205 protein-coding genes, 1 tRNA gene, 3 rRNA genes and 2 pseudogenes (2 of these 211 running past the window's edge) are annotated in these 230,039 nt (G+C 70.7%); 86 read left to right on the top strand and 125 right to left on the bottom strand.

Going from position 1 to position 230,039, the window contains the following annotated elements; all coding sequences use genetic code 11:
• On the bottom strand, positions 1-543 hold the 5' portion of the coding sequence (locus FZ046_RS24895) for a cyclic nucleotide-degrading phosphodiesterase (RefSeq protein WP_070351883.1). 231 nt of this gene lie to the left of the window's left edge; only the first 543 of its 774 coding nucleotides appear in the window; the start codon lies at positions 541-543; the stop codon falls past the left edge of the window.
• Between the two features lie 123 nt (positions 544-666).
• Here FZ046_RS24895 and FZ046_RS24900 point away from each other — a divergent pair, with 123 nt between their 5' ends.
• Complete coding sequence (locus tag FZ046_RS24900) at positions 667-2,073, top strand: IS1380 family transposase (protein WP_070356442.1); 1,407 nt, start codon at positions 667-669, stop codon at positions 2,071-2,073.
• Between the two features lie 309 nt (positions 2,074-2,382).
• On the opposite strand, the gene FZ046_RS24905 is transcribed toward FZ046_RS24900, so the two are convergent.
• From FZ046_RS24905 to clpS, 7 genes are read right to left on the bottom strand one after another with little or no spacing between them, the layout of a single operon-like run.
• Positions 2,383-3,048 carry a rhomboid family intramembrane serine protease gene (locus FZ046_RS24905; RefSeq protein WP_070351884.1) on the bottom strand — a complete coding sequence of 222 codons (666 nt, stop codon included), beginning with the start codon at positions 3,046-3,048 and terminating at the stop codon, positions 2,383-2,385.
• A gap of 31 nt (positions 3,049-3,079) precedes the next feature.
• A complete protein-coding gene (locus tag FZ046_RS24910) occupies positions 3,080-4,063 on the bottom strand; it encodes a PLP-dependent cysteine synthase family protein (protein WP_070351885.1) in 984 nt (327 codons plus the stop codon).
• A gap of 9 nt (positions 4,064-4,072) precedes the next feature.
• Complete coding sequence (locus FZ046_RS24915) at positions 4,073-4,345, bottom strand: MoaD/ThiS family protein (protein ID WP_070351886.1); 273 nt, start codon at positions 4,343-4,345, stop codon at positions 4,073-4,075.
• Positions 4,346-4,361: 16 nt separating this feature from the next.
• Entirely contained in the window at positions 4,362-4,778 is a 417-nt protein-coding gene (locus FZ046_RS24920; protein WP_070351924.1) for a M67 family metallopeptidase, read from the bottom strand.
• A gap of 29 nt (positions 4,779-4,807) precedes the next feature.
• Positions 4,808-5,890 (bottom strand): P1 family peptidase, encoded by a 1,083-nt coding sequence (locus FZ046_RS24925; RefSeq protein ID WP_070351887.1) that lies wholly within the window; start codon positions 5,888-5,890, stop codon positions 4,808-4,810.
• 28 nt (positions 5,891-5,918) lie between these two features.
• Positions 5,919-6,503, bottom strand: a complete 585-nt coding sequence (gene aosR / locus FZ046_RS24930; protein WP_149484338.1) for an oxidative stress transcriptional regulator AosR — start codon at positions 6,501-6,503, stop codon at positions 5,919-5,921.
• 18 nt (positions 6,504-6,521) lie between these two features.
• Entirely contained in the window at positions 6,522-6,824 is a 303-nt protein-coding gene (gene clpS / locus FZ046_RS24935) for an ATP-dependent Clp protease adapter ClpS (protein WP_070351889.1), read from the bottom strand.
• 44 nt (positions 6,825-6,868) lie between these two features.
• Here clpS and FZ046_RS24940 point away from each other — a divergent pair, with 44 nt between their 5' ends.
• The 3 genes from FZ046_RS24940 (at position 6,869) to FZ046_RS24950 (ending at position 11,733) form a co-directional block, all read left to right on the top strand.
• Positions 6,869-8,176: a nicotinate phosphoribosyltransferase gene (locus tag FZ046_RS24940; RefSeq protein WP_070351890.1), complete on the top strand. Its 1,308-nt coding sequence runs from the start codon at positions 6,869-6,871 to the stop codon at positions 8,174-8,176.
• A gap of 4 nt (positions 8,177-8,180) precedes the next feature.
• Positions 8,181-10,172: an ATP-dependent DNA helicase gene (locus FZ046_RS24945; RefSeq protein ID WP_070351891.1), complete on the top strand. Its 1,992-nt coding sequence runs from the start codon at positions 8,181-8,183 to the stop codon at positions 10,170-10,172.
• Between the two features lie 115 nt (positions 10,173-10,287).
• Positions 10,288-11,733, top strand: coding sequence for a neutral zinc metallopeptidase (locus FZ046_RS24950; RefSeq protein ID WP_099045833.1), 1,446 nt, complete (start codon positions 10,288-10,290; stop codon positions 11,731-11,733).
• 52 nt (positions 11,734-11,785) lie between these two features.
• On the opposite strand, the gene FZ046_RS24955 is transcribed toward FZ046_RS24950, so the two are convergent.
• From FZ046_RS24955 to glgP, 4 genes are all read right to left on the bottom strand, one after another.
• On the bottom strand, positions 11,786-14,383 hold the full coding sequence (locus FZ046_RS24955; protein WP_070351893.1) for a helix-turn-helix transcriptional regulator: 2,598 nt from the start codon (positions 14,381-14,383) through the stop codon (positions 11,786-11,788).
• A gap of 52 nt (positions 14,384-14,435) precedes the next feature.
• Entirely contained in the window at positions 14,436-15,152 is a 717-nt protein-coding gene (locus FZ046_RS24960) for an MspA family porin (protein ID WP_407664434.1), read from the bottom strand.
• Positions 15,153-15,271: 119 nt separating this feature from the next.
• Positions 15,272-16,144, bottom strand: a complete 873-nt coding sequence (locus FZ046_RS24965; RefSeq protein ID WP_070351894.1) for a Vgb family protein — start codon at positions 16,142-16,144, stop codon at positions 15,272-15,274.
• The gene (gene glgP / locus FZ046_RS24970; protein ID WP_070351895.1) at positions 16,141-18,753 is read right to left on the bottom strand and encodes an alpha-glucan family phosphorylase; all 2,613 of its coding nucleotides are present in this window, start codon (positions 18,751-18,753) and stop codon (positions 16,141-16,143) included. The genes FZ046_RS24965 and glgP overlap by 4 nt, the downstream gene beginning before the upstream one ends.
• 199 nt (positions 18,754-18,952) lie before the next feature.
• Between glgP and FZ046_RS24975 the strand changes: the two genes are divergently transcribed.
• Positions 18,953-21,043: an alpha-1,4-glucan--maltose-1-phosphate maltosyltransferase gene (locus tag FZ046_RS24975; RefSeq protein WP_099045830.1), complete on the top strand. Its 2,091-nt coding sequence runs from the start codon at positions 18,953-18,955 to the stop codon at positions 21,041-21,043.
• Between the two features lie 4 nt (positions 21,044-21,047).
• Positions 21,048-23,300: a 1,4-alpha-glucan branching protein GlgB gene (glgB, locus tag FZ046_RS24980; protein ID WP_070351897.1), complete on the top strand. Its 2,253-nt coding sequence runs from the start codon at positions 21,048-21,050 to the stop codon at positions 23,298-23,300.
• A gap of 7 nt (positions 23,301-23,307) precedes the next feature.
• Here the strand turns inward: glgB and FZ046_RS24985 are convergent, their stop codons facing one another.
• The 3 genes from FZ046_RS24985 to FZ046_RS24995 all read right to left on the bottom strand — a co-directional run bounded on the left by FZ046_RS24985 (position 23,308) and on the right by FZ046_RS24995 (position 25,856).
• Complete coding sequence (locus FZ046_RS24985) at positions 23,308-24,201, bottom strand: tetratricopeptide repeat protein (RefSeq protein WP_070351898.1); 894 nt, start codon at positions 24,199-24,201, stop codon at positions 23,308-23,310.
• 22 nt (positions 24,202-24,223) lie between these two features.
• A complete protein-coding gene (locus FZ046_RS24990) occupies positions 24,224-24,577 on the bottom strand; it encodes a DUF3817 domain-containing protein (RefSeq protein ID WP_070351926.1) in 354 nt (117 codons plus the stop codon).
• An 85-nt stretch (positions 24,578-24,662) separates the two neighbouring features.
• Positions 24,663-25,856, bottom strand: coding sequence for an acetyl-CoA C-acetyltransferase (locus FZ046_RS24995; protein WP_070351899.1), 1,194 nt, complete (start codon positions 25,854-25,856; stop codon positions 24,663-24,665).
• A 97-nt stretch (positions 25,857-25,953) separates the two neighbouring features.
• On the opposite strand from FZ046_RS24995, the gene mce reads away from it, so the two are divergent.
• A complete protein-coding gene (mce, locus tag FZ046_RS25000) occupies positions 25,954-26,430 on the top strand; it encodes a methylmalonyl-CoA epimerase (protein WP_070351900.1) in 477 nt (158 codons plus the stop codon).
• Positions 26,431-26,467: 37 nt separating this feature from the next.
• On the opposite strand, the gene FZ046_RS25005 is transcribed toward mce, so the two are convergent.
• Together FZ046_RS25005 and nucS are read right to left on the bottom strand one after the other, a co-directional pair.
• Positions 26,468-26,764: an Rv1322 family protein gene (locus tag FZ046_RS25005; RefSeq protein ID WP_070351901.1), complete on the bottom strand. Its 297-nt coding sequence runs from the start codon at positions 26,762-26,764 to the stop codon at positions 26,468-26,470.
• Between the two features lie 18 nt (positions 26,765-26,782).
• On the bottom strand, positions 26,783-27,451 hold the full coding sequence (gene nucS, locus FZ046_RS25010; RefSeq protein WP_070351902.1) for an endonuclease NucS: 669 nt from the start codon (positions 27,449-27,451) through the stop codon (positions 26,783-26,785).
• 46 nt (positions 27,452-27,497) lie between these two features.
• Here nucS and FZ046_RS25015 point away from each other — a divergent pair, with 46 nt between their 5' ends.
• Together FZ046_RS25015 and FZ046_RS25020 are read left to right on the top strand one after the other, a co-directional pair.
• Entirely contained in the window at positions 27,498-29,150 is a 1,653-nt protein-coding gene (locus FZ046_RS25015; protein ID WP_070351903.1) for an adenylate/guanylate cyclase domain-containing protein, read from the top strand.
• An 83-nt stretch (positions 29,151-29,233) separates the two neighbouring features.
• Positions 29,234-29,521 carry a hypothetical protein gene (locus tag FZ046_RS25020; RefSeq protein ID WP_125939675.1) on the top strand — a complete coding sequence of 96 codons (288 nt, stop codon included), beginning with the start codon at positions 29,234-29,236 and terminating at the stop codon, positions 29,519-29,521.
• A gap of 3 nt (positions 29,522-29,524) precedes the next feature.
• Here the strand turns inward: FZ046_RS25020 and FZ046_RS25025 are convergent, their stop codons facing one another.
• Both FZ046_RS25025 and FZ046_RS25030 read right to left on the bottom strand, forming a co-directional pair.
• On the bottom strand, positions 29,525-30,298 hold the full coding sequence (locus FZ046_RS25025) for a hypothetical protein (RefSeq protein ID WP_070351905.1): 774 nt from the start codon (positions 30,296-30,298) through the stop codon (positions 29,525-29,527).
• Positions 30,299-30,345: 47 nt separating this feature from the next.
• A complete protein-coding gene (locus FZ046_RS25030) occupies positions 30,346-30,546 on the bottom strand; it encodes a DUF2795 domain-containing protein (protein ID WP_246182856.1) in 201 nt (66 codons plus the stop codon).
• Positions 30,547-30,664: 118 nt separating this feature from the next.
• Between FZ046_RS25030 and FZ046_RS25035 the strand changes: the two genes are divergently transcribed.
• Together FZ046_RS25035 and FZ046_RS25040 are read left to right on the top strand one after the other, a co-directional pair.
• The gene (locus FZ046_RS25035) at positions 30,665-31,579 is read left to right on the top strand and encodes a ribonuclease Z (RefSeq protein WP_070351907.1); all 915 of its coding nucleotides are present in this window, start codon (positions 30,665-30,667) and stop codon (positions 31,577-31,579) included.
• Positions 31,580-31,697: 118 nt separating this feature from the next.
• The gene (locus FZ046_RS25040) at positions 31,698-32,255 is read left to right on the top strand and encodes a type 1 glutamine amidotransferase domain-containing protein (protein ID WP_070351908.1); all 558 of its coding nucleotides are present in this window, start codon (positions 31,698-31,700) and stop codon (positions 32,253-32,255) included.
• A 4-nt stretch (positions 32,256-32,259) separates the two neighbouring features.
• Here FZ046_RS25040 and FZ046_RS25045 read toward each other — a convergent pair whose 3' ends face one another.
• The 3 genes from FZ046_RS25045 to FZ046_RS25055 all read right to left on the bottom strand — a co-directional run bounded on the left by FZ046_RS25045 (position 32,260) and on the right by FZ046_RS25055 (position 35,938).
• Positions 32,260-33,471 (bottom strand): enhanced intracellular survival protein Eis, encoded by a 1,212-nt coding sequence (locus FZ046_RS25045; RefSeq protein WP_070351909.1) that lies wholly within the window; start codon positions 33,469-33,471, stop codon positions 32,260-32,262.
• 44 nt (positions 33,472-33,515) lie between these two features.
• The gene (locus FZ046_RS25050) at positions 33,516-34,655 is read right to left on the bottom strand and encodes a beta-mannosidase (RefSeq protein WP_246182857.1); all 1,140 of its coding nucleotides are present in this window, start codon (positions 34,653-34,655) and stop codon (positions 33,516-33,518) included.
• An 89-nt stretch (positions 34,656-34,744) separates the two neighbouring features.
• The gene (locus FZ046_RS25055) at positions 34,745-35,938 is read right to left on the bottom strand and encodes an FAD-dependent monooxygenase (RefSeq protein WP_070351910.1); all 1,194 of its coding nucleotides are present in this window, start codon (positions 35,936-35,938) and stop codon (positions 34,745-34,747) included.
• Positions 35,939-36,033: 95 nt separating this feature from the next.
• Here FZ046_RS25055 and FZ046_RS25060 point away from each other — a divergent pair, with 95 nt between their 5' ends.
• On the top strand, positions 36,034-36,525 hold the full coding sequence (locus tag FZ046_RS25060) for a MarR family winged helix-turn-helix transcriptional regulator (RefSeq protein WP_070351911.1): 492 nt from the start codon (positions 36,034-36,036) through the stop codon (positions 36,523-36,525).
• Here FZ046_RS25060 and FZ046_RS25065 read toward each other — a convergent pair.
• On the bottom strand, positions 36,522-37,418 hold the full coding sequence (locus FZ046_RS25065; protein ID WP_070351912.1) for a LysR family transcriptional regulator: 897 nt from the start codon (positions 37,416-37,418) through the stop codon (positions 36,522-36,524). The two genes, FZ046_RS25060 and FZ046_RS25065, sit on opposite strands and share 4 nt — an antisense overlap.
• 143 nt (positions 37,419-37,561) lie before the next feature.
• On the opposite strand from FZ046_RS25065, the gene FZ046_RS25070 reads away from it, so the two are divergent.
• Complete coding sequence (locus FZ046_RS25070) at positions 37,562-38,302, top strand: SDR family oxidoreductase (protein WP_070351913.1); 741 nt, start codon at positions 37,562-37,564, stop codon at positions 38,300-38,302.
• A gap of 9 nt (positions 38,303-38,311) precedes the next feature.
• Positions 38,312-39,049: an SDR family oxidoreductase gene (locus FZ046_RS25075; RefSeq protein WP_070351914.1), complete on the top strand. Its 738-nt coding sequence runs from the start codon at positions 38,312-38,314 to the stop codon at positions 39,047-39,049.
• Here FZ046_RS25075 and FZ046_RS25080 read toward each other — a convergent pair.
• Positions 39,036-39,581, bottom strand: coding sequence for a putative immunity protein (locus FZ046_RS25080; RefSeq protein WP_328514354.1), 546 nt, complete (start codon positions 39,579-39,581; stop codon positions 39,036-39,038). The genes FZ046_RS25075 and FZ046_RS25080 overlap by 14 nt on opposite strands.
• Positions 39,582-39,651: 70 nt before the next feature.
• On the opposite strand from FZ046_RS25080, the gene FZ046_RS25085 reads away from it, so the two are divergent.
• On the top strand, positions 39,652-41,136 hold the full coding sequence (locus FZ046_RS25085) for a DNA-3-methyladenine glycosylase 2 family protein (RefSeq protein WP_070351916.1): 1,485 nt from the start codon (positions 39,652-39,654) through the stop codon (positions 41,134-41,136).
• Positions 41,136-41,633, top strand: a complete 498-nt coding sequence (locus FZ046_RS25090) for a methylated-DNA--[protein]-cysteine S-methyltransferase (protein WP_070351917.1) — start codon at positions 41,136-41,138, stop codon at positions 41,631-41,633. The genes FZ046_RS25085 and FZ046_RS25090 overlap by 1 nt, the downstream gene beginning before the upstream one ends.
• Before the next feature lie 165 nt (positions 41,634-41,798).
• On the opposite strand, the gene rrf is transcribed toward FZ046_RS25090, so the two are convergent.
• From rrf to murA, 4 genes are all read right to left on the bottom strand, one after another.
• Positions 41,799-41,911: ribosomal RNA gene (gene rrf, locus FZ046_RS25095) — 5S ribosomal RNA — on the bottom strand.
• Positions 41,912-42,012: 101 nt separating this feature from the next.
• Positions 42,013-45,135: ribosomal RNA gene (locus FZ046_RS25100) — 23S ribosomal RNA — on the bottom strand.
• Between the two features lie 439 nt (positions 45,136-45,574).
• A 16S ribosomal RNA gene (locus FZ046_RS25105) occupies positions 45,575-47,092 on the bottom strand.
• The 16S, 23S and 5S rRNA genes sit together here, the layout of an rRNA operon.
• A 326-nt stretch (positions 47,093-47,418) precedes the next feature.
• Positions 47,419-48,672, bottom strand: a complete 1,254-nt coding sequence (gene murA, locus FZ046_RS25110; protein ID WP_070355972.1) for a UDP-N-acetylglucosamine 1-carboxyvinyltransferase — start codon at positions 48,670-48,672, stop codon at positions 47,419-47,421.
• 82 nt (positions 48,673-48,754) lie between these two features.
• On the opposite strand from murA, the gene FZ046_RS25115 reads away from it, so the two are divergent.
• Positions 48,755-49,336, top strand: coding sequence for a cob(I)yrinic acid a,c-diamide adenosyltransferase (locus tag FZ046_RS25115; RefSeq protein ID WP_070355971.1), 582 nt, complete (start codon positions 48,755-48,757; stop codon positions 49,334-49,336).
• On the opposite strand, the gene FZ046_RS25120 is transcribed toward FZ046_RS25115, so the two are convergent.
• The 16 genes from FZ046_RS25120 to FZ046_RS25195 form a co-directional block, all read right to left on the bottom strand.
• Positions 49,333-49,782: a DUF2550 domain-containing protein gene (locus FZ046_RS25120; RefSeq protein WP_070355970.1), complete on the bottom strand. Its 450-nt coding sequence runs from the start codon at positions 49,780-49,782 to the stop codon at positions 49,333-49,335. The two genes, FZ046_RS25115 and FZ046_RS25120, sit on opposite strands and share 4 nt — an antisense overlap.
• A 6-nt stretch (positions 49,783-49,788) precedes the next feature.
• A complete protein-coding gene (locus FZ046_RS25125) occupies positions 49,789-50,154 on the bottom strand; it encodes a F0F1 ATP synthase subunit epsilon (protein ID WP_070355969.1) in 366 nt (121 codons plus the stop codon).
• A gap of 33 nt (positions 50,155-50,187) precedes the next feature.
• The gene (gene atpD / locus FZ046_RS25130; RefSeq protein WP_070355968.1) at positions 50,188-51,615 is read right to left on the bottom strand and encodes a F0F1 ATP synthase subunit beta; all 1,428 of its coding nucleotides are present in this window, start codon (positions 51,613-51,615) and stop codon (positions 50,188-50,190) included.
• 46 nt (positions 51,616-51,661) lie between these two features.
• On the bottom strand, positions 51,662-52,594 hold the full coding sequence (locus FZ046_RS25135) for a F0F1 ATP synthase subunit gamma (RefSeq protein ID WP_070355967.1): 933 nt from the start codon (positions 52,592-52,594) through the stop codon (positions 51,662-51,664).
• Between the two features lie 25 nt (positions 52,595-52,619).
• Positions 52,620-54,266, bottom strand: a complete 1,647-nt coding sequence (atpA, locus tag FZ046_RS25140) for a F0F1 ATP synthase subunit alpha (protein WP_070355966.1) — start codon at positions 54,264-54,266, stop codon at positions 52,620-52,622.
• A 49-nt stretch (positions 54,267-54,315) separates the two neighbouring features.
• Positions 54,316-55,650, bottom strand: coding sequence for a F0F1 ATP synthase subunit B/delta (locus FZ046_RS25145; protein WP_070355965.1), 1,335 nt, complete (start codon positions 55,648-55,650; stop codon positions 54,316-54,318).
• Positions 55,651-56,154, bottom strand: a complete 504-nt coding sequence (locus tag FZ046_RS25150) for a F0F1 ATP synthase subunit B (protein ID WP_070355964.1) — start codon at positions 56,152-56,154, stop codon at positions 55,651-55,653.
• A 9-nt stretch (positions 56,155-56,163) separates the two neighbouring features.
• On the bottom strand, positions 56,164-56,409 hold the full coding sequence (locus tag FZ046_RS25155) for a F0F1 ATP synthase subunit C (protein WP_011893196.1): 246 nt from the start codon (positions 56,407-56,409) through the stop codon (positions 56,164-56,166).
• A gap of 76 nt (positions 56,410-56,485) precedes the next feature.
• Positions 56,486-57,259, bottom strand: a complete 774-nt coding sequence (gene atpB / locus FZ046_RS25160; protein ID WP_176749664.1) for a F0F1 ATP synthase subunit A — start codon at positions 57,257-57,259, stop codon at positions 56,486-56,488.
• Positions 57,260-57,263: 4 nt separating this feature from the next.
• Complete coding sequence (locus FZ046_RS25165) at positions 57,264-57,722, bottom strand: ATP synthase subunit I (protein WP_070355963.1); 459 nt, start codon at positions 57,720-57,722, stop codon at positions 57,264-57,266.
• Positions 57,723-58,001: 279 nt separating this feature from the next.
• Entirely contained in the window at positions 58,002-59,174 is a 1,173-nt protein-coding gene (locus FZ046_RS25170) for a glycosyltransferase family 4 protein (RefSeq protein WP_246182858.1), read from the bottom strand.
• Positions 59,175-59,209: 35 nt separating this feature from the next.
• Positions 59,210-59,869 carry an L-threonylcarbamoyladenylate synthase gene (locus FZ046_RS25175; RefSeq protein WP_070355976.1) on the bottom strand — a complete coding sequence of 220 codons (660 nt, stop codon included), beginning with the start codon at positions 59,867-59,869 and terminating at the stop codon, positions 59,210-59,212.
• 48 nt (positions 59,870-59,917) lie between these two features.
• A complete protein-coding gene (gene prmC / locus FZ046_RS25180; protein ID WP_070355962.1) occupies positions 59,918-60,769 on the bottom strand; it encodes a peptide chain release factor N(5)-glutamine methyltransferase in 852 nt (283 codons plus the stop codon).
• Positions 60,766-61,839 carry a peptide chain release factor 1 gene (gene prfA / locus FZ046_RS25185; protein WP_070355961.1) on the bottom strand — a complete coding sequence of 358 codons (1,074 nt, stop codon included), beginning with the start codon at positions 61,837-61,839 and terminating at the stop codon, positions 60,766-60,768. The genes prmC and prfA overlap by 4 nt, the downstream gene beginning before the upstream one ends.
• Before the next feature lie 89 nt (positions 61,840-61,928).
• Positions 61,929-62,165: a 50S ribosomal protein L31 gene (gene rpmE, locus FZ046_RS25190; protein ID WP_070355960.1), complete on the bottom strand. Its 237-nt coding sequence runs from the start codon at positions 62,163-62,165 to the stop codon at positions 61,929-61,931.
• Between the two features lie 117 nt (positions 62,166-62,282).
• On the bottom strand, positions 62,283-62,873 hold the full coding sequence (locus tag FZ046_RS25195) for a maleylpyruvate isomerase family mycothiol-dependent enzyme (RefSeq protein WP_070355959.1): 591 nt from the start codon (positions 62,871-62,873) through the stop codon (positions 62,283-62,285).
• A gap of 97 nt (positions 62,874-62,970) precedes the next feature.
• Between FZ046_RS25195 and FZ046_RS25200 the strand changes: the two genes are divergently transcribed.
• Positions 62,971-63,375 (top strand): MarR family winged helix-turn-helix transcriptional regulator, encoded by a 405-nt coding sequence (locus FZ046_RS25200; protein ID WP_070355974.1) that lies wholly within the window; start codon positions 62,971-62,973, stop codon positions 63,373-63,375.
• On the opposite strand, the gene fadD1 is transcribed toward FZ046_RS25200, so the two are convergent.
• Positions 63,356-64,945, bottom strand: a complete 1,590-nt coding sequence (gene fadD1, locus FZ046_RS25205; protein ID WP_070355975.1) for a fatty-acid--CoA ligase FadD1 — start codon at positions 64,943-64,945, stop codon at positions 63,356-63,358. The two genes, FZ046_RS25200 and fadD1, sit on opposite strands and share 20 nt — an antisense overlap.
• Before the next feature lie 91 nt (positions 64,946-65,036).
• Here fadD1 and FZ046_RS25210 point away from each other — a divergent pair, with 91 nt between their 5' ends.
• On the top strand, positions 65,037-65,717 hold the full coding sequence (locus FZ046_RS25210; RefSeq protein WP_083298565.1) for a TetR/AcrR family transcriptional regulator: 681 nt from the start codon (positions 65,037-65,039) through the stop codon (positions 65,715-65,717).
• A gap of 80 nt (positions 65,718-65,797) precedes the next feature.
• Here the strand turns inward: FZ046_RS25210 and rho are convergent, their stop codons facing one another.
• The 6 genes from rho to argS form a co-directional block, all read right to left on the bottom strand.
• The gene (rho, locus tag FZ046_RS25215) at positions 65,798-67,933 is read right to left on the bottom strand and encodes a transcription termination factor Rho (protein ID WP_149484339.1); all 2,136 of its coding nucleotides are present in this window, start codon (positions 67,931-67,933) and stop codon (positions 65,798-65,800) included.
• Between the two features lie 281 nt (positions 67,934-68,214).
• Positions 68,215-69,150 carry a homoserine kinase gene (thrB, locus tag FZ046_RS25220; protein ID WP_070355054.1) on the bottom strand — a complete coding sequence of 312 codons (936 nt, stop codon included), beginning with the start codon at positions 69,148-69,150 and terminating at the stop codon, positions 68,215-68,217.
• An 8-nt stretch (positions 69,151-69,158) separates the two neighbouring features.
• Positions 69,159-70,244: a threonine synthase gene (gene thrC, locus FZ046_RS25225; protein WP_070355053.1), complete on the bottom strand. Its 1,086-nt coding sequence runs from the start codon at positions 70,242-70,244 to the stop codon at positions 69,159-69,161.
• The gene (locus tag FZ046_RS25230; protein WP_070355052.1) at positions 70,241-71,563 is read right to left on the bottom strand and encodes a homoserine dehydrogenase; all 1,323 of its coding nucleotides are present in this window, start codon (positions 71,561-71,563) and stop codon (positions 70,241-70,243) included. The genes thrC and FZ046_RS25230 overlap by 4 nt, the downstream gene beginning before the upstream one ends.
• A complete protein-coding gene (lysA, locus tag FZ046_RS25235) occupies positions 71,560-72,984 on the bottom strand; it encodes a diaminopimelate decarboxylase (protein WP_070355051.1) in 1,425 nt (474 codons plus the stop codon). Before lysA ends, FZ046_RS25230 begins: the two co-directional genes overlap by 4 nt.
• A complete protein-coding gene (gene argS / locus FZ046_RS25240) occupies positions 72,981-74,630 on the bottom strand; it encodes an arginine--tRNA ligase (RefSeq protein ID WP_070355050.1) in 1,650 nt (549 codons plus the stop codon). Before argS ends, lysA begins: the two co-directional genes overlap by 4 nt.
• Positions 74,631-74,730: 100 nt before the next feature.
• Between argS and FZ046_RS25245 the strand changes: the two genes are divergently transcribed.
• Positions 74,731-74,806 (top strand) — tRNA-Arg (locus tag FZ046_RS25245).
• Between the two features lie 49 nt (positions 74,807-74,855).
• On the opposite strand, the gene FZ046_RS25250 is transcribed toward FZ046_RS25245, so the two are convergent.
• The 4 genes from FZ046_RS25250 to FZ046_RS27560 form a co-directional block, all read right to left on the bottom strand.
• Positions 74,856-76,481, bottom strand: coding sequence for a hypothetical protein (locus tag FZ046_RS25250; RefSeq protein ID WP_125939812.1), 1,626 nt, complete (start codon positions 76,479-76,481; stop codon positions 74,856-74,858).
• A gap of 75 nt (positions 76,482-76,556) precedes the next feature.
• Positions 76,557-77,348: an endonuclease/exonuclease/phosphatase family protein gene (locus FZ046_RS25255; RefSeq protein ID WP_170292479.1), complete on the bottom strand. Its 792-nt coding sequence runs from the start codon at positions 77,346-77,348 to the stop codon at positions 76,557-76,559.
• Positions 77,349-77,942: 594 nt separating this feature from the next.
• On the bottom strand, positions 77,943-78,323 hold the full coding sequence (locus FZ046_RS25265; protein WP_070355047.1) for a hypothetical protein: 381 nt from the start codon (positions 78,321-78,323) through the stop codon (positions 77,943-77,945).
• Between the two features lie 265 nt (positions 78,324-78,588).
• Complete coding sequence (locus FZ046_RS27560; RefSeq protein WP_170292480.1) at positions 78,589-78,744, bottom strand: hypothetical protein; 156 nt, start codon at positions 78,742-78,744, stop codon at positions 78,589-78,591.
• Positions 78,745-78,936: 192 nt separating this feature from the next.
• Here FZ046_RS27560 and FZ046_RS25270 point away from each other — a divergent pair.
• A pseudogene (locus FZ046_RS25270) lies at positions 78,937-80,225 on the top strand (lipase family protein); the annotation flags it as partial.
• A gap of 242 nt (positions 80,226-80,467) precedes the next feature.
• On the opposite strand, the gene FZ046_RS25275 reads toward FZ046_RS25270, so the two are convergent.
• The 3 genes from FZ046_RS25275 to FZ046_RS28060 are packed head-to-tail and all read right to left on the bottom strand — an operon-like array spanning position 80,468 to position 83,432.
• On the bottom strand, positions 80,468-81,556 hold the full coding sequence (locus FZ046_RS25275) for a galactokinase (protein WP_070355044.1): 1,089 nt from the start codon (positions 81,554-81,556) through the stop codon (positions 80,468-80,470).
• The gene (gene galT / locus FZ046_RS28055; RefSeq protein ID WP_070355043.1) at positions 81,553-82,647 is read right to left on the bottom strand and encodes a galactose-1-phosphate uridylyltransferase; all 1,095 of its coding nucleotides are present in this window, start codon (positions 82,645-82,647) and stop codon (positions 81,553-81,555) included. The genes FZ046_RS25275 and galT overlap by 4 nt, the downstream gene beginning before the upstream one ends.
• Positions 82,644-83,432, bottom strand: a complete 789-nt coding sequence (locus tag FZ046_RS28060) for a DeoR/GlpR family DNA-binding transcription regulator (RefSeq protein WP_070355042.1) — start codon at positions 83,430-83,432, stop codon at positions 82,644-82,646. Before FZ046_RS28060 ends, galT begins: the two co-directional genes overlap by 4 nt.
• Positions 83,433-83,571: 139 nt before the next feature.
• On the opposite strand from FZ046_RS28060, the gene FZ046_RS25290 reads away from it, so the two are divergent.
• Positions 83,572-85,281: a sodium:solute symporter family protein gene (locus FZ046_RS25290; protein ID WP_070355060.1), complete on the top strand. Its 1,710-nt coding sequence runs from the start codon at positions 83,572-83,574 to the stop codon at positions 85,279-85,281.
• A 12-nt stretch (positions 85,282-85,293) separates the two neighbouring features.
• Positions 85,294-85,572 carry a hypothetical protein gene (locus tag FZ046_RS25295; RefSeq protein WP_070355041.1) on the top strand — a complete coding sequence of 93 codons (279 nt, stop codon included), beginning with the start codon at positions 85,294-85,296 and terminating at the stop codon, positions 85,570-85,572.
• Between the two features lie 80 nt (positions 85,573-85,652).
• Here FZ046_RS25295 and FZ046_RS25300 read toward each other — a convergent pair whose 3' ends face one another.
• Positions 85,653-86,072, bottom strand: a complete 420-nt coding sequence (locus tag FZ046_RS25300; protein WP_070355059.1) for a nitroreductase family deazaflavin-dependent oxidoreductase — start codon at positions 86,070-86,072, stop codon at positions 85,653-85,655.
• A 29-nt stretch (positions 86,073-86,101) separates the two neighbouring features.
• Entirely contained in the window at positions 86,102-87,019 is a 918-nt protein-coding gene (locus FZ046_RS25305; protein WP_070355058.1) for an LLM class flavin-dependent oxidoreductase, read from the bottom strand.
• A gap of 104 nt (positions 87,020-87,123) precedes the next feature.
• On the opposite strand from FZ046_RS25305, the gene FZ046_RS25310 reads away from it, so the two are divergent.
• The 5 genes from FZ046_RS25310 to FZ046_RS25330 all read left to right on the top strand — a co-directional run bounded on the left by FZ046_RS25310 (position 87,124) and on the right by FZ046_RS25330 (position 92,400).
• Positions 87,124-88,455 carry a sensor histidine kinase gene (locus tag FZ046_RS25310; RefSeq protein ID WP_099046020.1) on the top strand — a complete coding sequence of 444 codons (1,332 nt, stop codon included), beginning with the start codon at positions 87,124-87,126 and terminating at the stop codon, positions 88,453-88,455.
• Complete coding sequence (locus tag FZ046_RS25315) at positions 88,443-89,087, top strand: response regulator transcription factor (RefSeq protein WP_070355040.1); 645 nt, start codon at positions 88,443-88,445, stop codon at positions 89,085-89,087. Before FZ046_RS25310 ends, FZ046_RS25315 begins: the two co-directional genes overlap by 13 nt.
• A gap of 77 nt (positions 89,088-89,164) precedes the next feature.
• Positions 89,165-90,043, top strand: coding sequence for a DUF4097 family beta strand repeat-containing protein (locus tag FZ046_RS25320; protein ID WP_246182859.1), 879 nt, complete (start codon positions 89,165-89,167; stop codon positions 90,041-90,043).
• 66 nt (positions 90,044-90,109) lie between these two features.
• Complete coding sequence (locus FZ046_RS25325; RefSeq protein ID WP_070355038.1) at positions 90,110-90,877, top strand: response regulator transcription factor; 768 nt, start codon at positions 90,110-90,112, stop codon at positions 90,875-90,877.
• The gene (locus tag FZ046_RS25330; protein WP_070355037.1) at positions 90,874-92,400 is read left to right on the top strand and encodes a sensor histidine kinase; all 1,527 of its coding nucleotides are present in this window, start codon (positions 90,874-90,876) and stop codon (positions 92,398-92,400) included. Before FZ046_RS25325 ends, FZ046_RS25330 begins: the two co-directional genes overlap by 4 nt.
• A 41-nt stretch (positions 92,401-92,441) precedes the next feature.
• On the opposite strand, the gene FZ046_RS25335 is transcribed toward FZ046_RS25330, so the two are convergent.
• The gene (locus FZ046_RS25335; protein WP_070355036.1) at positions 92,442-93,464 is read right to left on the bottom strand and encodes a nitronate monooxygenase; all 1,023 of its coding nucleotides are present in this window, start codon (positions 93,462-93,464) and stop codon (positions 92,442-92,444) included.
• Positions 93,465-93,518: 54 nt separating this feature from the next.
• Here FZ046_RS25335 and FZ046_RS25340 point away from each other — a divergent pair, with 54 nt between their 5' ends.
• Entirely contained in the window at positions 93,519-93,908 is a 390-nt protein-coding gene (locus FZ046_RS25340) for a VOC family protein (protein ID WP_070355035.1), read from the top strand.
• Between the two features lie 6 nt (positions 93,909-93,914).
• Here FZ046_RS25340 and FZ046_RS25345 read toward each other — a convergent pair whose 3' ends face one another.
• Positions 93,915-94,385 carry an Rrf2 family transcriptional regulator gene (locus tag FZ046_RS25345; protein WP_070355034.1) on the bottom strand — a complete coding sequence of 157 codons (471 nt, stop codon included), beginning with the start codon at positions 94,383-94,385 and terminating at the stop codon, positions 93,915-93,917.
• 61 nt (positions 94,386-94,446) lie between these two features.
• On the opposite strand from FZ046_RS25345, the gene FZ046_RS25350 reads away from it, so the two are divergent.
• Positions 94,447-95,274: a nitrilase-related carbon-nitrogen hydrolase gene (locus tag FZ046_RS25350; protein WP_070355033.1), complete on the top strand. Its 828-nt coding sequence runs from the start codon at positions 94,447-94,449 to the stop codon at positions 95,272-95,274.
• On the opposite strand, the gene FZ046_RS25355 is transcribed toward FZ046_RS25350, so the two are convergent.
• Together FZ046_RS25355 and FZ046_RS25360 are read right to left on the bottom strand one after the other, a co-directional pair.
• Positions 95,263-95,937, bottom strand: a complete 675-nt coding sequence (locus tag FZ046_RS25355) for a pyridoxamine 5'-phosphate oxidase family protein (protein WP_070355032.1) — start codon at positions 95,935-95,937, stop codon at positions 95,263-95,265. The two genes, FZ046_RS25350 and FZ046_RS25355, sit on opposite strands and share 12 nt — an antisense overlap.
• The gene (locus tag FZ046_RS25360) at positions 95,934-96,530 is read right to left on the bottom strand and encodes a cysteine hydrolase family protein (protein ID WP_070355031.1); all 597 of its coding nucleotides are present in this window, start codon (positions 96,528-96,530) and stop codon (positions 95,934-95,936) included. Before FZ046_RS25360 ends, FZ046_RS25355 begins: the two co-directional genes overlap by 4 nt.
• A 72-nt stretch (positions 96,531-96,602) precedes the next feature.
• On the opposite strand from FZ046_RS25360, the gene FZ046_RS25365 reads away from it, so the two are divergent.
• On the top strand, positions 96,603-97,853 hold the full coding sequence (locus FZ046_RS25365; protein ID WP_070355030.1) for an HNH endonuclease signature motif containing protein: 1,251 nt from the start codon (positions 96,603-96,605) through the stop codon (positions 97,851-97,853).
• Here the strand turns inward: FZ046_RS25365 and FZ046_RS25370 are convergent.
• The 9 genes from FZ046_RS25370 to FZ046_RS25410 all read right to left on the bottom strand — a co-directional run bounded on the left by FZ046_RS25370 (position 97,850) and on the right by FZ046_RS25410 (position 109,663).
• Positions 97,850-98,605 carry a 3'(2'),5'-bisphosphate nucleotidase CysQ gene (locus FZ046_RS25370; protein WP_070355029.1) on the bottom strand — a complete coding sequence of 252 codons (756 nt, stop codon included), beginning with the start codon at positions 98,603-98,605 and terminating at the stop codon, positions 97,850-97,852. The genes FZ046_RS25365 and FZ046_RS25370 overlap by 4 nt on opposite strands.
• Positions 98,602-100,452 carry a sulfate adenylyltransferase subunit CysN gene (gene cysN, locus FZ046_RS25375; RefSeq protein WP_070355028.1) on the bottom strand — a complete coding sequence of 617 codons (1,851 nt, stop codon included), beginning with the start codon at positions 100,450-100,452 and terminating at the stop codon, positions 98,602-98,604. The genes FZ046_RS25370 and cysN overlap by 4 nt, the downstream gene beginning before the upstream one ends.
• A gap of 60 nt (positions 100,453-100,512) precedes the next feature.
• A complete protein-coding gene (gene cysD, locus FZ046_RS25380; protein WP_070355056.1) occupies positions 100,513-101,439 on the bottom strand; it encodes a sulfate adenylyltransferase subunit CysD in 927 nt (308 codons plus the stop codon).
• Between the two features lie 156 nt (positions 101,440-101,595).
• Entirely contained in the window at positions 101,596-102,087 is a 492-nt protein-coding gene (locus tag FZ046_RS25385) for a beta-class carbonic anhydrase (protein WP_070355027.1), read from the bottom strand.
• Between the two features lie 66 nt (positions 102,088-102,153).
• Positions 102,154-104,079 carry an ArnT family glycosyltransferase gene (locus FZ046_RS25390; RefSeq protein ID WP_083298448.1) on the bottom strand — a complete coding sequence of 642 codons (1,926 nt, stop codon included), beginning with the start codon at positions 104,077-104,079 and terminating at the stop codon, positions 102,154-102,156.
• Positions 104,076-105,341: a bifunctional glycosyltransferase family 2/GtrA family protein gene (locus tag FZ046_RS25395; RefSeq protein ID WP_070355026.1), complete on the bottom strand. Its 1,266-nt coding sequence runs from the start codon at positions 105,339-105,341 to the stop codon at positions 104,076-104,078. Before FZ046_RS25395 ends, FZ046_RS25390 begins: the two co-directional genes overlap by 4 nt.
• Before the next feature lie 62 nt (positions 105,342-105,403).
• Positions 105,404-107,332: a glycosyltransferase family 39 protein gene (locus tag FZ046_RS25400; protein WP_149484340.1), complete on the bottom strand. Its 1,929-nt coding sequence runs from the start codon at positions 107,330-107,332 to the stop codon at positions 105,404-105,406.
• A gap of 23 nt (positions 107,333-107,355) precedes the next feature.
• Positions 107,356-108,981, bottom strand: a complete 1,626-nt coding sequence (locus FZ046_RS25405; protein ID WP_070356089.1) for a sensor histidine kinase — start codon at positions 108,979-108,981, stop codon at positions 107,356-107,358.
• Entirely contained in the window at positions 108,959-109,663 is a 705-nt protein-coding gene (locus FZ046_RS25410) for a response regulator transcription factor (protein WP_070356099.1), read from the bottom strand. Before FZ046_RS25410 ends, FZ046_RS25405 begins: the two co-directional genes overlap by 23 nt.
• A 170-nt stretch (positions 109,664-109,833) precedes the next feature.
• On the opposite strand from FZ046_RS25410, the gene FZ046_RS25415 reads away from it, so the two are divergent.
• Positions 109,834-110,268 carry a hypothetical protein gene (locus tag FZ046_RS25415; protein ID WP_070356090.1) on the top strand — a complete coding sequence of 145 codons (435 nt, stop codon included), beginning with the start codon at positions 109,834-109,836 and terminating at the stop codon, positions 110,266-110,268.
• 29 nt (positions 110,269-110,297) lie between these two features.
• On the opposite strand, the gene FZ046_RS25420 is transcribed toward FZ046_RS25415, so the two are convergent.
• Together FZ046_RS25420 and FZ046_RS25425 are read right to left on the bottom strand one after the other, a co-directional pair.
• Complete coding sequence (locus FZ046_RS25420) at positions 110,298-110,558, bottom strand: hypothetical protein (RefSeq protein WP_070356100.1); 261 nt, start codon at positions 110,556-110,558, stop codon at positions 110,298-110,300.
• 100 nt (positions 110,559-110,658) lie between these two features.
• Positions 110,659-110,925 carry a hypothetical protein gene (locus tag FZ046_RS25425; RefSeq protein ID WP_070356091.1) on the bottom strand — a complete coding sequence of 89 codons (267 nt, stop codon included), beginning with the start codon at positions 110,923-110,925 and terminating at the stop codon, positions 110,659-110,661.
• Between the two features lie 191 nt (positions 110,926-111,116).
• Between FZ046_RS25425 and FZ046_RS25430 the strand changes: the two genes are divergently transcribed.
• The 4 genes from FZ046_RS25430 (at position 111,117) to FZ046_RS25445 (ending at position 116,610) form a co-directional block, all read left to right on the top strand.
• Positions 111,117-112,094 (top strand): oligopeptide ABC transporter permease OppB, encoded by a 978-nt coding sequence (locus FZ046_RS25430; protein ID WP_070356092.1) that lies wholly within the window; start codon positions 111,117-111,119, stop codon positions 112,092-112,094.
• A 119-nt stretch (positions 112,095-112,213) separates the two neighbouring features.
• Positions 112,214-113,062: an oligopeptide ABC transporter permease OppC gene (locus tag FZ046_RS25435; protein WP_246183094.1), complete on the top strand. Its 849-nt coding sequence runs from the start codon at positions 112,214-112,216 to the stop codon at positions 113,060-113,062.
• A complete protein-coding gene (locus FZ046_RS25440; protein ID WP_070356094.1) occupies positions 113,059-114,882 on the top strand; it encodes an oligopeptide ABC transporter ATP-binding protein OppD in 1,824 nt (607 codons plus the stop codon). The genes FZ046_RS25435 and FZ046_RS25440 overlap by 4 nt, the downstream gene beginning before the upstream one ends.
• A 57-nt stretch (positions 114,883-114,939) precedes the next feature.
• Positions 114,940-116,610, top strand: a complete 1,671-nt coding sequence (locus FZ046_RS25445) for an oligopeptide ABC transporter substrate-binding protein OppA (RefSeq protein ID WP_070356095.1) — start codon at positions 114,940-114,942, stop codon at positions 116,608-116,610.
• On the opposite strand, the gene FZ046_RS25450 is transcribed toward FZ046_RS25445, so the two are convergent.
• A complete protein-coding gene (locus tag FZ046_RS25450; protein ID WP_070356096.1) occupies positions 116,597-117,856 on the bottom strand; it encodes an alpha/beta fold hydrolase in 1,260 nt (419 codons plus the stop codon). The genes FZ046_RS25445 and FZ046_RS25450 overlap by 14 nt on opposite strands.
• A gap of 77 nt (positions 117,857-117,933) precedes the next feature.
• On the opposite strand from FZ046_RS25450, the gene FZ046_RS25455 reads away from it, so the two are divergent.
• Both FZ046_RS25455 and FZ046_RS25460 read left to right on the top strand, forming a co-directional pair.
• The gene (locus tag FZ046_RS25455) at positions 117,934-119,148 is read left to right on the top strand and encodes an acyl-CoA dehydrogenase family protein (RefSeq protein ID WP_070356097.1); all 1,215 of its coding nucleotides are present in this window, start codon (positions 117,934-117,936) and stop codon (positions 119,146-119,148) included.
• Between the two features lie 73 nt (positions 119,149-119,221).
• A complete protein-coding gene (locus tag FZ046_RS25460; RefSeq protein WP_070356098.1) occupies positions 119,222-120,583 on the top strand; it encodes an LLM class flavin-dependent oxidoreductase in 1,362 nt (453 codons plus the stop codon).
• 69 nt (positions 120,584-120,652) lie between these two features.
• Here the strand turns inward: FZ046_RS25460 and FZ046_RS25465 are convergent, their stop codons facing one another.
• The 4 genes from FZ046_RS25465 to FZ046_RS25480 all read right to left on the bottom strand — a co-directional run bounded on the left by FZ046_RS25465 (position 120,653) and on the right by FZ046_RS25480 (position 126,636).
• Positions 120,653-123,274 (bottom strand): AAA family ATPase, encoded by a 2,622-nt coding sequence (locus FZ046_RS25465; RefSeq protein WP_149484341.1) that lies wholly within the window; start codon positions 123,272-123,274, stop codon positions 120,653-120,655.
• Positions 123,271-124,419 (bottom strand): metallophosphoesterase family protein, encoded by a 1,149-nt coding sequence (locus FZ046_RS25470; protein WP_070356436.1) that lies wholly within the window; start codon positions 124,417-124,419, stop codon positions 123,271-123,273. The genes FZ046_RS25465 and FZ046_RS25470 overlap by 4 nt, the downstream gene beginning before the upstream one ends.
• Positions 124,420-124,524: 105 nt before the next feature.
• Positions 124,525-126,000 carry a PepSY-associated TM helix domain-containing protein gene (locus tag FZ046_RS25475; protein ID WP_149484342.1) on the bottom strand — a complete coding sequence of 492 codons (1,476 nt, stop codon included), beginning with the start codon at positions 125,998-126,000 and terminating at the stop codon, positions 124,525-124,527.
• A 99-nt stretch (positions 126,001-126,099) separates the two neighbouring features.
• Positions 126,100-126,636, bottom strand: coding sequence for a hypothetical protein (locus tag FZ046_RS25480; protein WP_070352988.1), 537 nt, complete (start codon positions 126,634-126,636; stop codon positions 126,100-126,102).
• A gap of 56 nt (positions 126,637-126,692) precedes the next feature.
• Between FZ046_RS25480 and FZ046_RS25485 the strand changes: the two genes are divergently transcribed.
• Entirely contained in the window at positions 126,693-127,166 is a 474-nt protein-coding gene (locus FZ046_RS25485) for a SixA phosphatase family protein (RefSeq protein WP_070353005.1), read from the top strand.
• 48 nt (positions 127,167-127,214) lie between these two features.
• On the opposite strand, the gene FZ046_RS25490 is transcribed toward FZ046_RS25485, so the two are convergent.
• Both FZ046_RS25490 and FZ046_RS25495 read right to left on the bottom strand, forming a co-directional pair.
• Positions 127,215-127,754, bottom strand: coding sequence for a DUF3558 domain-containing protein (locus FZ046_RS25490; protein ID WP_070353004.1), 540 nt, complete (start codon positions 127,752-127,754; stop codon positions 127,215-127,217).
• A 29-nt stretch (positions 127,755-127,783) separates the two neighbouring features.
• Entirely contained in the window at positions 127,784-128,311 is a 528-nt protein-coding gene (locus tag FZ046_RS25495) for a DUF3558 domain-containing protein (RefSeq protein ID WP_083298202.1), read from the bottom strand.
• Between the two features lie 199 nt (positions 128,312-128,510).
• On the opposite strand from FZ046_RS25495, the gene FZ046_RS25500 reads away from it, so the two are divergent.
• From FZ046_RS25500 to FZ046_RS25510, 3 genes are all read left to right on the top strand, one after another.
• A complete protein-coding gene (locus tag FZ046_RS25500; protein WP_070353002.1) occupies positions 128,511-130,253 on the top strand; it encodes an ABC transporter ATP-binding protein in 1,743 nt (580 codons plus the stop codon).
• Between the two features lie 8 nt (positions 130,254-130,261).
• A complete protein-coding gene (locus FZ046_RS25505) occupies positions 130,262-132,139 on the top strand; it encodes an ABC transporter ATP-binding protein (protein ID WP_070352987.1) in 1,878 nt (625 codons plus the stop codon).
• A gap of 125 nt (positions 132,140-132,264) precedes the next feature.
• Entirely contained in the window at positions 132,265-134,481 is a 2,217-nt protein-coding gene (locus tag FZ046_RS25510; protein WP_070353001.1) for a molybdopterin-containing oxidoreductase family protein, read from the top strand.
• A 64-nt stretch (positions 134,482-134,545) separates the two neighbouring features.
• On the opposite strand, the gene FZ046_RS25515 is transcribed toward FZ046_RS25510, so the two are convergent.
• Positions 134,546-135,085 (bottom strand): ATP-binding transcription factor AbmR, encoded by a 540-nt coding sequence (locus FZ046_RS25515; protein ID WP_070352986.1) that lies wholly within the window; start codon positions 135,083-135,085, stop codon positions 134,546-134,548.
• 65 nt (positions 135,086-135,150) lie between these two features.
• Positions 135,151-135,360, bottom strand: coding sequence for a hypothetical protein (locus FZ046_RS25520; protein WP_070353000.1), 210 nt, complete (start codon positions 135,358-135,360; stop codon positions 135,151-135,153).
• Between the two features lie 112 nt (positions 135,361-135,472).
• Here FZ046_RS25520 and FZ046_RS25525 point away from each other — a divergent pair, with 112 nt between their 5' ends.
• From FZ046_RS25525 to FZ046_RS25540, 4 genes are read left to right on the top strand one after another with little or no spacing between them, the layout of a single operon-like run.
• Positions 135,473-136,429, top strand: a complete 957-nt coding sequence (locus tag FZ046_RS25525) for an AIM24 family protein (RefSeq protein WP_070352985.1) — start codon at positions 135,473-135,475, stop codon at positions 136,427-136,429.
• Between the two features lie 2 nt (positions 136,430-136,431).
• The gene (locus tag FZ046_RS25530) at positions 136,432-137,988 is read left to right on the top strand and encodes a class I adenylate-forming enzyme family protein (protein ID WP_070352984.1); all 1,557 of its coding nucleotides are present in this window, start codon (positions 136,432-136,434) and stop codon (positions 137,986-137,988) included.
• 45 nt (positions 137,989-138,033) lie between these two features.
• Positions 138,034-138,234: a cation transporter gene (locus tag FZ046_RS25535; RefSeq protein WP_070352983.1), complete on the top strand. Its 201-nt coding sequence runs from the start codon at positions 138,034-138,036 to the stop codon at positions 138,232-138,234.
• Between the two features lie 11 nt (positions 138,235-138,245).
• Positions 138,246-140,456 carry a heavy metal translocating P-type ATPase gene (locus tag FZ046_RS25540; protein ID WP_070352982.1) on the top strand — a complete coding sequence of 737 codons (2,211 nt, stop codon included), beginning with the start codon at positions 138,246-138,248 and terminating at the stop codon, positions 140,454-140,456.
• Positions 140,457-140,462: 6 nt separating this feature from the next.
• Here FZ046_RS25540 and FZ046_RS25545 read toward each other — a convergent pair whose 3' ends face one another.
• From FZ046_RS25545 to FZ046_RS25555, 3 genes are read right to left on the bottom strand one after another with little or no spacing between them, the layout of a single operon-like run.
• Complete coding sequence (locus FZ046_RS25545) at positions 140,463-141,581, bottom strand: adenylate/guanylate cyclase domain-containing protein (protein ID WP_070352981.1); 1,119 nt, start codon at positions 141,579-141,581, stop codon at positions 140,463-140,465.
• Between the two features lie 4 nt (positions 141,582-141,585).
• Positions 141,586-142,878, bottom strand: coding sequence for a GAF domain-containing protein (locus FZ046_RS25550; protein WP_070352980.1), 1,293 nt, complete (start codon positions 142,876-142,878; stop codon positions 141,586-141,588).
• Between the two features lie 34 nt (positions 142,879-142,912).
• The gene (locus FZ046_RS25555) at positions 142,913-143,962 is read right to left on the bottom strand and encodes a 2,3-butanediol dehydrogenase (protein ID WP_070352979.1); all 1,050 of its coding nucleotides are present in this window, start codon (positions 143,960-143,962) and stop codon (positions 142,913-142,915) included.
• 94 nt (positions 143,963-144,056) lie between these two features.
• Here FZ046_RS25555 and FZ046_RS25560 point away from each other — a divergent pair, with 94 nt between their 5' ends.
• Together FZ046_RS25560 and FZ046_RS25565 are read left to right on the top strand one after the other, a co-directional pair.
• Complete coding sequence (locus tag FZ046_RS25560; RefSeq protein ID WP_083298195.1) at positions 144,057-145,901, top strand: flavin-containing monooxygenase; 1,845 nt, start codon at positions 144,057-144,059, stop codon at positions 145,899-145,901.
• A 78-nt stretch (positions 145,902-145,979) separates the two neighbouring features.
• Positions 145,980-146,471 (top strand): DNA-deoxyinosine glycosylase, encoded by a 492-nt coding sequence (locus tag FZ046_RS25565; protein ID WP_083298194.1) that lies wholly within the window; start codon positions 145,980-145,982, stop codon positions 146,469-146,471.
• Here the strand turns inward: FZ046_RS25565 and FZ046_RS25570 are convergent.
• Entirely contained in the window at positions 146,468-147,859 is a 1,392-nt protein-coding gene (locus tag FZ046_RS25570; RefSeq protein ID WP_070352998.1) for an amidase, read from the bottom strand. The two genes, FZ046_RS25565 and FZ046_RS25570, sit on opposite strands and share 4 nt — an antisense overlap.
• Before the next feature lie 94 nt (positions 147,860-147,953).
• On the opposite strand from FZ046_RS25570, the gene FZ046_RS25575 reads away from it, so the two are divergent.
• Positions 147,954-148,379 carry an HIT family protein gene (locus tag FZ046_RS25575; protein ID WP_070352977.1) on the top strand — a complete coding sequence of 142 codons (426 nt, stop codon included), beginning with the start codon at positions 147,954-147,956 and terminating at the stop codon, positions 148,377-148,379.
• On the opposite strand, the gene FZ046_RS25580 is transcribed toward FZ046_RS25575, so the two are convergent.
• Genes FZ046_RS25580 through FZ046_RS25610 form a run of 7 tightly spaced genes read right to left on the bottom strand, consistent with a single transcriptional unit; the run spans position 148,376 to position 154,471 of the window.
• Positions 148,376-148,825: a cupin domain-containing protein gene (locus FZ046_RS25580; protein WP_070352976.1), complete on the bottom strand. Its 450-nt coding sequence runs from the start codon at positions 148,823-148,825 to the stop codon at positions 148,376-148,378. The genes FZ046_RS25575 and FZ046_RS25580 overlap by 4 nt on opposite strands.
• 8 nt (positions 148,826-148,833) lie before the next feature.
• A complete protein-coding gene (locus tag FZ046_RS25585; RefSeq protein WP_246182861.1) occupies positions 148,834-150,045 on the bottom strand; it encodes an FAD binding domain-containing protein in 1,212 nt (403 codons plus the stop codon).
• Complete coding sequence (locus FZ046_RS25590) at positions 150,042-151,067, bottom strand: amidohydrolase family protein (protein ID WP_246182862.1); 1,026 nt, start codon at positions 151,065-151,067, stop codon at positions 150,042-150,044. Before FZ046_RS25590 ends, FZ046_RS25585 begins: the two co-directional genes overlap by 4 nt.
• The gene (locus FZ046_RS25595; RefSeq protein ID WP_070352975.1) at positions 151,064-151,804 is read right to left on the bottom strand and encodes an ABC transporter ATP-binding protein; all 741 of its coding nucleotides are present in this window, start codon (positions 151,802-151,804) and stop codon (positions 151,064-151,066) included. Before FZ046_RS25595 ends, FZ046_RS25590 begins: the two co-directional genes overlap by 4 nt.
• A 17-nt stretch (positions 151,805-151,821) precedes the next feature.
• A complete protein-coding gene (locus tag FZ046_RS25600; protein WP_070352974.1) occupies positions 151,822-152,613 on the bottom strand; it encodes an ABC transporter permease in 792 nt (263 codons plus the stop codon).
• Positions 152,610-153,443 (bottom strand): ABC transporter permease, encoded by an 834-nt coding sequence (locus tag FZ046_RS25605; protein WP_070352973.1) that lies wholly within the window; start codon positions 153,441-153,443, stop codon positions 152,610-152,612. The genes FZ046_RS25600 and FZ046_RS25605 overlap by 4 nt, the downstream gene beginning before the upstream one ends.
• Positions 153,440-154,471 (bottom strand): ABC transporter substrate-binding protein, encoded by a 1,032-nt coding sequence (locus tag FZ046_RS25610; protein WP_083298200.1) that lies wholly within the window; start codon positions 154,469-154,471, stop codon positions 153,440-153,442. The genes FZ046_RS25605 and FZ046_RS25610 overlap by 4 nt, the downstream gene beginning before the upstream one ends.
• Positions 154,472-154,591: 120 nt before the next feature.
• On the opposite strand from FZ046_RS25610, the gene FZ046_RS25615 reads away from it, so the two are divergent.
• From FZ046_RS25615 to FZ046_RS25625, 3 genes are all read left to right on the top strand, one after another.
• Positions 154,592-156,277 carry a helix-turn-helix domain-containing protein gene (locus FZ046_RS25615; protein ID WP_070352994.1) on the top strand — a complete coding sequence of 562 codons (1,686 nt, stop codon included), beginning with the start codon at positions 154,592-154,594 and terminating at the stop codon, positions 156,275-156,277.
• 34 nt (positions 156,278-156,311) lie between these two features.
• Positions 156,312-156,767, top strand: coding sequence for a nitroreductase family deazaflavin-dependent oxidoreductase (locus FZ046_RS25620; protein ID WP_246183095.1), 456 nt, complete (start codon positions 156,312-156,314; stop codon positions 156,765-156,767).
• Positions 156,768-156,987: 220 nt separating this feature from the next.
• Entirely contained in the window at positions 156,988-157,236 is a 249-nt protein-coding gene (locus tag FZ046_RS25625) for a hypothetical protein (protein ID WP_070352971.1), read from the top strand.
• A 49-nt stretch (positions 157,237-157,285) separates the two neighbouring features.
• Here the strand turns inward: FZ046_RS25625 and FZ046_RS25630 are convergent, their stop codons facing one another.
• Together FZ046_RS25630 and FZ046_RS25635 are read right to left on the bottom strand one after the other, a co-directional pair.
• Positions 157,286-158,338 (bottom strand): LLM class flavin-dependent oxidoreductase, encoded by a 1,053-nt coding sequence (locus FZ046_RS25630; protein ID WP_070352993.1) that lies wholly within the window; start codon positions 158,336-158,338, stop codon positions 157,286-157,288.
• An 88-nt stretch (positions 158,339-158,426) separates the two neighbouring features.
• Positions 158,427-159,269, bottom strand: a complete 843-nt coding sequence (locus tag FZ046_RS25635; protein ID WP_070352970.1) for a uracil-DNA glycosylase — start codon at positions 159,267-159,269, stop codon at positions 158,427-158,429.
• A 74-nt stretch (positions 159,270-159,343) separates the two neighbouring features.
• Between FZ046_RS25635 and FZ046_RS25640 the strand changes: the two genes are divergently transcribed.
• The gene (locus FZ046_RS25640) at positions 159,344-160,567 is read left to right on the top strand and encodes a multidrug efflux MFS transporter Tap (protein ID WP_070352969.1); all 1,224 of its coding nucleotides are present in this window, start codon (positions 159,344-159,346) and stop codon (positions 160,565-160,567) included.
• A gap of 3 nt (positions 160,568-160,570) precedes the next feature.
• Here FZ046_RS25640 and FZ046_RS25645 read toward each other — a convergent pair whose 3' ends face one another.
• Positions 160,571-161,218: an HxlR-like winged helix-turn-helix transcriptional regulator gene (locus tag FZ046_RS25645; protein ID WP_070352968.1), complete on the bottom strand. Its 648-nt coding sequence runs from the start codon at positions 161,216-161,218 to the stop codon at positions 160,571-160,573.
• Between the two features lie 106 nt (positions 161,219-161,324).
• Between FZ046_RS25645 and FZ046_RS25650 the strand changes: the two genes are divergently transcribed.
• Positions 161,325-162,689 carry an FAD-binding oxidoreductase gene (locus tag FZ046_RS25650; protein WP_070352967.1) on the top strand — a complete coding sequence of 455 codons (1,365 nt, stop codon included), beginning with the start codon at positions 161,325-161,327 and terminating at the stop codon, positions 162,687-162,689.
• Positions 162,690-162,708: 19 nt separating this feature from the next.
• Here FZ046_RS25650 and FZ046_RS25655 read toward each other — a convergent pair whose 3' ends face one another.
• Both FZ046_RS25655 and FZ046_RS25660 read right to left on the bottom strand, forming a co-directional pair.
• The gene (locus tag FZ046_RS25655) at positions 162,709-164,445 is read right to left on the bottom strand and encodes an ABC transporter ATP-binding protein (RefSeq protein ID WP_070352992.1); all 1,737 of its coding nucleotides are present in this window, start codon (positions 164,443-164,445) and stop codon (positions 162,709-162,711) included.
• A complete protein-coding gene (locus FZ046_RS25660; protein WP_070352966.1) occupies positions 164,442-167,054 on the bottom strand; it encodes an ABC transporter ATP-binding protein/permease in 2,613 nt (870 codons plus the stop codon). Before FZ046_RS25660 ends, FZ046_RS25655 begins: the two co-directional genes overlap by 4 nt.
• A gap of 327 nt (positions 167,055-167,381) precedes the next feature.
• Between FZ046_RS25660 and FZ046_RS25665 the strand changes: the two genes are divergently transcribed.
• The 6 genes from FZ046_RS25665 (at position 167,382) to FZ046_RS25690 (ending at position 174,133) form a co-directional block, all read left to right on the top strand.
• Positions 167,382-167,900 (top strand): MarR family transcriptional regulator, encoded by a 519-nt coding sequence (locus FZ046_RS25665; protein WP_070352965.1) that lies wholly within the window; start codon positions 167,382-167,384, stop codon positions 167,898-167,900.
• Positions 167,897-168,337, top strand: a complete 441-nt coding sequence (locus tag FZ046_RS25670; protein ID WP_070352964.1) for an MmpS family transport accessory protein — start codon at positions 167,897-167,899, stop codon at positions 168,335-168,337. Before FZ046_RS25665 ends, FZ046_RS25670 begins: the two co-directional genes overlap by 4 nt.
• Positions 168,334-171,261, top strand: a complete 2,928-nt coding sequence (locus FZ046_RS25675; protein WP_083298192.1) for an MMPL/RND family transporter — start codon at positions 168,334-168,336, stop codon at positions 171,259-171,261. The genes FZ046_RS25670 and FZ046_RS25675 overlap by 4 nt, the downstream gene beginning before the upstream one ends.
• Positions 171,262-171,327: 66 nt before the next feature.
• Positions 171,328-172,122, top strand: a complete 795-nt coding sequence (locus FZ046_RS25680; RefSeq protein ID WP_070352962.1) for a DUF1906 domain-containing protein — start codon at positions 171,328-171,330, stop codon at positions 172,120-172,122.
• 105 nt (positions 172,123-172,227) lie between these two features.
• A complete protein-coding gene (locus FZ046_RS25685; protein WP_070352961.1) occupies positions 172,228-173,091 on the top strand; it encodes a helix-turn-helix transcriptional regulator in 864 nt (287 codons plus the stop codon).
• Between the two features lie 94 nt (positions 173,092-173,185).
• Positions 173,186-174,133, top strand: a complete 948-nt coding sequence (locus FZ046_RS25690; protein ID WP_070352960.1) for an SDR family oxidoreductase — start codon at positions 173,186-173,188, stop codon at positions 174,131-174,133.
• Between the two features lie 84 nt (positions 174,134-174,217).
• Here FZ046_RS25690 and FZ046_RS25695 read toward each other — a convergent pair whose 3' ends face one another.
• Positions 174,218-174,937 carry a TetR family transcriptional regulator gene (locus FZ046_RS25695; protein WP_070352959.1) on the bottom strand — a complete coding sequence of 240 codons (720 nt, stop codon included), beginning with the start codon at positions 174,935-174,937 and terminating at the stop codon, positions 174,218-174,220.
• Between the two features lie 110 nt (positions 174,938-175,047).
• Between FZ046_RS25695 and FZ046_RS25700 the strand changes: the two genes are divergently transcribed.
• The 4 genes from FZ046_RS25700 (at position 175,048) to FZ046_RS25715 (ending at position 178,769) form a co-directional block, all read left to right on the top strand.
• Positions 175,048-175,854, top strand: a complete 807-nt coding sequence (locus tag FZ046_RS25700) for an SDR family NAD(P)-dependent oxidoreductase (RefSeq protein ID WP_070352958.1) — start codon at positions 175,048-175,050, stop codon at positions 175,852-175,854.
• 52 nt (positions 175,855-175,906) lie between these two features.
• Entirely contained in the window at positions 175,907-176,887 is a 981-nt protein-coding gene (locus FZ046_RS25705) for an SDR family oxidoreductase (protein WP_070352957.1), read from the top strand.
• 62 nt (positions 176,888-176,949) lie between these two features.
• Complete coding sequence (locus FZ046_RS25710; RefSeq protein WP_070352956.1) at positions 176,950-178,188, top strand: cytochrome P450; 1,239 nt, start codon at positions 176,950-176,952, stop codon at positions 178,186-178,188.
• A complete protein-coding gene (locus FZ046_RS25715) occupies positions 178,185-178,769 on the top strand; it encodes a TetR/AcrR family transcriptional regulator (protein WP_246183096.1) in 585 nt (194 codons plus the stop codon). Before FZ046_RS25710 ends, FZ046_RS25715 begins: the two co-directional genes overlap by 4 nt.
• A 41-nt stretch (positions 178,770-178,810) precedes the next feature.
• Here the strand turns inward: FZ046_RS25715 and FZ046_RS25720 are convergent, their stop codons facing one another.
• The gene (locus FZ046_RS25720) at positions 178,811-179,980 is read right to left on the bottom strand and encodes an acyltransferase family protein (protein ID WP_070352954.1); all 1,170 of its coding nucleotides are present in this window, start codon (positions 179,978-179,980) and stop codon (positions 178,811-178,813) included.
• Entirely contained in the window at positions 179,977-181,665 is a 1,689-nt protein-coding gene (locus tag FZ046_RS25725; protein ID WP_070352953.1) for a DEAD/DEAH box helicase, read from the bottom strand. Before FZ046_RS25725 ends, FZ046_RS25720 begins: the two co-directional genes overlap by 4 nt.
• Positions 181,666-181,758: 93 nt before the next feature.
• On the opposite strand from FZ046_RS25725, the gene FZ046_RS25730 reads away from it, so the two are divergent.
• The 3 genes from FZ046_RS25730 (at position 181,759) to FZ046_RS25740 (ending at position 187,240) form a co-directional block, all read left to right on the top strand.
• Entirely contained in the window at positions 181,759-182,325 is a 567-nt protein-coding gene (locus FZ046_RS25730; protein ID WP_407664488.1) for an LppP/LprE family lipoprotein, read from the top strand.
• A gap of 122 nt (positions 182,326-182,447) precedes the next feature.
• The gene (locus FZ046_RS25735) at positions 182,448-185,885 is read left to right on the top strand and encodes a TM0106 family RecB-like putative nuclease (RefSeq protein WP_070352952.1); all 3,438 of its coding nucleotides are present in this window, start codon (positions 182,448-182,450) and stop codon (positions 185,883-185,885) included.
• Complete coding sequence (locus FZ046_RS25740) at positions 185,882-187,240, top strand: FAD-binding oxidoreductase (protein ID WP_070352951.1); 1,359 nt, start codon at positions 185,882-185,884, stop codon at positions 187,238-187,240. Before FZ046_RS25735 ends, FZ046_RS25740 begins: the two co-directional genes overlap by 4 nt.
• Before the next feature lie 4 nt (positions 187,241-187,244).
• Here the strand turns inward: FZ046_RS25740 and FZ046_RS25745 are convergent, their stop codons facing one another.
• Entirely contained in the window at positions 187,245-189,464 is a 2,220-nt protein-coding gene (locus tag FZ046_RS25745) for an MFS transporter (RefSeq protein WP_176749551.1), read from the bottom strand.
• Between the two features lie 214 nt (positions 189,465-189,678).
• On the bottom strand, positions 189,679-190,971 hold the full coding sequence (locus FZ046_RS25750) for a multidrug effflux MFS transporter (protein WP_070352950.1): 1,293 nt from the start codon (positions 190,969-190,971) through the stop codon (positions 189,679-189,681).
• Positions 190,972-191,124: 153 nt separating this feature from the next.
• On the opposite strand from FZ046_RS25750, the gene FZ046_RS25755 reads away from it, so the two are divergent.
• The 3 genes from FZ046_RS25755 (at position 191,125) to FZ046_RS25765 (ending at position 196,501) form a co-directional block, all read left to right on the top strand.
• Entirely contained in the window at positions 191,125-191,871 is a 747-nt protein-coding gene (locus tag FZ046_RS25755) for a hypothetical protein (protein WP_070352949.1), read from the top strand.
• Positions 191,872-192,102: 231 nt separating this feature from the next.
• Positions 192,103-195,993, top strand: coding sequence for a multifunctional oxoglutarate decarboxylase/oxoglutarate dehydrogenase thiamine pyrophosphate-binding subunit/dihydrolipoyllysine-residue succinyltransferase subunit (locus FZ046_RS25760; protein WP_083298190.1), 3,891 nt, complete (start codon positions 192,103-192,105; stop codon positions 195,991-195,993).
• Between the two features lie 76 nt (positions 195,994-196,069).
• A complete protein-coding gene (locus FZ046_RS25765; protein WP_070352947.1) occupies positions 196,070-196,501 on the top strand; it encodes a VOC family protein in 432 nt (143 codons plus the stop codon).
• A gap of 72 nt (positions 196,502-196,573) precedes the next feature.
• On the opposite strand, the gene FZ046_RS25770 is transcribed toward FZ046_RS25765, so the two are convergent.
• Positions 196,574-196,948, bottom strand: a complete 375-nt coding sequence (locus FZ046_RS25770; protein WP_070352946.1) for a DUF732 domain-containing protein — start codon at positions 196,946-196,948, stop codon at positions 196,574-196,576.
• 100 nt (positions 196,949-197,048) lie between these two features.
• Here FZ046_RS25770 and FZ046_RS25775 point away from each other — a divergent pair, with 100 nt between their 5' ends.
• Positions 197,049-197,879: an SDR family NAD(P)-dependent oxidoreductase gene (locus tag FZ046_RS25775; protein ID WP_070352945.1), complete on the top strand. Its 831-nt coding sequence runs from the start codon at positions 197,049-197,051 to the stop codon at positions 197,877-197,879.
• A gap of 21 nt (positions 197,880-197,900) precedes the next feature.
• Here the strand turns inward: FZ046_RS25775 and FZ046_RS25780 are convergent, their stop codons facing one another.
• Positions 197,901-198,737 carry a glycine betaine ABC transporter substrate-binding protein gene (locus FZ046_RS25780; RefSeq protein ID WP_099045891.1) on the bottom strand — a complete coding sequence of 279 codons (837 nt, stop codon included), beginning with the start codon at positions 198,735-198,737 and terminating at the stop codon, positions 197,901-197,903.
• Positions 198,738-198,953: 216 nt separating this feature from the next.
• Here FZ046_RS25780 and corA point away from each other — a divergent pair, with 216 nt between their 5' ends.
• The 3 genes from corA to FZ046_RS25790 all read left to right on the top strand — a co-directional run bounded on the left by corA (position 198,954) and on the right by FZ046_RS25790 (position 201,389).
• A complete protein-coding gene (gene corA / locus FZ046_RS25785; RefSeq protein WP_070352944.1) occupies positions 198,954-200,057 on the top strand; it encodes a magnesium/cobalt transporter CorA in 1,104 nt (367 codons plus the stop codon).
• A gap of 129 nt (positions 200,058-200,186) precedes the next feature.
• A complete protein-coding gene (locus tag FZ046_RS27705) occupies positions 200,187-200,324 on the top strand; it encodes a hypothetical protein (RefSeq protein ID WP_211372258.1) in 138 nt (45 codons plus the stop codon).
• Positions 200,325-200,441: 117 nt separating this feature from the next.
• The gene (locus tag FZ046_RS25790; RefSeq protein ID WP_211372303.1) at positions 200,442-201,389 is read left to right on the top strand and encodes an alpha/beta hydrolase family protein; all 948 of its coding nucleotides are present in this window, start codon (positions 200,442-200,444) and stop codon (positions 201,387-201,389) included.
• Positions 201,390-201,498: 109 nt separating this feature from the next.
• On the opposite strand, the gene FZ046_RS25795 is transcribed toward FZ046_RS25790, so the two are convergent.
• The 6 genes from FZ046_RS25795 to FZ046_RS25820 form a co-directional block, all read right to left on the bottom strand.
• Positions 201,499-202,092 carry a suppressor of fused domain protein gene (locus FZ046_RS25795; RefSeq protein ID WP_070352943.1) on the bottom strand — a complete coding sequence of 198 codons (594 nt, stop codon included), beginning with the start codon at positions 202,090-202,092 and terminating at the stop codon, positions 201,499-201,501.
• Positions 202,089-203,261 (bottom strand): ABC transporter ATP-binding protein, encoded by a 1,173-nt coding sequence (locus FZ046_RS25800; protein WP_070352942.1) that lies wholly within the window; start codon positions 203,259-203,261, stop codon positions 202,089-202,091. The genes FZ046_RS25795 and FZ046_RS25800 overlap by 4 nt, the downstream gene beginning before the upstream one ends.
• 11 nt (positions 203,262-203,272) lie before the next feature.
• A complete protein-coding gene (locus FZ046_RS25805; protein ID WP_070352941.1) occupies positions 203,273-204,109 on the bottom strand; it encodes a carbohydrate ABC transporter permease in 837 nt (278 codons plus the stop codon).
• Entirely contained in the window at positions 204,109-205,044 is a 936-nt protein-coding gene (locus tag FZ046_RS25810) for a carbohydrate ABC transporter permease (RefSeq protein WP_070352940.1), read from the bottom strand. The genes FZ046_RS25805 and FZ046_RS25810 overlap by 1 nt, the downstream gene beginning before the upstream one ends.
• A complete protein-coding gene (locus tag FZ046_RS25815) occupies positions 205,041-206,447 on the bottom strand; it encodes an extracellular solute-binding protein (protein ID WP_070352939.1) in 1,407 nt (468 codons plus the stop codon). Before FZ046_RS25815 ends, FZ046_RS25810 begins: the two co-directional genes overlap by 4 nt.
• Positions 206,448-206,656: 209 nt before the next feature.
• Positions 206,657-207,157 carry a YflT domain-containing protein gene (locus FZ046_RS25820; protein WP_070352938.1) on the bottom strand — a complete coding sequence of 167 codons (501 nt, stop codon included), beginning with the start codon at positions 207,155-207,157 and terminating at the stop codon, positions 206,657-206,659.
• A 131-nt stretch (positions 207,158-207,288) separates the two neighbouring features.
• Between FZ046_RS25820 and FZ046_RS25825 the strand changes: the two genes are divergently transcribed.
• Positions 207,289-208,023 carry a DUF4190 domain-containing protein gene (locus FZ046_RS25825; RefSeq protein WP_070352937.1) on the top strand — a complete coding sequence of 245 codons (735 nt, stop codon included), beginning with the start codon at positions 207,289-207,291 and terminating at the stop codon, positions 208,021-208,023.
• Positions 208,020-208,613, top strand: coding sequence for a DUF4190 domain-containing protein (locus FZ046_RS25830; protein WP_083298189.1), 594 nt, complete (start codon positions 208,020-208,022; stop codon positions 208,611-208,613). Before FZ046_RS25825 ends, FZ046_RS25830 begins: the two co-directional genes overlap by 4 nt.
• Here the strand turns inward: FZ046_RS25830 and FZ046_RS25835 are convergent.
• Positions 208,610-209,566, bottom strand: coding sequence for an HpcH/HpaI aldolase/citrate lyase family protein (locus FZ046_RS25835; protein ID WP_083298188.1), 957 nt, complete (start codon positions 209,564-209,566; stop codon positions 208,610-208,612). The two genes, FZ046_RS25830 and FZ046_RS25835, sit on opposite strands and share 4 nt — an antisense overlap.
• Positions 209,567-209,591: 25 nt before the next feature.
• Here FZ046_RS25835 and FZ046_RS25840 point away from each other — a divergent pair, with 25 nt between their 5' ends.
• The 4 genes from FZ046_RS25840 to FZ046_RS25855 all read left to right on the top strand — a co-directional run bounded on the left by FZ046_RS25840 (position 209,592) and on the right by FZ046_RS25855 (position 214,119).
• Positions 209,592-210,905: a magnesium transporter MgtE N-terminal domain-containing protein gene (locus tag FZ046_RS25840; RefSeq protein ID WP_070352935.1), complete on the top strand. Its 1,314-nt coding sequence runs from the start codon at positions 209,592-209,594 to the stop codon at positions 210,903-210,905.
• Positions 210,902-211,477, top strand: coding sequence for a DUF1003 domain-containing protein (locus FZ046_RS25845; protein ID WP_070352934.1), 576 nt, complete (start codon positions 210,902-210,904; stop codon positions 211,475-211,477). Before FZ046_RS25840 ends, FZ046_RS25845 begins: the two co-directional genes overlap by 4 nt.
• A 95-nt stretch (positions 211,478-211,572) precedes the next feature.
• A complete protein-coding gene (locus FZ046_RS25850) occupies positions 211,573-212,907 on the top strand; it encodes a lytic transglycosylase domain-containing protein (RefSeq protein ID WP_407664435.1) in 1,335 nt (444 codons plus the stop codon).
• 69 nt (positions 212,908-212,976) lie between these two features.
• Positions 212,977-214,119 (top strand): Mrp/NBP35 family ATP-binding protein, encoded by a 1,143-nt coding sequence (locus FZ046_RS25855; protein ID WP_070354755.1) that lies wholly within the window; start codon positions 212,977-212,979, stop codon positions 214,117-214,119.
• Between the two features lie 40 nt (positions 214,120-214,159).
• Here the strand turns inward: FZ046_RS25855 and tatB are convergent, their stop codons facing one another.
• The 4 genes from tatB to sigE all read right to left on the bottom strand — a co-directional run bounded on the left by tatB (position 214,160) and on the right by sigE (position 217,467).
• Positions 214,160-214,588, bottom strand: a complete 429-nt coding sequence (tatB, locus tag FZ046_RS25860; protein ID WP_070354751.1) for a Sec-independent protein translocase protein TatB — start codon at positions 214,586-214,588, stop codon at positions 214,160-214,162.
• Complete coding sequence (gene htrA, locus FZ046_RS25865; RefSeq protein ID WP_070354750.1) at positions 214,589-216,100, bottom strand: serine protease HtrA; 1,512 nt, start codon at positions 216,098-216,100, stop codon at positions 214,589-214,591.
• A gap of 65 nt (positions 216,101-216,165) precedes the next feature.
• On the bottom strand, positions 216,166-216,561 hold the full coding sequence (gene rseA / locus FZ046_RS25870; RefSeq protein ID WP_070354749.1) for an anti-sigma E factor RseA: 396 nt from the start codon (positions 216,559-216,561) through the stop codon (positions 216,166-216,168).
• Between the two features lie 99 nt (positions 216,562-216,660).
• A complete protein-coding gene (gene sigE, locus FZ046_RS25875) occupies positions 216,661-217,467 on the bottom strand; it encodes an RNA polymerase sigma factor SigE (protein WP_070354748.1) in 807 nt (268 codons plus the stop codon).
• A 177-nt stretch (positions 217,468-217,644) separates the two neighbouring features.
• On the opposite strand from sigE, the gene FZ046_RS25880 reads away from it, so the two are divergent.
• The 5 genes from FZ046_RS25880 to FZ046_RS25900 all read left to right on the top strand — a co-directional run bounded on the left by FZ046_RS25880 (position 217,645) and on the right by FZ046_RS25900 (position 222,298).
• Positions 217,645-218,298, top strand: a complete 654-nt coding sequence (locus FZ046_RS25880; protein ID WP_070354747.1) for an O-methyltransferase — start codon at positions 217,645-217,647, stop codon at positions 218,296-218,298.
• 170 nt (positions 218,299-218,468) lie between these two features.
• Positions 218,469-219,125, top strand: a complete 657-nt coding sequence (locus FZ046_RS25885) for a TetR/AcrR family transcriptional regulator (protein ID WP_070354746.1) — start codon at positions 218,469-218,471, stop codon at positions 219,123-219,125.
• Complete coding sequence (locus tag FZ046_RS25890; RefSeq protein ID WP_149484343.1) at positions 219,118-220,017, top strand: ABC transporter ATP-binding protein; 900 nt, start codon at positions 219,118-219,120, stop codon at positions 220,015-220,017. The genes FZ046_RS25885 and FZ046_RS25890 overlap by 8 nt, the downstream gene beginning before the upstream one ends.
• Positions 220,014-221,627, top strand: a complete 1,614-nt coding sequence (locus FZ046_RS25895; protein WP_070354744.1) for an ABC transporter permease — start codon at positions 220,014-220,016, stop codon at positions 221,625-221,627. The genes FZ046_RS25890 and FZ046_RS25895 overlap by 4 nt, the downstream gene beginning before the upstream one ends.
• On the top strand, positions 221,624-222,298 hold the full coding sequence (locus FZ046_RS25900; RefSeq protein ID WP_070354743.1) for a methyltransferase family protein: 675 nt from the start codon (positions 221,624-221,626) through the stop codon (positions 222,296-222,298). The genes FZ046_RS25895 and FZ046_RS25900 overlap by 4 nt, the downstream gene beginning before the upstream one ends.
• Positions 222,299-222,301: 3 nt before the next feature.
• On the opposite strand, the gene glgC is transcribed toward FZ046_RS25900, so the two are convergent.
• Entirely contained in the window at positions 222,302-223,516 is a 1,215-nt protein-coding gene (gene glgC / locus FZ046_RS25905) for a glucose-1-phosphate adenylyltransferase (protein ID WP_070354742.1), read from the bottom strand.
• 125 nt (positions 223,517-223,641) lie between these two features.
• On the opposite strand from glgC, the gene glgA reads away from it, so the two are divergent.
• Positions 223,642-224,817, top strand: a complete 1,176-nt coding sequence (glgA, locus tag FZ046_RS25910; RefSeq protein WP_070354741.1) for a glycogen synthase — start codon at positions 223,642-223,644, stop codon at positions 224,815-224,817.
• Positions 224,818-224,880: 63 nt separating this feature from the next.
• Here the strand turns inward: glgA and FZ046_RS25915 are convergent, their stop codons facing one another.
• The 6 genes and pseudogenes from FZ046_RS25915 to fadD6 form a co-directional block, all read right to left on the bottom strand.
• Positions 224,881-225,048 carry a DUF3117 domain-containing protein gene (locus FZ046_RS25915; RefSeq protein ID WP_005059648.1) on the bottom strand — a complete coding sequence of 56 codons (168 nt, stop codon included), beginning with the start codon at positions 225,046-225,048 and terminating at the stop codon, positions 224,881-224,883.
• 182 nt (positions 225,049-225,230) lie between these two features.
• Positions 225,231-225,836: a DNA-3-methyladenine glycosylase I gene (locus FZ046_RS25920; protein ID WP_070354740.1), complete on the bottom strand. Its 606-nt coding sequence runs from the start codon at positions 225,834-225,836 to the stop codon at positions 225,231-225,233.
• A gap of 149 nt (positions 225,837-225,985) precedes the next feature.
• A pseudogene (locus tag FZ046_RS25925) lies at positions 225,986-226,285 on the bottom strand (DivIVA domain-containing protein); the annotation flags it as partial.
• Between the two features lie 112 nt (positions 226,286-226,397).
• Positions 226,398-227,339: a glucosyl-3-phosphoglycerate synthase gene (locus tag FZ046_RS25930; protein ID WP_070354739.1), complete on the bottom strand. Its 942-nt coding sequence runs from the start codon at positions 227,337-227,339 to the stop codon at positions 226,398-226,400.
• Positions 227,336-228,166 carry a dihydropteroate synthase gene (gene folP / locus FZ046_RS25935; protein WP_070354754.1) on the bottom strand — a complete coding sequence of 277 codons (831 nt, stop codon included), beginning with the start codon at positions 228,164-228,166 and terminating at the stop codon, positions 227,336-227,338. The genes FZ046_RS25930 and folP overlap by 4 nt, the downstream gene beginning before the upstream one ends.
• 138 nt (positions 228,167-228,304) lie before the next feature.
• Positions 228,305-230,039, bottom strand: the 3' portion of a protein-coding gene (gene fadD6 / locus FZ046_RS25940; RefSeq protein WP_070354738.1) for a long-chain-acyl-CoA synthetase FadD6. The gene runs 80 nt beyond the window's last position; only the last 1,735 of its 1,815 coding nucleotides appear in the window; the start codon falls outside the window, past its right edge — the gene reads right to left on this strand; it ends in the stop codon at positions 228,305-228,307.

Consider the following 230,039-nt stretch of genomic DNA (forward strand, 5'->3'; position numbering starts at 1 on the left):
CACGTCGGCGCCGCGCGCCAGTTCGACGAGCGCGTCGCAGTAGCCGGTGTCGCCGCTGTAGACGAACGTCGCGCCGGACGGATCGGTGAAGCGCATGCCGTACGACTCGGTCGGGTGGCACACCAGCCGAGGCAGCACGTCGAGGGCACCGATGCGCACCGACTCGCCGTCCACCCACTGGTGCACGTCGAAGATGTCGGTGAAGTCGTCGATCTCGCGTCCCTCGGGCGAGGACGCCGCACCGAGCCGCGCCCAGGTGGCTTCGGGGCCGTACATCAACGCGCGGCCCTTCGGCGGGGACGGGTGGTACCGCCGCCACACGAACAGGCCGGGAAGGTCGAGGCAGTGATCGGCGTGCAGGTGCGACAACAGGACGCTCACGGTCCCGGGGTCGGCGTGCCGCTGCAGCGCCCCGAGGACGCCGCCGCCGAAGTCGATGACGAGCGGTGGGGTGTCCGGTGCGGTCAGCAGATAACCGGAGGCAGGCGAATCAGGCCCGGTGACACTGCCGGAGCACCCCAGCACGGTGATTCGCACGCCCACTAGCCCAGATTTTTCGCGGATTCTCGCTTGTGGTGGTGTGTAGATAAGCGAAAGTGCCTGTCCTGCAAGGGATAATTGGACTTCTCTAAGGTTCAAGTATTCCTACGGGAAGGCACTTCGCAGGTGAAGAATATCGCGGCCGCATCGCGGGTGAAAGTGTCGGCTGACGGCCGTGGTGTCGTGTCGCATGCCGGGATGGGCTTGCTACGTGAACTTGCCGATCTGACCGGGTTATCGGCGCAGGTCACCGCCGCGTTGGCCGACACCTACCGCGGCCCGTGGGTGTACGCGCCCGGGGAGGTTTTCGCTGATCTGGCGGCCGCGATTGCTGACGGCGCCGATTGCATCGACGGTGTCGGGCAGTTGTGCGGCGACCGTGAGCACGTGTTCGGCGCGAAAGCCTCGACGACCACGATGTGGCGGTTGATCGATGAGCGGATCGACGCCGCGCACCTACCCGCGGTGCGGGCGGCTCGCGCCCATGCCAGAACGGCGGCGTGGGCTGCAGGCGCTGCCCCCGCGGTCAGACGATGGCTGCATATCGACATCGATGCCACCCTGGTGATCGACCACTCCGACAACAAGACCGGCGCCACACCGACCTGGAAGAAAACGTTCGGGCACCATCCGCTGCTGGCGTTCCTGGACCGACCGGAGATCGCCGGCGGGGAAGCCCTGGCCGGGATGCTGCGCACCGGCAACGCCGGCTCCAACACCGCCAGTGACCACGTCATCGTCTTGGAGCAGGCACTGGCATCCCTGCCCGCCCGGTGGCGGCCCGACCCCACTCGTGGCGATGATCCAGACCGACCACAGGTGTTGGTGCGCTGCGACACCGCCGGGGCCACCCACCGGTTCGCCGATGCCTGCCGCGAGCAGGGGGTGGGGTTCTCCTTCGGCTACCCCGTCGATGCCCGGGTGCAGGACGCCGTGGACACCCTCAACATCGGCCAGTGCTGGTATCCGGCGATCGACACCGACGGCGGCATCCGCGACGGCGCCTGGGTCGCCGAAGCCACCGACCTGGTCAACCTCTCGACATGGCCGCCCGGCACCCGGCTGATCCTGCGCAAAGAGAGACCGCATCCCGGCGCGCAGCTGCGGTTCACCGACGCCGACGGCATGCGGGTCACCGCGTTCATCACCGACACACCACCCGGTGTCATACCCGGCCAAGTCGCCGGTCTGGAACTGCGCCACCGCCAGCACGCCCGCGTCGAGGACCGCATCCGTGAACTCAAAGCCACCGGCCTACGCAACCTGCCATGCCACAGCTTCTGGGCCAACGCCGCATGGCTGGAAATCGTGCTCGCCGCCGCCGACCTGGTCACCTGGACCCGCCTCATCGGTTTCGGTGACCAACCCCCGCTGGCCCGCGCCGAGATCACCACCTTCCGCTACCGAGTCCTGCACGTCGCGGCCCGCATCACCCGCGGCGCCCGCCAACAACGGCTGCGCATCGACGCCACCTGGCGGTGGGCCGCCCAGATCGCGACCGCCTGGCAGGCCATCCGCACCGCCTTCGGATAGCACCAGGCCCACCCGACCCACCAATCAGAAAGACCAGGCCCCAGGAAAGCCCGTCCCACCCGGCGACACGGGATACCCCTCCACATCGCTACGCAGAAAGCCCCATCCAGCAACACAATTCAGCGGCAGAACGGCCCGGCATCAATTCGATGCAAAATCGAGGCTAGCTTGCCATGCCCCGAGGTGCCGCGACGAAAACATCACGTCTTTGGGCGACGAGTTTCATCGCCCGGCGTGCGTGTGACGGTTCACCTGCCGCGACGCGGCGCGCGAGGCCGGCCGACGAGGCGGTCACGTGTGGCCCGCGCCTCACGTCAGCAAATCGGGCCGCGGCGCCGCGACCGCGGTGCGGCGCTCTCGCGCGCGCCGTTCCGGCCCGCTCAGCAGGTAGGCGGCGAGCACACCGGCGACCGCACCGCACAGGTGCCCCTGCCAGGACACGCCGAAGGTGCCGGGCAGCACGCCGAGCAGCACGCTGCCGTACACGACGAGCACGATGACGCCGACGACGATCTCCCACACCTTGCGGGTGAAGAAGCCGAACACGATGAGGAACGTCAGCCAGCCGAAGATCAGCCCGGACGCCCCGATGTGGTTGGTCTCCACCCCGGGCGGCGCCCCGGCGTTGCCGATGAGCCAGGTGCCGAACCCGCCGACGATCCAGATGACGGCGGTCGCGACGATGAACCGGGCCATGCCCGCCAGGGTCATCAGGAAGCCGAGGACGAGTGCGGGCCCGGTGTTGGCCATCAGGTGCTGCCAGTTGGAGTGCAGCAGCGGGGAGAACAGGATCCCCCACAGGCCGTCGGACTCGAGAGGGCGAATGCCGTTGTCGTCCAATCGGTGTCCGGTCAGGCCGTCCCACACCTCGATGACGTAGAGCAGCGCGACGAAGCTGACGATCGTGACGCCGCCGACCATCCACGCGGGCCGCCGGCGGGGGCCCGAGGTGGTCGGCTGCCCCGGCGTCGTCATCGCCGGGCCGCCACGGCGCGGCGTCGGTCCGTCATGCCCACAGCTGTCCCTCCAACGCGTCCTCGGCGTCGTCCAGGCTACCGGCGTAGGCGCCGGTCGACAGGTACTTCCACCCGGCGTCGCACACCGTGAACACGATGTCGGCGCGCTCGCCGGCCTTCATCGCCTTGGCGGCCATCCCGAGCGCCGCGTGCAGGATCGCGCCGGTCGAGATGCCCGCGAAGATGCCCTCGACCTCGACGATCTCGCGGGTCCGCCGGATCGCGTCGAACGACCCCACCGAGTAGCGCGTCGTCAGCACCTCCGGGTCGTACAGCTCGGGGACGAAACCCTCGTCGAGGTTGCGCAGCGCGTAGACACCCTCGCCGTAGCGGGGCTCCGCCGCGACGATCGCGACGCCCGGCACGTGCTCGCGCAGGTAGCGGCCGGTCCCCATGAGCGTTCCCGTGGTGCCGAGGCCCGCGACGAAGTGCGTGATCTCCGGCAGGTCGGCCACGATCTCCGGCCCGGTGGTCTCGTAGTGCGCAGCGGCGTTCGCCGGGTTGCCGTACTGGTAGAGCATCACCCAGTCGGGATGCTCCTCGGCGAGCTGCTTGGCCGTCGCCACGGCGGTGTTCGACCCGCCCTCGGCGGGCGAGTAGATGATCTTCGCGCCGTACAGCTCGAGCAGCTGACGCCGCTCGATCGACGTGTTCTCCGGCATCACGCAGATCAGGCGGTAGCCCTTCAACAGGGCAGCCATCGCCAGCGAGATACCGGTGTTGCCACTCGTCGGTTCCAGCAGCGTCGCGCCGGGGGCGATCCGCCCGTCGCGCTCGGCCTGCTCGATCATCCGCAGCGCGGGACGGTCCTTGATGGACCCGGTGGGGTTGCGGTCCTCGAGCTTGGCCCACAGCCGGACGTGGGGGCCGCCGCCGTCGGCCGGGTCGGTGTCCTCCCAGCGCGGCGACAGGCGTTGCAACCCGACGAGCGGGGTGTCACCGAGGGCGTGCAGCAGCGAGTCGTAGCGGGCCATGCGGGAGGACTACCCGCCCGCGACGGCCGGCAGGATGGTCACCGAGTCGCCGTCGGAGACCGCGGTGTCCAGCCCGCCGGAGAAGCGCACGTCCTCGTCGTTGACGTAGACGTTCACGAAGCGGTGCAGTTTCTCGCCGTCGACGATGCGCTCGGTGATGCCGGAGTAGTTGGCTTCGAGGTCGTCGATGACGGCCTTGAGCGTGTCACCGGAGGCGCTGACGCGCTTCTGTCCGCCGGTGTGGTTGCGCAGGATGGTCGGGATCGACACGGTCACGGACATACGAGGGGGCCTTTCTTCACGGGTACTGCTCGACGATCTCGACGGGTTCCTCGGTGACGATCCCGTCCACGATGCGGTAGCTGCGCAGCTCGTGGTCCTCGGGATCGCGGGTCGAGATCAGGACGTAGTGAGCATCGGGTTCGGCGGCGATCGAGACGTCGGTGCGGCTCGGGTACGCCTCGGTGGCGGTGTGGGAGTGATAGACGACGACCGGCACCTCGTCGGCCGCCTCCATCTCCCGGTACACCCGCAACTGCTCCATGGAGTCGAACTGGTAGAAGGTCGGCGACCGCTCGGCGTTGAGCATCTGAACGAACCGCTCGGGACGGTCGGTGCCCTCGGGGCCGGCGATGAGACCGCACGCCTCGTCGGGGTGATCGGCGCGAGCGTGCGCCACCATGGCATCGACGAGATCACGACGGATCCTCAGCACCGTCCTACCTTCCTGCATTTAGCCTGCACCTAACCTGCACCGTCGACGCCTGCACCGTTCACGCCTGCACCGCCGACCCGGAACGCTCCGGGCAACATGCCACGATAGGTGGGTATTCCGGCGACCGTCGTGGCGGTGAGCACGCCCACCACGACCGCACGGGCCAGGCAGTCGGCCGCGGCGGCGCCGATCACCGCGGTCAGCGTGGTCTCGGGGGACATGGCGGCGGGGGTGTCCGCGGCGAAGGTGGCGGGCTCGACCTCGATGGCTCCGGTCGCCAGGGCGAACACCGAGTCGCCGTCGAGCGGGGTGTGCACCGGGCGGATGGTCCGCGCCAACCCGTCCTGCGCCGCCACCGCGACCCGCCGGGTGGCCGCCGGGCTCAGCAACGCATCGGTCGCGACGACGGCGATGGTGGTGTTGAGCGGCGACAGCTCGGCGTCGCGCGCCGCGAAGGCCTCGACCTCCTCGGCGGGGGGTGGGACGAGCCCGAACTCTGCGGCGTACTCGGCCATCCACGGCAGGCCGGTCCGCGGGTCGAACGCGTTGCCGGCGGCGTTCACCACCACCAGTGCGCCGACGGTCACCCCGATCTCGGGCAGGAACGTCGACGCCGTTCCGACGCCGCCCTTGAGCACTCCGGCGCGCGCACCGACCCCGGCGCCGACGGTGCCGACCGCGACCTCGGTGCCGGCGGACTCGGCCGCCAGGCGCCCGAACTCGGCGTCCGGACGGCACTGCCAACCGCCCACCGGGAGATCGAAGATCACCGCCGCCGGCACGATGGGCACCACTCCCCCGTCCATCGCGACGCCGCGCTGCCGCGCCTCCAGCCACTGCATGACGCCGTCGGCGGCGGCCAGGCCGTACGCGCTGCCGCCGGTCAGCACCACCGCGTCGACGTAGCGCACGCTGTTGGACGGATCGAGCAGGTCGGTCTCGCGGGTCCCGGGCGCGCCACCGCGCACGTCCACCGCGCCGACCGTGCCGGGCGGGGTGAGCACCACCGTGGTGCCGCTCGCCCACCCCGTCCCGAGCGTCGCGTCCGGGTCCAGGCGGTGGTGCTGACCGACGAGGATGCCTGCCACGTCGGTGATCGAGCCGCCGCTCATCGGTGCTCTCGGCTCTTCGCGCAAGCGCTCATCGGTGCGAATTCATGAGCCCCAGCACCAGATACTCCTGCAGCACCGTCAGCCACTGGTACACGTCGAGGTGGCCCGCCATGGGGTGCTCCGGCGGCAACCGGTCCGGACCGTCGGGACCGATCTCGAGCATGGTCCCCAGCGCCAGCCGCACGTCGTTGACCGCGGCCGCCCAGCAGTGCGCGTCGTCCTCGCTCAGGTCGAACTTCCCGCCGGACGCCGGCAGCGTGTCCAGGAGACGTTGCGCCGCTTGCCTCTTCGCGTCGATGATCTCCGGCTCGTGCAGGCTGCGCAGCGCCGCGTTCAAACTCTCCGCGGTCCCCGAACCCGCGGGATGCTCGCGCGCGGGCCGGTAGAAGTCCGGCAGCAACCGCCGCATCGTATCGTCCTCGGGCGGTGTCGAATTGCCCGTCCGCATGCCGGTCAGCTCCTCCAATTCGTCTCGCGGCGAATCGGATTCGCGATCGGCGAGCATGTCGAGCAGCGAAGTGACGAGGTTGCGCAGCAGCGCGGCCTCGTGCGCCGCCAGCGCCGACCGGTAGCGGGCACCGTCAGCCGTCTCGACCCGCTTCCACTTGCGCACCCCGTGAGTCCCCGAGCCTCAGCGATCCTGCTGCATCGACGCCCACAGGCCGGCCGCGTGGAGCTTGGACACGTCGACCTCCATCGACTCGCGCGTGCCGGACGAGACCACGGCCTTCCCCTCCTCGTGCACCTGCAACATCAGCTTGGTGGCGTGCGGCTCGCTGTAGCCGAACAGCTTCTGGAAGACGTAGGTCACGTACGACATCAGGTTCACCGGATCGTCCCAGACGATGGTCACCCAGGGCTTGTCGGTGCCCTCCACCGTCTCGACGGCACGCTCCTCGCTGGTACCCGGACGGGTCCGCGCTGGGGTGACCATGTCGCCAAGCTTAGCGAGTCGTCACAGCCGCTACGGTTGGGCGTGTGAGCGCGGCGCTGCTGACCGACAAGTACGAGTTGACCATGCTGGCTGCGGCCCTGCGCAACGGCACGGCGCACCGGCGGACGACGTTCGAGTTGTTCGCCCGGCGGCTGCCCGACGGACGCCGCTACGGCGTGGTGGCCGGCACCGGCCGGCTCGTCGAGACGCTCGCCGACTTCACCTTCGACGCGGCGGCCCTGGACCTGGTCGGAGGATTCCTCGACGCCGACACGCTGGCCTACCTCGCCGACTACCGCTTCTCCGGCGACGTGGACGGCTACCCCGAGGGCGAGCTGTACTTCCCCGGCTCTCCGGTGCTCTCGGTGCACGGCACCTTCGCCGAATGCGTGATCCTCGAGACGCTCGCCCTGTCGATCTTCAACCACGACTCGGCGATCGCGTCGGCCGCGGCGCGCATGGTCAGCGCCGCCGAGGGCAGGCCGCTCATCGAGATGGGCTCGCGGCGCACCCACGAGCAGGCGGCGGTGGCCGCCGCCCGCGCCGCCTATCTCGCGGGCTTCGCGGGGTCGTCGAACCTCGCGGCCGAACAGCGCTACGGCGTGCCGACCCTCGGCACCAGCGCGCACGCCTTCACGCTGCTGCACGCCTCCGCCGACGGACCGGACGAGAAGGCCGCCTTCGCCGCTCAGGTCGAGGCGCTGGGCGTGGGCACCACCCTGCTGGTGGACACCTACGACATCACGACCGGCGTGGCCAACGCCATCGCGGTCGCCGGCACCGGCCTCGGCGCGGTCCGCATCGACTCCGGCGAGCTGGGCGTGCTGGTGCGCCAGGTCCGCGACCAACTCGACGGGCTGGGCGCCACCGGCACGAAGATCGTCGTCTCCAGCGACCTCGACGAATTCGCCATCGCCGCGCTGCGCGCCGAACCCGTGGACAGCTACGGCGTCGGCACGTCGGTGGTGACCGGCTCCGGCGCGCCGACCGCCGGCATGGTCTACAAGCTGGTCGAGGTCGACGGCATCGGCGTCGCCAAGCGCAGCAGCCACAAGGAGTCGCACGGCGGGCGCAAGCGCGCCACCCGCCTGGCCAAGGAGTCCGGCACCATCGTCGAGGAGATCGTGCACCCCGCCGACGTCGAGCCCGAGACGCCGCCGGGCCTGGTCGCGCGCACCCTGACCGTCCCGCTGGTCCGCGGCGGCCGACCCGTCGCCGACCCCGATCTGGCCTCGGTCAGGTCGCGGGTCGCGGCAGGGCTGGGCAGCCTGCCGTGGGACGGGCTCAAGCTGTCCCGCGGCGAGGCCGCCGTCCCGACGCGCATGGTGGCGCCCACCGCCGGACGCCGCTGACGCCGTGCCGGAGGGTCCCCGCGTCCGCCAGCTGCTGGACACCGCCGTCGCCGCACTCGGCGGCGCGGAACGCAGCGGTCAGGTGCAGATGGCCGAAGCCGTCGAGCACGCCTTGGCCAGCGGCGAGCACCTCGCCGTGCAGGCCGGCACCGGTACCGGCAAGTCGCTGGCCTACCTGGTGCCCGCCATCGCGCACGCCGTCGAGGCGAATCACCCGGTCGTGGTGTCGACCGCCACCATCGCGCTGCAGCGCCAGCTCGTCGACCGCGACCTGCCGCGGCTCGTCGACGCGCTGGCCCCCGCCCTACCCCGCCGGCCCGACTTCGCCCTGCTCAAGGGGCGCGGAAACTATTTGTGCCTGAACAAGGTTCACGGTGGCGGCGCCGACGAACCCGACGACCGGCCGCAGGAGGAACTGTTCGACGCCGTCGCGTCGACCACGTTGGGGCGCGACGTCAAGCGTCTCACCGACTGGGCGTCGGACACCGAGACCGGTGACCGCGACGAGCTGGTCCCCGGAGTCGCCGACCGGTCCTGGCGACAGGTCAGCGTGTCCGCACGCGAGTGCGTCGGCGCGACGCGCTGCACCTACGGCCAGGACTGCTTCGCCGAGAAGGCGCGCGCCACCGCAGGCCGCGCCGACGTCGTGGTCACCAACCACGCGCTGCTGGCCATCGACGCGATCTCCGACGTCAACGTGCTGCCCGAGCACGACATGCTGGTCGTCGACGAGGCCCACGACCTGGTGGACCGCGTGACCAGCGTCGCCACCGCGGAGCTGTCGGCCACGGGACTCGGTGTGGCACATCGCCGTTCGGCACGGCTGGTCGATCCCGAGCTGGCGCAACGGCTGGAGGCCGCCATCGCCACGTTCTCCTCCGCGCTGCACGAGGCCACGCCGGGGCGGATGGACGTCCTCGGCGAGGAGTTGGCGACCGACCTGACCGTGCTGCGCGACGCGGCCGACAAGGTGCGCGTCGCCATCGACACCTCCCCGGCCGACCCCAAGGCCGCCGCGGCCCGCAACGAGGCGGTCACCGCACTCGTCGAGGTCAGCGACACCGCCAATCGGGTCCTCGACTCGTTCGGCCCCGCCATTCCCGACCGCACCGAGGTGGTGTGGCTCGACCACGAAGAAGCCCGGGGAACCACCGGCGCCCGCGCCGTCCTGCGCGTGGCACCGCTCTCGGTGGCCGGCCTGTTGCGCGGCCGCGTCTTCGACCAGTCGACGGTGATCCTCACCTCCGCGACGCTGACGGTCGGTGGCACGTTCGACGCGATGGCGCGGTCCTGGGGACTGAAGTTCGGCGAGGACGACCCGGGCTCCCCGTGGCGCGGCCTCGACGTGGGATCGCCGTTCTCGCATGCCACTTCGGGGATCCTGTACGTGGCCGCCCACCTGCCGCCGCCGGGCCGCGACGGCGCCGGGTCGGCCGAGCAGCTCGACGAGATCGCCGGGCTGATCGGCGCCGCGGGTGGCCGCACGCTGGGTCTGTTCTCGTCGATGCGGGCTGCCCGGGCGACGGCCGAGGTCATGCGCGACCGGCTCGAGACGCCGGTGCTGTGCCAGGGCGAGGACACCACCGCGGCGCTGGTGCGGCGGTTCGCCGCCGACGAGGAGACCTCCCTGTTCGGCACGCTGTCGCTGTGGCAAGGCGTGGACGTGCCCGGTCCGTCGCTGTCGCTGGTCCTCATCGACCGCATCCCGTTCCCGCGGCCCGACGATCCCCTGCTCACCGCGCGGCAGCGGGCGATCGCCGCTCGCGGCGGCAACGGCTTCATGGCGGTGGCCGCGAGCCATGCCGCCCTGCTGCTCGCCCAGGGCGCCGGCCGGCTGTTGCGCGACGTCGACGACCGCGGCGTGATCGCGGTGCTCGACTCGCGCATGGCCACCGCGCGCTACGCCGGCTTCCTGCGGGCGTCCCTGCCGCCGTACTGGGCCACCACGGACGGCGCCCGGGTGCGCGCCGCACTGGAACGCTTGCGGAAGGGCTGACGAGCGCCGGTCGGCCCCGCTCCCGCGGATCGCTCGCCGGGCCGCGTCGGGTTCTCTATCCTGTGCGCCAGACACGTGCCCCGGGAGGCGCGTGACGGTGCGGAAGGCGGCGCTCGTGGCTCGACGGCACCTGTCGTGTCTCGTGATCGCCGCGGCTACTCTGCTCGCCGGGTGTGCGACCACCACCGTGACCGGTCACGCCGTCTCGGTGTTCAACGATCCCTTCCGCGTCGCCGGCCTGCCCGCCACCGACGGACCCACCGGCCTGCGCGACGACGCGCCACCTCCGGACCGCGAGGTGCTCGGCACCGACGGCAGCGCGATCGACGACCTCGGCGCCCAGGCGATCAGCGACATCGAACGGTTCTGGTCGGACGCCTACCCCGATGCCTTCGGTGGCACGTTCACCCCGGTCGAGGAGGTGCACTCCTGGGACAGCGCCGGCATCGACGGCGTGTTCTGCGGCTCGAACACCTACGGCCTGGTCAACGCCGGCTACTGCTTCGACGACCACCAGATCGGCTGGGACCGCGGCGAATTGCTGCCCGCCCTGCAGCGCGCCAACGGCGACATGGCGGTCTCCATGGTGCTGGCCCACGAGTACGGCCACGCCGTGCAGCACCAGGCCGAGCTGGTCACCCCGGACACCCCCACTCTCGTCGGCGAGCAGCAGGCCGACTGCCTGGCCGGCGCCTACGTCCGGTGGGTCGCCGAGGGCAACTCCTCGCGGTTCACGGTGAGCACCGCCGACGGGTTGAACAACCTGCTGGCCGCCATGATCGCCTTCCGCGACCCGCTCCTGGACGAGAGCGACCCCGAGGCGGGCTCCGACGAGCACGGCTCGGCATTCGAACGGGTGTCGGCGTTCCAGTTCGGCTTCAGCGACGGACCGTCGTCGTGCGCGGCGATCGACGAGCGCGAGATCGACCAGCGCCGCGGTGACCTTCCGGTGCTGCTGCCCGCCGACGAGACCGGCGAACTCCCCGTGACCGAGGACTCGGTGCGGTCGGTGGTCGACGCCATGGGCATCCTCTTCCACCCGGCACGCCCACCGGCACTGACCTTCGCGGCGCACGACTGTGCCGACGCCCGCATGCACCCGCCGGCCTCCTACTGCCCGGCCGACAACACGATCGTCGTCGACCTCCCCGAACTCGAGGCGGTCGGCACGCCGTCGGACGCCGACGACGGCGGTGGTCTCGCCAGCGGTGACAACACCGCCTACTCGATCCTGGTGTCGCGCTACATGCAGGCGATCCAGCACGAGCGCGGCGGCACCGGACATCCCGTCGCCCTCGACACCGCCGAGGCGGCGTTGCGCACCGCGTGCCTGACCGGGGTGGCGACGGTCGAGATGACCGAGGCCATCACCACGACCAACGGGGACACCATCGCCCTGACCGCCGGCGACGTCGACGAGGCGGTGTCGGGCATCCTCGTCAACGGACTGGTGGCCAGCGACGTCAATGGTGACTCGGTGCCGTCGGGCTTCTCCCGCATCGACGCGTTCCGGGTCGGCGTCCTCGGTGACGCGGACCGCTGCTTCGCGCGCTTCGACTAGCGACGCAGCGCGCCGTCTCAGTGCAGGACAAGTCTCAGTGCAAGGCGAGGTCTCAGTGCAGGGCGAGGTCCCGCAGCCCGGCCCGGCCCGCCACCCCGGCCTTGGCGCTCGCGCGGTAGACGTGGCTCTCGACCGTCCGCACCGACAGGCACATGGTGTCCGCGATCTCACGGTTCGACATACCGCGGGCGACCAGGACCACGATCTCGCGCTCCCGGTTCGTGAACGGTGCGGCGAAGTCGGCGCTGACGAGCGCGGGACTGGTCGCACCGCCACAGTCCGAGGCCAGGCGCCGCGCGCGGGCCGCGGCCGTGATGGCGCTGCCCGCCCGGCCGGCTCGGCGGTGCGACGTCGCGGACTGGGCGGCCGCGTCGGCGGCGGCCAGGCGGTCGCCCATCGCCTCCCAGTGCTTCGAGGCGGTGTCGAGGCCATGCGCGTCATCGGCGCCCAGCGCGGCGGCGTACCGCGCGGCGGCGGTGGCGCGCGCCGTGCCCAGTTGCGCCGCGAGTTCGGTCAGCCGCTCGAGGGCACCGGCGTGGTCGAACTGCACCGCAGTCTGCAGGCACCACACCTCACGCGCCCACTGCTGATGATCGCGGGCGCAGTCGGCGGCCGCGAGTGTCAGGGTGCGCGCGTCGCCGAAGCGCGCCCCGGCGGCGGCGATCCAGGCCTCGGCCAGCAATTCCGACGAGCCGTAGTAGTCGTACGCCGGGTGGTGCAGCGCGCGGGCCGCCTCGACGGCGCGCGCCGCGGCGTCGAGATCGCCGACCCGGGCCAGTGCCTGTGCCCGGAGGTAGTGGAAGCGGGAAAAGCTGTTGACGCTCAGGAATCCCCGACCGATCCAGTCCTGGGGATCGAAGTGGTCGGGGAGGTGGTGCAGGGCCGCACGGAGATCGCCGCCGGCGAGGTGGGCCGCCCCGAGGATCTGCGCGGCGACGTCTCGCATCGCCGGCAGCCGGCCGAGCCGGCTGCGGTGGAAGCTCTCGGCCACGTCGAGGGCTTCGGCGACGCGTCCCGAGGCCGCCAGACCGCTCGCGAGCACCTCGGTGACGGGGCCGCGCAGGTGCGCCCCGTCCTCGTGGGAATTCAGCACCGCCAACGACCGCGTGGCGGCGGCGACCACCCGATCCGGTTGTCCGAGTTCGCCATAGGCCATGCAGCGGGCGAGGCACGCCATGGTGGTCCCCTGCGAACCGAGGACGCGGTCGTCGACGTCGGCGAGCGTGTCGAGCACCGCGACGGTGCGCCCCGCCAGGGCGAGCTGGATCGACCGGAACACCAGCAGCTGGTGGCGTCGCTCGCCGCGCTCGGTCAGCAGCGCCTCGTCGACGATGCGTGTCGCCTCGTCGGGGGCGCGCATCGTCCACAGCGCGTTCATGGCGCGCATGACCACGTCGTTGACGTAGCCGGACCCGGCGTCGCCCACCAGCGGCGCCTTCGCGAGCGCCGCGTCGACGGAGTCTCCCTCGCTCATCATGAACAGCGACAGCGCGCGCGACACCTGCGCCTGGGCTCCCATCCCGGCGTCCGCGGCGGCGGCGAACAGCCGCTCGGCGACGTCGAAGTCGAGCAGCGCGTTGGCCGCCCTCGCCGCCGAGAGCATCAGCTCGGGCTCGGGAGCGAGGTCGGAATCAAGCCACAGCAGTGCGCGTTCGACGAGTCTCGCGGCGCTGCCACCGTCGGCCATCGCCATGGCAACACGGCCTCGCAACCGTCGCAGTCGAGTCGATCCGCAACGCGCCCTTCGTATCTCGGCGAACAGCGGATGCCCCACGAACACGTCGTCGCCGGACACGCGAATCAGGCCACGCTGCTCGGCCTCCTCCATGGCGTCCTGCTCGACGAGCTGCACGAGGCAGCGCCAGTCGACCGGTTCGGCGACGGCGATGACGTCGATGACGTCGCGCACCGCGTCCCGCAGCGCGCCGACCTGCGTCTCGACGAGTTCGGCCAGGGACCCGGAGACGGCGACGTCGCCGTGCCACCGCAGCGCACCGTCGGTGTCGACCAGGCGTCCGGCAGCGGCCTCCTGTTCGGCCAGGCGACGGACGAACAGCATGTTGCCCTGCGTCAGGTCCCAGAACCGCCGACTGCAGCGGTCATCGGGTGGCGATTCGAAGGCCGCCGCGAGCACCGCGGCGACCTGCCGGGGCGCCATCACCTCGACGTCGCGCCACGCGACTCCGCGGTCCTTCCACAACGTGCTCACCGCGTCGGGCACCGGTTCTCCGGTCCGGACGGTCAGCACGACCTTCGCGGCTCGGGCGTCGACCAGGTGGTGCACGACGAGCGCCGAGAGATCGTCGAGCAGGTGGGCGTCGTCGACGACCACCAGCACGCGGCCCGGTGCCGCGCCGGCGATGACCGCCTCGCCCACGTGCCGCACCAGGGCGGCGGGGGTACCGCCTGCGTCGTCGATCCACTGCGCACACGCACCCAGTGGCACGGTTCTACCGGTCGCGGTCGCGGCGATGGTCCGGACGCTCCACCCGGCGGCAGCGGCACGCTCGGCCGCCTCGCGGGCGATCCGGGACTTGCCGACGCCGGCCTTTCCTGCCAGCGCGACGCCGTGTGCGTCCCGGTCGTCGAGCAGCGCCATGACCTCGGCCATGTCCTCGTCGCGCCCGATCATCGGCCAGTGCTGCGGCATAGCCGAAGGATAGGGCCGACGCGGCGCGGTCAGCAGCCCGAACGACGTGCGGTCACACCATCTTGGTCTCGCCGTAGTACGCCAGGATGGCGTCCGACATCTTGGTCGACCGGGTGAGGAACGCGTACGACCGGATGAAGGACTGGCCGACGCAGCCGTCGATCTTCACGTGGAAGTTGCTGATCATCACCCACGGCGTCGCGCCCTCGAACTCCTTCTTGGTCACCGGGACGATGTTGACGATGCCGGGTTTCAACCCCACGGCGACGCCGCCGGTGACCGGCGTGGTGAGCACCGGCACGAGGCCGTCCAGCGCCGGCGACGCCAGGTCCACGCCGGCGAGCCCGACCGACGGCGACGCACCGACCGTGCCGGTCAGCGTCACGCCGTTCGACGTGCTCATGTCGATGCCACAGCCGATCTGGTAGCCCACCTCGATGGTCCCGGCGGGGATCTCGCCGACGTCCGGTGGGCCGGCGAGCGTCCCGTCGAAGATCCCACCGACGACGTACTCGCGCGATGACAGGGCGGTGGTCAGCGGCGCATTCGCGATCTGCGTCTCGTCGCGCGCACCGAGTGTCAGGGTCCAACCGTCGGGGGTGACGGTGGTCTGCGGCGGGGGTGACGGCACCCGGGCGACGCCGTGCTCGACGGGCGCGCCCGCGGTGGGCGGATCGGCGGGATCCGGTTCGGCGACGGCCGTCGGCACGGTCACGAACGCGATCGACGTGGCCAGGACGACGACGCGGCCGGCGAAACCGATGATCACGGTGGGCTCCTCGACGACCGTCTCGTTCGCTCCGCACGTCGCGGCTCGGTCCATCGGGGAAGATACCGCGCGAAAAGGCCTCCGCTACCGGGCGTTGCGAAATCGTGTCACACGACCGGTCACCCGACGGGCAGCCGCACCAGGTAGCCGGCCTCGAGCGCGACCCACAGCGCGCCGTCCTCGGCGACCGCCATGCCGTGCGGTTCGCTGCCCGCGGGCAGGTCGATCGTCGCGACCTCCCCGTCGGCGCTCACCCGTGCGATCTGGTCGGCCTCCCACAGGCTCACCCACACGCCGCCGGTGGGGTCGGCCACCACGGCGTGCGGCCTGCCGGGCAGGTCGAGTTCCTGGATGGCCTCGTCCATCGGGATGCGGCCGACCTTGTCCGCCCGGACCTCGGTGAACCACACGGCGTCGTCGTGGGTCGCCGCGATGCCGACCGGCCCGGCGCCGCGCGTGGGCAGCTCGCGCGTCGTCAACGCACCCGAGGTGTCCATCCGGCCGATCGCGTCGGCCTGGTTCATGGTGAACCACAGTGCGCCGTCCGGACCGGCCGTGATCATCGACGGCATCCCGCCGACGGGCCACTCGCGCACGGTGCCGTCGGACTCGACGCGGCCCACCGTGCCGGCGGCCACCCCGAGACCCACCCCGGAGCCCATGGTGGTGAACCACGGTGCGCCGTCGGGACCGACCGTGATGCCGAACGGAGCACTGCCCGAACGCAAGTGGAGCACCGACTGCTCACCGGTGGTGGTGATGCGCCCGATGCCGTCGTCGCCGGCGCGGGTGAACCACAGCGCGCCGTCACGGCCCGCGGTGATGATCGACGGCTTGGCATCGACGCCCACCGGGTGACGCTCGACGTCGCCGATGGACGACACCCGGGCGATGGCGCCGCCGTGCACCAGCGTCACCCACATCGCGCCGTCCGGTCCCGCCGCCACGGCGTAGGGGCCGCCGTCGAGGGGCACCTCCAGGATGCGGCTCACGCCAGGGTGACCAGTCCGAGTTCGTTGGTCGACGCCAGCAGCGGATGCGACGGCAGCACCCGGACGGTGTAGCCCACCGGTCCGGCGATCGGCAGCGGCGTCGTGGTCGAGAACAGCTCGCTGCCACCCTCGCCGGTGCCGGTGTGCGCCATCCGCACGGTGGTCGGCTCCACCAGCGCGTCGGCCGCGTCGACGCGGCCGACGACGGCCTCGACGACCACCTCGTCGGGGCCGAGACCGGCGAGGTGCACGGTGGCGGTCAGCGTCAGCTCGGAGCCCAGCAGCGGCGTGTCCGGCAGGCCGTAGCTGTCGACGTCGCTGATCCGGATGTCCGGCCAGGCCCGCTCGGCGCGCCTGCGGTACTCGGCCAGTCCCCGGGCCGCCCCGAACGGCACGCCGTCGACCGCCTCGATCGTGCGGTGCAGTGACTGCGCGGCCGGCGCGTAGTACTTCTCGGTGTAGTCGCGCACCATCCGCGACGCCAGCACCTTGGGCCCCAGCGCCTGCAGCGTGTGGCGCACCATCTCGACCCACCGCTGCGGCACGCCGTGTTCGTCGCGCTCGTAGAACCGGGGCGTCACGGCCTTGGCGACCAGGTCGTAGAGCGCCGCGGCCTCCAGGTCGTCGCGCCGTGACTCGTCGGCCAGGCCGTCGGCGGTCGGGATCTCCCAGCCGTTGTCGCCGTCGTACCACTCGTCCCACCAGCCGTCGCGGATCGAGAGGTTCAGCCCGCCGTTCAGCGCGCTCTTCATGCCCGAGGTGCCGCACGCCTCCAGCGGCCGCAGCGGGTTGTTGAGCCAGACGTCGCAGCCCCAGTACAGCAGCCGGGCCATCGACATGTCGTAATCCGGCAGGAACGCGATGCGGTGCCGCACCTCGGGCCGGTCGGCGAACCGCACCACCTGCTGGATCAGCGCCTTGCCGCCGTCGTCGGCGGGGTGCGACTTGCCCGCGACGATGAGCTGCACCGGGCGTTGCTCGTCGAGGAGCAGCCGCTCGAGGCGCTCCGGATCGCGCAGCATCAGCGTCAGCCGCTTGTAGGTCGGGACCCGGCGGGCGAAGCCGATGGTCAACACGTCCGGGTCGAAGGCCGTGGCGATCCACCCCAGTTCGGCTTCCGACGCGCCGCGCTCGAGCCACGACCGGCGCAGCCGGCCGCGCACGTCCTCGATGAGCAGTCCGCGCAGTTGCGAGCGGATCCACCACAGGTGGCCCGGGTCGACCTGCTGCAGCCGCTGCCAGGTGTCCGGCTCGCTTAGCGAACCGAGGTCGTCACTGCCGATGAGTTCGCGGCCCAGCTGCACCCACTGCGGCGCCGCCCAGGTGGGGGCGTGCACGCCGTTGGTGATGGAGCCGATCGGCACCTCCTCGGTGTCGAAGCCCTGCCACAGCGCGTTGAACATGCCGCGACTGACGCGGCCGTGCAGCAGCGACACCCCGTTGGCGCGCTGGGCGAGCCGCAGCCCCATGTGCGCCATGTTGAACTTCGACGGGTCGTCCTCGGCGCCGAAGGCCACGATGCGGTCCAGCGGCACACCGGGCAGCAGCGGCGCGTCGGAACCCGTCGGGTCGCCGGTGGGGCTGCCGAAGTACCGCTCGACCAGCGACACGGGGAAGCGGTCGATGCCCGCCGGGACCGGGGTGTGGGTGGTGAACACCGTCGAGGACCGGACCACCGCCAGGGCGGTATCGAAGTCGAGCCCGCCGTCGGTGACCAGTTCGCGGATGCGCTCCACGCCGAGGAAGCCGGCGTGGCCCTCGTTCATGTGGAAGACCTGCGGCTCGGGCCTGCCCTCCACCGCCGTGAAGGCGCGGATGGCCCGTACGCCGCCGATGCCGGCGAGGATCTCCTGCTTGATGCGGTGCTCCTGGTCGCCGCCGTACAGGCGGTCGGTGACCCCGCGCAGGTCGTGCTCGGTCTCCGGGATGTCGGAATCCAACAGCAGCAACGGGATTCGACCCACCTGCGCGATCCACACCCGGGCGTTCAGCACACCGTCACCGGGCAGCTCGACGCTCACCAGCACCGGGTCGCCGGACTGGTCGGTGAGCAGCCGCAGCGGCAGCCCCTGCGGATCCAGCGACGGGTAGTTCTCGTGCTGCCAGCCGTCGGCGGTCAGCGACTGCCGGAAGTAGCCGGAGCGGTAGTACAGCCCGACGGCGATCAGCGGCAGCCCCAGGTCGGACGCCGACTTGAGGTGGTCACCGGCGAGGATGCCGAGACCGCCGGAGTAGTTGGGCAGCACCTCGGCGACGCCGAATTCCATGGAGAAGTAGGCGATGCCCGACGGCATGGCCTCGCCGGCCGCGGCGCGCTCCTGGTACCACATCGGCCGGGCGAGATAGTCGTCGAGATCGGCCGCGAGGTGGTCGAGCCGGTGCAGGAACTCGTCGTCGACCGCCAGTGCGTCGAGACGCTTCGGGCTGATCGCGCCCAGCAGCGCCACCGGGTCGGCGCCCACCCGCTGCCACAGCCCGGGGTCGATGCTCGCGAACAGGTCCTGGGTGGGTTTGTCCCACGACCAGCGCAGGTTGACCGAGAGGCGTTCCAGGGCGGCGAGCCGCTCGGGGAGGTGAGCACGGACGGTGAACCGGCGAAGTGCTTTCACGCCGCTTCACCTTACTGACTCTCGCCCGTCTGGGAGGAGGGGTCGGCGAGCTGCACTGCGGCCAGGCGTGCCCGCCGATCATCTCCGCGCACGGTGTTCGGCCGGACACTACGGTGGGTATAGAGCGCGACGAGGCTGAAACGAGACAGACGACTACTGCGCGGCCGCTGGGGCCGCGGTCGACGTGAGGAGCTGGTTGGTGGCCGGTCGTATCGGAATCGACGACGTCGCGCCCGTGGTCTCGGGTGGACGTTATCCGGCGAAGGCAGTGGTGGGCGAGGTGGTTCCGGTCCGGGCCACGGTGTGGCGGGAGGGCCACGACGCGGTCGCCGCCACCTTGGTGGTCCGCTACCACGGGTCGACGCCCCCGCGGCTCGCCGAGGCGCCCCCGGGTCTGCCGGCCGCCGAGGTGCAGGCGGTGCCGATCGAGGAGGTCGTGACGCCGGCGCCGAAGATCAAGCCGCAGCAGCTGGCGATGGCGCCCGGCCGGGAGCCCGACTCGTTCCACGGCCAGTTCGTGCCCGACGCCGTGGGCCTATGGACCTACCGCGTCGACGGTTGGGGCGACCCGCTGAGCACCTGGCGCAAGAACGTCACGGCCAAGCTCGACGCCGGTCAAGGCGAGTCGGAGCTGGACAACGACCTGATCGTGGGCGCCCAGCTGCTCGAGCGTGCCGCGACCGGCGTCGCGCGTCAGGACCGCTATCCCCTCATCGATGCGGCCGCGCGATTGCGCGAGCCCGGTGATCCCTTCCACCGGGCCGGCGGCGCACTGGCTCCGGAGGTCACCGCGCTGCTGGAGCGGTATCCGCTGCGCGAACTCGTCACCCGCGGCGAGACGTACGGGGTCTGGGTGGACCGGCCCCTGGCCCGGTTCAGTTCGTGGTACGAATTCTTCCCGCGGTCGACGGGCGGCTGGGACGCCGAGGGCAACCCGGTGCACGGCACCTTCGCCACGGCCGCCAAGGCGCTGCCCCGGGTGGCGCGGATGGGCTTCGACATCGTCTACCTCCCGCCGATCCACCCGATCGGCAAGGTGCACCGCAAGGGACGCAACAACAGCGTGACCGCGGGACCGAAGGACGTCGGCTCGCCGTGGGCGATCGGCAGCAAGAAGGGTGGCCACGACGCGATCCACCCGAAGCTGGGCACGATCTCCGACTTCGACGACTTCGTCGCCGCCGCCCGCGCCGAGAACCTGGACGTGGCGATCGACCTCGCGCTGCAATGCGCGCCGGACCACCCGTGGGCCAAGGACCACCCCGAGTGGTTCACCGTGCTGCCCGACGGCACCATCGCCTACGCGGAGAACCCGCCGAAGAAGTACCAGGACATCTATCCGCTGAACTTCGACAACGACCCGGCGGGGCTGTACGCCGAGGTGCTGCGGGTGGTGAAGTACTGGATCTCGCACGGCGTCAAGGTGTTTCGCGTCGACAACCCGCATACCAAGCCACCGAACTTCTGGGCGTGGCTCATCGAGGAGGCCAAGCGGGAGGATCCCGACGTCCTGTTCCTCTCCGAGGCGTTCACCCGCCCTGCGCGGCTGTTCGGCCTGGCAAAGCTCGGGTTCACGCAGTCCTACACCTACTTCACCTGGCGCACCGCCAAGTGGGAACTGATCGAGTTCGGCGAGCAGATCGCCGAGCACGCCGACTACGCCCGGCAGAGCCTGTGGCCCAACACCCCGGACATCCTGCACGAGTCGCTGCAGCACGGCGGCCCCGGCATGTTCGCGATCCGCGCGGTCATGGCGGCGACCATGAGCCCGACCTGGGGCATGTACTCCGGCTTCGAGCTGTTCGAGGGTCAGGCCGTCCGCGAGGGCAGCGAGGAGTACCTCGACTCGGAGAAGTACGAGTTGCGGCCACGCGACTTCGACGCGGCGCTGGCGCGCGGCGAGTCACTCGAACCGTTCATCACGCGACTCAACGAGATTCGCCGTACCCACCCCGCCCTCGCCGAGCAGCGCACGATCAAGTTCCACAGCATCGACAACGACGCCCTGCTGGCCTACAGCAAGTTCGATCCGGTCACCGGCGACTGCGTGCTGGTGGTCGTGACGCTCAACGCGTTCGGGCCCGAGGAGGCCACCCTCTGGTTGGACATGGCCGCGTTGGGTATGGAGGACTGGGACCGGTTCTGGGTGCGCGACGAGATCACCGGTGACGAATACCAGTGGGGACAGGCCAACTACGTGCGCATCGACCCGGCCCGGGCGGTCGCGCACGTGATCAACATGCCGTCCATCCCCGAGGACAAGCGGCTCAACCTGCTGCGGAGGGAGTGACCACATGACCCGCACGAACACGATCACCAGCCAGTACCTTCGACCCGACGCCGCCGACCTCGGCCGGCTGCTGGCGGGCGAACACCACGATCCCCACGCCATCCTCGGTGCGCACGAGTACGGCGATCACACCGTGATTCGCGTGCTGCGCCCGAACGCGGCCGAGGTCGCCGCCGTCATCGGCGGCGAGCGCTACCCGTTCGGCCACGTCGAGGACGCGCTGTTCGCGGTCGCGGTGCCCTTCACCGGCCTCATCGACTACCGCCTCGAGGTCGGCTACCCCACGGGCGACGGCGGGGTGAGCACCCACATCGTCGCCGACCCGTACCGCTTCCTGCCGACCCTCGGTGAGATCGACCTGCACCTGTTCGGCGAGGGGCGCCACGAGCGGCTGTGGGACGTGCTCGGCGCACACCCGCACAGCTACGACACTCCGGACGGCCGGGTCGACGGCGTCTCGTTCGCGGTGTGGGCGCCGAATGCCAAGGGCGTCACGCTGATCGGCGAATTCAACCACTGGAGCGGCAACGACGCGCCGATGCGCAGCCTGGGCTCGTCGGGCGTCTGGGAGGTCTTCTGGCCGGACTTCCCCACCAACGCGCTGTACAAGTTCCGCGTGCACGGCGCCGACGGGTCGGTCACCGACCGTGCCGACCCCATGGCGTTCGCGGCCGAAGTGCCACCGCACACCGCGTCGCGCGTGCACGTCAGTGACTACGCGTGGGGCGACGACGACTGGATGGCGCAGCGCGCGCTGAAGAACCCGGTGTTCGAGCCGATGAGCACCCTCGAGGTGCACCTGCCGTCGTGGCGTCCGGGACTGAGCTACCGCGAACTGGCCACCGAACTCACCGAGTACGTGCTCGAGCAGGGGTTCACGCACGTGGAGATGCTGCCCGTCGCGGCGCATCCGTTCGGCGGCTCCTGGGGCTATCAGGTGACGTCGTACTACGCGCCGATGCCGCGGCTCGGCTCCCCCGACGACCTGCGCTACCTCATCGACACGCTGCACCAGGCCGGCATCGGCGTCATCGTCGACTGGGTGCCCGCGCACTTTCCGAAGGACGCGTGGGCCCTCGGACGCTTCGACGGCACCCCGCTCTACGAGCACTCCGATCCGCGCCGCGGGGAGCAACTCGACTGGGGCACCTACGTCTTCGACTTCGGCCGTGCCGAGGTGCGCAACTTCCTGGTGGCCAATGCCCTGTACTGGCTGCAGGAGTTCCACGTCGACGGACTGCGCGTCGATGCCGTGGCGTCGATGCTCTACCTCGACTACTCCCGGCCCGCGGACGGTTGGACGCCGAACATCCACGGCGGGCGCGAGAACCTCGAGGCCGTGCAGTTCCTGCAGGAGATGAACGCGACGGTGCACAAGGTGACGCCGGGCATCGTCACCGTCGCCGAGGAGTCCACGTCCTGGCCGGGTGTCACGCGCCCGACGAGCCTTGGCGGCCTTGGCTTCTCGATGAAGTGGAACATGGGCTGGATGAACGACACGCTGGAGTTCGTCAAGCGCGACCCGATTCACCGCAGCTTCCACCACGGCGAGATCACGTTTTCGATGATCTACGCGTTCAGCGAGAACTTCGTCCTGCCGATCAGCCACGACGAGGTGGTGCACGGCAAGGGCACGCTGTGGGGCCGCATGCCCGGCGACGATCACCGCAAGGCGGCCGGACTACGTGGACTGCTGGCCTACCAGTGGGCACACCCGGGCAAGCAGCTGCTGTTCATGGGGCAGGAGTTCGGCCAGCGCGCCGAATGGTCGGAGGAACGCGGCGTCGACTGGTATCAGCTCGACGAACAGAGCTTCTCCACCGGCATCCAACGGATGGTGCGCGACATGAACGGCGTCTACCAGAGCCGCCGCGCCCTGTGGTCACGGGACACCAGCCACGAGGGCTACTCCTGGATCGACGCGAACGACTCGGCCAACAACGTGCTGAGCTTCCTGCGCTTCGGCGACGACGGCTCCACCCTGGCGTGCGTGTTCAACTTCTCCGGCGCGGAGCACAGCCACTACCGGCTGGGTCTGCCGCACGCGGGGACGTGGCGCGAGGTGCTGAACACCGACGCCGACGCCTACCACGGCAGCGGCATCGGCAACTATGGCGCCGTCGAGGCCACCGACGAGCCGTGGCACGGCCGTCCGGCGTCCGCGGTGATGGTGCTGCCGCCGCTCGCGGCGCTGTGGTTCGAGCCCGTCACCCCGGACCTGCCGAGCGAGCAGGTGCTCGAACTGCCGGGCGCCTAGCCCGCGGTCAGTACAGCGCGTTGGCCAGCTTGCGCCGGCCGGCGATCACGTCCGGATCGGCCGGGTCGAAGAGGTCGAACAACTCGATGAGCCGCGTGCGGACCCGGGTGCGCTCGTCGCCGGCGGTGCGCTTCACCAGGCCGGTGAGCCGGTCGAATGCGGCCTCGAGCTTCCACTGCCGCACTTCGACGTCGGCGGCGGCGAACGCCGCGTCGACGTCGTCCGGCGCGGCGTCGGCACGGGCCACGGCGTCATCGGGATGGGTGCTCGCGCGCTGCTCGAACTCGAGGCGGCGCACGGCGCCCTTGGCCTCCGGGTCGTTCGGTCGGGCCGCCAGGATCGCCTGGTAGGCGGTCAGCGCGGCGTCGAGGTCACCGGCGTCCAGGTGCGCGCGGGCCGCGGCGGTCTCCGGATCGACGGTCTCCTCTTCCTCGCCGGAGCCCGACAGCTTGCCCGCGGTGGCCTCGAGCAGCGAGTCCACCCAGCGGCGGAGCTGATCGGCCGGCTGCGACCCCTGGAAGCTCGACAGCGGCTGCCCGGCCGCGAGCGCCACCACGGTGGGCACGCCCTGCACGCCGAACGCCTGCGCCACCTGGGGGGCCACGTCGACGTTCACGGTGGCCAGCGACCACGTGCCGCCGTCCTGGGCCGCCAGCGCCGCCAGGGTGTCGCCGAGCTGCACACTCGACGGACTGCGCGGCGTCCAGAGCAGAACCACCACGGGCACCTGATTGGACCGGGCGAGGACCTCGGACTCGAAGTTGGCCTCGGTCACCTCGACGCCGGCGGCACCCGCCGACGACGGCGTGGCGCCGCCGCCGCTGGGCGGCGGGGGCTGCTTGAGGGCCGAGAGGTCAACCGCTCCTGCCAACGCAGGGCCGATGGGGCGTGGTCGCGTCACGCCACCAATTTCATCACGCCGGTCAGGGCGCCGTCGGCGAGGCTGCGGTCGGAGCGGGCGGGCCGATGCGGTTGCCCCGGTCCGCCCACATGACGAAGATCACGCTGCCGAGGGGCACGATGCTGCCCAGCAACGCCAGGATCCACGTCCCGACGCTCCACTTCCGGGCGATGCCGACGAGGACGGCCGCCACGACGAAGCCGATGAAGATGCCGCCGTGGATGGGGCCGAACACCTTGACCCCGACCTCGGTCTGCGGGGATCCGAGGTACTTGAAGTACATCCCGATCAGTAGGCCGACCCAGCTGAACGCCTCGGCGATCGCGATCATCCGGAACCAGCCCGCAGCGCTGCGGACGTCGTAGTTCTGTGCCATGGCGCCATTGTGCCGCACCCGGCGCACAGCTACTACGCAGTGTCGTTGACGGGCGTCCGGCAACGTCGCCCCACGCCGGCCGTGATCAGGGCCGGCGCAGGATCAGTGCGTCGCCCTGGCCGCCGGCACCGCACAGCGCCGCCACGGCGTAGCGACCACCGGTGCGCTTGAGTTCCAGGGCGGCGTGCAGCGCCACGCGGGCACCGGACATCCCGATGGGGTGACCGATGGCGATGGCACCGCCGTTGGCGTTCACCTTGGCCGGGTCGACACCGAGTTCCTTCGTCGACGCCAGCGCCACCGCGGCGAAGGCCTCATTGAGTTCGATGACGTCGAGGTCGTCGACGCCGATGCCCTCCTTGGCGACCGCCTTCTTGACCGCGTTCGCCGGCTGGGACTGCAGCGTGGAGTCCGGGCCGGCGACGACGCCGTGCGCGCCGATCTCGACCAGCCACTCCAGGCCCAGCTCCTCGGCCTTCGCCTTGCTCATGACCACGACGGCGCACGCGCCGTCGGAGATCTGCGACGCCGAGCCGGCGGTGATGGTGCCGTCCTTGCGGAACGCGGGCCGCAGGCCGGCCAGCGAGTCCGCCGTGGTGTTCGCCCGGATGCCCTCGTCCTCGGCGAACTCGATCGCGTCACCCTTGCGCTGCGGGATGCTGACGGGCACCACCTCGTCAGCGAACAGCCCGTCCTTCCACGCGGCGGCCGCGCGCTGGTGCGACCCCGCGGCGTACTCGTCCTGCTCGGCGCGGCTGAACTGGTCGACGTCGTTGCGCTGCTCGGTGAGCGCGCCCATGGGCTGATCGGTGAACACGTCGTGCAGGCCGTCGTAGGCCATGTGGTCGAGCACCGTCACGTCGCCGTACTTGTACCCCGAGCGGCTGTCCATCAACAGGTGCGGCGCCTTGCTCATCGACTCCTGGCCGCCGGCCACCACGACCTCGAACTCGCCGGCGCGGATGAGTTGGTCGGCCAACGCGATGGCGTCGATCCCCGACAGGCACATCTTGTTGATCGTCAGGGCGGGGACGTCCCACGGGATCCCGGCGGCCACCGCGGCTTGGCGGGCCGGCATCTGTCCGGCTCCGGCCGTCAGGACCTGGCCCATGATCACGTAGTCGACCGCCGACGCCTCGACGCCGGCCTTGGCCAGCGCCGCCTTGATGGCAAAGCCGCCGAGGTCGCTGCCGGAGAAGTCCTTCAGCGAACCCATCAGCTTGCCCACCGGGGTGCGCGCCCCAGCAACGATCACCGACGTGGTCTTTCCCGACGTCATTCCCAACCTCCACGGATGTTTGACTAGACACTGGAACGGGAACTGTGTGGCCTATCACACATTCCACGAACGTTCATCAGAAGGTTACCGTTAGCCCATGACGACCGAGCACGTAGATGCCCGTCCGGCACTCGCCAGCGCACTCGTGACGGCGATCGACCACGTCGGCATCGCGGTCCGCGACCTCGACGCCGCGATCAAGTGGTACCACGACTACCTGGGCATGATCGTGCTGCACGAAGAGGTGAACGACGACCAGGGCATCCGCGAGGCCATGCTCTCGGTGCGCGGCGCCCCCAAGGGCAGCGCGCAGGTTCAGCTGATGGCGCCGATCGACGACTCGTCGACTATCGCCAAGTTCCTCGACAAGCGGGGCCCGGGCCTGCAGCAGTTCGCCTACCGGGTGAGCGACATCGAGGCGCTGACCGATCGTTTGCGCGAGGCCGGCGTGCGCCTGATCTACGACGCGCCGCGGCGCGGCACGGCAAACTCCCGAATCAACTTCATCCACCCCAAGGACGCCGGCGGCGTGCTGGTGGAGCTGGTCGAGCCTGCGGCCGACGCGGACCACTGACCCGCTGGGACCACCGACCCGCTAGACCACCGACCCGCTAGGACCACTTCCTGGTCGGACCGCGGTTCATCCGGTGGGTCCAGCACGGACCGTGCCAGTGCCTGCGGTCCTCGACGGCGGACTCACCGGCCTCCGCCCGCCACACCACGACGTGCGCCACGCCCGGCCGGACCTCCTGGTCGCATCCCGGGCACCGGTACGTCTTCGTCGCGCGACTGCCCGCGATGGAGCGCACGTGGTAGTCGTAACCGTCGGGTCCAGACTCCACGCGTTGGGCATCGAGCCGCGGCGCCGAGGGCCGCACCGTCCGGGGTGTGGGCCGACGCCTGGGCATGTTCTGCAGTGTAGGCGGTCAGAACAGCCGGAACTCGTTGCTGTCCAGCCCCCGCATGGCGTCGTAATCCAGTGTCACGCAGCGGATTCCACGGTCCATGGCCAGCGTGCGGGCCTGCGGCTTGATCTGCTGGGCGGCGAAGACGCCGCTCACCGGAGCCAACAGGCTGTCCCGGTTCATCAACTCGAGATAGCGGGTGAGCTGCTCGACGCCGTCGATCTCCCCGCGCCGCTTGATCTCCACGGCCACCGAGCGGCCGACCTCGTCGCGGCACAGCAGATCGACCGGGCCGATCGCCGTCATGTACTCCCGACGCACCAGGGTGTAGCCGACGCCGAGCAGCTCGACGTGCTCGGCGAGCAGCTCCTGCAGGTGCGCCTCCACGCCGTCCTTCACCAGACCGGGGTCGACGCCCAGCTCGTGGGTCGAGTCGTGCTCGACGTCCTCGACGGTGATGCGCAACTGCTCACCGGCCTTGTTCTCCACCACCCAGACGAGCGCGTCGCCGTTCTCCGCGACCACCCAGCACGGCGGACTCATCCAGTTCAGCGGCTTGTACGCCCGATCATCGGCGTGCACGCTGACCGAGCCGTCGGCCTTGAACAACAGCAGCCGGCGGGCAGAGGGAAGATGGGCGGTGAGCCTGCCGACGTAGTCGACGGTGCACTGAGCGATGACGAGCCGCACCGAACCACCATAGATGGGCGGTCGGTGATCACTAGGCTGACGCCCGATGACCGACGCCGCGCGCAGTGACGACACCGAGACCAACGCCGCCAGCACGGCGCGACGGCTCGGCCGGGTGCTCGCCCGCCTGACCCGGCAGACGAGCCACGGTCCCACCACCCCGGAGTACGGGTCGTGGATCCTCGGCCGGGTCTCGGAGAGCCAACGGCGCCGCCGGGTGCGCATCCAGGCGATCCTCACCACGTTCGTGGTGTGCGCCAACCTCATCGGCATCGGCGTCGCGATCCTCGTCGTCACCGTCACGTTCCCGTCGCCCAGCGTGTTCGACCCGGACGTCCGCTGGATCACGTTCGCGGTGTCGCCGGCGTACATCGGCTCGGCGTTGATCGTCGGCGTCGTCTGGGCGACCAACCGCGTCATCCGCAACGTCCGGTGGGCCATCGCCGAACGCGAACCGACGCCCAAGGAGCAACGCAGCACGTTCCTCGCGCCGTGGCGGCTGACGCGCGTGCTGCTGGTGCTGTGGTCGGGCGGCACGGTGCTGCTGACCCTGCTCTACGGCCTGCAGAACACCGACTACATCCCGAAGACGTTGCTGGGCATCAGCTTTCCGGCGATCGTGGTCTCCGCGAGCTGCTACCTGTTCACCGAGTTCGCGCTGCGCCCCGTCGCCGCGCAGGCACTCGAGGTCGGTCCCCCGCCGCGCCGGTTCGCTCCGGGCATCCTGGGCCGGACCCTGACGGTGTGGGCGCTGGGCTCCGGCGTCCCCGTGCTCGGCATCCTGCTCGCCGCGATCATCACGCTGACCCTGGAGATCGTGTCGCCCACCCAATTCGCCGTCGCGGTCATGATCCTGGCGCTGTTCGCGCTGATCTTCGGCTTCATCCTGATGTGGATCCTGTCCTGGCTCACCGCCACCCCGGTCCGGGTGGTGCGCGCGGCGCTCAACCGCGTCGAGCAGGGCGACCTCGACACCAACCTGGTGGTCTTCGACGGCACCGAACTCGGCCAGCTGCAGCGCGGCTTCAACAAGATGGTCACGGGACTGCGCGAACGCGAACGGGTGCGCGACCTGTTCGGCAGGCACGTCGGCCGCGAGGTGGCGCTGCTCGCCGAGCAGGAGCGCCCGAAGCTCGGCGGCGAGGAGCGGCACGCCGCGGTGATCTTCGTCGACATCATCGGGTCGACCCAGCTGGTGACCAGCCGGCGCGCGGTCGAGGTGGTGGAACTGCTCAACCGCTTCTTCGCCGTCATCGTCGACGAGGTCGACCGGCACCACGGCCTGGTGAACAAGTTCGAGGGCGACGCGGTGCTGGCAGTCTTCGGCGCGCCGGTGTCGTTGGACAACGCCGAGGAGGAGGCGCTCGCCGCGGCGCGCGCGATGGCCCGTCGGCTGCGCGACGAGGTGCCCGAGTGCCAGGCCGGCATCGGCGTCGCCGCCGGACAGGTCGTCGCCGGCAACGTGGGCGCCAAGGAGCGCTTCGAGTACACCGTCATCGGCGCCCCGGTCAACGAGGCTGCCCGGCTGTGCGAGCTGTCCAAGGAGATCGGCGGCCACCTGGTCGCCTCGGCCGACACGGTGCGCGGTGCGGGCGACGAGGAGAGCGCCCACTGGGAATTGGGCAAGAGCGTGACACTGCGAGGTCACGATGAGGCCACGACCCTCGCCACGCCGGTGCGCAGCGCCGTGCCCGATTGACGCTGGCGTTAGCGTCAGGCCGTTCACGGTGACGACCCGGCCTCCGGCGGGTCCGCGAGAAGGGCTTGGCCATGGCGTTCACGATGCGTCACGTAGTACCCGTGCTGGCGGCGCTGGCCGTCGGCGGGGCCGTCCTCGCGCACCCTGCCGCAGCCGATCCGGACATCGACGGCGAATCCGCCGCGGCGGTCGTCGAGCAGCTGCAGGAACAGGGCTACACCGTGAACGTCAGCGGCGTGCCGAGCGGTGACACGTCGCTGTTGACGACGTGCGTCGTGACCAAGATCGAGAACCCGGGCGGCCCATCGGCCGACCCGACGACCACGTCGCCCGTGACCGTCGACGTGGCCTGTCCGCTGCAACGCGGCTGACGATCAGGTCGCGGCGTGCCGGGCGAGCCAGCGCTTGCCCTCCTTGGCCGCCCGCTTGAGCGCGCCGTACTCGCCCACGTAGTCGACCACCGCACCGACCGCCGGCAGCATGCCGAGGTAGCGGTACACCGACCGGGGCTGTTCGCGCTTGACCAGCTCGTCGTTGATGGCCCGCAGCAGACCCGCGACGCGCCAGAGCGCCCGTGGCACGCCGGCCGGCGCATCGTCGACGGCATTGGTCACGTCGTCGATCGCGTCACCGGTCGCGCCGCCCGTCGTTCCGGCGGAACGGCGCTCGGTCATCGCCGCGGCATCGAGGTCGCGATGGCACAGCACCGCGGCCAGCAGTCGCACCCGTCGGTCGCGGTCGGTGACGCCGTGCTCGCGGGCGACCGCACACAGCACGACCGCCTGGCTGGCGAAACCGAGCAGATCTTGCACCGGCAAGCGGTCCGCCAACACGCCGAGCGCACCGGGGAACGCGACCACGACGGTGTCGAGCGCCCCGACGCGGTGCACCCACCAGTCGGCGCGCTCGTCGACCGACATCGCGTCCCATGACCTGGTGCCCGGCACGTCGGCCGCGTCGAGCACCCACGCCGCCGCGTCGAGGGCCCTTCCCACCGCGCCGTCGGCATTCTGGCTGCGCGCCTTGAGACCCACGGGGTCGGACGCCAGGAGCGTCAGCAGCGGGTCGATGACCGCCACGGCGCGATGCAGCGCACAGGCGACCTCGGCGTCACTCAGGACGGCGGTGGGCGTCGGGATGAGGTTCACCCGACGATCATCCCGTGCGCCGGTCGGGCGCACGGGATGGACCCCGGTCAGGAGGACGAGCCGCCCAGCGCGTTCTCCGAGCCGAGTGCCTCCATCACGGCGTTGGGTCCGTCGAAGCTGTCCTTCTTCAGCCCGCGCAGGGTGGAGACCAGGCCGTCGTCGGCACCATTGGATTCGGCGTGCTTGGCGAGTTCGTCGGCCGTGCCCGGGTAGTCGAATCCGGCGAGGGTCTTCTGCACTTCAGTCACTTGATATCCCATGGCGGCCCGATACCCGTGTCGTGAGGACGGAAACACACCGTCGCACAGCGCGTTCGGACGTTCGGGCCGCCGTGATCGGCCGACGGCGAGCCGTAGAGTCGGATGCGTGTCCACCCGCGAGCTGACCGTCCTGGGCACCGCGAGCCAGGTGCCGACCCGTCATCGCAACCACAACGGCTATCTGCTGCGCTGGGACCGCGAGGGCCTGCTGTTCGACCCGGGCGAGGGCACCCAGCGGCAGCTGCTGTTCGCCGGCGTCGCGGCGAGCAGCGTCACCCGGGTGTGCGTCACGCACTTCCACGGCGACCACTGTCTGGGAGTGCCCGGCATCCTGCAGCGCCTGTCGCTCGACGACGTCCGCCACCCGGTGCACGCCCACTACCCCGCGTCCGGCCGCGAGTTCTTCGCGCGGCTGCGGAATGCGAGCGCCTACCACGAACGCGCCGACGTCCGCGAGGTGCCGGTCGCGGCGGACGGACCGGTCGCCGTCGGCGACTTCGGCGTGCTGGAGGCCCACCGGCTGGACCACCCGGTCGACGCCGTCGGCTACCGGCTCGTCGAACCGGACGGACGGCGGATGCTCCCCGAGGAACTCGCGCGCCACGGCGTCGCCGGTCCGGCGGTCGGGAACCTGCAGCGTGACGGCGCCGTGACGGTCGGTGGGCACACCGTGCACCTCGCGGACGTCAGCGTGCCGCGCCGCGGGCAGCGCTTCGCCTTCGTCATGGACACCCGGCTGTGCGACGCGGTGTACAACCTCGCCGACGGGGTGGACCTCCTGGTCATCGAGGCGACGTTCCTCGACGAGGACGCCGAGCTGGCACGGCAGTACGGCCATCTCACCGCGCGGCAGGCCGCCCGGGTGGCCGCCCACTGCGGTGTCCGCCGCCTGGTGCTGGCGCACTTCTCCCAGCGCTACCCGGACCTCCGCCGCCACCGCGACGAGGCGGCCGAGGAGTTCGACGGCGACCTCGTCATCGCCGAGGACCTGATGCGGGTGGCGGTTCCGGCCCGGATCTGACGGTGCTCGGCCACGGCGGGACACGGGCGACGATTCGACACAGGTGACGATTCGACACGGGCGACGATTCGACGCGGGCGACGCGGGTAGCCCGACGGTGCCGACGAAAGGACATTCGATGCCGAACGAACTGCAGGGCCGCACGATCGCCATCCTCGCCGCCGACGGCGTGGAGAAGGTGGAGCTGGAGCAGCCGCGCGACGCGGTGACCGCCGCGGGCGGTCGGGTCACAGTGCTGTCGCTGAAGACCGACGACATCTCCGCACGCAACCACGACCTCGAGCCCGCCGGCGAGATCGGCGTCGACCGCGCCGTCGGCGACGTGAGCGTCGACGACTTCGACGGGTTGATCCTGCCGGGCGGCACGGTGAATCCCGACAAGCTGCGACTCGACGAGAAGGCGGTGGCCTTCGTCCGCGACTTCGTCACCTCCGGCAAGCCCGTCGCCGCCATCTGCCACGGACCCTGGACCCTGGTCGAGGCCGACGTGGTGCGCGACCGCACGCTGACGTCGTACCCCAGCATCCGCACCGACCTGCGCAACGCGGGCGCGACCGTCGTCGACCAGCAGGTGTGCATCGACGGCAACCTCATCACCAGCCGGTCACCCGAGGACCTTCCGGCCTTCTGCCAGGCGATCACCGACCAGTTCGCGGGCACACCCGCGCACACCTGAGGACTCAGAAGCCGTAGCCCAGTTGGGCAGGCACGTCGGAGGCGAACGCGGCGTCCAGCGCGGCCGGCAGCGCGGGATCGTCGCACCGGAGACGGTGCGCTGCCGCGAACGCCGTGGCGCGATGAGCACCGAGGTACAGGCTGCCGAGCACCGACCGCGAGAGGTGGACGTCGGCCGGGTCCCCGGTCGGTGCGCACTCGGCGACGCCGTCGCGCACGCGTAGTGCGTAGCGCCCACCGCTGCCGAGGGCGTCGTCGGCGACCTCGACGACCGCGGTGAGGTCGGCGCCGTAGCGCCGGGCCCGCAGGACCGCGGGCACGTCGATCGGACGCAACCACAGATCGTCGACGCTCGCGGTCGTGACGACGCGGCGGGCGTCGGTGAGTAGGTAGGGCAGCGGGTCGCCGGGGTGGGTGGTGACGTCGACGCCGTCCATCAGGTCCAGGCCGAGCAGCGCCCGCCACAGCGCGACGTGCGCCGCGGGGGTCACCGCGGCGAACTTCGTGACGCGCGCGGTCCGCGAGGGGCGCTCGCCGTGCACGCGGTAGCACGCGAAGCCGTCGGGGTGCAGGGCGGCGAACAGCGCGGTGCCTCCGGCGCGGGCATCGGCGCGGTCGGCGAACACGTCGTCCCACAACGGTTTCGGCGTGGGCAGCCCTCCCGGTGTCCGCAGTCGCCAGCGCTCGTAGATCTCCTCGATCCGGTCCCGGTGGTCTGCCGGACGCACCATCCGCACGCCGCCCGGGTCGGGTACCTCGGCGTGGAACGCAGCGTCGCGGCGACGCACCGTCAGCGACTGCGTCACCGTCGCCGGCCCGTAGCCGAAGCGGCCGTAGATGCCGCCCTCGGACGCGGTCAACCCCGCGATGGGAGGACCGGCGTCGGCGATGCGCCGGTGCAGCTCGGTGAACATGTCACGGAGCACGCCGCGGCGCCGGTGGGTCGGCGCGACGACGACGTCAGAGACGCCGGCCATCGGCAGGACGGCCCCGCCGGGCACCGTGAGCGACATGTCCAGGTACAGCGCCACGCCCACGACGTCGGGCCCGTCGCACGCGACGACGACGCCGTCCGCGGCGACCATCGACCGCCAGGCGGCGTCGGCCTCCGGCGGCTGATCGGCCCCGAAGCCGACCGCGCTCAGCACGGTGATCGCGGGCCAGTCGGCGTCGTCGGCGGCACGGATGACCGGTCGGGCCGGTGCGCTGGTGGTCATCCCCCGACGGTGTCACAGCCGGGCCGGTGTGCGCACGTGGGTTTTCAGGCGCCGACCATGTCGAACAGCGGGTCGTCGGGACCGATGTCGAACGTGCAGTCGTCCAGGCGCGGATCGGGCACGAAGGACCAGAACATGACGCCGGCGGCGCCGTGCTCCCGGGCCTCGTCGACCAGGTGCGCCACCTCGGCCTTGCGCTCTTGCAGCGAGGTACACGTGCCGGCCCGCACGCCGACCTCGGCGACGAGCAACGGCTTGTGCAGCGCGCGTGCCTGTTCCACGCGGCGCGCCAGCCCATCGCGGGGATCGCCCGGGAAGTAGTCGGTCGACCGGTAGAAGTGGTATTCCAGCACGTCGACGCCGGCCGATGCGGCGACCAGCGCGTAATCGTCACCAGCGGAACCACATTGACCACCGCCGGTGTGTCCACTGAACACCACGGCGTCGGCGTCGAGCGCCCGGATCCGCGCCCCCACCGCGTCGAAGAAGGTCCGTAGCACGGCCGCGGCGTCGGCAGGACAGGCGCGTGTCTGCCACGGACAGCCGTCCTCGGTGCACCGCGACGGTTCCGGCTCGCCGACGGGCGTCCAGCCCGCGAGTGCCGGCGAGTCGCGCCAACGGGTCAGTGCCACCTGCAGCCAGGCGTCGTACGACATGGGCAGTCCGTGGGAGACCTCGGTCCGCCACCCGCCGACGAACCAGTCGTAGTCCTTGACGTAGGAGTTCTCACAGCCGCCCTCGCCACCCGTGAGCACCGCGATCAGCAGCTGATCGTGCCGCGCGGCCGCCGCGAAGACCGCGTCGAGGGCGGTGAAGTCGAGCTGCCCGGTGGCCTTGTTGACCGCGAAGGTCGAGTAGATGTTCACCCGGGTCAGCGAGTGCGCCGGCAGGCTGCCGAAGTACCTGTCGAGGTCGACCTGCGCGCCGCAACCCGCGTTGATCGTCCAGTCGGTGGCGAGCTGGTAGGCGTTGAGGCCGATGGGCCAGAACGCGCGGCCGTCCAACGTGAGCGAAGTCCCGTCGACACCCAGCCGAGCGGCCCGATCGGCATTTGCTGCAGTACCCGTGCGCTCCGGCGCGGACACCGGCACGGGAGGGCGGGGTATGGCAAACAATGCCAGCGCCGTCATTACCGCGAACAGCAACAACAGCCATCGCGACACCCACCCCGTACGGAGCCCCATGCGGCGCAGGCTACCCAGTGCAGCTGCCCGTCACGCGTTTGCGCACGAAATTGACGCTTGGTATGGTTTCGCGCTTCCCGGGCCGTCCGTCAGGCGTAGTCCGGCAGCCGCATGCCCTCCACCGGCAGTGTCGCCATGCGGCGGCCCGCGAGGCTCGCGACCCTGCGGCCGACCGGGCTCGCGGCGGCGCGGGCGGCGGCGCGGAGCGCACGGATGCCTCCCGCCGTCCGAGGATTGGCCCGCCGCAGCTGGCTCGGCTCGATCGTCGGCATCGCCGCGGTGACGGGCCGCAGCACCTTCTCGTAGCGGGCCAGCGCTTCGAGGTGGTCGTCGCCGGCGGCCAGTTCGCCGGCGAGCACGTAGGCCCCGATCAGCCCCATGCTGGTGCCCACTCCCCCGAAGGTGGCGTTGCACGAGGCGGCGTCCCCGAGCAGGGCCACCCGCCCCGCGCTCCACCGCGGCGTCCGGACCCGCCCGACGGCGTCGAAGTAACCGGGCGCGCCGTCGGCCAGGGCGGCGAGGATGCGGGGCGCGGGCCCGCCCACGTCGGCGAAGGTCCGGGCGAGGATCATCTCCTGGTCCGCGCGGGCGAGCCGCTCCAGGCCGCGGACGTCGGACATGAACGTGAGAATGGCGCGCGTCCCGCCCAGGTTGTCCGGCCGCAGGTGGACCGACCGGGATCCCGGCACGTGCAGCCAGTTCCACCACGCGTCGTCGCCCTCGGTCCGCGGGATCGTCAGGTACGCGAAGTACATGCCGAACTCCTCGACGTCCGCGGGGGTGACGAAGCGCCGCGAACGCGAGCGCAGACCCTCGGCGATCACGACGACGTCGGCGTCGAGCCGCGTGCCGTCCTGGAGCACTGCCGTCACGCCGTCGCCATGGTCGGCGACGTCGGCCAGCTGGGTGCCGAAGCGGTAGTCGGTGTCGTCGCGGGTGTGCTCGTGGAGGATCCGGGACAGCTCGCCGCGCAGGATCTCCAGTTCGGCGGTGGGTCCGTCCACGCCGTCGCGGCCGTCGATCGGAAACGACGCCACCGGCGTCCCGTCCTCGGTGACGAAGCGCATGCCGATCTCGCCGGTGTTCGCGGCGCGGATCTCGGCATCGATGCCCATCCGGCGGGCGACCTCGCGGGCGGCACCCCGGACGTCGACGTTCTGCCCCTCCTCGCGGAGTGCCGGATGCCGTTCCAGGATCGTCGTGCGCCACCCCCGCGCGGTGAGCTGATGGGCGAGGGCGGGTCCGGAGATTCCGGCCCCGGAGATGACGGCGTGCGGTGACATGGTGGCGCCTTCCCGGCGACACTCGGATCGCCCGCTCGATTTAACTAGAAAACCGTGATACTCGTTAATCGAACCATTTCCCACGGGGAGGCGCCGTGAAACACGAACGGGACGAGACGGGGCACTGGCTGGCCGGGCTGAGCGGGCCGACGCTGTCGATGCGGCGGTTCCTGACGGCGCACGACGAGCTGCAGCGCCACCAGGCGCGGCGCATGGGGCTCAACGTCACCGACATGCAGGCGCTGCGGATGCTCGACGTCCACGGACCCGCCGGCCCGAGCGAGTTGGCACGTCGCCTCGACGTCCGGTCGGCGTCGATGACGGTGCTGCTCGACCGCCTCGAGGCCGGCGGCCTGGCCGAACGCGTACCCGACCCGGACGACCGCCGCCGGGTCATCGTCCGCGCGCTCCCCGAGGCGGTGGACCGGTTGTTCGACGCTTGGGCGCCCGTCGTGCGCGCGATGGACGACGTGGGACACGCCCTCCCGGCCGCCGAGCAGCAGGCGGTGCAGACGTTCTTCGACCGCGTCGCCGCCGTCGTCGAGGGGAACCTCTCCGCGCCGGAGCGCCGGGAGGAGGCACCCTAGGCGGCCACCGGAGTCAAATGCGTGCGGGCGGCCGCCACGAACTCGGCGACCAGCGGGTTGGGGTCGCCGGGCCGTGCGGCGACGACCACCGTGCTGGGCGGCACGCCGACGACGGGCACGGTGACCAGATCGCCGCGCAGTGAGCTGCGTCGGTCGCCGATCGGGAGGACGGCGATCGCCTGCCCACCCGCGACGAGTTCCAACCGGTCCTCGAAGCGCACCGGCAGTGGCGCCGCCGAGATCGCAACCGGATCCGGGTCGTCGACGCGCGCGGGAAAGATGGAGCGCGGACCGCCGTGCGGACAGAACAACGACTCGTCGCCGGCGACGTCGTCCGCCGTGACGACCGGGCGATCGGCGAGCGGGTGATCGACGGGGACGACCAGCACGCGCGGCTCCTCGTAGAGGACGGTCACGTGAACGGCCGTGTCGCGCACCAACAACGGGTCTCGCGCCACCAGCACGTCGACGCGACCGTCGGTGAACGCCGACTCCTCGAAGCACTCCAGGTGCCGGGTTCCGATCTCGGCCTCCGGATGTCGCTCGCGCAGCACGCGCACCGCCGGCGTGACGACCAGGTCCTCGACGTACCCGACGACGAGTCGCCTCGTGGGTGCATGGGCACGCGCGGTCAGCGCGGCCCGCCGCGCCGCGGCCAGCAGTGCCAGCGCCTCCGGCAGGAAGGCCGCACCAGCCTCGGTCAGGGCGGCACCCTGCGGCGTCCTGTCGAACAACCGGACACCGAGCCGGGATTCGAGCCGCTGAATCTGACGGCTCAGCGACGGCTGCGCCAGGTGCAGCGCGGCCGCCGCGCGGCCGTAGTTGCCGTGCTCGGCGACGACGGTGAAGTAGCGCACCAGTCGCAGCTCGAGATCCGTGCCGAGGTCGTTCACCGCCGTCTCTCCATGGCCCCTTCCAACCCGGTCGGCCGGGTCGGCTATTCCGTTTCGGCATGACGCGGTACCGAACGGGTCTTGGACAGCGTCCGCACCCCGTCGGAACACTCGATGCCGAGACGGACGAAAGGTGGACGCAGATGGGCAGATTCGAGGGCAGGAACGTAGTGATCACCGGCGGCAGCAGCGGCCTCGGCCTGGCGGCGGCGCTATACCTGGTCGACGAGGGCGCCCGCGTCCTGGTGACCGGGCGGCATCCCGACGTGCTCGCCGACGCCGCCCGCCGGCTCGGTGACCGCGGCATCGCAGTGCGCAGTGACACCGGCTCGCTCCCGCAGATCGACGAACTGGCCGCGCGCGTCGCGGAAGAGTTCGGCACGGTGCACGCCCTGATCGTCAATGCCGGCATCGGCAGCTTCGACCCGTTCGACGCCGTCACCGAGCAGACGTTCGACGAGGTGTTCGACATCAACGTCAAGGGACCCTTCTTCACCGTGCAGCGGTTGGCTCCGCTGCTGGCCCCCGGCAGCGGCGTGGTGCTGACGACGTCGACCGCCAACCGGACGGGCTGGGACGCACTCAGCGTCTACTCCGCCAGCAAGGCGGCACTGCGGTCGATGGCACGCACCCTCAGCCGCGAGCTGCTGCCGCGGGGCATTCGCGTCAATGCGATCAGCCCGGGCTCCATCGACACCGGCAAGTTGGAGAAGGAGGTGCCCGAGCGCGCCGCCGCCCTCAAGGAGGCCTTCACGACCGCCAACCCCATGCAGCGCTTCGGCCGGCCCGAGGAATTCGCTCCGGCCGTGGCGTTCCTCGCCTTCGACGCGACGTTCGCCGCCGGGATCGAACTCGTCGTCGACGGCGGACATTCACAACTCTAGGAGGACGACATGACGGACTACACCGACAAGCGCGTGGTGATCACCGGGGGAACCAGCGGCATCGGGCTCGCGACGGCCAAGCTGTTGGACGCCGCCGGCGCCCGCGTGCTCGTCACCGGCCGGACCCCGGCCGCTCTGGCCACGGCACGCGAGGCACTCGGTCCGGCCGCCATCGTGGAGCGCAGCGACGCGGTCACCGGCATCGATGCACTCGCCGAGCGCGCGGAGACCGTGTTCGGTGGCGTGGACCTATTGGTGCTCAACGCCGGCGGAGTGTTGGCCGCTCCGGTCGAGGAAACCACCTCGTCGGCCTTCGACGAGCTGTTCGATCTCAACGTCAAGGCCCCGTTCTTCACCGTGCAGCGGTTCCTGCCGCTGCTGTCGTCCGGCAGCGCAATCGTGTTCGTGACGTCGGTGAGCAACGTGCAGGGCCTGCCCTCGACGAGCGTCTACGCCGCGACCAAGGCGGCGCTGCGCTCGCTCACCCGCACCTTCGCCGGCGAGTTCGTCGAGCGGGGCATCCGGGTGAACGCGGTCTCCCCCGGACCCGTGGGCACCGGCATCCTCGCGCGGTCGATGCCGGCCGACGCGGCGCGGAAGTTCCTCGACCAGATGGCCGCCGGCAACCCGATGCGCCGCCTGGGTGAGCCGGAGGAGATTGCGAAGGCCATCGCGTTCCTGGGCTTCGACGCCACCTTCGCCACCGGTGTCGAACTCGCGGTGGACGGCGGCGTCACGCAACTGTAGGGCCACCGGTGCGCAGCGCGGCGTCCAGTCTGGCCATCGTCCGGGACACGGCGGTGGTGCCCGGCGGTGGCACGGGATAGCGCCGCAGGACGTCGACGAGGGCCGGTGTCGCACGCCGACACGTCCGGCGCAGCGCCGCGTCCACCACGGCACGATCGCCGCCCGCGCGGTGCCCGAGCGCCTCCGCGGCGTACGCGGCGGCCCGCAGGATGTGGCCGACCTGCGTTGCACGGGCGAGGGGATGCAGAAAGGCCGCCGCAGCCGCGTCCCCTGCGGCGTGTGCCGCACACCGCGCCGCCTCGTCGACGGTCTCGCGCGCCGCCCGGTGCGCGTCCACCGCCGCCATCCGCAGGACGTGGGTGCGCGCGGCGCCGTCGGCGAACGCCCGTGCCGCGGCGAGCGCCGCACGCGGTCGCCGGTCGGCCGGGCAGGCGGCTTCGAACAGGCCGAGCACCTCGTCGGCGGCGGCGACGGCGAAGCGCACCACCTCGCGCAGGTCGTCCGCGGTCAGGCTCAGCTCGCCGACGGACACGGACACCCTCCTCGACACTCGTGTCGGTTTCCCGCCAGTGCTGTCGGTGCCGACGTGTAATCGTCGAAGCATGCACGACGACTTCGACCGCTGTTACCGAGCCGTCCAGTCCAAGGACGCCCGGTTCGACGGATGGTTCGTCACGGCTGTGTTGACCACCGGCATCTATTGTCGGCCGAGCTGCCCGGTGCGTCCCCCGTTCGCCCGCAACGTACGGTTCTATCCGACCGCGGCCGCTGCGCACGGCGCCGGTTTCCGGGCGTGCAAGCGCTGCCGCCCGGACGCGTCCCCCGGGTCGCCGGAGTGGAACGTCCGCTCGGACACCGTGGCTCGCACCATGCGCCTCATCGCCGACGGCACGGTCGACCGCGAAGGCGTGACCGGCCTGGCCCGACGCGTCGGTTACACCACCCGGCAGCTCGAGCGGCTGCTGTCGGACGAGGTCGGCGCCAACCCCCTGGCGTTGGCCCGCGCGCAGCGCAGCCAGACCGCGCGCGTGCTGATCGAGACGACGGACCTGCCGTTCGGCGACGTCGCCTTCGCGGCCGGCTTCGCCAGCATCCGGCAGTTCAACGACACCGTGCGCGCGGTGTGCGCGATGACGCCGACCGAACTGCGCCGCCGCGCACGGACGGAGTACGGCGCCGCGACCACCGGCGCGGGTGCCATCTCGCTGCGCCTGCCGGTCCGAACGCCGTTCGCCTACGAGGGTGTGTTCGGCCACCTCGCGGCCTGCGGCATCCCGGGCGTCGAGGAGGTGCGCGACGGCGCCTTCCGTCGCACGATGCGACTGCCGTCGGGCACGGCGATCGTCGGCCTGCGGCCGCGCGTCGACCACGTGCTGTGCGAGGTGGTGCTCGACGACTTCCGCGACCTCGCCACGGCGATCGCCCGGGCCCGGCGGCTGCTCGACCTCGACGCCGACCCGGAGGCCGTCGTCGACGCCCTCGGCACGGACGAACACCTCGCCGCGATCGTCGCGAAGGCACCCGGTCAGCGCATCCCCCGCACGGTGGACGAGCACGAACTGGCCATCCGCGTCGTCCTCGGCCAGCAGGTCTCGACGAAGGCAGCCCGCACTCATGCACGCCGGCTCGTCGAGGCCTACGGTTCGCCGCTGCGCGACGCCGCCGGCGGCCTGACGCACCTGTTCCCGGACGTCTCGCAGCTGGCCGACGTCGACCCGGCACTGCTCAAGTTTCCCAAGGCGCGGCAACGCACGCTGCTCGGGCTCATCCAGGCACTCGCGGACGGCGACGTCACGCTGGACGCCGGCTGCGACTGGGCCGATGCCCGCGAGCGTCTGCTCGCACTGCCCGGCATCGGTCCGTGGACCACCGAGGTGATCGCCATGCGGGGTCTGGGCGATCCCGACGCCTTCCCCGCCAGCGACCTCGGCGTGCTGGCGGCGGCCAAGCGGGTCGGGCTGCCCGCCGATGCCCGCGGGTTGACGGCGCACAGTGGTCGCTGGCGACCGTGGCGGGCGTACGCGACGCAACACCTGTGGACGTCGCTCGATCACGACGTCAACGTATGGCCCCCGAAGGAGCACTGATGGAGACATTGCAGATGCGGACGGTCGACAGCCCGGTCGGCCTGCTGACACTGGCCGGCAGCCGCGGACGGTTGCGCCACCTGCGGATGGTGGATCAGACCCACGAACCGAGCCGTGTGGGCTGGGAGGTCGACGACGACGCATTCGGCGACGCCGTCGAACAGCTCGCCGCGTACTTCGCCGGCGATCTGGTCGCCTTCGATGTCGACCTCGACCTCGTCGGCACGGAGTTCCAGCGCCGGGTGTGGCAGGCGCTGCTCACCATCCCGTATGGGGAGACCCGGTCCTACGGCGCGATTGCGACGCAACTCGGGTCACCCGGCGCCTCGCGGGCCGTCGGGCTTGCCAATGGGCACAATCCGGTCGGGATCATCGTGCCGTGCCACCGGGTGATCGGCGCCAATGGCAATCTGACGGGCTACGGCGGCGGATTGGCGCGCAAGCGCCACCTGCTCGACATGGAACGGGCGCGACGGACGCCGGCGCTCTTCGACTGAGTATTCGTCACGAACAATGGCGTAGAAATGGCCGTCGAAAAATGGCCGTCGAAATTGCGCCATGGATGCGTGAATGGCGGTCGCGAGAATGTCGATGAACGACGATTGAGACGTGAAAATGCCTGTGGCCCTCGATCGACATCGAGGGCCACAGGACCAAAGGGTGTTCGGCGGTGTCCTACTTTTCCACCCGTGTGGGTAGTATCATCGGCGCTGGCAGGCTTAGCTTCCGGGTTCGGGATGGGACCGGGCGTTTCCCTGCCGCTATTACCGCCGTAACTCTATTCACTTGGCCCCGGATTATTTTGGTGGTGGGGTGTGGTCGTGTTCGTGGATTGTGTGGTTGCGCGTTTGTGGTGTGCACACTCTGTCGATGGGTGTGTGTAAGTTTTCGGCCGGTTAGTGCCAGTTCCCTGAACCCATTGCTGGGCGTGTAGGTCTGGTCTATCGATCCCGTGGTCTGCGGGGGGCCTTATCCCACTTGATGGGTGAGAAGCCTGGTCTTGGAGGGGGTTTCCCGCTTAGATGCTTTCAGCGGTTATCCTGTCCGAACGTGGCTATCCAGCCGTGCCCCTGGTGGGACAACTGGTAGACCAGAGGTTCGTCCGTCCCGGTCCTCTCGTACTAGGGACAGATTTCCTCAAGCTTCTGACGCGCGCGGCGGATAGAGACCGAACTGTCTCACGACGTTCTAAACCCAGCTCGCGTGCCGCTTTAATGGGCGAACAGCCCAACCCTTGGGACCTGCTCCAGCCCCAGGATGCGACGAGCCGACATCGAGGTGCCAAACCATCCCGTCGATATGGACTCTTGGGGAAGATCAGCCTGTTATCCCCGGGGTACCTTTTATCCGTTGAGCGACACCCCTTCCACTCGGGGGTGCCGGATCACTAGTCCCGACTTTCGTCCCTGCTCGACATGTTCGTCTCGCAGTCAAGCTCCCTTGTGCACTTACACTCAACACCTGATTGCCGTCCAGGTTGAGGGAACCTTTGGGCGCCTCCGTTACTCTTTTGGAGGCAACCGCCCCAGTTAAACTACCCACCAGGCACTGTCCCTGAACCGGATATACGGTTCGAAGTTAGAAGCCCAATACGATCAGAGTGGTATTTCAACGATGACTCCACCCACACTGGCGTGCGAGTTTCACAGTCTCCCACCTATCCTACACAAACCGTATCGAGCGCCAATACCAAGTTGTAGTGAAGGTCCCGGGGTCTTTTCGTCCTGCCGCGCGTAACGAGCATCTTTACTCGTAGTGCAATTTCGCCGAGTCTATGGTTGAGACAGTTGAGAAGTCGTTACGCCATTCGTGCAGGTCGGAACTTACCCGACAAGGAATTTCGCTACCTTAGGATGGTTATAGTTACCACCGCCGTTTACTGGGGCTTAAATTCTCAGCTTCACCCCCGAAGGGATTAACCGGTCCTCTTAACCTTCCAGCACCGGGCAGGCGTCAGTCCGTATACATCGTCTTGCGACTTCGCACGGACCTGTGTTTTTAGTAAACAGTCGCTTCTCACTGGTTTGTGCCACCCCCTCCCGCTGCCGGCCGCAAGGGCCATGACGGCATGGGGGTCCCCCTTCTCCCGAAGTTACGGGGGTATTTTGCCGAGTTCCTTAACCATAGTTCACTCGTACGCCTTGGTATTCTCTACCTGACCACCTGTGTCGGTTTGGGGTACGGGCCGTGTTAGCACTCGCTAGAGGCTTTTCTTGGCAGCATAGGATCACCGAATTCGCCTCACTCGGCTATGCATCACCTCTCGGACTGAGTGAACGACGGATTTGCCTATCGTTCGTCCTACGGGCTTGCCCCAGTATTACCACTGACTGGTACGGCTACCTTCCTGCGTCACCCCATCGCTTGACTACTACCAGAGAAGGTCCCGCGCAGCCGGCGGACCTCGCACCCCGAAGGGATTGATGGCCCGCCCTTTGGGCGGTTAGTACCTCTGATTCATCAGGGACGCGCACACACGGGTACGGGAATATCAACCCGTTGTCCATCGACTACGCCTGTCGGCCTCGCCTTAGGTCCCGACTCACCCTGGGCGGACTGGCCTGGCCCAGGAACCCTTGGTCTTTCGGCGGGCAAGGTTCTCACTTGCCTTATCGCTACTCATGCCTGCATTCTCACTCCCACACCCTCCACAACTAGCTCACGCTGCTGCTTCACCGGATGCAGGACGCTCCCCTACCCAACGATTACTCGTTGCCGCGGCTTCGGCGGTGTGCTTGAGCCCCGCTACATTATCGGCGCACAATCACTTGACCAGTGAGCTATTACGCACTCTTTCAAGGGTGGCTGCTTCTAAGCCAACCTCCTGGTTGTCTTCGCGACTGCACATCCTTTTCCACTTAGCACACGCTTAGGGGCCTTAGCCGGCGATCTGGGCTGTTTCCCTCTCGACGTACGGAGCTTATCCCCCGCCGTCTCACTGCCGCACTCTTGGACTTGTCGGCATTCGGAGTTTGGCTGACGTCAGTAACCTAGTAGGGCCCATCGGCCATCCAGTAGCTCTACCTCCAACAAGAAACATGCGACGCTGCACCTAAATGCATTTCGGGGAGAACCAGCTATCACGGAGTTTGATTGGCCTTTCACCCCTACCCACAACTCATCCCCTCAGTCTTCAACCTAAGTGGGTTCGGGCCTCCACGCGGTCTTACCCGCGCTTCACCCTGGCCATGGGTAGATCACTCCGCTTCGGGTCCAGAACACACCACTACACCAGCCACTGTTGACTGGATACGCCCTATTCAGACTCGCTTTCGCTGCGGCTACCCCACCCGGGTTAACCTCGCGACATGTCCCTGACTCGCAGGCTCATTCTTCAAAAGGCACGCCATCACCCCACCACGAAGGAGGGCTCTGACGGATTGTAAGCGCACGGTTTCAGGTACTATTTCACTCCCCTCCCGGGGTACTTTTCACCATTCCCTCACGGTACTAATCCGCTATCGGTCATCAGAAGGTATTCAGGCTTACCGGGTGGTCCCGGCAGATTCACAGCAGATTCCACGGGCCCGCTGCTACTCGGGAACACCATCAAGGCAGGCATCGGATTTTCACGTACCGGGCTCTCACCGTCTACGGCAGGCCATCCCAAGACCACTTCCGCTAACCACGACACTTTCTCACTGCCCTCCAGATAGGTAGACCTGGAAAGATGGGTCCCACAACCCCGCACACACAACCCCTACCCGGTATCACATGCATGCGGTTTAGCCATCCTCCGCTTTCGCTCGCCACTACTCACGGAATCACTGTTGTTTTCTCTTCCTACGGGTACTGAGATGTTTCACTTCCCCGCGTTACCTCCCGCACCCTATGTATTCAGATACGGGTAACACGACATCACTCGTGCTGGGTTTCCCCATTCGGACACCCTCGGATCCACGCTCGGTTGGCAGCTCCCCGAGGCATATCGCAGCCTCCCACGTCCTTCATCGGCCTCTGATGCCAAGGCATCCACCATGCGCCCTTAAACACTTACAAGCACAAAACCATTAAACAGAGAAATCACACCACAACAGCACCACACACCAAGCACACCCGAACCGAAACCCGGACCCACTCACCATGCGGCACTGATGCTCGCAACCACTATCCACGAATCAAACACCACACCCCACCACCAAGCGGGGCAACAACAAGACCACCCGAAACCAATCGAGCCGACACCCCACACCACCACCCACCCCCCAAAAAAGGGGACAGGCGGCCGGTGCACGTGCCGCGGGCCTGTTGTCTCAAAGCCCAATAGCGTGTCTGGCAGCCCCACGCCGGCGCCAACCCCCAAGAGGGTCGATCCCGTACCGGACGTGGACTTCGTTTGCATTACAGCGATATGCACCCAACCCGGCGCCACTACAGCACACGGGTTCCTCACGGCACGCACCCCACCAATTGGAGTGCTTCACGTGGTGCTCCTTAGAAAGGAGGTGATCCAGCCGCACCTTCCGGTACGGCTACCTTGTTACGACTTCGTCCCAATCGCCGATCCCACCTTCGACGGCTCCCTCCCAAAGGGTTAGGCCACCGGCTTCGGGTGTTACCGACTTTCATGACGTGACGGGCGGTGTGTACAAGGCCCGGGAACGTATTCACCGCAGCGTTGCTGATCTGCGATTACTAGCGACTCCGACTTCACGGGGTCGAGTTGCAGACCCCGATCCGAACTGAGACCGGCTTTGAAAGGATTCGCTCCACCTCACGGCATCGCAGCCCTTTGTACCGGCCATTGTAGCATGTGTGAAGCCCTGGACATAAGGGGCATGATGACTTGACGTCATCCCCACCTTCCTCCGAGTTGACCCCGGCAGTCTCTCACGAGTCCCCACCATGACGTGCTGGCAACATGAGACAAGGGTTGCGCTCGTTGCGGGACTTAACCCAACATCTCACGACACGAGCTGACGACAGCCATGCACCACCTGCACACAGGCCACAAGGGAACGCCTATCTCTAGACGCGTCCTGTGCATGTCAAACCCAGGTAAGGTTCTTCGCGTTGCATCGAATTAATCCACATGCTCCGCCGCTTGTGCGGGCCCCCGTCAATTCCTTTGAGTTTTAGCCTTGCGGCCGTACTCCCCAGGCGGGGTACTTAATGCGTTAGCTACGGCACGGATCCCAAGGAAGGAAACCCACACCTAGTACCCACCGTTTACGGCGTGGACTACCAGGGTATCTAATCCTGTTCGCTCCCCACGCTTTCGCTCCTCAGCGTCAGTTACTGCCCAGAGACCCGCCTTCGCCACCGGTGTTCCTCCTGATATCTGCGCATTCCACCGCTACACCAGGAATTCCAGTCTCCCCTGCAGTACTCCAGTCTGCCCGTATCGCCCGCACGCCCACAGTTAAGCTGTGAGTTTTCACGAACAACGCGACAAACCACCTACGAGCTCTTTACGCCCAGTAATTCCGGACAACGCTCGCACCCTACGTATTACCGCGGCTGCTGGCACGTAGTTGGCCGGTGCTTCTTCTGCACATACCGTCACTTGCGCTTCGTCTGTGCTGAAAGGGGTTTACAACCCGAAGGCCGTCATCCCCCACGCGGCGTCGCTGCATCAGGCTTGCGCCCATTGTGCAATATTCCCCACTGCTGCCTCCCGTAGGAGTCTGGGCCGTATCTCAGTCCCAGTGTGGCCGGACACCCTCTCAGGCCGGCTACCCGTCGTCGCCTTGGTAGGCCATCACCCCACCAACAAGCTGATAGGCCGCGGGCCCATCCCACACCGCAAAAACTTTCCACCACAACCCATGCAGGCCGTAGTCCTATCCGGTATTAGACCCAGTTTCCCAGGCTTATCCCAAAGTGCAGGGCAGATCACCCACGTGTTACTCACCCGTTCGCCACTCGAGTACCCCGAAGGGCCTTTCCGTTCGACTTGCATGTGTTAAGCACGCCGCCAGCGTTCGTCCTGAGCCAGGATCAAACTCTCCAAACAAAAACAACCCAGCCACAGCCAGGTGGAATTCGAATCAGAAAAACGATCCAAACAAAAAGACACCAAAACTGGCATCAACAACCACACCCCGACAAACGGGAAAAACACGAGGCATGGCCAAACAACAAACAAAAACCACCAAACACACTATTGAGTTCTCAAACAACACACCCTGTTTCCAGGCAACCCCGCCAGCCTACAACATCCGGTTCAGCGGGGTCAAGCCCCGGCTCCGTTCCGGAGAGGTCCGGGCCGCTGGGCTTGAAGAGAACTTTACATGGAAATGTCCAGCACGCCAAAACGCCTGCTAGACGGCAAGATTCGTGCTACGGAACGCGCTCGATCTCCGCGCCCAGGGCCACCAGGTTCTCCACGAACAACGGGTAGCCGCGATCGATGTGGAAGACGTCGTGCACCTCGGTGTCCCCGTCGGCCACCAGACCGGCCAGCACCAGGCCGGCGCCGGCACGGATGTCCGACGCCCACACCGGCGCACTCGACAGCTGCGGCAGACCCCGCACCACCGCGTGGTGGCCGTCGGTCCGCGCGTCGGCGCCGAGGCGGATCATCTCCTCGACGAACCGGAACCTCGCCTCGAACACGTTCTCGGTGATCATCGACGTCCCGTCGGCGATGCACGCGAGGCCGATGGCCATCGGCTGCAGATCGGTCGGGAACCCGGGGAACGGCAGCGTCGCGACGTTCACGGCCTTGGGTCGCTCGTACTGCACGATCCGGAAACCGTCGTCGCTCTGGGTGACGGTGGCGCCGGCGTCGTGCAGCTTGTGCAACACCAGCTGCAGGTGCTGCGGATCGACGCCGGTCACCGAGATGTCGCCGCGCGTCATGGCCGCGGCGATCCCCCACGTCGCCGCCACGATCCGGTCACCGATCACCCGGTGCTCCGTCGGATGCAGCCGGTCCACCCCGGTGATCACCATCGTGTGCGAGCCCGCGCCGGTGATCTGGGCGCCCATCTGGTTGAGCATCTCGCACAGGTCGACGACGTCGGGTTCGCGCGCCGCGTTGTGAATGGTCGTGACGCCGTCGGCGAGGACGGCCGCCATCAGGATGTTCTCGGTCGCCCCCACCGAAGGGAACTCGAGCTGGATCTCCGCGCCATGGAGGCGGTCGGCCTCGGCGACGACGCAGCCGTGCTCGATGTTGCAGGTGGCACCGAGCTGGCGGAGGCCCGCCTGGTGCATGTCGAGCGGCCGCGACCCGATCGCGTCGCCACCGGGCAGCGCGACCTTCGCCTTCTTGCAGCGCCCGACCAGCGGGCCGAGCACGCACACCGACGCGCGGAACTGCCGCACCGCGGCGAAGTCCGCGTCGTACTTCAGTTCGTCCGGCGAGGTGATCGTCACGGTGGAGCCGTCGAGTTCGACGGTGGCGCCGAGGCCGCGCAGGACCTCCGCCATCAAGGGCACGTCGAGGATGTCGGGGCAGTTCGTGATGGTGCTGACGCCTTCGGCCAGCAGCGCCGCCGCCATCAGCTTCAGGACGCTGTTCTTCGCACCCCCGACGCTGACTTCGCCCGACAACCGGTGCCCACCGGTCACCACGAATCGCTCGCTCACGCGGGTCAGTTTAGGCCAGCCGACGTCCCACCGAGGACCACCGGCGACTCCCCGAGGAGGCCGTCGACGGTACCGTTCGACCATGGCAGTGCACCTGACCCGCATCTACACCCGCACCGGAGACGACGGCACCACCGGACTCAGCGACTTCAGCCGGGTGTCGAAGAACGACGCCCGCCTCGAGGCCTACGCCGACTGCGACGAAGCCAACGCGGCGATCGGCGTCGCCGTCTCCGTTGGACAGCCCGACGATCGGATCCTGCGGGTGCTGCGCCAGATCCAGAACGATTTGTTCGACGCGGGCGCCGATCTCTCCACCCCCGTGGTGGAGAACCCCGAGTACCCGCCGCTGCGGGTGAAACAGGAGTACGTCGACCGCCTCGAGCGCTGGTGCGACGAGTTCAACGAGGGCCTGCCGGCGCTCGACTCGTTCATCCTGCCCGGCGGCACCGCCTTGTCGGCCCACCTGCACGTCGCCCGCACCGTCACCCGCCGCGCCGAGCGCAGCGCCTGGCGAGCGATCGAGCAGCACGGCGACGCGGTCAACGTGCTTCCGGCGAAGTACCTCAATCGGCTGTCGGATCTGCTGTTCATCCTGTCGCGGGTGGCCAACCCGGACGGCGACGTGCTGTGGCAGCCCGGCGGCCCGTCCAACCCCGACTAGGTGGTCGGCCGCCGGCGCGCCCGCGGTGACGGCCGCGACTCCAGCCAGGACGTGAAGGCCGTCAGCGCGCCGCGATCCAGCGCGATCTCGTAACCGCGCTGTTTGTCCGGTGCGGTGTCGCGCAACTCGAGGACCACGATCTCGCGGGTCATGATGTCGAACTCGTCGCCGCGCGGCGCGCGCCGCGACACCACCTCGAGACCGCGCCGCGGCAGCCTGCGGTCCGGCCACCAACGGATGCTGGACAGCCGGTAGAACCCGGCTTCGCCGCCGCGGTACCGCATTACGCCGTGGCGCCAGCCGTGTCCGCCGACGGCGGGCATGTCACGCAAGATCGCCGCGGTGCCGCCCACCTGCCGGAGTTTCCACAAGCGGTACGACAGCGCGGCGACTGCCAGGAACAGCACACCGACGAGCGCGACCATGAGGAACATGGACGCGCTCATCGGCCGCTAGTCGAGTTGGCCGAGCGCGCGCAGGCGGGCTCTACCCCACGCTGCAGTGCGCTCGTCGTCGGACTCGGAGTCCTGCTTGGCCTCGTCGGCGTTGATCTCGTCCTCGAACTGCGCGTTCTCGACCAGGATCCGGACGGCCTCGTCGGTCACCGACAGGAAGCCCCCGTCGACCGCGATCCGCAGATCGTCCTCGCCCTCGCGCTCGACGCGCACCATCGCGTCGTCGACGAGCTGCGCCACCAACGGGATGTGCCGCGGCAGGATGCCGATCTCGCCGGCGGTCGTGCGGGTGAAGACGAACGTCGCGTCACCCGACCACAGCTCGCGCTCCACGGCGACGATCTCCACATGGATCTCGGCCACGTCACACCGCCTTTCGCGCGTTGATCACCAGGATCACAGCTTGGCGCCGAGGCTCTCGGCCTTCTTCGCCAGGTCGTCGAGACCACCGATGAGGAAGAACGCCTGCTCGGGCAGGTGGTCGAAGTCGCCCTTGGTGAGCTTGTCGAACGCCTCGATCGTCTCCTTGAGCGGCACCGTCGAACCCGGCTGGCCGGTGAACTGCTCGGCCGCCATCATGTTCTGGCTCAGGAAGCGCTCGATGCGACGGGCGCGCTGCACCAGCTGCTTGTCCTCCTCGGCGAGTTCGTCGATGCCGAGGATGGCGATGATGTCCTGCAGGTCCTTGTAGCGCTGCAGGATGCGGATGACCTCCTGGGCGACGCGGTAGTGCTCGTCACCGACGACCGCGGGGTCGAGGATGGTCGAGCTCGACGCCAGCGGGTCCACCGCCGGGAAGATGCCCTTCGAGAACACCGAACGGGACAGCTCCGTCGTCGCGTCGAGGTGCGCGAAGGTGGTGGCCGGCGCGGGGTCGGTGTAGTCGTCGGCGGGCACGTACACGGCCTGCATCGAGGTGATCGACTTGCCGCGAGTCGAGGTGATGCGCTCCTGCAGCTCGCCCATCTCGTCGGCCAGGGTCGGCTGGTAGCCCACCGCGGACGGCATGCGGCCGAGCAGCGTCGAGACCTCGGAACCGGCCTGCGTGAACCGGAAGATGTTGTCGATGAACAGCAGCACGTCCTGGCCCTGCTCGTCGCGGAAGAACTCCGCCATCGTCAGCGCGGACAGCGCGACGCGCATGCGGGTGCCCGGCGGCTCGTCCATCTGACCGAACACCAGGGCGGTGTCCTTGAGCACGTTGGCGTCGGCGAGCTCGACCCAGAGGTCGTTGCCCTCGCGGGTGCGCTCACCCACGCCGGCGAAAACCGACGTACCACCGAAGTTGCGGGCGATGCGGTTGATCATCTCCTGGATGAGCACCGTCTTGCCCACGCCGGCACCGCCGAACAGGGCGATCTTGCCGCCGCGGACGTACGGGGTCAGCAGGTCGACGACCTTGAGGCCGGTCTCCAGCATCTCGGTGCGGGGCTCGAGGTCGGCGAAGGCCGGCGGCTTGCGGTGGATCGACCAGTGGTCGAAGTCCTCGCCGTAACCGGGCTCGTCGAGGCAGTCGCCGAGCGCGTTGAACACGTGGCCCTTGACGCCGTCGCCGACGGGCACCGAGATCGACCGACCGGTGTCGGACACCTCGACGCCGCGCACCAGGCCGTCGGTGGGCTGCATGGAGATGGTGCGGACCAGGTTGTCACCCAGGTGCTGGGCGACCTCCAGGGTCAGCGTCTTGGCCAGCTCGCCGTAGGTGATCTCGGCGTGCAGGGCGTTGAACAGGTCGGGCACGGAGCCGCGCGGGAACTCCACGTCGACGACCGGGCCCGTGATGCGGACGACGCGTCCGGCGGTCTTTTCTGCGGTAGCAGTCATTCTTCTCTTCGCTTCCTACGGGGCGTGGGTCTGGGTTCGGGGGTCGCTATTTCGCGTCCGCCAACGCGTTGGCGCCGCCGACGATCTCGCTGATTTCCTGGGTGATCTGCGCCTGACGCTCGCGGTTGGCCTCCAGCGTCAACGCCTTGATCAGGTCGTCGGCGTTGTCGGTCGCGGACTTCATGGCACGACGGCGCGACGCGGATTCCGACGCGGCCGCCTCCAGCAGCGCGGCGTACACCCGGGTGGCGACGTAGCGCGGGAGCAGTGCGTCGAACAACGCTTCGGCGTTCGGCTCGAACGAGAACAGCGTCTGCGGGCCGTCGTCGTCGGACCGCTCCTCGCCGACGTACTCGACGACCATCGGCGCAATGCGACGGGCCACCGCCGACTGCGACAGCATCGACCGGAACTCGGTGAAGACGATGTGCAGTTCATCGACGCCGAGGATGCCGTCGGCGCCGGCGTCGTCACCCTCGTCGTCGGCGCCGGACAGGAACGACGTCACCAACGTCTCGGCGATCTCTCGCGCGTTCTCGTAGGTGGGCCGCTCGGAGAAGCCGGTCCACGACTCGACCACGTCGCGCTGCCGGAAGCTGAAGTAGCCGAGCGCCTTCCGCCCCACGACGTAGAGCACCGGATCCTTGCCCTCCTCGCGCAGCAGGGAGAACAGCTCTTCGGACTGCCGCAGCACGTTGGCGTTGTAGGCACCGCACAGACCGCGATCCGACGAGACCACCAGCACGGCAGCGCGCTTCGGGTTCTCCCGCTGCACCAGCAGCGGGTGATCGAGCGCGCTGGCACCCGCCAGCTCGGTGAGCATGTTGGTGATCTCGGTCGAATAGGGCCGAGCCGCTTCGACTCGGGCCTGCGCCTTGGCGATTCGCGACGTGGCGATCAGTTCCTGTGCCTTCGTGATCTTCTTGATCGACCCGGCGGAACGGATGCGGCCACGCAGCTCGCGCAGTGTTGCAGCCATCTAGCTCTCCAGACCCCTTCTGGTCCTACTTCTTCGGCGCCGACTTGCGGACCTTGACGGATTCCTTCTCGACGTCCTCTTCGTCCATCGCCTCGGCCTCCGCCTCGTTCACCACCACCGAGCTGCCATCGCTGGCCGAGAAGCCCTTCTTGAACTCGTTGATGACGTTCGTCAGCTTCTCCTCGTTGTCCTCGGAGAGCTTCTTGGACTCGCGGATGTCCTTGAGGATCTCGTCGTGGGAGCCACGCACGTGCTCGAGCACCTCCTGCTCGAAGCGCGAGACGTCCTCGACCGGCACCGAGTCCAGGTGGCCCTTGGTGCCGAGGAAGATCGCGACGACCTGGTCCTCGACCGAGTACGGCGTGTACTGCGGCTGCTTGAGCAGCTCGACCAGCCGCGCACCGCGGTCCAGCTGGGCCTTCGACGCGGCATCGAGGTCCGAGGCGAACGCGGCGAACGACTCCAGCTCGCGGTACTGCGACAGCTCCAGGCGCAGCGAGCCCGCGACCTCCTTCATCGCCTTGATCTGCGCCGCGCCACCCACGCGCGACACCGAGACACCGACGTTGATGGCCGGCCGGACGCCCTGGTTGAACAGGTCGGACTCCAGGAAGCACTGGCCGTCGGTGATGGAGATGACGTTGGTCGGGATGAACGCCGAGATGTCGTTGGCCTTGGTCTCGATGATCGGCAGACCCGTCATCGACCCACCGCCCAGCTCGTCGGACAGCTTCGCGCAACGCTCCAGCAGGCGGGAGTGCAGATAGAAGACGTCACCGGGGAACGCTTCGCGGCCCGGCGGGCGGCGCAGCAGCAGCGAGATCGCGCGGTAGGCGTCGGCCTGCTTGGACAGGTCGTCGAACACGATCAGGACGTGCTTGCCGTCGTACATCCAGTGCTGGCCGATGGCCGAACCGGTGTAGGGCGCCAGCCACTTGAAGCCGGCGGCGTCGGAGGCGGGGGCCGCGACGATGGTCGTGTACTCCATCGCGCCGCCCTCTTCGAGGGCCCGCTTCACCGAGGCGATCGTGGTGCCCTTCTGGCCGATCGCGACGTACACGCAGCGCACCTGCTGCTTGGGGTCGCCGGTCGCCCAAGCCTCGCGCTGGTTGAGGATGGTGTCCACCGCGACGGCCGTCTTGCCCGTCTTGCGGTCGCCGATGATCAGCTGACGCTGCCCGCGGCCGATCGGGGTCTGGCTGTCGATGGCCTTGATGCCGGTCTGCAGCGGCTCGCCGACGCCCTGGCGCTGCACCACCGACGGCGCCTGGAGCTCCAGCGCGCGACGCTGGTCGGACTGGATGTCGCCCTGACCGTCGATCGGCTGACCGAGCGGGTTCACGACGCGGCCCAGGAAGGCGTCGCCGACCGGCACGGACAGGACCTCGCCGGTGCGCTTGACCTGCTGGCCCTCTTCGATCTTGCCGAACTCGCCCAGGATCACGGCGCCGACGCTGTGCTCGTCGAGGTTGAGCGCCACACCGAGCACGCCGCCGGGGAACTCGAGGAGTTCCTGCGTCATGACCGAGGGCAGGCCCTCGACGTGGGCGATGCCGTCTCCGGCGTCGACGACGGTACCGATCTCTTCGCGCTCGGTGTCGGCGCTGAACGAGGATACGTAGTCCTCCAGGGCGCCTTCGATGTCAGCAGCGGAGATTGTCAACTCTGCCATGGTTTCTCGTCTTCCTCGTGTAACGGGTGGTCTGTGCGGTGGAGCCGGGTCAGTCCGGCAGCTGGGTACGTGCGGCAGCCAGGCGGGAGGCGATCGAACCGTCGATGACCTCGTCGCCGACCTCGATCGACAGGCCACCGAGCAGGTCGGGGTCGACGTCGAGTTGCACCGAGACCGACCGGCCGTAGATGCGGGACAGCACCTCGGTCAGGCGATTGCGCTGCTCGTCGGACAGTTCGGCCGCCGCACCCACGTGCGCCACGACCTCGTCGCGCCGCGCGACGGCGAGTTCGGCCAGGTCGACCACGGCCTCGTCGGCACGCTCGCCGCGCAGCAGGCGCACGGTCTGTGCCAGCAGGGCCCTGGTGGTGTCGTTGACGCCGTCACCGCCGAGCACCCGGTTGAGCAGCTCGATCCGGCCGTCGGCCGGTGCGGTGTAGTCACTGAGCGCCGCGCTCAGCCGGGGCTCGGAGTCGAGCACGCGGCCGAACCGGAACAGCTGTTCTTCGACGGCGTCCACCTCGTCGGCCACGTCCGCCCGCTTGAGCAGCGCCAGCCGGGCGGTGTGCTCGATCGCACCGACCAGGTCCTCGGCCGCCGACCAGCGCTGAGACGCCGCGGTGCGCAGCACCCCGATCGTCGTGTCGCCGATCTTGCCGCCGAACAGCCGGTCGACCAGCGCCACCTTGGCGGTCGAGTCGTCGCTCGGACGGGCGAGGTGCCGGGCCAGCATCGGCTGGTCGTTGAGCACCGTCGTCACCGACGCCAACTCGTCGGCCAGCGTGGTGAGCGCGTCGGCGTCCAAAGAGCCGACCGCGCCGTCGAATTCATCGGACAGGGTGGCCAGCGACGCGCGGCTGGTCGCCCGCAGGCGGGCCGAGGCGCCGGTCTCGATGGTGACGCTGGACGGCGCCATCTGGTCGAGTTCGTCGAGGAAGCGGTCGACCGTGGCCGACCGCGCCTGCGGGTCGGACACGTGCGAGCGAACCAGCTCGTCGGCCTTCCCCACGGCCTCTTCGCCGAGACCACTGCGCAGCTGTCGGATGAGCTGCTGGCGCATCAGCTGAATCTGCTGCGCACCTTGGCTCTTGATGCGCTCGGCCTCGACGCCTGCCTGCTCCCGAAGCTGAGCGGCGATCCGCTCCGAATCGTGCTTGGCCTCGTCCTTGACCCGCTCGGACTCCGCCTTGGCGTCCTCGAGGGCCTTCGCGTGCATCGCGTCGGCGTCGGCGAGCTTGCGGCTCGCCTCCTCGCTCTCGGCCAGTGCGGTACGGATGGCCTCCTGCTGCTTGGCCATCAGGTTGCGCACGGGCGGCACCACGAATCGCACGATGATGAACACGATCACCGCGAAACCGATGAGCTGCCCGATGAATGTCGACATCTACTGGCTCCCGCCTGATTTCACGTCAACGCCGAGGATCCGGCTGGCCAGCCTCGCCGACAGTCCGTCGACCGAGGTCTCGAGTTCGGTCCGCGCCGCCGACCCCTGCTGACCCAACTGGTCGTCGGCAGCCCGAAGCGTCTCGGCGACTTCGCCGTTGGCCTCGGCGCGCTTGTCGTCGACCACCTTGCGGCCCGCGGTGCGGGCCTCGTCGCGGATCGACGACGCTTCACTGCGCGCCCCGGCCATGGTCTTGTCGTAGTCCGCCTGCGCGGCGGCGACCTGCTCGGCCGACTTGCGGTTGTCCGCAGCGGTCTTGGCCAGCATGGCCTCCCGCTCCGCGAGGACCTTGCTGACCGGCGGCACGACCCACTTCGCGATGACACCGAGCGTGATCAGGAAGATCAGGAGCACGGCGAAGAAGGTTCCGTTGGGCAGCAGGAAGTTGCTGGTTCCCCCGCCCTCTTCCTCGGCGGCGAGGATCGTTGCGGTCAGTTCACCCATGTCGCTGGATTAGCCGACCGGGGTGGCGAAGACGAACAGCGCCATGAACGCCAGGTTGATGAAGTACGCGGCTTCCACCAGACCGACGGTGATGAAGAACGGGGTGAACAGCCGGCCCTGCGCCTCGGGCTGACGGGCGATGCCGGAGATCAGGGCGTTACCGGCGATGCCGTCACCGATACCGGCGCCGATGGCGCCACCCGCCATGATGAGTCCACCGCCGATGAGTGCGCCGGCTGCGATAGTGGGGTCCATTTCCTATCCTCCTTGATAACTGGTAGCGGTTTCTACCAGGGGTTGTACGTCGGAATCGTCGTGGTGCACGGGTGTACTAGTGGCCGTCCTCGTGGTCCAGCTCCATCGACTGGCTGAAGTACAGGATCGTCAGCAGCGCGAAGATGAAGGCCTGGATCAGACCGACGAAGAGGTCGAACGTCTTCCAGATGGCGTTGGGCGCCCACTGGATGTACCACGGGAACATCGCGATCAGGGCGACCAGGATGCCACCGGCGAAGATGTTGCCGAAGAGTCGCAGTGCCAGCGAGATCGGCTTGGCGAGTTCCTCGACGATGTTGATCGGCGCGAGGAACGCGACGTGTCCCTTCACCACCTTGATGGGGTGGCCGATGATGCCGCGGCGCCAGATGCCCGCCGCGTGGTAGCAGACGAACACGAACAGGGCGAGCGCGAGCACGAAGTTGATGTCGGATGCCGGCGCCTTGTACAGCTCGGCCGCCGCGCCGTCGGCGCCGCCGTACTGCAGCGGGAAGACGGCCAGCCAGTTGGAGATCAGGATGAAGACGAAGATCGTCACCGCCAGCGGCAGCACGAACGGGGCGATCCGCATGCCGATCGAGCCCTCGATCTGCTGCCGCATCTGGATGGTCAGCGCCTCCCAGAACAGCTGCACGCCACCGGGGACGCCGGTCGAGGTGACCTTCGACTTCAGGAAGAAGGCGAGTCCGATCACGATGGCCGCGGTGATGGCCGTGGCGAGGATGGTGTCGCCGTTGAACGTCAGCCCGAACAGTTCGAACACCAGCGTGTGGTGGCCGACGTGGATGGGGGCGCCCCCCTCCTCCGCGGCGAGAACGATCTGGTTCATCGTGTCAGTCATCACCCTTCGATTCCGTGTCCGTGGCCGCCACGTCGAGCCCTTCGCCGCGGATCTTGCGCAGGACCGGGATGCTGGTGCTCATCACCAGCAGTGCCTGGAAGATCGCCAGCCCGAAGAGCACCGCGAGGCCGCCGTGCGCCTTGAAGACGAAGGCGACCGTCAACCCGATCGCCGTGATCACCAGCAGGCGCGTCGCCGAGTTGAGCGCCATCTTCTTCTTGAGGGGGTGGTCCTCGGCGGTGATCGACTCGACCGCGCGACGGACCAGCAATGCATTGATCAGACCGAGACCGAGGCCGACGCCGAAGAAGACGCCCCACAGCGGCTGGCCGCCGAACCAGAATGCAGCGACCGCGAGTGCCGTCAGCGCGAGGCAGACGATCAACAACCGGACCGGCCGGAAGGCCACCGCGGGGAACACCAAGGGCGCGTCCTGCGCTGGCGTCGTCATCGCGTCACCTCGAATCCCGCTTTCACGGAAGCTGTCCCCTTTGACATGAAAATGATCCGGTGCCGTGCCCGACGAGAGTATCGGAGGGCGACTGGCGCGCTGGAATCACCCAAGGGGTAGCTCCCTTTGTCGGTCGTGAGTCGGCTCCGAACGGTCCTGTCGAACCGCTGGGCCGGGCCGGCAACCCGCGAGGTCTTTCGGGTTCTGCCAGTAACGTACCACAAGGTAGACAGCCGAAAAACGGCCCTACTACCAATCGTCGTAATTCGTCCCGTCGACCTAGTCTGCGAAGTCGCTGGGAACCTCTCCCCCGCGTTTGAGCAGCGGGATGAGCGTGACGACGATGGCCACGACGATCGCGGCGAGCATCACCGCGCCGGTGTAGCGCGGGTCGAAGAAGATCGTGCTCGCGGCGCCCAGGGCGACGATGCCAACCCACAGGTAGATGAGCAGCACCACGCGCCGGTGCGAGTGGCCGATCTGCAGCAACCGGTGGTGCAGGTGCATCTTGTCCGGGCTGAAGGGGCTGCGGCCGGCGCGCGTGCGCCGCACGATCGCCAGCAACATGTCGAGCGCCGGCACGAACATCACCGCGACGACGAGCAGGAACGGTGACAGCAGGGCGAACACGTCGCGGGCGCCGTAGGCGTTCTGCGAGATCGGTCCGGCCGCCGTCGTCGACGCCGCGGCGAGCATCAGACCGATCAGCATCGACCCGGAGTCGCCCATGAAGATGCGGGCGCGGTGGAAGTTGTGCGGCAGGAAACCCAGGCAGGCGCCGGCCAGGACCACCGAGATCACCGCGGGCGGGTAGAACAGCACGTCGCCGCCGTGATCGCGCAGCAGGCCGATGGAGAAGATGCAGATGGCGGCGGCCGTGATCAGCCCGAGGCCGGCGGCCAGCCCGTCGAGCCCGTCGACGAAGTTCATGGCGTTGACGATGGAGACCGTGAGCGCCAGGGTCAGCAGGATGGAGGTCACCTGGTCGAGCACGATGGTGCCGACCCCGCCGATCGGGATGTAGAGCACGCTCCACGCGACGCCCATGGTGACGAGCACGCTCGCGGCGGTGATCTGCCCGGCGAACTTGGTGAGCGCGTCGAGGCCCCAGCGGTCGTCGATGAGGCCGATCGCCATGATGAGCCCACCCGCGACGACGACGGCGGGCATCCCGGAGGAGTACACGAACCCCCGGGTCAGGGCGGGTAGCTGGGAGGCCAGCAGCACGGCGGCGACCACGCCGACGTACATGGCCAGGCCACCCATGCGCGGGGTCGGCTGCAGGTGGACGTCGCGTTCGCGCGGGTAGGCGACGGCACCCCACCGGGTCGCCAGCGCGCGCACCCAGCCGGTCGCGAAGTAGGTGATGATCGCGGCGGTCAGGCCCACCAGCGCCAGTTCGCGCAGCGGGACGCCCGCACCGCGTTCCGACAGCGCGAGCAGGTCCTCCACGCGACGAACCGTACTCGACGTGTCTGTGATCGGGCTCAGTCGCTCGTCGGCGTCAGCGTCTCGGCGTCCACGCCCAGGACCTCGGCGACGGCCTGCGCGGAGATGGGCCCCTGCCGCAGCACGCGTGGAGTCGGGCCGGTGAGGTCGACGATCGTGGAGGCGGCCTGGCGCGCCGATGGACCGGCCTCGAGGTAGACCTCCACGTGGTCGCCGAGCTGCGCCTGCGCATCGGCGGCGGTGACGGCGGGCGGCCTGCCGGAGACGTTGGCGCTCGAGACCGCCATCGGGCCGACGTCGCGCAGCAACTCGATGGCGACGGGGTGCAGCGGCATGCGCAGCATCACCGTCCCGTTGGCATCGCCGAGGTCCCACTGCAGCGACGGCGCCTGGCGGACCACCAGGCTGAGTGCCCCGGGCCAGAACGCGCGGATGAGGTCGCGGGCGCTGCCGGGCACCGAGTACACCAGGCCGTCGACCGTGTGCCAGGAGCCGACGAGCACCGGCACGGGCATGTCGCGGCCGCGGCCCTTGGCGGCGAGTAGCGAGGCGACGGCCGTGCCGTCGAACGCGTCGGCGCCGATGCCGTAGACGGTGTCGGTGGGCAGCACCACCAGCCGGCCACCCTTGAGCGCGCTGATGGCCGACGCGATGCCGGTGGTGCGCTGCTGGGGATCCGAGCAGTCGAACACGGTCATCTCGGCTCCTTCGGCGTGTTCGGACGGGTGGTGTCGGGCACTAGCTTCTCACCCGGTGCGGGTGGCGGTGACGAAGCGGGGTCGTCCGGCGAGGTCGCGGCGCGACGTCACGTCGGTGAAGTCGCCGGTGCGCGCGAACACGGCGACGGTGGCCGCGGCGGTGGTGTCGTCGTGTTCGACGCCGATGCGGCCGCTGCCCCGGCGGAGCAGCCGGCTCGCGTGACCGGCGATCGGCGCGATGACCGCCATGCCGTCCGGCCCGCCGAAGAGCGCGTGGCACGGATCGTGATCGGCCACCTCCGGCGCGAGCACCGCGCCGTCGGGAATGTAGGGCGGATTGGCCACGATCAGGTCGACCGCACCCTCGCGTCCGGCGAGCAGGCCGGGGGCGGTGACGTCGGCCGCGAGGACCTCGACGCCGGTGCCCTCGGCGTTGCGACGGGTGTACCGCAGCGCATCGTCGGAGTCGTCGACGGCGATCACCGTGGCAGCGGGCAGGGCGCGTGCCAGCGCGATCGCGAGCGCACCGGAGCCGGTGCACAGGTCGACGACGACGGGCCGGTCCGGGAGCGGCTGAGCCAAGGCCCATTCGAGCAGCGACTCGGTCTCCGGCCGCGGGACGAAGACGCCGGGGCCGACCGCGAGCGTGACCGGACCGAAGGCTGCGGTCCCCACGACGTGCTGCAGCGGCTCCCGGGCGGCGCGCCGGGCGACGAGGTCCCGGTATCGCGCGGCGAACGCCGCGTCGGGGGTGGCGAACGGCAGCCGGCCGCGGTCGACGCCGAGGACGTACGCGGCGAGGAACTCCGCGTCCGCGCGGGCGCTGTCGACGCCCGCGGCGTCCAGGCGCGCGGTGGCCTCGGCGATGGCCTCGGTCAGGACGCGCCGCGGCGCGGTCATGCCTCTTGCAGCCGGGCCTGCTTGTCCGCCGCGGCCAGCGCGTCGAACAGCGGGTCGAGGTCGCCGTCGAGCACCTGGTCGAGGTTGTGCGCCTTGAAGTTGATCCGGTGGTCGGCGATCCGGTTCTCGGGGAAGTTGTAGGTGCGGATGCGCTCGCTGCGGTCGACGGTGCGGATCTGGCTGGCGCGGTCGGCCGATGCGTCGGCCTGGGCCTGTTCCTCGGCGAGCGCCTGCAGCCGCGCCGCGAGCACCTGCATGGCGCGCGCCTTGTTCTGCAGCTGCGACCGCTCGTTCTGGCACGTCACCACGATGCCGGTGGGCAGGTGGGTGATGCGCACCGCGGAGTCGGTGGTGTTGACGCCCTGACCGCCCTTGCCGGACGAGCGGTAGACGTCGATGCGCAGGTCGGACTCGTCGATCTGCACCTGCTCGATCTCGTCGGGCTCGGGATAGACGAGGATGCCTGCCGCCGAGGTGTGCACGCGGCCCTGCGACTCGGTGACCGGAACCCGCTGCACGCGGTGCACCCCGCCCTCGAACTTCAGCTTCGACCACACGCCGTCGGCGGAATCGCCCTTGCTGGCGATGGTCAGCGTGGCGTCCTTGTACCCGCCCAGGTCGGAAGTGGTTTCGTCGAGCACGGTCACCGTCCAGCCGTGCCGCTCCGCGTACCGGATGTACATGCGAGCGAGGTCGGCGGCGAACAGTGCCGATTCCTCGCCGCCCTCCCCCGACTTCACCTCGAGCACCACGTCGTCGGCGTCGTGCGGGTCGCGCGGCGCGAGCAGGTCGGTGAGGTGATCGTCGAGTTCGGCGAGCCGGGCCTCCAGGTCCGGAATCTCGGCAGCGAACGACTCGTCGTCGGCCGCGAGTTCCCGGGCGGCTTCGAGGTCGCCGCGGACCGCTTCGAGCTTGCGGTAGGTGGCCGCGATCGGCGACACCTGGGCGAAGCGCCGTCCGACGCGACGCGCCGCCGCGGCATCCGCGTGCAACCCCGGGTCGGACAGCTGCCGTTCGAGGTCGGCGTGCTCGGCCAGCAGGGCCTCGATCTTGGGAGCGTTGTCGCTCACCGGTGCCTCCTTGAAGCGAATGGACCCGTCAACGAGAACGGCGCCCGTCCGAACGCACGGGTGCGTCGGAGCGGGCGCCGCTGTCTGGGCTACTTGTCGGCTGCGGCCTTGTCGCCGGCGTTCCGCTTGCCATAGCGCTTCTCGAAGCGCGCCACGCGGCCGCCGCTGTCGAGGATCTTCTGCTTGCCGGTGTAGAACGGGTGGCACTGCGAGCAGACCTCGACCACGATGTGGCCGTTGTCCTTGGTGCTGCGGGTCTGGAAGGTGTTGCCACAGCCGCAGACCACGGTGGTCTCGTTGTAATTGGGGTGAACGCCCGATTTCATCTCTAGGTCCTCTTCGTTGGGTGGTCGCCGGGTCGCCCGCTCCCTGACCTGGGAGATGTCGAGCGTGAACCGGAACCGAGGTCGACGGCCCATTATGCCAGGTCAACCGCCAGTCTCCTAAACGTGCTCGGACGGGCCGATATTCCGTCCGGCCAGCAGCATGACCACATCGTCCAGCGGACGCGCAACCACGCGTCCGCTGCCCACCGCGAACGGCGCGTCGGTCGCCTCGAACCGGACGTCGGGGAAGCGCCGTCGCGCATTGATGGGGAACGTCATGGTCCACAGTCGGTCGGCGACGACCAACGCGGCATCCTGCGGCATCGTCCGGGGCAGTCCGAGCGGCCGGGCGATGTCCTGGCCGTGGACCAGCGCGTCGAGCAGTGGGTCGACGACCTTCGTCCCGGGCGGGCGGCGTCGCGATCCGACCATGCCACGCAGTGTGGCGACGATCTCGTCGGTGCTGCGGCGGTCCTCGCGGGCCACGCGCGCCATCATCGCGTCGAATCGGAAGCCGGAGCGCAGCGCTTCGAGCGCCATCCGGCCCCAGCCCACATTGGCCTGGACGAGGTGCACCGCCACCTCGCGCACCGTCCACGCGTCGCACAGCGACGGCGTCGCCCACTGCGCCGGCACCAGCGTCTCCAGCAGGTCGGCGAGTTCGGCGCGCTGGGCGTCGACGTGACCCCAGATCTCCTCGTCGTGCATGCCCTCTCCAATCGTCAGGACTCCTGACAATATAGTCAGGAATCCGAACCATGTCGAGTACGATCTCGGCGTGACGGAACCGAACACCGCGACGCTGATGTTCATCGCCCACCGCGCCGCCGAGGCGCGCGTGCACGACGCGCTGCGGGCGTCGGGCTTCGACGACCTCACTGCGGCGCAGACGCGGCTGGCGCAGCGGCTGCGCCCCGAGGGAATCCGGCTGACCGACCTCGCCGAGCAGGCCGGCGTCACCAAGCAGACCGCCGGCGCGCTGATCGACGACCTCGCGCGACGGGGTTACGTCGAACGCATCCCCGACCCCGCCGACGCCCGGGCCCGACTGGTGGTGCTCAGCCCGCGGGGCCGCCGCCTGTGCGCGGCGGCCGCCGCCGAGGTCGCCGCGGTCGAGGCGCAGTGGCGCGACCACCTCGGCGCCGCGGACTACGACCGGCTGCGGCGCCTGCTGCTGGTTCTGCGGGACGTCACCGATCCGTACCGGTGACCGCGAGCACGCCGAAGGTGCGACCCTCGCGCGTCCACAGCGTGCGGCCTGCGGGATCGGTGCCCATCGCCACCAGGTCGCGCTTGAGGATCTTGTTGGTCGCCGTGCTCGGCAGGTCCTCGGCGATCCACACGTACCGCGGCCAGGCCTTCGGCGACAGGTCGGGCTGGGCGGCCAGGAACGCCCCGAACTCCGCGGGCGTCAACGCGGCCCCGTCCCGCAGGACGAGCGCGGCCATCACCTGGTCACCGACGTACTCGTCCGGCACGGGATAGACGGCGACGCGGCTGATCGCGTTCAGTCGCAGCAGGATGCGCTCGATGGGCGCGGTGGTCAGGTTCTCGCCGTCGACGCGCATCCAGTCGGCGGTGCGGCCGGCGAGGTAGATCCAGCCGTCGGCGTCCCGGTAGGCCAGGTCGCCGGACCAGTACATGCCATGCCGCATCCGCTGGTCGGTGGCGCCCTGGTCGTTGTAGTAGCCGCGGAAGAGGCCGCTGCCGCTGGTGTTGACCAACTCGCCGGTCGCCGCGGCGGCGTTGAGCAGGGCACCGGAGGCGTCGAAGCGGGCGACCTCGCACTCGGTCACCGTCTCGGGGTCGAAGATCGCGACGCCCGGGAAGCCCTTCCCAATCGACCCGGTCGGGCAGTCGTCCGGGCGGGTGATGATCACGGCGGTCTCGGTGGACCCGAACCCGTCCCACACCGTGCAGCCGAAGCGGCGCCCGAACTCGTCGATGTCGCGGTCCGCCGCTTCGTTGCCGAACGCGATGCGCAGGGGGTTGTCGGCGTCGTCCGGCCGCTCGGCCGTGGCGAGGATGTATGCCAACGGCTTGCCGACGTAGTTCATGTACGTCACGCCGTACCGCCGGACGTCGTCGAGGAAGCGCGAGGCGGAGAACGACGCGGGCGCCATCGTGGCTCCGGCGTTCAGCGCCACGCTCCAGCCCGCGTAGACGGCGTTGGAGTGGAACAGCGGCATCGCGAGGTAGCAGACGTCGGACGCATCCAGTGCGTACCGCTCGACCAGTGCGGTCCCGGCGAACAGCACCATGGCGTGCGGCACCTCCACGGCTTTGGGTTCGCCGCTGGTGCCCGAGGTGAAGATCATCATGAAGGTGTCGTCGGCGCCGACCTCGGCGTGCGGGACCAGGCCGGGCGCCGCCGCCGTCCGTTGCGACCACTCCGGCGCGGAGACGTCGAACACCGAGACGCCGGGTAGGTCGATGCCGTCGAGCAGGTGGCGGTGCTCGGCGTCGGTGAGCAGGATCTGACAGTCGACGCGGGCGACGTCGCGCGCGATCGCCTCGCCGCGCCGCGTGGTGTTGATGCCGCACAGCACGTAACCGCCGAGGGCGGCCGCGGCGAGGGCGGTGAGCATGTCGGGCGTGTTGCCCAGCAGGACGCCCACGTGCAGCGGGCGCTCGGCGTCGGCGGCGTCGATCAGCGCCGCGGCCTGCGCGAACGCCTCGGCGATGTGCTGCCGCCACGTCCAGGTGCGATCGCCGAACCGGACGGCCGGGGTGTCGACGTCGGCGCGCTCGCGCAGCAGCTGTTGCAACGTGTCCGGCACCGGGGACTCCTTCGTCACGCATGGTGAACACTGTCGAAAAAGTGTCTACCATCCTCGGCACGTCGCACGCGGAGTTTCGACCATTGGCAGAATGCATCCATCCGCGTCGCCGCGCGGCACGTTCGCGCAACCCGAGGAGGCGCCGTTGACCACCACCCCGGCACCGCCCGAGAGTGCTCCGCAGAGCCGCTCGGTCCGCGACCGTCTGATCGACGCGGCCGAGGAGTGTTTGCGGGTCAAGGGGATTCGTTCGACGACGGTGTCCGAGGTTGCCGAGGTGGCCGGGGTGTCGCGAGGCTGGCTGTACCGCCACTTCCCGGACAAGGTGACGCTGCTCGGCGCGGCGCTGGTGCGGCTGAACGACGCCTACTGGTCGGAGTCGCACGCGCTGCTGGACGAGGTGCAGGGGCTCGCCGAACAGATCGCCGCGGGCATCAGCCACGCCCGCACCGCCTACGACGATCCCGGTGCACTGCTCATGAAACTGCGCATGGCGGAACCCGAGGAGTTCGCGGCATGCGCCGGCGCGGGTGTGCAGGGACTGGTTCCGGACCTCGCGGCGTTCTGGCGGCGCTACGTAGTCGCCGCGCGCGATGCCGGCGAGATCCATCCCGACGTCCACGTCGACGAGGCGGCCGAGTGGGTGGCGCGGGCGATCCTGTCACTGACCACCGTGCCCGGCGCCCAGCTCGACGCCGCCGACCCGGCCGCCGTGCTGGTGCACGTCAAGCGCTACGTCATGCCCGGTCTGCGGACCGACCCCGCCGTCTGAGCCGACTCCTCCACCCATCCGCCAGAAAGCCGACGGCCCCGCACGTCAACGCGTGCGGGGCCGTATCCAGCGCTGGGCGACTAGTCGTCGCCGGTGCCTCCCGGGGTGTTCTTGGAGACCTGGACCAGGAACTCGTAGTTGTTCTTGGTCTTGCGCAGCTGGCTCATCAGCAGGTCGATGGCCTGGTGCGGGTCCAGCCCGGACATCACCCGGCGCAGCTTGTGCACGATCGCGAACTCGTCCGGGGACAGCAGCAGCTCGTCCTTGCGGGTGCCCGACGGGTTGACGTCGACCGCAGGGAAGACCCGGCGCTCGGCGATCTTGCGGTCGAGCTTCAGTTCGGCGTTGCCGGTGCCCTTGAACTCCTCGAAGATCACGGTGTCACCGGTGGAGCCGGTCTCGACCATCGCCGTGGCGATGATGGTGAGCGATCCGCCGTGCTCGATGTTGCGGGCCGCGCCGAGGAAGCGCTTCGGCGGGTACAGCGCGGTGGAGTCCACACCACCGGACAGGATGCGGCCCGAGGCCGGCGACGCGTTGTTGTACGCGCGGCCGAGGCGGGTGATCGAGTCCAGCAGGACGACGACGTCCTTGCCCTGCTCGACGAGCCGCTTGGCCCGTTCGATGGCCAGCTCGGCGGCCTGGGTGTGGTCTGACGGCGGCCGGTCGAACGTCGAGGCGATGACCTCGCCCTTGACCGAGCGCTGCATGTCGGTGACCTCTTCGGGGCGCTCGTCGACGAGCACGACCATGAGGTGGCATTCCGGGTTGTTCTGCGTGATCGCGTTGGCGATGTCCTGCATGATCGTGGTCTTGCCGGCCTTCGGCGGCGACACGATCAGCGCACGCTGACCCTTGCCGATCGGCATGATCAGGTCGATCACACGCGTGGTGAGCTTGTCTCCCGACGTCTCGAGGCGCAGCCGCTGGTTCGGGTAGAGCGGCGTCAACTTGCCGAACTCCGGGCGCTTCTTCGCGTCCTCGACCGATCCGCCGTTGACGGAATCGAGCCGCACCAGCGGGTTGAACTTCTGCCGCGGATTGTTGCCGCCGCCGCCCTCGCCCTCACGGGCCACGCGGACGGCGCCGGTCACGGCGTCGCCGCGGCGCAGCCCGTTCTTGCGCACCATGTTCATCGACACGTACACGTCGTTCGGGCCGGCCAGGTAACCGGAGGTCCGGACGAAGGCGTAGTTGTCGAGCACGTCGAGGATGCCGGCGACCGGCTGCACGACGTCGTCCTCGCGCAGTTCGGTGTCGTTGCCGCCGCCCTCGTTGCCGCCGCGCTCGCGCCGCCTGCGGTCGCGGAACCGGCGGCCGCGGCGGCCGCCGCGGCCCTCGTCGTCGTCATCGTCGGTCGCGTTGTTGCGATCGTTGCGGTCGCTGTTGCCGCGCTCGTTGCGCTCGTTGTTGCCGCGGTCGTTGCGCTCGTTGTTCCCGCGGTCATTGCGCTCGTTGTTGCCGCGCTCGTTGTTCCCGCGGTCGTTGCGCTCGTTGTTGCCGCGCTCGTTGTTGCCGCGCTCGTTGTTGCCGCGCTCGTTGTTTCCGCGGTCGTTTCGCTCGTTGTTGCCGCGCTCGTTGCGGCCGTTGCCGCCCGAGCCGTTGCGACCGCCCTGGTCGCCCTTGTTCTGCCCGCCGTCCTTCTGCGGAGTGCGGCCGTCGCCGGCGTCCGCCTCGACGGCGCGGTCGGTCTTCTCGGCGGCGCCATCGGTCGTTTCGGCCCGGTCGGCCTTCGGACGATCGGACGTCGCGGGGGCCTGCTCACGGCCGTCGGCCTCGGCCGGCGCAGCGGTCGCGTCGGCGGTCGGCGCGTCGGCGGTGTCGCCGTCGGCGCGGGCGGGGGCGCCGGTCTGACGCGAGGCACCGCGGCGCTCGCGCCGACGGGGTGCCTGCTCGGTGGCGGCCTGGTCGGCCGCGGGGGCCTGCTCGGCGGCGGGTGCGTCGGCCTGGCCGTTCGCGGGCGCCGCGGCACCGTTCGTATCCCCGCGCTGCTCGCGGATGGCAGCGATGAGGTCGCCCTTGCGCATACCGGTCGTCTTGACGCCGAGTGAGCTGGCGAGCGCACGCAGGTCGGGCAGCACCATCGCGGTCAGCGGCACGGCGCGCTGGGCGCTCGGCGCTTCCGCCGCGGGTGCGGCAGAGGGTGAATCCACGGACTCGGGCACTGCGACGTCGTCGCTGCTGCCACCGGCCGTGATGAGGTCCGTATCAGTCACGGATTTCCTTTCCTTCCCTCGCCGATGTGGTCACGTCGAGGGTGCTTCGCATTCAGTCGATCCGCTGAATGTCGAGGTCCCACCGTCGCCTCTGCAACGGTGATCGCCTGGGTTCACCACTGTGCGGCGAACCGTCAGTACACGGGTTGAACACCTAGAAGAAGAGTGGTCGTCCTAGTGTCGGCGCAGGTGAAGACGCTGCGATTGCTGGACGATTGCGAGAATAACCCGCTTCCGGGTGGGAAGCAAGAATGACCTGCTGCGCGTGTGGCGCGTGTGGCCTATCTCGGACCCGGCGTCCACCGGACGCCGTCGCCCTGGGCCATCTCGGTGATGGCGAACCCGTGGGCGGCGCCGAACTCGAGGGCCTCGGCCGGCAGCTCGGACTCGGTGGTGATGGCGATAACCGCTGGTCCGGCCCCCGAAAGCACCGTCGCTACGCCACAACGGCGCAGGATGGCGATGTATTCCGCCGATGCGGGCATCGCCGAGGCGCGCTGCGGCTGGTGCAGCCGGTCCTCGGTGGCCGCGGCCAGCAGGTCGGGCCGCTCGGTCAGAGCGACGACCAGCAGGGCGACGCGGCTGACGTTGAAGCGTGCGTCGACGTGGCTGATCTCCTCCGGCAGCACGGCCCGGGTCTCCGCGGTCGACGAGCGGACCGCGGGGACGGCCGGGAAGAGCCGGATGTCGGGATGCAGCCGCAGAGGTGCCGCGCGGTAGCGCGGCGTCGCGCCGTCCGCCTCGGTCCACGAGACCACCGCGCCGCCGAGTACCGCCGCTGAGGCGTTGTCCGGGTGCCCCTCGAACTCCGATGACAGCTGAATCAGGTCGCCGTCGTCGAGGACGGGCGAATCCGACTGTGCGATGAGGCCGTTGGCGGCGGCCAACCCGCCGACGACGGCCGCGGCGGACGAACCGAGGCCACGCGAGTGCGGGATGACGTTGCGGCAGCTGATCTTCAGTCCCCCGACCGTGACGCCAGCCGCGTCGAGGCCGCGCCGCAGCGCCCGCACCACGAGGTGCGACGCGTCCAGCGGCACCTGACCGGCGCCCTCCCCCGTGACGTCGATGACGAGACCGGAATCGGTTGTCTCGACGTCGATCTCGTCGTACAGGCCGAGTGCGAGGCCGAGGCTGTCGAAGCCGGGACCGAGGTTGGCGCTAGACGCGGCGACGACGGCCGAGGCGGACAGCCCGGCGGGAAGGGTCTGCGTCATGACCAGACCTAGACGAGACCCAGCTGCGCGACGACCGCGACGGGGTCGACCGGGACGGCCTCGACCTCGGGCATGCCCTTCAGCGCGGTGTCGGGATCCTTGAGGCCGTTGCCGGTGACGGTGCAGACGACGGTCGAGCCCTTGGCCACCCAGCCGTCCTCGACCGACTTCAGCAGGCCGGCGATGCTGGCGGCCGACGCGGGCTCGACGAAGACGCCCTCGGTGCGGGCCACCAGGTGGTAGGCGGCCAGGATCTCCTCGTCGGTCGCCGCGAGGAACTTGCCGTTCGACTGCTGCTGCGCCTCGACGGCCGAATTCCACGATGCGGGCGCGCCGATGCGGATCGCCGTCGCGATGGTGTCGGGATTCTTGACCGGCTCGCCGGACACCAGCGGCGCCGCGCCCGCGGCCTGCGTGCCGAGCATGCGCGGCAGGCGGTCGCTCAGCCCGTCGCGGTGGTACTCGGTGTAGCCCTTCCAGTACGCGGTGATGTTGCCGGCGTTGCCGACGGGGAGGGCATGCACGTCGGGTGCCGTGCCGAGCGCGTCGACGATCTCGAACGCGGCCGTCTTCTGCCCCTCGATGCGATACGGGTTCACCGAGTTGACCAGCGCGATCGTCGGGAAGTCGGCCGTCAGCTTGCGGGCCAGCTCAAGGCAGTCGTCGAAGTTGCCGTCCACCTGGATGATCTTCGCGCCGTGCATGACGGCCTGGGCGAGCTTGCCCATCGCGATGCGGCCCTGCGGAATCAGCACCGCGCAGGTGATGCCGGCGCGGGCGGCGTACGCGGCGGCCGACGCCGACGTGTTGCCGGTCGATGCGCACAGCACCGCCTGCTGCCCGCGCGCCACCGACTCGGTGACGGCCATGGTCATGCCGCGGTCCTTGAACGAGCCGGTCGGGTTCAGGCCCTCGACCTTGAGATGCACGGTGCAGCCGGTCATCTCGCTGATGCGCGCGGCGTGGATCAGCGGCGTGCCACCCTCCAGCAGCGTGATCGGCGTCCAGCCCTCTCCGATCGGCAGCCGGTCGCGGTAGGCGTTGATCAGACCGGGCCACGGCTGGTGGACGGCACGTGCGTGGGTGTTCGTCATTCGGTGGTCCCTTCCAGGCGCAGGACGCTGTTGATCGTCTGCACGACGTCGAGGTCGGCGAGGGCCGCCACCGTCTCCGAGAGCGCGGCGTCGGTGGCGCGGTGGGTGACGACGACGATGCGCGCGCCGCACGGCTGGCCGCCCTCGTCGACCATGCCCTCCTGGCGGACCTCGGCGATGCTCACCTCGCGCTTGCCGAATTCGGCGGCGACCGAGGACAACACGCCCGGCCGGTCGGCGACGTTCATCGACACGTAGTAGCGGGTCGGGATGAAGCCGATCGGTGAGATCGGCAGCTGCGCGTACTTGGATTCGCGCGGGCCCAGGCCGCCCTGGACGCGGTTGCGTGCCGCCATGACCAGGTCTCCCATCACCGCCGACGCGGTGGGTGCGCCACCGGCGCCCTGGCCGTAGAACATCAGGCGGCCGGCCGCCTCGGCCTCGACGACCACGGCGTTGAACGCCCCGCCGACCGACGCCAGCGGATGATCGGACGGCACCAGCGCGGGGTACACACGCGCCGAGACCCGCTGCTGCCCTTCGTCATTGGTCAACCGCTCGCAGATGGCCAGCAGCTTGATGTTGCAGCCGAGCGCCTTCGCCGACGCGAAGTCCTCGGCGGTGACCTTGGTGATGCCCTCGCGGTACACGTCGTCGGCGGTGACGCGGGTGTGGAAGGCGATGGAGGCCAGGATGGCGGCCTTGGCGGCGGCGTCGTAGCCCTCGACGTCGGCGGTCGGGTCGGCCTCGGCGTAGCCGAGCGCGCTGGCGTCGGCGAGCGCCGACGCGTAGTCCGCACCGGTGTCGTTCATCGCCGAGAGGATGTAGTTGGTAGTGCCGTTGACGATGCCCGCGACGCGCAGCACCGAGTCTCCCGCCAGCGACTGGGTGAGCGGCCGGATCACCGGGATCGCGCCGGCGACCGCCGCCTCGAAGTACAGGTCGACGCGCGCACTCTCGGCGGCCTGGGCGAGTTCGCCGGTCGACTGCGCCATCAGGGCCTTGTTGGCGGTGACGACGGACTTGCCGTGCTCGAGCGCGGTGAGGATCGCCTTGCGGGCCGGCTCGACCGGGCCCATCAGCTCGACGACGATGTCGACGTCGTCGCGGGCGGCGAGCGCCTCGACGTCGTCGGTCAGGAGATCGGCGGGCACGCCGCGGTCGTCGGCGACGCGGCGGACGCCGACGCCCCGCAGTTCGAGCGGGGCGCCGATGCGGGCGGCGAGGTCGGCGGCGCTGTCGCCGATGATGCGCACCACCTCGCTGCCGACGTTGCCGAGGCCGAGGACGGCTACGCCGATAGGCTTGGGATCGGTCACGGGTTCTCTACCTCCAGGCTGAGCAGGTCGTCGACGGTCTCGCGGCGCAGGATGAGGCGCGAGACGCCGTCTCGCACCGCCACGACCGCGGGCCGGGCGAGCAGGTTGTACCTGCTGGACATCGAATAGCAGTAGGCGCCGGTCGCGGCGACGCCGATGAGGTCACCGGGGGTGACGTCGTCGGACACCCAGGTGTCGCGGACGACGATGTCGCCGCTCTCGCAGTGCTTGCCGACGATGCGGGCCAGTGCCGGTGGCGCGTCGCTGGTCCGCGAGACCAGCCGGGCGTCGTACTCGGCGTCATAGAGCGACGTGCGGATGTTGTCGCTCATACCGCCGTCGACGCTGACGTAGCGCCGGGACGCCCCGGCGCTGATCGCGACGTCCTTGACCGTGCCGACCTCGTAGAGCGTGATGGTACCGGGCCCGGCGATCGCGCGGCCCGGCTCGACCACCAGCGTGGGCGTCGGCAGTCCTACGGCCGCGGACTCGCTGCGCACGATGGCCCATAGCGTGTCGGCCAGTTCCTTCATCGGCGGCGGGTCGTCGTGGGGTAGATAGGAGATGCCGAGGCCGCCGCCGAGGTCGACGATCGACATCTGCGCGGTCTTCTCGACGCCGAATTCGGCGACCACGTCGCGCAGCAGGCCGATGACGCGGTGTGCGGCCAGCTCGAAGCCCGCGACGTCGAAGATCTGCGAGCCGATGTGGCTGTGCAGCCCCACCAGGCGCAGGTTGTCGGTGGCGAAGACCCGCCGGACCGCGTTCATGGCGGCGCCGCTGGCGAGCGACAGCCCGAACTTCTGGTCCTCGTGGGCGGTCGAGATGAACTCGTGGGTGTGCGCCTCGACGCCCACGGTGACGCGCAACAGCACGTTCTGCACCACGCCGGCCGCGCCGGCGATGGCGTCGAGCCGCTCGATCTCGATCTCCGAGTCGACCACCACGTGCCCGACGCCCACCTCGACGGCGCGGGTCAGCTCGGCGACCGACTTGTTGTTGCCGTGCAACGCGATTCGTTCGGCCGGGAAGCCGGCGTGCAGCGCGACGGCCAGTTCACCGCCGCTGCAGACGTCGAGGGCGAGGCCCTCCTGGTGGATCCATCGCGCGATCTCGCTGCACAGGAAGGCCTTCGCCGCGTAGCGCACGTGCTCGCCGCCGCCGAACGCCATGGCGATGTCGCGGCAGCGGGTGCGGAAGTCGTCCTCGTCGATGACGAACAGCGGGGTGCCGTAGTCGGCGGCGAGCCTGCTGACCGGTACGCCGGCGATCGACAGCTCGCCACCGTCGCCGCGAGCGGCGTTGCGCGGCCACACGTTCGGGGCGATCAACAGGATTTCGTCCGGCGACGCCGGACGCGGCGGCGTTCCGGGGTGGCGCTTGGCCTCCGCGTGGCGCGGACCTGCGGGGTGTGCCATCACATGCGCTCCGGTGCACTGACGCCGAGTATGTCGAGTCCGTTGGCGATCACCTGGCGCGTCGCGGCGCACAGCGCCAGCCGCGCGGCGTGCAGGTCGCCGGGCTCCTCGTCGCCCATCGGCAGGACGCGGCAGGAATCGTAGAAGCGGTGGTAATCGCCGGCGAGATCCTCCAGGTAGCGGCACACCCGGTGCGGCTCGCGCAGCGCCACCGCGGTGGCCAGGATGCGCGGGAACTCGCCAAGGGTCCGCATGAGCGTGCCCTCGCGGTCGTGGGTGAGCAGGTCGAGGTGGCCGGTGTCCGCGGCGATGCCGAGGTCGGCCGCGCTGCGCGCCAGCGCCGAGAGCCGGGCGTGTGCGTATTGCACGTAGTAGACCGGGTTCTCGCTCGACGCGCTCGACCACAGCTCGAGGTCGATGTCGATCGGGCTGTCCACCGAGCTGCGGATCAGCACGTACCGGGCGGCGTCCACGCCGATGGCGTCGACGAGGTCGTCGAGGGTGATGACGGTGCCGGCGCGCTTGCTCATCCGGACCGGCTGGCCGTCGCGAACCAGGTTGACCAGCTGCCCGATCAGCACCTCGACGGTGTTCGGGTCGTCGCCGAGCGCGGCCGCGGCGGCCTTCAGCCGGGCGATGTAGCCGTGGTGGTCGGCGCCGAGCATGTAGATGCACAGGTCGAAGCCGCGCTGCCGCTTGTCGAGGTAGTAGGCGAGGTCGCCGGCGATGTAGGCCGGGTTGCCGTCGCTCTTGATGACGACGCGGTCCTTGTCGTCGCCGAACTCGGTGGTGCGCAACCAGGTTGCGCCGTCCTTCTCGTAGATGTTGCCGGTCTCGCGCAGCTTGGCGATCGCCTGCTCGACGCGGCCGGAGGTGTGCATCGAGTCTTCGTGGGTGTACACGTCGAAGTCGGTGCCGAACTCGTGCAGCGAGGACTTGATGTGGGCGAACATCAGGTCGACGCCGATCGAGCGGAACGTCTCCTGCTGCGCGTCGTCGGGCAGGCCGAGCACGTCGGGTGCCTGAGCGAGGACCTGGTTGGCGATGTCGACGATGTAGCCGCCGGCGTAGCCGTCCTCGGGCGCCGGCTGCCCCTTGGCCGCGGCGACCAACGACCGCGCGAAGCGGTCGATCTGGGCTCCGTGGTCGTTGAAGTAGTACTCCCGGACCACCTCGGCGCCCTGCGTGGACAGCAGCCGGCCCAGCGCGTCGCCGACCGCGGCCCAGCGGGTGCCGCCGATGTGGATGGGGCCGGTCGGGTTCGCCGAGACGAACTCCAGGTTCACCTTGATGCCCAGCGCGTCGGAGTGGCCGTAGGCGTCCCCCGCGGCGAGCACGTTCGACACGACGACGCTCTGCGCGGCGGTCTCGATGCGCAGGTTGACGAAGCCGGGGCCGGCCACGTCGGCGCCGGAGATGCCGTCGGCGGCGGTCAGCGCTTCGGCGAGCCACCCGGCCAGCTCACGGGGGTTGGTGCCGACCTTCTTGCCCACCTGCAGCGCGAGGTTCGTCGCGTAGTCACCATGCTCGGGATTGCGGGGACGCTCCACCGTGACGGTCTCCGGCAGCGCAGCGGTGTCGAGGCCACGCTCGGCCAGAACCGCCGCGGCAGTGGTCTTGAGCAGGAGAGCCAGATCGGCGGGGGTCACGGGGCACCATCCTATGGTCTGAGGTGGTCAGCCCCCGAATCGGTTTCCGGGCCTCCCATGGGATAGGCTGTCGACGCCCAACGGCGCAGCAGGTCCGTGCGCCCCCGTAGCTCAGGGGATAGAGCGTCTGCCTCCGGAGCAGAAGGCCGCAGGTTCGAATCCTGCCGGGGGCACCAGGTCAGGCGATGTCTCTGACCACGGCGTGCAAGAAGTGTGCCCACGGACTTATCCGTCGAGCGCCGCTGCCCGGCCCTTCGCGATGGCTGGGACGACCACTTCGTGCAGATAGGTGCATTTAAGTGACGACCAGTTACCGCGCGAGGGGTGTCGAAGGGACACCCAGACGAAGCTGTTGCCGTTGAGGGCACATGCGTTCACATTCGCGGCTATCGACCCGTTGACCCCAAGAGCCGCGAACAACGTGTCTTTCAGTCTCGCACCCTGCGAAATCACCAGCGACGGTTGAAGGATGTCGATAGTAGCGCGCAAGTGCCGTGAGCAAGACTTCCGCATCACGCCTGTCGCCCTAGAGTTGGCGGTTCCCGCGTCGACCGCGGAACACAGCAGAAGATTGGTCATCGCATAGGCATCGAAGAAATGGGCGCGCGATCCGTCGCCAAATGAAATGTGTTCGATGTCCGCGTCCACCGGAAGCCCGAACGCCAGTCGAAGCGCAAAGGTGACGCCCCTCATGTGTTGGTTGCGTTGCCCGAAGCCGACCTTGCCGGCGGTCAGCACGTCCTCGGTCCGCTGTTCGACGGTGCGGTGCTGTTTAGCTTCGCCCGTTTCCATGGGCAGAACGAGAACACGGTACGGCTTGCCATCAACCTGGGTGTCGTAACACGGACCGACCATGTGGCTTTGAGCCTCGTAGAAGCTGGCACCGGCCTTCTCAGCGGACAAACGGCACGCGCCCGCGGTCCTGCAGATGAAATCCTCACTGTCGTTCCACACGTTCGCCGCGAGATACGACTCGAGCTGCGCCTTCCGCTGCTGCGATGCGGCGCGATCGACCAACCAGACCGGCGACGCCCCGCCTTCGGTACTAGCTTCTCGTCGCAGCGATGCGAGGTCTTGGTGCGGGCTCCGCCAGACCGCCGGGTCGAGTGCGTCGGGGCCGAGTGTGGTGACATCGTCCGGAATCGGCACGCCAACATCGGACACGCTCACGCTCACCGGCTCATCGACGGTCGTGGTCGTGACTACTACGGGGTCGCTAAGCACCGCGGGGTCTACGGTCAGCAGCCCCTTCTCGATGAGGGCGGTCAGCATGAGATGGGTGTAGATGACGCGGTCGCAGATGCGGGCGATGCCCGGCGCGGCGTCGTAGTACCGCTGGTCAAGGCTCAGGTCGCGGATCACTGACGACCGCGGCGACTGGGCGTGGATCACGTCGCCGTCGAGCCAGGTGTGCATTAGCTTTCGGTCGGTGGTGTCGCCGCTGGGAGTTGCCGCCCAGTAGGCCTGAGCTCCGAGGTTGGCATCGATGACGGCGCGCCAGTAGTGGTGCCACCATTCGAGGTCGATCTCCTCGTTGAGCGAATCGGTACCGGCCACTTGTTCGAGCGCATCAAGCATCTTGGCGTAGTAGATGGGCTCCGAGCTCAAGACCAGCGGGCGCACCCGGCTCGCGAGCGACTCCAACGCCTCCTCGGGTGGGTATTCGGCTTGCAGTCGGTGGCTTTCCTCGTCGGTCTTAGTGTTTACCTCCACCATGATGGTGACCTCGCCCTTGTGCAGCTTGGTTATCAGCGCCGCCTGCTCGCGAATCAGGGAGTGCGCCATAACGCGGCGGGTGCGCAGTAGAAACCCCTCAATCACGGCTTGCGGTGTGGGCGGTGCTGCGGCCATGAACGGCACTCTACGACCGCGTACCGGCACCTAGACGGACGTCGAAGGTCCCTCGATGGCGATACCGCCTCCGGCTCACAGGGCTATATCAGCCACCACTATCGCGTGATCGGATAATTTCCCGTCGGACACCTTGCCGCGAACATGGTGAAGGTGTTGCGCGCTTCTAATGCTTTCCCGCAATGGAGCCGAGACCCAGATGTAATCAAGGCGAAAGCCGTTGAAGTCCCTACCGTCTCTAGTCGTGAACCACGTGTAATCCCTGTTCTTGGGATTCAAGTAGCGCCAAGTGTCGGTGAATCTGCCGTCCATTCGCAAAACACGGATATTCTCTGAAAGCTTGAACGGGGTCCCTCTGGGGGTCCTGTCGATCTCGTTGAGTCCAGTGTTGAGATCGCCCATGATTGCAACTCTCTCGTCCTTATGAATCGTGGCATACCGAATGACCTCATACCACAGCAGCTCCTTGCGTTTCTGGCCCGACATACCGCGGCCTTCGGAGTCGAACTTGTGGTCCGGCGAACCCGGAATGTGGACGCACAGCACACGCAGATCCATGCTCGGAATACGGACGGATGCCCACCGTTCTTGGTCGTGGGTAATTTCTTCTTTCACGGCTTCGAAGGGCTTCTTTGATGCAAGCAGGACACTGTTGACATCCTCCCCGGAGGGCGTTTCGATGTAATCGAAACCACTCGCTTCTAGAGTTCGCGACAGGGTCGCGAGATTATTAGATTTCACCTCGGTAAAACCGACTACATCCGGTGCCAACAGATCGACTTCGCGCATTATCTGCGGCACCCGATTGCCGCCTCCGCTTTGAATATTCCAGGTTAAGAAGCGCGTCGTGCCGTCAGCTCTCGTCACTGTGTACCCCCATGTAATGGTCGATCTCCTCGATGAGCCTCAGACGTTAGCAACGAGTTGTGACATCGAGGGTGATTCGCAGGGTAGGCCGGGTTCAATGTGGGCTGCGCGACTACACGGCTCTCCCACATTACGAAGGTCTCGCCTTCCGTCGATATCCAATCTCGACGGCCATTGCAGGAGCGATCGAGCGCGACGGCACCGGCAGTCGACGGCGAGGGGAAAACTGCGTTGCGTGTCATGCGGTCAACCTCGGCATCAATGGCTATCCCGCCGTTGGCGAGAGCTGCTCATGGTTAGTCCGACAGTTGGCGTAAGTCTGAGCTTCACCCCGTGCCAGGAGGCGACCACCAGTGAACCGGCGAGCATGGTGAACTCCCCGTCGACTGCTGTGCTTGAGCGTCGACGCCAAGCTTGCGGTGGCTGAGCCGAAAGACCGGCGACCTAGTGGCCTCAGCGGTGACGGGGGCACTTACTTTAAGAGACCCGGTTCCCGAGCGACCACCAGCTGTGCCATGCCGCGGCCGCCCTTCCCCATACGCCAAAGGGCGGCCGCGCGACGATGCGCGCGGCCGCCCTAGGACGTGGTGTCGGTCAGCCCCGGTTGAAGAGGCCGCCGAGGCCGCTCAGGAAGCCGTTGCCGGCCTGTCCGAGCTGGGTCAGCCCGTTGGTGCCGGCGGTGCCGACCTGGGTCTGGCCATTGGAGATGGCCGTGCCGCCCTGCGAGATCGCGTTGGTGCCGGCCGTGCCGGTCTGCACCTGGCCGTTGGAGATGGCCGTGCCGGTCTGCGAGATCGCGTTGGTTCCCGCGGTGCCCACCTGCTGCTGACCGTTGGAGATGGCGCCGCCGATCTGCGACACGGCGTCGGTGCCGGGGTCCGCCGACGCGGCACCCGCACCCGCCAGGGCGATGGCTGCAGCGCCGCCCGCCAGCGCGACGCCGGACAGGATCTTGCGGCCGAGAGAGCTGTTCATGGTGGTTCCCTTCAGTCACGCTGTGAGTTCTCACAGCAACGGTGTTGCGGTGTAACTGGAGGTTACCAGTGTTGTGCGTGTTCACACCAGACCGGATCTTTCGGAGTTATTACGGACGTTTGCCAGGCCGGCCCGAATTCCTGGTCGAACAGCGGCGTTCTCGATCGCCGGGGCCCGTCCTTCACCTAGGCGAACCCCGTCGAGTCGCCGTCCGATTGCCACGCCTCAGGGCGTCGCACACATACCGCGTCCTCGTTCATGCAGTTCAGACCGCTAATTTGCGACGCGGCGATCCGTGGTCCACCGGATCCGCGGTGGCGACGTGCATCGAGCCGCCATGAACGCCGAGGCCAATGCCGGCGTGATCATCGGCGTCCTGCACCGAATTCTGGATAGCCAGAGCGCCGACTCGCGTCGCCACGCACGCCGCCTCCGTCGGGTTGCCACATGTTGCTGTCAGCAAATCCCTCTGCAAACGTCGGGTGGGGCTCGACGCGAGTCGAACCCGGCCGTGCATCGACGACGGTCGCGTCGTGCGTTCGTCCGGCGCCGACGGTGAGCCGTCTCGGTCGACGCCCTCACACGGGCCGACGCGCGCAGTAGGGTGCGACGGATGGCGGCTGAGCAGAACGGCTCCGGGCACGGCGCCGAGCGAGTGCGGCAGAGTCGCCTGCCGCTGCCCGACGAGGACCCTTTCCACGTGACACCGGACGGCCTGGACGACATCCGTCCCGGCACGGTGTTGCGTTCCCGCCGCGTGGAGGTCGCGTTCTTCGGACGGGTCCGGCTCGGGACCGCGGTGCAACTGCTGTATCGCAGCACCGACGCCCACGGTGCCGCCGAAGCGGCGGTGACGACGGTGGTGCTGCCTGCCGACCGCACCCCGTCGGACTGCCCGGTGCTGTCGTACCAGTGCGCGATCGACGCCATGTCGTCGCGCTGTTTCCCGTCCTACGCCTTGCGCCGGGGAGCGGATCTGGTGGGAGCGTCCGTGCAGGCCGAGTTGCTCTTCGTCGCAGCGGCGCTGGCCGACGGGTGGGCGGTCAGCATCCCCGACCACGAAGGCGTGGCCGGCATGTGGGGTGCGCCCTACGAAGCGGGGTTCCGCGTCCTCGACGGGCTGCGCGCCGCACTCGGTCACGACGAGTTGGGCCTTGCGCCGGACGCTCCGGTGGCGATGTGGGATACTCCGGCGGCGGACTCGCGACCGGATGGGCTGCGGAGGCCGCGGCCGACTATGCGCCCGAGCTGAACGTCATCGGCGTCGTCCTGGGCTCACCGGTCGTCGATCCCGAGAACGTCGCGCGCCGGCTGAACGGGTCGATGTGGGCGGGCCTGGCCGCGTTGATGGTCGCCTCCCTCGTGCACGTGTTCCCCGAGGCGCGCAGCGTCGTCGACGAGCACGCCACGGCCGAGGGCAAGGACCTGCTGACCGAGATCGAGGGGATGTCCACCGGCCAGGCGATTCACCGACTCCGGCACGCCGACATCGCCACCTTCGTCGACCTCACCTTCGACGAACTGTTCGCCCTGCCGGAATTGCAGTACGTGTTCGCCATGACGCGGCTGGGACAGGCCGTGCCGAGCATGCCCGTCCTGATGATCCAGGGCGTCCGCGACAAGATCGTCGACGTGACCGACGTCGACCGGTTGGTCGAGACGTATGCCGCAGGCGGCGCCACGGTGACCTACCACCGCGACCCGCTCGCCGAACACCTGATGCTCTATCCCCTGGCGGTCCCGATGAGCCTGCGCTGGCTGCGCAAGAGGTTGCACGGATCCGATCACCGAGAGCGTCGGCGCACCTGGCCGGCGGTCGTCGACGTCCGCACCTACCGCGGCCTACCTACCCTGGTGACCACCGTGTCACGAGCGGCGGTGTCACGCGCCCGGCGAGCACGCCGGGTGAACACGAGGGCATCGGCGCGTTCCCCGGACGTCGCGAACCGCGGACCACTACAGTCCCGCCCCATGGGCAATGCAGCCGAGTGGGCCAGTACCGCAGCGCACGACTTCCGGGCGGTGGCCAAGGACGCCGACGACGCGGTCACCAAGCAGCTCGCCGAGGGCCTCGTCTATCTCGCCGATGCCATCCGCGACCTCGACGCCCAACTCGAGACGATCACCGCCAAGCTCGACGGACGCTAGGCGACGGGACCGGCGCCCGCCGCGGCGGACGTCCGCACCAGCGTCGGCTCGTTGAAGCCCGCCGCCCGCAGGGCGCCGGGGACCGCAGTCGAGACCGCGCGCAGCGCGTCCTCGGGCACCAGTGCGATGACGCAGCCACCGAAACCGCCGCCGGTCATCCGGGCACCCAGCGCGCCGGCGTCGACCGCCGTCTGCGCGATCATGTCGATCTGCGGGGTGGTGATCTCGAAGTCGTCGCGCATCGACGCGTGCGACGCGGTGAAGATCTCCCCCACCGTCTTGAGGTCCCCGGCCTCCAGCGCCACGACGACGTCGAGCACGCGGGCGTTCTCGGTGAGGATGTGCCGGGCCCGTCGCGCATCGGTGGGATCCAGCTCGCCGAGCCGTTCGAGCCCGACGTCCTGCGCCTCGCGCAGCGACGTCACCCCCAGCGCCGCCGCGGCCCGCTCGCAGGACCGGCGTCGCGCGGCATACTCGCCGCCGGCGTGGCGGTGCGGCGCCCGGGAGTCGATCAGCAGCAACGCCATGCCGACGGCGTCCGGGTCGAAGCCGACCGGCTGCACGTCGAGGCTCCGGAAGTCGATGAGCAACGCCTGGCGCGCGGCACCGTGCAGTGACGCCAGCTGATCCATGAGACCCGTTGGCGCGCCGACGTAGTCGTTCTCCGCGTGCCGGGCGATCCGCGCCTGCTCGGTGCGGTCCAGCTCGGTTCCGCTGGCGGCGAGCAACGCGCCGAGCACCGCGCACTCCAGGGCCGCCGAGGACGCGAGGCCCGAGCCCATCGTCACGTCGCTGTCGATGCGCATCCGGCCGCCACGGACCGGGTGGCCGGCCTGCCGCAGCGCCCACACCACCCCGGCGACGTAGGCGCCCCATCCGGCGACGTCGCCCGTGCCGGTGTCGAGCGGGACCGTCACCCCGTCGGGTTCGCCGGCGCTGCCGACGCGCAACGCGTCGGAGTCGTCGGGGTCGAACGTCACCGTGGTGCGTTCGGGCAGCGCGATCGGCAGCGCATAGCCGAGGTTGTAGTCGGTGTGCTCGCCGATCAGATTGATCCGGCCCGGCGCCTCGAAGCGCACCGTCACGTGCCCACCTCCCGCAGTCGCGCGGCCACGCTCTCGGGCGTGACGTCGCTGATGAACGCATCCATGGCGGACTCGGACCCGGCCAGGAACTTGAGCTTGGTGGCGCTGCGCCGCACCGACATCAACTCCACGTGGAACCAGCCTTCGCCCTGCTCGTCGTCGTCACGGTACTGGTGCAGCGCCGAGATGTACGGCAGCGGCGTCGGATACAGCCGGTCGAACCGGCGCAGCACGTCGAGGTACACCGCGGCGAACGCGTCGATCTCCGCATCGGTGAGGTCGAGCAGGTTGTGCACCCGGCGGTTCGGGTAGACGTGCACCTCCACCGGCCAGCGTGCCGCGAACGGCACGAACGCGGTGAAGGCGTCGGTGCGGGCGATGATCCGCGCGCCGTCGGCCACCTCGCGGTCGAGGATCGCGCCGAAGAGGTTCGCGTCGTGACGCCGTCGGTACGCGCGCGCCTCGCGCAGGACGAGCGCCGAGCGGGGCGTCACGTACGGGTAGCCGTAGATCTGCCCGTGCGGGTGGGTCAGCGTCACGCCGATTTCCTCACCGCGGTTCTCGAAGCAGAACACCTGACGAATACCGTTGCGCTGCATCATGTCCGCGGTGCGGTGCCGCCAGGCGTGGACGACCAGCCGGGCGCGGTCGTGTGGCAGTTGCGCGAACGACGCGCGGTGGTCACTGGAGAAGCAGATCACCTCGCAGCGCCCGTGTCCGGGTGCGGCGGTGAACACGTCGCGGTCGGGGTCGGGCAGGTCGAACGGCTCGACGCCGGCGCCCGACAGGCTCGGGAACCGGTTCTCGAACACCACCACGTCGTAGTCCGGGGCGGGGATCTCGCTGCTGAGCCCGGACGGCCCCGGGCACAACGGGCACTGGTCGGGTGGCGGCTTGTAGGTGCGGTCCTGGCGCAGCGCGGCGATCACCACCCACTGCCCGGTCTGGCGGTCGAACCGGATCTCCGAGCGTTGCGCACTGCGCGGCGGCAGCGGGCGGCGGTCGGGTACCGGCGCCGGACGGTGGCCGGGCAGGGCGAAGAACAGCTCGTCGCGGCCGTCGGCGAGCGTCCAGGCGAGCGGTTCGGTCACGAGTGCTCCCCGGGGGTCACCACGGTCAGTTCGCCGACGCGTTCGTCGAGCACCGACCGTGCGTCGGCGTTCAGTCCATCGTCGACGATCAGCGCGTGCACCTGGTCGAGACGCGCGAACACGCACGCGCCGACCTCGCCGTACTTGGTGTGGTCGGCCAGGACCACCAGCCGGGCCGAGATCTCGATGAGCGTCCGGTTGGTCTGTGCCTCGGCGACGTTCGGCGACGTCAGCCCAGCGTGCTCGTCGACGCCGTGCACGCCGAGGAACGTGGCGTCCACCCGGAACGACGCGAGGGCGGTGTCGGCGATGGGGCCGACGAGCGCGTCCGACGGGGTGCGCGTGCCGCCCGACAGATACGCGGCGGGCCCGGGTGATTCGGCGTCGGGCGCGGTGAGGACGTCGAACACGGGCAGCGAGTTGGTGATCACGGTGACCGACGGGCGGACGCGCAGCAGCCGCGCGAGTTCGGTGGTGGTGCTGCCCGCCCCGATGGCGATCGTCATGCCGTCGTCGACGAGCGCGGCGGCGGCCCGGGCGATCGCCACCTTCTCGGCGCGTCGCTGCTGCGCCTTCTCCGCCGATCTCGGCTCGTCGCCGCGATGGTGCCGGGTGACCGCACCCCCGTGCACCTTGCTGAGCAACTCCTGCGCGTCGAGCGCGTCGAGGTCGCGCCGGACGGTCATCTCGGAGACCGAGAGCGCGGCGGCGAGGTCGGCCACCCGCACGGCACCCCCGGACTGCAGGCTCGCCAGGATGGCGCGGCGACGCTCGGCGGCGAGCATGCATCCCCTTTCGATGGGCGTACCCGAACAACTTCGCACAGATTCTCACCAAAACTACCGCGATCCGTGCGATTCTCCTGTTAGTTTCTGCTCAGTTCGACCAACGACACAGGAGGTGGTGACGCTGACGTCCACCACGATGACGACGACGCTCGCGGCCGACTCGGTGCTGCGTCTGCACGTCGGAGTCCTCGACTATCTGCTGATCGCGATCTACTTCGTGTTCGTGCTCGGCATCGGGTACCTGGCACGCAGCCAGATCTCCACCAGCCTGGACTTCTTCCTGTCCGGCCGGCGCCTTCCCGCCTGGGTCACCGGTCTGGCGTTCGTCTCGGCCAACCTCGGCGCGGTCGAGATCATGGGCATGTCCGCCAACGGCGCGCAGATCGGCCTGGCGACCATGCACTACTACTGGATCGGCGCCGTGCCGGCCATGATCTTCCTCGGCATCGTGATGATGCCCTTCTACTACGGCTCCAAGGTGCGCAGCGTCCCGGAGTTCATGCGCAAGCGCTTCGGGCCCGGCGCCCACCTGGTCAACGCGATCAGCTTCGCCGTGGCCCAGGTGCTCATCGCCGGGGTCAATCTGTTCCTACTGGCCACGGTCATCAACGTGCTGCTGGACTGGAACCGCTGGATCTCGCTGATCGTCGCCGCGCTCATCGTGCTCACCTACACCGCGCTGGGCGGGCTCTCGGCCGCCATCTACAACGAGGTGCTGCAATTCTTCGTCATCCTCGCCGCCCTGGTGCCCCTGACGATCTTCGGCCTCATCAAGGTCGGCGGCTGGAGTGGATTGCGGGACAAGGTGATCGACACGGTCAACGCCGACGCCGCGGTGACGGCGTCGGCGCACGAGCAGCTCACCAGCTGGCCGGGCCAGGCGCTCAGCGGCTTCGACAGCCCGCTCTGGTCGGTGATCGGCATCGTGTTCGGCCTCGGCTTCGTCCTGTCCTTCGGGTACTGGACCACCAACTTCGTCGAGGTGCAGCGCGCCATGGCGTCGGACTCCATCTCGGCGGCGCGGCGCGCACCGATCATCGCGGCGTTCCCGAAGATGTTCATCCCGTTCGTCGTCGTGGTGCCCGGCATGATCGCCGCCGCGGCCATCGGCGACCTCATCAACCTCAAGTCGACGGGGTCCGGAGACATCACCTACAACGACGCGATGCTGCTGATGATCCGCGACATCCTGCCCAACGGCCTGATCGGCGTCGCGGTCGCCGGCCTCATCGCGTCGTTCATGGCCGGCATGGCCGCCAACGTCTCGGCGTTCAACACCGTGTTCAGCTACGACATCTGGCAGCAGTACGTCGTCAAGGACCGCTCGGACGCCTACTACATCCAGGTCGGCCGCGTCGCCACGCTCGGTGCGACGGTGCTGGCGGTGTTCACCGCGCTCATCGCGGCGGGCTACTCCAACCTGATGGACTACCTGCAGACGCTGTTCGGCTTCTTCAATGCGCCGCTGTTCGCCACGTTCATCCTCGGCATGTTCTGGAAGCGCATGACCGCCACCGCCGGCTGGGCCGGCCTGGTCGCCGGAACACTGTCCGCGGTCACGGTATTCGTGCTCTCCGAGGTCGGCGTGATCGACCTGCCCGGCCAGGGCATGCCGTTCCTGGCCGCTGCGGCAGCCTTCATCGTCGACATCGCGGTGAGCGTCGTCGTCAGCTACGCGACCACACCCAAGCCGGTGGCCGCCCTCGCCGGGTTTGTCTACTCCGAGACCCCGGTCCAGATCTTCGCCGACCCCGAATCCGACGGCAAGGCCTGGTATCTGCGACCGGTGCCGCTGGCCGGGGTGATGCTGGCCCTGGCCGTCGTCCTCAACATCGTCTTCCACTAGCGAGGAGCCACCATGAGTGCACCGAAGGCCGTGTCCCGAATCTTCGACATCCGCAACATCATCGGCGCCCTGCTCGGCATCTACGGCGTACTGCTGACCCTTGCCGGGCTGGTGCCCAGCCTGGTCGCCCACCACGACGACGAGGCCGCGGCGAACAACACCGTCGACCTCTACGTCGGCACCGACGCCAACTGGTGGGTCGGCGTCGCACTGCTGGCGGTGGCGGCCACCTTCATCGCCTGGGCGGCGCTGCGGCCGGTCGTCGCCGCACCGCCGTCGGCCACCGAGTAGAGCCGCCCAGCAACGCAAGACGCCGTGTGGGCGTCGCCGAACACGTCGGCGACGCCCACACGGCGTGGACGCGTGCGGTTCTACTCGACGACGAAGACCGGGATCTGACGGTCGGTCTTGGTCTGGTACTCGGCGTAGGGCGGGTAGGCCTCGACCGCGAGCTTCCACCAGTGCTCGCGCTCCTCGCCGGAGATCTCGCGGGCGGTGCCCTCGAGAACCTTCTCGCCGTCCTGCACCGTCACGGCGGAGTTGGCCTTGACGTTGAAGTACCAGCTCGGGTGCTTCGGATCGCCGCCCTTGGACGCCACCATGGCGTACTTGCCGTTCTCCTCGACGCGCATCAGCGGCACGTACCGCTTCTTGCCGGATTGCGCGCCGGTCGTCGTGAAGAGCACGATCGGGCGGTCGAGGACCTCGACGCCGTCGGTCGTGCCCTGCGCCAGGATGCGCTCGGTCTGTTCGCGGACCCAGTCGGTGGGGCTCAGTTCGGCTTCACTCACGTCCGGCGCCAACACCGGATCGTCGAGCGTTATTCCCGCACCGGCGTGTCGTGCGGCGTGTCGCGTCCGGTGAACTGCGCGGCCACGTCGGCGACCCGCCGCACCTGATCGATGTCGACGCTGGTAGGGATCAAGTGCACCTCGTCGGCGCCGATGTCCTCGAAGCGCCGCAGGACGGCCAGCAGGTCCTCCTCGTCACCGGCCCACCCCGTGGTCGGGGCCATCGCGTCGACGAACTCCTCGGGAATCCAGTTCATGTACCGGCGCAGATGCCGGTGCACCTGAGCGCGCGCCGCGTCGCGAGGGCCCATCGCGAACCAGAAGCTCGTCGCCAGCCGGGGCGCCGGCTTGCCGGCCTCGGCCCACGCCGTACGCGCCACGTCGAACAGCTCGGCCTCGCGGTCGACGTTCAGGTCGAGCGTCGTCCCCGCCACGCCGTCGGCCCACGCCGCGGCGCTGCGGATGGTCTTCGGCCCGATCGTGCCGACCACCAGTCGCGGACCGGGCGACTGCACCGGCCGCGGCCCCACCGGCAACACGGAGTCGGCGACCTTCTCCCCCGCCCACACCCGCTTCATCACGGCCACCCGCTCGGCCATCCCCCGCATGGTCTGCGTCGCGGTGTCGGCGCCGACGGACGCATAGTCCTCGTGCCGTCCACCGACGCCCAACCCGACCGTGAGCCGCCCACCGCTGAGCAGGTCGCCCGTCGCGAGTGACTTCGCCAGCAACACCGGGTCGTGCAACTGCGGGACGATGACCGTGGTGACCAGCCGGACGCGGTCGGTCCATGCCGACAGCGCACCGAGCAGCGTCAGCGACTCGGGGTTGTCGAAGCAGATCCGCTCACCCCAGCACAGCGACGAGAACGGGCCGCCGTCGACGAGCCGGGCCCACGCCTTCAGGGTGGCGGCGTCGAGGTTGGGCTCCATCACCGGCATCGTCATCCCGATCTGCACGTGCGGATTCTGGCACGCCCGGGGGTTTTCCCCCGTCGGAATCTCCGGCAATCGCCGTGTCGCGGGCGCCGCGCGGTCCCTAGGTTGAGGTCATGGTCGACGTGATGACGCCCTCCGAACCCCTGGACGCGCCGGTCGCGGGCCCCGCGCCCGCCACCGCTGCCGAAGGTCCCGCGCCGGTGCGCCGCATCGGGCTGGTGCCGACGGCGTCGATGGTCAGCGGCGCCGCCCTCGGCATCGTGTGGTTCTGGATTCCGCTCGGGCTGTTGATCGGCGGGGTGTCGGCGATCCCGTCGGTGGTCGGCTTCGCGCTCGCCGTCGTCGTGTTCGTCTACCTCGTCCGCGGCATCGACCGGGTGGAACGCGTGCGCAGCGAGGCCGTGTTCGGGATGGGCATCGGCGTACCGCCGCGAAAGCAGTCCCCGTACACCGGGTTCCAGGGGTGGGCGCACCAGCTCTGGCTGGACCTCGGCAGCGCCCGGTTCTGGAAGGCGTTCGGCCACCACTACCTCCGGTTGGCCTACGACATCCTCGCGACGGGGGTCGCACTCGCGCTGGTGGTGTTCGCCTTCGCCGCACCGGCCGTCGCCACCGCCATCGACGCGAGCGACGACGCCGCCGGGCTCGCCTTCGTTTCACCGCCACTGGCGTGGCTGCTGGCGGTCGTGGCCGTTGCGGCGGCCGTCGCGATCCTCGTGGTGGCGCCGGCGCTCGACGCGCGCATCGACCGGTGGCTGCTGCCGCCGTCGGCGACGGCCGCCCTGCAGCACGAGGTCACCGCCCTGACCGACGCACGGGAGGGCGCCGTTTCCTCCGCCCACACCGAGCGCAGCCGCATCGAACGCGACCTGCACGACGGCGTGCAACCGCGGCTGGTGTCGCTCGCCATGACGATCGGCCTGGCTCGCACCAAGCTCGACAGCGATCCCGCCGAGGCGCGCACGCTGATCGAGGAGGCCCACGACAGTGCCAAGAGCGCACTGGCCGAACTGCGCAACGTCGTCCGCGGGATCGCGCCGACCATCCTGTCCGACCGCGGCCTGGACGCCGCGCTCTCGGCGGTCGTGCAGCGTACGCAGAGCGCGGGCGTGCCGACGACGCTCGACGTACACCTGCCGCGGCGGCTGCCCGAGGAGGTCGAGGCGTGCGCGTACTTCGTCGTCGCCGAGGCACTCACCAACGTCGTCAAGCACGCCCGCGCCGGTCAGGCGATCGTCACCGTGCGACTCGACGAGTCCGCCGACACGCTGCACGTCTCGGTGTTCGACGACGGTGTCGGCGGCGCGGAGGCACCGGCCGGCGAGAACACCACCGGCCTGCGGGGTCTCGGCGACCGGGTGCGCGCCGCCCGTGGCACGTTCACCGTGACCAGCCCCGCCACCGGCCCGACGATCGTGACGGCGGTGCTGCCATGCGCATCGTGATCGCCGAGGACTCCGCGCTGCTGCGTGCCGGCATCGAGCGCATCCTGGGCGACGCCGGGCACGACGTCGTCGCGGGCGTCGCCGACGCCACCGACCTGCTCCGCATCGTCAACGAGCTGCGGCCCGACCTCGCGATCCTCGACGTGCGGATGCCGCCGACCTTTACCGACGAGGGCATCCGCGCGGCGGCGCTGCTGCGCAGTCAGAACCCCGAATCGCCGGTGCTGGTGCTCTCGCACTACGTCGAGGAGCGCTACGCCGCGGACCTGATCGCCTCGGACACCCGCGGATTCGGCTACCTCCTCAAGGACCGGGTGGCCGACGTGCCGGCCTTCCTCGACGCCGTCACCGTCGTCGGCGGCGGCGGCACGGTGCTCGACCCCGAGGTGGTGTCGCAGATCCTGGTGCGGTCCCGGCAGCGCTCGGCGCTCGATGCGCTCAGCCCGCGGGAGACCGAGGTGCTGCAGCTGATGGCCGAGGGCCGCACCAACTCCGCCATCGCCGCCGCACTGCACGTCTCGGTCGGATCGGCCGAGAAGCACATCGCCTCCATCTTCACCAAGCTCGGCCTCGCCCCCGACGAGAGCGAGAACCGCCGCGTCCTCGCCGTCCTGCGCTACCTCGAATCCTGAACCGACCTCGAATCCTGAACCGACCTCGAATCACGAACCGACCTCGAATCATGAACCGACCGAGAGGGAACCCCGTCGTGACCACCATCGCTCCTCCCCCGCTCAGCCCCGGCGGCCGCACCGCGTTCCGGGTCTTCCTCGTCGTGGTCGCGACCGTCGCCGTGGTGGGCACCGTCGTCGCCCTCGGGGCGACGGCCTGGGGCGTCAGCACGTTCCGGGTCGTCGCCGACGAGAAGACGCTGCCGGCCGGCACCCGCACGCTGACGATCGACACCGGCGACGTCCCCGCCGCCGTCCGGCTCCGCACCGACCGCGACGCCGTCGAACCGCGCATCACCATGCGCCTGCTCGACACCGCCCGTTCGGGCGAGCAGGCACTGGACGTGCGCACCTCCGGCTCGGACACCCGCGTCGTCGTTGCCGGCGCCCGGGCCGACGTCCTGGGCTGGGGTCGGGCCGGCGAGATCACGGTGAGCCTGCCGCCCGAGACGTCCCGGCGGCTCGCGGTCACCACGCGGCAGGGCACTGGCGTGCTGTTCGCCGGCGCCGACCTCGACTCCCTGACCGCCACCAACGCCGACGGCGCGGTGGTGCTCGGCGGGTCGGCCCGTCGCCTCGAGGTGCGCACCCAGGACGCCGACGTCGTGACCCGCGAACCCGTCGCCGTCGCCGAGTCGTTCGTCGCCGACACGGTGAACGGCGACGTCACCGTCGACTTCGCCGACGCCGCCCCCGCGACGATCGAGGCGGCGACCGAGACGGGCGACGTCGCGCTCGGCCTGCCCGACCCCGGCCCCTACCTGGTGCGTGCTTCCGGCACGTCGACCCGGGTGCGGGTGTCGGAGACCGAGGATGCCGGCCGTGCCGCCGCCCGGGTCACCGTGCGCGCCGGTGACGGCAGTGCCGTGGTCGACCGGTCGGGTGCGCCGCGCCTCGCCCGGCACGACCGCCCCTGAGCAGGGTTCATGTGAGCCGCCTATGAATCGACTGGCGGCGGAACCGATGCTCGGCAGAATGAGGGCATGACGACGTCGCAGGTCGGCGGTGCAGCGCCACGGCAAGCCGCGCTGGGCCGTCTGCCCCGCATGTACCGGGCCGACGGATCACCGATCCGGGCACTGCTAGTCGACGACGAACGCGCCCTGACCAACCTCGTCCAGATGGCGCTGAAGTTCGAGGGCTGGACGGTCGACGTCGCGCACGACGCCGCGGAGGCCGTCGCCCGCTACCGCGCCAACACCCCCGACGTCGTCGTCCTCGACATCATGCTGCCCGACATGGACGGCCTCGGCGTACTCGAGCGGCTGCGGGAGTCGGGCGGCTACACCCCGATCCTGTTCCTCACCGCGCGCGACTCGGTCCGCGACCGCGTCAACGGCCTGACCGCCGGCGGCGACGACTACATGACCAAGCCCTTCAGCCTCGAGGAACTGGTCGCGCGCCTGCGCGGGTTGCTGCGCCGCTCGGCGTATCTCACGCCCGAGGACGAGCAGGTACTCACCGTCGGCGACCTCGTCCTCGACGGCTCCAGCCACACGGTCACCCGCGGCGGCACCGACATCGCCCTCACGTCCACCGAATACGAGCTGCTGCGCTTCCTGATGCGCAATCCCCGACGGGCGGTCGCCCGCCAGGAGATCCTGGATCGCGTGTGGAACTACGACTTCGGCGGTCGGTCCAGCATCGTGGACCTCTACGTGTCCTACCTGCGCAAGAAGATCGACTCCGGTCGCGCACCCATGCTGCACACGGTGCGCGGCGTCGGCTACGCGCTGCGGCCCGTCGAATGAGCAGCGTGCGGCGCCGCGGCTGGCGCACCTGGCCGCTGCGCCGGCAGCTGGTGCTCGGCGTCTCCGCGGTGGTGGTGACGGTGCTCATCACGGTGGGCACCATGTCGGTGCTGACGCTGCGCTCGTCGGTGACCGGCATCGTCGACACCCAATTGACCGCTGCGGCAGACGGTTTCAGTCAGAGCGTGGCCAAGTACCGCGCGACGCCGCTGCCCGACGGCGGCGGACTGCCACCTGCGGACGCCGTCAAGCCGCTCCACCTCGTCATCGGGCAGGCACCGGGAAACATCATCGTCGCGACCCGTGACGGACGGGTCGTCGACTCGGCCATGTTCGGTGACGGCGAGGCGACCGACGCACCCGCCGAAGCGGTCGCCGAGCTGACCGAGCACGCCGAGCAGGTCGGCAGCGCGCACAACCTGTGGTTGTCGGGCCTCGGCAAGTACCGCATGACGAGCCGGACCAGCGGTCCCGGCGAGGTTCTGATCACCGCGGCGTCGCTGCGCCAGGCCAGCGCCGCCGCGACGCGCGAGACGATCATCGTCGCCGCGCTCACCGCGCTGGCGCTCATCGTCACGGCCGCGGGCACGTTGGCGATCGTGCGGGTGGCGCTACGTCCGCTCGGCCGGGTCGCCGCCACCGCCGCCGAGGTCGCCGCCACGCCACTGAGCCGCGACCGCTACGCCATCACCCCGCGCGTCCCCGCCGGCGACACCGACCCGCGCACCGAGGTCGGTCTGGTCGGCGACACGCTCAATCAACTGCTCGCGCACGTGGAGGGGGCGCTGACCGACGTCGCCGCCTCCGACCGCCGCATGCGCCAGTTCATCACCGACGCCAGCCACGAACTGCGCACCCCGCTCGCGGCGATCGGCGGCTACGCCGAACTCACCCGGCAGGACAGTTCCGTGCTGCCGGAGACCACCGAGTACTCGCTCGCGCGCATCGAGGCCGAGGCGGCGCGGATGAACGCGCTGGTGTCCGACCTGCTGCTGCTGGCCCGGTTGGACGAGGGCCAGGATCTGGAGAAGACCGACGTCGACCTGGCGGACCTGGTGGTCAACGCCGTCAACGACGTCGCGGTGTCCGCGCCCGCTCACCGGTGGACCACCACCGTGCCCGACGAACCGGCGTGGGTGCACGGCGACCGCGCGAAATTGCATCAGGCCGTGGCCAATCTGCTGGGCAACGCCCGCGACCACACGCCGGCGGGCACGACGGTGCTGGCCCGCGTCGTCGGTGGGGCGGCCATCCGGCTCGAGGTGCGCGACGACGGCCCGGGCATCGCTCCCGAACTGCAGCCGCACCTGTTCGAACGATTCGTCCGCGCCGACCGCGCGCGTTCCCGCGACTCCGGCAATTCGGGTCTGGGACTGGCGATTGCGCAGTCCATCGTCGAGGCGCACGGCGGGACGATCACCGTGACCTCCGGCGGCGGCGCGACGTCGTTCACGATGACGCTCCCGGCCGCCGAACCGACACGCGCCTACGGTGAGGCCGACCTCGCCATGTCCCGGCAGTAGACCGGTCGGACCGGTCAGGCCGGTCGGGCCGCCCAGGCCGATCAGGCCAACGTGGCCATGACGTCGGCGACCGATCCCGTCCTCGCCTGCCGGAAACCGGTTCCCGCCCAGACGTTGACGCCACCGGGGTCACCGGCCTTGATCGCCGCCGCGCGCAGCGGGCTGGTCAGATAGTGGATCTCGGGATACCCGAACGGCGCGTCCGCGTCGTGGTCCACCACGAACCGGTTGCGCAGCCCACGGGCATACCGCCCGGAGAAGCACCGCGTCACCACGGTCTCGGTCAGCTCCGGATCCCGCAGCGCCGCGCGGTGCACCGGGCTGCTGCCCGCTTCGTCGGTCAGCAGGAACGCGGTACCCAATTGCGCGGCGACCGCGCCGAAGCCGAGGACGTCGGCGACGTCGGCCGCGCTCATCAACCCGCCGGCCGCCACCACCGGCACACCGAGACTCATCGCGGTGGCGCGGACCAGTTGGTCGAGCGGCTGGGTGGCCGGTGAGGCCAGCGGGTCGAAGGTGCCGCGGTGCCCGCCGGCATTCGGTCCCTGCGCGGCGACCGCGTCGACACCGCGCGCCACGGCCTCCTGGCCCTCCGCCAGCGTCGTCACCGTCGCGACCGTGGTGATGCCGAGCCCTTTGAGCCGGTCGATCTCGGCGACCTCGGGCAGCGCGAACGTGAAGGACACCACCTCCGGCCGCAGGTCGCAGACCACGTCGAGCTTCGCCGCCCAGTCGTCGTCGTCCCAGCGCGGTTCGCCGATCCGCACGCCGTAGCGCGTCGCGTCGCCGTCGAGCCCGGCGGCGTAGCGGTGCACGGCGTCGGCCGACGCCACGTTCGGCTGCGGCACGAACAGGTTCACCCCCAGCGGGCCGGTGGTGAGCGCGCGGGCCGCGGTGACGCGCTCCGCGAGTGCATCGGCGCGCAGGTAGCCGGCGGCCAGGAAGCCGAGCCCACCGGCATTCGTTGCGGCAGCGGCCAGTTCGGGCGTGCTCGGACCGCCCGCCATGGGCGCCGCGAGCACCGGAACCGTCAGACCGCGCAGGTCGAAGTCAGCCGTGGGCATGGGCTCCATCCTGCACCGTCGACACCCCCGGCGGGGACGGTGTTGACTCGATGCATGGCCATTGCGTTCAACCACACCATCGTGGCCGCCCGCAACCGCGCGGAGTCGGCCCGCTTCTTCACCGAGCTGTTCGGGCTGCCCGCCGCCGCGGAGTTCGGCCCGTTCCTCGCCGTCGGCGTCGAGCACGGCGTCAGCCTCGACTTCGCCCAGGTCGGCGCGGACGCCGAGATCCACCCCCAGCATTATGCGTTCCTGGTGTCCGAGGACGACTTCGACGCCATCTACGGCCGGATCCGCGACCGCGGACTGCCGCACTGGGCCGATCCGCACGGCCGCCTTCCCGGCGCGATCAACCACCACGACGGGGGCCGCGGCGTCTACTTCCAGGACCCGTCGGGGCACTATCTGGAGATCATCACCCAGCCCTACGGCTCCGGCGGCTGACGGTCGTCAGCCGTGGCCGCGTTGCTCCTCCTGGGTGAGGTAGTCCTCCGCGAGCCCGGCGACGTGGTCGGGTAGGGCACCGGAGGCCACCGCGGCGAGGCTGGTCTCCTCGAGCACCGCCCGCATGCTGGCCCGCAGTGCCCGCCAGACGTCGGTGAGCGCGGCGGTGGGACCGGAGTACGGCAGGTCCCCCAGCCCGATGTCGCGGACGCTGGCCAGCGGACCGTCGATGCAGCGCAGCACGTCGGCGATGCTGATCTCCGCCGCGGGCCGGGCCAGCTCGTAACCGCCGTCGCGGCCGCGGTGGCTGCGCACCAGCCGGTCGGTGCGCAGATCGGACAGGATGTCGACGAGGAACTGCGCCGGGATGCCCTGCGCCCGGGCCAAGTCATCGGTCTTGACCAGCACGCCGTCGTCCACCGTCGCCAGCTGGACCATCGCCCGCACGGCGTACTCCGCCTTGGCCGACATCCGCATGTCAGGAGATCATGCCATCGACACGGCTGCGCCCACGTGCCACACGAGCGACCATCGACACATGAGCACGCGCATCACCTGCTGTCAGATCCCATTGCGCATCGGCGACACCACCGGGAATCGGACGACCGCGCGCACCGCGATCGAGCAGGCAGCCGCCGGCGGCGCCCAGGTCGTGGTGCTGCCCGAGCTGGTGCCCTCGGGGTACGTGTTCGCCGACCGCGCCGAGTTGGAGAGCCTGGCCGAGCCCCGTGACGGGGCGACCGTCGCGGAGTGGAGCGACCTCGCGGCGGCCTTCGGGCTGGTGATCGTCGGCGGATTTCCAGAGGCGGCCGGCGACCGGGTCTACAACAGCGCAGTGGTCGTCGACCCGTCCGGCGTACTCGGGGTCTACCGCAAGACGCACCTGTGGGACACCGAGAACGCCGTGTTCGACCTCGGCGACGAGCCACCGTTGGTCGTCGACACCGAGCACGGCCGCATCGGCGTGATGATCTGCTACGACGTCGAGTTCCCCGAGTGGGTGCGGGCGGTGTCGCTCGCGGGCGCCGACCTGCTGTGCGCACCGGTCAACTGGCCGCTGCTGCCCCGGCCCGAGGGTGAACGGCCCATCGAGATGGTCAAGGTGCTGGCCGGCGCCGGCACGAACCACATGCCCATCGCGGTGTGCGACCGCACCGGCACCGAGCGCGGCGTCGACTGGATCGGCGGGAGCGTCATCACCGACGCCGACGGCTACCCCAGCGTCGTCGCGCAGTTCGGCCACGCCGGCAACGTCAGCGCCGACATCGACCTGGCCGCGTCGCGAGACAAGACGTTCAACGGCCACAACGACTCCCACGGTGATCGTCGCGTCGAGCTGTATCGGCGGACGGCGCTACTGGACTGACCCCTCGGCGAGCGTCCGCACCGAATCCGGCACCGCGATGCCGGGCCGAAGGTCGGGTGCAGGCCGCGGCACGCCGTAGCGCACGTGCATCGGGACCACACCTGCCCACGCCTCCCCGGCGACGTCCGACTCCGGATCGTCGGGCCAGCCCGCGCTCACCTTGAGCGACCACGCCCCGTCGGCGATCGGCATCCGCAGGGCCAGCGTCGCCGCCAACTCCTTGCGCGTGCTGGCCCGCAGTTCCGCCACGCGATGCGGGATGAAGGCGTCGGTGAGGGCGTCGAGGTAGCGGACCTTCTCGGCGTCGGGCACCACCGCGAAGCTGCCGAAGAGCACGGCACTGCGATAGTGGAACGAGGACTCGAAGCTGCTGCGGGCGACGACGACGCCGTCCAGCGTCGTCACCGAGACCGCGACCGGCGCGCCGGCGGCCAGCGCCCGCAGCCATGGCGATCCCGTCGAGCCGTGGATGACGAATTCGTCGGCGACGCGGGCGAATCCGGTCGGGAAGACGACGGGGTGACCGTCGCGCACCATCGCGACGGTTGCGAGTGGCGTGCTTGCCAGCAGCGCGTCGAGCGCCGCGCGGTCACCGGTCTGCTTCTCCGGCAGCCGCGTCACGTCGGTGGTCGGCCTTGTGGGCGGCACCTGGGGTGTCGTCATGACGGAATCGCCGCGGCGTCGGGGACGACGACGGCGAAGAGGTCCTTCAGCGCGGCCAGGCTGGCCGACTGCAGCGCGCCGGCGGGCACGGTCGCCCCGTCGACCCCGGGCAGCGCACGGGTGGCGGTGGCACTCGCGACGACGGTCGGCGCGTAACCCAGGTTGAAGGCCCCGCGGGCGGTCGAGTTGACGCACATGTGCGTCATGAAGCCGGTGAGCACCAGGTTCGTCGCGCCCACGGCCTTGAGGCGTTGATCGAACTCGGTGTCTACGAACGAATTCGGATAGTTCTTGACCACGACGGGCTCACCGTCGCGGGGCGCGACCGCGGCGACGATCGCGCCGCTGTGGCCGTTGACGTCGTACAGCGAGCCGGGGCCGTCGTCGTGCTGGACGTGCACGATCGGAATGCCCGCGGTCCGCGCCCGGTCGAGCAGCGCGGCGATCTCGTCGAGCGCCGCGGCGACGCCGTCGAGTGCCATGACGCCCTCGGTGTAGGTGTTCTGACAGTCGATGAGCACCAGGGTCGAGTCGGTCAGCGCGGCGGGCTCGGTGGGCAGGCTGGCCAGTTCGCGCAGCGTCGGTCTCGTCATCCTTGGCAGCGTAGTCAGCGGTCGCGATTCGGCATCTCCATTTCTGTCGGACCCCGTCGGCAGAATGGGGCCATGTCCCCCGCCGTCGCGACTTCGGTGTCACCGGGTGAGCGGCTGGAGGCGTTGTTCGACCGGTTGGCGGAGCTGACCGGGCAACGCAATGCGATCGACGGCCGGATCGTGGACGTCGTCGCCGAGATCGACCGCGAGGACCTGTGCGGCATGACCGGCGCGAAGTCGGTGCCGGCGTTGGTGGCGTGGAAGACCGGGGTGTCTCCGCGCAACGCCGAGACCATGGTCGCGGTCGCCCGCCGCAGCGCCGAGTATCCGCGGTGCACAGCGGGTTTGCGGGACGGTCGGGTGTCGTTGGATCAGGTGGGGGTGATCGCCGAGCAGGCCGCCGACGGGTCCGATGAGCACTACGCCCCGCTGGTCGAGGTGGCCACGGTGACCCAGCTGCGGACCGCGGTGAAACTCGAACCCCGCCCGCCGCAGCCGACACCGGACCCAAAGCGGTCGATCGGCAAGGCCAGCGACGAGACGTCGTGCACGTGGCGGATCACCCTTCCCCACGACGAGGCCGCGGTGGTCGACGCGGCGTTGGCGTCGCACCTGGACCGGCTGGTCACCGAGTGGAAGGACGACCACGCCGACGGCGCAGACGACCGGTCCGACGGGGCTGGGGGTGCGCCGCCGATGCCGAGCACGGTGGACGCATTCCTGGCGCTGGTGGCTGCGGGCTGGGACAGTGAGGTGGCGGCGCGCCCGCATGGGCAGCGCACCACGGTGGTGGTGCACGTCGACGTCGACCGGCGGGTGGGGTCGCTGCACCTGGGTCCGGTGCTGTCCGACGCCGACCGCCAGTTCCTGACCTGTGATGCGACGTGGGAGGCGTGGTTCGAACGCGACGGCCGCCCGATCGGCTGCGGGCGGGAGTCCCGGCAGATCAGCCGCCGGCTGCGCCGGGCGTTGGAGCATCGCGACCGCTGCTGCGTGGTCCCCGGGTGCGGGGCGACCCGCGGCCTGCATGCGCATCACGTGGTGCATTGGGAGGACGGCGGCACCACCGACCTGACCAACCTGGTGCTGGTGTGCCCGTACCACCACCGGGCGCATCACCGCGGGCTCATTACCATCAGCGGACCGGCCGAGCGCCTCGTCGTCACCGACGCCGACGGCACCGCCCTGCACGACCGAGCGCTGGCTCGAACACCCACCACACCGCCGCCGGACGTACCGCCGTGTCCCGGACCGACCGGCGAACGCGCCCAATGGTGGTGGTACGACCCCTTCCAGCCACAACCACCACCGACGACGAACTAACCCGCGGGATCCACCTCGGCCTCGACCGCCGTGACGGTCAGCACCGCCTCCGCGAGTTCCGGCCGGCACACCACCAGATCGGGTAGCAGTACGTCGGACTGGTTGTAGCGCAGCGGTGTTCCGTCGATGCGCGACGTGTGCAGGCCGGCCGCGCGGGCGACCGCCACCGGGGCGGCCGAGTCCCATTCGTATTGCCCGCCGGCATGCACGTACACGTCGGCGATGCCCTGCACGACCGCGGCGACCTTGGCCCCGGCCGAGCCCATCTCGACGAGCGTGCCGCCCAGGGCGTCGCGCACTGCGAGCGCCACGGCGGGCGGCCGAGTCCGCGACACCACGATGCGCGGCGGGCCGGGTTCGGCCGCCGGCGTCACGACGTCCGGCGTGGCGAGGGTAACGCCCTGGGCCGGCAACGCGACCGCGCCGGCGACCAACTCGCCGTCCTCCCACAGCGCCACGTGCACGGCCCAGTCCTCGCGACCGAGTTCGGAGAACTCCCGCGTGCCGTCGAGCGGATCGACGATCCACACCCGCTGCGAGGTGAGTCGCACCTTGTCGTCGGCACCTTCCTCGCTCAGCACCGCGTCACCGGGCCGCTCGGCCGCCAGCGCCGCCATCAGGAAGTCGTGAGACCGCTTGTCACCCGCGGCCTTCCGCTCCGTCGCCTCGGCGTCGGCGAACTCCTCGCGCACCCGCAGCAGCAGCTCGCCGGCCTCGGTGGCCAGCCGCGTGGCCACCTCGTGGTCGCTCACCCGTCGCCCTTCAGCATGGCGACCACACTATCGGCCAGCTCGTCGGGCGTCGGACCGGGCACCAGCCGCAGGTCGGGGTGCTTGGGCCGCTGGTACGGGCTGTCGATGCCGGTGAAGTGGGTGATCTCCCCGGCACGCGCCTTCGCGTACAGGCCCTTCGGGTCCCGCTTCTCGCAGTCCTCCAGCGGGGTGTCCATGAACACCTCGAAGAAGTCGAACCCCTGATCCGCGTGCACCTTGCGCGCGAGATCGCGGTGTTCCTCGAGCGGGCTGATCGCCGGGACCAGCACCGTCAACCCCGAATCGGCCATCAGCGTGGCGATGTGGGCGAGGCGACGCAGGTTCTCCGCGCGGTCGGCCATGGAGAAGCCGAGATCCGCATTCAGGCCGTGCCGCAGGTTGTCACCGTCCAGAACGTAGGCCGGACAACCGTTCTCGAGCAGCTTCTGCTCCACCAGCATCGCCACCGACGACTTGCCCGAGCCGGACAGGCCGGTGAACCAGACGGTGCGTCCCTTGGACAGCCGATCGTCGGCGCACACCAGCGACTGGTGGCGCACGGTGTTCGGGGTCGACGCGCGGTTGGCCACCGGCGTGGTGTCGCGCACCATGCCCGCTGCGACCGTGCCGTTGGTGTCCGGGTCGATGAGGATGAACGATCCGGTGGCGGAGTTGCGCGAATACTCGTCGAGCAGCAGCGGCACCTGCGTGCGCAGCGTGACGCGGCCGAGTTCGTTGAGTTTCAGGGCCGTCGCGCTCTTGTCCCGGTGCAGCGTATTGACGTCGAGGCGGTAGTCCAGCGCCGTCACCCGCGCCCGCGTGGTGCGAGTGGTGTGCTTGACGACGTACTCCCGGCCCGGTTCGAGCGCCGATCCGTCGGCCATCCAGCACACCGTGGCGTCGAATTCCTGGCTGGCGTGCGCCTGGTTGTTCTCTCGCACGATCATGTCGCCACGGGAGATGTCGATGTCGTCGGCGAGGCTGACCGACACGGCCATCGGCGGGAACGCCTCGTCGACCGGGCCGGTGGGGCCGTGAATCTCGGTGATGCGACTGCTCTTGCCGGTCGGCAGCACCACGATCTCGTCGCCGGGACGCATGACGCCGCTGGCCACCGTGCCGGCGTAACTGCGGTGGTCGGCGTGCTCACGGGTCTGCGGCCGGATCACGTACTGCACGGGGAAGCGCACGTCGACGAGGTTGCGGTCGCCGGCGATGTAGACGTCCTCGAGGTGGCTCAGCAGCGCGGGCCCGTCGTACCACGGCGTGGCGTCGGACTTCGTGACCACGTTGTCGCCGTTGAGCGCCGACAGCGGGATCGTCGTGACGTCCTGCACGTCGAGCCGGGCGGCGAACTCGTGGAAGTCGTCGCGGATCTTCTCGAACACCTCGCGGTCCCAGCCGACGAGGTCCATCTTGTTGACCGCCAGCACGATGTGCCGGATCCCGAGCAGCGACGCCAGGAACGCGTGCCGGCGGGACTGCTCGAGCAGTCCGTGCCGCGCATCGACGAGCACGATCGCCAGCTGCGCGGTCGACGTGCCGGTCACCATGTTGCGGGTGTACTGGATGTGCCCCGGCGTGTCGGCGATGATGAACTTCCGCTTCGACGTGGCGAAGTAGCGGTACGCAACGTCGATCGTGATGCCCTGTTCGCGCTCGGCACGCAGACCGTCAGTGACCAGGGCGAGGTCGGTGTAGTCATTGCCGCGCTCGCGCGACGTGCGCTCGACCGCGGCGAGCTGATCCTCCATCACGGCCTTGCTGTCGTAGAGCAGCCGGCCGATCAACGTGGACTTGCCGTCGTCCACCGACCCCGCGGTGGCGATCCTCAGCAGCGTCGCCATGTCAGTTCCCCCGTCGCTTCGCTCGCCCCAGGCCACTTCCCCGTCGCTTCGCTCGCCCCATCAGAAGTAGCCCTCGCGCTTGCGGTCTTCCATCCCCGCCTCGGAGATGCGGTCGTCGGCTCGGGTGGCGCCGCGCTCGGTGAGTCTCGAAATCGCGGTTTCGGCAATGACTTCGGACACCGTCGCCGCCGTCGACTCGACGCAGCCGGTGCACGTGACGTCGCCGACGGTGCGGAACCGCACGGTCTTCTCGACGATCGGCTCGTCCTTGCGGGGGCGCAGGTACTCGTGCACCGCCAGCAGCATGCCGTCGCGCTCGAACACCTTGCGCTGGTGGGCGTAGTAGATCGACGGGAGCTTGATCTTCTCCGCACCGATGTAGGACCAGATGTCGAATTCGGTCCAGTTCGACAGCGGGAACACGCGGATGTGCTCGCCCTTGCGATGCCGGCCGTTGTAGAGGTTCCACAGCTCGGGGCGCTGGCTCTTCGGATCCCACTGCCCGAACTCGTCGCGGAAGCTGAACACGCGCTCCTTGGCGCGGGCCTTCTCCTCGTCGCGGCGGGCGCCGCCGAACGCGGCGTCGAACTTGTTCTCCCGGATGGCGCGCAGCAGCGTGAACGTCTGCATGGGGTTGCGCGACGGGATGGTCTCCACCACGCGGCCGGCGTCGATGTCGTCCTGCACCTTCGCCACCACGAGCCGGACGCCGGATTCGGCGACGAGTTCGTCGCGCGCCTGCAGCACCTCCTCGAAGTTGTGCCCCGTGTCGACGTGCATCACCGGAAACGGCAGCCGACCCGGCTGGAAGGCCTTGATGGCCAGGTGCAGCATGACGATCGAGTCCTTGCCGCCGGAGAACAGCAGCACGGGCTTCTCGAACTCCGCGGCCACCTCGCGGATGATGTGGATCGCCTCGGCCTCCAGCGACCGCAGATGGCTGAGTTCGTACTTGCCCGCGGGTTCGTCGAGCTGCGGCGCCGTCACGACGTCCACACTAAGTTGGTCGAGTTGGCCAGGATTGCCGTCATGCCCAGGAATCTACGACCCGAACGACGGAGGTGTCAACGGTCGGGCAGCAGCGATCCGTGCACGACCAGCCGCGCTGACCACGGCTCGGGGTGCACGAATCGCAGGGAGTGGCTAGAGGGCGACCTCGGCCAGGCGACCCGTCGCGACGTCGAAGACGAAGCCGCGCGCCGATGTATGCCGGGTCACGAACGGACTGGCCGCGATGCGGCGCAGCGACTGCCGGACGTCCTCCTCGAGGTCGGTGAACGCCTCGGCGGCCCACGGCGGCTTGAGTCCGGTCTCGTCGGCGATGGCTTGCTTGAAGTCGTCGTCGGTGAACGTCAGCATGCCGCAGTCGGTGTGGTGGATGAGGATGATCTCTGTGGTGCCGAGCAGTCGCTGGCTGATGGCGAGCGAGCGGATCTCGTCGTCGGTGACGACGCCGCCGGCGTTGCGGATCACGTGCGCCTCCCCTTCGGCGAGACCGAGGATGCGGTAGACGTCGAGCCGGGCGTCCATGCAGGCGACGACGGCGACGTGCCGGCTGGGCGGCAGGGGCAGCGGCCCGGAGAAGCCGGCGGCGTACGCCTCGTTGTTCTTCAGGTACTCATCGGTGACGGACATCGTCGCTCCTCCTGTCGAGCACGGGCAGGCACCGACGGTAGCGGCGCCTGCCCGTGGGCGACAGGGTCAGGATCGAGCGGATTGCAAGTCGTACACCGTCGTTCCGCCGACGTCGGACTTGGTGAACGTCGATTCGACCCAGGCGGTGATGTCCGCGGCACTGCCGTCGCGGTGGCCGCCGAAGCCACCCCGGTCCGAGGCGAGGAAGTACCGCACCTGGCCGTCGGCGACGTACTGCTGGAACTGCGCCAGCGTCGGCGACGGATCCCCGCCGGTGAAGCCACCGATCGCCATCAGCGAGTCGCCGGTCTTCAGCTCGAGGTCGCTCACCTGCATGGAGCCGATCGCCGCGGCGGCCCACCGGGTGCCCGCCTCCCTGATCAGCGCCTCCAGCTCGGGGCTGTCGACGTGCCCGAACGGTCCGCCGCCACCGGGCCCCCTGTCGCCGCCGGGGCCATCACCCCCCGGCCCGGGACCGAAGCCGAAGCCACCGGCCTTGGCCGGGCCGGACGTCGCGACCGGACCGCTCTTCTGGCCGATCGCGGTCTCCAGCGAGTACGCCGCCGTGGCGCCGACGCCGAACAGGCAGGCCAGCACAGCCAGCACGACCGTCGCCCGGCCGGCGCGTGCCGCACCGACGGCCAGGGCCACCGCGAGCAGCACCGAGCCCACCAGCAGGACCCAGCGCAGCGCCGGCCACCACTCCGGCGTGCGGCCCAGCAGCACGAACGCCCACACGCCGGTACCGGCGAGCAGCGCCGCCAGGACGATGCGCACGGCCACCCGGGACCGGCGGCGCCACAGCTCGGCGACGGTCATCCCGACGAGCGCGGCGATCGCCGGGGCCAGCGCCACCGCGTAGTACGGGTGCACGGTGCCGTCCATGAAGCTGAACACTGCCGCGGTCACCAGCAGCCAGCCGCCCCACAGCAGCAGGCTCGCGCGCTGCAGGTCGGTGCGCGCCGCGCGCCACGTTGCCCAGGCCAGCACCACCAGCCCGACCAACGCGACCGGCAGCAGCCAGGACGACTCGGTGCCGAACGACGGGCCGAACATGCGGCCGATACCGGGGCTGCCGCCGAAGAACACGTTGCCTCCCGGGGGCCCGTCACCGCCGCCCGGGCCGCCACCGCGCGGGCCGCCGCCACCGGGCCCGCCGCCGCCGACGATGCGTTGCACGCCGTTGTAGCCCAACGCCAGTTGCAGCAGGCTGTTGTCCGTCGACCCGGCGATGTAGGGCCGCGAGTTCGCCGGCCACAGGCTGACCAGCGCGACGTACCAGCCCGCCGACACGACGATCGCGACGCCACCGGCCAGCAACGCGCCGAGGCGGCGCCACAGCGACGTCGGCGCCGCCACCAGGAACGCGAGAGCGAAGCCGGGCACCGGCAGGAACGCCTGCAGCATCTTGGTGAGGAACGCGAAGCCGACGACGACGCCGGTCAGCGCCATCCACCGGTAGCTGCCGTTCTCGATCGCCCGCACCGTGCAGTACGCCGCGACGACGAGCAGGAACACCAGCAGCGCATCGGGATTGTCGTAGCGGAACATCAGCGTCGCCACCGGCGTCAGCGCCAGCACGATGCCGGCGAGCAGCGCGGCACCCGATCCGCTGGTGCGCTTGACCGTGGCGTAGAGCACCGCGACGGCGCCGACGCCGAGCAGCGCCTGGGGCAGCAGCAGCGTGAACTCGTTGAAGCCGAACAGCCTGCCGGACAGGCCCATCAGCCACATCGCGGCAGGCGGCTTGTCGACGGTGATGGCGTTGCCGGCGTCGAGCGAGCCGAACAGCCAAGCCTTCCAGCTCTGCGTGCCTGCCTGGGCGGCCGCCGCGTAGTAGCTGTTGGCCCACCCGTTGGAGCCGAGCCCCCACAGGTAGAGCAGCGCGGTGCCGGCGAGCAGGGCCAGCAGCCCCGGGCGGGCCCAGCGCGGGTCGGCCGGACGCTCCGGCGCCGCCACGTCGCGGGTCTGGGGTGCTGCGGTGACGGTCACTGGTGTCCTTCTTCGGTGATCGAGCGGGAGCGCCGCGGGTGGAACACCCAGCCGCGGAGCAGGACGAACCGGACGGCCGTGGCGATCAGGTTCGCGAGGACCAGCACGGTGACTTCGAGCAGCCGGTGCGGCTGGTCGACGACGGCGTGCAGGCCGGCGAGCGCGCCGCTGGTGATGGCGAGCGCGATGCCGAAGACGATGAGGCCCTCGACGTGGTGGCGCGCGACGTTGCCGGCGACGCCGAACGTGAAGCGCCGGTTGGCGGCCGTGTTGCCGATGGCCGTGACCAGCAGGGCCACCAGGTTCGCCGCCTGGGCGCCGATGGCACCGTGCAGCAGCATGAACAGGATGAGATACGCGACGGTGGAGGCGACCCCGACCGCGGCGAAGCGCACCACCTGGCGGAACAGCGACCGCGGCGCGGCCTGCGACGGCCCGAGCTGGGCGGCGATGACGTTCACCGGGATCGAGCCCTTGGCGAAGCCGCGCAGCAGCCGTCCGACACCCTTGAGGTCGGCGATGGCGGTGGCGACGATGTCGACGCGGCTGTCGGGGTCGTCGACCCAGTCGACGGGCACCTCGTGGATGCGCAGTCCGCTGCGCTCGGCGAGCACCAGCAGCTCGGTGTCGAAGAACCACCCGGTGTCCGAGACGTGCGGCAGCAGCTCGCGCGCCACGTCGGACCGGATCGCCTTGAAGCCGCACTGCGCGTCGGAGAAGCCGGCCGACAGCGTCGACCGCAAAATGAGGTTGTAGCAGCGCGAGATGAATTCGCGCTTGGCGCCGCGCACCACGCGCGAGCCCCGGCTCAGCCGGGTGCCGATCGCGAGGTCGGAGTGCCCCGAGATGAGCGGGGCCACCAGCGGCGCCAGTGCGGCGAGGTCGGTGGACAGGTCGACGTCCATGTAGGCCAGGACCTCGGCGTCGGACTGTGACCACACCTCGTGCAGGGCGCGGCCGCGGCCCTTCTGCTCGAGGCGCACGTAGCGGACGTCCTCGAGGTCGGCGGCCACCCGGGCGGCGACCGCCGGGGTGGCGTCGACGCTGGCGTTGTCGGCGATCGTGATCCGCACGGGGTACGGGAACGTCTCCCGCAGGTGGCGGTGCAGCCGGCGCACGGAGTCCGCGAGCGCGACCTCCTCGTTGTAGACGGGGATGACCACGTCCAGCACGGGGACGCCACGCGCGGCAGCGGCCCGCGCGGCATTGGGGCGAGATGCGAAGCGAGGCAAGGGTTCCTGCCGTAGGTCGATGTCGGTCATGTCTCCATCGTCGTTCGGTGCGTTGTGGCAGCCGTGGGCGTCGGCTATGCGCCTGCTATGAGTCACGCGATCGGTGCCGCGGTGAGGTCGTAGACGACGGTGCGGTCGACGATCGTCGGCGCGTAGTGGGTCTCGACCCAGGCGGCGATGTCCTTGGCCTCGCGGCTGCCGCCGGTGTCGTGACCGCCGAAGCCGCCCACGAGCGCGCTGCGGATGAAGTAGTGCACCTGACCGGCTGCGACGTCGCGCTGGAACTCCGCCAGCGTCGGTGCGGGGTCGGTGCCGTTGAAGCCGCCCACCGCCATCACCGGCTCCCGGCTGGCGAGCTGGTAGCCGGCGGCGTTGTTCGAGCCGACCACCGCCGCGGTCCAGCGGAAGTGGTCGGCGTCGGCCCGAAGCAGTGCGGTCAGGCCGGGGCCGGGTTCCGGCGAGGACAGCAGCCCGCCGGCGAAGCCGCCGGGGCCCCCGAAGCCACCCGGGCCGCCGCCCGGACCACCCGGACCGCCGAAGCCACCCGGGCCGCCGGGACCACCGCCGAAGCCGCGCGCGGGGCCGACCGACGGGATGGCGCCGGAGTGCGGGGTCGCCGCGGTCGACACCGCGTAGGCCGCCGGGGCGGCGAGACAGGCGACGACGGCCAGCAGCGCCGCGGCCGTCGCGACCCGGCGTGGGAGCCGGCCGGACACCGCGACGAGCACCGTGGCCGCCGCTCCCGCAACGCCGACGGCCACCGGCAGCCAGGACAGCACCGCGCCGTCTCGCACCAGCAGCACGACGGCCAGCACCGTGGTCACCGCCACCGTGGCCGCCATGGCCACGGTGGCGCGGACGTCGGTGCGCCGGCGCCACAGCAGCGTCGCCCCGATGCCGAGCACCGCGCCGAGGGCCGGCGCCAGCGCAACGGTGTAGTAGGCGTGCACGATGCCGTTGGCGAAGCTGAACACCGCGGCGGTGAGCAGCAGCCAGCCGCCCCACAGGAGCAGTGCGATGCGCTGCTGGTCGGTGCGCGGCGCCCGACGCGTGAGGATCAGTCCGGCGACGAGGCAGACCAGCGCCGCGGGAAGCAGCCAGGCGATGTGCGTGCCCATGCCGCTGCCGAACAGCCGGCCCCAGCCGACGTCGAAGTTCAGGTTGCCGAGGCCGCCGACCTCCTCGCCGGTGAGGCGCCCGATGCCGTTGTAGCCCAGGGCGAGTTCGACGATGCTGTCGTCCTGCGATCCCCCGACGTAGGGCCGCGATGACGCCGGCCACAGCTCGACCAGGAGCAGGTACCAGCCCGACGAGACGATGAGCGCCGCGGTGGCGCCGGCCAGTCGGCGCAGCCGCGTCGGCCACGGCGCGGCGGCGGCCAGCAGGTAGACCAGTCCGAACACCGGCAGCACCAGGAACGCCTGCAGCATCTTGGCGAGGAAGGCGACGCCGACGACGACGCCGGTGCCGGCCAGCCACCACCGGCTGCTGTCGGGTGCGCACGCCCGCTGCACGAAGTACGCGCCGAGGACGAGCATCAGCACCAGCAGTGCGTCGGGATTGTTGAACCGGAAGATCAGCGCCGCGGCCGGGGTCAGGGCGAGCACCGCTCCGGCCAGCAGCGCCGCCGGCGGCCCGCTGACCCGACGCACCGCGGCGTACAGCACCGCCACCGCAGCCACGCCCATGAGCGCCTGCGGTACCAGCACGCTCCAAGAATTCAGCCCGAAGATGCGTGCCGAGACGTCCATCACCCACAGCGCGGCCGGTGTCTTGTCGACGGTGATGGCGTTGGACGCGTCGCTCGAACCGAACAGCATCGCCGTCGCGTCCGACGACCCGGCCTGCACGGCGGCGGAGTAGAACGCATTCGCCCAGCCGCTCGCCGACAGGCCGACCAGGTACAGCGCCGCCGTCGCGGCGAGCAGAACGCCGAGGGCGACCCGCTCCCCCACCGCCGTCCGCGGCGCTGAGGCGGACGGCGTCTCGGGCGTCGCGGCGCGCGACAGTACGGCGGTCATCCGTTCGATTCTCGAGCCGGGCCCTAGGCGCCCGATTTGTCCGCCCTGTGCGTCACCTGTGAAAGCGGGCCGCCACGGCGCAGCCGCACGACGAATTCGGTGGTACCCCCGCCGCTGTGCACGGCGATCGTGCCGCCGTGGGCCCGGACGACCGCCGACACGATGGCGAGCCCGAGACCGGTGCCGCCGTCGCGCCGCGACCGCGACGAGTCCCCGCGCGCAAACCGCTCGAAGATCTCCGGCTGCAACGCTTCCGGGATGCCCGGCCCGTCGTCGGCGACGGTCAGCACGGCGTCGGCACCGTCGACGGTCAGCGACGTCGTCACCGTGGTGCCCGCGGGCGTGTGGGTGCGGGCGTTGGCGAGCAGGTTGGCCAACACCTGGTGCAGGCGCGCATCGTCGCCGACGACGACCACCGGGTCCTCGGGCAGGTCGAGCGACCACGCGTGGTCTGGGCCGGCGACGTGCGCGTCGCTGACGGAGTCCACGACGAGCCGGGACAGGTCGACCGGCTCAGTGATCAGGCCGCGGCCCTCGTCGAGACGCGCGAGCAGCAGCATGTCCTCGACCAGGTTCGTCATCCGCTGCGTCTCGGACTCCACCCGGCTCATGGCGTGCGCGACGTCGTCGGGCAGCTCGGCGCGCTTGCGCTGGGCGAGTTCGGTGTATCCGCGGATCGCGGCGAGCGGCGTGCGCAGTTCGTGGCTGGCGTCGGCGACGAACTGCCGCACGCGGGTCTCGCTGGCGTGCCGCGCCGAGAGCGCCCCGGCGATGCGCGCCAGCATGCGGTTGAGCGCCGACCCCAGCTGCCCCACCTCGGTGTGCGCCCCGGCCGGGTCGACCGTCACGATCGGCGTCGGCAGGCGCACCTCGCCGCGGTCGAGTTCGAGGTCGGCGACGTCCCGCGCGGCCGCGGCGACGCGCGACAGCGGCGCCAGCTGGCGGCGGATCACCAGGATGCCGGCGACCGTGGCCGCCAGTAGGGCGGTCACCGCCACGACGCAGAACATGCCGAGCACCCACAGCAGCGTGTCGTCGACCACCGCGGTGGGCAGCCCCGTGACGATGATCTGCGAGCCGTGCCGCGAGTGCAGGGCGATCACCCGGTAGCGGCCCAGCCCGTCGAGTTCGACCGTGCGCGGCCGGTGGTCCGGCGGCACCGCGGCCAACTGCTCACTGGCCGTCGCGCTGACCGTGGCGCGTCCGCCCTCGGCGGTGATGACGCCCGCGTCGACCGCCCCGCCGGGCGACACCACCGCTCCGACGGTCCGGGCCGCCTGCCCGGGTGCGTTCAGGAAACCCGGCCCCGGCCCGCTCTCGGGGTCGAAGCGGCCGCGGCCGGGTTCGCCGGGATACGGCGACGGCCGATCGCCGCCGGGCGGCCGGAAGTCCGGCGGCAGCGGCGGCAGGTCGAAGATTGCCGCCGAACGCCGTCCCGCCTCCCCCAATTGCTCGTCGAGCTGGTGGGAGAGGAAGCGCTGCAACGCGAACTCGGTGCCCACGCCGATCGCCGCGCACACCGCCGCCAGCAGCAGCACCTGGGTGACGAGCAGCCGGACGCGCAACGACCACGTCCGCGGTGACCGCCACCGGGTGCGGGACCCGGCGCCCTCGGCGTGGTCGGGGTCAGCGTGCGGGCTTGAGGACATACCCCGCGCCCCGCAGGGTGTGGATCATCGGCTCGCGACCGCTGTCGATCTTCTTGCGCAGATAGCTGACGTACAGCTCGACGATGTTGGACCGTCCGCCGAAGTCGTAGCTCCACACGCGGTCGAGGATCTGCGCCTTGCTCAGCACCCGCTTGGCGTTGCGCATCATGAAGCGCAGCAGCTCGAATTCGGTGGCGGTCAACGTGATCGGCTCTCCCGCACGGGTCACCTCGTGGCTGTCCTCGTCGAGCACCAGGTCGCCGACGATCAGCTGGGCGCCGCCGGCTTCGTCGGCGATGCCGGTGCGACGCAGCAGGGCGCGCAGCCGCAGCACCACCTCCTCGATGCTGAACGGCTTGGTGACGTAGTCGTCGCCGCCCGCGGTCAGCCCGGCGATGCGGTCCTCCACGGAGTCCTTGGCGGTCAGCAGCAGCAGCGGCAGTCCGGGGATCTGCGTGCGCAACTCCTTGAGGACGTCCAGACCGCTCATGTCGGGCAGCATCACGTCGAGCACCACGACGTCGGGCGGCGTCTCGCGCGCCGCCGCGATCGCCGATGCGCCGTCGCCGGCGGTCGTGATGTCCCAGCCCTCGTAGCGCAGTGCCATGGACACCAGTTCGGCGAGCACGGGCTCGTCGTCGACGACGAGGACGTTGATGGGGCCACCGTCGGCGCGGCGCATGGCGACGCGCGCGGGGTCCTGGTCGTGGGCGGTGGTCACCGCACCATCCTCCACGCGCGCGATGAGGGCGTCCTGTGGCATTCCTATGCGCGGGCTGTGAGTACTCGCGCCCACGGGGTGCCTGCGGTCCTCACAGCGGACGCACACGTTCACAGCGCACAGTGGTCGACATGACGACGTGGGGTTGGCGCGGCGCCGCCGCGGCGGTGGGCATCGCCGTGGCGATCGGGGGGCTCGGCGGGGCCGCGGTGTATGCGGCCACCGACACGGGCGGCGACTGGATGGCGGGGCCACCCCACGATCGCCCACCGAACCACGCGACACACCTGAGCGGGGGTCAGGACCCGGTCGTGGCGGCTGTGCACGCCGAGTACGTGGTCGCCGGCGCCGCAGGCGGATTCGCCACGATGCTGACGCAGACCGGTCGGGTGACCGCCGTGTCACCGACCGGGCTCACCGTGCGCAGCGACGATGGCTACACGCAGGCGTACGTCATGCCGCCCAACGCCGCACCGCCGACCTTCGCCACCGGAGACGCCGTCACCGTCCACGCGAAGCGAGACGGGGAGGCCGCAGTGGTGCAAACCCTGCGACCTCCCCGGTGAGCGTCGGGCTCAGCGCGAACCGAGCAGCGTCAGCCCGGCAGACCCTCCTCCTCGGGAGGCAGCGGCGCGGGGCCGGTGATCTCGGGCGCCGCCGACGACGTGGTCGGCGTGGTGGGCGCGGCGGATTCGGTGCTCGTCTCGCCGGTCGTGGCCTCGGACGTCACGACCGGGCCGGGAGGCGCCGGGTCCGCGGGCTCGGCCGCACTCGTGGCCATCGTCACACCGCCCATTGCCAGCACGGCGCCGGCACCGGCGGTGGCGGCCAATAGCTTCACCTTCGTGGTCTTCACGGGGATCACTCCACATCGTCAACTCGACTACGGGTGTATCGCGGGAAGCGTCATCGCCCCCGCACCCGGGTAGCCGATCTCTCAGATCGTGAAACACCCGCTATTTCGCGGCTTCCTCCTCCGAGGGCAGCGGCGCCGGGCCCTTGATCGCCGGCACGGCCTCCTCGACCGCCGGCGCCTTCGGCGGCGTGGCCTCGGTACTGGTCGCGCCGATCGTCATCGTCGTGCTCTTCACCGCATCGGCGTGGCCGCTCTCGGCCGTGGTCGCCACGTTCATCGCGCCGATCGCGACCACCGCGGCACCACCGGCGATCGCCGCGGCGAGCTTCACCTGCCGCCGCGCCCGTCCCATCTGACGTGTCGTCATCCTCAACCCCTGTGTCCCGCTCCACCGTCCACTCCCGCCCGCGGGGTGTGACGTGCTGCCAGTGAACGCTCCGAAGCTGTGCGGACCCTTCGAGCGCGCTACCAGTTCGCGGCATGCCGGTTCGGGCCGCTCGCGGCCGTATCGCCCGCCATCTCCTACCCTGTCGGCATGCGACCGGCGAACGAGGCGACGTGACGCGGTTCCTGGCGCGCCGACTGCTCAACTACGCGGTGTTGCTGGCGCTGGCGTCGTTCCTCACCTTCTGCCTCACCGCGTGGGCCTTCGATCCGCTCGAGAGTCTCGAGAGCCGCAACCCGCGCCCACCGCAGGCCGTCATCGACGCCAAGGCCGCCGAACTGCACCTCGACGAACCCGTCGTCGAGCGCTACGCCACCTGGGTGTCCGAGGCCGTGCGCGGCGACTTCGGCACCACGATCGCCGGCCAACCCGTGTCCGACGAACTCGGCCGCCGCATCGGCGTCAGCCTCCGCCTCGTCGTCATCGGCTCGGTGGTCGGCACGGTGCTCGGCGTCGTCGTCGGCGCGTGGGGCGCGGTCCGCCAGTACCGGATCTCCGACCGCGTCATCACCATCGTCTCGCTGATCCTCATCAGCACGCCCATGCTGGTGCTCGCCCCGCTACTCATGCTGCCCGCCAACGCGCTCAACGAGGCGTTGGGCTTCCAGCTGTTCGCCTACATCGGTGAGACGTCGGCGACACCCGTGCCGGGCGCCTGGGCGTCGTTCGTCGACCGGCTGCAGCACCTGGTGCTGCCGACCACCGCGCTGATCCTCTCCGCCGCAGCGGGTTACAGCCGGTACCAGCGCAGCGCGATGCTCGACGTGCTGGGCCAGGACTTCATCCGCACGGCACGGGCCAAGGGGCTGACCCGCAGGCAGGCACTGCTCAAGCACGGATTGCGGACGGCGCTCATCCCCATGGCGACGCTGTTCGCCTACAGCGTCGGCGGCCTGGTCACCGGCGCGGTGTTCGTCGAGAAGATCTTCGGCTGGCACGGCATGGGTGAGTGGGCCGTCCAGGGCATCGCCACGCAGGACACCAACATCGTCGCAGCGATCACCGTGTTCACCGGCGCCACCGTGCTGCTGGCGGGACTGCTCTCCGACGTCATCTACGCCGCACTGGACCCGAGGGTGAGGGTGTCGTGACACGGTCCCGGGAAGGCGCCCAACCCGACGCCTCGCGGCAAGACGAACCGCAGGCCACCGACGCGTCGACCAGCGCCCAGTCCGGCGTCGCAGTCGGCTCGTTCGCCTCGCGGCGCACGCTGACGCTGCGGCGCTTCCTGCGCAACCGACTCGCCGTCGGCGCGCTGCTCGTCCTGCTCGGGCTCGCGGTGGGGTGCTACGCACTGCCGCCGCTGCTCCCGTGGAGTTACACCGATCTCGACTACCTTGCGCTGCAGCAGCCGCCGAGTCCCAGCCACTGGTTCGGCACCAACGCCCTCGGCCAGGACCTGCTCGCCCAGACACTGCGCGGCATGCAGAAGTCCTTGCTCATCGGCGTCTGCGTCGCATTGGTGTCGACCGTCATCGCCGCCACGGTCGGGGCGATCGCGGGCTACTTCGTCGGGTGGCGCGACCGCGCGCTGATGTGGCTGGTGGACCTGCTGCTCGTGGTGCCCAGCTTCATCCTCATCCTCATCATCACGCCCCGTACCCGCGGCTCGGACACCGTGCTGTGGCTCATCCTGCTGCTGGCGGTGTTCAGCTGGATGATCAGCGCCCGCATGGTGCGCGGCCTGACGATGAGCCTCAAGGAACGCGAATTCATCACCGCGGCGCGCTACATGGGGGTGTCCAACACCCGGATCATCGTGCGTCACGTGCTGCCCAACGTCGCGTCGATCCTCATCATCGACACCGCGCTCAACGTCGGCGTGGCGATCCTGGCCGAAACCGGGCTCAGCTTCCTGGGATTCGGCATCCAACCGCCCGACGTGTCCCTCGGCACCCTCATCAGCGACGGCACGCAGTCGGCCTTCACGTTCCCGTGGCTGTTCCTCTTCCCGGCCGGCGTCCTGGTGCTCATCGTCGTGTGTGCCAACGTAATCGGCGATGCGCTGCGCGATGCGCTCGACCCCAGCGCACGCACCCTGCGGCGGCGGCGCGGATGAGCGAGCTGCTGTCGGTGACCGACCTGACGGTCACCTTTCCCACCGACACCGAGGACGTCGCCGCCGTGCGCGGCATGTCCTTCGACGTCCACCCGCGGGAGGTCGTCGCGCTGGTCGGCGAGTCCGGAGCGGGCAAGTCCGCGACCGCGATGGCCGTCGTTGGGCTGTTACCCGAATACGCCGCGGTCGGCGGCTCGGTGCGGCTGCACGGCGACGAACTGATCGGCCTCGACGACACCAGGATGTCGCGGATCCGCGGCCGCACGATCGGCACGGTCTTCCAGGACCCGATGTCGGCGCTCACGCCGGTCTACACCGTCGGCGACCAGATCGCGGAGGCGCTGCGCGTCCACCAGACCGGAATGACGCGGCGCGCCGCGGCGGCCCGTGCGGTGGAACTGCTCGAGCTGGTCGGCATCAATCAGCCGCAGCGGCGCGCACGGTCCTTCCCCCACGAACTCTCCGGCGGCGAACGGCAGCGCGTCGTCATCGCCATCGCGATCGCCAACGACCCCGATCTCATCATCTGCGACGAGCCGACCACCGCGCTCGACGTCACCGTGCAGGCGCAGATCCTCGACGTGCTGCGGACCGCCCGCGACGTCACCGGGGCCGGCGTGCTGATCATCACCCACGACCTCGGCGTGGTGAACGAGTTCGCCGACCGCGCCCTGGTGATGTACGCCGGGCGCGCCGTGGAGACCGCGCCGGTGGCGACGATCGTCGCCGACCGCGTCATGCCCTACACCGTCGGACTGCTCGGCTCCGTGCCGCGGCTCGACGCGACGCAGGGCGTGCGGCTGGTGCCGATCCCGGGCGCGCCGCCGTCGATGGCGGCCCTGCCGCCGGGTTGCACGTTCGCGCCCCGCTGCCCGCTGGCCATCGACGACTGCCGCGCCGCCGAACCACCGCTGATCCCGGTGGGACCCGACCACACCGCGGCCTGCATCCGCACCGAGCACGTCGCCGGCCGGTCGGCGAGCGACGTCTACGGCGTCTCGACCGCCGCCCCCGACGCGGCGCCCGACCCCGACGCGCCGGTGGTGCTGCGCGTGCGCGACCTGGTGAAGACCTACGACCTGACCCGCGGCGTGGTGTTCCGCCGCACGATCGGCGAGGTGCGGGCCGTCGACGGCATCGGCTTCGAGCTGCGGCAGGGTCAGACGCTCGGCATCGTCGGCGAGTCGGGGTCCGGCAAGTCGACCACGCTGCACCAGATCCTGGAACTCACGGCGCCGCAGGGCGGCTCGATCGAGGTCCTGGGCCGCGACGTCGCGACACTGGACCGGCGCGGCCGCCGCGCGCTGCGCGGTGACCTGCAGGTGGTGTTCCAGGACCCCGTCGCGTCGCTCGACCCGCGGCTGCCGGTGTCCGACGTGCTGGCGGAACCGTTGACCGCCAACGGTTTCGATGCCGCGCGGCTCGACGAGCGGGTGGCCGAGCTGCTGTCCCTGGTCGGGCTGCGCCGCGAGGACGCCGCCCGGTACCCGGCCGAATTCTCCGGTGGCCAGAAGCAGCGCATCGGGATCGCCCGGGCGCTCGCGCTGCAGCCGAAGATCCTCGCGCTCGACGAACCGGTGTCCGCGCTGGACGTGTCGATACAGGCCGGCATCATCAACCTGCTGCTGGACCTGCAGGAGCGCTTCGGCCTGTCCTACCTGTTCGTCTCGCACGACCTGTCGGTGGTCAAGCACCTCGCCGACCACGTGGTGGTCATGCATGACGGGAAGGTCGTCGAGAGCGGTCGGGCCGCCGACGTCTTCGCCGACCCCCGCGACGAATACACCCGCCGGCTCCTCGCGGCCGTCCCGCGGGTGTAGCGCGGCGCGACGGTGCCTGCACCGGCACCGCGGCGGGCACGATTAGAGTCGGAGCGCATGACGATCCGACGCATCGCCGTCGCCCTGCTGGTGGCCGGCCTGACCCTGACGGCGTGTTCGGGCGGCGACGAGCCGCCCCCGTCGGCCGGTGGCGACGCCCAGGTCGGGTCGACCAGCGACCTCAACCCGCAAGACCCCGCCACGCTGCAGCAGGGCGGCGCGCTGCGGTTGGCGCTCTCGGGCTTCCCGGAGAACTTCAACACCCTGCACATCGACGGCAACGTCGCCGACGTCGGCGCGATGATGAAGGCGACCATGCCGCGCGCGTTCCGGATCGGCGCCGACGGCTCGGCGACGGTGAACACCGACTACTTCACCAACGTCGAACTCACCGGCACCAACCCTCAGGTGGTCACCTACACCATCAACCCCAAGGCGGTGTGGAGCGATGGCACGCCGATCACGTGGGAGGACATCAAGAGCCAGATCGACGCCACCAGCGGCAAGAACGACGAGTTCGCGATCGCGAGCCCCAACGGCAGCGAACGCGTCGCCGCGGTGACCCGCGGTGTCGACGACCGGCAGGCCGTCATGACCTTCGCCAAGCCGTACTCGGAGTGGCGCGGCATGCTGGCCGGCAACACCATGCTGCTGCCCAAGAGCATGACCGCCACCCCGGAGGCGTTCAACAAGGCCCAGCTCACCCAGCCCGGCCCATCGGCGGGCCCCTTCGCGATCACGAACATCGACCGCACCGCACAACGAATCACGTTGACGCGCAACCCCGCCTGGTGGGGCGCGGCGCCGAAGCTCGACAGCATCACCTACTCGGTGCTCGACGACGCCGCCCGCATCCCCGCGCTGCAGAGCAACGCGCTCGACGCCACCGGACTCGCCAGCCTCGACGAGATGGAGATCGCCCGCCGCACACCCGGCATCTCGATCCGCCGCGCGCCGGGACTGAGCTGGTACCACGTCACGTTCAACGGGGCCCCGGGGTCGCTGCTGTCCGACGAGAAGCTGCGCACCGCCATCGCCAAGGGCATCGACCGGCAGACCATCGCGAGCGTCACCCAGCGCGGCCTCGCCGACAACCCGGTGCCGCTCAACAACCACATCTACGTCGCGGGCCAGGAGGGCTATCAGGACAACAGCGGCGTCGTCGGGTTCGACCCGGAAGCCGCCAAGCGCGAACTCGACGCCCTCGGCTGGCGGATGAACGGTCAGTTCCGGGAGAAGGACGGCCGCCAGCTCGTCATCCGCGACGTGTTCTACGACGCGGTGACCACGCGGCAGGTTGCGCAGATCGCCCAGAACAACCTCGCGCAGATCGGCGTCAAGCTCGACCTGCAGGCCAAGGGCGGCAACGGCTTCTTCAGCCAGTACATCACCGTCGGGAACTTCGACGTCGCCCAGTTCAGCTGGGTGGCCGACGCGTTCCCGCTGTCCGGGCTGACGCAGATCTACCTGTCGAGCGGCGAGAGCAACTTCGGCAAGATCGGCAGCCCGGAGATCGACGCCAAGATCGAACAGACCCTGGAGGAACTCGACCCGGCCAAGGCCCGCACGCTCGCCAACGAACTCGACCAGATGATCTGGGCCGAGGGCTTCAGCCTGCCGCTGACGCAGTCGCCCGGCAACGTGGCCGTGCGGAGCACCCTCGCCAACTTCGGCGCGGCAGGCCTCGCCGATCTCGACTACAGCACCATCGGGTTCACGAAGTCCTGACGTCACCCCGGCGGCCGCGGACCGCCCGTGGCACGGCGGTCGGCACCATCGCCTCGGCGGCCGCGGCGGCGCCGAGCCCCCGCGCCAGCAGGCGAAACGCCCACGGTGCCGGCTCGGCGTCCAACGATGCTGCCGCGGAGACCAATTCGGTGGTCGAGCCCGCGTACACGGCGTCGACCACGCGCAATGCCGCCGACTCGCGCGCGTCGAGGATGCTGTGGCCCGCCGTCGGCAGCTCGACCAGCGTGGCACCGGGGATCAGCCCGGCGATGCGGTGGGCGACCGCCGGCGGGGTCACCAGGTCGCGCCCACCCGCGAGCACGACCGTGGGCCAGGCGAACTCGGGCATCGCGGCGATCAGGTCGAACGGCTCGGCGACGTAGTCGACCTCTTCACCGCCCTGATCGCGCAGCGCCACGGCCGGGTCGAGCGGACCGCCGTCGGGCACGGCGCCGTAGTTCAGTTCGCGATAGCCGATGCGTGCCACCAGGTCCGGCTCGTGGTGGTAGGGAGTCTTCCGCTCGAACAGCAGCCGGGTGCCGTGGCCGACCGCGCCCCACAGCCAGTCATGACCGTCGAGCAGCAGATCCAACTGGCGGCCGAGCACGTCCGGTCCGGCGTAGCCGTAGAGCCCCGCCGCCAGGTGCGTGCCGGCCGGGGTGAGCACGCCGTCGGCGACCAGGCGGCGGACCTTCGCGGCCACCTGCGCAGTCCCCGGTTCGACGCCGTCCCAGAGCACGCGGCGGGTCTGCTCGCGCACCAGGTCGATGTCATCGGCCGACAGCAGCGGCGAGTCGAGCACCAGGGCGTGCACCCGCTGCGGATGCCGCACGCCCATCCCGGACGCCAGGTAGCTGCCGTAGGAGGTGCCGTACACCACCGCCGCCGGCACGTCGGCGTCGTCGAGGACCGCCGCGAGGTCGTCGACCGCCGCCTCGACGGTCAGTGCGGCCGGAGGCAGGTCGACCCCGTCGTCGTGGCGCGACAGCCCGACCCCGCGGTGCTCGACCATGATGACGTCGACGCCGGCGGCGGCGAAGCGACGGCGCAGGACCCGGTACAGCGCCACCGACGCCGCGCCCGGGCCGCCCGGGACGACGAGGAGCGGGTGCGGCGAGCGCGGGCCGCTGCGCACGTAGTAGAGGTCGAACTCGCGCCCATCCCCCACCGGCCTGCGGATGCTGCGCACCCCGGGTAGGGCCGCCAACCGGGCGTGCGCTCGCCGGCGGCGGGCGGTCATGGTCATCGCCCGCCATTGTGAGGTTGGGTTCGGGGTGAGTCAAAGCCGTGCCACCGCACGGCGCCGTCAGTAGAAATTCGGGCATGACGACCGTGGAACGCATCGACCTCGTCCTGCCGGGAACGCCGGCGTGGACCGCCCTGCTGGCCGACATCGCCGCCGGCGCCAAGGACCGCGACCTCAACGACCAGAACCCCTTCGACCAGGTGGCCGCCCTCAAGCGCGCCGGCTTCGGCACGCTGCGGCTGCCGCGTGACCTCGGCGGCCCGGAATACACTGTCCCGCAGCTTTTCTCGGCCGTCATCGACGTGGCACGCGCCGACCCGATCGTCGCGCACATCTTCCGCACCCACTTCTGGTTCGTCGAGGAGCGGCTGCGCACCGCCGCCGACGCGGGTGCGCAGCGCTGGCTGCGCGAGGTGGCCGCCGGCAAGGCGTTCGGCAACGCGTTCAGCGAGAAGGGCGCCAACGCCGTCGGCAGCCTGGTGTTCAACACCCGGCTGCTGCCCGATGGCGCGGGCGGCTACGTGCTCGACGGCGAGAAGTTCTACAGCACCGGCACGCTGTTCAGCGACTACCTGACGGTGGCGGCCACCACCGACCACGACTCGGCGGCCACCGTGGTGATCCCGGCCGACCGCACCGGCGTGCGGCTGGTCGACGACTGGGACGGCTTCGGCCAGCGGCGCACCGGCACCGGCACCACGACGTTCACCTCGGTCGCCGTGGCCGCCGACGAGCTGCTCAGCGACAGCCCGTACGACGCCGAGGCGGTGCCGACCGTTCAGTACGCGTCGCTGCAGCTGTACATCCACGCCGTGGTCGCGGGCGTGCTGGCCGGCATCGTCGACGACGGCATCGCGCTGCTGCGGTCGCGCGACCGCAGTTTCAGTCACGCCCCCACCGAACGTCCCACCGAGGACCCGCTGCTGCAGCGCCAGCTCGGCGAACTGGCGGCCACCGCCTCGATCGCCCGCGCCGCGGTCCTCGACGCCGCCGCGGCGATCGCCGAGGCCAACGCCTCCGAGGTCGACGGCGTCCCCGACGCGGCGCTGGCCGCCGAGGCGCAGCTACGCGCTGCAAAGGTCAAGGTGCACCTCGACGACGTCGCGCCGCAGGCCGCCACCCGGCTGCTCGAACTCGGCGGGGCCAGCGCCGCGAGCCGGCAGCGCAACCTCGACCGGCACTGGCGCAACATCCGCACCATCACCCTGCACAACCCGGTGGCGTACAAGGCCCGCGTGATCGGCCAGCACCTGCTGCACGGCACCCCCATCCCGGCCAACGCCTACTTCTGACGGGCGATTTCGGCGCGCTTTCGTTCGGTGAGCGAACGAGAGCGCGCCGAAATCGCTGGAAAGGCAGCATTCGATGACCAAGCAGTTGCACCTCGGCGGGTTCCAGATCGCGTCGCAGGTCACCCACTCGCACGCCGCGTGGCGGCACCCGGCCAGCGACACCGGGTTCACCCATCCGGAGTACTACCACCGGATCGGCCGCATCCTGGAACGCGGCAAGTTCGACTTCCTGTTCTTCGCCGACCTGCTGGCCGCGCCGGCACGCTTCGGCGGTGACATCACCGAGCCGCTGCGGCGCGGCACGCAGGCCACGGCGACGCTGGACCCGTCGATCGTCGCGGCGAGCATCGGCGCGGTCACCAGCAAGCTGGGGCTGGCGATCACGAAGAGCGCGACCTACTTTCACCCGTACGAGCTGGCCCGCAGCTTCGCCAGCCTCGATCACGTGACGCGCGGCCGCGTCGCCTGGAACATCGTCACCTCACTGACGCAGAGCGAGGCGCAGAACTTCGGGTACGACGAACACCTGGGCCACGAGTCGCGTTACGAGCGGGCCGACGAATTCGTGCGCACCGCACTGGAACTGTGGTCGAGCTGGGATCCGGACGCCCTGGTGCTCGACAAGGCCGACGGCGTCTTCGCCGACCCGGACCGCATCCGCCGGGTCGACCACGACGGACGGTTCTTCCGCAGTCGCGGGCCGCTCAACGTGCCGCGCTCCCCGCAGGGGCGGCCGGTACTCATCCAGGCGGGCTCGTCGAACACCGGCCGCGACTTCGCCGCGACGTGGGCCGAGGCGATCTTCGAGATCGACCCGACCCCGGAGGGCCGCCGCGCCTACTACGACGACATCAAGTCGCGCGCGGAGAACATCGGTCGCGACCCCGACGGGGTGCTGATCTTCCCGGCGTTCGTCCCGTTCATCGGCGAGACCGAGTCGATCGCCCGGGAGAAGCAGGCCTTCCACAACGAGCTGGCCGACCCCATCTCCGGACTGATCACCCTGAGCGTGCACACCGACCACGACTTCTCCGTCTACGACCTGGACGCACCGGTGGAGGACGTCGTGGTGACCGGCACCCAGGGGCTGTTCGACACGGCCCGGCGGGTGGCGAATCGCGACAACCTGACGCTGCGCGACGTCGGCAGGTGGTACGCCCAGGGCGTGCTGCTGCCGCAGTTCGTCGGCACGGCCGAGCAGGTGGCCGATCAGATCGAGGAATCGTTCCGCGCGGGCGAGGCCGACGGGTTCATGGTGTCGGCCGCGCAGACGCCGGGCACGTTCAACGACTTCGTCGACGCCGTGGTGCCGATCCTGCAGCGGCGCGGGCTGTTCCGCACCGAGTACACCGGCGACACGCTGCGCGACCACCTCGGCCTGCCGCCCGCCACGTTCGACGCGCCGCAGCGCCCGCGGGTATCGGTGGCGAGCTGACGTTCGCGGCCGGGCGCCCGGCGTCGGGCGGTCCCCTGCGGCACGCGGTCGGGCGTCGGGCGGCCGGCGTCAGGCGGTGAGCGCGATGCGGTGGGCGCCGACGATGTCGGCGTAGCGGTCCGGGCTGCAGGTCAGGACGATCACCTGGCCGTCGCCGCCGACCGCGTCGAACACCTCGGCCATCCGGGTGAGCCGGGCGGCGTCGGTGAAGCCCAGCGCGTCGTCGATGACGACCGGTACCCCGTCCTCCTTGGCGACCAGCGCCGCACCCGCCAGCCGCGCGACGATGCCGAGTTGCTCCTTCGCGCCGCCGGACAGCGAGTCGTAGGGCACCGTGCACCCGTCGAGCGTGCGGTACGTGATGCACAGGCCCGCATCGATCTCGACCTCGAAGTCGGGCCCGAAGACGATGCGGCCCAACCGTTCCACCTCGGTGCGGAACGGGTCGACGTAGCGCTGCCGGGCGTCGTCGCGGTGCCGCGTCATCACGGTGCGCAGCGTGTGAACGGCGTTGGCGCGGCGCTGCAGGCGGCCGTGCTCGGCCTCGGCGTGCGCCTGTTCGCCCAGGGCCGCGTCGAGCCTGCCGTGCCGGCCCTCGCTGCCGTACACCTCGAGCTGCGCGGTGGTGGCCACCAGCTGCCGGGACAGCTCGTCATGGCGACGACGGCAGTCCCGGTCACGCGCGGCGGCGGCGTCGACGGCAGCGCGCACCGCCTCGGGTGCGGCCTCGGCGAACTCGGCCTCCAACCCCGCGAGCGCGTCCCGCGTGACCGTGGCGTCCCGATCGGTGGCGTGCACCCGCGCCACCAGGTCGTCGTCGGACACCTGCGCCCGCACCCGTTCCAGGCGCTCGGCGACCTCGGTGACGCGCGCCCGGGCGGCGTCCAGGTTGGCCCGCAGGTGGGTGGCTGCGGCGGTCCGCTCCGTCAGCGTGGCGGACGCCGCGGCGACGGCATCCCGCAGGCGGGCGCACTCCGCCACCGCGGCGGCGTGCGACGACGTGGCGTCCTGCAGCGCCGCCCGTGCGGCGTCGGCGTCGGGCACCGGTCCGGCGGTCAGGCCGGCCCGCAGGTCGGTGAGCCGGCGGCGCAGCGTGGCGACGTCGCCGTGCTCGGCGTCGGCGAGCAGTGCGTCGCGGGTTGCCTGCAGCCGTTGCCGCAGCGCGGCGTGGTCGCGACGGTGCTCGTCGAGTTCCGTTGCGGCGGAGATGCTCTCGACGCCGGCGTCGGCCAGCAGCGTTGCGAGGGCCGCACGCTTGGCAGCCAGCTGAGCGCCGGTGTCAGCGGCGGGCGCGCCCGGCACGATCCGCACCGACAGCACACCCGGGACGTCGATCCCGGTGGCCGCGGTGGCGCTCGTCGACCACGTCGCACCCTCGGCGAGCGCGACGACCTGCCCGTCGACGGTGACCTCGACGGCGCGCTGCGCGGTGACCTCGACGCGGGCCGACGCGGCGTCGGCCGCCGCCTCGGCGGCCTCGACCTCGATCCCGGCGCGCTCGATGAGGCGCATTCCGCGCTCGGTGAGGCGGATCTCGGCGAGGTGCGCGTCGGCGTCGCGCAGGCCGCGGTCGGCGGCGTCGATCTTCGCCAGCCGCGCCGCCAGGCGCTCGGCGTCGGCGTGGCGGGCTGCGACCTCGACCGCCGACCGCGCGGCGTCCAGGTCCGCCTGGCGGGCGGTGACCGTGTCCACGGCGGCCGTCGCCGCCACAACCGTCTCGTCGTGGGATCGCTGCGCCGCCACGGCGTCGCAATCTGCCTCGTGCGCAGCGGTTTCCAGGTCGTCGATGGCAGCGCCCGCACCGTCCAGCTCGGCGGCGTACCGGCGGCGCTCGGCGAGGGCGTCGACGGCGGCGACGTGCGTGTCGCGCGCGGCCCGGGCGACGATCCTCGCCTGTGCCAGCCGCTCGGCGACCTTGGCCACCTCGTCGGCGGCCTGCGTCGCCGCGGCGAGGGCACGCGTCGCGGCGGAGCGCTCGATCGTCACCTCGGCCAGTTCCTCGGTCAGCGCGGCATGCCGGGCGACCGCGGACTCGACCTCGGCGACCTCCGCCGCGCAGCGCTCGACGGCCTCCGCCGCGGCGGCGCGGCGCTTGACCGCGGCCAGCCACGGGCCGGTGGGCTTGCCGCCTGCGGTGAAGTACTCGCGGAACTCCTCCTCGATGCGGTCGACGAGCAGCGGCTCGGTACCCGACAGCGTCACCGACTGACCGGCCGCCACGTCGAGTGCGCGTGACAGCGCGTCGCAGCCGGAGAGGTCGACCGGCACCGTCGCCGACGCCTGCAACACGCGCTGGGCCTCCCACAGTCGGACGTCGACGGTCTCGGCGAGGATCACCCGCACCCGCTCGTGCGCCTCGTCACCGGTCCACTGTTCCCGCGCCGGGGCGGTGACGGTGAGTTCGGTGACCGGACGCTTGTGGTAGCGCTTGAAGTACGTGAAACGGTAGGGGCCCGTGGAGATCTCGGCCGTCACCTCCGCGCCGGCGTCGACGTGGGTGGGCTTGACCTGCTTGACCTCCTTCTTGCTGGAGCGGTCCTTGGCCTCCAGCAGGAGGTCGAGCGCCTCGACCATCGAGGACTTGCCGATCTCGTTGGCGCCGCTGACCACGACGACGCCGCGGTCGGGGAACTCGACCTCGCGGTGCGCGATCCCGCGGTAGTTGCGCAGGACCAGTCGGTGCAGCTTCACGCGGCCCCCCGATCGACCAGGCGCAGCAGCAGGGCGAGCGCGGCCCGCGCGTCCTCGGAGCGCTCGTCCTCGCCCTTGGCGGTCGCGACGAGTTCGTCGACCGCCGACGCCGCGAAGCCGCCGATGCCGAGGTCGTCGAACTCGCCGTCGGCGGGTACCACCACGACGTCGGTCTGGCTGTCCCACACCGACAGCGCCGCGAACCGGCGGGCGTGCTTGTCCAGACACGCGTCGAGCGCGGCCTTGTCGGTGACCGTCAACGTGCCGTTCAGGCCGAGCTGCACCACCGTGCGGTCCTTGTCCGGCAGCAGGTCCAGGTTGAGGTCGAGGTCGGTGACGTCGCGGCTGGTGTCGACGGTGTGCCGCAGCGACAGGAACCGCCAGGTGCCCAGCTTGCGGGCGGTGACCGTCACCGTGCGGTCCGGGTCGGCCTCGTCGAGGTCGACCACCAGCACGTGGCCGGGGTCGCCCTCGACGTGGTCGTAGTTGGTGACCTCCGGCGCACCGGAGTACCACACCCGGCCCGTGCCCCCCACCTCGGTGCGAGAGTGCTTGTCGCCCAACGCCACGTAGTGCACGGCGCCACGGGCCAGGGCATCCTCCACCGCGGCGAGCCGGATGAACGACGCCTTGTCCCGGTCGGGCTGGAACACGTCGACGCCGCCGTGCCCGACGACGATGCGGGTGACGCCGTCGGCGGTCAGACCGGCAAGCACGTCACCCACCAGGTCGCTGGTCGGCGCCTTGGAACGCCATGGCGCCGCGACGATCTCGAGCCCGGGGCGCACCGGGTGCACGCCGGCCCGGTCGAGCACCACGACGTTGTCCGGCTTCTCGGCGAGGAACAGCGCGCTGGTGTAGACCGAACCGGCGTCCAGCGGATCGTGGTTGCCCGGCAGCAGGTACACCGGAACGCCGATGCGCCGCATCGCCTCCAGCGACTGGCTGATCACCCGCGGCGCGAGGTGGTTGTCCTCGAACACGTCCCCGGCGACCACCACGAACTCGGCGCCGACCTCCGCCGCGAGCGGCCCGATGGCCGCCACCACGTCGCGGCGCGCCGCCGAATACCGCGGCTGCGCCTCGTCGTTGAGGAAGTGCCGAGTCATCCCGAGCTGCCAATCGGCGGTGTGCACGAAGCGCATCCGATGGTCCTCCCCGTCTCGTCGATTCATCGGTGAGGCGAGTGTAGGACCGGGCGCCGACAAGTCCGCGGACCTCGACCGGCATGTGCCGCGGCAACGCTGCGATCAGCGCGTGCGCAGCGCCGCGACCCGGCCGAGCGCGACGTCGACCACCACGAACGCGACCAGGCTGACCCCCAGCACGGGGAGGAACCAACCGACGGCGAGCGCGGCGAGCACCACGACCGCGGTGACCGCCGGACGGGTGCGACGCAGCACGCCGCGCAGCGGTGGCCGCCCGACGGCCCACGCCGAACCCCGGGTCGGACGGCGCTGCCACCACATCCGGTAGCCGCGCACGACGACCGTCACCAGCGCGGCCGCGACGACGAACAGCAGGAGTTGATTGAGCCAGCCGAACAGGAAGCCCATGTGCATGCGGATGCCCCAGTCGGCGAGCTTGGCGACCATCGAGTAGTCCCGGTCGTAGTCGACCACGCTGGTGACCGCGCCGGTGACCGGGTCGATCGCGGCGGCGTCGGTGGTCAGCCGGTAGGGCGCGTCGGTCTCGGTGACGCCGACGGCGTGCCCGGGCTGGGTGGGCAGCGTGACCTCCAGCGGCGCCGCCACGCCGGCTGCGGCGGCCGCAGCCACGACCCGATCGAGGTCGACGCCGTCCTCGGCCGGCGCACCGCCGTCGTGGCCCGCCTGCCGGCCGTGCCCCGCCTGCTGGCCGTGCGCTTCGTGGCCCGGGTGTCCCCCGCCGTCCGGCGCGGGCCCGGTCAGCGTCGTCGTCAGCGCGGGCCGCTCCCACGCGAAGTGCGCCCGCAGCTCGGACACCGTCGCCCCCGCGTAGGTGGACCACGTGATGCCGGTCGCCGACAGGAACAGCAGCATCGGCAGGATCCACACGCCGACCGCACCGTGCCAGTTCAGGGTGCGGCTGCGGCCGCGTCCGGCCTGGTCGACGGTGAACAGGCGACCGGGCCTGCCGCGCCGCCGGTCCGAGCGCCGCCGCGCCCACCACAGGGCGAGCCCGCCGAGCGCCACCACCCACAGCCAGGACGCCGCGAGTTCGCTGTACACCCGGCCCGGCTCGCCCAGGTTGAGGTGCCGGTGCAGACCGTCCAGCCAGGTGCTCACCGGCAGGTAGCCCAGCCACGTCGGCTCGTCGCCGAGGACCCGGCCGGTGTAGGGATCGACGAACACGGCGCGTTGGACGTCCTCGCCGAGCGCCGGATCGGTGAAGAGAACGCGCGTCGAGTCCTCCGGCCCGGCCGCCGGCCGCGCGCCGGCCATCGCGAGGTCGGGATGAGCGGCGCGCGCCGCAGCGGCCTGCGCCGTCAGGGGCAGCGGGTCCCCGGCCGGCTCGACGACGAGCAGATCGCGGTACACGACCCGTTCCACGGTGGGTGCGAGCGCGTAGAGGCCGCCGGTGACGGCGGCGACGAGGATGAAGGGCGCGACGAGCACGCCCGCGTAGAAGTGCAGCCGCCGCAGCAGCGGCACGGCGCCGCGGTGCGTCGGCCCGGCGGCGGACCGTCCGGGCGCCGGGTGCGTGGTGGGAGGACCCTGGGTGTCCTCGGTGGGTGGGGTCGACATGGTCGAAGTCCTTCGTTCACGGGAGATCCGTGCAGGCGCGGGCGCCGCACGGCGGGATGCCGGACGGCGTCGAGCGCGCGTCCGGTGTGCGTGCCGCCCTCAGGCGGCCGTGAACGACGGAGGACCGCGGGTGCCGAGCCCGGAGCCGGGCAGGATGCGAATCCGCAGACCGGCGCCCCACCACAGCGGGCGGGGGCGGCGGCAGGCGTCGGTGCCGCGCAGCGCGACGCCGACGAGGATCAGGCGCCACAGCACGCCGGCGAGCGCGGCCAGCGAACGTTCGGCGGTCCCGATGAGCACCGCCAGGACCAGCGCCGCGACGCCGTGGGCGACGAGCATGGGCAGCGTCGCGTGGGACCCGCCGTGGTGGTGCCCGGCGGTGAAGGTCAGCAGGCAGTGCCCGACGGTCTGCCCTCCGGCGAGGTAGGCGACGAGCACCGGGAGGCGCCGGTGCGCCTCCGACGGCGACGAGGCGACCGCCCCGACCATGGCCGCGCACAGCACGAGCAGCACCATCGACGACGTCGCCGGCAGCTCCGCACCCGCCGATCCGTGAGCCGCGACGGCGACGGCCATCGACGCCGCACCGACGCAGACGCCGCGCAGCCGCGCGGCACCCCTCCGTGCGGTGGTCATCGCCGCAGCTTAGCGCGCGGGCTACGTTGGTCCGCGTGAGCAGGACGCTGGTGCTGATGCGGCACGCGAAGTCGGGCTACCCGGACGGCGTCGCCGACCACGACCGGCCGCTGGCGGAGCGGGGCGTCCGGGAGGCGCCGCTGGCCGGCGCGTGGCTACGGTCGCACGTCGACGTCGTCGACGCCGTGCTGTGTTCGACGGCCACCCGCACGCGCCAGACACTCGCCCGCACCGGCATCGAGGCGCCGGTGCAGTACCTCGACGCGCTGTACGACGCCACGCCCGGCACGGTCCTCGCCGCGATCAACGGCGTCGCCGACGACGTCACCACGCTGCTCGTCGTCGGTCACGAGCCGACGACGTCGAGCTTGGCGCTCGCACTGGCCGGTCCGGGCAGCGACGCCGCGGCCGTCGGTGAGATCGAGGCGAAGTTCCCCACCTCGGCGCTCGCGGTGCTGCGCACCGACGCGACGTGGGACGCGCTCGAGTTGGGCGCGGCGACGCTCGTCGCCTTCCACATTCCTCGCTGACGTCCCTCGCTGACGTCCCTCGCTGACGTCCCCCGCTGAGGTCGCGCGCTAGCTGTTGGTGTTGAGCGTCAGCTCCATCAGCTTGAGCGCCATGCCGCACGCGTCGATGCCGGGCGCCTGCGGGTTGACCCACCAGCCGACCACGCCCGCCGCGTCGCTCGCGACGCCGCACGCGCCGTTCGGGTCGTTGGGCTTCATCACGATGGACGGCACGCCGTTCACCGCCCGGTTCTCGATCTGATACTTCAGCTGCTGCGCGACCTGGCGCTCGTTGTCGAGGCTGCCCTGCTCGAACCAGAACCGCGTGATGTCGACGAGGCCGGCCGGGTTGAGCGCCTGCCAGCGGCAAATCGCACCGACGAACGTGCTCTGGATGTCCAGCGGGTCGGCGCCCACCGTCTCGGCGAGGATGTCCTGGGTCAGGACGTCGCACTCCTTGAGCAGGTTGGGGTACTGACGCTGGGAGTCGTCGTTGCGTTCGGTGCCGCCCGCGCCGGCGCGAACCGCCGACCCCTCGACCGACCGGGTGCACCCCGACACGCCGACCAGCACGGTCAGCGCGGCGAGCACGGCGCCGAGCCGGGTCAGGGCGCGGCTATTCAGGATGCGGCGGCCGGTCACTTGGCGTTCACGATCGACTGGCGGGTGAGTTCCTTGGCGACCTCACACGCATCCGGGAAGGGCTTCTGCGCGTAGCTGACCGACCACTCGATGAAGTCGTCGTCGAACTGGATGCCGGTCTCGCACAAGCTGACGCCCAGCGTCGGATCGTCGCTCAGGGCGATGAAGCCCTCGTGCCCCTCGACGTTGAGGTCCTCCACGCTCGTCCTCGACAATTCCTCGGTCTTCCGTTCGCGTCCGATCGGGCTCCCCCGGAACCAGGAGAAGGAGATGTGCGGGCCAAGCACGCTGCCGCCGGCCAGCCACTGGCAGCCCGCCGACGTCTTCGCCGTGTTGACGAGGTTGGGCAGCTGGGTGATCTGACCGATCGCCTGATCGCTGATCCCGCCGCACTCCGGGAAGAACGGACCGTGCTTGGCGGCGGCGCTGGGCGCGGCCGACGACGGCACGCTGGGACCGGCCGGCTGGTCGTCGCCGGAGCACGCCGCTGCCGCGGGGATGAGCGCGGCGAGGGCCGCAGCCAGCACCGTCGCACGTCGTCTGCTGGGGGTCCGGCCTCGGCTGTCGTCGGGTCGTCCGATCACGCCCGCAACTGTAGCGGCAGCGCTGCGGCGCAACCACCGACATGCCGACTGACCTGCGACTATCCTGTGAGATCCTTAAGCATCGTCTGCTGCGCGGCGGGTCCGGACCCGCGCGTGAGCCGTGTGCGATGGTTACGGGATGCTCTGGGCGCTGGTGCGGCGGTTCGTGCAGCCCTACCGGGGCCTGCTCACCGTCGTCGCGGCGCTGCAGGTGGTGAGCACCGTGGCGTCGCTGTACCTGCCGACCATCAACGCGGCGATCATCGACGACGGCGTCGCCGTCGGGAACACCGGCCTGATCGTCGAACTGGGCGCGGTGATGCTCGGCGTCACGGCCCTGCAGGTTGTGTGCGCCGTCGGGGCGGTGTTCTTCGGCTCGCGGGCCGGAATGGGTTTCGGCCGCGACCTGCGCTCGGCGATCTTCCACCACGTCACCGGACTCTCGGCCGAGGAGACGTCCCGCTTCGGCAAGGCCTCGCTGCTCACCAGGACCACCAACGACGTCCAGCAGATCCAGGTGCTGGTGCAGCTGACGTGCACGACGCTGGTCACCGCCCCCATCACCAGCGTCGGCGGCATCGCCATGGCGCTGCACCTCGACGCCGGGCTGTCCTGGCTCCTGCTGGTCAGCCTGCCCGTCCTGGCGGGGGCCAACTACCTGATCGTCGCCCGGCTGCTGCCGCTGTTCCGCGCCCTGCAGGGACTCATCGACGGCATCAACCGGGTACTGCGCGAACAACTCTCGGGCATCCGAGTGGTCCGCGCGTTCGCCCGCGAGCCGGTGGAGATCGCTCGCTTCGCCGCGGCGAACCAGACGCTGTCGAACACCGCGCTCGAGGTCGGCCGGTGGCAGGCGCTCATGCTGCCGGTCACGACACTCGTCATCAACGTCTCCAGCGTCGCGCTCATCTGGTTCGGTGGCGCGCGCATCGACGCCGGGCAGATGCAGGTCGGCGCACTGATCGCGTTCCTCTCCTACTTCATGCAGATCCTGATGTCGGTCCTGATGGTCACGTTCGTGCTGGCGATCCTGCCGCGTGCGTCGGTGTGCGCCGAGCGCATCACCGAGGTGCTCTCCACGACGGCGGCGATCGCCAGCCCCGCCTCGCCGCGGTGCCCGGCGACGCGGTCCGGCCGGGTCGAGCTGGACGGTGTCGCGTTCCGCCATCCCGGCGCGGATCGGCCGGTGCTGCAAAACGTCTCGTTCACGGCGGAGCCCGGCACCACCACCGCGATCGTCGGATCGACCGGGTCGGGCAAGTCGACGCTGGTGTCGCTGATATGCCGCCTCTTCGACGTGACCGACGGCGCCGTGCGGCTCGACGGAGTCGACGTGCGCGATTACGACACCGAGGTGCTGTGGTCGTCGCTCGGCCTGGTGCCGCAACGCGGCTACCTGTTCTCCGGGACCGTTGCGGACAACCTGCGCTACGGCAAGGACGATGCCACCGCTGAGGAGATGTGGGACGCGCTGCGGGTCGCCGCTGCCGCCGACTTCGTCGCCGCCCATCCCGAGGGGCTCGCGATGCCCGTCGCGCAGGGCGGCATCAACCTCTCCGGCGGACAGCGGCAGCGGCTGGCGATCGCCCGCGCGGTGATCCGCCGGCCGCTGGTGTACCTGTTCGACGACGCGTTCTCCGCGCTCGACGTGCGAACCGACGCCCGGGTGCGCGAGGCGCTGGCCGAGGTGTCGGCCGACGCGACGGTGCTGGTGGTCTCGCAGCGCGTCTCCACGATCAGCAGCGCCGAGAAGATCGTGGTGCTCGACGACGGCGTCGTCGTGGGCGTCGGCACGCACGCGTCGCTGCTGGCACGCTGCGAGGTGTACGCCGAGATCGTCGACTCCCAGTCCACCGGCGCCGCGGCCGGAGACGTCCGGTGACACGGCCGATGCGCGCGATGCAGCTCCCGCCGGAGCGCACCCGCGACTTCCGCGGCACCGCCGTCCGCCTGGTGAAACGGCTGACGCCGCAACGGGTTACGACGGCGGCGGTGTTGCTGCTCGGCGTCGCGGGCATCGCGATCGGCGTGATCGGGCCCCGGGTCCTCGGCCATGCCACCGATCTGTTGTTCAACGGCGTCATCGGACGCCAATTGCCGGCCGGCCTCACCAAGGAGCAGGCCGTCGAGGCGGCGCGGGCGCGCGGCGACGGCACGTTCGCCGACCTGCTATCCGGGATGGACGTGGTCCCCGGCCGGGGAGTCGACGTCGACGCCGTGGGCCGCACGCTGCTGCTGGCGCTGGGTCTCTACCTGGTGGCCGCCCTGCTCGTCTGGCTGCAGGCGCGGCTGCTCAACGTCACCGTGCAACGCACCATGGTGGCGCTGCGTGCCGACGTGGAGGCCAAGGTGCACCGGCTTCCGTTGTCGTACTTCGACACCCGGCAGCGCGGCGAGGTCCTCAGCCGGGTGACCAACGACGTCGACAACATCGGGTCGTCGCTGTCGATGACCATCGCCCAGCTGCTGACGTCCGTGCTGACCGTGGTGGCGGTGCTGGTGATGATGCTGACCATCTCGCCGCTGCTGACCGGGATCACCGTGCTGGTGGTGCCGCTGTCGCTGTGGGCCACCCGGACCGTCGCGCGCCGCTCGCAGCGCGCCTTCGTCGCGCAGTGGCGCAACACCGGCCGGCTCAACGCCCACATCGAGGAGACCTACAGCGGGTTCACGGTGGTGAAGACCTTCGGTCACCGCGCACTGGCCGAAGAACGGTTCCGCGACCTCAACGACGACGTCTATCAGGCGAGCTTCGGCGCCCAGTTCCTGTCCGGGCTGGTGTCGCCGGTGACGACGTTCATCGGCAACGTCAGCTACGTCGCGGTCGCGGTGGTCGGCGGGCTGCAGGTGGCCGGCGGCCAGATCACGCTGGGCAGCATCCAGGCATTCATCCAGTACGTCCGCCAGTTCAACCAGCCGCTGACGCAGGTCGCCGCGATGTACAACACGATGCAGTCCGGCATCGCCAGCGCCGAGCGCGTCTTCGACCTGCTCGACGCCGACGAGGAGCCCGCCGACCCGCCCGCGGGCGCGGTGGCCGCCGACCGCGGCCCCGGTCGCGTCGAGTTCGTCGGCGTGGGTTTCGGCTACCGCCCGGGCACGCCGGTGCTCCACGACCTGTCGCTGGTCGCGGAGCCGGGTGACACCGTCGCGATCGTTGGGCCGACCGGCGCCGGCAAGACGACGCTGGTGAACCTGCTCATGCGGTTCTACGACGTCGACGCCGGCCGCATCCTCATCGACGGCGTCGACATCACCACGATGAGCCGCCACGCACTGCGCTCCCAGATCGGCATGGTGCTGCAGGACACCTGGCTGTTCGGCGGCACGATCTACGACAACATCGCCTACGGCAGGCCGGACGCCTCCGAGGACGAGGTGCTCGCCGCGGCGCGCGCCGCGCACGTCGACCCCTTCGTCCGGACGCTGCCCGACGGCTACGCCACGGTGATCGACGACGACGGCGGCAACGTCAGCGCCGGCGAGAAGCAGCTGATCACCATCGCCCGGGCGATCCTGGCACGCCCGCGGCTGCTGATCCTCGACGAGGCGACCAGCTCGGTGGACACCCGCACCGAGTCCCTCGTGCAGCAGGCCACCGCGGAGCTGCGCCGCGACCGCACCAGCTTCATCATCGCCCACCGGCTCTCGACCGTGCGCGACGCCGACGCGATCCTGGTGATGGAGGCCGGCCGGATCGTCGAACGCGGCACGCACGCCGAGCTGCTCGCCCGCCGCGGCGAGTACTGGCACATGACCCAAACCTGACCCGGCGATTCACGAGCGCTTTCATTCGCTCACCGAACGAAACCGCTCGTGAATCACGGGAACAAGCGGTGTGCTCATTGGCATTCCGCCGCTCGGGCACCGCACGCCGGGGCAGGATGGCCGCCATGAGCACCGCCGAGGCCCGCGTCCGGGCGGCCGCCGAGCCCACCGGCGACGGCGCGGCCAGCACCGTCCACACGTTCTGCCGGTACTGCCTCGCGGCGTGCGGCATCGAGGTGACGGTCGTCGGCAACCGCGTCACCAAGATCGCCGCGGACAAGCAGAACCCGCACAGCTGGCACGACTTCTGCGCGAAGGGACGCACGGCGAACCAGCTCGTCGAGCACCCGCGACGCATCCTCGCCCCGATGCGCCGCGTCGGCGACTCCTACGTCGAGGCGACGTGGGACGAGGCGCTGACCGACATCGCGGCGCGGATGAACGCGCTGATCGACGCGGACGGGCCGGACGCGATCGGCGTGTACTACGGCAACCCGGCGGGCTTCTCGTCGTCGAACATCGTCTTCATGAACGGCTGGCTCGACGCCGTGGGCACGCGCAACCGCTACTTCGTCGGGTCGGTCGACCAGAACGCCATGCACGTGGTGTCCGAGGCGATGTACGGCTCGCAGCTGATGTCGCCGGTGTCCGACGTCGACCACTGCGACTACTTCCTGCTGGTCGGCACGAATCCCGCAGTGAGTGCCTGGAATTGGCTCGAGACCGTGCCCGGCGGGTGGCGCCGTGCGCTGGCGCGGCAGCAGGCCGGCGCGACGATCGTGGTGGTCGACCCGGTGGCCACCGAGTCGGCGCGCAAGGCCGACGTCCACCTGGCGGTGCGACCCGGCCAGGACTGGGCGCTGCTGCTGGCGATGGTCAAGGTCGTCCTCGACGAGGGGCTGGAGCACCGCGAGGACTGCGCCGACCTCGCGACCGGCGTCGACGACCTGCGCGCGCTGGTGGCCGAGGCCGACCTCGACGACCTCGCCGGCCGCTGCGAGGTGCCGCGGGAGACCATCGAGCGGGTCGCGCGGGACTTCGCCGCGGCACGCGGCGCGATGGTGGTCACCCGCACCGGGGTCTCGCTGCACGAGGCGGGCACGGTCGCCGAGTGGCTCGGCCACGTGCTCAACGTCACCACCGGGCGGATGGACCGGCCCGGCGGTCGACGCTTCGAGCGCGGCTACGTCGACGCCTTGCGGATGTTCGAGCTGGCCAAGGTCAAGCCGCACCGCAGCCGGCTGCGCGGCCGGGAGATGGTGGCCGGGGCGCACGCCCTCGCCGAGCTGCCCGACGAGATCACCACCCCCGGGCCCGGACAGATCCGGGCGCTGGTCATCAACAGCGGCAACCCCGTGGTGTCCGGGCCGGACGGCGCGGCGCTGGACGCCGCCCTGGCGCAGCTCGATCTGCTGGTGGTGGTGGACTTCGTGCAGCGCGAGAGCCACCGGCACGCGCACTGGCTGCTGCCCGCCGTGCACTGGCTGGAGCGCAACGACCTGCCGGCCTTCACCAGCAGCATGCACGACGAGCCGTTCATCCAGTACGGCGTCAAGGCGGTCGAGCCGCCCCCGCAGGCCCGCGAGGAATGGCGGATCTGGGTGGACCTCGCGCTCGCGATGCGCCGGCCGCTGTTCGGCGCCCGGGGCGTCAACGCGTTCGTCGCCGCGACGCGCCGGCTGGCCGCGGTCACCCGGAGGCCCGGTCTCGCGTTCACGCCGCACTGGATCGACCGGCTGCTGGTGGCGACGTCGCGCAAGGTGAACGGGCGCAGGCTGCGCTGGCGCGACGTGCTGGCGCACCCGCACGGCCTGGTTTTGGGCCCGCGCGAGTACGGCCACTTCCGCGACGCGCTGCGCACCGAGGACAAGCGGGTGCACGCCACGCCGCCCGAATTCCTCACCCGCGCACGCGAACTGCTCGCGACGCCGGCTCCGGTGGGACCGCTGGGCTATCCGTTCCAGCTCGGCAACCGCCGCCACCGGCACTCGATGAACTCCTGGCTCAACGAGCTGCCCGGGCTGCATCCGGCGGGCAAGGGCAACGAGGTGTTGATCCACCCGGACGACGCCGCGGACCTCGGCATCGGCGCCGGCGAGCGGGTGCGGGTGTCCTCGCCGGTAGCGGCGATCGAACTCGACGCCGCGCTCACCCCGGCCGTGCGGCGGGGCCTGGTGGTCGTCGACCACGGCTGGGGGTCACGGATCTTCGACCCGCGCGGCGGCGGGGCGCCGGAGTCCTTCGGCGTCAACCGCAATCTGCTGGTCGGCGCCGACGGCATGGATCCGCTGTCGCAGACCTCGACGCTCGGCGGTGCCTGGGTCGCCGTCGAGCCGGTGTGACGAGCGATTCACGAGCGCTCGCGTTCGCTCACCGAACGTCAGCGCTCGTGAATCGCGAGGGACCCTAGAGGCCGGGGCCCTCGGCCTTGAGGTCGTCGACGGCGGTCATGGCCTCGCGCAGCTTGGCGAGCCACTCGTCGGCGTGTTCGCCGACCAGGCGTACCGACCACACCAGGGCGTCGGAGCGCGAGCGCGCGACGCCGGCGTCGACGAGGGTGTCCAGGACGCGCCGCTCGGGCTGCTTGAGCCGCGTCATGACCGGAACGGCTAGGTGGGTGAACAGAATCCGCTCGGCCGTGTCGCCGGTGCCGATCTCGACGCCCCAGGCCACCTTGCGGCCGTAGCGCGCCTCGGCCTCGTCGGCGATGTGCATGCGTTCGCTGCGGGTCTCCTCGCGGAAGCGCGCGGCCCGGCCGGACGCGCGGGCCTCGCTCTCGCCGTCGGCGGCGGGCAACCGGCCAATGACCGTGATCTCCTCGCGGTCGACGACGACGTCGGGGTCGCCGTCGAACCAGTTGTCGGGCAGCCGTCCGGCGATCCATTCGGCTGCGGTACTCGCGTCGGGGGGTGTGTTGTGCTGCCGACTGCGGTGATGTGTCCTCATGCTTACATGATTACACCGTTACAGGGTCGGCAGTGCGACCTTCTCCCAGGGCGAACGGGCGCGTCTCAGCGCCTACGCAGGCCCGCGTACAGCGCCGCGCCGCCGCCCAGGACCGCGGCGACGAAGAGCAGCGCCGCCCATGCCGGACCGGCGAGCAGCCACACCACGCCGACGACGAGCAGCGCCGGCGTCGCCAGGAACAGCACCATCCCCGGGTGCTGCTTGAGCACGGCGACCGCGCTGCGGGCCCGGACCGGGTCGATCTCCTTGGACATGGTCACAGCGTGCCAGGGCGCCGACTCCCGCGGCGGGGAACGACTGCGCCGCGTCGCGGTGGCCTAGGGTCGGGGGCAACCCCACCAGACGATCGAGCCCGAGGAGTCAGCGGTGACCGGACCAGGAGCAGGCAGTTGGCAGCCCGACCCGGAGGGTCGCTTCGACTACCGGTGGTGGGACGGCCGCAACTGGACCGACCAGGTCTCCCACCAGGGCCGCAACGGCACCGCCCCGCTCGGTGGGGCACCGGCACCGGCCGGCGGACAGCACCAGGGCGGCCCGCAGCACGGCACGCAGGAGCACGGCCGGCACGAGCAGTACGGCGGCGCGCAGCAGCCGAGCGCGCAGGACCAGTACGGCGGCCCGCAACAGCCGAGCGCGCACCCGGCGGGCGACGGCTTCGCGGGCATCTCCGGTGACCTCGTCGACGGCCGCTTCAGCGAGAAGGAGGCCAAGGCCGTCGCCAACCAGAACGAGAAGCTGCTGCGCGTGCGCCTCGGCGAGCCGTTCATGGCGCGGCAGGGATCGATGGTGGCCTACCAGGGCAACGTCGACTTCTCGTTCGAGGGCGGCGGCGCGGGCAAGTTCCTGAAGAAGGCGCTCACCGGCGAGGGACTCCCGCTGATGCGCTGCCAGGGCCAGGGTGACGTGTTCCTCGCCGATCAGGCGAACGACGTACACCTGCTGCACATCCAGAACTCCGGACTGTCGATCAGCGGCAAGAACGTGCTGGCGTTCTCGGCCAGCCTCGACTGGAACATCGAACGGGTGAAGGGCGGCAGCATCGCGACCGGCGGGTTGTTCAACACCACCCTGCGCGGGTCGGGCTGGGTGGCGCTGACCACCGACGGCCCGCCGGTCGTGCTCGACGCCGGGGAGGCGCCCACCTACGCCGACACCAACGCCGTGGTCGCGTGGTCGGCGAACCTGCAGACGCAGCTCAAGACGAGCTTCAAGGCCGGCGCACTGATCGGCCGCGGGTCCGGCGAGGCACTCCAGGTGGCGTTCCACGGGCAGGGGTTCGTGATCGTCCAGCCGTCGGAGGGCGTCCAGATCCTGGTGCAGTAGCGATGACTGTCTGGGGCACCGAGGTCCGGCGCGACGCGTCCGGCGTCCTGGTCTACGAGCGGGGGCCGACGACGTTCGCCGAACTCGTCGACGGGACCGCGGTGTGGACCGACCGTACCTTCCTCGTGCACGGCGCGCGGCGCATCTCCTACGACGACTTCCGCGCGGCCGTGACCGCGGCCCGAACGACGTTGCGGGAGTTGGGGATCGAGCCGGGCCACCGCGTCGTGGTGTTCGGCTACAACTCCCCCGAGTGGATCGTCGCGCTGTGGGCGACGTGGCTCTACGGCGCGGTGCCGGTACTGGCCAACCGGTGGTGGAGTCCGGCCGAGATCGACCACGCCGTCGACGTGCTCGCGCCCGCGCACGTCCTCGCCGACGTCGACCTCGACGTCGGGGTGCCGTGCACGCCGCTGGGCGAGCTACGCGCGGCGTTCGACGCACCGCGCGACGCCGACCCACCCGACGCTCCGACGTCCCCGGCCGACGCGGTCGCCCTGGTGCTCTTCACCTCCGGCAGCTCCGGGATGCCGAAGGCCGTCGAACTGTCGCGGCGCGCGGTGATCGCCAACCAGCACGACATTTTTGCCCGCAACGGGCGCTTCCCGCACCTGCTCGACGCCGACTCGCCGCAGGCCACGAGCCTGGCGACGACGCCGATGTTCCACGTCGGCGGCCTGTCCAGCCTGCTGACCCACTTCCTCACCGGCGGCAAGATCGTGCTGACGCAGGGTCGCTTCGACGCCGGTCAGATCCTCGAACTCATCGAGCGGGAGCGCATCCAGATCTGGGGTGCCGTCCCGACCATGGCGGTCCGCCTGCTGGCCCACCCCGACTTCGAAGCCCGTGACCTGAGCAGTCTGAAGTCGTGGCCGCTGGGCGGCGCACCGGTGAGCATCGACCTGCTCGACCGCATCCGCGCGAAGCTGCCGAACCTGCGCCGCCGCGGGCTGAGCAACACGTGGGGGATGACCGAGGCCGGGGGTTTCCTCACCGCCGCCGACGCACGCGACCTCGCCGTACATCCGGGCACGGTCGGCCGGCCCTACCCGGTGGTGGAACTGCGCATCGCCGACCCCGATGCCGACGGCGTCGGCGAGGTCCTGGCGCGCTCCCCCACGGTGATGAACGGCTACGCCGGGATGCCCGACGACCGCACCGTCGACGCCGAGGGCTGGCTGCACTCCGGCGATCTGGGCCACCTGAACGACGACGGCTACCTCTTCATCGACGGGCGCGCCAAGGACGTCGTGATCCGCGGCGGCGAGAACATCGCCTGCCCGCACGTCGAGTCGGCCATCGCGACGCACCCCGACGTCGTGGAGGTGGCGGCGCTCGGCGTACCGCACCCCGATCTGGGCGAGGAACTGGTGGCCGTCGTGGTGCACCGCGCCGACGGCCCGGCGCCGACGCCCGACGGTTTGCGCGCGCACGTCGCGGGAACGCTCAGCTACTTCGCGGTGCCCACGCGCTGGGAGATCCGGACCGCACCGCTGCCGACCCTGGCCGGGGAGAAGGTGGACAAGCGGTCGCTGGCGAGGCTCTTCGCCGACGGCTGAGCAGAGCCTATTACCCATACCCCCTATGGGTATACACTCGGAGCCATGAGCATGGTTCTGCACGTCACCGGGATGAGTTGCGACCACTGCGTGCGGGCGATCACCGCCGCGGTCTCCGCGCTGCCCGGCGTCACCGCCGTGGACGTCGACCTCGCCGCTGGCGCGGTACGCGTCGAGGGCACGCCCGACGCCGCCGCCGTGACGACCGCGATCGAGGACGCCGGATACGACGTCGCCGCGGCATGAGCGGGTCCTCGATGTCCAGTCCGAAGGTGCCCACCACCGCCAGCACGCCCACCAGCACGTCCACCGCCCACGTCGTCCTCTCCGTCGGCGGCATGACGTGCGCGTCCTGCGCCGCGCGCGTCGAGAAGCGGCTCAACCGCATCGACGGCGTCCACGCGACCGTCAACGTCGCCACCGAGCAGGCCGCCGTCGACTACCCCGAGAGCGTCAGCCCTGCCGACCTCGTCGCCGCGGTCGAGGCCACCGGCTACACCGCCGCGCTCGCCAGCGAGGACGACCAGGAGTCCGACCACGAGCCCGGCGAGGAGTCCTACGGACCGCGGCTCCTCACCGCGGCGCTGCTGTCGGTGCCCGTGGTGGCGCTGTCGATGGTCCCCGCACTGCAGTTCGCCGGCTGGGCGGCCCTCGCCCTCGTCCTCACCGTTCCCGTCGTGACCTGGGCCGCCTGGCCGTTCCACCGCGCCACGCTGACCAACCTGCGGCACGGCGCGGCCACCATGGACACGCTGATCTCGGTGGGCGTGACCGCGGCGTTCACGTGGTCGGTCTGGGAGCTGGCGATCAGCGGCAGCCATCACCCGCACCTCTACCTCGAGGTCGCCGCCGTCGTCACGACGTTCGTGCTGGGCGGCCGCTACCTCGAGACCCGCGCCAAGCGACGGTCCGGGGCGGCGCTGCGGGCGCTGCTCGGCATGGGCGCCAAGGACGTCGCCGTGGTCCGCGACGGCCGCGAGACCCGCATCCCGATCGGCGACCTCGCAACCGGGGACGAGTTCGTCGTCCGTCCCGGCGAGAAGATCGCCACCGACGGCGTGGTGGTCGGCGGCAACTCGGCCGTCGACGCCTCGATGCTGACCGGGGAGTCGGTGCCCGTCGAGGTCACCCCCGGCGACGACGTCGTCGGCGCCACGGTCAACGTCGGCGGCCTGCTCCGCGTGCGCGCGACCCGCGTCGGTGCCGACACGCAGCTCGCGCAGATGGCGCGGCTCGTCGCCGACGCCCAGAGCGGCAAGGCCGACGTCCAGCGGCTCGCCGATCGGGTGTCGGCGGTGTTCGTCCCGGTGGTCATCGGGCTGGCCGTCCTGACGCTGGCCGGCTGGCTGCTCGCCGGCGGTTCGGCGTCCGCAGCGTTCACCGCGGCCGTCGCGGTGCTCATCATCGCCTGCCCGTGCGCGCTGGGCCTGGCCACGCCGACGGCGCTGCTCGTCGGCACCGGACGCGGCGCCCAGCTCGGCATCCTCATCAAGGGCCCCCAGGTCCTCGAGTCGACCCGCCGCGTCGACACCGTCGTGCTGGACAAGACCGGCACCGTCACGACCGGCCGCATGACACTGCTGGAGGCACACGGGAGTGACGACGCGCTGCTGCGGCTCGCGGGCGCGCTGGAGAGCGGCTCGGCACACCCCATCGCCCGCGCGATCACCGCCCGCGCCACCGAGACCGGACCGCTCGACGACGTGGCGGACTTCGCCGACCACGGCGGCTCGGGCGTCACCGGCACGGTGGCCGGCGCACGGGTGGCCGCGGGCCGCGTGGCGTGGCTGCGCGACGCGTTGGGCTGCGAGCTGTCCGGGGACGTCGCCGAGGACCTCCGGCGCGCGGCCGAGGACGCCGCTGACGCCGGACGCACCCCGGTGTGGTTCGCCGTCGATGGCCGGATCCGGGCGGTCTACGTCGTCGCCGACACCGTCAAGGACACCGCGGCACCGGCCATTTCGGACCTGCGCCGGCTCGGCCTCACCCCGGTGCTGCTCACCGGCGACAACGCACGCGCGGCCGCTACAGTCGCCGCGGCGGTCGGCATCGACACCGTGATCGCCGACGTGCTGCCTGCCGACAAAGCCGACCGCGTCGCGCGGCTGCAGGCCGAGGGGCGGGTGGTGGCGATGGTCGGCGACGGGGTGAACGACGCCGCGGCGCTGGCCCGTGCCGACCTCGGCCTGGCCATGGGGACCGGCACCGACGTCGCGATCGAGGCGTCCGACCTGACCCTGGTCACCGGGGACCTGCGCGCCGTCGGCGATGCGATCCGCCTCGCGCGCGCCACGCTGCGCATCATCAAGGGCAATTTGTTCTGGGCGTTCGCCTACAACGTGGCGGCGATCCCGCTGGCGGCGTCCGGTCTGCTGAACCCGATGATCGCCGGCGCCGCCATGGCGTTCAGCTCGGTGTTCGTCGTGACCAACAGCCTGCGGCTGCGGCGGTTCCGCCCGGCACGCTGAGGAGCGTCAGTCCGCGCGGCGGGCGCGGAACAGCTTCACCTCGTCCTTGATGTGCTTGAGTCGGCGCGCCCCGGCGAAGGACCAGTGGAAGCGCTCGTCGTCGCCGATCGCCTCGCGGGTCGACTCGGAGACCAGGATCGCGCCCGGCCGGCTCGCGCCGGTCACCCGCGACGCCAGGTTCACGGCGCCGCCGAACCAGTCGCCGGCCCGGCTGACCGCCAGCCCGGTCGCGAGCCCGGTCCGCAGCCGCGGGAAGTCCTCGATCTCCGACGTCGCCTCCGACAACGTCAGCATCGCGTCGAGCATCGCCGCGGGGTCGGAACTCACCAGCATGACCTCGTCGCCGATGCTCTTGACGTAGCGCACCGGCGGCTCGGCGACGTCGCGCGCCAGGTCGGTCAGCTGGTGCGCGAGCCGCTCTAGGTCCTCCGGCGGCACCACCTCGCCGAGCCGGGTGAAGCCGACGAGGTCGGCGAACGCGATGGTCACCTCGCGGGCGCCGGGCAGCGGCAGGCCCTCGGCGCGTTCGCCCGCGCTCACGGCCTCGATCTCCATGAGGTGCAGCAGCTGCAGCCGCAGCATGTCCGCGATCATCGGGCCCAGCAGCGGCGCCACCTGCTGCAGCAGGGCCTCGGTGCGCTTGGCGATGTCGAGTTCGGTCGCGCCGGGCGCGCTCACCGCGGCGAGCGCGGCGTAGCGCATCACCTCCGCGGCGCGGGCGAGACCCTCGGTGAGCACCTGGACGACCAGCACCACCTGGTCTTCGTCGAAGCCCAGCTCGCGGAACCTCTGCGCGTAGCCGAGCGCGTCGCCGTCGATGCGCATCTGCGACGGCGCGTCGGGATCCTCGGCGCGGGGCAGCCCGCTCGCCCGCTGCAACCGCTGCAGGAAATCCAGGTCGATGCCCGTCCGCTCGCTGATCTCGCGCGGCGACACCAGCTGCCCGTCGTCGCCGAGCAGACGGCGCGACGCCAGCAGCATCGGTTGATAGGCGCTGCGGATCTGCTCGACCGTGACGCCCTGCTCGAGCAGCCACGGGATGAGTTCGGCGCGTTCGGCGCGCGCCGCGCCCTCCAGTCCATCGAGCAGACCGGACTCCTCCAGCCACTCGTCATCGGACGTCACCGGGTCAACGTATACCGCGGCCTGCGCGGATCGCCGGTGCGGTCGGCGGCGATGGCGTCGCGTCGGCCGGTCCGAGCACGTCGACGATGGCGGAGTCCGCGAAGCGGTAGGGCCGCCCGAGCACCAGCCCGGTGAACTGGCGGCGCAGCCGCGACATCTCGGCGCGCACCGTCACCACCCGGGACGGGTCGCCGTACAGGTCGACCGCGAGTTCGGCCGCCGAGCGGCCCTGCCGGTGGCGAGCCAGTAGCTCGAGGATCCCGGCGTGCCGCGGCGAGATGTCGCGCTGCCACGTCGCGAACTGGCCGGCCACGCGCAACCGCGGCGCGGTCGCGTCCCGCAGGTCCAGGGTCACGCTGGCCGCGACGGCGTCGGCGGCGGGCTCGTCGGCCAGCCGCACCAGCCACCCGCCCGGCAGCGCCTCGACGTCACACGGCCCGAGTGCCGGAATCCACGTGCGGCCCGGAATCGCGTCATGCGGCAACGCAATTCGGCTGTGCGGCGGCAACGCGTCGACCGCGGCCACCCAGCCGTGCGGGTCGACGGCCAGCGCCGGACGCCCGACCCGGGCGAGGATCGGCGCGGCCACGGTGCGCAGCCGGTTGAGTGTGCGGTCGTGCGCCTCGCGCAGCTGCGACTCGGCGAGCCGGGCCACCAGGTCCACCAGCGCGACCGTGGTGGGGTGCACGGTGGCAGCGGGGCCGGAGACGTCCACGACGCCGACCACCTGACCGGTGCGCGGATCCTTGATCGGCGCACCCGCGCACGTCCACGCGTGATGGCTGCGCAGGAAGTGCTCGGCGGAGAACACCTGCACCGCGCGATTCGACGCCAAGGCGGTGCCGATCGCGTTGGTGCCGACGGCGTTCTCGCTCCACTGCGCTCCCTCCACGAAGCCCAGCCGGTCGGCGTTGCCCAGCACGCGGGGCGCTCCGTAGCGCCACAGCACCCGCCCGCGGGCATCGGCGACCACCAGGATGTTGTCCCCGCCGTCGATGACGGAGTCGAGTCCCCGGGAGACGTCGTCGAGGACGGCGAAGAGCCCGGACGCTTCGCGCAGCGCGTCGATCCCCGTGGCGTCCACGGTGGGCGGGGCGAGCCGGTCGGGGTCGACGCCGCGGGTCAGCAGGCGTTTCCAGGAGTCGGCGATGACGTCGCGGGGCCGCGCCGGCGCCCGCGTGCCCGCCATCGTCGCGTCGTAGACCTCCGACAGCAGCAGGGCGTAGCTGCGCGGGTCGTCGCCCGCGGCGAGCGCGGGTTCCGGACCATGCGCGGAGGCGGCCGGGTGCGAGGTCATCACCGCCGATTGTGCTCCCCGTCACACCCCGGTGTCACGACGCCCTGGGATCGACGAGGACCTTCATTTTCGTCCCGGCGTGCAGCGCCTCGAAACCGCCGTCCACGACGTCGTCGAGCCCGATCGTGGTCACCCAGCCGGTCGTGTCGTAGCCGCCGCCGGCCATCAGCGCGATCACCGCCTCGAAGTCGGCGGCGGTGTAGCACAGCGATCCCTGGATGCGGGACTCGTTCATCACCAGGTTCAGTAGCGGCGTCGTCAGCGGCTTCTCGTAGATCGCGACGCTGACCATCGGCTTGCGCGAGCCCACGCACGCCAGCGCGGACCGGACCGCGGGCTCGACCCCGGCCGCGTCGTAGACGGCGCCGGCACCGCGGCCCGCGGTGTGCTCGGCGATGAACGCCGGCACGTCCAGCGCGCCGGGGTCGAGCGTCGTCGCGCCCAGTGCCTCGATCGCCGCGCGCCGGGTCGGTGACGGCTCGACGACGAAGACGTCCTCGACTCCCCGGCCGCGCAGGGCGAACCACAACCCGATGCCGATCGGCCCCGCGCCGAACACCATCGCGGTGTCGCCCGGGGTCGGCTCGCCGAGCGTCGCCGCGTGGTAGGCGACCGACATCGGCTCCACCAGCGCGCCGAGTTCGAGGGACACCGCGTCGGGGAGCCGGTGCAGCATGTCGACCGGCACCACGGTGTACTCGGCCATGCCGCCGTCGCTCATCAGGCCGTGGAAGCCGATCTGGGCGCACACGTTGTAGTTGCCCGCCGCACAGGGACCGCAGTGGCCGCACCGGTAGATCGGTTCGACCGCCACCCGGTCGCCCTCGGCCCAGCCGCTGACGTCGCGGCCGACCGCGGTGACGGTGCCGGCGAACTCGTGACCCATCACCAGCGGCAGCTGCTGACCGGTCAGCGGGTGCGGCGAGGTCGGGACGAAGATCGGGCCGGCGTAGAACTCGTGCAGGTCGGTCCCGCAGATGCCGTTGTAGGCGACGCGTACCTGCACCGTGCCCGGTCCCGGGTCGGGAATCGGCACGTCGGTGACGTCGAGCTTGGTCGGACCGTAGTAGACAGCAGCCTTCATGCCGCCATGCTCTGTGAGCGGCGACACATCCGAACAGGGTTGCAGGGGGTTGCAGCCCTTGTGGGCGCCGCGCGGACCCTGTGTCCTGGCTCACATGACCACGATCCCCATGACCACCACTCGGCCCGTCCGTACCGAACTCACCCCGCAGCAGCGCGTCGACGCCTGGCTCGCCGACGTCGAGGCGGCGCTGGCCACGCGGGACGTGCCGCGCGCGGCCGCCCGGTTCGCCGTCGGTGGCTTCTGGCGCGATCTCGTCGCCTTCACCTGGAATTTGAAGACGCTCGAGGGTCGCGAGGCCATCGCCGACATGCTGACCGCACGGCTCGCGTCCACCGATCCGTCCGGCTTCCGTACCCGCGAGCCGGCCACCGACGACGGCGACGGCGTCGTGTCGGCGTTCATCGAGTTCGAGACCGGCGTCGGCCGCGGCGTCGGACACCTGCGGCTGCGCGACGAGGACGGCGAGGACACCGCCTGGACGCTGCTCACCGCGCTGCGGGAACTGAAGGGCCACGAGGAGCGCACCGGGGCGGACCGCGTGCTGGGCGCAGTGCACGGCAGCGATGCGGACACCCGGTCCTGGGCGCAGAAGCGCGAGGACGAGCAGGCCGCCCTCGGCTACACCGAACAGCCCTACGTCGTCGTGGTCGGCGGTGGACAGGGCGGCATCGCCCTGGGTGCGCGGCTGCGCCAGCTCGGCGTGCCCGCGCTGGTGCTCGACCGCCACGAGCGCCCGGGCGACCAGTGGCGGTCGCGGTACAAGACGCTGTGCCTGCACGATCCGGTGTGGTACGACCATCTGCCGTACCTGCCCTTCCCGGCCAACTGGCCGGTGTTCGCGCCGAAGGACAAGATCGGCGACTGGCTGGAGTTCTACACCCGCGTCATGGAGGTGCCGTACTGGTCGAAGACGTCGTGCCTGTCCGCCTCTTACGACGAGGCCTCGCAGACCTGGACGGTCGAGGTGGATCGCGACGGCGAGCGGGTGACGCTGCGGCCGACGCACCTGGTGCTGGCCACCGGCATGTCCGGCAAGCCGTGCGTGCCGACGCTGCCTGGCCAGGACGTGTTCCGCGGCGACCAGCACCACTCCAGCGCCCACCCCGGGCCCGACGCGTACGCCGGCAAGCGCGCGGTGGTCATCGGCTCCAACAACTCCGCGCACGACATCTGCAAGGCACTGGTGGAGAACGGCGTCGACACCACCATGGTGCAGCGCTCCTCGACGCACATCGTCAAGTCGGACTCGCTGATGGACCTCGGGCTCGGCGACCTCTACTCCGAACGCGCACTCGCAGCCGGAATGACCACGGAGAAGGCGGATCTGACGTTCGCCTCGCTGCCCTACCGGATCATGCACGAGTTCCAGATCCCCATCTACGACGCGATCCGGGAACGCGACGCCGACTTCTACGCGCGCCTGACCGCCGCCGGGTTCGACCTGGACTGGGGCGACGACGGGTCCGGGCTCTTCATGAAGTACCTGCGTCGCGGCTCCGGGTACTACATCGACGTCGGCGCCTCCGAGTTGATCGCCGACGACACCATCCGCCTCGCCCACGGGCAGGTCGACCACCTCACCGAGGACGCGGTGGTCCTCGCCGACGGCACCCGGCTGCCGGCCGACGTGGTGGTGTACGCGACGGGCTACGGGTCCATGAACGGCTGGGCGGCCGACCTCATCGGCCAGGACGTCGCCGACAAGGTGGGCAAGGTGTGGGGTCTGGGCAGTGACACCACCAAGGACCCCGGCCCATGGGAGGGCGAGCAGCGCAACATGTGGAAGCCCACCCAGCAGGAGAACCTGTGGTTCCACGGCGGCAACCTGCACCAATCGCGGCACTACTCGCTCTACCTCGCCCTGCAGCTGAAGGCCCGCCACGTCGGCATCCCGACCCCGGTGTACGGCCTGCAGCAGGTGCACCACCTGTCCTGAACCGGCGATGCGTGCACGTTCGGCCGCGGTGAGCGCGGTCGAGCGTGCACGAATCGCTGCGTGCGGCATCATCGGACGGTGATCGAGCCACCACTGCGCGACGGGCTGCCGCCGGTCGTCGGCCCGCACCCGCGCGTGCTGCTGCTCGGCTCCTTCCCCAGCGAACTGTCGCTGGCGGCCGGCGAGTACTACGCGAACCCGCACAACCAGTTCTGGCCGCTGCTCGGCGCGGTGTTCGGCTTCGACGCCGCGGTGGCGTACCCGCAGCGGATCGCCGCGGCCGCCCACCACGGCGTCGCGCTGTGGGACGTGATCGGACGCTGCCGGCGCACCGGCAGCCTGGACGCGCGGATCGACCGGAAGTCCGTGCAGTGCAACGACGTCGACGCGCTGGTGGCCGAACACCCGGGCATTCGGCGCATCCTCGTCAACGGCGCCGCGGCGCACGATTTCGCCGTCCGGCACCTCGGCACCGCGCTGCCGGTCCTGCGGTTGCCGTCGAGCAGCCCGGCGGCCACCACGGCATTCGCGGTGAAGCTCGCGCGCTGGCGCGAGCTGCTGGTGCCCTAGTCGACCGGCGGGCGGCGCCCCGCCCACGGCCGCGCCGCCTCGATCTGGTGGGACAGTGCCAGCAGCGTCGCCTCGTCGAACGGCCTCCCGATCAGCTGCACCGAGGTGGGGATGCCGTCGCCGTCGAGCGCCCACGGCACCACCGCGGCAGGTTGTCCGGTGAGGTTGCACATCGCCTGGAACGGCACCCGCGCCGCCACCATCGCCAGCGTGGCCAGCGCGCCGCGGCGCTGGTAGGCGCCGATGCGCGACGGGCCGGTCGCGGTGCCCGGGGTCAGCACCACGTCGACGTCGTCGAAGATCGCGGTGATCCGGGCCGTCAGGTCCACCTCGGCCGCGCGCAGCGCCGCGACCCGCCGGTCGGAGACCAACCCGCCGATCCGCGCGAAGGCCCGGGTCCGGCGCTCGAGCCGTTCCGGGTGCGGCAGCGCGCGCACGTCGTCGTGCACCCCGCGGAAGTACCGCGGGATCGCGTTGCCGAGGGCGGCGCCCGGCGGGTGGTCCACGTCGCGTTCGACGACGTGGTGGCCCAGGTCGCGCAGCAGGGCACCGGCCTCGGCGACCGCGGCGCGCTGCGCCGCACCGACACGGGCGACCAGCGGCGGCGGGACCTTGGTGCTCAGCGCGATGCGCAGCCGGCCGGGCTCCCGCGCGGCGGCGGCGACGAACCCGCCCTCGGGCGTCGGATGGCTCGAGGTGACGTCGAGGAACAGCGCCGCATCCTCCACGGTGCGGGTGATCGGACCCAGCACCTCGAGACCGCACCACGCCCCGGTGTGCGGCGCGAGGGGGACCCGATCGCGCTGCGGCTTGAGTCCGAACAACCCGTTCCACGTCGCGGGGATGCGGATGGAACCCATGCCGTCGGAGCCCAGGGCCAGCGCGGCGAGGCCGGCGGCGACCGCGGCCCCACTGCCGCCGCTGCTGCCGCCGGGCGCGAAGTCGGGGTTCCACGGATTGCGGGTCGCGCCGTAGCTGACGGTCTCGGTGAACGGCCAGATCATCATCTCCGGCACCGCGGTCTTGCCGAGGACGACGGCCCCGGCCTCGCGCAGCAGCCGGACGACGGCCGAGTCGGCGGTCGCCGCCGGGCCGTGCGCCCGGGTCCCGAAGGTCGTGACCTCCCCGGCCACGTCGGAGTCGTCCTTGATCGCCACCGGCACGCCCAGCAGCGGCAGCCGCTCGCCGCCGTCGAGACGGTCCTGGGCCAGCGCCGCCTCCCGGCGCGCCGCGTCGGCGAGCACGACGCGGTAGGACCGCAGTGGGCCGTCGATGCGGGTGATGCGGTCGAGGTAGACCTCCAGCAGGGCCGGGGCCGTGACGGTCCCGGCCGCCAGCATCCGGGCGAGGTCGGCAGCGCCGGTGAAGGCGAGGTCGCGCGGGTCCATCACCGCATTGTGCACGCCGCGCGGGCCCGCATTCAGGCCGTCGCGGCGGCGGGGTCGCCCCCGCCCGCAGGGTCGTCGCCGTTACGGTGGCGGGATGTCTTGCGTGTTCTGCGCCATCGTCGACGGCTCCGCGCCCGCGATCACCATCCACGAGGACGACGACTATCTGGCCTTCCTCGACATCCGGCCGATCGTGCGCGGGCACACGCTGGTGATCCCCAAGCGGCACACCGTCGACCTGACCGACACGCCGCCGGACACGCTGGCCGACATGGTCCGCATCGGGCAGCGCATCGGCCGCGCCGCACGGGTGTCGGAGTTGCGCGCCGACGGCAACAACATCGCGATCAACGACGGAAAGGCGGCCTTCCAGACCGTCTTCCACGTCCATCTGCACGTCGCGCCGCGCCACGCCGGTGACAAGCTGACATTCGCCAAGGGCCTGGTGGTCCGCCGCGACCCGGACCGCGAGGAAACCGGGCGGATGCTGCGCGACGCGCTGGCCGGCCTCGACGCCTAGAGCGGCAGCGGGGCGTTCGCGGAGTCGAGGTGCTCGACGGTGGTGAACACCAGCTCGGTGTCGCCGGCGTTCTCGATGTCGTGCAGGAGGAATTCGCCTGCGCCGAAGGCGAAGTGGCGGGTCTCCCCCGCTTCGTAGCTCACCTCGCGGGTGGTGCCGTCGGCGGTGTGCTGGCGGCTGCGGCCCGCCACCACGGCGGTCCAGAAGTAGTCGAGGACGTGCCGGTGGGCGTGGAAGCGGGCACCGGGCGCCAGCCGGATCTCCCATACCCGCACCCGGGAGTTCTCGCTGAGCAGCCGGGATCCGACGTGCCCGTCGTGGGCGTGGGCGTCGAACTCGGCCCGCAGCGCGTCGCTCCAGCCGTCGAAGTCGGTGCCGACGAGGGTGCCGGCCAGCGGCGCGTCGGTGAGGTGCCCGCCGGTGCGGTGGTCCTGCGTGCTGGTCATGTCGTCTCCTATCGTCCGGGCCCGTACAGGCCGAATCGGTTGTCGGGGTCGCCCGGCACCCACGTGCAGTCCACCTGCGAGCGGGTGCCCATCTCCTTGACGCGCTGCAGCAGGCGCTGCCCGAGTTCGAGTTGGGCGGGTTCCCACTTGGCCAGCGCCTCGGCGACGTCGCTGCTGTCGCTCAGCGCGTCGAACAGCGCCCACGCGTTGGCGGCGGCCTTCGCCGTACCCGCGGCGGCGTGCGGCCTGGCCGCGCTGGCGGCGTCGCCCAGCAGCGCCACCCGACCGCTTGCCATGCGCCGGGCGCCGACGTCGTAGACGGCCTGCAGGTAGGGCTGCTCGGTGCGCAGGACCACCTCGGCCGCGGCCGGGGCGAGCAGACTCGTTGCGGCGCGGCGCATCTCGTCGACGAAGCGGTCCTGCACCTGCCCGGGGTGCAGGGAAACCGTGGCGGGGAAGCCGCGCTTGTCGGTCATCAGTTCGTCGAGCAGGTGACCCTGCGGGACGTTGCGGTACCAGACGTAGTTGAGCAGGCGCTCCCCGACGGCGAGCCCACCGTCGCCGGACGGGATCGGGTAGACGTTGATGTGGGTGTGCGGTCCGACGCTGTAGGTGATGGCGTCGTGCAGCAGCTCGAAGGTCTCCGGATCGACCTCGCGTTCCGGCACGGTGCCCCGCCAGCCCACGTAGCCGGAGTACTCGACGGGGGTGTCCGGCGAGATGCGACGCCGGCTGGCCGAGGAGATGCCGTCGGCGAACACCACCAGGTCGGCGCGTTCCCGACGGCCGGAGGTGAAGCGCACCTCGACGCCGTCGGCGTCCTCGTCGAATCCGGCCGCGTACTCGCCGAGATGGTAGCCATCCCTGCCGAAGTCGGCGAGCAGCGCCCGGTAGAACGTGCCCCAGGAGGTGTAGCTCCACGGCGCGTCCTCGCGGTGCACCACGCGGTTCTCGCGGTCGAGGTACTGCACGTACCGCGTCGAGGTGCTGACCTGTTCGGGGTGCTGGTCGCTGCACTCGACGAACCAGCGCAGCGTGTCCGGCTGCAGGACGATGCCCCCGCCCCGGCCGTCCAGATTGGTCGGCGTGCGTTCGAAGACGTGGACGTCGAAGCCCAGGCGGCGCAGGAGCAGCGCGGTCGTCAGACCTCCGATCGAGCCGCCGACGACGAGGGCGCGGTGCCCGCTCCAGTCGTGGCGGGTGTTCAGACGTGCGGTCACGGGTGTCCTCCTTGATCGAGGGCGTCGGATGCGTCGGGTGCGTCGAGGGACAGGAACCGGCGCGCACTGGCCTCCAGGGCGGTGTCGTCGATGCCGACGGCGTGCGGCAGGTCGAGCGGGTGGTCGGTGCCCATGTCGAAGGGGTGGTCGCTGCCGCACAGCAGACGTGCCGGATCGGCGTGCGTCCGCAGCAGCTCGAGCGTCGCCACGTCGTGGGTGAGGGTGTCGAACCACAGTGCGGCGAAACCCTCTCGTGGCGAACGCGTTCCGGCACTGCGGACGTCGGCGCGCTGCTCGAAGCCGTGCTGCCACCGACCGAGGAGCGCCGGCGCGCAGCCGCCGCCGTGCAGCAGGCAGATCCGCAGTCCGGGCAGTTCCTCCAGCACGCCGCCGAGGATGAGAGACGCCGCGGCGGTGGCGGTCTCGACGGGATTGCCGATCAGGTTGGCCAGGTAGTAGGACGACCACTCCGGACGCGGCAGCTGCATGGGATGCACCAGCACCGCCAGGTCGTGGTCGGCGGCGGCGCGCAGCACGTCGCGCAGCGGGTCGACGTCGAAGGACGCCGTGCCCAGCAGCGGCGGCACCGCGATGCCGCGCACCACCGAGGTACCGGCGAGTTCGGCGCACTGCTTGCGGGCGGACTCGGGATCGTGCAGGGCCACCAGGCCGAGCCCGAGGAACCGGCCGCCGCTGTCGGTGCACACCCGGGCAAGCGCCTCGTTGAAGGCGCCGACGTACTCGTCGACGCCGGCCGCCGCGCCGACGGGGAACGCGAACGGCGGCGCGGACAGCACCCGCGCGCCGAGGCCGGCGGCGTCGGTGTCGGCCAGCACGCGGGCGGGATCGCTCATCGCGGAGGTCTCGATCGACAGCGGCAGGTCACCGAGGTGCAGCTGTCCGTCGCGGCCGTTCAGCGGCGGCAGCGGCGATCCGGGCGGCAGCCCGAAGAGGTCCTCGGGTAGCCAGTGGGCGTGGACGTCGATGGGCCCGGGTCGCACCGGTGCCGCAGGCACGGTCACAGCGCCGCCGCCTCGAGCGCCTCGAAGCGGGCGAGGACCTCGGCCTGCAGCACCGCCACCGCCGGGTCGGACGCCTTGCGGGGACGCGGCAGGTCGACGTCGATGATCTCGTGGATGCGACCACCCGGCGCGAGTACCACGATGCGGTCGGACAGCTGCACGGCCTCGGTGACGTCGTGGGTCACGAACATCACCGTGCGCCGCGATTCCAGCCAGATGCGCTCGAGGTGCTCGCGCAGCGTCCGCGACGTCATCGCATCGAGGTGGCTGAACGGCTCGTCCATCAGCAGCACGTCGGGCTCGACCGCGAACGCGCGGGCGATGCCGATGCGCTGCTGCTGCCCGCCCGACAGCTGGGCGGGGAACCGGTCGGCGCAGTGCGCCAGACCCACCAGGTCGAGATAGTGCCGTGCGCGGGCCTCCCACCCGCTGCGCTCGTGCTGCACGAAACCGAGGTTGGCGAGCACGGTCCGCCACGGCAGCAGCCGCGGATCCTGGAACACGTACCCCACCCGGGCGTCGCGGCCGTCCGAGCGCAGCCGCACGCTGCCCGACGTGTGAGTCTCGATGCCCGACACGATGTTCAGCAGCGTCGTCTTGCCGCTGCCGGACGGACCGACCACCGAGACGAACGTCTCGCCGGAGATGGTCAGGTCGATGCCGTCGAGGACCCGCGTGCGGTGCCCGCTGCGATCGTGGAAGTCCTTGATGAGGTCGTTGATCTCGATGGAGGCCATGGATTTCTCGCTTTCGACTAGGAGGTGCGCCAGCGGGTGGCGAAGCGTTCGATGGGTCCGAGGATCAGCAGGTCGGCGACGACGAGGACGACGATGAACACCAGCACCCAGGCGAAGAAGCCGTCGAGCTGATTGGCGTCGTACCAGTACCGCGACCGCCACCCCACTCCCGAGGTGGAGCCGAACCACTCGGCGAGCAGCAGGCCGTTCCACGCGCTCATGATGGCGAAGCGCACGGCCGCCACGGTGGAACCGGCGACGGCGGGAGCGACGATGTGCCGCAACACCTTCGACCGTCCGACGCCGAAGGACCGGGCCATCAGCACCAGATCCGCCGGCACCGCGCGGGTGGCCTTCGCGATGTTCACCACCACGAAGGGCAATCCGGAGAGGAACACGGTGACCACCGGCGTCAGCCAGCCGAAGCCGAACCACATGGTGGTGAGCAGCGCCCAGATGACCGCCGGGATGGCCAGCGCAGCGGCGTTGAGGTCGGCCATGGCCAGGTCGGCCCAGCGCGACGATCCCATCCACACGCCGATCGCGGCGCCGACGACCAGTGCCAGGACGAGCCCCAGGGCGAAGCGGTTCATGCTGATCGCCAGGTTGTGCCACAGTTCGCCGATCGCGGCTTCGGCCAGCAGGCTGTCGACCGTCTCGCGCGGCGAGGGGATCCGGTTGCCGACGGCCACCGCGACCTGCCAGGCGGCGAGGATCGAGGCCAGGGCGGCGACGACCGCCAGCGCGGAGGAGGCCTGACCGCGCAGCCGGCGCCGCCAGAGGGTGGGGGTGAGTGCCTCGGTGGTCACGCGACGTCCTTTCGCCAGGCGAAGAAGCGGTTCTCCAGGTGGGCGAGGGCGCGTTCGATGCCGATCATCGCGACGATGAACAGCGTCGTCCACGCCAGCATGTCGGCGACCTGGAACTCCTGGTAGGCCTTGCGGATCATGAAGCCCACGCCGTCGCTGGCGCCGAACACCTCGGTGAGCGCCTCCACCTTCCACGCCATCGCGAAGCCGTAGCGGACGCCGGCGAACACGAAGGTGACGAGTGCAGGCAGGTAGAGGTGGCGCAGCACGTCGCGTCGGCGGCGTTCGAACGCGCGGCACATGTCGAGCAGCTTGCCGTCCACCGAGCGGACCCCCTCGGCGACGTTCATCGCGATGAACGGCGTTGCCACGATGGCGGATACGACGATCGGCCCGCCGGCGCCGACGCCGAAGATGAGCAGTCCGAAGACCGCGTAGGTCAGACCGGGCATGTTGCCGAGAACGAAGAGCGGCAGTGAGAAGTAACTCGTCATGAACCGGGAGCGGCCCATGGCGAAGCCGATCACCGCACCGGCCACCATCGCGAGGGCGAAACCGGCCGCAATCTTGCCGATGCTCGACGCGAAGTTGGTGACGGCCTCACCGGAGACGGTGATGGCGAGGACGCGGCTCGCGACGGTGAGCGGGCGCGGCAGGATCGGGTCGTTCACCCACGCGGCGACGAGCGCCCACGCGGCGAGCGCGACGACGAGCGCGGCGGCCGAGACCAGCCAGCGCAGGGCGCCCTGGCCGAGAGCGGCGCGGCGGCGCCGGGGACCGGAGTCCCGGGACGTCGGCGGTGCCCCCGGCGGGCTGATGGTCTGGGTCACGGCTGGGCTCCCTCGGTCGGCAGGAACGTCGGATCGTCGACGCGCGAATCGATTACGCCGGTGGTGCGCATCAGGTCGAAGATGGAGCTCTCGTCGTCGGCCCAGTGCTGGTCGAACCGGACGTCGTCGACCACCCAGTCGTGGCGGGCGACGTAGTCCTTCATGAACGCGATGTCCTCGGGCGTCTCCACCGCGAAGTGCTGGGGGTAGCGCTCGATCATCTCGTCGCGGTGCCGGCGCCACTCGGCGAGGCCGCGCTCCCACAGGTCGAGGAACGCCGACACCTCGCCGGGATGGCCGTCGACCCAGTCACGCCGCGCGACGAAGACGTTGCCCATCGGTCCGTCGTGTCCGGGTGCGTCCAGTTCGGCGAACAGCTCGGCCGAGGACTTGCCGTCGTAGAGCGGACGCACGCTGCCGACCCGCAGTTCGCGCGCCGACAGGTCCGGGTAGCAGATGCAGGCGTCGATCTCGCCGCGCGCCAACAGGTTCGACAGGTTCTGGATGTCGGCGACCACCACCTCGTAGTCACCGGCGAGGTCCACGCCGTGCAACTGCCGCAGCAGCGCGCTCCAGACCAGCGTCCCCGACACCGTCGTGAAGACGCCGAGCCGCTTGCCCTTCAGGTCGGCGAGCGTCCGCGCGGAATCGCCGGCGCGCACCAGGATTCGGCTGCGCTCGGCGTTGTACCGGCCGATGATCACCGTGTCGCGCTGGGTCTGCTCCTCGAGGCCGGGCACCTCGAACGACGCGGTGGAGATGATGTCGGCGTGTCCGCCGGCGAACAGCCCGAATTCGTCCCAGGTGGCACTGGTCTCGATGCGGTAGCCGGTGTCGCGCTGCCAGGCGTCGACGATCCCGGTCTCGTTCATGTAGTCCCAGATGGGGTCGGGGGCGAAGGTGAATCTGATCTCGCCGTCCCGCGCCGCCCGCGACGACGCCGGACCACCCAGACCCGCCGCGCATCCGGTCGTCAGCGCCATGGTCGCCGCCATGGTCGCGGCCAGGGCTGCGGTCACCGCGCGCATCGTCGGTCGCACTGGTCGCCTCCTTCGTCGATGCTGTGACGGCTGTCACCGTCCGCATCAGACTGCGCGACGACGACGCCGTGCGGCAATGTCTGCGGAAACACACTTATGCTCTTCGGTATGTCCGACGAGACACCGGGGCCGGATCTGGAACGCTGGCTCGACGCCCTGGCCGGCATCGGCGAGGCCGTCGGGGGCGACGCGCCGGTGACCGCGCTGGTCGACCGCGTCGCGCGGACCGCCTGCGACCTGCTGGGCTACGACTTCTGCGCGGTCTTCCTCCCCGCCGATCCCCCGACGAAGGCCCTGACGATCGTCGGCTCGCACGGGTTGTCGGCGGACTACGTGGCCAAGGTGAACGCCGAACGCCCGATCCTGCTCGACGTGCGGGGCACCGAGGAGGCGCCGACGAGCATCGCGTTCCGCACCGGCGACGTCGTCACGCTGGAGGACATCGACACCGCGCCCGGCATCGGGCCGTGGGGCGGCGTCGCCCACGAACAGGGCTACCGCGCGCTGATCTCGGTGCCGCTGCGCCGCGCCGGCGTCGTCGTCGGCGCCCTCAACGGCTACCACGCCCGGCCACACCGCTTCGACGCCGTCGAGGTCGGCCTGGTCAGCACGCTCGCGACCCAGGTCGCGGTGGCGCTCGGCACCGCTCAGCTGCGCCTGCGGGAACGGCACACCATCGCCGAACTGCGTCGCGCGGAGGAGGTGCACGGACTGCTGACGGCCACCGCACTGCGCGGCGAGGGACTCGCCGGAGTCGCCGGCGCGCTGGCCGAGCTACTCGCCCGGCCGGTCCTCGTCGAGGACGTCTACGGCAACCCGCTCGCCGACGTCGACTGGGTCGCCGGCGTGCCCGACACGGCCGCGGACGTGACGCTCGACGGGGAGGTGGTGGCCCGCGTCCGGGTCGCCACCGAGGGCACGCTGTCCGGGCTGGACCGCCGGGCGCTCGACCACGCGTGCGTCGTCACCGCGCTGGAGCTGCTGCGGGCGCGCACGGCCGCCGAAGTGGAGCAGCGGCTGCGCGGCTCGCTGGTCGCCGACCTGCTCAGCACCGACGGTGCGGACCTGGACGCCCTGCTGCAGCGGGCCCGGCGCCTGGGCTGGGACCTCTCCGGCGCGCAGGCACTGCTCTGCGTGCGCGGCACCGCGTCGTCCACCGGCGACGCCACGAGCAGCGACCGGATGCTCGCCGGCGCCGACCGGATCGCCTCGACCGTGCGGCCGCGGCCGCTGGTCGCCACCCACCGCGGCGACCTGGTCCTGCTCGTCGCCCCGGAGACGGCGGTCGGACGCCACCGCGGCGCGCGAGAGATCGCCCGCCGGCTGCTCGACGCGCTGGCCGCCGACGGCCTCGGACCGGTGACGGCATGCGTCGCGCCGGCGACCCCTGCCGAGGAGCTGCCCGCTCTGTTCCGCACCGTGCGCGGCGCACTCGACCTGGCCGCCGACACCGGGGACACCGACCTGATCGACCTGCGCGACGTCGCGATCGACCACCTGTTGCTGCGCCTCGACGACCCGCAGCGACTCCGCGACTTCGCCCGCACCGTCCTCGGCGAAGCCATCGACTACGACCGCGCCCACGCCAGCCAGCTGCTGCGCACCGCGCGGGTGCTGCTCGACCGCGACCTGGACCGGCGCGCCGCCGCGGACGTCCTGCACCTGCACCCCAACACCGTGGCGCAACGCATGCGCCGCCTCGAGGCGCTCACCGGCCTGCGCCTCGGCCGTCCCCGCGACCTGCTGCAGCTGCAGTCGGCGCTCACCGTCGCGCGCATCGCGGGCCTCGGCTGAGGTCGCGAATGTCACACTGATGTCCGTGAGCACGATCCCCGCTTGGGAGCGCTACCTCGGCATTCCGCTGCTGCGCGTACACGACGCGATCTACCGCCGCACCGGCGGCCGCGTGGGCCACCGCATCCCCGGCGCGCCGCCCTCGCTGCTCCTGCACACCGTCGGCGCCAAGACCGGCATCCAGCGCACCACCACGCTCAGCTACGCCACCGACGGCGGCGCCTACCTCGTCGTGGCCTCCAAGGGCGGCGACCCGAAGGCGCCGGGCTGGTACTTCAACCTCAAGGCCGATCCGCACGTGGAGATCAACGTCGGCCCGCGCCGCCTGCCGGCCACCGCACGCATCATCGGCGCCGACGATCCGGACTACCCGCGGTTGTGGAAGTTGGTCAACGACAACAACTCCAACCGCTACGACGGATATCAGCAGCGCACCCGCCGCAGGATCCCGATCATCGCGCTCGAGCCGTCGTCCGCCGCGCGCCCGTAACCAATGACGTTCCGGCTCACTTCGTTTGGGTCCTCGCCCCTCGGGTAATGCTTGGCCTGGGTCACGAAGTGCCTCTCGGCGAGGCCGACCCCCACTGCCAAGCATCGAGCGGTGGCAACCATTCCCGATGAACGGCGCCGGCCGACCACGCGTCGCCGACGCGCGCCCACCGTCGGGAAACGACGTGCCCACAGCGGGCTCCGAGACGATGAGGACTCACATGACGCGCAAGACCATTTCCGTGGCATCCGCACTGGCCGCAGGCGGCGCCGCCCTGACGATCGCGATGGGCGCTCCCGCCTCCGCGGAGCCGGCTCAGGACTGCACCAACGTCGGCGCCGGGCAGGTGTGCGACGACACGTCGCAGTCCGCGGTGCCCTCGGCGCCGAGCACGGGCGGCACCGGCGGCGCGAACGTCCAGAACGGCCCCTACGGACCGTCGGGCAACACGCCGCCGGTCGGCAACTGACACGGTGCTGACCTGAGGGTCAGCGCGCACGGCCCGGCGGCCGTACCCCCTAGAACAGCTCCTTGGCGAGCAGTTCGAGCGTGTGCTCACGGGCGGGTGCGGCCGCCGGGTCGCTTCCGCGATGGGCCGAGCCGACCGGGTTCACCATGACCTCGTCGACGCCGAAGTGCTCGGCCACCTGGCGCACCTGAGCGGCGGCGTCAGCGGGATCGCCGACGATCGCCTGGCGCCGTCCCGACTCCACCACGGCACGCTGCTGCGGGGTGAGCGCGATCTCGCGCGCGTCCTCGACCAGATCCACCGGCCGCAGCGGCTGCCCCGTCCGCAACCACGCCATCATCAGCAGGTTGGGCAGCAGCAGATCCTCGGCTTCCTCGCGGGTGGCCGCGACCGACGCATTCAGCGTCATGAAGGTCGTCGGCTCGGCGGCGACGTCGCTCGGCTGGAACTCGGCGCGGTAGATCGCCAGCGCCTCCTCGGTGCCCTGCCCGGCGAAGTGGTGGGCGAACACGTACGGCAACCCCTTCGCCGCGGCCAGATGCGCCGAGTACTGCGAGGATCCCAGCAGCCAGAGCCGCGGTTCGGTGGCCGCCGCGGGCGTCGCCTTGAGCACGTAGTTCTGGTCCAGCAGGTTGCGGCCCTGGATGGACACCGATACGCCCGAGGCGCTCATCAGCGCCGTCACGTCGTCGAGATACTGCGGGAACTTCTCGATGTCCTCGTCGGTGCGCCCGGCCGGACCGCGCAGCATCAGCGACGTCACCGGGTCGGTTCCGGGCGCACGGCCGATGCCGAGGTCGATGCGGCCCGGCGCGGCGGCCTCCAGCAACGCGAACTGCTCGGCGACCGCCAGCGGGGCGTGGTTCGGCAGCATGACGCCGCCCGATCCCAGCCGGATGCGGGCGGTCTGGGCCGCCAGATAGCCGATGAGCACGGGCGGGCTGGTCGCCGCGACCGCGGGCATGTTGTGGTGCTCGGCGAGCCAGTAGCGGGTGTAGCCGAGGTCATCGGCCCGGCGGGCCAGGCGCACCGTGGCGGCCAGGGCGTCCGACGTGGTCTGGTCGCTGCGGACGGGGACGAGGTCGAGAACCGAGAGTCGCATCATTGGTGCAACGCGTCCACGACGCCATCCGTTCCCCGTGTCCCCCGCGATTCACGAGCGGTTTCGTTCGCCTGGCGACGGTATGCGCTCACGAATCGCCGGACGCGGGCCCGCCGGCGGCGAGGGTCGCGGCGGTGGCGAACACCTCGTCGAGCATGGCCGGGGTGAGCCTGCCGGTGAAGGTGTTCTGCTGGCTGGGGTGGTAGCAGCCCAGCAGCGTCACGCCGCCGACCGCCGCGGTGGCGAGGTGACCGAACTTGGGCGCGGGCACCGGCAGCGTCTCCCCCGCCGAGCGCAGCATGTCGAGCGCGGCGCGCCACCCGAAGCCGCCGAGCACGACGATCACCCGCACGGTCGGCGACAGCGCCCGCCACTCGGCGTCGAGCCACGGCGCGCACGTCGCGCGCTCCTGCGGCGTCGGCGCGTTGTCCGGCGGCGCGCACCGCACCGCGGCGACGATGCGGACGTCGCGCAGCGCCAGGCCGTCCGCGGCGTCGACGCTGTCCGGCGAGTTCGCCAGTCCGGCCCGATGCAAGGCGGCGAACAGGAAGTCGCCGCTGCGGTCGCCGGTGAACACCCGCCCGGTGCGGTTGGCGCCGTGCGCCGCCGGTGCCAAGCCGAGGACGAGGATCGACGCGGTCGCGGGCCCGAACCCAGGCACCGGCCGGCCCCAGTAGGGCTGCTCGGCGAACGAGCGGCGCTTGGCGAGCGCCACGTCCTCGCGCCACCGCACCAGCCGCCGGCAGGCGCGGCACACGCTGACCGCGGCGTCGACGTCGTCGACCGTGCGCATCCGCCGGGACGCCGCCCGGACGCCGGCGGCGGTCTTGGCGACCACGGTGTCGGGCGTCGCGGGATCGCCCGGCCACCCGGTCGCGACGGGCACCGGGGAGTCGAACGGCTCGCCGGTACGGGGGTGGGGCAACAGCACGCTCCCACTGTGCCCTGCGCGGAAAACCCGTCGCGATCCGGGCGGTGGCGCTGTTACGTTCAGCCCCGATAATCATGATCACCTCGCGATACGGCCCGCTGTACCTGATCTTCGCCGCGGCGCTGTCCGCCGGCGCGGGCAACGGCATCTCGATGGTCGCCTTCCCGTGGCTGGTGTTGCAGCGCAACGGTTCCGCCGTCGACGCGTCGATCGTCGCGATGGCGGGCACGCTGCCGCTGCTGGTGGCCACGGTGATCGCCGGCGCGGCCGTGGACTACCTCGGGCGGCGCCGGGTGTCGATGATCTCCGACGGGCTCTCGGCGCTGTCGGTGGCCGCCGTGCCGGTGTTGGCCTGGACGTTCGGCGCCGACGCCGTGAACGTGGCGGTGCTCGCGGCCCTCGCGGCGCTCGGCGCGTTCTTCGACCCCGCCGGGATGACGGCGCGCGAGACGATGCTGCCGGAGGCCGCGCAGCGGGCGGGCTGGACGCTCGACCGCGCGAACAGCGTCTACGAGGCCATCTTCAACCTCGCCTACATCGTCGGGCCCGGTATCGGCGGCCTGCTGATCGCGACGCTCGGCGGCATCGAGACCATGTGGGTCACCGCCGGCGCCTTCGTGCTGTCGATCGGCGCGGTCGCCGCGCTGCGGCTGGAGGGGGCCGGCGTCCCGGACCGGGCGGCGCTACCGCGGGTGTGGCCCGGCATCGTCGAGGGTCTGCGCTTCGTGTGGCGGACCCCCGTGCTGCGGACGCTGGCGATCGTCGACCTCGTCGCCACCGGCCTGTACATGCCGATGGAGAGCGTGCTGTTCCCCAAGTACTTCACCGACCGCGACGAGCCGGCCCAGCTCGGCTGGGTGCTGATGGCGCTCAGCATCGGCGGGCTGGTCGGTGCGCTCGGCTACGCGGTGCTGGCCGGGCGCACCCGCCAGCGCACGGTGATGCTGACCGCGGTCCTGGTGCTCGGCGTGGCGATGACGGTCATCGCCTTCCTGCCGCCGCTGCCGGTGATCCTGCTGCTCTCGGCGGTCGTCGGGCTGGTGTACGGCCCGATCGCCCCGATCTACAACTACGTTATGCAGACGACGGCGCCGCAGCATCTGCGTGGCCGCGTCGTCGGGGTGATGGGGTCGCTGGCCTATGCCGCCGGCCCGCTGGGTCTGGTGGTCGCCGGGCCGCTCGCGGACTCCGCGGGGCTGCACGCGACGTTCCTGGCGCTGTCGGTCCCGATGCTGCTGCTGGGGGCGGTGGCGGTGTTCCTGCCGGCGCTGCGCGACCTCGACCGCGACCGCGGCTGACGGTCAGGGCAGGCCCGCGGGTGCGGGGACGAACAGCGCGCGCAGCCGGCTCACCGCGTCGGCGGCGCCGTCGATGCGCAGTCGGCCGCTCGCCACCAGGTCCGACACCCGATCGGGATCCGTTGCGGCGTACAGGGTGTCGGACTGTCCGCTGAGCGTGACGTCGGCGGTCATGCCGTCGGGGACGGTCTCGACGCCGTCGGGTGCGATGCGCAGCGTCACGCTGCCCTCGGGCGTGTCGAGGCGCAGTGTCAGCGGCGGTCCGGCGCGATCGGCGCGCAGGTGCGCCCGTAGCGCGCGGGCGAGCCACTCCGGCCGGGCGACGGTGCCGGGGTCGCGGTGCACGACCAGGCGCCGCCCCCACCGAGCATGGGCGTGCAGCACGTCCTCGAGCGCCCTGCCGTCGGCGGTCAGCGCGTAGGACGAACCCGACCCCGGCAGCGCCTGCTTGACCACCAGACCGTGGGCCTCGAGGTGGCGCAACCGACCGGCGAGCACATCGGTGGCGATCGGTGCGAGCGCGGCGAGCAGGTCGCCGTAGCGGCGCGGACCGTCGAGCAGGTCGCGCACCACGAGCAGCGTCCAGCGGTCCCCGACCACGTCGAGGCTCTTCGCCACCGCGCAGTGTTGACCGTAGGACCGTGTCGGCATCGGGCCAGGCTAACGGTGAGCAGGGCGTTCCCACGGCGAAGTCGGCCAACCCGGCGCTCGGGCGAACCCGCGCCGCACACCGGTGACCGACGCCTACCATCGAGCGATGGACTCCGCGCTGGCCGACCTGACCGCCGCACTCCCGGACGGCACCGTGGTGACCGACCCCGACATCCTGGCGTCCTACCGGCAGGACCGCGCCTTCGACCCCGACGCCGGCACACCGCTGGCGGTGGTCCGCCCGCGCCGCACCGAGGAGGTGCAGACGGCGCTGCGGTGGGCGACGGCGCACCGCGTCCCGGTGGTGCCGCGCGGCGCCGGTACCGGGCTGTCGGGCGGCGCGACCGCGCTCGACGGCGGCATCGTGTTGTCCACCGAACTGATGCGCGACATCCGCGTCGACCCGGTCACCCGTACCGCCGTCACGCAACCCGGGCTGCTCAATGCGGAGGTGAAGAAGGCCGTCGCCGAATACGGACTGTGGTATCCGCCGGACCCGTCGTCGTACGAGATCTGCAGCATCGGCGGCAACATCGCGACCAACGCGGGCGGGCTGTGCTGCGTGAAGTACGGCGTGACGACCGACTACGTGCTCGGCCTGCAGGTGGTGCTCGCCGACGGCACCGCCGTCCGGCTCGGCGGCCCACGGCTGAAGGACGTTGCGGGACTGAGCCTCACCAAGCTGTTCGTGGGCAGCGAGGGCACACTCGGCGTCGTCACCGAGGTGACGTTGAAGCTGCTGCCCGCCCAGTACCGCGGGTGCACGGTGGTGGCGTCGTTCGCTTCGGTGGCCGCGGCGGCCGACGCCGTCGTCGAGATCACCGGCAAGATCCGGCCGTCGATGCTGGAGTTCATGGACGCCGTCGCGATCAACGCCGTCGAGGACAAGCTGAAGATGGGACTCGACCGCGGCGCCGCCGCCATGATCGTCGCGGCGTCGGACGACCGCGGCGCACCGGGGGTGCAGGACACCGAGTACATGGCTTCCGTCTTCACCGAACACGGTGCGACGGAGGTGTTCTCGACCGACGACCCGGACGAGGGAGAGGCCTTCGTCGCCGCGCGGCGCTTCGCGATCCCCGCCGTGGAGGCCAAGGGCTCGCTGCTGCTCGAGGACGTCGGCGTCCCACTCCCGGCGCTGGCCGACCTGGTGTCGGGCGTGGAGAAGATCGCCGCGCAGCACGACCTGATGATCTCGGTGATCGCCCACGCCGGCGACGGAAACACCCACCCGCTCATCGTGTTCGACCCCGCCGACACCGCGATGGAGCAGCGGGCGCAGCAAGCCTTCGGCGAGATCATGGACTTGGCCGTCGGCCTGGGCGGCACGATCACCGGGGAGCACGGTGTCGGCCGGATGAAGCGGGCGTGGCTCGCCGGCTACCTCGGGCCCGAGGCGATGGACCTCAACCGCCGCATCAAGGACGCGCTCGACCCGGACGGCATCCTCAACCCCGGCGCCGCGATCTGACGTTCGGTGCACCGGGCCGTCACGGTTGGGCGGTGATGTGCCAGTCGGCGGCGGCGCACTGCTGATCCCAGAACTCGCCGAAACGACCTGCGGCGGCGCGCAATTCGTCGATCGGGCCGTCCTCGACGACGCGGCCGCCGTCGACGAACAGCACGCGGTCGGCGTGCCGGATGCTCGCGAGCCGGTGCGCGACGATGACGGTGGTGCGCGGCCGGGGGTCGGCGGTCAGGGCGTCGACGACGGCGGCCTCGTTCTCGGTGTCCAGCGCGCTGGTGGCCTCGTCGACGAGCAGCACGGGCGCCGGCTTTACCAGCGCCCGGGCGATGCTGACCCGCTGCCGCTCGCCGCCGGACAGCGCCGAGCCGGCCTCGCCGACCGCGGTCCGGTCACCGTCGGGCAGCCGACCGGTCAGTTCGTCGACCCGGGCGAGCCGTGTCGCCGCGGCCAGCTCGTCGACGCCGGCTTCCGGATGGCCGACCAGGACGTTGTCGCGGACCGTCCCGTCGAACAGGTACGGGTGCTGGAACACGACGCTGACCGCCGCCCGCCGCGCGACCGGGTCGAGTGTCGCGAGGTCGACGCCGTCGAACAGCACGCGCCCGCCGGTCGGCTGGTGCAGCCCGGCGATCAGCGCCAGGATCGTGCTCTTGCCCGAGCCGGACGGCCCGACGATGGCGGTGGTGCCGCCGGGGTCGAGGACGAAGCTGACTTTCTCGAGTACCGGCTCGGCGCCGTAGCCGAACGACACGTCGTCGAACTCGATGCGCGGCGGCGCGGTCACGGTCGCGGGGCCGCAGCTGCCGGCGGGGAGTACCGGCGCGTCGAGCACGGCCCGGATCCGTCCCAGGGTGGCGCGCGTCGACTCGAGCGCCGGCGCGAGTTCGGCGAGCACGGTGAAGGGTTCGAGGTAGCGCGCGACGACGACGAGCAGCGCAATGGCCTCCGGCACGCCGATCTCGCCGCGCACCGTCAGCCAGGTGGCCATGCCCGCGAAGCCGAGCAGCGCGATCTGACTCGCGACGCTGAACAGCAGTTGGCCGGGCACCTGCATGCCGAGCAGCCGCAGGCTCGCGCCGTGCTGGGCCTCGAGCGCCGAGCCGACCAGGCTGCGGGCCGGCGCCACCCGTCGGGCGGCCCGCAGCGCCTGCTGCGTGCGCGCGAACTCGATGATGCGCTCGGTGAGGGCGGTGTTGGCCGCGTCGGCGAGGGCGTCGGCGCGCCGGGTCAGGAGCGTGGCGAGCCACAGGGCGCCGAGCAGGACGACGACGCCGCCGAGCGCCGCGAGCCCGAGCGGCGCCGCGACCGTCAGCAGGGCGACCGCGATGGCGGCCGGCAGCAGCACCGCACCGATCAGCGGTGTCAGCAGGTTGACCACCAGGCCGACGAGTTCGGGCCCGGTGGCCGCAATCGCCTGGCGGGTGGTGGCCGTGTTGTCGGCGGTGAACCAGTCGAGCCGGATGGTCGGCAGCCGGTCGGCCATGTCGTGCTGCGTGGCGTCCAGGACGGCGAAGCCGATGTCGAAACCCATTCGCGCCGTGACGTAGTCGACGAGCCAGCCGAGTACGGTGACCGCCGTCAGCCAGCCCAGCCACGGCCACGCATCGGCGGGTGCGTCGCCGAAGAGCGCGCCCACCAACGGCACCAGCAGTACGGTGCCCGCGGCGCGCAGCAGCACCGACAGCACCGCCAGGGTGCCGAAGACGCCGACGGTGCGGCGCCGCTCGGCGGGGACCAGGGCGAGCAGCGTGCGAATCACGACCGGACCTCCTGCGCCGCGGGTCGGTTGCCCGTGTCCCACAGCGCGCGGTACCGGCCGTGCGCCGCGAGCAGTTCGTCGTGGGTGCCGATCTCGGCGATCCGGCCGTGGTCGAGGACGACGATCTGGTCGGCGTGGGTGACGGTGTGCAGCCGGTGCGCGATCACCAGCACCGTGCGGTCGGCCGTCAGCCGGTTCAGCGCCTGCTGCACCAGGTACTCCGACTCCGGGTCGGCGAACGCGGTGGCCTCGTCGAGGATCAGCACCGGCGTGTCGGCGACGATCGCCCGCGCGATCGTCAGGCGCTGCCTCTCCCCACCGGACAGGCCGGTTCCTCCGTCGAGGACGGTGTCGTAGCCGTCGGGCAACCGGAGGATGCGGCCGTGGATCTGGGCGTCGCGCGCCGCGGCGGTGATGCGCTCGGCGGGCGAGTCGGGTTCGGCGAGCGCGATGTTCGCGGCGGCCGTGTCGTGCACCAGCTGCGTCTCCTGCAGCACGAAGCCGACGCGGCGGTACAGCTCGTCGGCCGTCAGGGTCCGGATGTCCGCGCCGTCCACCGTGATCGACCCGTGCTGCACGTCGTGGAAGCGCGCGAGCAGCGCGGCGAGCGTCGACTTGCCCGAGCCCGACGGGCCCACCAGGGCGGTCACCGTCCCCGGGCGCAGGCTCAGCGTGACGTCGTGCAGGACGGGGACCTCCGGGCGGTAGCCGAAGGTGACGCCCTCGAACCGCACGGTGCCGCGGCCCGCCGGTGCCGCAGGGGTGTCGTCGGCCGTGCAGACCCGACCGTCGTGCAGATCGGGTTCGTCGAGGACGGTCTGGACCCGCCGCGCCGCCAGCATGCCGCTCTGAATGCCGCCCAGTCCGTAGCCGATGCCGAGCAGTCGCGCGCCGAAGGTGGTGCCCAGCAACAGGAACGGCAGCACGTCGACCGCCGGCATCGATCCCGACGCGATGAGCGGCGTCGCGACGGCCATGATCAGCCACAGGAACGTCGATGGCCGCGTGACGAGGTCCATCAGGGTCTTCTTGCCGACGAACGGGCGCTGCCAGGCCACCAGGAACGCGATGTACTCGTCGAGCCGGCGGCGGAAGCTCGACGCCGCGGCCCCACCGAATACCCGGACCACGGGCTGGCCGTCGAGGTAGGCGCCGGCTTCGGCGTTCATCCGCTCGGCCCACCGCGGGGCCGCGGCGATGCGGTTGCCGGACTGGATCGTCATCACCGACATCAGCACCAAATACGTCAGCACCGGGCCGAACAGCACCAGCGCGATGCGCCAGTCGACGGCGAAGAGGTACACCAGCACCGCGACCGGTGCGACCACGGCGGCGACGGCGTCGGGAATCGCGTGGGTCACCAGGTAGTGCAGGCTCGCGGTGTCGTCGCGCATGAGCTGCTTCACCGTGCCCGAACCGCGAGCGGTGAACCAGCCCAGGGGAAGTCGCGACATCTTGGTCAGCAGCCGGCCGCGCAGATCGTGCGCGAAGCGGGCGTCGATGCGATGCAGCCACAGCGTCAGCGCCGCCGCCATCGAGGTGCCCACCCCCAGCAGGACCACCGCGGCGATCCCGAGCGTCCACAGCCGGGCCGACCCGGCCCCGGTGAGCAGCAGGCGGGCCAGTTCCACCAGCAGCACGAAGGGCGCCAGCTGCAGCAGCGTGATGACGCCCTGCAGCGCACCGGACACCAGCAGCGGCGTCTTCAGTGGGCTCAGCAGCCGTCCCGCGGCCTGGGCGCGCCAGGTGCCGCTCGGCCGGTCGGACGTCGCGACGACGGCCGCCTGGGCCGGGACGGCCGGGGCGTCGGCGGCCGGTGGCGGGGTTGCTGCACGGGCGGCGGGCGCCGGTTCGTCACCGCGCCGGCTGCCCATGGCACGGCCCTCGGTCCAGTAGGCCTGGGCGTGGATCTCCTGTTTGGGGAAGCCGAAGTCGTCACGCAGCCGGGTGCGGACGTGCTTGAGTGCCGTCGCCTCCGGGCCCGCCCAGGCGTACCAGTTCGACCAGTCGCGCGCCTGCAGCGCCGCGGCCAGCGACGTCGCGTCGGTGCGCGGCACGCGGTGCACCCGCAGCCGGGGATGCTCGGCGAGCGGGATGAGCGCATCGTCGTCGTGCTGCTGTTCGAGGTAGGCCTCGATCGGAATGTCGTGCGGTACGGCGGCGATGATGCCGTTGATCGCGGGCGTCGACGCCGGGTCGCCGATCAGCAGGTAACCGGCGGGCCGGTCGGCGGGGTCGTCGGCGACGCGGAAGCCCTTGCTGCCCATCGACATCGCCATGATCGTGGCGCCCGGCTCGGCGGTCCGCGCCCAGGCCGAGGCGGGTCCTGCGGGCTCGTGCAGGACGACGTCGATGGTGAAGTGGCCGGTCTGCGGATCGGCGCCGCTGATCGTGTACGCGCGCTGGTACTCGGTGTCGCTCCCGTCCGGGTCGGGGAACCAGAAGCGCAGCCACGACGTCGGTTCCGCCGCGGCGTCGTCGAACACCGTCGGCGAGACCAGGGACAGGCGCAGGAAGTGCGGAGCGAGGTATTGGGTGTCCGTGACGGTCACCTGGTGGTCGCGCGCGCCGAAGCCGCGCATCATCGCGCCCTGGAGGCCGCGTGCCATCGCCAAGTCTCCTTCTCCGCGGCCATCGAGCGCCGCGAGTCGTCCGCGCACTAAGGCTAGCCTTACCAGGCTCGGCTCGGTCGTGCCCGTGCGGTTACGCGCCATCTACATCACGCCTCCTATGCACCCGGCCCGCGACGGCAAGTCCACCCGGCCCGGGCCGCCCCAGCGGCCACACGACCATGCACAGCTCACGCACAGCTGACTCGCAGGAGCTGCGGCGATGGCCGTCCCGAGCTGGCGATTCGACGACGCAGCGCCCGACCACTACCTGAGGCCCGGGCAGGGACCTCGGCATGTACATAGTGCGGGTGATATACCTACGGAGTGCAGCAGCGCGCTCCCCGTGCCTCCGACGAGGCGATCGGTGATCTCATCGACCACGCGGTCGACCTCACCGTGCGCTTCCTCAGCGACCGCGCGGACCTGACCGCCTCGGCGGCCTTCGCGCTCAACCGCCTGCACCGCGAGGGGCCGCTGCGGCTGACCACCCTCGCCTCCCGCGAGGGCATCAGCCAGCCGTCGATGACGCAGCTCATCCAACGACTGGAACGCCACGACCTCGTCGCCAAGATCCCCGATCCGCACGACGGCCGCGTCGCCATGGTCGGGATCACCGACGAGGGCGTGGCGCTGATCGACGCGCGCCTCGGCAAGCGCCGCGAGCGCCTCGACCGACTGCTGGCCCTGGCCGACGACGAGGACTACGACGCCCTGGTGCTCGCCAGCCGCGTCGCGCTGCCCGTGCTCCGGCGACTCATCGCCACGGCCGAGGCCCAGCCGGGGTGCACCGACCCGCCGGGACCCGCCGAGGCACCCACCGACGACCGAGGGGAACGACCATGAGACGACCGCACGTGGGCCGGGCCCTGGCGAAGGTGTGGATTCCCCTGGTCCTCCTCGTGGTCCTCGCCGTGTCCGGGCTGGTGGTGTCGCGGCTGCACCGGCAGTTCGCCTCCGAGGACCTCAACGCCAACGCAGGAGCGGGAATCGAGATCGTACAGTTCAACCCCAAAGTGATGGTCTACGACGTCTGGGGCGCCCCCGGCACGTCGGCGCAGGTCAGCTACTTCGACCCGGACGCCAACGTGCACACCCTCGACGTGGCGCTGCCATGGTCGGTGACGCTGTCCACGACGTTGCCGACGGTCAGCGCCAACATCCTGGTGCGGGCCGATGCCGATCAGATCGGCTGCCGCGTCACGGTCAACGGCACCGTCCGCGACGAACGCACCGCCAGCGGTGAAGACGCCCAGACCTACTGCCTGGTGAAGTCGGCATGATTCGAAGGAGATTCGCACACGCCCCGGTGAAGCACGAGAAGGGCCACCCCGTCGGCCGGGCGCTGCGCCTGTTCGCCATCCCGATCCTGCTGTTCTGGATCGGCATCGCCGTCGTCGTCAACGTCGTGGCGCCGCAGCTCGAGATCGTCGGCGAGGAGCACTCCGCGCCCATGACGCCCGACGACGCGCCGTCGGTGCTGGCGATGAAGCAGATGGGCGCCAACTTCGGCGAATTCGACTCCAACAGCACCATCATGGTCGTCGTCGAGGGTGACCAGCCGCTCGGCCCGGACGCGCACCGGTACTACGACCAGATCGTCGGCAAGCTGCGCGCCGATCCCTCGCACGTGCAGCACCTGCAGGACTTCTGGGGGGACACGCTGACCGCCGCCGGCGCGCAGAGCGCCGACGGCAAGGCCGCCTACGTCATGCTCAACCTCGCCGGTGAGCAGGGCCAGACGCTGGCGAACCAGGGCGTCGACGAGGTCCGCAAGGTCATCGCCGACACCCCCGCACCACCGGGCGTGCACGCCTACGTCGCGGGGCCGGCCGCGCTCACCGACGACATGCACGTCATCGGCAACGCCAGCCTGGGCGAGATCACGCTGTACACCCTCGTCGCGATCGCGTTCATGCTGCTGGTCGTCTACCGCTCGATCGTGACGACGCTGGTGCAGCTCTTCCTCACCGCCATCGGCCTGCTGACCTCGCGCGGGGTCATCTCGGTGCTGGCGGAGAACGGCGCGTTCGGGTTGACGACGTTCGCCGGCAACATCCTCACCATGCTGGCGATCGCCGCGGCGACCGACTACGGCATCTTCCTGTTCGGCCGCTACCGGGAGGCGCGCAGCGCCGGCGAGGACCGGGACACCGCCTACCACACCACCTTCCGCTCGGTGACCCCGGTGATCATCGGCTCCGGTCTGACGATCGCCGGCGCCACCTACTGCCTGTCCTTCGCGCGCCTGCCGTACTTCTCCACCATGGGCGAGCCGGTCGCCATCGGCATGGTCGTGGTGGTGGCCGCCGCGGTGACCCTCGGACCGGCGGTGTTGTTCTTGGGCAGCAGGATCGGGCTGTTCGAGTCCAAGCGCGACGCGCGCAGCAGGTTCTGGCGCCGCGTCGGTACCGCCGTCGTGCGGTGGCCTGCGCCGATCATGGTGGCCAGCGCGTTCGTGGTGCTGATCGGGCTGGTCGCCATCCCCGGGTACACGCCCGCCTACAACGACCGCTACTACCTGCCGGCGGACGCGCCGGTGAACGTCGGGTACGCCGCCGCCGACCGGCACTTCACCCAGGCCCGGATGAACCCCGACATCATCATGGTCGAAGCCGATCACGACATGCGCAATCCCGGCGACATGCTGGTGCTCAACTCGATCAGCCGCAACGTCATGCACAGTCAGGGCATCGCGATGGTGCAGAGCATCACGCGCCCGCTCGGCATCCCGATCCAGCACAGCTCGATCCCGTTCCAGACGAGCATCTCCGGTCAGGTGCAGAACCAGAACCTGCCGTTCCAGCGCGATCAGCTCGCGAACATGAAGAAGATGGCCGACGCGACGCAGGCCAACATCGACATCATGGAGCAGCAGTACGCACTGTCGCTGAAACAGACGCAGCTGACCGAGGATTCGGCACAGAAGTCCCGTGACCTGCTGGCGATCACCGAGCAGGTTCGCGACAACATCGCGAACTTCGACGACGAGTTCCGCCCGCTGCGCAACTACTTCTACTGGGAACCGCACTGCTTCGACATCCCGATGTGCGCGGCGCTGCGGTCGCTGTTCGATTCACTCGACGGCATCAACGAACTCACCGACGCCCAGGGTGCGGTACAGGGCAACACCGATCAACTGGCCGACCTGGCACCGAAGTTGACGGCGCTGCTGCCGCAGACCATCGCGACCATGAAGCAGACGCTGGCCCTGACGCTGGCGTCCTACGATTCGCAGAAGGCGTTGCTCGACCAGATGGGCGCCATGAACGACACCGCGCTCGCGATGGGCGCGGCGTTCGACACCGCCAAGAACGACGACCTGTTCTTCCTGCCACCGGAGGCCTTCACCAACCCCGACTTCGAGCGCGGCCTGAAGATGTTCCTCTCCCCCGACGGCAAGAGTGCGCGGATGTTCATCACGCACCAGTCCGATCCCGCCACGGTGGAGGGCATCTCGCGCGTCGACTCCGAGCGGCAGGCGGCGCAGGACGCCATCAAGATGACGTCGCTGTCGAATGCCAAGATCCTCGTCGGCGGCACCGCCGCGACCTACAAGGACATGGCCGACGGCGCGAAGTACGACCTGATGATCGCCGTCGTCTCTGCGCTGACGCTCATCTTCATGATCATGCTGATCCTCACCCGCAGCGTGGTCGCCGCCGCCACCATCGTCGGCACGGCGGCCAGCTCGATCGCGGCGTCATTCGGCATCTCGGTGCTGATCTGGCAGGACCTGTTCGGCATCCACATCCACTGGCTGGTGATGCTGATGTCGGTGATCATCCTGCTGGCGGTCGGCGCGGACTACAACCTGCTGCTGGTGCACCGCTTCCGCGAGGAGATCCACGCCGGGCTCAAGACCGGCATCATCCGGTCGATGGCCGGCACCGGCGGCGTGGTCACCTCCGCGGGCCTGGTGTTCGCGGCGACCATGGCCGCGATGCTGGGCAGCGACCTGGTGGTGCTCGCGCAGATGGGGTCGACGATTGCGATCGGCCTGCTGGTCGACACGCTCGTCGTGCGGTCGTTCCTCATGCCGTCGATCGCCACGCTGCTGGGTCGGTGGTTCTGGTGGCCGCAGGTGGTGTATCCGCGGGGCGACAACCACTTCTTGCCGCCCAGCGCGCCGCGGACGGCACCGCCGCAGCCGCCGGCCCCGACGGGTGACGACGCCGACACCGCGGCCCTCCCCGCCGGGCGGTGACGGGGCGCCCGGGGCGCCCGGGCGTGGCACCACGGGTAACACCCGTCACGGCGTTACCATCGCGCGATGCACGACGTGCCGCGCGATCCCGCCCCACGGCGCCCCGTGACCCGTCGCGACGCGTTGCGCTATGCCGCCGGGGCGGCGGCGCTCGCCGGACTCGGCACGGTGGCGTTGCCCGGCACCGCCGCGGCCGCCGGTCCCATGCTGATCGACTACGCCGCGACGCAGATCCCGGCCGAGCACATCAAGGCCGCCGGCTACGCGGGCGTCGTCAACTACGTGTCGCTCGACCGGCCGGGATCGTCGTTCGGCGCCAAACCGATCACGCTGCCCTACGCGCAGTCGCTGTCCGCTCAGGGACTGGTCATCGTCAGCAACTACCAGTACGGCAAGCCGGGCGGGACCGCGCCGTCGGACTACACCCGCGGCCAAGCCGGTGGCGTCGCCGACGCGCGCACCGGCTGGCAGCTGCACACCGCGGCGGGCGGCGGCCGCAGCGCGCCCATCTACTTCTCGGTCGACGAGGACATCAGCCGACAGACGTGGAACGACGTGGCGCTGCCGTGGTTCCGCGGGATCAACTCCGTGATCGGCGTGCAACGCACCGGCGTCTACGGCGGGATCGACGTGTGCCAGTGGGCGATCGCCGACGGCGTCGTCGGGGCCTCGAGCGTGCCGGGTTACCGCTGGGCGTGGCAGACGAAGGCGTGGTCGGGCACCAAGATCCATCCGCAGGCCGTCCTGTACCAGCGCATCGTGGACACGGCGTCGAACCCCGGCCCGCTGGTCGGCGGGGCGCGCGTCGACGTCAACGACGTCATGGCCCGCGACGTCGGGCAGTGGAACCTGCACCCCTGAGACACACCGGCTGAGCGTGACGCCGGGGTCACCACCGGCGCCGAGCGTGACGCTGAGGTCGCGCTCGGGCCCGCCGGTTCGCCCGCGCCGGGCCACAATGGGCTGATGGACCCCGGGCAGCTCGCCGACTTCCTACGCATCCGCCGCCAGGCGCTCCTCCCCGAGGACGTCGGCCTGCCCGCCGGGCTGCGGCGCCGCACCGTCGGCCTGCGTCGCGAGGAGGTCGCGGCGCTCGCCTCGATCTCCACCGACTACTACTGCCGGATGGAGCAGCGCCGCGCGCCGCAGCCGTCGACCGAGGTGCTGGCGTCGCTCGCCCGCGCGCTGCGGTTGTCGCTCGACGAACGCGACCACCTGTTCCGGCTCGCCGGCCACCACGCCCCGGCCCGCACGGTGAGCGGTGACGAGGTCAGCGCGGCCACGCTGCGGATCCTGGACCGGCTGCAGGACACTCCCGCGCAGGTGATGACCGCCCTCGGCGAGACGCTGGTGCAGACGCCCGCGGCCCGCGCGCTGCTCGGCGACGAGACCGTGCACACCGGCCTGGCCCGCAGCGTCCTCTACCGGTGGTTCACCGACCCCGCGGCGCGGCGGGTGTACCCGGAGTCCGATCACGCGCTGGTCGGGCGCTCCTTCACCGCGGGCGCACGCCTGGCGTACGCCCGCGACGGCGCGGGCTCGAAGGCCGCCCACGTCGTCGACTCCCTGCTCGCGCGCAGCGCCGAATTCGCCGACCTATGGGCCCGCCACGACGTCACCCAGGCGCCGGAGCTGACCAAGCGCATCGTCCATCCCCGCCTCGGTTGCCTCGAGGTGCAGTGCCAGAGCCTGCACGATCCGGTGACGCTGCACGTCCTGCTCGTCTTCACCGCTGCGCCCGGCTCGCCGAGCGAGGCCAAGCTGGCCGCCCTCGGCGCCGATCCGGCGGCGTACCTGCGCGATGTGCCCGCCGAGGCCGCGGTGCACTGACCGGGACCACCGATCCCTGGATGATCCGGCCCTGACGGCGTCGCCGCGCGCCTGCCACCGTCGATCTCATACGCGACGACGACGGGAGATCTGCGTGGATGAGACGGGAACGCCGGAGACCTGGGTGCCGGCACTGGACGGCAGGCTGGCCGTCATCACCGGCGGCAGCGACGGGATCGGCCTCGGGCTGGCCGGGCGGCTGGCTGCGGCCGGCGCCGAGGTGATCCTCCCGGTGCGCAATGCCGACAAGGGCCGCGCCGCCATCGACCGGATCACGCGCGCCGCCCCCGGGGCGACGGTCACGCTGCGCCGCCTCGACCTGGCCTCGCAACAGTCGATCGCCGACCTGGCGGGCGAGCTGGTCGCCGAGGGCCGGCCCATCCACCTGCTCGTCAACAACGCCGGCGTCATGACGCCGCCGCACCGCCAGACGACGGCCGACGGGTTCGAACTGCAATGGGGCACCAACCATCTCGGTCACTTCGCGCTGACCGCCCGCCTGCTGCCACTGTTGCGGGCGGGCCGCGCCCGCGTCACGACCCAGTCGAGCATCGCGGCGGCGTCGAACGGAATCAATTGGAATGACCTCGACTTCACGACGTCGTACTCCGCGGGCCGTGCCTACAGCCAGTCGAAGATCGCCAACCTGATGTTCGGCCTGGAGTTGCACCGGCGCAGCGCGGCGGCCGGCTGGGGCGTGACGAGCACCGTCTCGCATCCCGGCATCACGGCCACCAATCTGCTGGCGGCACAACCACACCTGGGCCGCACCCGCGACACACCCGCGGTCCGGGTGATCCGGGCGCTCGCCCGCGTCGGCATCCTCAGCCAGACGGTCGACCGCGGCCTGCTGCCCGCCCTGTACGCGGCCGTGCACCCCGACGCCCGCAGCGGCGCCTTCTACGGGCCGCGCGGGTTCCGGCACCTGTCCGGGCCGCCCGCGGAGCAGGAGGTGTACCGCCCCGCACGCGACGCCGCCGACGCCGCTCGGCTGTGGGAGGTGTCCGAACGGCTCGTGGGCGTGGCGTTCGCCGCCGTCTGAGTCGCCGCGACGGAGCAGCCGATCGACGCCGGCCGTGCCGTGCGTGAGGCAGTGGCTCCGCGGCGAGCAAGCACACCGGTCGCTTCAGTCGGGCAGCACGGTCAGGTGGAGCCGAGCGACGATCCGCAGCGCCTGCGCCGCGTCCGCACCGTCGAAGACTGCGGCATGTATTCCACGCATGGCCCCGGTGATGGCACGAGCTGCTGCCTCGACGTCGATGTCGGAATCCATTGCTGCGGCGCCGACCAACGTGCGCAACAGTCGCGCCACCGCCTGCTCGAAGGTGTCATGCCAACGCAGGGCGAAGCTGTCCGACCTCGGAACCCCGAGGTCGCGGAACAAGACGTGCGCCGACGGCGTGTCATAGATGGCTTCGGCCGACAACCGGAGGAAGAGGCTCAACTGCAGTGACGGATTCGACGGCCATTGGGCGTCTCGATAGCGCTGCCCCATGGCGTCGACCAGGACCGTGGCTGCGTCGTCGACCGCAGCCCGGAAGAGGTCGCGTTTGCTCTCGAAGTGATGGAAAGCGGTACGCAACGCGACGCCGGAAGACCGGGCCACCTCCTCGACGGTGATCTGGCTGTAGTCGCGATCCCGTAGCAGGGACTGCGTGGCGTGCAGCAAGCGGACGTCCGCGGGTTCCGGCTCCGGAGCGCCGTGCGACGCGTCGTGAGACCACCGGTACAGCGTGGCCGGGTGCACTCCCAACTCCCGCGCCACGATCGATGCGCGCTCACCCGCGAGGACGCGGTCGACGGCGGCGCGGCGCTCGACGTCGCTGCGGCGCGCCTTGGATCCCATCCGCCGATCGTACGGCGCATTGCATTTATTGCAGTTGATATGCAATAGTCGCGTTACAACAGCCGGGTGACGACGTGATGAGCCGCCGGCGCCGACGGAAGGGGGTATCGATGGTCGAGCCCTTTCACGCTTCCCGAGCCCTGATCACCGGGGCCAGTTCGGGAATCGGCGAGGCCTTCGCCCGGGCGCTCGCGCAGCGCGGCTGCGACCTCGTCCTGGTGGCCCGACGGCAGGATCGCCTCGACGCACTCGCAGACCGGCTCGAGGCCGATCACGGGATCTCCTGCACCCGAATCGCTTTCGACCTGTCCGTAGAGTCACCCGGCGGCCGGCTGCGCCAACTCGTCGACGGCGATATCGACCTGGTCATCAACAACGCCGGCTTCGCCACCCAGGGGCAGTTCCTCGACGTCGACGCGAGCGACTACGCGCGGGTATTGGCGGTCGACGTCGCAGCGGTCGTCGACATCTGCCATGCCTTTCTCCCTCAGATGATCCGACGCCGTCACGGCGCCATCATGAACATCAGCAGCACGACCGCCTATCAACCAGTACCTTCCCTGGCCGTGTATGCGGCGGCGAAGTCCTTCGTCCTCAGCTTCAGTCAATCGTTGTGGTACGAGGCGAGACAGCACGGGGTCACGGTATTCTCCTTCGCCCCCGGACCTACGCGGACCGAATTCTTCGACGTGATCGGCGAAACCGCCACGGCGGTGGGCCGGATGCAGACCGCCGACCAGGTGGCGGCGGCGGGCCTGCGCGCACTCGATCGCCGCCGCACTCCCCCGTCGGCGGTCTCGGGAGCGGGCAATGCGGTCGCCGCAGCGCTGGCGCGACTGGTCCCCCGGCGCGTACTCATGCCCGTCCTGGCGCGCTCGTTGCGGCCGCTGCGGGGTTCAGACGACCCCGTCCGTTGACGCAAACCTCAGACGGCAGGACATCGTTCACGACCTACGAGAGGAGCAGACCATGATCGTGGTGACCAGTGCAGCGGGCGGTGTCGGACGTCCGCTGGTTCGCGGCCTGGCGGCCGACCACCACCAGGTGCGGGCCTTCGTGAAGAACGAGGACCAAGCACGACGATCACGGGCCGACGGCGCGACCGACGTCGTGATCGGAGACCTTCGCCGCCCCGGCGATCTCGAATCGGCACTCCGCGAAGCGAGTCGGATCTATCACGCTGCTCCGACCCAGCTCATCGACGAACTCCCGGTGATCGAACGATTGATCGCAGCAGCCCGAACCGAGCACCTGGACCACGTCGTGTTCCACTCGGTGATTCATCCCGACATCGCCGAACTCCCCCACCACCGCCAGAAACTGTTGGCGGAGCGCGCGTTGCGGGATTCCGGGCTGCCCGTGACGATCCTCCGCCCCTCGCACTACATGCAGAACGTCCTGGAGTTCTGGGACTTCTTCGGTGCGGGGCTGCTCCCGTACCCGACCTCACCGGACAGCCCGATGGGACTGGTCGACGTCGAGGACATCGCTGCCGCGGCGGCCCACGTCTTGACCCATCCCGAGGGTCACGTCGGCCAGACCTATGACCTGTCCACCGTCGAACTCACCCGTCGCGAGATGGCGCGCATCTGGAGCCGAGTGCTCGACCACCCGATGACCGCCGTTCGGCTGCCCCCGGAGTCGTTGACGAACCCACTGTCGGCCGTGGGATCGTTCGGTCCCGCACTCGTGCAGTCACTGGTGTCGACCAGGCTCCGGTCCGTCCCCCACATCGTTCGCGGGCTCCGAGCCGCACCGAATGCCCGTGGTTTCCGGAGCTGGCCGGCCGACGCCCAGGACACGTACCTGCGGATGATGAGGTACTACGACGTGCACGGGCTGCCCGCCGGCGATTTCGCTGACCTGCCGAAGGTGTTGCCGCGGCCGGCCATCGACTACGAGCAGTTCGCGCGCCGTACCGCGGCAGAACGCGGTGTCGCCACTGCCTAGGCACCGTTTCGCTGCCACGACGCACCCTTGACACGGCGATCTCGACGTCGTACTCATGAGACATGACGGCAGATGTGTCTCACGAGGTGCCGGTGCGGTTCGCCCTCGCGACGGCCGAAACCTGGCCCGACCCCTGGCCGATGTACCGGGCGCTGCGCGATCACGACCCGGTGCACCACGTCGTCCCCGCCGACCGGCCGGACCACGACTACTACGTCCTGTCCCGCCACGCCGACATCTGGGCGGCCGCGCGCGACCACGGAACGTTCTCGTCGGCCGAGGGACTGACGGTGAACTACGGCGAACTCGACCTGATCGGGCTCGCCGACAACCCGCCGATGGTGATGCAGGACCCGCCGGCGCACACCGCCTTCCGCAAGCTGGTGTCGCGCGGGTTCACGCCGCGCCAGGTCGAGTCCGTCGAACCCCGGGTCCGCGCGTTCGTCGTCGAGCGCCTCGAGCGGCTGCGCGCCGCGGGCGGCGGCGACGTCGTGACCGAGCTGTTCAAACCGCTGCCGTCGATGGTCGTCGCGCACTACCTCGGCGTGCCGGAGGCCGACCGGGACCGCTTCGACGGGTGGACCGACGCGATCGTCGCGGCGAACACGACCGAGGGCGGGATCGGCGGGGCGCTCGACACGCTCGGCGAGGGTCTCGGCGAGATGATGGCGTACTTCACCGCGCTGGTGGAGAAGCGCCGCACCGACCCGCAGGACGACACGGTTTCCCATCTCGTCGCCGCCGGGATCGGCGTCGACGGCGACCTCGCCGGGCTGCTGTCGATCCTCGCGTTCACGTTCACCATGGTCACCGGCGGCAACGACACCACGACCGGGATGCTCGGCGGTGCGGTGCAACTGCTGCACCAGCGACCCGATCAGCGGGCGCTGCTGGCCGGCGACCCCGCGTTGATCGGCGACGCCGTGGAGGAACTGCTGCGGCTGACCTCGCCGGTGCAGATGCTGGGCCGCACCGCGACACGCGATGTCACGATCGGCGACGTCGACGTCCCCGCGGGGCGGCGCGTCATGCTGCTGTACGGCTCGGGCAACCGCGACGAACGCCAGTTCGGTTCCGACGCAGGCGAACTCGACGTCACCCGCCGCCCGCGGAACATCCTCACCTTCAGTCACGGCGCGCACCACTGCCTCGGCGCCGCCGCGGCACGCATGCAGTCCCGCGTCGCCCTGATCGAACTGCTTGCCCGCATCCCGGACTTCACGGTCGACGAGGACGCGATCGTCTGGTCCGGCGGGAGCTACGTGCGGCGGCCGCTGTCGGTGCCGATCACGGTGCGCTGATGGCCGACTGGCTGGCCGAGCGGCGCGGCGAGGTGGCCGCCGAGGCCATCCTCGACGCCGCCGAGGCGCTGTTCACCGAGCGCGGGGCGGCGAACGTCGGGATGCACGACATCGCCCGCGCGTCGGGCTGCTCCCGGGCGACGCTGTACCGCTACTTCGAGAACCGCGACGCGCTGTACGCGGCGTACGTGCACCGCGAAGCCCACCGGGTGTTCGCCGACCTGGCCGAGCGCATCCCGCGCACCGGCGACCGCAGCGAGCGGTTGCTCGCCGGCCTGACGACTGCGCTGCGCAGCGTGCGCGAAAGCCCCGCCCTGTCCTCGTGGTTCGTCGCCACGCAGCGTCCGCTCGGCGGCGAGATGGCCGAACGCTCCGAGGTCATCGGGGCGCTCACCGAGTCCTTCCTCGCCTCGCTGGATCTCGACGACGTCGCCCGCCGCGCCCGCTGGCTGGTGCGGGTGCTGGTGTCGCTGCTGGTCTTCCCCGGCCGCAACGCCGACGACGAGCGCACGATGCTGCAGCAGTTCGTGCTGCCCGCGGTCCTCGCGCCGACACTGCTGTCAGAACGCGATTCCGGCTGAGAACGCGATCTGACAGCAGGCTCGGCGGGGAGAACCGGCGCTCAGGTGCGCACCCGGGTGAATCGGTGCAGCAGCCACGCCAGCGGCACGGACACGACCATGGTCCAGAAGAACAGCCACCACGTCGACCCGGTGTAGATCGGGTAGCGCAGCAGCTCGACCATCACCAGTTCCATGGTGACGAGGTGGATCAGGAAGATCTCGTAGGAGATCTCGCCGAGGAACACCATGGGCCGGCTGGCCATTGCCCGGCCGTACAGGCCCCGGTCCCCCAGAGCCAGCGGCGCCACCACCAGCGTCGCGATCACGGCGTAGAACGCGGCCTTCGCCAGTCCCTCGTAGAGCTGGGCGGGCGACGTCGTGGGCGCTCCGGCGATCGGCGTCGACGCGATGACGTAGCAGACGACCGCCAGCGGGATGCAGATCGCCGCGTAGGCGCGGGCACCGGTCTCGCGCCACACCGCCAGCAGCATGCCGCCGATGAACCACGCCAGGTACGTCGGCAACCACAGCCGTGCGCCGTCGGGCAGGAACGACGTCAGGTGCACCAGCGTCAGCCACGCCGGGGTCACCAGGGCCAGCGCCGCGAGGCCCGCCAGCAGCAGGCCCGGCCGCCACCGCCGCCGACACAGCCCCACCAGCAGCACCCACGCCAGCAAGGGCAGCGCCACGTAGAACGCGGCCTCCACGGCGAGGCTCCACATCTGCGTCAGCCCCTGGTGCAGATAGGAGTACAGGTAGTCGTCGGTGTAGATCTGGGTCAGCGTGAGGTTGCGGAACAGCCCCTCCCAGGTGTGCCCGGGATTCGGTCCGGCCGTGCGGAAGTGGTACACCGCGTACGCCGCGAGCACCGTCACGACGTAGGCGGGCATGATGCGCCGCACCCGGTGCCAGGCGTAGCGCCGCACCGACGGCGCGTCGCGGCCCTGCGCCGCCGCGCGCACCCACGGACCGAACAGCAGGAACCCGGAGAGCACGAAGAAGATCGGCACTCCGATCTCCATGCGGGAGTAGACCAGACCCTCGAAGCCGTGGGTGTAGCGCCCGGTGGTGTACGCGGCGTGGGTGAGCACCACCAGGATCGCGGCGAGCGCGCGGACGCCCGTCAACGACGACACCCGGCCGGTGCTCACCGACTCCAGGCCGCCCACGTCGGGCTCGGTCGACGAACTCGCCGGGGCCGCGTCGCCCCGGCGCTGGGGCGACGTCACTCGTGCTTTCTGCCTCGATGCGGCTTGGGCCCCCGGTCGGGCGCCAGGTTGATCGGTACGCCCTGGATCTTGGTGTGCTCCAACGCCTTCAGCGTCTGCTTGCTCAGCTTCGCCGGCAACTCGACCAGCGAGTAGTCCAGCCGGATCGAGATGTGCCCGAAGTCGCTGCGGTGCAGCCCGCCCTCGTTGGCGATGGCGCCGACGATGGCGCCCGGCATCACCTTGTGCCGCTTGCCCACCGAGATGCGGTAGGTGGCCAGGTCGTCGCGCACCTCGCGGCGCTTGCGCGGCGGGCCGTCGTCGTCGCGGCCGGTGCGCTCGGGACGTTCGCGGCGCTTCTCCGGCGGCGGCTCCGTCATCAGGAACTCTCCGCCGTCGTGGCTCTGCAGCGCCAACGCGGCGGCGATGTCGGCCATCGGGACGTCGTGGTCGCGCTCGTAACCCTCGATCAGCTTGCGGAACAGGTCGATCCCGGGTGCGTTGAGGCCCTCGGTGATCGCGTCGCGGAACTTCTGCACGCGCTGGGCGTTGACGTCGTCTACCGACGGCAGCTGCGACTCGACGATCTTCTTGCGCGTCACGCGCTCGATGGAGTTCAGCAGATGCCGCTCACGCGGGGTCACGAACAGCAGCGCGGTGCCCGAACGCCCGGCGCGGCCGGTGCGCCCGATGCGGTGCACGTAGGACTCCGGGTCGTGCGGGATGTCGTAGTTGACGACGTGCGAGATCCGCTCGACGTCGAGACCGCGGGCCGCGACGTCGGTGGCGACCAGGATGTCGATCGAGCCGTCCTTGAGCTGCGCGATGGTGCGCTCGCGGGCGGCCTGGGCGATGTCGCCGTTGATGGCGGCCGCGGCGAACCCGCGGGCCCGCAGCTTCTCGGCGACCTCCTCGGTGGCCTGCTTGGTGCGGACGAACACGATCATCGCGTCGCCCTGCTCGACCTCGAGCAGCCGGGTGAGCGCGTCCATCTTCCGCGGGTAGGACACCTGGTAGTAGCGCTGCGTGATGTTCTCGGCAGTCTGGGTCTTCGCCTTGACGGTGACCTCGACCGGATCGTGCAGGTACTTGCTGGTGATCTTCTTGATCGCGGGCGGCATGGTCGCCGAGAACAGCGCGACCTGCTTGTACTCGGGCGTCTCGGCGAGGATGCGCTCGACGTCCTCGGCGAAGCCCATCTGCAGCATCTCGTCGGCCTCGTCGAGCACCATGTAGTCCAGGTGCGAGAGGTCGAGGCTGCCCTTCTCCAGGTGGTCGATCACGCGACCGGGCGTGCCGACGACCACCTGCGCGCCGCGCTTCAGCCCGGCCAGCTGGGGGCCGTAGGGCGACCCGCCGTACACCGGCAGCACGTTGACCCGCAGGTGCGCGCCGTAGCGGCCGAAGGCCTCGGCGACCTGCAGCGCCAGCTCGCGGGTCGGGGCCAGCACGAGGGCCTGGGTGGTGCGGCTGTCGGTGTCGATCTTGGACAGGATCGGGATGGCGAAGGCCGCGGTCTTGCCGGTGCCGGTCTGGGCGAGACCGACGACGTCGGAACCCTCCAGCATCGCCGGGATGGTGGCGGCCTGGATCGCGGATGGGGTCTCGTAGCCGACATCGGTGACCGCCTGCAGTACCTCGGGGCGAATCTGCAGGTCGGCGAAGGTGGTCTCGGCGCCGGGGGCGTCCGATTCGGGCGATGTCATCGGTGTGTCAGTCTACGGTGTTCTCCCGCCGCCAGCCGCCACGCTGCGGCAGCACCCGGGCGGACCCGGGTACCGTGCCCAGGTGTGAAGTGCATCGCGTGGCTGCCGTGCGTCTTCGCGGCACTCGGACTGACCCTGGTGCTCGCCGGCTGTGGATCGGGCGACTCGACCGTGTCGAAGACGCCGGAGGGCACCGTCCCGGCCGCCTCCCCCGCGCCGAGCGCCCCGCCGGCGCCCGAGCCGACGATCGCTCCCGGCCCCACGACGACGCCACCGCCCGCCGACCCGTGCGCGGTGAACCTCGCCGCGCCGGAGATCGCCAGGGCCGTCTCCGACCTGCCGCGCGACCCCCGCAGCAACCAGCCGTGGAGCCCGGAGCCGATCGCCGGCAACTACAGCGAGTGCGCGCCGCTGTCGGCGGTGATCATCAAGGCCAACACCAACGCCACCAACCCGAACACCCGGGCCGTGCTGTTCCATCTCGGCAAGTTCATCCCCACCGGGGTCCCGGACACCTACGGCTTCAACGGCATCGACGCGACCGCCACCACCGGCGACACCGTCGCGCTGCAGTACGCGGCCGAGGGCAGCGCGCTCAAGAGCGTCGTGCGGTTCCGGTGGAACGGCAACGGCGTCGAGTTGATCGGCAACACCGGCTGACTCGTCTTCTGGCGCCGAAATGACATTCCCTGCGCTCACGCCGCGCGTTTGCACGCAGGGAATGTCATTTCGGCGGAAGGGACGTCGGTGGGCCCGCCTACAGTGACCCACGTGAGGCCACCGTGTTCCTGACCGACGACCGTCGCGTCGTCTACAGCGCCTCGGATCTCGCAGCGGCCGCACGCTGCGAGTACGCGCTGCTGCGGTCGTTCGACGCGAAGCTCGGCTGGGGTCCGGCGGTGTCGGCGGACGACGACCTGCTGGCCCGCACCGCGTCGCTGGGCGCGGAGCACGAACGACGCCACCTCGACGAGGTGCGCGCGCTCGACGCCGACGTCGCGGTGATCGGCAGACCGGCCTACACCGTCGCCGGGCTGACGGCCGCCGCCGAGGCCACCCGCGCCGCCGTGGAACGGCGCGCGCCTGCCATCTACCAGGCGGCGATGTTCGACGGCCGGTTCGTCGGGTTCGCCGACTTCCTGATCCTCGAGGACGGTCCCGACGGGCCGCGCTACCGGCTGCGCGACACCAAGCTGGCCCGCTCGGTGAAGGTCGAGGCACTGCTGCAGCTCGCCGCGTACGCCGACGCGCTGCGCCGCAGCGGCGTGCCGGTGGCCGACGAGGTGGACCTCGTCCTCGGCGACGGCGCGGTGTCCACCTACCGGGTGGACGAGCTGCTGAGCGTCTACCTGCCGCGCCGCGACGCCCTGCAGCGCCTGCTCGACGCGCACCTCGCCGGCGGCACCGCCGTGGACTGGGCCGATGCCGGGGTGCGCGCCTGCTTCCGGTGCCCGGAATGCACGGAGAACGTGCGTGCCACCGACGACCTGCTGCTGGTCGCCGGGATGCGGGTGAGCCAGCGCGCCCGGCTGCTCGACGCCGGCATCACCACGGTGCACGCGCTCGCCCAGTGGGCCGGCCCGGTTCCCGAACTGTCCGCGCGCACCGTGGCGGGGCTGACGGCGCAGGCCCGCCTGCAGGTGGCCGACCGGACCGACGGCAAGCCGCCCTACGAGGTCGTCGACGCCCAGCCGCTCATGGTGCTGCCCGACGCCGACCGCGGTGACCTGTTCTTCGACTTCGAGGGCGACCCGCTGTGGACCGTCGACGGCCGCGAGTGGGGACTGGAGTACCTGTGGGGCGTCCTGACGGTGAACGACGAGTTCACCCCGTACTGGGCGCACGACCGTGCCAGCGAACGCCAAGCGCTCACCGACTTCCTGGCCATGGTCCGCAAGCGGCGCAAGCGCTACCCCGGCATGCACGTGTACCACTACGCGGCCTACGAGAAGTCGACGCTGCTGCGGCTCGCCGGCCGGTACGGCGTCGGCGAGGACGACGTCGACGACCTGCTCCGCGCGGGCGTGCTGGTCGACCTCTACCCGTTGGTGCGCAAGAGCATCCGGGTCGGCACCGAGAGCTACTCGATCAAGTACCTCGAGCCGCTGTACATGGGCAACGAGCTGCGCAGCGGCGAGGTCACCACGGCCGCCGACTCGATCACCCAGTACGCGAAGTACACCGCGCTGCGCGACGAGGGCCGCCTCGACGACGCGCAGGTGGTGCTCAAGGAGATCGAGGACTACAACCGCTACGACTGCCGCTCGACGCGCCGGTTGCGGGACTGGCTGATGGCGCGCGCCATCGAGTCCGAGGTGCCGCCGCGCGGCCCGCAGCCGGTCGGTGGCGAGGCCCCCGTCCCCCGCGTCGACGTCTCCGACGACGTCGACCGCGCCCTGTGCCGCTTCGCCGGTGACCCCACCGAGGAGCGCACCCCCGAGCAGACCGCGGTCGCCATGCTCGCCGCCGCGCGCGGGTACCACCGCCGCGAGGACAAGCCGTTCTGGTGGGCACACTTCGACCGGGTGAACAGCCCCGTGGAGGAGTGGTCGCACGATGGCTGTGTGTTCCTCGCCGAGAGCGGCGAGGTGGTCGCCGACTGGCACCAGCCGCCACGGGCGCGCAAGCCGCGGCGGCACGTGCGGCTGGCCGGCGAGCTGGCCAGCGGCGGACTCGATGCGCAGATGTACGCGCTCTACGACCCGCCCGCGCCGGCCGGGCTCGCCGACGATCCCGACCGCCGGGGTTTCGGCTTGGTCGACGTGGTGAGCTGCGACGATCCCGACGCGCCCACCGAGGTGGTGATCGTCGAGAAGCAGCCCAAGGACGGCGACGTCTTCGACCAGCTGCCGTTCGCCCTGACGCCGGGACCTCCCATCCCGAGCACGCCGCTGCAACAGTCCATCGAAGCGACCGCGTCGGCCGTCGCGGCCGGACTGCCCGCGCTGCCGCCCGACGCGGTGACCGACATCCTGCTGCGTCACCCGCCGCGCACCGTCTCCGGCGCCGGGCTCCCCCGCACCGGCGACGTGGCCGACGACGTCACCGCCGCGCTGCTGGACCTCGACGGGTCCTACCTCGCGGTGCACGGCCCGCCGGGCACCGGCAAGACGTTCACCTCGGCACGGGTGATCGCCCGGCTGGTCAACCGGCACGGCTGGTGTGTCGGCGTCGTCGCTCAGTCGCACGCCGTGGTGGAGAACCTGTTCGGCGACGTGATGCGCGCCGGAGTCGACGGCGCGCGCGTCGCCAAGAAGCTCAACACCACGAGTAGCGGCTGGACCGAGATCACCAACCCGCAGTTCGCCGGATTCATCGCCGACCACGCCGCTGACGGCACCGGCTGCGTGGTGGGCGGCACCGGCTGGGATTTCGCCAGCGACACCAAGATCCCGCGCCGGTCGCTCGACCTGCTGGTGATCGAGGAGGCCGGGCAGTACAGCCTGGCGAACACCGTCGCCGTCGCGTCGGCAGCCCGCAACCTGCTGCTGCTCGGCGACCCGCAGCAGCTGCCGCAGGTCAGTCAGGGCACGCATCCGGAACCGGTGGACCACTCCGCGCTCGGCTGGCTCGTCGACGGCCACCACACGCTGCCGCCCGAGCGCGGGTACTTCCTGGACCTCTCCTACCGCATGCACCCCGCGGTGTGCGGGCCGGTGTCGCGGCTGTCCTACGACGGCCGGCTGCGGTCGCACGAGGACGTCAGCGCCGCCCGGCGGCTCGAGGGCGTGGCACCCGGGGTCAGCGTCCTGACCGTCGAGCACGACGGCAATTCCACGCAGAGTCCCGAGGAGGCCGCCGCGATCGTCGATGCGACCGCGCGGCTGCTCGGCACCCCGTGGACCGACGAGCGCGGCACCGCGCCGCTCGAGGCGCGCGACGTCCTGGTGGTGACGCCGTACAACGCACAGGTGCTGACGGTTCGCCGGGCCCTGGACGCCGCGGGCCTCGCCGACGTCGAGGTCGGCACGGTCGACAAGTTCCAGGGCAGGCAGGCGCCGGTCGTGTTCGTGTCGATGACGGCGTCCTCGGCCGACGACGTCCCGCGCGGCGTGTCGTTCCTGCTCAACCGCAACCGGCTCAACGTCGCGGTCAGCCGGGCGAAGTACGCCGCCGTGATCGTGCGTTCGGCCACCCTCACCGACTACCTCCCGTCGACGCCGCACGGCCTGGTCGATCTCGGCGCGTTCCTGGCGCTGACGTCGGGCATCCCTGGATGAGCGCGGCGCTGGTCGACCGGCTCGCCGGCATCGTCGGCGCGCGGCACGTCAGCGTCGACCCGGACGTGCTGGCCGGGCGCTGCGTCGACTGGACCGGCCGCTACCGGGGCCGGGCATCGGCGCTGGTGCGCCCGGCGTCCGACGCCGAGGTCGCCGCGGTGCTGGTGGCCTGCCGCGACGGCGGCGCCCGGGTGACCGTGCAGGGCGGGCGCACGTCGCTGGTGGCCGGCACGGTGCCCGAGCACGACGACGTGCTGCTCTCCACCGAACGCCTCACCTTCGTCGGCGACGTCGACGCCGTCGAGCGCCGGGTGACCGTCGGCGCAGGCGTCACCGCGGCGGCGCTGCAGCGGGTGGCCGCCGACGCCGGGCTGGTCTTCGGCGTCGATCTCGCCTCGCGCGACACCGCCACCATCGGCGGCCTGGCGTCCACGAACGCCGGCGGTCTGCGCACCGTGCGGTACGGCGACATGGCCGAGCAGGTCCTCGGACTCGACGTGGCGCTGCCCGACGGGTCGATCGTGCGGCGGCACAGCGACGTCCGCAGCGACAACACCGGGTACGACCTGATCTCGCTGTTCGTCGGTGCGGAAGGAACGCTCGGCGTGATCACCGCCGTCGACGTCCGGCTGCACCCCACCCCGGCGCACCGGGTGACGGCGGTGGCGGGTTTCGCCGACCTCGCCGCCCTGCTGGCGGTGGGCCGCGCGCTGCGCGACGCCGACGGGATCGCCGCGTGCGAGCTGGTCGACGCCCGGGCGAGCACGCTGACCGCCGAGCATCTCGGCATCGCGCCGGCCGTCGACGGTGCGTGGCAGCTACTCGTCGAGCTGGCCGGTGACACCGACCAGACCGAGCGCCTCGCCGCCGCGCTGGCCGACGCGGATCTCGTCGGCGAGCCCGCCGTCGGCGTCGACGCCGTTGCCGCGCAACGTCTCTGGGCGGTCCGCGAAGCCGTCGGCGACGTGCTGGGCGTCTACGGTCCGCCGTTGAAGTTCGACGTGTCGCTGCCGTTGTCGCGCATCGCCGCGTTCGAGGCGTCGGCCGCGGCGTTGGTCGCCGAGCACGCGCCCGACGCGATCCCGGTGCTGTTCGGCCACGTCGGCGAGGGCAACCTGCACCTGAACCTGGTGCGCTGCACACTATCCGGTGACGGCGAGCGCGCGCTGTACACCGCGATGATGGCGCTGATCGCCGACCATCACGGCAACGTCAGTTCCGAACACGGCGTGGGCAGCCGCAAGCGTGCGTACCTCGGCATGTCGCGCTCGGCCGAGGACGTCGCCGCGATGCGCGCGGTGAAGGCCGCCTTCGACCCGGAGGGCTACCTCAACCCGGCGGTGCTGTTCGACTGACGCGTCAGGCGTCTCGGAAGGGCATGGAGTGCTTGCCGTAGGTGCCGGCATCGCCGTCGTCGCGGGCGGTCTCGTCGCGGCTGTGGCGGCCGCGGCGCGCGGGCGGCGGGACGTCGCGGTGCTCGCCGCCGACGTCGCGGTGCTCACCGCCGCCGATGCGGAAGCCGTCGACACCAGCGCCATCGACACGGAAGCCGTTGACACCAGAGCCGTTGACGTGAGAGCCGCCGACGTGAAAGCCGTTGTGCGCGTGGCCGATCGCGGCGGGGTCGGGTTCTCGCGCCGGGACCGACGGGACGTCGTCGGCGGCCAGCAGATCGTCGAGGATGCTGCGCCACGCGGGTGCGGCGGGCTGCTCGTCGATCCGCGGGTGCACGTCGGTGACCTCGGCGGCCCCGGGCGGCGGGACGGCAGCGGGCCGGTGGTCGTCGTGCCCGTCGGCGGCCTCGGCGTCGCGGCGGTCCTCTACCGCGAGGTGCTCCCAGCTGTCGACGGGTCCGCCGTGCCACTCGTCGGCCGGGGCGGGCAGCGGGTGCTCGACGTGCGCGTGCAGCGGCTCGGTCACGCCGTCGTCGGCGGCGGGCTCGGCCACCACGGTGGCCGCGCGCCTGCCCACGCCGCGGTGGTGCTCGGTACCGCCCGCGCCATGGTCGTGGGCACCGTGGTCGACCTCGTACTCCAGGTACTCGTCGTCGTCGTGGAACCAGTCCGGCTCCTCGGCACGGCGCGCCGGAGCGGCGGCGCGGCGGGCCGGCGTGGCGGACCCGCGCAGGAACACCGCCGCCACCACGCCGAGCAGCGCGACGAAGGCCGGCAGCAGCAGCGACTGCGAGAGCGCCGCCGCGAACGGCGGATGCAGGAAACCGGGCAGGTGGGTGACCGAACCCTCGCCGCCCGCCGGGCGCTCACCGGCACCGGGCATCTCGGCGCTGAGGCGCGCCGTCATGAACGCGGCCATCCCGGCGCTGCCCAGCACGCCGCCCACCTGGCGGGTGGCGTTGTAGACGCCGGACCCGGCGCCGGCGAGGTCACCGGGCAGGTGTCGGGTGGCGGTCGCGGCGAGCGGCGACCAGATGAACGCCATGCCGATGCCCATCAGGGTCAGCGGCAGCACCAGACGCCAGATGGGGGTGGTGGCCGTCATCTCCACCGACAACCAGGTCAGCGCGATCGCCAGCGCCGAGAAGCCGAAGCCGACGATGGGCGTCGGCGGGTACCGGTCGACGAGCTTGCCGACGACCGGCGCCAACCCGCCCGATGCGATCGCCATGGGTGCGGTGAGCAGTGCCGCGCGCGTGGGCGACAGCCCGCACACCGCCTGGGCGTAGAACATCACCGGCAGGATCATCGCCGTCACGGCGAAGCCGATCACCGCGATGCCGAGCGTCGACACGCTGAAGTCGCGGTCGCGGAAGATCCGCAGCGGGATCAGCGGTTCTCCGGGATGCACCGACTGCCAGTAGACGAAGGCCGCCATGAATCCCAGGCCGAGGACGATGAGGCCCCAGATCCACACCGCCCAGTCGTGCGACTGGCCCTCCTGCAGGCCGAACACGATGAGGAACATGCCGAGCCCGGACAGCAGCACGCCGAGGACGTCGAAGCCGCGGACCTCGGTGGGCAGCGCGGGCACCAGCCACCACGCCAACAGCAGCCCCAGCACGCCGACCGGAACGTTGACGATGAAGATCCACTGCCAGCCCAGGCCGCCCACCAGCACGCCGCCGGCGAGCGGTCCGACCAGCGTGGCGACGCCCGCGGTGGCACCCCAGATGCTCAGCGCCACCCCGCGGCGCTGCGCGGGGAACAGCCGGGTGATGGCCGACAGCGTCTGCGGGGTGAGCAGCGCGGCGCCGACGCCCTGCACGACGCGCGCGGCGATCAGCATCTCGATGCTGCCCGCCAGCCCGCACCACAGCGACGCCGCCGTGAAGATCGCCAGGCCCGACAGGTACAGCGTCTTGGGCCCATACCGGTCGCCGAGCCGGCCGGCCAGCAGCAGCGGCACGGCGTAGGCCAGCAGGTAGGCGCTGGTGACCCAGATGACGGCGTCGTAGTCGGCGCCGAGGGCGTCCATGATCGACGGATTGGCGACCGCGACGATGGTCGCGTCGACCAGGATCATGAAGAAGCCGACCATCATGGCCCACAGCGCGTGCCACGGGTCGGCGGTGCGCGCGTCGGTCGCCCGCCACCGTGCGAGCGTGTTCAAGGCCCCCGTCATCTGAAGGCCCCCGTCATCCCAAGTCCCCCGTCACCGCACCCGGGCGGCGGGCAGCCACCGGCGCCCGGCCCGGTCGGGTCGGCGGTGCGGCGTCGGCCGCGAGGGGAAGTGCTCGCACGGTCAATCGGGTCTTACTCGGTGAGGAGGGGTTCGGGCCCGACGCTACGGACCACGACCCATCGCGACAAGTCGCCGCCGCATCCGACGGCGGTGCTCATGCCGGTTCGGCCGCCGCACCCACGGGCAGCGCGGCGTCGTCGTCGTCCGACCCCGTCGCGAGCGACCCCAGCAACGCGGCCAGCGCGACCGCCGCACCGACGGTCATCACGACGGCCAGCGCCAGCTCGTCGTTGCCGAGGATGCCGACGAGCGGCGCGACGGCGGCACCGAGGCCGAACTGGGCGGCGCCGAGCAGCGCGGCCGACGTTCCCGCGGCGTCCTGGTGCCGGGACAGCGCCACGGCCGGCGCATTGGGGATGACGAAGCCCATCGCGGCGAGGATCAGCCACACCGGCACGACGAACGCCGCCAGCCCGCCGACGCCCACCGCGGCCAGCGCCACGAACACCACACCGACCACCGTCGACGCGATCAGCGCGCCGACCACGATGCGCTGCGGGGTGAAGCGGCGCAGCAGCACGACGTTGAACTGCGTCGCCCCGATCAGCGCCACTGCGCCGGCACCGAAGACCAGCGCAAAGGCCTGCTGATCGAGCCCGTATCCGCCCTGCAGGACGAACGACGCACCGGCGATGTAGGCGAACAGCCCGGACATGCCCAGCGCGGCGACGAGCACCAGGATGACGAAGCGGGCGTCGCGCAGCAGCTGGCCGTAGGTGGTGACGATGCCGCGCACCCGCAGCGGCCTGCGGTGCGACGGCGGCAAGGTCTCCGGTAGCGCGAACACCGCCACCAGCAGCAACGCGCCGGCGAGCACGACCAGCACCGCGAACACCCAGTGCCACGAGCCGTGCAGCAGTACCGCGGCGCCCAGCGACGGCGCCACCACCGGGGCGACGCCGAGCACCAGCATGAGGCGCGACATCACGGTCGCGGCCCGTGAGTCGGTGAAGAGGTCGCCGACGACGGCGATCGCTACGACCATGCCCGCGGCCGCCCCCATGCCCTGCAGTCCGCGGGCGACGCCGAGCACGGCGATGTTGGGCGCCAGCAGGCACAGCACCGAGGCCACCATGTGCAGCACGATGCCCGCCATCAGCGGGCGCCTGCGCCCGAGCGAGTCCGACAGCGGACCGATGACCAGCTGTCCCAACGCCAGCCCGACCAGCGTGCCGGTGAGCGTCAGCTGTACCACCGAGGAGGACACCGAGAGTTCCTCGCCGATGCGCGGCAGGGCCGGCAGGTACATGTCGATGGTGAGCGGGCCGAGGGCCACCAGCAGGCCAAGGACGACGATCATGCGCAAGGTGCCCGGCGTCGCGGGCGCGGGATCGACGGTCGTCACGGCGTCGGCGCTCCTGAGGTCCACGTGCTGCGATGCTGCCATGAAGGTGGTTAGCAATGCATAACGATTATTTCTTCCCGCAGGTCACCGGCCGCGGCGTGACCACGCTCACGCCGGGGCACCCGGGTGCCGCCGCCGCGCGTCGACCTCGACGTAGCCTGGAGGTTCCTCGTGGGCACCTCGGAGGGGAGAAGGATGTTCGCTCGCAAGAAGCACGAGACCGGCGCGGCCGCCGAGGACCCCAGCCTGGCGGTGAAGACGCTCTCGCAGATCCTCGAGCGTGGCGCCCGCGTGCAGGCGCCCGCCGTACGGGCCTACGTGCAGCGGCTGCGCGACCAGGATGCCGGCGCCTCCCCCGCCGACGTGGTCGCCAAGCTGGAGAAGCACTACGTCGCCGCGGTGATGGCCAGCGGCGCCGCCGTCGGGTCGGCCGCCGCGTTCCCCGGCATCGGGACACTGGCGGCGATGTCGGCGGTCGCCGGCGAGACCGTGGTCTTCCTCGAGGCGACCGCGGTGTTCGTGCTGGCCGTGGCGGAGGTGCACGGCATCCCGGCCGAGCACCGCGAGCGGCGCCAGGCCCTGGTGCTCGCGGTGCTGGTCGGCGAGGACGGCCGGCGCGCAATGCTCGACCTCGTCGGACCGGGCCGCACCAAGGGCGCGTGGCTGGCCGACGGCGCGGCCTCGCTGCCGCTGCCCGCGGTGTCGCAGCTGAACTCCCGGCTGCTGAAGTACTTCGTCAAGCGCTACGCGCTCAAGCGCGGCGCCATCGCCTTCGGCAAGCTGCTCCCGGTGGGGGTGGGGGCCGTCGTCGGCGGCGTCGGCAACCGCGTGATGGGCCGCAAGATCGTCGACAACGCCCGGACGGCGTTCGGGACTCCACCCGCGCGGTGGCCGGCCGCCTTGCATCTGCTGCCGACCCCGCCGAACGCGCTCGAGGGATGACTCCCGAGGAATGACGATGACGTCCGTCGGCGACCGTTCACCGCACGCCGGTGACCGGCCGTCGGACCGACACCCACCGAACACAACGACCATAAGGCCGTTGCCGTGGTCCGCCGCGATGCCGAGGGATAGCCTGAGAGATGGCGCAAGGGTGGGCCACACCGCAAGACATTCGGGCGAGCGGGCACGTGCCGGTTCGCAAGGGCAGAAGGAATCGAGGCGACAGCTGCCGTGAGCAGTTCACCTTCACCATTCGGACAGAACGAATGGCTGGTCGAGGAGATGTACCGCAAGTTCCGGGAGGACCCCTCCTCGGTGGACCCGAGTTGGCACGAGTTCCTCGTCGACTACGCACCGGAACCGGCGAACGACACCTCGGCGGTGACCGCCAACGGCACCGCGAACGGCAGCCGCTCCTCGAGCGCCAACGGCAAGGGTGAGCCCAAGACCCCGCCCACCCCCGCGCCCGCGCCGCCTCCCGGATCCAACGGCGCCTCGTCCGCCTCCAAGCCCGCCTCGAAGTCCGCCGCGACGTCCGCCTCCGCGCCGGCCGCCAAGCCCGCCGAGCCGAAGCCCGCCGCCAAGTCCGAGGCCAAGCCCGCCGCCAAGCCGGAGGCGAAGCCCGCCGCGAAGTCCGAGGCGAAGCCCGCCGCGCCCGCGACCAAGCCGGCGACGTCGTCGACGGCCGCGAACCCCGAGCCCGCCAAGCCCAAGGCGCCGGCCGCGGCCGCCGCCGAGGACGACCAGACCCAGGTGCTGCGCGGCGCGGCCGCAGCGGTCGCCAAGAACATGAGCGCCTCGCTCGAGGTACCGACCGCGACCAGCGTGCGGGCCATCCCGGCGAAGCTGATGATCGACAACCGCGTCGTCATCAACAACCACCTCAAGCGCACGCGCGGCGGCAAGATCAGCTTCACCCACCTGCTCGGCTACGCCATCGTGCAGGCGGTCAAGAACTTCCCGAACATGAATCGGCACTTCGCCGAGGTCGACGGCAAGCCGAACGTCGTCACGCCCGCGCACACCAACCTCGGCCTGGCGATCGACCTGCCCGGCAAGGACGGCAACCGCTCGCTGGTGGTCGCGGCGATCAAGAAGGCCGACACCATGCGGTTCGGCCAGTTCATCGCCGCCTACGAGGACATCGTGCGGCGCGCCCGCGACGGCAAGCTGACCGCCGAGGACTTCGCCGGCGTCACCATCTCGCTGACCAACCCGGGCACCATCGGCACCGTCCACTCGGTGCCGCGCCTGATGCGCGGCCAGGGCGCGATCATCGGCGCCGGCGCCATGGAGTACCCGGCCGAGTTCCAGGGCGCCAGCGAGGAGCGCATCAACGAGGTCGGCGTCGGCAAGCTGATGACGCTCACGTCGACCTACGACCACCGGATCATCCAGGGCGCCGAGTCGGGCGACTTCCTGCGGACCATCCACCAGCTGCTGCTGTCCGACGACTTCTTCGACGAGATCTTCCGCGAGCTGGGCATCCCGTACGAGCCGGTCCGCTGGCGCACCGACAACCCGGACGCCATCACCGACAAGAACGCCCGGATCATCGAGCTGATCGCGGCGTACCGCAACCGCGGCCACCTGATGGCCGACATCGACCCGCTGCGGCTGGACAAGACACGCTTCCGCAGCCACCCCGACCTCGACGTCAACACCCACGGCCTGACGCTGTGGGACCTCGACCGCGAGTTCAAGGTCGACGGCTTCGCCGGCGCGCAGTACAAGAAGCTGCGCGACGTGCTGTCGGTGCTGCGCGACGCGTACTGCCGCCACGTCGGCGTGGAGTACACCCACATCCTGGAACCGGAGCAGCAGCGCTGGATCCAGGAGCGCGTCGAGGCCAAGCACGAGAAGCCGACGGTCGCCGAGCAAAAGTACATCCTGAGCAAGCTCAACGCCGCCGAGGCGTTCGAGACGTTCCTGCAGACCAAGTACGTCGGACAGAAGCGGTTCTCGCTCGAAGGTGCCGAGACGGTGATCCCGATGATGGACGCCGCGATCGACCAGGCCGCCGAGCACGGACTCGACGAGGTCGTCATCGGCATGCCGCACCGCGGCCGGCTCAACGTGCTGGCCAACATCGTCGGCAAGCCGTACAGCCAGATCTTCAGCGAGTTCGAGGGCAACCTGAACCCGAGCCAGGCGCACGGCTCCGGTGACGTGAAGTATCACCTCGGTGCGGGCGGCACGTACCTGCAGATGTTCGGCGACAACGACATCGAGGTCTCGCTGGTGGCCAACCCCAGCCACCTCGAGGCCGTGGACCCGGTGCTCGAGGGCATCGTGCGCGCCAAGCAGGACGTCATCGACAAGGGCAACGGCCCCGACGGATTCACCGTCGTGCCGCTGATGATGCACGGTGACGCCGCGTTCGCCGGGCAGGGCGTGGTTGCCGAGACGCTGAACCTGGCGCTGCTCCGCGGCTACCGCACCGGCGGCACCATCCACATCGTCGTCAACAACCAGATCGGGTTCACCACCTCGCCGGTCAACTCGCGCTCCAGCGAGTACTGCACCGACGTGGCAAAGATGATTGGCGCACCGATCTTCCACGTGAACGGCGACGACCCGGAAGCGGCCGCGTGGGTGGCGCGCCTGGCGGTCGACTTCCGGCAGAAGTTCAAGAAGGACGTCGTCATCGACATGCTGTGCTACCGCCGCCGCGGGCACAACGAGGGCGACGACCCGTCGATGACGCAGCCGTACATGTACGACGTCATCGACACCAAGCGCGGTGTCCGCAAGACCTACACCGAGGCGCTGATCGGCCGCGGCGACATCTCGATGAAGGAGGCCGAGGACGCACTGCGCGACTACCAGGGCCAGCTCGAGCGGGTCTTCAACGAGGTCCGCGAACTCGAGAAGCACGACATCGAGCCCAGTGAGTCCGTCGAGTCGGATCAGGTGACGCCGCAGGGTCTTTCGACCGCCGTCGACAAGTCGCTGCTGGCCCGCATCGGCGACGCGCACCTGTCCTTCCCCGACGACTTCACGGTGCACCCGCGCGTCAAGCCGGTGCTGGAGAAGCGCCGCGAGATGGCCTACGAGGGCAAGGTGGACTGGGCGTTCGGCGAACTGCTCGCCCTCGGCACGCTGGTGTCCGAAGGCAAGCTGGTGCGGTTGAGCGGCCAGGACACCCGCCGCGGCACCTTCACCCAGCGCCACTCGGTGATCATCGACCGCAAGACCGGTGCGGAGTTCACGCCGCTGCAGCTGCTGGCCACCAACACCGACGGCACGCCGTCGGGTGGCAAGTTCATGGTGTACGACTCGGCGCTGTCGGAGTACGCGGCCGTCGGCTTCGAGTACGGCTACTCCGTCGGCAACCCCGACGCCATGGTGCTGTGGGAGGCGCAGTTCGGCGACTTCGTCAACGGCGCGCAGTCGATCATCGACGAGTTCATCAGCTCCGGTGAGGCGAAGTGGGGCCAGCTGTCCGACGTCGTTCTGCTGCTGCCGCACGGTCACGAGGGCCAGGGCCCCGACCACACCTCGGGCCGCATCGAGCGGTTCCTGCAGGTGTGTGCGGAGGGGTCGATGACGGTGGCCATGCCGTCGACGCCGGCCAACTACTTCCACCTGCTGCGCCGGCACGGCCTGGACGGCATCCACCGGCCGCTCATCGTGTTCACGCCGAAGTCGATGCTGCGCAACAAGGCGGCGGTCAGCGACATCCGCGACTTCACCGAGCAGAAGTTCCGCTCGATCCTCGAGGAGCCGACGTACACCGACGGTGACGGCGACCGGTCGAAGGTGAAGCGCGTGCTGTTGACCAGCGGCAAGATCTATTACGAGCTGGCGGCCCGCAAGGCCAAGGAGAAGCGCGAGGACGTGGCGATCGTGCGCGTCGAGCAGCTCTACCCGCTGCCGAAGCGCCGTCTCGCCGCGACGCTGGACGAGTACCCCAACGCCGAGCAGTTCTGCTGGGTGCAGGAGGAGCCGGCCAACCAGGGTGCGTGGCCGACGTTCGGCCTGACGATGCCGGAGTCGTTGCCGGACAAGCTGACCGGGATCAAGCGCATCTCGCGCCGCGCCATGTCGGCCCCGTCGTCGGGCAGCTCGAAGGTGCATGCCGTGGAGCAGCAGGAGATCATCGACGAGGCGTTCGCCTGATCGTCGGGTGTGGCCGTCATGCGACGGTCACACCCCCGGTCGGCCGCGGTCGTGCCGTGCGGGGTATTCACGACGCATGGCACTCATCGACAGCACCGGGCTGCACCACGTCCGCATCACCGTGACCGACCTCGCGAGGTCGCGGGCGTTCTACGAGGAGGTCCTCGGCTTCGCGGTGGCGGCCGAGTCGCCCGGCGATCCGGACGATCCCGCGGTGCGCAACGACCCCGCCCGGCTGTACGGCGGCGTGGTCTTCCAGACCAACGGCATCCTGTTCGGGCTGCGTCCGGTGGCCGACGCGAGCGACCGGTTCGATTCGACGCGGGTGGGACTCGACCACATCAGCTTCGCGGTGCCGTCGGTCGACCAACTCGACGCCGTCGCCGAGCGACTGGCCGATGCCGGCGTGGAGCACGGCGAGGTGACGCGACTCGAGGACTTCGGCATCGCGATCCTCTCGTTCGAGGATCCCGACGGCATCAACCTGGAACTCAGCGCGCCGCTGTAGCGCCGGGACTGATACTGCGTGAGGGCCGCCAGCCTGCCGGGTCAGACGACCCTCACGCAGAAATCCGTGTCGCTACAGACCGAGCAGGCCGAGCGGGATGGGCGAGTTGCCACCGGCCAGCGAGGCGACCGCGCCGGGGCAGAACATCTTGATGGCCAGGCCGGTGAACATCGTGGCCGGGCCGAGCGGCCTGCCCAGGGTGTCGGCGACCCTCCCCGCCACGTCGGCGGCCTGCTGGCCGGGCTCGGCGAGCATCGGGCATACCGACTGACCGACCGAGACGGCGGTTGCCGGGTCGATGCCGCCGAGACCGGCCGTGCCCAGCGCCGCGACGAAGGGATCGACGCCCGGGTCGGCCTGGGCCGGTGCCATGCCGAGCGTGGCGGCGCCGAAGATGCCGGCGCTGAGGGCCAGCGAGGCGACGGTCGCGGTGCGAAGACGTGTCATGGTGGGTTCTTCGCGGTCTGCCCCGGATGCGTTACCCCCGCCGCCCGGCGGTACCCGCGGTACCGGCTAAAGTGCACACGAGTCGAATAGAGGAGTGGCCATGGAGGGCTTCGCGGGCAAGGTCGCCGTCATCACCGGCGCGGGTTCGGGCATCGGTCGGGCGCTGGCGATCGAGCTGGCGCGATCCGGCGCCAAGGTCGCCATCAGCGACGTGAACACCGAGGGACTCGCCGTCACCGAGGAGCGCATCAGGTCGATCGGCGCGCCGGTCAAGGCCGACCGCCTCGACGTCACCGAGCGCGAGGCCTTCGAGCTGTACGCCGACGAGGTCAAGGCACACTTCGGCAAGGTCAACCAGATCTACAACAACGCGGGCATCGCCTTCGCCGGCGACGTCGAGGTCAGCAGTTACAAGGACATCGAACGCGTCATGGACGTCGACTTCTGGGGCGTCGTCAACGGCACCAAGGCGTTCCTGCCGCACCTGATCGAGTCCGGCGACGGACACGTCGTCAACGTCTCCAGCGTGTTCGGCCTGTTCTCGGTGCCCGGCCAGGCGGCCTACAACGCGGCGAAGTTCGCCGTCCGCGGCTTCACCGAGGCGCTGCGCCAGGAGATGGCCCAGGCCAAGCGTCCGGTCAAGGTCACCACCGTGCATCCCGGCGGCATCAAGACCGGCATCGCGCGCAACATGAGCGCCGCCGAGGGCATCGACGTCGAGGCACTCGCGAAGACGTTCGACAAGAAGCTGGCCAGCACGTCACCGGAGAAGGCCGCCCAGGTGATCCTCGACGGCGTCCGCAAGAACAAGGCCCGCGTCCTCATCGGCAACGACGCGAAGGCACTCGACGCCATCGTGCGCCTCACCGGCTCGGGCTACCAGCGACTCTTCTCCGGCGTGATCGCCAAGGCGTTGCCGAACACGCACTGACGCCCGCGTGCCCGGGGGGGCTCAGTGGCCCAGTGGGTGCGACGACAGCCAGTCGTCGGCCAGCGCCGCCGGGTCCTTGCCCTCGTCGTCGATCTGGCGCAGCATGTCCGCGAGCGCGCCGGTGTCCAGTTCCCCGGCGATCTGGTTGAGTGCGAGCACCTGCGACTCGGTCAGCTCGTTGCGCCGGTAGAGCGGCACGACGTTCTCCGCGCGGATCAGCCCCGTCTCGTCGGTGAGCACCACCGCCCAGTCCGGCACGTCGGGTGCCGCCGTCGACGTCCACGCCAGCTCGATCCGATCGCTGCGCAGTGCGTCGAACAGCGGCCCTGGGTCCCGGAACTCGCGCGGCTGCGGCAGCGGGCACGAGCCCACCACCGCGGGCGTCGCGGATCCCGCGACGGCACCGGCCACCGGCCGGCCGCAGGTGCGGGCCAGCGCCGTGACGTCACGGCCACCCCAGGCGGCAGCCGTCCGTTCCGTCACCGCGACGGCGGGCTCGTCATCGGCCGACTGCGCGTAGTCCCCGGCGGCGAGGCCCTCCGGTAGCGCCGCGAGCATCGACCGGTACACCTGCTCGGGCGCCCGCGCCGTCGACTGCGGGTCGAACCGGGCCAGCAGCCGTCCGGTCAGCCCCGGAGACACCCGCACCTCCCCCGAGTCGAGCCCGGCGACCGGGTCGGCGGTCACGGCGACGTGGGCGGCGTTGCCGTAGTAGCGCAGCGCCGCGGCGTACAACTCGGCCAACAGCACCGACTCGGGATCGCTCGACGCGCCGACCGGGATCGACGGCGGCGCCGACGATGCGTCACCGCAGCCGGCGATCAGCAGGGCCGCCGCCGCCACCGCCAGCCCGTGCACCCACGGACGTCCGTGGCGGCCACGGCGCTCGGCGTCGCCAGGCGTGCGCGCCACCGTGCTTTCCGCCACGCGATGCACCGTAGCGCACACCGCAGCCCTGCCCGCCCGGGCCGTCGCGTCGCGAGCAGGTGCCTGCCAGGCAGGGCGCGTACCATCTGAGCAGTCGTTTCGGGCTGCCACCGGCCCATCTCCGCCGCCGAGTCCGGGAGGCCGCGCATGCCGTCACTCCGTGCCCTGCAACCGTCGAAGCTGCGGCCCACCGGCCGCCGGACGGACGGTCCCGACGCCTCCTCCATTCACGTCCCCGTCGCACGGGCCATGGTCGACTGCGGCGTGTACGCCGACGGGTCCCGGCTGGCCGGCAAGTACACCCATGCGGCTGCCGTGGCCAAGGTCCGCGAACTCGAGGCAGACGGTGTGCCGGCCTTCGTGTGGATCGGTCTGCACGAACCCGACGAGCACCAGATGCAGGCCGTCGCCGACGTCTTCGGTCTGCACGAGCTGGCCGTCGAGGACGCCGTGCACGCCCACCAGCGCCCCAAGCTCGAGCGCTACGACGAGACGCTGTTCATGGTGCTCAAGACCGTCACCTACGTCGAACACGAATCGGTGGCCAAGGCCCGCGAGATCGTCGAGACCGGCGAGATCATGATCTTCGTCGGCCACGACTTCGTCGTCACCGTTCGACACGGCGACCACGGCGGGCTCGCGGGGGTCCGCAAGCACATGGACTCGGCGCCGGCCAACTGCAAGCTGGGCCCGTACGCCGTGATGCATGCGATCGCCGATCACGTGGTCGACTCCTACCTGGACGTCACCGATCTGGTGGAGACCGACATCGACGCGATGGAGGAGAACGTGTTCTCCCCCCACAGCACCACCGACATCGAGCACATCTACATGCTCAAGCGCGAGGTCGTCGAGATGCGCCGCGCGATCACCCCGCTGACCATGGCCCTGCAGCGCCTCGGCAGCGACCACAACGACCTCATCTCCAAGGAGGTCCGCCGCTACATGCGCGACGTCCTCGACCACAACACCCAGGCCGCCGACCGCATCGCGAGCTACGACGAGGTCCTCAGTTCACTGGTGCAGGCCGCGGTCGGCAAGGTGTCGATGCAGCAGAACGTCGACATGCGCAAGATCTCCGCATGGGTCGCCATCGCTGCCGTCCCCACCATGCTCGCGGGCATCTACGGCATGAACTTCGATGACATGCCCGAATTGCATTGGCGCTTCGGCTATCCCGCCGTCGTCCTCGTCATGGTGAGCGTCTGCTACTTCCTCCACCGCACGTTCCGGCACAACGGCTGGCTCTGAGCGACTGAGTCCCCCTCACCAGCAATGTCCTCGACGGCCTCGGTGTTGCACTGTACAGTGCAGTGCATAGCGGTCGATTGGAGGACCGCGCCGTCGCACCCACCGCGGTCTGGACGAAGGAGGAACTCGATGAAGGTTGGCTTCCGCGACGACTCGTTCGCGTTCGAACTCGTCCGCAACCTGGGTTTCACGTACTACGGCGGTGCCGACATCGCCGAGCTGATGGCGACGGTGGACGACATCGCCGAGGGCGACTTCGACAGCTAGTATCGGGGCTGGCACCGCCGCGGCGAACGCGTCCTCGGCCGTGCCGAGCAGTACCTGGCCGGCGGCCACCTCGTCAGTGCCCGGGAGGCCCTGCTCCGTGCGTCGACGTACTTCCGGATGTCGGAGTTCTATCTGCACGGCGACCCGGATGACCCGCGCATACTGGCCGACGCCACGGCATCGCAGCAGGCGTACGCGAAGGCCGCCGAGCTGATGGGACCGACCTGGGAGCCGGTCGAGATCCCCTACAAGGGAACGACGTTGCCGGGCTACTTCTACAAGCCCGACGCATCCGACGAGCCCCGCCCCACCCTCGTCTTCCACGGCGGGTACGACTCGAGTGTCGAGGAGCTCTACTACTTCGGCGCTGCGGCAGCGGTCCGGCGCGGCTACAACTGCCTGACCTTCGACGGCCCGGGTCAGGGCATGCCGCTGCGGGAGCAGAAGCTGTACTTCCGGCACGACTGGGAGAAGGTCGTGACCCCGGCCGTCGACTACGTCCTCTCCCGTCCGGACGTCGACGGCGATCGACTGGCGTTGCAGGGCATGAGCCTCGGCGGGTACCTCGCCGCCCGCGCGGTGGTCTTCGAGCCGAGGTTCGCCGCGGCCATCCTCTTCGACGGCGTATGGAGTCTCGTCGACAGCATCTGGGGCATCCTCTCCCCCGAGGCGAAGGCGGCCTTCGAGGCCGGAGACGCCGCGACCTACGACCGGATCGTCGGTGAGGCGATGGCGGCCGACACGCAGGTGCGGTGGACCTTCACCCAGGGCACCTTCAGCTTCGGCGTGCCGTCGCCGTACGCCCTGACCGTCGAGAGTGCGAAGATGACGCTGGACGACGACGACGTCGTCGGCCGGATCACCTGCCCCACGCTGGTGATGGAGGCCGACGGCGACCAGTTCTTCCGTGGGCAGCCGGAACGCGTCTACGACGCCCTCACCGCACCAAAGACCTTCGCCCGCTTCACCGCCGCGGACGGCGCCGAGAACCACTGCCAGTCCGGCGCATTGGCGTACAAGGACGAAGTCGTCTTCAACTGGCTCGACGACGTGCTGCAGGCCTGAGCCCGCCGCTCAAGTTGAATTGGCGGCTCGCCGCTCACGTCGGATTGGCGGCTCGCCGCCTAAGTTGGATTGGCGGCTCGCCGCTCAAGTCGGATTGGCGGCTCGCCGCTCACGTCGGATTGGCGGCTCGCCGCCGTGGATCCCGGACGTCGACCCCGTCGGTCACCCACGCTTCCCGCATCGCCTCGGCACCCTTCAACCGCACCCACGCGGCCTCGGTCGGGGTGATCGGCGTGGCCCGCAACAGCCGCACCGGCTGCTGCGCACCCGGCAGCTCGACGTCCGCGATGTCGCTCTCGCTCAACAACATCGCGGTGAACGGCGCGCCCTCCCACAGCGGCGTCTCGAGGTCCACCAGCGCATCGGGCACCAGGATCAACCCCTCCACGGCGGGCGTCGACGCCAGCACCGCGATCGACCGGGCCAGCCCCGGGGGCGTCGGCCCGCGCAGCGCCACCGCCACCTCCGCCCGTGGCCCGTCCGACGCGTCGACGACGAACTCCGTCGGATCGAGCATCGGGTGCCGCGAGCAGCCCAGCGAGACGTAGTGCAGCACACCGTCGCCGTCGGGACCGTAGCGCAGCACCTCCATCGGCTCGGCACCGAGGAACGTCACGCTCGCCGTCACGGGCTCGTCGCTGACGCCGGCGGCGGTGAAGTGTCCGTCGAGGCGGGCGCGGACCGCCGTCAGGACGTCGCTCACCCGGCCGGCGGTATCGACAGGTTGACGCCGGAGTCGGCGTCGAACAGCACCAGCCGCGATGTGTCGAAGACCAGCTCGGCGGTCTGACCCGCCGACAGCCTCGACTCGGTGGACACCCGCGCCACGAATTCGTTGACGCCGACGCTCGATTCGGCGGCCAGTTCGGCCAGCTGGCTCGCCTGCGCCCCGTCGCCCTCGGAGGAGAAGTGCACGTACTTCTCCGCGCCGAGCGACTCGACCAGATCGACCGTCACCTGGAACGTCAGGCCCCGGATCCGCGCGTAGGAGTCGATGAGCGCCGCGTCGTCGAGGTGCTCTGGGCGGATGCCGGCGATGACGTTGCGTGGCGTGGGGTGCTGGTTCAGAACGTCGGTCGCCTCCTGGCTCAGCGTCACCTCGCCGAACGGCAGGCGCACGCCGACGTCCGTGCGTGTCGCGGGGAAGAAATTCATCGCCGGCGACCCGATGAAGCCGGCCACGAACAGGTTCGCCGGCCGCTCGTAGAGTTCCTCCGGCGTGCCGATCTGCTGGGCAACGCCGGCCAGCATCACGACCACGCGATCGCCGAGCGTCATGGCCTCGGTCTGGTCGTGCGTGACGTAGATCGTGGTGGTGCCCAACCGGTTCTGCAGCTTGGCGATCTCCGAGCGCATCTGCACGCGCAGCTTCGCGTCGAGGTTGCTCAGCGGCTCGTCCATGAGGAAGGCCTTGGGGTTGCGGACGATCGCGCGCCCCATCGCCACGCGCTGGCGCTGACCGCCGGACAGCTGGGCCGGCTTGCGGTCCAGCAGCTCGGTGAGGTCGAGGATCTTCGCGGTTTCCTCCACCTTGGCGGCGACATCGGCCTTGCTCACCTTGGCCAGCGTCAGCGGGAACGCGATGTTCTGCCGCACGGTCATGTGCGGGTAGAGCGCGTAGGACTGGAACACCATCGCGATGTCGCGGTCCTTCGGTGCCTTCTCGTTGACCCGCTCGCCGCCGATGGTCAGCTCACCGGAGCTGATGTCCTCCAGCCCGGCGATCATGTTGAGGGTGGTCGACTTCCCACACCCGGACGGCCCGACCAGGATGATGAACTCGCCGTCGGCGATGGAGAGCGACAGGTCCCTGACCGCCGTCGCGCCGTTCGGATAGCTCTTGGTGACGTGGTCCAAGACGATTTCGGCCATGTGGCTCCTGCCTATCCCTTCACCGCGCCGGACGTGAGGCCTGCGACGATACGTCGTTGGAAGATGAGGACGAACACGATGATCGGCACGGTGATCACCATGGCGCCGGCCGCGATCGACCCGGTGGGTTCCTCGAACTGCGAGCTGCCGGTGAAGTTCGCGATCGCCACCGGCGCGGTGATCGCCCGCTCGGTCGCCGTCAGCGACAGCGCCAGCAGCAGGTCGTTCCAGGCGAAGATGAACACCAGGATGGCGGCGGTGACGATGCCCGGCGTCGCCAGCGGGGCGATCACCTTGCGGAACGCCTGCGCGGGCGTCGCGCCGTCCATCTTGGCGGCCTTCTCCAGATCCCACGGGATCTCTTTGAAGAACGCCGACATCGTGTAGATCGCCAGCGGCAGCGCGAACGTGATGTAGGGGATGATCAGCCCGGGCCAGGTGTCGAACAGACCGATGCGGCGCTCGATGTTGAAGATCGGCGTGACGAGCGAGATCTGCGGGAACATGGCGATCAGCAGGGCGACGCCGACGAGGAGCTTCTTGCCCGGAAACGTCAGCCGCGCAATGGCATAGGCGGCCATGCCGCCGATCAGTACGGCGATGGCCGTGGTGATGAGGCCGATGCCGATCGAGTTGACCAGCGCCGAGGAGAAGACGTTGCCGGAGAAGATCGCCTTGTAGTTGTCGAACGTCACCTCCGCCGGGACGAGCTTGCCGTCCTTCACGCTCGACGTCGGCTTCAACGACAACGACAGGATCCACAGCACCGGGAACAGCGCATACAGCACGACCAGGACGTTGATGACGGCCCAGCCGGCGCGGCGCTGCGTGCTGACGTGCTCGTCCATCAGCGTCCCTCCTGGTCGGCTCCCGGCGCCGCCGCCCCGAAGATCCTGATGAAGATGAACGCGATGATGGCCACGCACAGGAAGACCAGCACGCTGATCGCCGAACCGAGCCCGAGGTTGAACGCCTTGAACAGGTTGTCGTAGCCCAGGATCGACACCGAGCCGGTGTCGTTGGACCCCGCGGTCAGGACGTAGATGTTGTCGAAGATGCGGAACGCGTCGAGCGTGCGGAACAGCAGCGCCACCAGGATTGCCGGCTTGATCATCGGCAGGATCACCCGGACCAGCCGGTGCCACGCTCCGGCGCCGTCGACCTGCGCGGCGTTGAGGAGGTCCTGCGGCACCAGCGCCAGACCGGCCAGCAGCAGCAGCGCCATGAACGGCGTCGTCTTCCACACCTCGGCCAGCACCACGATGGCCAGCGACGGCAGCTGCTCGGTGAGCGGCGCCGAGCCCTCCGGCAGCAGGTTCGCGAGATATCCCGTGCCCGGCGTCCACGCGTAGTACCAGCTGTAGGAGGCGGCGACGGTGACGATGCCGTACGGGACCAGGACGGCCGTGCGGACGACGCCCCTGCCGAAGATGGTGCGGTGCATGACGAGTGCGAGCGCCATGCCGAGGACGAACTCGATGGCGACCGACACCACCGTGATGCCGAGCGTCACGGCGAACGCGGTCCACCAGTACCGGTCGGTGAGGATCGTGGCGTAGTTGCCCAGCCCGACGAACTCGGTGTCGTCGGGGGCGGCGAGGTTGTAGCGCTGCAGGCTCAGCCACACCGCGTAGGCGATCGGATAGGCGGTGACCGCGAGCATCAGCACCACGGCGGGGCTGACGAGCCAGAACGCCAGGCGCCGTTCGGATCTCTCGTCGTCGGTGTCGGCGGCAGCGGCGGCGGCGCCGCGATCACGCGGGTTCTCGACGGTCGCGGTCACGGGATCAGCCCCTTGCCGTCGATGGCCTTCTGCACCTGCTCGGCGAGGTCGTCGGCAGTGCGCTCGGGATCGATGTCGGTGATCGGCGCGAGCGTCGCGGTGATGCGGGTGCTGACGGCCTGATACACCGGGGTGGCCGGGCGGACGGCGGCGTTGGTCAGCTGCTCGCGGATGATGGCGTACTGCGGGTACTTCGCCTGGAACGCCGGATCGTCGTAGAGCGAGGCACGGACGGCGGGCAGGCCACCCTCGACCGAGGTGTAGCGCTGGTTCTCGACATTGCGCAGGCAGCGGATGGCCTCGAACGCCTCCCGCTTGTGCTGGGTGTTCCGCCCGACCGCGAGGTTCAGCCCGCCGAGGGTCACCTTCGCCGGCTGGCCGGGGACCACGCCCGGATAGTTGGCGAAGCCGAACACCTCGCGGCTGGCCTCGTAAGCGGCGGTGAACTGCTCGTCGCTCGGCGAGAAGGTGCCCGCGTCGTTGATGGTGTCGGCGAGGTCGGGCCGTTGGTTCAGCGGCAGGAAGCCGACGCCGCCCTTGACGGCGTTCTCCAGCATCGAGGGCAGCACGAAGGGCCAGTTCACCTCGAGCGCGGCCTTGCCCTGCTCGAGCGCGAGCCGCGCGGTGCCCTCGTCGGTCTGCGTGATCGAGGGGTCGGCGCCCGGCGCGGTGGCAACCGACTTGATGATCTGCAGCGCCTTGACCGTGGCGGCGCGGTGCTCGGGGGTGTCGGTGAGCGTCACGGTCTTGCCGTCGTCGGACAGCACCCGCCCGCCGGCACTCTCCAGCAGCGTGTTGAACCACACCATCAGGCCCTCGTACTGCTTCGCCTGCAGCGCAATCCAACTCGGCTGCCCGGCGGCGTGCAGCCGGGTCGCTTCGGCCACCATGCCGTCCCAGTCCGACGGGGGGTCGGGCACCAGATCGGCGCGGTACCAGAGCAACTGGGTGTTGGTGGTGATCGGCGCGGCGTACAGCCGGTCCTGCCACCGCGCGGTCTCCAGCGGTCCGGCAAGCGTGTTCGACGTCGCGTCGGCCTCGGCCTCGCCGGCCGGGTCCTCCGACAGCGGCAGCGCCCAGCCCGCTTCGGCGAACTCCGCGGTCCACACGACGTCGAGCGCCATCACGTCGAGGGTCTTGTCGTTGCCGGTGAGCCGTCGCGCCAACTGCAGCCGCTGCGCGTCGGCCTCCTTTGGCAGGCTGATCTGCTGGATGGTGAAGCGGCCGCCGAGCTGCTCGTTGCACCGCTTGGACACCGCGGTGAACGTGGCCATCTCGCTGGCCGGCGTGTAGTAGTTGATGACGATTCCGCCGCCGCCGGAGCTGCATGCCGTGGTCAGCGACGCGGTCAGCGTCGCCGTCATCGCAGCCACCGCCGCAGCGCACAGCCGCCGAGCGCGCACGACCAGTCTCCCGTCCGGATCGCCAGGCGGGAACCTCCCGCGCACGAACCGTAGGACGATCTACGCGTGATGTGCAACACTCCCCGCCGCGCGCGGCGGATATCGGCGTCGGATCGTGACCTGCCCGCGGGCACCGGGCGGCACCGAGTGCGTATCCGGCGATGCGCATCCCCGGTGGCGCGTCGCGGGGGTCACGCTCGCCGACGGGGTCAGATGGCCAAGCGGCCCAGCAGATCCCGGCCCTGCTCGGCGCTCTGCGGGTCGCACAGCACGTCGTAGCGTCCGGCGACCAACTGCATGGTCGAGCTGAAATCCCTTGTGCCGCGCGCCATCGCATACTGCAGGCCGGAGGTGATCAGACCGAAGAACACGCCGGCGACGAGGCCGGCGATCAGCGATCCCCACGGGCTGGGGCTGAAGAAGCCCAGCACCAGGCCGATGAAGAGGCCGAGCCATGCGCCGGTCAGCGCGCCGCCGGCCAGTACGCGGGGCCAGGTGAGGCGTCCGGTGACCCGTTCGACCTGCATCAAATCCACCCCGACGATCGTCACCTGCTGCACGGGGAACTGCTGATCGGACAGGTAGTCGACGGCCCGCTGCGCCTCGGCGTAGGTGGGATACGAACCGATCGGCCACCCCCGCGGCGGCGTGGGCAACCCGGCCGGACCCCCTCGTCCCGGCTTGGGTCCAGGTTGAAGTGGGCTGGTCATGGCTTTCTCCTCCGACTCTCGTATGGGCATCCCCGTGGACGGCATCCTCTTGAACAACGCACCGACACCGACCATCGTGCCCCGGAATCGAGTCGAGCACTCCCGATCAGGCCGTGCGCTAGGTTCGTGACATGACGAATGAGGGCTCAGACGCCGGCCAGTCATCGTCCCCGGAGTCCGGGACCAGCGGCTCGGAACCGGCGTCCGGCGGGTACGAGGCACCGTCCATCGAGAACGCCGGTAGCGGTGACCGGGGCGAAGCCGACGAGGCTCCCCCGGCGTACGCATCGTCGTCCTACCCATCGTCGTCTTACCCATCGCCGTCCTACGATCCGCCCTACCAGCCGCCGCAGCCTCCCCAGGCCGAGGCGGGGCAGCCGCCGCAGTACGACGCGGGCACCGGGTATCCGCCGCCCCCGCCGTATGACCCGTCCTCGGGCTACCCGCCGCCCCCCGCGGGCTACCTACCCGGCGTCGGACAGCAGGGGTATGGGCAGCAGGGCTTCGGCCAACCCGGCTACGGACACCAGGGATACGGCCAGCCCGGCTACGGACAACCGGGGTATGGCCAACCCGGCTTCACCAACCAGGGATACGGCCCGCCGGTGTACGGCGTACCGGGTTACCCGGGCTACGGACCGCCGGCCCGCAAGACCAACGTCCTGGCGATCACGTCGCTGGTGGTGTCGATCATCTCGCTGTGCGGCATCGGCTCCATCGCCGGCATCGTGCTCGGCGTCGTCGCGCTCAACCAGATCAAGGTGAGCGGCGAGGGCGGGCGCGGACTCGCCATCGCCGGCATCGCGGTCGGCGCGGGCACGCTGTTGCTCAGCATGCTGCTGCTCGTCTCCTCGGCCAGCTGGTGACCGCCGACGACACCGGCCGCCCGGCCGGCGAGCCGCACGCCGAGCAGCCCGGCCAACGGGCCGATCCCCCGTCCCCGCACCAGGACCCGTTCGCCCCGGTCGACTACCCCGGCGCCGAGTTACCGCCGCCGGTGCCGTCGGGCGGCTACCCGCCACCGCCGCCTGGACCGCCCGGCTATCCGCCGCCCGGCGCCTTCCCGCCACCGCCGCCGTACCCCGGCGGCCCGTCCTACGGGCCGGGCGCGCCGCCCTACGGACCCAACCCTTACGACCCCAACGGCTACGGACCTGGGCCGTTCTACGACCCGTACCAGCCGCTCAAGCCGCCCGGCACCAACGGCAAGGCCATCGGCGCGATGGTCAGCTCCGTGGCCGGCTTCGTGCTGTGCCTGTGCTTCGTCCCGTCGATCGTCGGGATCGTCCTGGGCGTCATGGCCATGAACGAGACGAAGCGCACCGGGCAGGACGGCCGCGGGCTGGCGCTCGCCGCGGTCGTCATCGGCGCCGGCACCATCGTGCTGTACCTCGCGCTGTTCGCGTTCGGGTTCGCGGTCGATGCCGTCCTGCCCTCGGAGTTCCAGGACTACTAGTCCGGCGGCGTGAAGGCCGGCGTCGTGCGCGTCATGCCGGCCGCGCGTCCCTTGCCGGCGATCACGAGTGCCATCTTGCGGCTCGCCTCGTCGATCATCTCGTCCCCCAGCATCACCGCGCCACGGGCGCCACCGGCCCCCGACGTGTGCCACTCGTAGGCCTCGAGGATCAGCTCGGCGTGGTCGTAATCGTCCTGCCGCGGACTGAACACCTCGTTGCCCGCAGCGATCTGATCGGGATGCAGCACCCACTTGCCGTCGTAACCGAGCGCCGCCGCGCGGCCCGCCACCCGGCGGAACGCCTCGGTGTCGCGCACCTTCAGATAGGGACCGTCGATGGCGTCGATCCCGTGCGCGCGGGCGGCGACCAGGATCCGCATCATCGCGTAGTGGTGGGCGTCGCCCACGTCGTAGCCCTCCGGCTGCTCACCCACGACCAGCGTGCGCATGCGCAGGCTCGCCATCATGTCGGCCGGCCCCAGTACCAGCGCCCGGACGCGCGGCGCCGCGGCGATGGCGTCGACGTGCGTCAGCCCCGCGGCGTCCTCGATCTGCGCCTCGACGCCGATGTGGCCCACCGGCAGGCCGTGCGTGCGTTCCAGTTGCGTCAGCAGCAGGTCGAGCGCCCGGACGTGGGTGGCGTCGGCGACCTTTGGCAGCACCACCACGTCGAGCGACGCGCCGGCGGCCGCCACCACCTCGATGAGGTCCGCGTGCGTCCACGGCGTCGTCCAGTCGTTGACCCGCACGCCGCGCAGCTGCCCGGCCCACCCCGGCGCGGCGAGCGCCGCCGCGACCCGCGTGCGCGCCGCGGACTTCGCCTCCGGGGCCACCGCGTCCTCGAGGTCGAGGAACACCTCGTCGGCGGGCAGCTGCTTGGCCTTGGCGATCATCTTCTCGCTGCTACCGGGAACCGACAGGCACGTCCGGCGGGGGCGATACGGGTTCTCCACGGCACCACTCTCTACCCTTCATGGCATGGCAGCGATGAACAGGGTCTATGCGGCCCGACTCGCGGGATTGGTGGTGCTCGGCCCCGACGGCGAGTCCATCGGCCGCGTGCGCGACGTCGTCGTCAGCATCGGCATCGTGCGCCAGCAGCCGCGCGTCCTGGGCCTCGTCGTCGAATTGCTCACGCGGCGCCGCATTTTCGTGCCCATCCTGCGGATCACCGCCATCGAACCCGACTCGGTGACGCTCACCGGTGGCAACGTGTCGCTGCGCCGCTTCGCCCAGCGGCCCGGCGAGGTCCTGGTACTCGGCCAGGTGCTCGACACCCGGGTGCGGGTCAACGACCCGGAACTGCCCAACCTCTCCGGCGTCGACGTCGTGGTCGTCGACCTCGGCATCGAGCAGGTGCGCTCGCGGGACTGGATGGTCACCCGGATCGCGGTGCGCATGCACCGCCGACTCGGACGGCGCACCGCCGTGCACGTCGTGGACTGGCAGAACGTCGCCGGACTGACGCCGTCCGCGTTGGCCCTGCCCGGCCAGGGCGTGGCCCAGCTGCTCGCACAGTTCGAGGGACAGCGACCGATCGAGGTGGCCGACGCGATCCGCGACCTGCCGTCAAAGCGGCGCTACGAGGTGATCAATGCGCTCGCCGACGAGCGGCTCGCCGACATCCTGCAGGAGCTCCCGGAGAGCGAGCAGGCCGAACTGCTCGAACAGCTCGACACCGAGCGTGCGGCCGACGTGCTCGAGGAGATGGATCCCGACGACGCGGCCGACCTGCTCGGCGAACTCGACGCCTCACGCGCCGAGGTGCTGCTGGCGCGCATGGACCCCACCGACTCCGAGCCGGTGCGCCGCCTGCTCCAGCACTCCCCGGACACCGCGGGCGGTCTGATGACGTCCGAGCCGGTGGTGCTGGCGCCCGACACCACGGTCGCCGAGGCGCTGGCGCGGGTGCGCGACCCCGACCTGACGCCCGCGGTGGCGACGCTCGCGTTCGTGGTGCGCCCGCCGACCGCGACGCCGACCGGGCGGTACCTCGGCTGCGTGCACTTGCAGCGGCTGCTGCGCGAACCGCCCGCCTCGCTGGTCGGCGGCCTGCTCGACAAGGACCTGCCGAACCTCGCGCCCGACGCCTCGCTGGCCGCGTTGACGCGGTACTTCGCGGCCTACAACCTGGTGTGCGGCCCCGTCGTCGACGAGGAGAACCACCTGCTCGGCGCCGTCACCGTCGACGACGTGCTCGACCACCTGCTGCCGCACGACTGGCGCGTCAGTACCGAGGATCCGCAGCTGCCCACCGCTGACGCGGCGCCCGCCCAGGGCGCATCCTCGTGAGCGAATCCGCGCGCCAGCGCCTCGACACCCCGCGGCTGTCCCGGCGGCGCTTCACCCCACGCGTCGACATCGAGGCGGTCGGCCGGTTCAGCGAATCGATCGCGCGCTTCCTGGGTACCGGCCGCTACCTCGCGATCCAGACCGTCATCGTCATCGTCTGGATCCTGCTGAACCTCTTCGCCGTGTCGCTGCAATGGGATCCGTATCCGTTCATCCTGCTGAACCTCGCGTTCTCCACGCAGGCGGCGTACGCCGCGCCGCTGATCCTCCTGGCGCAGAACCGCCAGGAGAACCGCGACCGCGTCGCCCTCGAGGAGGATCGCCGACGCGCCGAGCAGACCAAGGCCGACACCGAGTTCCTCGCCCGCGAACTCGCCGCGCTGCGGCTGTCGGTCGGCGAGGTCGCCACCCGCGACTACCTGCGCCGTGAACTCGAGGACCTGCGCGAGCTGATCGCCGAGCTGCAGCCGGCGAAGGAGACGAAGTCCAAGTCGGAGAAGAAGAAGACGACCCGCCACGAGGTCCGACACGAGGCACGCGCCGTCCCGCGCGACGACGCGAGCGTCGAATGATCGCATCGTGCTGACGTGAATGCCTCTACGGAGCAAACCTCTACGGGTATGGTGACCTGGTTCACACGAAGCTCGGCTCGGCGAGGACGGTTGCAGTGCACATAGCGGGACGCGACGCCTTCACGGCAGTACGCCGCCGCGCGGCCCGCATGGTTCGCACCCCGGCGTTCGGCGTCGCCGTGCTCGCGCCGGTCGTACTCATTGGCGCGGTGGGCGCCTCGGCCCCGGCACCAAAGCACACCGTGTCGGCCGACGGCTACATGCCGCTGGCCGCGGTCGCCAGCACCGGCGAGGACTCCGGACCCAAGGTCATCGCCGCGCTGAAGCCGATCAAGCCGCTGCGCATCATGGCCGCCGTGCCGTCGCCTCCTCCCCCGCCCATCGTCATGGCGCCGATCGGGTCGTTGCGCATTCCGATGATGGCGCTCAAGGCCTACCGCAACGCCGAACGGACCATGGCCGCCGCCGCGCCCGGCTGCGGCGTCAGCTGGAACCTGCTGGCCGGCATCGGGCGCATCGAGTCGCTGCACGCCAACGGCGGCGCCACCGATTCCCGCGGCACGCCGCTGCAGCCGATCTACGGCCCCACCCTGGACGGCACGCTGGCCGGCAACGAGGTCATCGTGCAGAGCGTGCAGGCCGGCCGCGTCACGTACGCCCGGGCAATGGGACCCATGCAGTTCCTGCCCGGCACCTGGGCGCGCTACGCCTCCGACGGCGACGGCGACGGCCGCGCCGACGTGCAGAACCTCTTCGACTCCTCGCTGGCCGCGGCCCGCTACCTGTGCAGCGGCGGGCTGAACCTGCGCGAGCAGTCCCAGGTGCTGACGGCGATCCTGCGCTACAACAACTCGATGGCCTACGCGCAGAACGTGCTCGGCTGGGCCGCCGGCTACGCCACCGGGGTCGAGCCGGTCGACCTGCCGACGATCAGCGGCCCGCCCCCGCCGATCTCCGACGAGCACCTCGCCGCCAACCCCGAGGGTCTCGGGCCCAACCTGCCGCTCAATGCGACGGGCCTCCCGGCCACCGACCCGTTGGCGCGCACGCCGCTGTTCGACGCCAACGGCGTCAATGCGGCCGGGCAGATCGGCGCCCCGGGCGCCGCACCCGGGCCGCTGCCGGGACCGGCCGGTCCGCCGCAGACCGCGCAGAACTGCCAGGTCTTCTGCCTGCAGGGCAACCCGGTACCCCCGCCCATCGCCCCGCCGGCACCGTTCGCGCCGGCGCCCATGGCGCCCCCGATGTTCGCTCCGCCGCCGGCCGCAGCACCGGGCGCGGTTGCCGGGCCGGCACCCGCCGGGGCTCCAGTCGCACCGCCCGCTGCCACGCCGCCGGGTCCCGCACCCGGGCCGGCTCCCGGCCCCCTGGTCGCGCAGCCGGTCGCACCGCCGCCGCCGGGCCCCGCCCCGGGACCGCTGCTGCCCTGACGGGGCCGCCTCGCGCGCTCCTGCCCTGACGGACGGAGCAGTGGTCGCGGCGGCATAGACTCGCAGGTGATGTCCTCTACAGCCAGCGATCTCGAAGCCGCCGTCCGCGCCGCCCTCGGCAAGGTGGTCGACCCCGAACTGCGGCGACCGATCACCGAGGTCGGCATGGTCAAGGACGTGACGATCGAGTCCGATTCGAGCGTGCACGTCGAGATCTACCTGACCACGTCGGCGTGCCCGAAGAAGACCGAGATCACCGACCGCGTGCGCGACGCCGTCTCCGACGTCCCCGGGACCGGCGCCGTACGCGTGACCCTCGACGTCATGAACGACGAGCAGCGCGCCGAGCTGCGCAAGCTACTGCGCGGCGACTCCCGCGAACCGGTGATCCCGTTCGCCCAGCCCGGCTCGCTCACCCGCGTCTACGCCGTCGCGTCCGGCAAGGGCGGCGTCGGCAAGTCCAGCGTCACGGTCAACCTGGCGGCCGCGATGGCCGCCCGCGGGCTGTCGGTGGGCGTGCTCGACGCCGACATCTACGGCCACTCCGTGCCGCGCATGATCGGCACCGAGGACCGCCCCACCCAGGTCGACTCCATGATCATCCCGCCCGTCGCCCACGACGTGCGGGTCATCTCCATCGCGATGTTCACCCAGGGCAACACCCCCGTGGTGTGGCGCGGACCCATGCTGCACCGCGCGCTGCAGCAGTTCCTCGCCGACGTCTACTGGGGCGATCTGGACGTGCTGCTGCTCGACCTGCCGCCCGGCACCGGCGACATCGCCATCTCGGTGTCGCAGCTCATCCCCGGCGCGGAGATCCTCGTCGTCACCACCCCGCAGCTCGCGGCCGCCGAGGTGGCCGAGCGGGCCGGCGCCATCGCGCTGCAGACCCGTCAGCGCATCGCCGGCGTCGTGGAGAACATGTCCGGCCTACAGTTGCCCGACGGCAGCACCATGGCACTGTTCGGCGAGGGCGGTGGCCGGCAGGTGGCCGAGCGGCTGTCCCGCGCGGTCGGCGCCGACGTGCCGCTGCTGGGCCAGGTGCCCATCGATCCCCAGCTGGTGTCGGCCGGTGACTCCGGCGTGCCGCTGGTCCTCAGCGCGCCGGACTCCCCCGCGGGCAAGGAACTGCGCAAGGTGGCCGACGCATTGTCGTCGCGCAAGCGCGGCCTCGCCGGCATGTCGCTCGGACTCGATCCCGCCGGGCGCTGAGAGCCGCCGTCCTCGAGGCGAGTCGTGCCCTGCGGCGCGGCTAGGTCGCGTCGGTGTCGAACGGGGTCGGCCCCGCTGGTGACGGCCCCGATGCGGACGGCGGGGTGGTCGCCGAGGGCGGCACCGCCGGTGGCACGGCGCCCGGCGGCGGCGCCGAGTGCGGCTTCACGTCGTCGCCGAAGCGGCCCGTGAAGATCGAGTCGTCCCCGTCGAGCAGATGCTTGGTCAGCGCGGCGCGCGGAGTCATGCCGCGCAGTTTCTGCAGCTCCGACAGCGGCTCGCGCAGATCGTCGAACTCCGGGCCGAGGTCCTGGCGCAGCTGGTTGGTGGCCCCACTGAGGTATTCGCGCGCCTGACGGGCCGCGTTCGAGGTCCAGCGGATCGCGCCGGGGAGCCGTTCCGGCCCCAGGATCACCAGACCGGCGATCACCAGGACCAGCATCTCGCCCCAGCCGATGTTGGCGAACATCTACTGGTTCGGCTGGTCGGCGTCGGAGCCCGGCGTGATCATCAGCGTGACGGGACGGCCGTCGCGCATGACCTCGATCGGGGCCTCCTGCCCGATCTTCAGCTGGCGGACCGCGACGGTCATCTCGTCGGCGTCGGCGACGCTGCGGTCCCCGACCTTCACCACGACGTCGTTCTCCAGCAGACCGGCCTTCTCGGCGGGACCGCCGACGGTGACGTTGGCGACCTGCGCGCCGGAGGCCACCGAGTTGCTCACCGAGCGCGCCGTCAGCCCGAGCGTCGGGTGCGCGATCTTGCCATCCTTGATGAGCGTCTCGACGACGGTCTTCGCCTCGTTGACCGGGATGGCGAAGCCGAGGCCACTCGCGCTGTCCGACAACGACTTTCCAGCGGTGTTGATGCCGATGACCTCGGAGTTCATGTTGATCAGCGGACCACCGGAGTTGCCGTGGTTGATCGACGCGTCGGTCTGAACGCCGTCGATGACGGTGTCGGTGTCGGAGCCCTCACCCGACAGCGGCACGGGGCGGTGCAGCGCGCTGATGATGCCGTGCGTGACGGTGCTGCGCAGGCCCAGCGGGGCGCCCGCTGCGATCACCTCCTCGCCGACGGTGAGCTTCTCCGAGTCGCCGAGGCGCGCCACCGACAGGTTGTCGACGTTGTCGACCTTGATGACGGCGAGGTCGGTCTTCGGGTCGCGCCCGACCAGGTTGGCGGGCACCTCCTTGCCGTCGTTGAACACCACGGTCATCTTGTAGTCGGCCGGGTTCTTCGCGGCCTCGGAGATGACGTGGTTGTTGGTGACGATGTAACCGCGTCCGTCGATGACGACGCCGGAGCCCTGGGACCCCTCGTTCTTGCTGGTGGCCTCGATGGTGACCACCGAGTCGGCGACGGCCTTCGCGACGGTGGCGAAGCGCCCGGCGGGTCCCTCCGGGTTGTCGTCGGTCTCCAGGGTGACCTTGCTGGTGGTGAAGGCCTCGACCACCTCGGCGGTCTTGCGGCCGACCCAGCCGCCGGTGAAGCCGATGACCAGCGCAATGATCGCGAGCAGACCGAGCGCGGTGAAGGACACCCGGCGGCCGAACAGCACGTCGCGCACGCCCAGCTTGCCGACGGGCACCGGCGCGACGGGTGGCGCCGACGGCGGCTGGGCGGGCGTGCCCAGCGACGGCACGGCCGACGGGTCGCGCCAGGGGTCGGCGGGCTGATCGGCGGCGCCGTCGCGTTCGGCCTCCAGCGCGCCGGCGTCGGCGGGGTGGCGCTGCAGCGAGTCGGTGGCGCCGTGGCGGCCGAAGGCCTCGGCGAGGACGGGGTCCGGCGGCAGGTCCTTCGGCGCGAACTCGCCCTGGTCGCGGTGCTTGTCGGCACCGAGGAAGGAGCCGTTGAAGCCGTCGGGCCTGCCGAAGGTGCGGGCGGCGGCGGGATCGACGGGCGGACGCGTCACCGGGCGCGGCGCCAGGCGGTGGCCCCCCTGACGCTGGCCGGGATCGGACTGGTCGGATTCCTTCACCCGTGTTCACTCTCCATTCGGGTGCGCGGGGCAGCGCACGCGATCGTCGTGGGACTGGACAAGACTCACCGGCGCTTGCGCCGGTCACGCAGCGCGTCACCCGCGAAGTGCTCGGCGTCGTCGTCGACGCCCGGCTCGGCGAGCGAGTGGTGCGGGATCTGCGACAGCGCACCCAGCAGCGACGTCGGCACCGCGATGGGCCGGGACTCGCGCAACGCCGTGCGGGCCTGACCCTGCGCGTCGACGGCGGCCGCGCACTCCGCGCACTGCGACATGTGGCCTGCGGCGCGCAGATGGCCCTTCATGCTCAGCTCGCCGTCGACGAAGGCGGCGATGGCCTCCGTGGACAGGTGCTCGGTGGAGCCGAACTGGCGCGGACCGACCGGCGCACTACTCTGCGACGCCAGCTGCGTGGGGAGCCAGGAGAACGCCCGACGGAACACGTGTCCCGGGTCGACCATCACCCAACTCCCTTCGGTGTCCAGTGCGCGCTGCGACGAGTGTCTCCCTCGAATGTAGCGCGAGCCGACCCGGGAGACACCCTCGAATGCGTCGGGGCGTCAGGCTGACCGGGCGTGATGCCCGGCGGCCTCCGCATCGGGATGGGCGGCGAGGTAGTCGCGCAGCGCCTGGCGGCCGCGGTGGATGCGACTGCGGACGGTGCCGAGCTTGACGCCCAGCGTGGCGCCGATCTCCTCGTAGGACAGACCCTCGATGTCGCAGAGGACCACCGCGGCGCGGAACTCCGGCGGCAGCGAGTCGAGCGCGGCCTGCAGGTCCGGGCCGAGCCGGGAGTCGTGGTAGATCTGCTCGGGATTCGGGTCGGCCGCCGGCACGCGGTCGTAGTCCTCGGGCAGCGCCTCCATGCGGATGCGGCTGCGGCGCCGCACCATGTCCAGGAAGAGGTTGGTCGTGATGCGGTGCAGCCAGCCCTCGAACGTGCCCGGCTGGTAGTTCTGCACCGACCGGAACACCCGGATGAAGGTCTCCTGGGTGAGGTCCTCGGCGTCGTGCTGGCTGCCCGAGAGGCGGTAGGCCAGGCGGTAGACGCGGTCGGCGTGCTGACGGACCAACTCGTCCCAGGACGGCATGTTGGCCTTGTCGCCGGTCGCGTCGAACACCGCGGTACCGGTCAGCTCGTCGGTGGGCTCCACCCAGCCGCCGGGCTCGGTACCCGAGGGCTGCTCCAGGTGGGCCATGAACACGGGGGACGTGCTAGTGGTGCTCGTCGGATCCTCCAGATCGCTTCCTCGGCCGCCGGTGGACGGCGACCCGGCCACGTCGCGGGCCTCGATGTCGGCAACGGACCGACCGGTACGGAAATTCCCGTGGTCGTGTCCGGACTGCGAGGGCGCGCCGTGTGTCATGGCATTACCGTTCCCGACCCTGGTGAGGGCGACATATGAGCAAACTGAACTTTTCCTGAGAAAGCCGTCTACCCCCCGTACTAGCAGCACAAACGGTGTGAAGTACAGCGCATTTCGGCGCCCGGCGACGGGCGTGTCGAAGGCCGCCGAATCAGCACCGACCTCTACGCTGCGGGCATGACCGACGACGGCAGCACCCGGCCGAGCCGCGCCGAGTCGATCCTGACGCACGCCGAGCAGTCGATCACCGAGGACGCCATCACCGCGGCCGCGCGAGAACGGTCCGAGGACAGCGGCGCGGGCGCCGTCACGCCCGCGGTCGGGGCGCTGCTCGGGGTGCTCGCCAAGCTCGCGAGCGCCAAGGCCGTCGTGGAGGTCGGCACCGGTGCCGGCGTCAGCGGCCTGTGGCTGCTGTCGGGCATGCGCGAGGACGGCGTGCTGACGACCATCGACGTGGAGCCCGAGCACCAGCGCCTCGCCAAGCAGGCGTTCGCCGAGGCGGGCATCGCCCCCGGGCGCACCCGCTTGATCGGCGGCCGCGCCCAGGAGGTGCTGACCCGCCTCGCCGACGACTCCTACGACCTCGTCTTCATCGACGCCGAGCCGCTCGACCAGCCGCAGTTCGTGGCCGAGGGCGTCCGGCTGCTGCGCTCCGGCGGCGCGATCGTCGTGCACCGCGCCGCACTCGGCGGGCGGGCCGGCGATGCCACCGCCGCCGACAAGGAGGTCGCCGCGGTGCGCGAGGCGGCCCGGCTGATTGCCGAGGACGACCGATTGACGCCCGTCCTGGTGCCGCTCGGCGACGGCCTGCTGGCCGCCGCCCGCGACTGACTCCCCCGCCCCCGCTCGCCCGCCTTCGCGTTCGGCCTCCTGCGCCGACATGACGTTCCGTGCGCTCAGGCGGGTCGTCCGAGCACCGTCCGTGCCGCCTCGGCGTGTCCGCGCGCGCGGCAGCGGCGCCCCCTTGACGGCTGACTGAACGCGCGTTTAACGTATTGAACGTGCGTTCAGCCGACGATCTGACGACCACCGCCCGGATCCGCGACGCCGCCCTCGACCTCTTCGGTCGCGACGGCTTCGGGGTCGGCGTACGCGCGATCGCCGCGGCGGCCGGGGTCAGCCCCGGTCTGGTCATCCACCACTTCGGGTCCAAGGAGGGACTGCGCCGCGCCTGCGACGAGCACGTCGCCGCCGTCGTCCTGGAGTCCAAGACCGAGTCCATCCGCAGCGCCGACCCGGCGACGTGGTTCGCGCAACTGGCCGGCATCGAGGCGTACGCCCCGCTGATGGCCTACCTGATGCGCAGCCTGCAGTCCGGCGGCGACCTCGCGAAGGCATTGTGGCGCACCATGATCGACAACGTCGAGCAGTATCTCGACGAGGGCGTCCGCGCGGGCACCGTCCTGCCGAGCCCGGATCCCAGGGGTCGTTCCCGCTTCCTCGCGATGGCCGGCGGCGGCAGCTTCCTGCTGTATCTGCAGCTGCACGACGATCCCAGCGACCTCGCCGGGGTGCTGCGCGACTACGCCGAGGACATGGTGCTGCCGGCGCTGGAGATCTACAGCCACGGCCTGATGGCCGATTCCACGATGTACGACGCGTTCCTCGCACAACGCGCCGAGGGCATTCCGTTCACGGGAAGGACACGCGATGAGTGATGCCGAACCGGCGGTCGAGATCGCCGGATTGCGCAAGTCGTTCGGCCGCACACGGGCGCTCGATGGTCTCGACCTGGTGGTCGCGCCGGGGCACGTGACGGGCTTCCTCGGCCCCAACGGCGCGGGCAAGTCCACGACGATCCGCATCCTGCTCGGCCTGCTGCGCGCCGACGGCGGCACCGTCCGCCTACTCGGCGGCGACCCGTGGCGCGACGCCGTCGCACTGCATCGCAGGATCGCCTACGTGCCGGGCGACGTCACGCTGTGGCCCAACCTGACGGGCATGCAGGCCATCGACTTCCTCGCCGCCCTGCGCGGCGGCGTCGACGTGGCGCGCCGCGACGAGCTGATCGCCCGCTTCGAACTCGACCCGCACCGCGCGGCGCGCACCTACTCCAAGGGCAACCGCCAGAAGGTCGCGATCATCGCCGCATTCTGTTCGCGCAGTAAGCTTTTCGTGCTCGACGAGCCGACGTCAGGCCTCGACCCGCTGATGGAGCGGACCTTCCAGCAGTGCGTCCGCGAGGTGGCCGACACCGGTGCGGCCGTCCTGCTGTCGAGCCACATCCTCGCCGAGGTGGAGAAGCTCTGCGACGACGTCACGATCGTGCGGGCCGGACGCACGGTCCGCGCCGGCACGCTCGACGACATGCGCCACCTGGTGCGCACCACCGTGAGCGTCCGCACGCGGCGACCCGCCACCGCGCTCGAGCACGCGGACTGGGCACACGACTGGCGAACCGACGAGGGCCGGCTGACGTTCTCGGTCGACCGCGACGACCTCGACCGCGCGATGACCGACCTCACCGCACTCGGCATCGACGAACTGACCGTGGCACCCGCCTCGTTGGAGGACCTCTTCCTGCGCGAATACCAAGGCGCTGCACGATGAGCGCCACGGCCGTACACGGCCGCCACGAGGCGGTGCGCGCCGCGTCGCCGTGGACGGGCACCGGCGCGATGCTGCGGCTGGCCCTGCGCCGCGACCGCGTCCGGCTCGGCGCCTGGGTCGCGGCGCTGACCGCCCTGACGGTGTACGCGCCGACCGCCATCGACCTGGCCTACCCCGAGGAGGCGCAACGCCAGGCGCGGGTGAACCTGCTCAAGACGCCGGCCGGCATGATGCTGGGCGGTCCGATGTTCGGCGGCGACGAGACCGACCTGGGCGCCATGCTCGCCAACGAGCTGATGCTGACGCTGATCGTCGCGGCGTCGATCTTGGCCGTACTCACCGTGATTCGGCATACCCGGGCCGAGGAGGAAAGCGGCGCGGCCGAACTCGTCCTCGCGGCGCCGGTCGGCCGGTATGCCCGCACCGCCGCTGCGTTGATCCTCCTCGCCGCCGTCGACCTCGCGCTGGCCGTCCTGATGACTGCCGCCCTGGCGGCCACCGGCTTCGGCGTCGCGGATTCCGCGGCATTCAGCGTCGGCGTCGTCGCGGTGGCGATGGCGTTCGGCGCGGTCGCCGCAGTGACCGCGCAGCTGTGGCGACAGGCCCGCACGGCGACCGGCGCGGCCATGGCGGTGCTCGGCCTCGCAGCGCTGATCCGCGGCGCCGGCGACGTCGTCGATCCGTCCGGCAGTGCGCTGAGCTGGTTCTCGCCCATCGCCTGGGCACAGCAGACGAGGGCGTTCGTCGACCTGCGCTGGTGGCCGCTCGCGTTGCTCGCGACGCTGACCGTTGCCCTGGTCGCGCTGGCGGCCACGCTGGAGCGCCGACGCCAGTACGACCAGGGCACCCTGCGCTCGCGGACCGAGCGGCCGGGAGCACGCCCGGTCCGCGACGTGCTGGCCCTGCACTTGGTGCTGCTGCGCGGCCAGACCGTCGGGTGGACGGTCGCCCTGTTCGTGGCCGGTCTCGCCTTCGGCTCGATGACGCGATCGCTGCTCGACGCCGCCGCCGGCAACGAACTGCTCGCCCGGGTGCTCTCGGCGCAGGGCACCGACGGCGTCTACACGACGATGACGCAGTTCCTCGCCGCCGCGGCGGGTGCCTACGTGGTGTCTGCCGTCCTGCGCGTCTACGCCGACGAGCGGTCCGGCCTCGGCGAGGCCGTGCTGGCCGGGGCGGTGTCGCGGTGGCGGTGGTTGTCGACCGCCGTCGCCGCCGCGGTGCTCGGCGCCGCGGTGCTGATGCTCGGCGCCGGCCTGGGCAACGGGTTGGGCGCCGGTCTGACGCTCGGTGAGCCGGCGACCATCGTGCGGCTCACGGTCGCCGGACTGGCGTTCGTGCCCGCGCTCGCCGTGCTCGCGGGCGTCGCCGCGTTGGCGGTGGCCCTGCGCCGTCCGTGGCTCGCCTGGCTCGCCGTCACATTCGTCGTCGCGTCGCTGTATCTCGGCGCGCTGCTGCGGTTGCCGCGGTGGGTGCTCGAGCTGTCCCCCGTCGGTCGGATACGCGTGCCGAGCGAGACGCCGCTGCCGACTCTGGTGGTGCTGGTCGCCGTCACGGCGGTGTTCGCGGCCGCGGCCGGCGCGCTGTACCGCCACCGGGACGCGGCATGAGGCTGGCGCTGAGGTCCTTCGTGGCGGCCGTGTTCGGTGTCGCCTTCTTCGGTGTGCTGCTGCTGGTGCCCGCGGGCACGGTCGACTACTGGCAGGCGTGGGTGTTCATCGGCGTGTTCACCGTCGCGTCGTTGGTGCCGAGCGCCTACCTCGCGGTGCACAGCCCGGAGGCGCTCCGCCGCCGGCTCACCGCCGGCCCGACCGCCGAGACCCGTCCGGTGCAGAAGCTCGTCATGGTCGGTACCACCGCGTCGATCGCCGTCGTCCTGGTCGTCAGTGCACTCGACCACCGCTTCGGCTGGTCGACCGTTCCCTCGGCGGTGGTGGTCCTCGGCGACGTCGCGGTGGTGGCGGGTCTGATCGTCGCGCAGCTCGTCGTCGTCCAGAACGGTTACGCCGCAGCGACGATCACCGTCGAGGACGGTCAGCCGCTGGTCTCGACGGGCCTCTACGGCGTGGTGCGCCACCCCATGTACGCCGGCGCACTGGTGATGTTGGCGGGTACGCCGCCGGCGTTGGATTCCTACTGGGGACTCGTGCCGATGCTGGCGACCATCCCGATCCTGGCGGTCCGCATCGTCGACGAGGAGCGGATGCTGGTCACCGAACTCGCCGGCTACGACGCGTACACGCGGAGGGTCCGGTACCGGTTGCTGCCCGGGGTCTGGTGACCGTCAGACCCAGACGCCCTTGCCGACCGCGACGACGCCGCCGGCACTGATCGAGAAGCGCTCGCGGTCCTTGTCGAGGTCCACGCCGACCATCTCGCCGGGGCCGACGACGACGTTCTTGTCGAGAATGGCGTGCCGGACGACGGCGCCGCGACCGATGCGCACGCCGGGCATGAGTACGCTGCCCTCGACGATCGCGCCATCGTCGATGACGACGTTGGACGACAGCACCGAGTTGCGCACCGACGCCGCGGAGATGATGCTGCCCGCGCCGACGACCGACTCCTGTGCCGATCCCCCGTTGACGAACTTCGCGGGCGCCAGGTTGTCCGACTCCCCCATGATCGGCCAGCGCTTGTTGTACAGGTTGAAGATCGGGTGCACCGACACCAGATCCATGTGCGCGTCGTAGAACGCGTCGAGCGTGCCGACGTCGCGCCAGTAGCCGTGGTCGCGCTCGGTGGACCCGGGCACCTCGTTGTCCTTGAAGTCGTACACCGCGGCCATCCCGTCGGTGACGAGACGCGGGATGATGTCGCCGCCCATGTCGTGGTCGGAGTGGTCGTCCTCGGCGTCCGCGCGGATCGCGTCGATGAGCACCTTGGTGGTGAAGATGTAGTTGCCCATCGACACGAACGTCTGCTCGGGGTCGTCGGGGGTGCCCGGCGGGTTGGCCGGCTTCTCCACGAACTGCCGGATGCGGCCGGACTCGTCGGAGTCGATGCAGCCGAACGCCGACGCCTCCGCACGCGGCACGCGGATGCCGGCCACGGTGGCGCCTGCGCCGCTCTCGATGTGGAACTGCAGCATCTGCTCCGGATCCATCCGGTACACGTGGTCGGCACCGAACACCACGATGTAGTCGGGGTCCTCGTCGTAGATGAGGTTCATCGACTGGTAGATCGCGTCGGCCGAGCCGGTGTACCAGCGCGGGCCGAGCCGCTGCTGCGCCGGCACCGGGGTGATGTACTCGCCGGCAAGCCCGGAAAGTCGCCAGTTCTGCGAGATGTGCCGGTCCAGCGAATGCGACTTGTATTGCGTGAGAACGCAGATGCGGAGGAAGCGGGCGTTGACCAGGTTGGACAGCACGAAGTCGATCAGCCGGTAGCCCCCGCCGAAGGGAACCGCGGGCTTGGCCCGGTCGGCGGTCAGCGGGTAGAGCCGTTTGCCCTCACCGCCGGCCAAGACGATGCCCAGCACGTGTGGCAATTCCCTCATGTCTCAAACCTATCGGCCGTCACGAACGGAGGCCAGCCATTCGCGGGGATCGGGGCGCGCGTCGGGCCCGGCGACACCGGATCCCGGGATGGTGTGGCGCCGCGGCGACCACTACCGTCGAGGGCATGCGGGTGGCGATGATGACCAGAGAATATCCGCCCGAGGTGTACGGCGGCGCCGGCGTCCACGTCACCGAACTCGTCGCCCAGCTCCGGCGGCTGTGCGAAGTGGACGTGCACTGCATGGGCGCCGACCGGCCCGGCGAGCCCGACGTCTACGTCGCCCGCCCCGATCCCGCGCTCACCGGCGCCAACGCCGCGCTGTCCACGCTGTCGGCGGACCTCGTCATGGTCGACGCCGCCGCCGGCGCGACGGTGGTGCACTCGCACACCTGGTATGCCGGGATGGCCGGGCACCTGGCGGCGCTGCTGCACGGCGTGCCGCACGTGCTGACGGCCCACTCGCTGGAACCGCTGCGGCCGTGGAAGGCCGAACAGCTCGGCGGTGGCTACCGGATCTCGTCGTGGGTGGAGCGCACCGCCGTGGAGGCGGCCGACGCCGTGATCGCCGTCAGCTCCGGCATGCGCGCCGACGTGCTGCGGACCTACCCGGCGCTGAATCCCGACCGCGTGCACGTCGTGCGCAACGGCATCGACACCGAGGTGTGGCATCCGGCGGCACCCGATCCCGAGCAGTCGGTGCTGGCCGAACTCGGCGTCGACCCGACACGGCCCATCGTGGCGTTCGTCGGTCGCATCACGCGGCAGAAGGGCGTGGCGCACCTGGTCGCCGCGGCGCACCGCTTCGCCCCCGACGCCCAGCTGGTGCTGTGCGCCGGCGCGCCGGACACCCCGGAGATCGCCGCGGAGGTCCGTACCGCGGTCGAGCGGCTGCAGGACGGCCGGTCCGGCGTGTTCTGGGTGCAGGAGATGCTGCCGACCGCGAAGATCCGCGAGATCCTCTCGGCGGCAACGGTCTTCGTGTGCCCGTCGGTGTACGAGCCGCTGGGCATCGTGAACCTGGAGGCCATGGCCTGCGGGACGGCGGTGGTGGCGTCCGACGTCGGCGGCATCCCGGAGGTGGTCGACAACGGCGAGACCGGCCTGCTGGTGCACTACGACGCCGACGACGCGGCGGGCTTCGAGGCCGGACTGGCCGACGCGGTCAACGACCTGCTCGCCGATCCCGACCGCGCGGCCCGGTACGGGCGCACCGGCCGGCAGCGGTGCATCGACGAGTTCTCCTGGGCGTCGATCGCCGAGCAGACGTTGGAGATCTACCGCGCGGTCACCTCGACATGACGGACGGCGTGACGGCTCGCGCTGAACGCGGCCCGTCACGCCGTGCGTGTAGCCCGGGTGTGGCTAGCTGGTGACGTTCTTCAGTTCGTCGCCGAGAGCGGCGGCTTCGTCCGGAGTCAGTTCGACGACCAGGCGCCCACCACCCTCCAGTGGTACGCGCATCACGATGCCCCGCCCCTCCTTGGTTGCTTCCAGTGGACCGTCGCCGGTCCGGGGCTTCATCGCCGCCATCGAGTGCTCCCTCCGCACTGTGCCGGCCCGCGGCAGCGGACCGATCCGGGCCGGGGCCGTTACACCCGTCGACAGCTCCCGGCACTGAACTGCATCTGAACTTCCTACATTGTTCCCTATTCCGGCCGTTCGGTGTGCAAAGACCCGGGTAAGCGCCGTTCGGGAGCGTCGCGGGGCGCGCGTCAGCCGCGCGGTGGTACGAAGCAGCCGGCGACGTGGTCGTCCACCATGCCCGTCGCCTGCATCAGCGCATACGCCGTCGTCGGGCCGACGAACCGGAACCCGCGCCGTTTCAGTTCCCGTGCCATCGCCGTCGACTCGGGTGTCACCGCGGGCACGTCGGCCAGCGTGGCGGGTCGCGGCCGGGTGGGAGGCGCGAAGGACCACAGCAGCTCGCCGAGGTCGGTGCCCTCCTCGGCGAGCGCGACGGCCGCCTCGGCATTGGCGATCGTGGCCACGATCTTCGCGCGGTTGCGGACGATGCCGGCGTCGGCCAGCAGCCGCTCGACGTCGGTCTCGGTGAACGTCGCCACCCGGGCGGCGTCGAAGTCGGCGAAGGCCCGCCGGAAGTTCTCCCGCTTGCGCAGGATGGTCAGCCACGACAGCCCACTCTGGAAGGCCTCCAGCGACATCCGTTCGAACAGGTCGCGGGCGTCGTGCAGCGGCCGGCCCCACTCGGTGTCGTGATAGGTCCGGTACAGGACGGAATCGGCGGCGTCCCAACGAGGGCCGGTGAAGTCCGCCCACCCGCAGCGGACCCGTCCGTCGCCGCCGGCGGCCACGGTCACCGCCGGTCCGCAGCGCCGTCGGCCGGAACGTCGGCGTCGTCGTGCGGTGGCGCGTCGTGCGGTGCCGCGTCGTTCGGTACTGCGTCGTGCGGTGCCGCGTCGTGCGGTACTGCGTCGTGCGGTGTTGAGTCGTGCGGTGCTGCGTCGGGGTCGGCGATGCCGTGGGTCCCGCGCACCGCCGTCAGTTCGCCGCGTAGCTGGTCTAGTTCGGCGCCGAGCCGGTCGAGCACCCAGTCGACCTCACTGGCCTTGTAACCCCGCAGCGCCTGGGTGAACCTGACCGCCTCGACGTCGGCCCCGGTCACCCCGGACGCCGGCAGCACCGTGGCCGTGGTCTCGCGCGGCAGCGGAGGCAGCCGCTCGCCGCGACCGAACACCACGGTGCCGATGCCGAACAGCACGACGGCCACCAGGATCAGGACGACCAGGTACAGCAGGATCAGGGTCACGGCGTCGATACTGCCTCAGGGGTCGGACGCGGCGCTGAACCCGGGTCCGTCGCCGACGGTACCAGTGACTGTGCCAGTGCCAGTGACGGTGCCGGGGCCGGGGCCGGCGGCGCTACGGGCGCAGCGTGTTCATCGGCGGACGGTCGGCCAGCGACACCGACGTGGTCCGCGCGGTGTAGTCGTCGCCGTCGGCGAAGAACTGGGTGAGGCCCATGCCGGAGTCATCGATGCCGCAGCGCGTCAGCAGCGTGGCGATCACCTGCCGGCTCATGGCCGCGAGTTCGGTCAGCGGGCGGTTGCGGTGAGTGCGGACGCCGAGGTTCACCTGGGCGATGGCATCGAGCCCCAGCCGGTCGTAGGTGTCGACCAGCAGGCCGATCTCGACGCCGTATCCCGGCGCGAACGGCACCGAGGTCAGCAGCTCGCGCGTGCCGGCGTACTCGCCGCCGAGCGGCTGCAGCAGGCACGTCAGCTCCGGGCGCAGTGCGGCCAACAGCGGGCGGGCCACCAGCTCGGTGACGCGTCCGCCGCCGTTGGCGTCCTCGCTGCCGCTCACCTTCAGGGGCCGCCGGTAGAAGCCCTTGACCAGGTGCACGCCGTCGGTGGTCAGCAGCGGGCCGAGGAGCTTCGGCACGAACATCGGGTCCGGGTCGATCAGGTCGGAGTCGACGAACGCGACGAGGTCACCGGTGGTCGCGGCGAGCGAACGCCACAGCACCTCGCCCTTGCCCGGCTGCGGCGCCACCTCCGGCAGGGCCGCCTCGCGGCTGATCACCCGCGCCCCGGCGGCCACCGCGCGGATCTCGGTGTCGTCGGTCGAGCCGGAGTCCAGCACGATCAGCTCGTCGACCAGACCACCCAGCAGCGGGGTGATCGTCTCGACGACCGAGGCGACCGTCTCCTCCTCGTTGAGCGCCGGCAGCACCACCGAGACGGTGCGCCCGCGCTTGGCGGCTTCGAGTTCGGCGACCGTCCACATCGGCCGACGCCAGCTGTGGTCGGTGAGCCAGCGGTGCCCCGACACGGCGTCGGTCAGTTCGGGTGTGATGCTCATGCCAGTCCCCTTACGGTCCGCGCCGGTGGTCGCACGCCCTGGATCGACGCGACCATGTCGAGCACGCGTCGAGTGGGTCCGACCTCGTGCACGCGGAACATGGCGGCACCGGCTGCGGCGGCGAGCGCGGTTGCGGCCAAGGTGCCCTCGAGCCGTTCGGTCAAACCCACGCCCAAAGTCTCCCCGACGAAGTCCTTGTTGCTCAGTGCCATCAGGACGGGCCATCCAGTTTTTACAAGGTCTTCCACGTGCCGCAACAAAGTAAGACCGTGATGAGTGTTCTTGCCGAAATCGTGGGTCGGATCGACGAGGATCGCGTCCCTCGCGACGCCCGCGGCGACCGCCCGTTCGGCGGCGGTGGTGACTTCGGCGACCACGTCGTCGACGACGCCGCGCGTGGTGGTGCCGTACTCCACGCGGAACGGCCGGGTGCGCGGCACCGCCCCGCCGGTGTGCGAGCAGACCAGCCCGGCGCCGTGCCGGGCGGCGACGTCGACCAGCTCCGGGTCCGCGCCGCCCCAGGTGTCGTTGACGATGTCGGCGCCCGCCGCGCACGCACGGTCGGCGACGGCCGCGCGCCAGGTGTCGACGCTGATCAGTTGGTCGGGGTAGGCGCCGCGCAGCCACTCGATGAACGGCACCACCCGCGCGATCTCCTCGTCGGCGTCCACGGTGCTGCCCGGCCCGGCCTTCACGCCGCCGACGTCGATCACGTCGGCGCCCTCGGCGATCACCCGGTGCACCGCGTCCATGGCGGCGCCGTCGGCGAAGGTGGCGCCGCGGTCGTAGAAGGAGTCCGGCGTGCGGTTGACGATCGCCATGATCATCGACCGGTCACCGGCGACGGGCCGGCCGAGGAACCTCCCCGATGAGGTGTACACGTTCCCAGGCTAGCCACTAGCGATTTCGGCGCGCTTTCCCATCGTCAGCGATCGGAAAGCGCGCCGAAATCACGCGGTGACGGGCTACTTGTTGGCGGGGCGCTTGCCGTCGACGACTTCCTGGGGGTAGTCGTCGTAAAACTCCACGTAGCCCTCGTCGCGGCCGGCGAGCACGTAGATCGGGTCGTCGATGGTGCCGGCGTCCTCGTCACCCTCCCCGGACTCGCCGCCGTAGCCCTCCTTGCGCAGGTCGACCTTCTGGCTCTTGAAGGTCGAGGTGTGCGCGAGTTCGGTGACGACGCGGACGAACAGCGGGATGGCGTAACCCGGCAGGTGCTCGTAGGCGACCTTGGCCAGCGCCTTGCCGTCGAACTCCTTGCCCTCCTTGAGCTGCAGCGCCACCATGCCGGCGCGGCCGCCCGCGCCCGGCACCTCGACGCCGAACACCGTGGCCTCCTCGACCTGCGGGTCGAGCGACACCGCGGCCTCGACCTCGGTGGTGGCGACGTTCTCGCCCTTCCAGCGGAACGTGTCGCCGAGGCGGTCGGTGAACGCGGCGTGGCCGAACCCCTGCGAGCGCATCAGGTCGCCGGTGTTGAACCAGACGTCGCCGTCCTTGAAGGCGTTGCGCACCAACTTCTTCTCGGTGGCGTCCTTGTCGGTGTAACCGTCGAACGGCTGGAAGTTGCTCACCTTGCTCAGCAGCAGCCCCGGCTCGCCGGTCTTCACCTTGCGGACCCGGCCGTCGTCGCCGCGCAGCGGTTCACCCGACTCGCCGTCGTACTCGACGAAGGCGATGGGCGACGGGCAGATCCCCGTGGTCTTGTCGATGTTGAAGACGTTGAGGAAGGCGGTGTTTCCCTCACTGGCGGCGTAGAACTCGCACACCCGCTTGATGCCGAAGCGCGACGTGAAGTCGTCCCAGATCGCCGGGCGCAGGCCGTTGCCGCAGATGACGCGGACGCGGTGCTTGCGGTCGGTCGGCTTCTCCGGCTGGTTGAGCAGGTAGGTGCAGATCTCGCCGATGTAGACGAAGGCCGTGGCGTCGTAGTCGATGACGTCGTCCCAGAACTTCGACGCGGAGAACGACTTGCCCAGCGCCAGCGTGGCGCCGGCATTGATCACCGACGAGCAGGCGACCGTCAGCGCGTTGTTGTGGTACAGCGGCAGGCAGCAGTACAGGGTGTCGTCACTGGTCAGCCGCATGCCGAGCCCGCCGAAACCGGCCAGCGCGCGCAGCCAGCGGTAGTGCGTCATGACGCTGGCCTTGGGCATGCCGGTGGTGCCCGAGGTGAAGATGTAGAAGGCCTTGTCCTTGGCCAGCACGGCCGCGGTCGCCGCCGGGTTGGTGGTCGGCGCGGTGGCGGCGAGCTGCTGCACGTCGTCGATGGTCATCAGGCCGTCGGTCTCGGCGCCGCACTCGGTGATCGGCTCGACGAGGTCGGTGTCGGCGACGATGGCGCGTGCCTTCAGCAGCCCGATGCTGTGCTCGAGCACCTTGCCGCGCTGGTGGTAGTTGAGCATCCCGGCGACCGCACCGCACTTGACGGCGGCCAGCATCAACAGCACCGAGTGCGGCGAGTTGCGCAGCATGATGCCGACGACGTCGCCGTGCCCGACGCCCTTGGCGGCGAGCACCGCGGCGTAGCGGTTCACCGTCTCGTTGGCCTCGCGGTAGGTGATGGCTTCGTCGCCGAACCGGATGAAGACGTTGTCGCCGAAGCGGGCGGCGCGGTCCTGGAAGACCTTGCCGATCGACGTCTTGGCCGAGGGCCGGGCGAGGAAGCCCGTGACGGCGCCGCGCACGATGGCGGGCGCG

It is taken from the genome of Mycolicibacterium grossiae (assembly GCF_008329645.1).
GTDB classification, from domain to species: Bacteria; Actinomycetota; Actinomycetes; order Mycobacteriales; family Mycobacteriaceae; genus Mycobacterium; species Mycobacterium grossiae.

Bases quoted from the DNA above. Each gene is read 5' to 3' on its own strand.
- FZ046_RS25460 (WP_070356098.1), top strand. From the start codon at position 119,222: ATGACCAAGCAGTTGCACCTCGGCGGGTTCCAGATCGCGTCGCAGGTC.
- FZ046_RS25650 (WP_070352967.1), top strand. From the start codon at position 161,325: ATGGACTCCGCGCTGGCCGACCTGACCGCCGCACTCCCGGACGGCACC.
- FZ046_RS25625 (WP_070352971.1), top strand. From the start codon at position 156,988: ATGACGCGCAAGACCATTTCCGTGGCATCCGCACTGGCCGCAGGCGGC.
- FZ046_RS25350 (WP_070355033.1), top strand. From the start codon at position 94,447: ATGAGCACGCGCATCACCTGCTGTCAGATCCCATTGCGCATCGGCGAC.
- FZ046_RS25485 (WP_070353005.1), top strand. From the start codon at position 126,693: ATGCGGCACGCGAAGTCGGGCTACCCGGACGGCGTCGCCGACCACGAC.
- FZ046_RS25685 (WP_070352961.1), top strand. From the start codon at position 172,228: ATGGACCCCGGGCAGCTCGCCGACTTCCTACGCATCCGCCGCCAGGCG.
- FZ046_RS25800 (WP_070352942.1), bottom strand. From the start codon at position 203,261: ATGGCCGAAATCGTCTTGGACCACGTCACCAAGAGCTATCCGAACGGC.
- thrB (WP_070355054.1), bottom strand. From the start codon at position 69,150: ATGACGCAGACCCTTCCCGCCGGGCTGTCCGCCTCGGCCGTCGTCGCC.
- FZ046_RS25540 (WP_070352982.1), top strand. From the start codon at position 138,246: ATGTCCAGTCCGAAGGTGCCCACCACCGCCAGCACGCCCACCAGCACG.
- FZ046_RS25410 (WP_070356099.1), bottom strand. From the start codon at position 109,663: ATGCGCCGCGCCGACGGTGGCCCCATCAACGTCCTCGTCGTCGACGAC.
- FZ046_RS25425 (WP_070356091.1), bottom strand. From the start codon at position 110,925: ATGACGACACGTCAGATGGGACGGGCGCGGCGGCAGGTGAAGCTCGCC.
- FZ046_RS25290 (WP_070355060.1), top strand. From the start codon at position 83,572: ATGACGACGACGCTCGCGGCCGACTCGGTGCTGCGTCTGCACGTCGGA.
- FZ046_RS25510 (WP_070353001.1), top strand. From the start codon at position 132,265: ATGAGCACCGCCGAGGCCCGCGTCCGGGCGGCCGCCGAGCCCACCGGC.
- FZ046_RS25200 (WP_070355974.1), top strand. From the start codon at position 62,971: ATGTTCATCGCCCACCGCGCCGCCGAGGCGCGCGTGCACGACGCGCTG.
- FZ046_RS25325 (WP_070355038.1), top strand. From the start codon at position 90,110: ATGACGACGTCGCAGGTCGGCGGTGCAGCGCCACGGCAAGCCGCGCTG.
- FZ046_RS25020 (WP_125939675.1), top strand. From the start codon at position 29,234: ATGCGTCACGTAGTACCCGTGCTGGCGGCGCTGGCCGTCGGCGGGGCC.
- FZ046_RS25045 (WP_070351909.1), bottom strand. From the start codon at position 33,471: ATGACCACCAGCGCACCGGCCCGACCGGTCATCCGTGCCGCCGACGAC.
- FZ046_RS24990 (WP_070351926.1), bottom strand. From the start codon at position 24,577: ATGGCACAGAACTACGACGTCCGCAGCGCTGCGGGCTGGTTCCGGATG.
- FZ046_RS25355 (WP_070355032.1), bottom strand. From the start codon at position 95,937: ATGACGACACCCCAGGTGCCGCCCACAAGGCCGACCACCGACGTGACG.
- FZ046_RS25555 (WP_070352979.1), bottom strand. From the start codon at position 143,962: ATGAAGGCTGCTGTCTACTACGGTCCGACCAAGCTCGACGTCACCGAC.
- FZ046_RS25580 (WP_070352976.1), bottom strand. From the start codon at position 148,825: ATGACCAGCACGCAGGACCACCGCACCGGCGGGCACCTCACCGACGCG.
- atpA (WP_070355966.1), bottom strand. From the start codon at position 54,266: ATGGCAGAGTTGACAATCTCCGCTGCTGACATCGAAGGCGCCCTGGAG.
- FZ046_RS25015 (WP_070351903.1), top strand. From the start codon at position 27,498: ATGACCGACGCCGCGCGCAGTGACGACACCGAGACCAACGCCGCCAGC.
- FZ046_RS25645 (WP_070352968.1), bottom strand. From the start codon at position 161,218: ATGCCGACACGGTCCTACGGTCAACACTGCGCGGTGGCGAAGAGCCTC.
- FZ046_RS25560 (WP_083298195.1), top strand. From the start codon at position 144,057: ATGACCACGATCCCCATGACCACCACTCGGCCCGTCCGTACCGAACTC.
- FZ046_RS25740 (WP_070352951.1), top strand. From the start codon at position 185,882: ATGAGCGCGGCGCTGGTCGACCGGCTCGCCGGCATCGTCGGCGCGCGG.
- FZ046_RS25265 (WP_070355047.1), bottom strand. From the start codon at position 78,323: ATGAACAGCTCTCTCGGCCGCAAGATCCTGTCCGGCGTCGCGCTGGCG.
- FZ046_RS25570 (WP_070352998.1), bottom strand. From the start codon at position 147,859: ATGGACCCGCGCGACCTCGCCTTCACCGGCGCTGCCGACCTCGCCCGG.
- FZ046_RS25085 (WP_070351916.1), top strand. From the start codon at position 39,652: ATGCACGACGACTTCGACCGCTGTTACCGAGCCGTCCAGTCCAAGGAC.
- mce (WP_070351900.1), top strand. From the start codon at position 25,954: ATGACGACCGAGCACGTAGATGCCCGTCCGGCACTCGCCAGCGCACTC.
- FZ046_RS25445 (WP_070356095.1), top strand. From the start codon at position 114,940: ATGACGATCCGACGCATCGCCGTCGCCCTGCTGGTGGCCGGCCTGACC.
- FZ046_RS25195 (WP_070355959.1), bottom strand. From the start codon at position 62,873: ATGCACGACGAGGAGATCTGGGGTCACGTCGACGCCCAGCGCGCCGAA.
- FZ046_RS25210 (WP_083298565.1), top strand. From the start codon at position 65,037: ATGCATCCATCCGCGTCGCCGCGCGGCACGTTCGCGCAACCCGAGGAG.
- FZ046_RS24910 (WP_070351885.1), bottom strand. From the start codon at position 4,063: ATGGCCCGCTACGACTCGCTGCTGCACGCCCTCGGTGACACCCCGCTC.
- FZ046_RS25705 (WP_070352957.1), top strand. From the start codon at position 175,907: ATGATCGTGGTGACCAGTGCAGCGGGCGGTGTCGGACGTCCGCTGGTT.
- folP (WP_070354754.1), bottom strand. From the start codon at position 228,166: ATGATCATGGCGATCGTCAACCGCACGCCGGACTCCTTCTACGACCGC.
- FZ046_RS28060 (WP_070355042.1), bottom strand. From the start codon at position 83,432: ATGCTCGCCGCCGAGCGTCGCCGCGCCATCCTGGCGAGCCTGCAGTCC.
- FZ046_RS25895 (WP_070354744.1), top strand. From the start codon at position 220,014: ATGAGCGCCACGGCCGTACACGGCCGCCACGAGGCGGTGCGCGCCGCG.
- FZ046_RS24905 (WP_070351884.1), bottom strand. From the start codon at position 3,048: ATGACGACGCCGGGGCAGCCGACCACCTCGGGCCCCCGCCGGCGGCCC.
- FZ046_RS25675 (WP_083298192.1), top strand. From the start codon at position 168,334: ATGATTCGAAGGAGATTCGCACACGCCCCGGTGAAGCACGAGAAGGGC.
- FZ046_RS25250 (WP_125939812.1), bottom strand. From the start codon at position 76,481: ATGGCCGCAGCACCGCCCACACCGCAAGCCGTGATTGAGGGGTTTCTA.
- FZ046_RS25455 (WP_070356097.1), top strand. From the start codon at position 117,934: ATGACGACCGTGGAACGCATCGACCTCGTCCTGCCGGGAACGCCGGCG.
- FZ046_RS25595 (WP_070352975.1), bottom strand. From the start codon at position 151,804: ATGGCCTCCATCGAGATCAACGACCTCATCAAGGACTTCCACGATCGC.
- glgA (WP_070354741.1), top strand. From the start codon at position 223,642: ATGCGGGTGGCGATGATGACCAGAGAATATCCGCCCGAGGTGTACGGC.
- FZ046_RS25405 (WP_070356089.1), bottom strand. From the start codon at position 108,981: ATGTCCTCAAGCCCGCACGCTGACCCCGACCACGCCGAGGGCGCCGGG.
- FZ046_RS25700 (WP_070352958.1), top strand. From the start codon at position 175,048: ATGGTCGAGCCCTTTCACGCTTCCCGAGCCCTGATCACCGGGGCCAGT.
- FZ046_RS25840 (WP_070352935.1), top strand. From the start codon at position 209,592: ATGGCAGCGATGAACAGGGTCTATGCGGCCCGACTCGCGGGATTGGTG.
- FZ046_RS25335 (WP_070355036.1), bottom strand. From the start codon at position 93,464: ATGCCCACGGCTGACTTCGACCTGCGCGGTCTGACGGTTCCGGTGCTC.
- FZ046_RS25890 (WP_149484343.1), top strand. From the start codon at position 219,118: ATGAGTGATGCCGAACCGGCGGTCGAGATCGCCGGATTGCGCAAGTCG.
- FZ046_RS25395 (WP_070355026.1), bottom strand. From the start codon at position 105,341: ATGACCGACATCGACCTACGGCAGGAACCCTTGCCTCGCTTCGCATCT.
- FZ046_RS25855 (WP_070354755.1), top strand. From the start codon at position 212,977: ATGTCCTCTACAGCCAGCGATCTCGAAGCCGCCGTCCGCGCCGCCCTC.
- FZ046_RS25090 (WP_070351917.1), top strand. From the start codon at position 41,136: ATGGAGACATTGCAGATGCGGACGGTCGACAGCCCGGTCGGCCTGCTG.
- FZ046_RS25805 (WP_070352941.1), bottom strand. From the start codon at position 204,109: ATGGACGAGCACGTCAGCACGCAGCGCCGCGCCGGCTGGGCCGTCATC.
- FZ046_RS25155 (WP_011893196.1), bottom strand. From the start codon at position 56,409: ATGGACCCCACTATCGCAGCCGGCGCACTCATCGGCGGTGGACTCATC.
- FZ046_RS25775 (WP_070352945.1), top strand. From the start codon at position 197,049: ATGGAGGGCTTCGCGGGCAAGGTCGCCGTCATCACCGGCGCGGGTTCG.
- FZ046_RS25750 (WP_070352950.1), bottom strand. From the start codon at position 190,971: ATGGCAGCATCGCAGCACGTGGACCTCAGGAGCGCCGACGCCGTGACG.
- FZ046_RS25520 (WP_070353000.1), bottom strand. From the start codon at position 135,360: ATGTCCAAGGAGATCGACCCGGTCCGGGCCCGCAGCGCGGTCGCCGTG.
- FZ046_RS25680 (WP_070352962.1), top strand. From the start codon at position 171,328: ATGCACGACGTGCCGCGCGATCCCGCCCCACGGCGCCCCGTGACCCGT.
- glgC (WP_070354742.1), bottom strand. From the start codon at position 223,516: ATGAGGGAATTGCCACACGTGCTGGGCATCGTCTTGGCCGGCGGTGAG.
- FZ046_RS25610 (WP_083298200.1), bottom strand. From the start codon at position 154,471: ATGCGCGCGGTGACCGCAGCCCTGGCCGCGACCATGGCGGCGACCATG.
- rseA (WP_070354749.1), bottom strand. From the start codon at position 216,561: ATGGTCGACCCGGGACACGTGTTCCGTCGGGCGTTCTCCTGGCTCCCC.
- FZ046_RS25135 (WP_070355967.1), bottom strand. From the start codon at position 52,594: ATGGCTGCAACACTGCGCGAGCTGCGTGGCCGCATCCGTTCCGCCGGG.
- FZ046_RS24995 (WP_070351899.1), bottom strand. From the start codon at position 25,856: ATGACGTCGGGAAAGACCACGTCGGTGATCGTTGCTGGGGCGCGCACC.
- FZ046_RS24925 (WP_070351887.1), bottom strand. From the start codon at position 5,890: ATGAGCGGCGGCTCGATCACCGACGTGGCAGGCATCCTCGTCGGTCAG.
- FZ046_RS25500 (WP_070353002.1), top strand. From the start codon at position 128,511: ATGCTCTGGGCGCTGGTGCGGCGGTTCGTGCAGCCCTACCGGGGCCTG.
- FZ046_RS25550 (WP_070352980.1), bottom strand. From the start codon at position 142,878: ATGACCTCGCACCCGGCCGCCTCCGCGCATGGTCCGGAACCCGCGCTC.
- FZ046_RS25670 (WP_070352964.1), top strand. From the start codon at position 167,897: ATGAGACGACCGCACGTGGGCCGGGCCCTGGCGAAGGTGTGGATTCCC.
- FZ046_RS25040 (WP_070351908.1), top strand. From the start codon at position 31,698: ATGCCGAACGAACTGCAGGGCCGCACGATCGCCATCCTCGCCGCCGAC.
- FZ046_RS25755 (WP_070352949.1), top strand. From the start codon at position 191,125: ATGTTCGCTCGCAAGAAGCACGAGACCGGCGCGGCCGCCGAGGACCCC.
- FZ046_RS25360 (WP_070355031.1), bottom strand. From the start codon at position 96,530: ATGACGAGACCGACGCTGCGCGAACTGGCCAGCCTGCCCACCGAGCCC.
- atpD (WP_070355968.1), bottom strand. From the start codon at position 51,615: ATGACTGCTACCGCAGAAAAGACCGCCGGACGCGTCGTCCGCATCACG.
- corA (WP_070352944.1), top strand. From the start codon at position 198,954: ATGCCGTCACTCCGTGCCCTGCAACCGTCGAAGCTGCGGCCCACCGGC.
- FZ046_RS25470 (WP_070356436.1), bottom strand. From the start codon at position 124,419: ATGCGCTTCGTGCACACCGCCGATTGGCAGCTCGGGATGACTCGGCAC.
- FZ046_RS25365 (WP_070355030.1), top strand. From the start codon at position 96,603: ATGTCCCCCGCCGTCGCGACTTCGGTGTCACCGGGTGAGCGGCTGGAG.
- FZ046_RS25295 (WP_070355041.1), top strand. From the start codon at position 85,294: ATGAGTGCACCGAAGGCCGTGTCCCGAATCTTCGACATCCGCAACATC.
- FZ046_RS25820 (WP_070352938.1), bottom strand. From the start codon at position 207,157: ATGACCAGCCCACTTCAACCTGGACCCAAGCCGGGACGAGGGGGTCCG.
- FZ046_RS25175 (WP_070355976.1), bottom strand. From the start codon at position 59,869: ATGACCGTGTTCGACTGCTCGGATCCCCAGCAGCGCACCACCGGCATC.
- FZ046_RS25440 (WP_070356094.1), top strand. From the start codon at position 113,059: ATGAGCGAGCTGCTGTCGGTGACCGACCTGACGGTCACCTTTCCCACC.
- prmC (WP_070355962.1), bottom strand. From the start codon at position 60,769: ATGACCGCGCCGCGGCGCGTCCTGACCGAGGCCATCGCCGAGGCCACC.
- clpS (WP_070351889.1), bottom strand. From the start codon at position 6,824: ATGGTCACCCCAGCGCGGACCCGTCCGGGTACCAGCGAGGAGCGTGCC.
- FZ046_RS25055 (WP_070351910.1), bottom strand. From the start codon at position 35,938: ATGTCACCGCACGCCGTCATCTCCGGGGCCGGAATCTCCGGACCCGCC.
- FZ046_RS25400 (WP_149484340.1), bottom strand. From the start codon at position 107,332: ATGACCGCCGTACTGTCGCGCGCCGCGACGCCCGAGACGCCGTCCGCC.
- atpB (WP_176749664.1), bottom strand. From the start codon at position 57,259: ATGAACCAGATCGTTCTCGCCGCGGAGGAGGGGGGCGCCCCCATCCAC.
- FZ046_RS25165 (WP_070355963.1), bottom strand. From the start codon at position 57,722: ATGACGACGCCAGCGCAGGACGCGCCCTTGGTGTTCCCCGCGGTGGCC.
- FZ046_RS25415 (WP_070356090.1), top strand. From the start codon at position 109,834: ATGACGACGTGGGGTTGGCGCGGCGCCGCCGCGGCGGTGGGCATCGCC.
- FZ046_RS25385 (WP_070355027.1), bottom strand. From the start codon at position 102,087: ATGTCCGTCACCGATGAGTACCTGAAGAACAACGAGGCGTACGCCGCC.
- FZ046_RS25005 (WP_070351901.1), bottom strand. From the start codon at position 26,764: ATGCCCAGGCGTCGGCCCACACCCCGGACGGTGCGGCCCTCGGCGCCG.
- FZ046_RS25765 (WP_070352947.1), top strand. From the start codon at position 196,070: ATGGCACTCATCGACAGCACCGGGCTGCACCACGTCCGCATCACCGTG.
- FZ046_RS25640 (WP_070352969.1), top strand. From the start codon at position 159,344: ATGATCACCTCGCGATACGGCCCGCTGTACCTGATCTTCGCCGCGGCG.
- FZ046_RS25575 (WP_070352977.1), top strand. From the start codon at position 147,954: ATGTCTTGCGTGTTCTGCGCCATCGTCGACGGCTCCGCGCCCGCGATC.
- FZ046_RS25930 (WP_070354739.1), bottom strand. From the start codon at position 227,339: ATGAGCATCACACCCGAACTGACCGACGCCGTGTCGGGGCACCGCTGG.
- tatB (WP_070354751.1), bottom strand. From the start codon at position 214,588: ATGTTCGCCAACATCGGCTGGGGCGAGATGCTGGTCCTGGTGATCGCC.
- FZ046_RS25825 (WP_070352937.1), top strand. From the start codon at position 207,289: ATGACGAATGAGGGCTCAGACGCCGGCCAGTCATCGTCCCCGGAGTCC.
- glgB (WP_070351897.1), top strand. From the start codon at position 21,048: ATGACCCGCACGAACACGATCACCAGCCAGTACCTTCGACCCGACGCC.
- cysN (WP_070355028.1), bottom strand. From the start codon at position 100,452: ATGGCGACGCTGCTGAGGATCGCCACCGCGGGGTCGGTGGACGACGGC.
- sigE (WP_070354748.1), bottom strand. From the start codon at position 217,467: ATGACACACGGCGCGCCCTCGCAGTCCGGACACGACCACGGGAATTTC.
- FZ046_RS25070 (WP_070351913.1), top strand. From the start codon at position 37,562: ATGGGCAGATTCGAGGGCAGGAACGTAGTGATCACCGGCGGCAGCAGC.
- FZ046_RS25530 (WP_070352984.1), top strand. From the start codon at position 136,432: ATGACTGTCTGGGGCACCGAGGTCCGGCGCGACGCGTCCGGCGTCCTG.
- FZ046_RS25725 (WP_070352953.1), bottom strand. From the start codon at position 181,665: ATGACATCGCCCGAATCGGACGCCCCCGGCGCCGAGACCACCTTCGCC.
- FZ046_RS25710 (WP_070352956.1), top strand. From the start codon at position 176,950: ATGACGGCAGATGTGTCTCACGAGGTGCCGGTGCGGTTCGCCCTCGCG.
- FZ046_RS25310 (WP_099046020.1), top strand. From the start codon at position 87,124: ATGGTCGACGTGATGACGCCCTCCGAACCCCTGGACGCGCCGGTCGCG.
- FZ046_RS25535 (WP_070352983.1), top strand. From the start codon at position 138,034: ATGAGCATGGTTCTGCACGTCACCGGGATGAGTTGCGACCACTGCGTG.
- FZ046_RS25790 (WP_211372303.1), top strand. From the start codon at position 200,442: ATGTCGGAGTTCTATCTGCACGGCGACCCGGATGACCCGCGCATACTG.
- FZ046_RS27705 (WP_211372258.1), top strand. From the start codon at position 200,187: ATGAAGGTTGGCTTCCGCGACGACTCGTTCGCGTTCGAACTCGTCCGC.
- FZ046_RS24915 (WP_070351886.1), bottom strand. From the start codon at position 4,345: ATGTCCGTGACCGTGTCGATCCCGACCATCCTGCGCAACCACACCGGC.
- FZ046_RS25075 (WP_070351914.1), top strand. From the start codon at position 38,312: ATGACGGACTACACCGACAAGCGCGTGGTGATCACCGGGGGAACCAGC.
- FZ046_RS25150 (WP_070355964.1), bottom strand. From the start codon at position 56,154: ATGGGTGAACTGACCGCAACGATCCTCGCCGCCGAGGAAGAGGGCGGG.
- FZ046_RS25505 (WP_070352987.1), top strand. From the start codon at position 130,262: ATGCGCGCGATGCAGCTCCCGCCGGAGCGCACCCGCGACTTCCGCGGC.
- FZ046_RS25345 (WP_070355034.1), bottom strand. From the start codon at position 94,385: ATGCGGATGTCGGCCAAGGCGGAGTACGCCGTGCGGGCGATGGTCCAG.
- FZ046_RS25115 (WP_070355971.1), top strand. From the start codon at position 48,755: ATGGCAGTGCACCTGACCCGCATCTACACCCGCACCGGAGACGACGGC.
- FZ046_RS25480 (WP_070352988.1), bottom strand. From the start codon at position 126,636: ATGACCACCGCACGGAGGGGTGCCGCGCGGCTGCGCGGCGTCTGCGTC.
- rpmE (WP_070355960.1), bottom strand. From the start codon at position 62,165: ATGAAATCGGGCGTTCACCCCAATTACAACGAGACCACCGTGGTCTGC.
- FZ046_RS25745 (WP_176749551.1), bottom strand. From the start codon at position 189,464: ATGACGGGGGCCTTGAACACGCTCGCACGGTGGCGGGCGACCGACGCG.
- FZ046_RS25340 (WP_070355035.1), top strand. From the start codon at position 93,519: ATGGCCATTGCGTTCAACCACACCATCGTGGCCGCCCGCAACCGCGCG.
- FZ046_RS25450 (WP_070356096.1), bottom strand. From the start codon at position 117,856: ATGACCATGACCGCCCGCCGCCGGCGAGCGCACGCCCGGTTGGCGGCC.
- FZ046_RS25695 (WP_070352959.1), bottom strand. From the start codon at position 174,937: ATGGGATCCAAGGCGCGCCGCAGCGACGTCGAGCGCCGCGCCGCCGTC.
- thrC (WP_070355053.1), bottom strand. From the start codon at position 70,244: ATGACGAACACCCACGCACGTGCCGTCCACCAGCCGTGGCCCGGTCTG.
- FZ046_RS25615 (WP_070352994.1), top strand. From the start codon at position 154,592: ATGTCCGACGAGACACCGGGGCCGGATCTGGAACGCTGGCTCGACGCC.
- FZ046_RS25305 (WP_070355058.1), bottom strand. From the start codon at position 87,019: ATGACGATGCCGGTGATGGAGCCCAACCTCGACGCCGCCACCCTGAAG.
- FZ046_RS25630 (WP_070352993.1), bottom strand. From the start codon at position 158,338: ATGCGACTCTCGGTTCTCGACCTCGTCCCCGTCCGCAGCGACCAGACC.
- FZ046_RS25660 (WP_070352966.1), bottom strand. From the start codon at position 167,054: ATGGCACGCGGCCTCCAGGGCGCGATGATGCGCGGCTTCGGCGCGCGC.
- FZ046_RS25120 (WP_070355970.1), bottom strand. From the start codon at position 49,782: ATGAGCGCGTCCATGTTCCTCATGGTCGCGCTCGTCGGTGTGCTGTTC.
- FZ046_RS24955 (WP_070351893.1), bottom strand. From the start codon at position 14,383: ATGCCGCAGCACTGGCCGATGATCGGGCGCGACGAGGACATGGCCGAG.
- FZ046_RS25050 (WP_246182857.1), bottom strand. From the start codon at position 34,655: ATGGGGCTCCGTACGGGGTGGGTGTCGCGATGGCTGTTGTTGCTGTTC.
- FZ046_RS25915 (WP_005059648.1), bottom strand. From the start codon at position 225,048: ATGGCGGCGATGAAGCCCCGGACCGGCGACGGTCCACTGGAAGCAACC.
- FZ046_RS25900 (WP_070354743.1), top strand. From the start codon at position 221,624: ATGAGGCTGGCGCTGAGGTCCTTCGTGGCGGCCGTGTTCGGTGTCGCC.
- FZ046_RS25475 (WP_149484342.1), bottom strand. From the start codon at position 126,000: ATGTCGACCCCACCCACCGAGGACACCCAGGGTCCTCCCACCACGCAC.
- FZ046_RS25515 (WP_070352986.1), bottom strand. From the start codon at position 135,085: ATGAGGACACATCACCGCAGTCGGCAGCACAACACACCCCCCGACGCG.
- FZ046_RS25880 (WP_070354747.1), top strand. From the start codon at position 217,645: ATGACCGACGACGGCAGCACCCGGCCGAGCCGCGCCGAGTCGATCCTG.
- FZ046_RS25315 (WP_070355040.1), top strand. From the start codon at position 88,443: ATGCGCATCGTGATCGCCGAGGACTCCGCGCTGCTGCGTGCCGGCATC.
- FZ046_RS25770 (WP_070352946.1), bottom strand. From the start codon at position 196,948: ATGACACGTCTTCGCACCGCGACCGTCGCCTCGCTGGCCCTCAGCGCC.
- FZ046_RS25145 (WP_070355965.1), bottom strand. From the start codon at position 55,650: ATGTCGACATTCATCGGGCAGCTCATCGGTTTCGCGGTGATCGTGTTC.
- FZ046_RS25330 (WP_070355037.1), top strand. From the start codon at position 90,874: ATGAGCAGCGTGCGGCGCCGCGGCTGGCGCACCTGGCCGCTGCGCCGG.